Below are 226027 nucleotides of genomic sequence, written 5' to 3'. Positions count from 1 at the left end.
TCTACCTTGCCGCCGGGGTGCTCGCAGGGTTGGTGCACTACGCCTCCGCGCCCTTGTCCATGGTCCCCACAGTCGGTGCCTCGGGCGCCGTCGCGGGGGTGATGGGGGGCTACCTGCTGCTGTTCCCGCGTGCGCGGGTCGATATCCTCGTGATCCTGATCGTCTTCTTCAAGGTCATCCCCGTGCCCGCATGGCTCACGCTGGCGCTTTGGCTGGGGCTGCAGGTCTGGGGCGGCATCGGAGCCAGCCCCGACGAAGGCGGCATCGCCTACTGGGCGCATATCGGCGGCTTCGTCGCGGGTATGGCGCTGGCGCTGCCGACCTTCCGCCGCCTCGGGGGTGTGCGCTTCTGGTCGCGCAGCCATGGCCTGCCACCGCATCCCGCAGCGCCCTACCGCTCCCTCACCGCCATTCCGAAAATCCGCCGCCGCTGACGCGGCGCCTGCAAAAGTTTATTGTGGAAAGCATAGAAGCCAGGAGCGCGCGTTCCTGGCTACTTTTCTATGTTTTATTTTCTGCGGCGGCTCCGCCATTCGGGATCGCCGCCGGGCGGATCAATCCGACCGCAGAACCCGCGCGAAGCTGGAGAAGATTTCGTTGTTCGCCGCCAGCATGGAGCCGCTCGCCAGCGGGTCCTGATCTTCGCGCACGCCCTCGATCAGAGCGCCCGCTTCCTGTGCGATCAGGTAGCCCGCCGCCACGTCCCAAAGCTGAAGTTCGCGTTCCCAGTAACCATCGAAGCGACCCGCCGCGACATAGCACAGGTCCAGCGAGGCGGCGCCCTGACGGCGGACGCCGGCGCATTCCGGCATCAGCCGGGCGAGGTCCTTCAGTGTAGCCGGCAGCGTGCGCTTCGTGCCGAAGGGGACACCGGTGGCGAACAGCGCCTCCACCATGCGGCGGCGGCCCGAAACGCGCATCCGTTTCGAATCGTTCAGCCACGCTCCGGTGCCCTTTTCGGCATAGAACATCTCGTCCTTCGCCGCATCGAAGACCACGGCGGACACGATCTGGCCCTTGTGCTCCAGCGCAATGGAAACCGCCCAATGCGGCAGTCCGTGCAGGAAGTTCGTCGTGCCGTCGAGCGGATCGACGATCCAGCGCCGGGTGGGGTCCTGCCCCGCCACTTCGCCGGTTTCCTCGCCGAGGTAGCCATAGGTCGGGCGCGCGCCCATCAGCTCCTCGCGTAGGATGTTTTCCGCCGCGATATCGGCGCGGCTGACAAAATCGCCCGCGCCTTTCATCGAGACCTGCAGGTTCTCGACCTCGCGGAAGTCCTTCACGAGGGACCGCCCCGCCTTGCGCGCCGCCTTCATCATGATGTTGAGATTCGCGCTGCCCTGCATGAGCTTGCCTCCGGACGACATAAAGAAATCAGGCCGCGCCTATACGCGGCCTGACGGGAAAAGCCAAGGGTCCATACCTTACGCCATGGTCCGAAGGGTTGATCTCAGCGGTAAACCACGCCTTTTTCGCCCTCTGGTGCGTAGGCGCGCGGCGCCGGCTTGTGGTAAACTGGTTGGCGGTAGACCTTGCCGGGGCGGTTGATGTAGGCGCCCGCGTTGGGCTGGCCGCAGCAGACGACGCCGTTGATCAGGACCGGCGACAGCCCCGCGGGGCAGAAGTTCGGCGCGTTGTAGGCGTGCATCAGGAAGTTCGAATTCGGATTGTTGGTCGGATCGCCCATGTACATGTCGCCCCAAGCCAGCGCGGCACTACCGGAAAATGCGACAGCGGCAGCCGCCGCAAGCAAAAGTTTCATGTTGTCCCCCATGGTGACGGAATACGGTGACTCGCAGAAATCCCCTGCAAAGGCTAACACTGCCTGTGGGCAAGTCAAATTCTTGTTGTCTTTTCAAACACCGGGGAGGCAATTGTTTCCCGGATCGGGCCAATGCCACCATATCTGGTAGGCCGGAAACGTTCGGCCGCCCCCCCATGCAGGCGGCGGGAGCTTTGAGCGGTCAGGGGCCGACAGGCTCCAGCAACGCCCGGACTCGTTCGGGCGAAAGCGGGAAGAGCGGCGGCTCCGAAAGGGATGATGCGTGATCAGGGAGCAGCGGACGCTCCTCCGCAGGTGTCGGATCGGTCGGCATGAAATTTTGCTACTGCTATCGGTGCAGGAGCAAAAGGGGGAGCGCCCCGGTTCGGCCTCCCTGAGCGGACCTTTGCCGATCACTGCCGCGCGAAATGCCCCATATCCCGGCGGGCCGGCCCGGATACTGCACGCGCCCCGACCGATCAGCCCTTCATCACCCGGTCGGCTTTATCACCCGGTCGGCTTTCTTCCGCACCAGAACGGAGCGCAGGTCATGCATGGCCAATAGCAGCGCATCCGTCACCTCTTCGAGCTGGTCATCGGTTGCCTTCGACTGCGCCCATTGCGTCGTGGCGTTCAGATGGTCCACGGCGCGGTGAATGTCGTCGATGTCACGCATCGCCAGCAGCGCCTTGCGGCTCAACATCCAGCGCCGGATCTCGGCCAGATCCGTGTCGGTCAGCGGGTCGTCGCCCTGGGGCTTGATCTCGTCCCGGTTGAGGTTGACGACGGCGATCTGCTCCATCTCGATACGGCGCTGCCGGTTCTCTGTATCGACCCGGAAGACCAGCGCGCCATTGTCGCGGATTCGGTAATAATACTGTGGCAGGCCGGCCATCAGGCCGCCTCCCCGCCGCGAAGGCCCTCGCAAAACCGCCTGATGCGGCGGCAGGCTTCCGTCAGCTGGTCCTCTGCCGTGGCATAGCTGACGCGGAAATGCGGGCTCAGGCCGAATCCCGCGCCAAAGACCACCGCGACGCCCTCTTCCTCCAGCAGTGCGGTGCAGAAGGCCTCGTCGGTATCGATCGCGCGCCCCCCGGCGGAGGTCTTGCCAAGGCAGCCCGCCACCGAAGGATAGACGTAGAACGCTCCCTCCGGCACCGCGCAGGAGATCCCCGGGCAGGCGTTCAGCCCCGCCACCACCAGATCGCGACGCTTGCGGAAGGCCTCGCAGCGCGTGGCAAGGAAATCCTGCGGCCCGGTCAGTGCCTCCACCGCGGCCCATTGCGAGATCGAGCAGGGGTTGGTCGTCGACTGGCCCTGAATCTTGCGCATGGCCCCAATCAGGAGTTCGGGTCCGCCTGCGTAGCCGATGCGCCAGCCGGTCATGGCGTAGGCTTTCGAGACGCCGTTCACCGTCAGCGTCCGGTCATACAGCCCCGGCTCCACCTGCGCGGGCGTGACAAAGGTGAACCCGTCGTATGCCAGGTGCTCGTACATGTCGTCGGTCATCACCCAGACGTGGGGGTGGCGCATTAGCACATCCGTGAGCGCCTTCAGCTCGTCCCGCGCATAACCGGCCCCGGTGGGGTTCGACGGCGAGTTGAAGATGAACCACTTTGTCCGGGGCGTGATCGCTGCCTCCAGCGCCTCCGCCGTGATCTTGAAGCCCGTCTGCTCGACCCCTTCCACGATCACCGGCTCACCGCCGCCCAGTCGCACGATATCCGGGTAGCTGACCCAGTAGGGCGCGGGAATGATCACCTCGTCGCCGGGGTTCAGAGTGGCCATCAGTGCGTTGTACAGCACCTGCTTGCCCCCCGAGGACACCGTGATCTGCGACGGCTGATACTTCAGCCCGTTCTCGCGCAAAAACTTGTCGCAGATTGCCTGCTTCAGCTCCGGGATGCCGTCTGGCGGCGTATATTTCGTTTTCCCCGCCTCGATTGCCGCAATTGCCGCAGCTTTGATGTTGTCGGGGGTGTCAAAGTCCGGTTCACCGGCGCCGAGTCCGATGACATCCCGCCCCTGGGCCTTCAGTTCGCGCGCCAGCTGGGTCACCGCGAGCGTGGGGCTGGGCTTCACGCGGGCAAGGGACTCGGACAGGAAAGACATTCGGAAACCCTCATCGGTTTGTGTTCAGGCCTGGCCTGTCTTAGGCTGCGCAGACCCCCCGATCAAGCGGCGACGCATTGGAGACGACGATGCAAGACGACAACTGGTACGGCCCCGACGTGGCCACGCTTGGCGACCGGCTCGCGGCCGCGCGCGAGGCGCAGGGCCTGTCGCAGGAAGACCTTGCCAAGAAGCTGGGACTGAAGCCGAAAAGCGTCCAGCACTGGGAAGAGGACCATTCCGAACCCCGCGCCAATCGGCTTCAGATGCTGGCGGGCGTGCTGAACGTTTCCATGATGTGGCTGATCACCGGCGAGGGCGAAGGCGTCAATTCTCCCGACGAGCAGGCGATCTCCCCGGATGTGAACGCGCTGCTGCTTGAATTGCGTGCCCTGCGGGCGCAGATCGTGCGCCGGGCGGAAAAGATGGCGCAGGTGGAAAAGCGCCTCCGCGCAAAGCTGCAGGAGGAAGGCCAGCTTTGACCAACGAACCGCGAGAAATCAGGCTGAAACGCCTGAGCATGCGCTCGATGCGGCGCGGCACGAAGGAGATGGACATCATCCTGATCCGCTTTGCCGACGCGCGGCTGGCGGCGATGGACGAAGCGGCCCTTGACGCCTACGAACGGCTGCTCGACGAGAACGATCAGGACCTCTACCAGTGGATTTCGGGCCAGAAACCCGCGCCACATGACCACACCGCACTGGTCGCGGAAATTCGGACCGTGGCTGCCAACGGCTAAGACCTGCCGGCGGGCCTATCGCACTGCCGGCCCGGCCCGTTTGGTTTTGCGGACCGGTTCCAGGACACGCCTTCGCGTGGCCCCGCAAATTCCCCGACAGGCAAGTTCCCTGATATTTCGTTACCGCGCCTGACCCGGCGGACCGCTTGTCCGCGCGTGTCAGCTTCGCCCGATGCGTCGCCGCGAAATAGGGCAAATTTGCACCGCTTTCTGCGTGGTTTAACGCGATATTTGGTTTTTTGCCGGAAAGCTGCCGTCAATCAAAACAGGCGGAGAAAACGACATGAGCATACATTCGTCCATGGACAAGAGTCCCGAACAGGGCTTCATGGCGAGCTACCTTGACGCCCTGAGCCTTGTTGAACGGCTCCACCGGCTGCTACTCGATGTCATCAAGGACGAGTTCGAAAGGCTCGGCATCATCGACGTCAACGCGGTGCAGGCCCTGCTGCTGTTCAACATCGGGGAGAACGAGGTAACCGCCGGCGAGCTGAAGACCCGGGGTTATTATCAGGGCTCCAACGTCAGCTACAACCTGAAGAAACTGGTAGAGATGGGGTACATGCACCACCAGCGCTGCGAGATCGACCGCCGTTCGGTGCGCGTCCGTCTCACGCAGCGCGGCCGGGAAATCCGCAACATCGTTGCCGAACTCTTTTCTCGCCACGCGGACGGGCTGCAGACCAAGAATGTTCTTTCCGTCGAGGGAATGGACGACATCACCACCGCGCTCAAACGCGTGGAACGCTACTGGACCGACCAGATCCGGTATATCTACTGAGCCCCGCGCCCCGGTTGCGCACAGGCCAGAATGGCCAGGCTCCCCCCTTCACGATCCGAAAGCCGCAACCGCGCTTGCGTCCTTCCCCGCCTCCGGCTCGGCGTTTCCAGTAGCCCCCTCCCCTGAAATCTAGCGCCCAGAGACCACGAGCACCGTCAGTTCGCGCTTCAGCTTGCGCACCATGGCCGCCTCGAAGCTATCGAACCCTGCCGCGCGCTCTACAAACGCATCCGGCCCCTGCACCACGTAGGCGGTGTAATAGTCCTCCAGCCGCGCGCCGAGATTCTCTCCCTCTTCGATCACCAACCCGTTGATCGTGATGCCATCGGGGCGCACAAGCCCCGGCCGGACCCCGGTATTCGATGTGCCATCGCCCGAGATGTCCAGAACCCGCTTCCAGCAACCCACCTGCTCCGCCAGCAACCCCGCGCCAAAGCGCTTCGCCGCGCCGAGGGCCGTGGAGGACGTCGATGCCCCGCGCGCCACGCCGCGCAGCCGTGCGGCAACGCCTTCCAGTGCGGGCGGACCGTCGATGGCCACCCATGGCACCACGACCCGCTGGCTTTCCGGCCCGGACCACTCGAAGACCGTTATCGATACCGGCGCGTCGGGCATTTCGAAAAGCGCCGCGCGGACCTCCGGGTGCATCAGCGCCGCTGCCAGCCCGTCCATTTGCAAACGATACTCGGTGTCATCCACCGACCCCGACACATCCAGCCCCAGCGCCAGCGCCTGCCGACAGGTCGCCTGAGCCGCCTGCCCCGCCGCGCCGGCAAGGCCCAGCAAGACCATAAGCGCCAGCTTCAAGTGCCCCGGCTTCACGGGTACGGTTTCTGGGGACGCAGGTCGCTCACGATGCGGTCGCTGATCTCGCGGAACAGCTTGCGTTCCATGGCGTTCTGGTAGCCCTCGTAGCCTTCCGCCGCCTCGAGGAAGGCACCCGGCCCGTGCAACACCTCGAACTCGAAATGCTCCATCACCGCCGGATCGGCGCCCAGCACCGCCAACCCGTTCACCGTCACCCCGTCAAAGGGAAAGTGCTTGTAGGCGTAGAATGGACCGAAGCCGTCGTTGGTCACGCCGTCGCCGGACACGTCGATCACGCGGCGGTCGCAGGACGGCGCGCGCTGCAACAGTTCCGCGCCGAAACCCAGCGCAAAGCCCAGCGCCGTCGGAAAGCGCCGGTAGGATCTCTCGGCGCCATACAAACGGGTGGCCACGGCCTCGATTTCCGTCCGGGTGCCCAGCATCACCCAATCCTGCACGATGCTCGACTGGCGCCGTCCGCTCCACTCATAGATCGCGAGCGCGATGGGGCCGTCCTGCGTGATCGCTCGGATCACATCTTCGGATACCAGCGCTGCCGCGACCCCGTCGCGCTGCAGGAAATACTCAGTCTCGTCCACCGAGGACGACACATCCAGCGCCAGTACCAACGCCAGCCGACAGGCAGAGGCCGCCCCCGGAAGGAGGGCGGCGCACAGCGTCAGACTGACGAAGAGCCTTACCAATGCCCCGTATTCTCCATGCTGGCCCAGGGCTCCTGCTTCGGCTTGGCCTCGCCCTCCTGCAACAGTTCGATGGAAACATTGTCGGGCGAGCGCACAAAGGCCATGTGCCCGTCGCGCGGCGGCCGGTTGATCGTCACGCCCGCGTCCATCAGTTTTTGGCAGGCCTCGTAGATGTCCGGCACGGTGTAGGCGAGGTGCCCGAAGTGCCGCGAATCGGAGGGCAGCCCGTCATCGCCGTCCCAGTTGTAGGTCAGCTCCACGTCCGCGTGGCCGTCCGCCATGTCCGGCGGGCACAGGAAGACCAGTGTGAAGCGGCCCTGCTCGCTTTCCTTGCGCTGGCGCTCCACCAGACCCAAAAGCTTGTAGAATTCGATGGATTTTTCCAGGTCCTTCACGCGGACCATGGTGTGCAGATACTTGATGCCCATAGGGTGCCTCCCGTTCTTCGGCCTTCGACAGCCCGAATTTTCGGCGAAAATTCGGGCTGCCTAGAACACCGATGTCAGTCCCAGCCGCAGGTTCGTCCCCCGGCTGTCATAAAGCGTATAATTGGAGCTTCGGTCCGTGAAGGAAAGCCCGATTTCCGGGGCAAAGCCATAGGCCCCCATCTTCGGCAGCACGAGGTCCAGCGAAACGCTTCGCGTGCGGTCTTCACGCTCAGGGCCGTTTGGCAACAGGATCCACGGCGCGTCGTAATTGTAGGCCCCGTATTGCAGCGACAGCTTCGGCAGCAGGCCCGCCACCGGCTCTGCCAGCGCAAAGGCCAGTACCACGGTCCCGTCAACCCGGCCCACGTTGTAGGCTTGGCTCGATGTCTTGCCCGCCGTGACCTCGAAATTCAGCACCCCACTGTCAAGGCGCCGCGTCAGCCCCATCCCCAGTTCGCGGCGGTCGCCGTTTCCGGTGCCCGAATCGTGGCGCTGCGTGCGCTCGAACCCCAGTTTCGCCGTGCCGTTCAGCGTGGGCGTCAACGCCTGCCCCACGCTCAGGTCCAGCCGCGCCACATCGGCCAGAGGCACGCCGCCCTGCCAGTGCCGCCGCAGGCTCACTTGCCCCGAAGCCAGCCGGTCGCCCCCGGTGCTGATCGCCTCCAGCGTCAGCGACCCGCCCAGCAGCGCGGTGCTCAGGTCGTCTTCTTCGGCACCCGGCACCTGCCGGGCGCTGTCGGTCAGCCGCACCCTGGTGCCGTTTGCGTAGAGTCCGTAATGCAGCCGCTTGTGCGCGCCCAGCATCTGCGAATATCGAAAATTCAGGCCCGCCCCATAGCGCAGCCCCTCCAGCGGCGGCGTGACCGAAATCAGCCCCCCCGGCACCTCCTGCGCCTCCGTGGGCGCGTTGTTGAGATTGTCGGACGGCTGTAAAAACAGGTCCATCCCGAAGCGCCACGGCGTCGTGCGCCGCACCATGCGGAAATCCTGCACTGCGGCGGCTCGGGTGACTTCGTCGGGGGCGATCTCGGCCGCGCGCCGCAGCCAGAGCTGCGCCCGCCCACGGTGGCCTGCCGCGCTGTGCATCTGTGCCATCATGACTGCGGCGTGGTACCGTTCCTGCGGCTTTTCCGCACTGCGCCACGCAGCCCTAGCTGCCTGCAGCGCCTTCGTCGGCCGTCCCACTTCGCGCAAGGCCCGTGCCTTCACGAACAGCGCTACGAGGTCGGCGGGATGGCCCATCAGCACCCCCTGAGCGAGGATCAGCGCGTCTTGCGCCCGCCCCGCCACCAGGGCGTTGGCCGAGGCCTTTCGGGCGTCATCCACGTCCACGCGCAGCGCCTGTTCCTGTGTCTGAGGAGACTGCCGGGCCTCGGGAGCCTGAGCCTGAGCCTGAACTTCCGGCCCAATCGCCACCAGCCCTGCCGTCAACAGTGCTCCGCCTATCCGCCGGACATCTCGCCAGACATGCAACCGGGCCTGCCGCAGTCCCGGTCGCATCAGGGCCGGCGCGCTTGAAAGACGCCTGTTTCACGCACCGTCGGTGACGTCAGGATCAATCCGGTTCCCGCGTCGACGCCCACCGCGCCCACGCCCTCGACAAACACGATGCCGGCCACTTCCTCGCCGTTGGGACCCGCGAATAGACCCTCCCAGGTCCCCGAAGCCGTCTGTGTCCCGCCCGTGGTCGTGGCATCGATCGTGGCGTCCTTGTCGATCGAGTTCCCCACCTGCAGCGTCGCCGTGGAGGAGGTGATCGTCCAGCTGTCGAAATTGATCTCCGCCGTCGCCAGCCGGATGAAATCCCGGCCCCCGATGCCCGCCACCTCCACGCCGTTCACGTCAAAGAACTGGCGGTTGACGATGAAGCCCTCAACCGCGCCGACATTGTTGAAGTCCTGGATGTCCACGTCGATGGACGAGGTGCCCGCGACGTACTGGATCTCGGTCGCAGTCCCGGATTCCACGATGGTGCGCACCGCCGCGTATTCGCCCGTGAAGACATAGCTCTGATCCGCATCTGGCAGCGATCCATCGCCGTTCAGCCGCTGAACGCCAGCCCCGCCGAAACCGTAGCTGACGTAGCGCCGCGACCCCAACGCACCAACCTGGCTGTAATCGCCCGGCGACCGGCGGAAGACGGCAAAGAACTCCGTGGTGGGCGCCGATGTGCCGCTGGCGTTGTTGTAGGTTCCAAAGCTCGACCCCGAGGCAGCCTGGTAGTTCGTCGTCGCCGCGTTGCGGACATAGACGTTGTCGTCGCCGTCAAAGGGCACGTTGTCGAACACCACCTGGTCCGTTGCCGGATCGTAGCTCATCCCGTTGGCGGTCAGGTCGGCATTCATGTCGGTGGCGTAGATCTCCCCGGGATCGGAGGTGGTCGACCCAGAAGACCCCGACGACGAGGACGTGACGCATTCCTCCGCCGTATCCGCCACCAGAGGCTGGTTGCACGTCGCGATGCCGACGTCGGTGCCCGTTTGCAGGACACTGCCGCCCTCCGACGTGCAGGACGCAAGCGCGCTCGCCAACGCGAACGCTGCGATATACCGATTCATACTGACTGCCTCAGGTCTTGCCTATTGTTTTGCAGCCAGCCTGCGGGTGCCCTGTGGAAAAGTCAATCGAACCCGCCCCCTGCCCGCCTCATCTGCGGCATTTTCGCCCCACTACCGCCACGCCCCCGTCGACTCTGCCGGGCCTCCTCCATATTTTGCGGACAAAGCCCACAATGCCACTCCCCCTAGAGGCCCCCATGCAACAAAACCACGACGGGCTCCGCACCGTTCTGGAGCACGGCACCGAAACCACCGACCGCATGGCACCGGCACACGCCGCTACTTCGGCCTGCAATACCGCTACCCCCTGTCCAAGGGTTTCCCCCTCGTGACTAAAAAGAAACCCCACCTGCGCTCCATCATCCATGAGCGTTTGTGGTTCCTCTCGGGCGACACCGACATCGGCTACCTGAAGGAGAACGGCGTCTCCATCTGGGACGAATGGGCGGACGAGCACGGCGACCTCGGGCCAGTCTACGGCCACCAGTGGCGCCACTGGCCGAACCCGAAGGACGACCGCCGTGGCGAAATCGACCAGATCGAGACGCTGCTTGACCAGATCCGCGCCACGCCCGATAGCCGCGGCCTCATCGTCTCTGCCTGGAACCCCGCCGACGTGCCCGACATGGCGCTGCCTCCCTGCCACACCCTCTGACAGATGCGCATCGCGGTTGCAAAGCTGCACCTGCAACTCTACCAGCGCGCGGCCGACCTCTTCCTCGGCGTGCCGTTCTTTTCCGGCATAGCAAATATTCTCCTGACGTCGGGGCGGAAGGGCGCAGGGGCCGACGGGCGGCCGCGGCAATTGATGAACAGGCGCCGCGCAGATCGAGCACGCATGGCGTCACGTGGGCGGGCGCGGCTTCTCGCGAACCGGCAGAGCCCCCGCTTGGCGCGCGAGGCGCCTAACAATCGAACTTGGCAACTGGTGCGTGGGCGCGGAGAACAGCCGGTAGGGCTGCCGAGGGAGGGTCGGGCGCAGCCGACCAGTATAAAGCAAACATTTGGAAACCCGCTCTACCGGCATCGGCCCGCAATAGTGCTATTGCCCCAGGTGGAAGCGCTGGATGTAGCTTGCCGCGTTCGTTAATGTCGCCAACATGTTACTCCCCCCTTACCGTCGCGAGGTCTGCGCATGAGGCATCCTGAATACCAATACCTCGACTTGCTCGCCCAAGTTCTTGAGAGTGGAGACGAGCGCGTCGACCGGACTGGTGTCGGCACTCGGTCCATTTTCGGAGCCATGGTGCGCTTTGACCTTTCCAACGACACGGTGCCCATCCTTACGACCAAGCGCGTCTACTGGAAGACCGCAGTGAAAGAAATGCTGTGGTTTCTGACAGGAGGAACCAACATCCAGCCGCTCTTGCGCGAAAACGTTCGCATTTGGACGGACTGGCCTTTGGCGGCCTATCGACGAGAGACTGGCGAAAACATCACGCAGGAGGCTTTCGAGCAGCGCATTGTCGATGACGATGCATTTGCTACACGATGGGGTGAACTCGGTCCCGTGTATGGCAAACAATGGCGCCGGTGGCTGGGTTCAGATGGAGAAGAGTATGACCAGATCGCCGATCTGATCCGGACGCTCCGCGAGAACCCCGCGAGCAGACGGATGCTCTTCCATGGTTGGAATGTCGCGGAACTCGGCGCCATGGCCTTACCTCCATGCCACATGGTTTACCAATACCACGTTACCTCAGACGGCCGTCTGAATTGCCTGTTGTTTCAAAGGTCTGTCGACCTGCTGCTCGGCGCCGCCTTTAATTATGTCGGCGCCACTGCCCTACAGTTGATGTTGGCGCAGCAGGCTGGACTCCGTCCGGGGGAGTTGGTGTGGGTCGGCGGTGATGTCCACCTATACCTCAATCACCTCGATCAAGCGCGCGAGCAAATTTCGCGAAAGCCTCGCCCATTTCCACGGATGAAGCTACTGCGTCACGCGAAAAGTATTGATGACTACCGGATCGAGGACTTCGAGGTTGAGGGATACACTCCCCACGCAGCGATCCGAGCGGAAGTCGCAGTGTAGCGGTCAGTACGCCCGACAGGGTCAGGCCTCCTAGCCAGTAGATGGCCGTGGCGGCGAGAGCGATAGCAGAGAGGAAGACCTTCGGGCACCGGTCGTATCGCGTGGCCACCCGCCGCCAGTCCTTGAGCCTGCCGAACATAGCCTCGATCACTGCCCGGCAGTGCATTGCGAAGCAATGTCACGAGAGCGGTGTGCTGCGTCAGATGGAGGGCGGTGTGCCCGCCGCTGAGCTGTGCCGCGAGCACGACATGAGCAGCGCGACGCTGTACAAATGGCGTGCCAAGTACGGGGGCATGGGTATCGAGATCGCCTTCTCACTGCCCGCCGAGCGCGTCGTCCGGGCGCTGAACCAGATCATCGAATGGCGCGGTGCGCCTCGAACCATTCGCGTCGGCAACGGCCCGGAATACATAAGCGGCATCCTCATGGAATGGGCCGAGCTCAAGGGCATAGTCCTGACTCATATCCAGCCGGGCAAGCCGCAGCAGAACGCCTACGTCGAGCGGTACAACTGCACCGTCGGCACGAGTGGCTGGCCCTGTACATCTTCGAGAGCATCGACGAGGTGCGGAAGATTGCAACTGGGTGGCTCTGGTCCTACAAAAACGAGCGCCGCAACATTGGCAAGGGCGGCCTGACACCCGCCCGGAAACTGAGAATGGCCGCGTAGATTCTACGCCCAGGCCCCCACAAAAATGGGGGGATTACCCCTACGAGTGCCTGAAAGGCGAGGGCTACGGAGAACAGGATAGTCAGACCCTTCCAACGTCTCCGGACGAATCGGAACTAACGAATGGAGATGGAAACCATGGCTGAAGGAAAAAGAGCCGCCAAACGAAACGCAACAATAGCGTTTTTTCACAAACCTCAGGTGACCGGAAAACCGTTCAACATCGCCTCCTACGCACTCTTGCAACGCATGCTCGCCCATGTCACCGGCTTTGAGCCGGGCCACTTCATCCACACCATGGGCGACGCGCACATCTACTCCAATCGCATTGAGCAGGTCGCCCTGCAACTCTCCCGCGAACCGCGCCCCCTGCCGACTCTTCCCCTCGCGCGCAAGATCGGATCTCTCTTCGACTTTCGCTACGAGGATTTCACCTTCGAGAGCTACGACCCCGCCCCGGCCATCAAGGCCCCCGTGGCCGTCTGAGGAGCCCCAGCATGATCACCCTCATCGCCGCCCACGACCGCAACCGCGCCATAGGCAAGGATGGTGGCATCCCCTGGCACATCCCCGAGGACCTTGCCCTCTTCAAGCGCGAGACCCTCGGCGGCGCCATCGTCATGGGCCGCAAGACCTGGGAGTCCCTCCCCTTCAAGCCGCTGAAGGACCGCCTCAACATCGTCGTCTCCCGCGACACCTCCCTGGCCGAGCACGTCGCCGGCAGCGTCGAGGACGCCATCGCGCTCGCACAGTCCAAGGGCTACTTCCGCATCTACGGCATCGGCGGACAAGGCATTTACGAGGCCATGCTGCCGCTGGCGGATCGGCTGCTGATCACGCATGTTGATGTGGAGGTCGAGGGGGCGGACGCGTGGTTCCCCGAGGTGGGGGAGGGGTGGACGGAGGTGGGGAGAGCCGAAATCGTTAAAATTGAGCATAATGCTCAAACTTTTGAAGCGCTTCGATTGAAATGGGACGCACGTTCATGACCACAGCATTCACAAACTCTCTCTGGCTCTTTTTGGGCATCGTGGCAGGTTCTTTGATCCAATTACTCCTGCAATATGTCGAGAGACAACGGCAGGCTTCAGCCGCCCTCAAGGTGTTACAAAATGAGATTATTTTCAACCTACGAGTAGCAGATGAGTTTCTCCAGATTGTGGAAGATCAGATAAGGCCACTGCAATCCGGAGAGATCGAGCCGCGAGATTTCTACTTCCCAACCCATAGCTTTGACTATTCAGCTTTGGGACCCTTAAACAATTCAGGGTTTCTTCACCTACTTCTTGGACCCGACCGAATGTCGAGACTCCTGCGTTTCCAAGGCTTTTTTAATAACGCGCACGGTTCAGCCCTTTCACATCAGCTTATATCAAATGCAAACTCTGGAAAGGGTATTCAATTTTTGCAGAACGTGGTGAAATCCGCGAAGGTTCACCGAAGCGGTTTGGAGTCCGTCCTAAATACACGAAAAAAACTCATGCACTTAGAGTTAGCAGACCGTTAAACGGAAATTGTCGCCGATCTGCGGCGTAGCGCTCCGACGGCGGATCGGATGCGCTTTATCCCGACACATCCTCGGGCCGGGCCTTCGCCCTAGAAAGCCGGGACCCAGCCCAACCATAGCGCCCCCCCGGGGGGGCTGGTCATGCCGGAGGCATGCCTCCGGCATGACGCTGGCGCGGCGGCCTGCGGCCTTGTCCCGCGTTCGAGGGACCGAAGCTCGACCGAAAGTCTTGATCCGGGGCCGCGTACCCGCCCTACCCCGCCGTGTGGGTTGTGCATGGCTTGCGTCACCCCGGCGCCACCCGATTTCCGCGCTGCGGCATGCGCGAGGGAACGGGTGGAACGCGCCTCTCCGACATGCCATACTGCCCGTCAATCAACAGAACAAACCGAGCACGCACATGGCAGACGATCTCCTCCAATCCGCAGCCGAGCCGACCTACGACGCCTCCTCCATCGAGGTGCTCGAGGGGCTGGAGCCCGTGCGCAAACGCCCCGGCATGTACATCGGCGGTACTGACGAACGGGCGCTGCACCACATGGTGGCGGAAATCCTCGACAACTCCATGGACGAGGCGGTGGCCGGCCACGCCAACCGCATCGAGATCACGCTGCATGCCGATTACGCCGTGGAGATCCGCGACAACGGCCGCGGCATCCCGATCGACCCGCACCCGAAGTTCCCCGGCAAGTCCGCGCTGGAGGTCATCCTCTGCACGTTGCACGCAGGCGGCAAGTTCTCCGGCGACGCCTACGAAACCTCCGGCGGCCTGCACGGAGTCGGTGCCTCTGTCGTGAACGCGCTCTCCGACTCCATGGTCGTGCAAGTCGCGAAGAACAAAGAGCTTTTCGAACAGCGCTTCTCTCGCGGGATTCCGCTGGGCGGCGTCGAGAAGGTCGGCCAGGCCCCGAACCGCCGCGGCACCGCCGTCACCTTCCACGCAGACGAAGACATCTTTGGACACCACCGTTTCAAGCCCGCGCGCCTGTTCAAGATGGTGCGCTCGAAGGCCTACCTGTTCTCGGGCGTGGAGATCCGCTGGAAGTCGGAAATCGACGACGGCGAAACGCCCACAGAGGCCACCTTCCACTTCCCCGGCGGCCTTGCCGATTACCTCACCGAAACACTCGGAAAATCAAGCACCTACGCTGACGCGCCCTTTGCCGGGGTGGTCGATTTCAAGGAACGCTTTCAGGTTCCCGGCAAGGTCGAGTGGGCGATCAACTGGACGCCCTCCCGCGATGGTTTCATCCAGTCCTACTGCAACACGGTCCCCACCCCCGAGGGCGGCACCCACGAGGCAGGTTTCTGGGCTGCGATCCTGAAGGGCATCCGCGCCTACGGCGAGCTGGTGAACAACAAGAAAGCCGCGCAGATATCGCGCGACGACCTCGCCACCGGGGGCTGCGCGCTGGTGTCCTGCTTCATCCGCGAGCCTGAGTTCGTCGGCCAGACCAAGGATCGCCTCGCTACCACCGAGGCCGCGCGCCTTGTGGAAAACGCCGTGCGCGACCACTTCGACAATTGGCTGGCATCCGATACGAAGTCCGCCGGTGCCATCCTCGATTTCCTCGTGCTCCGAGCAGAGGATCGCCTGCGCCGCCGTCAGGAGAAAGAGACCGCGCGGAAATCCGCAACAAAGAAGCTGCGCCTGCCCGGCAAGCTGACCGACTGCACCGCGAAGAACCGCGAGGGCACGGAATTGTTCATCGTCGAGGGCGACTCGGCCGGCGGTTCGGCTAAGGGCGCGCGTTTCCGCGAGACGCAGGCGTTGTTGCCGCTGAAGGGCAAGATCCTGAACGTGCTCGGCGCGGCCTCCAACAAGCTGAGCTCCAACGCCGAGATCCGCGACCTTTGCGAGGCGCTCGGCGTGCAACTGGGGACGAAATTCAACATCGACGACCTGCGTTATGAGAAGATCATAATCATGACCGACGCAGACGTGGACGGCGCGCATATCGCCTCTCTTTTGATGACCTTTTTCTTCACGCAGATGCGGCCGCTGATTGACCAGGGGCACCTGTATCTTGCCTGCCCGCCGCTCTATCGTCTGACGCAGGGGGCGAAACGGCTCTATGTCCCTGACGACGCCGCAAAGGAGGCCGCGCTGGCGAAGGGGCTGGGCGGCAAGGGCAAGATCGACGTTCAGCGCTTCAAGGGGCTGGGCGAAATGGACGCCAAGGATCTGAAGGAAACCACCATGGATCCGAAGACCCGGACCCTGATCCGGGTAACCATCGACGAGGACGAGCCGGGCGAGACCGGGGATCTTGTCGAACGTCTGATGGGCAAGAAGCCCGAACTGCGCTTTCAGTACATTCAGGAAAACGCGCGCTTCGTTGAAGAACTCGACGTCTGAGCCTACAGGGGGACGGGGCCGATCCGCCCCCGACGCCCCGGCTTGGCGCATCCCCCCCTATCTGAAAGATCATCAAACTGGGTCCATTTCTGGATCGTTCCAACAGCCGTGTTGACAATATTGGAACGATACACTAGCGAAATGGAACGTTCCATACGGATTCAGTTCCGTCGGGGCCGCGCCCTGCGCGACGGGTCGGGAGAACCCGCGCAGCGTGCCATGGCGGAGTAGGGGCAGCGCAGCTTCTCGCCCCGGAGGTCAGGGAGGGGACACCCATGCGCGAGATAAGAGTTGCCGTCCTTGGCGCATCCGGCTGGATGGGCAAGGTCCACACCATGGCCTACCAGACCTTCCCGCATTTCTTTGGCACCGGTGGCGGGACCGCCCGCGTGGTGGCGCTGGTGGAGACCAACCCACAAGCCGCGAAGGACCTCGCCTTCCGCGCGCCAGGAGCCAGGATCCTGCAGGACTGGGAGGCCGCCGTGACCGACCCGGAAATCGACCTGATCGACATCTGCCTGCCCGACAGCCTGCATTACGATGTGGCAAAGGCCGCCCTTCTCGCGGGTAAACACGTCTACTGCGAAAAGCCGCTCGCCGATACCGCCGACGAGGCCCGCGAGCTGGCCGACATCGCCCGCGAGAAGGGCGTCATCACCCGCGTCGGCCACGCCTTCCCGCGCAACCCCGTGCACGATCTGGCGAAAGAGATCATCACCTCCGGCGAGATCGGCGAGATCACGCTTTTCAAGGGCTGCCAGCACATCGACACCTTTAGCGACCCCATGGCCCCCTTCATGTGGCGCGCCGACCGGGATCGTGGGGGACACCGGCAGCCATGTCTTCAGCTTCATGGAGTTCCTCGTGGGCCGGGTCTCGGCCCTGATCTCCGATGCCTACATCGTCACGGCCACCCGCCCCCTGCCCAACGACACGGACGCACGCGCGCGAGTCACGAACCCGGACGGCGCCAACATCCTTTGCCGCTTTGCCAATGGCGCGCGCGGCGTCGTCGATTTCAGCCGCACCGCCACGGGTCGCAAGTTTGTCCAGAGCTACGAAGTCTACGGCACAAAGGGCAGCCTGCTTTACGCCTACGACGAGGTGAACCGCCTGCGCTTTTACACGAACGCGGACCGCGAAGGCCGCCGGGGTTTCCGCGAGATCGACGTCGGCCCGGAGCACGAGACCTTTGGCGCGTTCCTGCCGCTGCCGAACTTCGCGCTGGGGTACAACGAAAGCAAGATCATCGAGGTGGCGGAGGTCGTCCGCTCCGTCGCCTCCGGGCGGCCGATGTGGCCCACCTTTGAGACCGGGCACCACCTTTGCCAGATCATCGACGCTTGCATGGAATCGTCGCGCCAACGGGCCTGGGTCGAGGTTTCCTGATCCGCCCGACCCACAACGCAAGGACCACATCCGCATGACCCAGACCGTCCCCCAGGAAATCCTCGACGCGCTGACCGACGTGGACATGCCCCGCCTCGGGGCGGAGCCCGGCCCGCATGACCACGTGCAGCTTGGCCGCCACCGCGTGCCCCGGCACCGGGCGGGCGCGGTGGTGGTGGGCAGCGGCGCGGCAGGCCTGCGTGCGGCGGTCGAGATGACGCGCCGCGGCGTCGATACCGCCATCGTCACCCAGAGCGCGTGGGGTGGCACCTCCGCCTGCTCCGGCTCGGACAAGCAGACCCTGCACACCGCCAATACCGCCGACCGGGGCGACGATTTCAAGGCCATGGCCCGCGCCATCCGCGCCGGGGGCGCCATGGACGAGGACACCGCCTATGTCGAAGCCGTGGGTTCGGTCCGCGCCATGGCCTCGTTGCAGTACCTCGGGCTGCCATTGCCGCAGGACCCGCTGGGCGGCACGCTGCGCTACCAGACCGACCACGACGACGTTGGCCGGGCCACCAGTTGCGGCCCGCGCACCTCGCGCCTGATGGTGAAGATGCTGGCCGAAGAAGCCATTCGCCTCGGCGTGCCGTTTCTCAACCAGACGACCGTGGTGCGCATCCTGACCGAGGGGACTGGCGACGCCCGCCGCGCCACCGGCCTGCTGGCGATCCGCCCCCGCGACCGGACCGACGAAAACCCATACGGCCTCGTACTCTTCGATTGCGCCACTGTGGTGCTGGCGGCGGGCGGACCGGGCGAGCTTTATCGCGACAGCGTGTTTCCCAATGGCTGCTTCGGCTCCCTCGGGCTGGCGCTGGAGGCGGGCCTGACCCTGGTCAACATCACCGAAAGCCAGTTCGGGATCGGCACGCGGCGTGAAGGCTTCCCCTGGAATCTCTCGGGCACCTACGTGCAGGTGATCCCCCATATCTACTCCGTCGACGCCGAAGGGCGCGAACACCACTTCCTCGCAGAATACTACCGCACCACGCAGGAACTGGCCTCGAACGTCTTCCGAAAGGGCTACCAGTGGCCTTTCCACGCCAGCCGGATGCTGGATTTTCAGTCCAGTCTTGCCGATCTCGCCATCTTCCGCGAGGCACGGAAGGGGCGACGGGTCTTCATGGACTTCAACCGCAACCCCCTGCCGGTGACCGGCGATCAGCCTTTCAGCCTCGACCGGCTGGACGCGGACGTGGCGCGCTACCTTGCCACGGCGGGCGCGGATCACGCGCTTCCCATCGACCGTCTGCGCCACATGAACCCGCTCGCGATCGAACTGTATCGCCGCTACAAGGTGGATATAGCAACCGAGCCGCTGGAATTCGCGGTGAACCATCAGCACATGAACGGCGGCATCGCGGTGGATACATGGGGGCGCAGCAGCGTCTCCGGCATCTACGCCATCGGCGAGGCCGCGGGCACCCACGGCATCACCCGCCCCGGCGGATCGGCGCTGAACGCGGGACAGGTCTTTGGCACCCGCGTGGCGGAGCACGTCGCCGCCACCACGGCATTCGCCCCCACTCCGGTCCCGGTTCGCGCAACGGCGGAGGACGCCGTGCGCCGGATCGACGCGCTGCTGCGGCCAGAGGGGCTTCCCCTTCGCGATGTCCGGTCCGAAGTACAGGCCCGCATGAGCGACAGCGCCGGCATCCTGTGCCGCGCCGAAGCCGTGGCTGAGGCTCGCGCCCTGGCCGCAGCGCTCAACGCCGCCATCCGCAGGCAGGGCCTGTCCCTCACCCGTTCCGGCGAAGTGGCCCGTGCCCTGCAATGGCAACAGATGGCGCTCGCCTCCGAGGCGGTGCTGACGGCACTGGATCATTACATCGGCAAGGGCGGCGGCAGCCGGGGCGCGCGGGCGATCTGCGACGACACGGGCGAAGCCCTCCCGGATTCCTCCCAGGGCCCGCTCACGGACTACCGTTTCCGCACGGAACGCGAGGAGGACAAGGCGGAGCAGATACTCGTCCGCCTGGACGGCACGCGCATCGCGCTTTCCACCCGCGCCAACCGCCCATTCGATGAAACCGCGCGGCCCTTCTTTGAACGCGACTGGCCCGCGTGGCTAACCGGGGCGATCTACACCGCCGACTAGGGTCGTCAGGCGCCGCTGGAGGCCCGGACCGACAGGCTGATCGGAGTCCGTGTTTCCGGCGGCGGGACCTCCCCCGCCTCCAGCCAGCGGATCACCGTGTCCGCCGCCCGTGCGCCAATGCCGGCGATATCGCAGCGCACCGACGAGACCCCCGGAAAGGTCTGCGCCGCGTCCTCGATGTCATCGAATCCGACGATGCGGAAATCCTCGCCCACGCGCCGCCCGATCTCGTGGAAACCAGACAACATACCCAGCGCCACGAGGTCGTTGAAGCACACGGCCGCGTCCACCTCCGGGTGCTGCTCTGCCAGCCGTTTCGCCGCGTCCCGGCCAAAGGCGCGGCTGGCACGACCGGTAACCACCAGCGGCTCCATCCCCGCCGCCGCCAACACCGACAGGTAGCCCGCCTTGCGTTCCTCTGTCACCGCGCGCCCTTCGAGTCCGCCGACAAAGGCCACCCGCCGCGCGCCGGTGCTGAGCAGATGCTCCGTCGCATCCCGGCTGCCGGACAGGTAATCCGGCGCGGTAAAAGGGAAGAGGTCCAGGCGGTCATCGACCCGCCGCAGCATCTGCATCGCGGGAATCCCCGCCTTGGCGATGGCGTCGAATGTCGGCGCGGTCTCGCCGTATGTCGGGCAGATGATGAAGGCCGACACGCCGTGTTCGATCATCGCCCCCACCACCTGCGCCTGCAGCGCGGCGCTTTCGTCGGTATTCGCGATGACAGTCGAGTAGCCCTTCTCTGCAAGCGCCATCTGCAGGGAGGTGGCGAATTCGGTGAAGAATGGGTTGCGCAGGTCGTTGATGACCAGTCCGATCAGCCCGGCGTTCGACTTGCGCATGTTGGCGGCGGCGCGATTGTAGACGTAACCGATCTCCGCCATGGCATGGCGCACCAGCTTGCGGGTTTCGTCGCGGACGGACGGGCTGTTCTGCAGCACAAGACTGACGGTCGACTTCGATACCCCCGCCTTAAGGGCCACGTCGATGATCGTCGGTCTGCGGGTCGTGGTCATGGTGCCTCTGCCTTGCCTCTGCGGGTATCCGTGTAGCACGCCCCCGCCGCGATTGAACGGCCCTTTGCGCGTGGCGCCTTCAGCCGCCCGCCACCGGCAGGTCAAAGCACAGGATGCCGGCCTTGCCGCCGTCGGCATTGGCCACCAGCTTGGCCCCCAGCGCCTGATGCTCCGGGTGGTCCTGGTAGGCCTGCAACGCGTCCCAATCGGTGAAATCCGCGACAAAGCCGTGCATATAGCCGCGCTCCATCTTCTCCGGGCTTTCGCTGCGGCCGGAGGTGATCGCCAGCAAACCGGGGATCTTGCCTTCGATGGCGTGCAACTCGTCGAAGAGCGCGGCGATCGCCGCCTCTCCGAGATCTTCTGTGAACTTTATCAGGACGATGTGCCTTACCATGTCATGCCGCTCCCCGCGTGGTTGGTGACAGGCCCTGCCCAACGCCCGTGCCCATGCCGTGATCTGCCTTGATCATGTCCGCGGCCTTTTCGCCGATCATCAGCGCGGCGGCGTTGGTGTTCGAGGAGACCACCGACGGCATAATGGAATTGTCCACGATCCGCAGCCCCGCGATCCCGTTGAAGCGCAAACGCGTATCGACCACGGCACCGGGATCACCCCCCATGCGGCAGGTGCCCGCGCAGTGATGCGAAGTCTTGGAATGCTGGCAGATGAAGTCGAAATAGTCCTGCTCGGTCTGCACATCCGGCCCCGGCAGGCGCTCCGCAAGGATATATTTCGACAGCGCCTCCTGTGACAGGATCTCTTGTGTCAGCTTCAGCCCCCGGATCGACATTTCGCGATCCATCGGGTCCTGCAGGTAGTTCGGGTCGATCAGTGGCGCCTTCGCCGGATCGGCGCTTTGCAGCCGCACCGTCCCGCGCGAGCGGGGCCGCAAGTAGCAGGAATTCAGCGTCACGCCGCCCTGTGGCATCGCCGCCACCCCATGTTCGATCCCGGTGCCAAGACCAAGGTGCATCTGAATGTCGGGCGAGCGCGCATCCGGGTTGACGTACCAGAAGCCACCCGTCTCGAAAAGTGAGGACGCCACCGGCCCCCGGCGACCCAGCAGATACCGCAGGCCCGCGATGGCGGCCCAGTGCGGTTTGGCGTAGCGATCATAGCTGTACGGGCCGCGCAGTTCCGCGATGCAGTAAAGATCGAGATGATCCTGAAGGTTCTCCCCGATCTGCGGCTGGTCGAACACCACATCGATGCCCAGATCCGACAGGTGATCCGCCGGGCCGATCCCCGACAGTTGCAGCAGACGCGGCGACCCCACCGCGCCAGAGCACAAAAGCACCTCCCGGCCCGCTGCGATGCGGGTGCCGTCCATCATCTCCACCCCGGTGGCGTGTCCCTTGTCGACCACGATGCGGCGCACCTGCGCGGCCAGTCGCACGGTCAGGTTCGCGCGGTGCCGGTTCGGCGTGACATAGGCCATCGCCGCCGAGGACCGCCGCCCGTCCTTCTGGGTCAGCTGGTAGAAACAGGCACCTTCCTGCGTCTCGCCGTTGATGTCGCGGTTGCGCGGGATGCCCACGGCCCGGGCAGCCTCGAAGTAAGCTTCGCAGACCGGCAGCGGCGCGCGCGGTTCGCTGACGCCGACCGGCCCGCCCTTGCCGTGGTAGCGGTTGTCATATGTCTCGTTGTCCTCCGCCTTGCGGAAGTAGGGCAGCACGTCCTCGTAGCTCCAGCCATCGCAGCCCATCTGCCGCCAGTCGTCGTAGTCCTGCGCATTGCCGCGCGTGTAGACCTGCGCGTTGATCGACGACCCGCCACCGATCACCTTCGCCTGCGTGTAGCGAAAGACCTTGTTCTGCATGTTCCGCTGCGGCACGGTTTCCCAACCCCAGGACCCGATCCCCTTGGTCATCTTGGCGAAGCCCGCTGGCAGGTGGTAGTAGGGATGCCGGTCGCTGCCGCCCGCCTCGAGCAGCAGGACATTGACCGACGCGTCCTCCGTCAGCCGCCCGGCCAGAACCGACCCGGCAGTGCCGCCGCCGATGATGATGAAATCGTAACCCTTGGACATGTTGACCTCTTCCGCGCGCCCGCCCCGCCTGTGCGGGGTCTAGGCGGCCCTTTCGTTGTGTTCGATGTGATGCGCGGCCCGGATCGCCAGCGCCGCCACCGTCAGCGCCGGATTCACCGCCGCCGAGGTCGGCAGCACCGAGGCATCGGTGATATACAGATTGGGATGGTCGTGGCTGCGGCAATGCGTGTCCACCACGCTGCTGAAAGGATCGTCCCCCATGCGCGCTGTGCCGCATTGGTGTGATGGCGTGCGCCGGTCGAACGGCCGCGCCAGCACCACGGGGTAGCCCGCGCGCCGCAGCACCTGCTTCAGCTTCGCCACCAGCGCCTCGTGCGCCTCCCAGTTGGACCGCTTCCAGTCCAGCCGGATACGCCCGCCCGCGAGCGTCACCCGGCTTTCGGAGTGGGGCAGGTCTTCGGACATGGCGTAGACATCAACCGAATGCGCCGCGATCCAGCGCGCCAATGGCCCCGGCAGACCTGCGGCGCCCTGCAGGATCGGGCCGCTGATCTTGCCCAGCAACTGCATATTGCCAAGCGGCTCGCCCCCCGGCCCGCCACCAAGGTAGAAGTCGTTCATCATCAAGGTTTTCTGGTAGACCGAACTGTTGCGCCGGAACGGGTCGATCGCAAGCAGTGCCGAGGCGTTGTGGTTCATGAAATTGCGCCCCACCTGATCGGAGCGATTTGCCAGCCCCCGCGGGTTGTCCGCATCGGCGGAGGCCAGAAGCAGCACCGCACTGTTCACCGCACCCGCCGCCAGCACCACAACCGGCGCGCGAAGCACCGCGCCGGTGGACAGTTCCACTCCCGTGATCCGGTTGCCCGCCCCTGCCAGCAACCCGACCACATGGGAGCCCGGACGCAGCCGGACAGTATCATGCGCCAGCGCGGCCTTCAGGCCTGCGGTTTCGGCATCCATCTTGCCGCCGATTGTGTCGGGAAAGGTATCCCATGGCGTATGCGCCCGCGAGAGCCAACGGTCGATATCCACGCCCAGAGGCAGCGAACTCGGGTGCAACCCCACCGCTATCAGCCGCGCCCTGAGACGCGCGATGGGCGGCTCGTCCGGTACCGGCCCATACGGATAGGGGGCAGAGTGCGGCGGCTCCGTCGGGTCCTCCCCCGCCTGTCCGCGCACCGCATACATCTGTTCGGCACGGCAGTAGTACGGCTCCATCAGGTCGTAGGACAGTGGCCAGCCCGGTGTCGTCCCGCCCATGTGCCGCAGCGGCGAGAAGTCCTCCCGCCGGTAGCGGATCAGCACCGCGCCGTAGAACTTCGAATTGCCGCCCACGCAGTAGTAATTGCCGGGGTTGAAGCCCGCGCCCGCGCCATCCAGCCACTCTTCCTCCGGGCGGTAGTACCCGTCGACAAAGATCGACCTGTCGCTGCGATCGTGTTCCGAGGGACGCAGGTGATCCCCCCGTTCAAGGATCAGGATGCGACGGCCCGAGGGCGCGAGGGCCGCCGCCAGGGTGGCGCCCCCCATGCCCGAACCGATGACAATGACATCCGCGTCCGTCATGGCGCGATACGCTCCTCCGATGCGGGGTCGAAGGCCACAGCCTTTTCCATGTTCACGGCAAAGGTGAAATCCTGCCCCGAAACCACATTGGCATCGGCCCGCATCCGGGCGATCACGTCGCGGCCGCCCAGTTCCATGGTCACAAAGGTATCCGCGCCCGCCGGTTCGGTAACGCCGATGCGGTTCGACAGCGGCACGATGTTGGCAGAGTTGCGGTCCGCCCCGTCCGGGTCGGTGATCGCCTCAGGGCGCACACCCAGCAGGATCTCGCGACCGTCCCACGCCGCCAGATTGGACTGGCTGAAGCGCAGGTATTGCTCGGCCCCGTCCTGAGCCCGGACCGCCGCATGCGGCACGCCGTCCCGCATCACGACCCGCACGGGCAGCACATTCATCGCCGGACTGCCCATGAAGGTTGCCACGTAGACGTTGGCCGGGGTGTCGTAGATCTCCTTTGGCGTACCCAGCTGCTGCACGTAGCCCTGATACATCACCGCGATCCGGGTCGAGAGGGTCATCGCCTCGATCTGGTCGTGGGTGACATAGACGATCGTGGTCTTCAGCTTGTCGTGCAGTTTCTTGATCTCGGTCCGCATGTCGACGCGCAGCTTGGCGTCGAGGTTCGACAGCGGTTCGTCGAACAGGAATACATCCGGCTGGCGGACCAAGGCGCGGCCCATTGCAACGCGCTGTCGCTGACCGCCCGACAACTGCCCCGGCTTGCGGTCGAGCAGGTTCTCGATCTGCAACAGCTTCGCCACATCCTTGAGCGCCGCCTCGCGCTCGGGCTTTGGTACGCCGTGCATTTCGAGGCCGAAGGTCATGTTCTGGCCCACCGTCATGTTGGGGTACAAAGCGTAGCTCTGGAACACCATGGCGATGTTGCGCTTAGACGGGTGCACACCGTTCATCACCCGTTCGTCGATGGAAATCGTGCCCGACGAAATCCCCTCCAGCCCGGCGATCATGTTGAGCAGCGTGGACTTGCCGCAGCCCGAGGGGCCGACCAGCACGAGGAACTCGCCTTCCTGAACGGAGATATCGACACGGTGCAGGACCTCGACGGCTCCGTAGGATTTGGTGACGTTCTTGATATCGAGGAAACCCAAGGATTTATCCTTTCACGGAACCCGCCATCAGCCCGCGCACGAAGTAGCGGCCCGCGACGATGTAGACGAGGAGGGTGGGAAGCGCGGCGAGGATAGCGCCGGCAAAATGGACGTTGTATTCCTTCACGCCGGTGGAGGACTGGACGAGGTTGTTCAGGGCTACGGTCATCGGCTGGGTCTGCCCGCCGAAGGAGGCACCGAAGAGGAAGTCGTTCCAGATGTTGGTGAACTGCCAGATCACGCAGACTACGGTGATCGGCCCCGACACCGGCAGCAGGATGCGCCAGAAGATGCGGAAGAACCCGGCCCCGTCGATCATCGCCGCGCGCACCAGTTCGGTCGGGAAGACGGCGTAGTAGTTGCGGTAGTATAGCGTCGAGAAGCCGATGCCATAGACCACGTGCACCAGAACCAGCCCCGGAATGGACCCTGCCATGCCAAGCTTGCCCAGCACGCTGGCCATGGGGATCAGCACGATCTGGAACGGGATGAAGCAGGAAAACAGCAGCAGGCCAAAGATGATCTTGTCGCCGCGAAAGCTCCACTTCGTCAGCACGTATCCATTGAGCGCTCCGATCATGGTCGAGATCGCCACTGCGGGCACCACCATCAGGATGGAGTTCATGAAGTAGGGCTTCAGGCCGGTGGGCTCGACCCCGATCTGGGCGGAGGACCAGGCCTGCCGCCAAGGCTCGAAGGTCCATGTATCCGGCAGCGCCATCATGTTGCCGCCGGTGATCTCCGGCAGGGGCTTCAGGGAATTCGTCAGCATGACGAACAGCGGCAGCAGGTAGAAGGCGGCAAAGACCAGAAGGATACCGTAGATGAAGACGCGGGTGACAAGGCCGGTGCGGACGGCGGTATCTTGATCGGCGACAGCCATCACTTCTTCTCCTTGAGTTCGGCGTAGAGGTACGGCGTCATGATCGCGGCGATGGTCATCAGCATGATCACCGCCGAAGCCGCGCCGATACCCATGGAGTTGCGCGTGAAGGTGTAGGAATACATGAAGGTCGCAGGCAGTTCTGTCGCCCGCCCCGGCCCGCCGCCGGTCAGAGCGATGATGAGGTCGTAGGATTTCACCGCCAGATGCGCGAGGATCACGAAGGCCGACAGGAAGGCGGGACGCAGCAGCGGGATGACGATGCGGCGGTAGAGGCTCCAGTTAGAGGCGCCGTCGATCTGCGCCGCCTTCAGGATCTCGTTGTCGATGCCGCGCAGCCCGGCGAGGAACATGGACATGACGAACCCGCTGGTCTGCCAGACGGCGGCGATCACCACCGTGTAGATCGCCATCTCGCGGTCCTTGATCCAGTTGAACTGGAAGCTCTCCCAGCCCCAGAGGTGCATGGTGTGCTCGATCCCGATGCCGGGGTCCATGATCCACTTCCACGCGGTGCCGGTTACGATGAAGCTCAGCGCCATCGGGTAGAGGTAGATCGGCCGCAATGTGCCCTCACCACGGATCTTCTGGTCCAGCAGGATCGCCAGCGTCAGCCCGATGGCGGTACAGATCGTGATGTAGAGTCCGGCGAAGATGCCGAGGTTGATGACCGCGGTCCACCACGCCCGCAGGCCCCAGAGCTTGACGTAGTTCTCGACGCCCACCCAGTCGTAGCTGGGCAGCATCCGCGAGTCGGTGAAGCTCAGATACAGGGTATAGAGTATGAACCCGTAGACGAAGACCAGCATCGCGGCGATGGACGGCGACAGCACCAGCTTGGGCAGCCACTCTTGTAGACGCGTGCGAAAATCTGCCTTAGCGAGATGCGCCATGGCTCCTCCTTGCCCGCAGGCGGGGCTGCGGTCAGTTTTTGTAAATCGGTGTGCGGGCACCCCCCCGGCGCGGCACGATCAGGATCGGGAAGGTGGCGCATGGCCGCCTTCCCGCGCGGGCGATCACATCGCGGATTCGACCGCGTTCACCAGTTCCTCGACCGCGGTCGCGGAGTCGTATTCACCGTTGAAATGCGCGGTGACCACGTCGTAGATCGCGTTTTTCACCGCTGCGCGGTTGGCGTGACCGTGACCGATGGATCCCACCAGCTTGCCGCTTTCGTTGGCGGCGGCGAGATCGTCCATACCCTTCTGGCCGCAGGCGTCAAAATCGTCCTTTGCCACGTCCGTGCGCGCCGGAACCGATCCCTTCACCGTGTTGAAGGCGATCTGGAACTCCGGGCTCATGATATCGCCCGCCATGGTCGACTGCGCGTCCTTGGCTTCGTCAGAGGAAACGCCGAACATCGCGAACTGGTCGGAGTTGAACGATACCGCGCCATCGGACCCCGGCACACGGAAGCACAGGAAGTCTTCACCGGGGACCTTGCCGGCGTTCAGGAACTCGCCCTTGGCCCAGTCGCCCATGATCTGGAATGCCGCTTCGCCGTTGATGACCATGGCCGACGCGAGGTTCCAGTCACGCCCCGAAAAGTTGTCATCGACAAAGCCGCGCAGCGTGGCCATGCGGTCGAAGACCTCCTTCATCCGGTCGGACCCCAGTGCCTCGGGGTCGAGCTCGACAAAAGCCTTGTTGTAGAAATCGACGCCGCCCACCGACAACACCACACCGTCGAGGATGGTCGCTTCCTGCCAGGCCTGTCCACCGTGCGCGAGCGGGGTCTTGCCGCTTTCCTTCACCGTCTCCATGGCGGCGATGAATTCGTCCCAGGTGGTCGGCTGCGCGATGCCCAGTTCATCCAGAACCGCCTTGTTCGCCCAGACCCAGTTGGTCGAGTGCACGTTGACCGGTGCCGCGATCCAGTGACCGTCGTACTTGGAGAACCGCTGCAGCGCCGCCGGCACCACCGCGTCCCAGCCCTCTTCGCTGGCGATGGCGTCAAGGTTGCCCAACGCGCCCTCTGCCGCCCAGTCCTGAATGTCGAAACCCAGCATCTGCACCGCGGTGGGCGGGTCGCCCGCCGTCACCCGCGCGCGCAGCGTTGTCATCGCAGCCTCGCCGCCGCCGCCGGCCACCGGCATGTCGACCCAGCCGATGCCCTGACCTTCCAGCTTCTCCTTCAGCACGTTGAGCGCCGCGGCCTCGCCGCCGGCCGTCCACCAGTGCAGAACCTCCACCTCTGCGGCTTGCGCCATGCTGGTCGTCGCCATCAGCGCAGCGATAGCCGCCGCCTTCCTCCCAAGATACCCACGCATTGAGACCTCCTCCATTGTCCGCGTTGGTTTCGCCCTTCGACGCGCGCGCGTCAGGACGTCTTCACCCAAGGCTGGCGCGTGCGGCCTAGCCGCATCACGACCGATTTCACCTCGAGGAACTCCTCGAAGCCGTAGCTTCCGATTTCTCGTCCCTGCCCGGATTGCTTCATCCCGCCGAAGGTCACTTCGGAGAATCCGTCCATCCATGTGTTCGTCCAGACCGTCCCGGCCTGCGCCCTCCGGCTGAACTCCAGGCAAGTGTGCACGTTGTCGCTCCATACTCCCGCCGACAGACCGTAGTGCGCATCGTTTGATAGCGCTATCGCTTCGTCAAGGGTCTGAAACGTCAGAACACAAAGAACCGGGCCGAAAACCTCCTCGCGGGCGATGGCCATGTCCGGGGTGACGTTACGCAGCACGGTCGGCCGGTAAAACTGCGCGCCGACGCCGGGCACGTCCAGCGCCTCGCCGCCAAGGCACAGCTCCGCCCCGGCCGCCACCGCCGCGCGCACGTAGCCGTCGATCTTCGCCTGATGTTCGGGCGTGACGATGGCACCCACCTGCGTGTCCGGGTGGAGCGGGTTGCCGAAGGCCACCTTACGCGACAGCGCTACCACGCGGGCCACGAACTCCTCCGCGATATCCTCGTGCACGATGATCCGGCTGGAGGAATTGCAGCACTGACCGACGTTGAAATAGACGCCGAAGGTCACCGCGTCGGCGGCACTCTCGAGGTCCGCGTCGCCGAAGATCACCTGCGCGTTCTTGCCACCCAGTTCCAGCGCGACCTTCTTAAGGGTCTCGCCCGCCACCTTCGTAATTGTCTTGCCCACCGCGGTCGAGCCAGTGAAGGACACCATATCCACCGCCTCGTGAGTGCTCATCAGGCTGCCCACCGGGTTCCCGCACCCCAGCACGATGTTACAGACACCAGCTGGCAGCCCCGCCTCCGTCAGCAATTCCGCCAGCATGGCGGTGGTCGAGGGCGTCATTTCCGACGGCTTCACCACGCAGGTACAGCCCGCCGCCAGAGCAAACGGCAACTTTTGGCTCAGAATCCAGAAGGGGAAGTTCCAGGGCGTGATGATCGACACAACGCCGATGGGCTCCTTCAGCACCATCGCCAGCACATCCCCGCCCAACGTGTTGTGGCTGTCGCCATGCACAGTCCGCGCCAGCGATGCCGCATAGCGCCACAGGTCTGCCGCCCCGCTGCATTCGGCGCGCGCCTGCGTGATGGGCTTGCCGCTTTCCAGCGTCTCCATCAGCGCCAGCCGTTCGGCGTTCGCCTCGATCAGGTCGGCCACGCGGTTCAGCACGATCGCGCGCACCCGGCCCGAAAGCCGGCTCCAGCGGCCATCGTCAAAGGCCGCGCGTGCGACACGGATCGCCGCCTCTGCCTCCGCTTCGCCGCCCAGCGCCGCGCGACTCACCACCACCCCGTGCGAGGGCGAAACCCGTTCCGAAGTCCGCCCCTCGGCGCTGTCTACCCTCTGGCCGTCGATGAAGTGGCAGGCGCGATAGGGTGTATCCGGCAGCGCCAGCTGCGTGTCGGTCACGATGTTAAGGTCTTTCATGGCTCAGCGCCCCGTGAAGTCTGTTTTGCGTTTCTCGCGGAAGGCGGCGACGCCCTCCTGCCGGTCGTCACTGGCGGCGATTGCGGCGCTACCCAGCGCTTCGACCATGGCGCCGCGGTCCTCGTTCGCGCCAGCGTGGATCATCGATTTCGCGATCTCCACCGCCCGTGGTGACAGCGTCACCGCGCGCTCAAGCAGCGCTTCCGCCGCGGCGCGGGGGTTGTCATCGACGGCGGCGGCAAATCCCATGGCCAGCGCGCGCTCTGCCTTGATGCGATGACCGAACAGCGCCATCTCCTTCACCACCGGCTCCGGCAGCAGGCGCATCAGGCGCTGTGTGCCCGACCAGCCCGGCACGATGCCGACGGCGGCTTCGGGCAGTGCCAGCGCAGCCTTCGGCGCCATCACCCGGATGTCGCAGGCCGCCGCAAGTTCCAGCCCGCCACCAAAGGCATGGCCGTTCAGCACCGCCACCGTGGGCCGGGCCAACCGCGCCAGCCTGTCGAATATCCGATGCCCGTAGCGCACCCAGCGCCGCGCGAACTCCGCCGGATTCAGGTCGCCCCAGCCATTGATATCCGCACCGGTGCAGAACGCCCGGTCGCCCTCAGCCGTCAACATGACCGCGCGAAAGGCAGCGTCATGCTCGATGGTCTCCAGGTGGTCGGCCAACTGTTCCAGCATCTCGACGGTGAAGGCGTTCATTTTTGTCGGGTTGTCCAGTCGCAGCTCCGCCACCGCGCCGTGAACGATCAGGTGTACCGCGCTCATTGGCCCCACCCCATCGGCGCGTCGCTCAGCAGCGACAGAGGCAGCGTGATCGCATCCTCCGCCACCCTGACCCGTCCGCCAGAGGCCGCCACGATGTCACGCTCCGGGTCGATGCCCGGCATGATCTCAGTCGCTACCAGCCCGTCGTCCGTCAGCCGGATCACACAGCGCTCCGTGACATACAGCACCTCCTGCCCCAGCTCCCGTGACCGCGCGCCGGAGAAGGTGACGTGTTCCACCGCCTCCACCATCTTGGTGAACTTGCCGGGGGCGGCGATTTGGATGCCCTCCGCGGTCAGCTCCACCTGCGCGCCGGCCTCGAACCAGCCGGAGAAGACGATCTTCTTCGCGCCCGCCGTAATGTCCACAAAGCCGCCGCAGCCCGCTGTCAGATACGGCTTCTTGCCCAGCTTCGACACGTTGACGTTGCCCTCCACGTCGACCTCCAGAAACGACAGAAAGGAGATGTCGAACCCGCCGCCCTGGAAGTAGATGAACTGCTGCGGCGAAGGCACGAAGGCATCGGCGTTCGACGCGCAGCCGAAGGCGAAGCCGGTGAGCGGCATCCCCCCAACAGCGCCCTGCTCGATGGCCCAGGTGACCGCCTCGGGGTGGCCCTCCTCCAGCAGGATACGCGGCACCATGGCGCTGATCCCGAAGCCGAGATTCGCCGTCATGCCCGGCCTCAGCTCCATCGCCGCGCGTCGCGCGATGACCTTCTCAACACCCCGCTCTGCCAGCGAAAAGCTGTCCCAAGGCCGCATCACCTGCCCAGAGATCGCGGGATCGTAGGGCGTCTCGCAGGTCTGCTTCTGGTCGGGGTCCACCACGATGCAATCCACCAGATGCCCCGGCACCCGCACGTCATGCGGCCGCAGGGAGCCGCGTTTCGTCACGCGGCTGACCTGCGCGATCACCAGCCCACCGTGGTTGCGCACGCAGATCGCCTGCTCCAGCCCGCCGAGGTAGGCGCCCTCGTGTTCATAAGTAAGGTTGCCGAACTCGTCCGCCGTGGTCGCCCGCAGGATCGCCACAGTCGGTACCACGTTGGGAAAATGCAGCCATGTGTCGCCGTCGAATTCGACCCGACGAACGATCGGCGTCTCCGCCGCCTTCGCATTCATCGCGCAGCCCTCGCGCTTTGGATCGACGAAGGTCTCCAGCCCGACCTTTGTCAGCACGCCGGGTCGGTTCGCCGCCGCCTCGCGGTTCATGTCAAACAGGATCCCGGATGGTACGTTGTAGGCCGCCACGCGGTTTTCCACGACCATTTTCCAGATTTTCGGCATCGGCTTCGACGACGGACCGGAGGGGTAGGACCCGCCAAGGATGCGCGCCAGCAACCCGTCCTTCGCGATATGGTCCACTCCCTTAACACCGTACATGTCACCTGCGGCGATCGGGTGTAGCGTAGTCAGGTTGCGCGGCCGGCCCTCGGCGTCGAACCGTTCCCCGATGGCCTGCAAAACGCGGTCAGGGCAGCCCAGTGCCGAAGACGACGACACCGTCACGACGGCATCATCGGCGATACGCGCCGCCGCTTCGGCCGCGCTGACAACCTTGCTCATTTTTTGTCTCCATATTCGATCATCTGCCGCGTCCCGCTCTGCGCCGCGGCGAGCACCGCGCGCGCGATCAGGAGCGACTTCAGCCCGTCCTCGCCGCTGGCATGGGGCGCGCGCCCCTGCGCCACGGCCCCTTCGAAATCGCGGATCACCGCGGCGTATAGACCGCCCTTGTCGTACTCGACCGGCGTGCGCCGCTCGGCGTTCACAAGCGTGACCTCGCCCACCGGTTCCTGCGCCATGATCCCACGTGCAAGGATCGACCCGTCGGTGCCGTGCACCTCCAGCCCCGATTCGGCGTGCGGGTGGGTAAAGCTTTCGTGGCTGAACACCATCGCCCCCGAGGGCATCGTCCAGACCGACATGGCGGAATCCTCGACGCCCTTACCCAGCCCCGTCGCGGCCATCTCCGCCACGACCGATACCGGGTCCTCGCCCAGGGCCGCACGCACCGTATCGGCGTTGTGCACCGTCAGGTCCGGTATCACGCCGCCGCCAGCCTTCGGATCATCGAGCCGCCAGCCTCGCAGGTGCACGGGCAGCTCCACCGCGTGGAAGACCCGGACTGACAGCACCCGCCCCACCGCGCCCTTCGCGATCAGGTCGCGGATCGCCCGATGGCTTCCTGCGCTGCGCAGGTGGTGGTTCACGGCGAGCGTCACGCCCGCCTCCTGCGCGGCGGCGATCATTTCACGCGCCTGCGACGGATCCAAGGCCAGAGGTTTTTCGCACAGGACGTGCTTTCCGGCCCCGATCGCCGCCATGGCCTGCGCGTGGTGCTTGTCGTTAGTGGAGGAGATGTAAACCGCCTCGATGCCCGGATCTTCGAGCGCTTCGAGGATCGCGGTCGACCAATGCCCGATTTCGTGCTTCGCCCTATACGCCGCCGCGTGGACAGCGTCACCGCTGACCACCCAGCCGATACGCCCGCCCTGACCGCGGATCGCATCGATCATGTACTGGCTGGCGATCGTGCTCGCGCCGAACAATGCCCAGTTCACGCCTTACCCCCATATGGAACGTTCCACTTTTCATATGGAACGTTCCATGGGGCGTCAAACCTTTTCGCACCTCTTATTGATTTGCCGCGGTGGATCGCGGTTACGGGCGCTGAAACCCAGGCGGGAAGAAAATTCACCCGACCACGTCTCCCTGGTCGCGTTCAAGGCTTCCTTAAGGCGCCGCCCGCGGAATCACGCGGCCCAAATTTCTCCGTCAAATGGCGACTGTCGCGCCTTGGCCCGTCGAACCGTTAATATCGGCCAGTTCGGCCCCGCATGCGGGCCGGGGCTTACGCTTGATCAACCAGGACCAGCCATGGTCAATCCATCGCCCACCTCCCCAACTCCGCTGGACAAGCGTCGCATTCACGACAAATCTCCCGTCATGCGCGCGCTAATGATCCTGTTGCTCTTTCTGGCCGCCTGCGGCCGCCCGCTGACCCCGTCAGAGGCACAATACCTTGCAGCCATTCAGGGGCCGGACCTCGACACCTCGAAGGTGCGCATCGTTGATGGCCATTTCGCGGGCTCCGTGACCCACCGGATTCCCGTACGTCCGCGCACCACCTGTCAGGAACGCATCTGGCCGCCAATAACAGAACAACAAACCGTCACCGTCGCCCCCGCAGCCACGGTGTTCTTTAACAAGATACTGGTCCGCAAAGATATCTACCGCCCTGACTTCCTCGCGGGCTACCCGGAGCAGATCGACCTCTACGACGCCATGCTGTTCGCACATGAGGCAACCCATGTCTGGCAGTGGCAAAACCGAAAAAAGACCGGTTACACTCCCTTAAAGGCTCTTACCGAACATATTGGCAGTGCCGATCCCTACCTGTTCGACCCCGACAATACGACGCGATTCCTCGACTACGGGTATGAACAGCAAGGCAGCATCGTGGAGGAATACGTCTGCTGTCGTCTGCTCGATCCAGAAGCGCCGCGTACCACCCGTCTGCGCGCCATGATCGCCGCTGAAATGCCGGTCGACAGGCTCGACCGGGTTATCACGGCTCCGCGCTTGGCAGTGCCCTGGCCCGGCCTGAGACGCGAGGAAATCTGCCGCTAAGTCATTCCTGTCGCTGGATTTCCAGCAGGTAGGTCACAAGGTCCACGACCGGCTGGGAGGCAAGGATCGGCTGCCCGGTATGGGTCTTCATCGCCACGTCGTAGCTGCCTTCGAAGAAGTCGCCGTAAACCGGCATGGGCGAGCCGTGGCTGACCAGCGGATCACGCCCGTCAATGCGCTTGATCACGCGCTCCAGAGGAAAGACCCCGGCGTTGGCTGCCGTCAGGTCCCGCAGGTTATTCGGCTTCAGAACCATCGCACCCGCCATCGGTCCGTCGCCACGCGCCTCGAGCCCGTGGCAGGTGGCGCAATGTCTGCGGTACAGGTCCTCGCCCACCCCGGCATCCTGCGCCTGCCCCGGCCCGGCGGCAATCGCCATGGCCAGAAATACGATAGAAAACATATGTTTCATGGCACTCTCCCGTGTCCTGCAGCCTCAGTCTGCCATGCGGCACCGGCGTTCACCCTGACATGAATCAAGCTTCAGACAACAGCCGTCAGATGTGCCGCCGCCGGGCATGCGTCGCGCGGCCAGGACTCCGGTATGCCGTCCGCCTCGACGTACACCTGCCCACGGCCAAAGCCCCGCGCCCGCGCCACGATCCGCAGCTTGCGCCCGTCGAAGTCTCGAAAGGCCAGCTCCGCATCGCGGTTCTCCGCCTCCATAGATTCGCGTAAAAGCTGCATAGCAATGCACTGACCCAGACGAACCTGTCGGGCATTTTCCACCGGATACCAGCCGCCTGACACCACCCGTGCCAGCCCGATATCGGCCACCATGCGATCCAGTTCCGGCGCAAGTGGCACACCTTCTGCCTCCGCCCCCATGGCCTGCAACTGGATCTCCTGCGCCGGGTCCAGTAGCGCCTTCATCAAGGTGGCCAGCGCCCCCGCGACCACCGCGTGGCTGGCACAGTCCAGCGGCAGCTTTCCATCACGCCCGGGATCGGCGCTCAGCGGCAGGAACAATCCGCCCCCCAGCCCTGCCCGGCGCCGCAGCGCGTCGTCCCGCGACAACGCGCGCGGTCCCTGCCTCAGGACCGCATTGGCTTGGCCCATCCAGTACAGAAGGTTCGGCGCAGTCCTCGCCAATTCGTCTGCCACCGCCCTCGAAAAGGCCCCCGCCGGCTCCGAGCCGCGTTCCTCGCGCGCGAGCCAGACCGTCATCCGTGCCGCCATTACAGCGGGACGTTGCAAGCGGTCCGGGGTGAGCACCTGATGATGCGCTGCCCGCATCGCGCGCGCCTCCGCTTCGGCCAAAAGCCGCATCAGGCGGCTGCCTCCCCAGCGCGCGGCCTCCGCTCCCAGTCCCGACTGCACCTGCACCCCACGCGCCAGAAGTGCAACGGCCGCGTTCAGGAACGGCCGCGCCGGCGGCATCGCGTGGAGATCTTCAGCCATCTCCTCCAGCGTGCCGTCCCGCAGAGTGGACACCGACCGCCCCGGCACCCGCAACCCCGCCCCGCAGTGGCGCGCGGCCCAGGCCAGCCATGCCGACATCGGGGCATCATCCGCCGGGCGTTGCGCCCCCGGGTCCGGTACTGCGACGGCGTGATCTTCCCGCCAGAGCGCCGAAAGTCGCGGTGACCCGGCCGCCCCCGTCGGCATGGTGACCCCACCGCCAAACAGCGCCTCCTGGGTGATTTCCACCTCCGCGCGCCTTCCCCGCCAGCGACGCGGCGGCGCGGCGGCGATGGTGCGCAGCGGCGTCCGCCGCGCACTCCAGCGCAGCGCCCGCAATTCGCGCAGCAACTGCTCCAGCGAAAACCGGGTGTCCTGATCGATGATCACCGCACTCTGCGGATCACTCAGGTCGCCCAGCGCCTTGTGACGCAGCAGCGACAGCGCAAAGATCTCGGCCATTTCGACCGCCAACTCGGCCCCCGTCGGCCGCCTCGGCATGCCCTGCAGGCCGTCACGTCGCCGCACGCAAAGGGTTCCGCCGCCTGCAATCACGCGAATGTCCGGGTGCTGAGCTGTGCTGTTGCCGGTCATTAAACCCCCCGTAATTCAAGGCCCGCCGCTTCTGATCGGTCTTTGATCGGTCGGTGAAGCGTTAATAAAACCATCACATCGCTTCGTGAACGCATCGTGAGTTTATCGCAAAATACGGGGTTTTCTGTGAGCGCCCATAAACTCTTTCGTACAGGGTTTCATGCCAGGCTCGTGAATTCAGCGTGATCTCAGGGAGTGGAAACCTGGAACGCAAAAAGGGGGGAATCGGACGATTCCCCCCGGTACCGTTTACCACCGGACCGATCGGCCGGTATCACCTACCGGACATGCGCGACGCACCGCGCATCCAGTCAATGCAAAGACATGGCAGGCTCTGAACCCTCGTGAACCGTGAATGGCCCCGGCCCGGGTGCATACCGATGTCCTGTTCGAAGCAGCCTTGCCGCGCGGCTCCCCCAGGTCAAAACCTCTTCACCCGCCGGTTGTGATTTTCACGAAATATTAACGCCTGTTGCCGGTGAAAACGGTTACTGCTAGCGTTTGCAAAGAGTTGGAGGGTTTCGTGCCGGACCAGCGGCAAACGCATTTTAGAATCGACGTCCTCGGCCCATTGCGGCTAACGGGGCGGCATGGGCGTGATTGCACGCCCAAGGGCGCCAAGAACCAGGCGCTCATCGCCATGTTGGCGCTCAGCCCCGGCATGGAACGGCCACGGCGTTGGCTGGAAGACAAGCTCTGGTCCAGCTTCGGTCCAGAGCAGGCAGGCGCGAATCTCAGGCAGGCGCTGTCCAAACTGCGATCCGCCCTGGGATCCGAAGCTGACCTGCTGCAGGCCGACCGCAACGCCATTCGCCTGGCCGAACGGCAAGTCCGTGTCGATCTGCTCGAAGAAATCGTTCCCGGCGACGACCGCACCGAACTGCTCGAAGGGATCGACGTGCGCGATCCGGAGTTCGAGGACTGGCTGCGGCAGGAACGCGCCCAGTTGCAGGCGATGATCAACCGCACACAACCCAGCAGCAACCGCGGCATCCTGATCACCTGCCGGTCGGATGGTGATACTGCGGCGGGGCGCGACCGCATCCTTGCCGATGTGCTGTCGAACCAAATCGGCGAGAATATCGCGGATCAGGTCCGCGCATGGCGGCAGGCGGATCCCGACAGCGTCGGCGCCCCGGATGCGCCCCCCTCGGACGTGCTGATCCAGAGCCAGCTTCTGGCCGATGGCAACAGCCACATGCTGTTTCTCAAGGCGGTGCATCAGCCCAGCGCCCGAATTCTCTATTCCAGGATGCAGCGGGTAGAACGGCTGGAGGCCATCACAAACTCGGAGGACGAGATCGCCCGTACCGTTTTTGAGGCGGCCGACCAGATCCTCGGAAAGATCCCGCATGCCCTGCCCAAGGACCGCCCGGAGACCCGCGCCACCGCGCTCTCCCGGCTCGCCCTGTATCGCATGTTCAGCTACGATCAGGACGCCCTGCGCGAGGCTTACGGGCTGATGGATCAGGCCTACCGACACGACGAGAACGGGCTTTACCTGGCGTGGGGCAGCCTGATCCGCATGACCCAGATGATGGAGATGTCGGAGGAGGATCAGGGCGGCCTGATGGAGGAGACCATCGACCTCTATCACCGTGCGATGGAAACGGGGGCGGAAAACCCGCTGGTGATGTCCATCGTGTCCAAGGTCCGCAGCACCGTGCACGGCGATCTTGCCGGGGTGATGGACCTCGCGCAAAGCGCGGTGGAGCGTAATCCTGTCTCTGCCTTCGGACTGAAGGCGCTGTCGGAAGCCTACATCACCGCCGGCCGCCTGCAGGAGGCATACCGTACCTCTGCCCGCGCCTGCGCCATCGCGAAATCTTCGCCCTTTCGGCACTGGTGGGACACCGGGCATTGCCTGATCGCGCTGGCGTGCGACCACTACGAGGAAGCCATAACCGCCGGAGAGGCAGCCGCCCGCGCCGCGCCGCTGTCGCGGCCGGTTCACCGCACGCTGTTGGCGCTCTATGCCGCCACCGGCCGGATGGACCAGGCCACCGAAGTGGCCCGCCGGATGGTCAAGATCGAACCCGGCTTCACCATCGACCAGATGATCGGCGATCCCGATTATCCGGTGCGCACCCTGCGCGGCAAGGGCCTGCTGGCGCCCCTGGGCGCGCTGCTCTGACGTGCAGCGCGGTTCCGCGCTTCACGGCCGCCAGTGGCGCGGATCCCTGGACAATTTGGTGCAAATCCTAAGGATTACCCACGAAACCGCCCAATTCAGCCACATTCTTCGCGTTTCTGAAACAGAGGCAGAAGCCACAAAACGATAGTATTGTGCAGAGATGGGAAAGGCGTCCATCAACGGTTCACCCTGTTGATACGTCGCCGCGCCGCATTGGCGGGTCGCTCTCCTGCACAGGCGGGAGGCGCAGAGAATGGCGACGTATACGGTTACGCTTTCGAACTGGAACGACCCGCTCTTCTGGGCCGGGATCAACGCGGTCAACGGCGATACGCTCGACATGTCGGCGCTGTCGGGGATCAACGTCAGCTACAGCTGGCTGACCGGCGAACTGCGGATGTCCGACGGGGCAAGCATCTTTACCGTGGGCAGTTCCGGCACCAGCGGCACCGACGCCACGCTGGGCGGCGGACAGGTGCACGACTTCGACGGGATGACCACAGCGGATGGCGCCGAGGATTTCTTCTTCGCGGGCGATGCGCAGGCCGTCTCTACCGGGGCGGGGGACGACACGGTCCGAAGCGGTGGCGGCAACGACACCATCGACGCAGGCGCGGGCAACGATCTGATCCACGCAGGCAGCGGCGCGGATTCCGTCGACGCGGGCGGCGGTGACGATGTGATCCTGCTGGGGGCGGGCGACGACACAGGCAGTGGCGGCGCGGGCAACGACGTCTTCCTCTTCGATGATGACTGGGGCAGCGACACCATCTACGGCGACACCACCAGCGGAGGCACGCCCGGCTCCGACGGTGACGTCCTCGATTTCGGCGGCGCCAGCGGGCCGGTCAGGGTAACCTTCACTGCCTCCGAGGACGGAAGCGTGACCGACGGCACGAATACCGTCGCCTTCGACGACATCGAAGGCATCCGGGGGACGGACTCCGGCGACACCATCGACGCTGGCCTCGATTCCTCCGGCCTGACGCTCGATGGAGGTGGCGGGGCAGATGTCATCACCGGCGGCGATGGCGATGATCAGATCGTCGGCGGTTCCGGCATCGACACCATCTACGGCGGCGCGGGCAGCGACATCATTCATGGCGATGACGTCGATTTCGGGCGCTTTGGCGGCACGCTCTCCAGCATCGATTTCAGCACGATCTCCGCCACCGGCGACGCGGGCCAAGGCCCCGCAGGGTCCTACGCGGTTTACGACAATATCGGTGTCACCTCGGAGGGGATCACCATTCAGGCGCGCATGACGATCGTCGATTCCGACGATCCGAACCTCGATGTGATCTTTCGCGCAAATTCAATCTACCTCAATCAGGACGGCGCCGCCGCATCGGGGACCGTGGTCACGCTGCGTTTCGAGTTCTACGATCAGGACACCGGCGAACCTCTCCGCCTGACAGGCGCCTTCACCTTCACCGATATCGACACCTCTGCCGAAAGCGTCAGCGCGCGCGCGTCGGACGTCACGGATGTGACACTGAGCGATCCGTCCGACCTGACCGCCGTCGCGGACGCCGGCGTGCTGCGGGTCTCCCCCGTCGATTTCGCCGACTCCACCATCGCGGATGAAGCGCACTGGGCACGATTCGCCTACGACAGCCAGCAGGCGCTGGTGTTCGACGTCACCACCCGACCCGTGGGCACCAACTATGCCTTTTCCACGCAGGGGTTCACGGCCCCGACGCAGGTCACAGCATCCGTCCCCGAGGCGCAGGACGATTTGATATTCGCGGGAGCGGGGGACGATACGATTTACGGCGGCGAGGGCCGCGACACGATTCACGGCGAAGCGGGCGACGACAGCATCCATGGCAGCAGCGGTGCGGATTCGCTTGTGGGTGGCGACGGACAGGATGTCTTTGTCATCGAAGACGGGTTCGGCGCGGACACCATCACGGGCAGCGAGGGCGCGGGCGCCACGGCGGATTTCGACACGCTCTCCTTTACCACTTTGTCCGGCGGCGTGGATGTGGTGCTGACCGGTGACGAGGCGGGCACCGCGACAGATGGCAGCGACACGCTGACTTTCACGGACATCGAGGCGCTGGACCTCACTGAGCAGGCCGATACAATCGACGGCTCCGCCTCCGGCGCGAGCATGACCGTCAATGGGCTTGGCGGCGCGGATTCCCTCAGGGGCGGCAGCGGCGCGGATTCGCTGTCCGGCGGCGCGGGAGACGATACGCTGGACGGCGGCGCCGGCGACGACACGCTCGACGGCGGTGACGGCGCGGATTTCTTCTCCATCTCCGACATGGACCGGGCGGACACCATCCACGGCGGCGAGGGCGGCACTGACACCGATACCATCGCCTTTGCCTCTGCCACCACAGCGCAGGGTGTCACCGTCACCTTCACCGCTGGCGAGGCAGGCATCTATGCCTTCAACGATCCCGGCGCTACCGCTTCGGGTGCGTTCGACCAGATCGAGGATATCCGGGCGACCGCCTACGCCGACGTCCTCGATGCGCGGTTGAACGGTGCTGCCGTGACGCTGGACGGCGGCGCGGGGTCGGACACGATCACCGGTGGCACCGGGGCGGACCTACTGGCGGGTGGGGATGACGCCGACACTTTCGTGATCCTCGACGGCTTTGGTGGTGACACGATCACGGGGGGCGAAGGCGTGGGCGGCACGCAGGACCGCGACACCCTCGACCTCTCCGGCGTCACCGTGCCACTGACCGTGACCTATACCGGCCCAGAGTCGGGTACGATCACCGACGGCACCAGCACGCTGACCTTTTCGGACATCGAAAGGCTGATCCTGCCCGATACCGCCGACCGCGTGGATGGAAGGGCCGACAGCGCCGGGCTGGTGGTCGATGGACAGGGCGGCGACGACACGCTGACCGGCGGCAGCGGCGCGGACAGCCTGTCGGGCGGTGACGGCGCGGACGTGCTGACGGGCGGCGCGGGGCAGGATACGCTGGAGGGCGGCGCGGACGCCGATTTCTTTGCGCTGACCGGCGTCGGTCCAGGTGACCGGATTGTCGGTGGCGAGGCCACCACCTCGGGCACCGACAACGATACGCTCAGCGCGGCAGGCTTCACCACCTCCGGGATCGAGGTCAATTTTACCGGCGACGAGGACGGCTTCTTTGGCGATGGCAGCGCTGTCGGCAGTTTCTCCGGGATCGAGAGCCTCGACCTGTCGGAACAGAACGACACCGTTGATGCCTCGGCCTCGTCCATCGGCATGAGGATCACCGCACGGGACGGCGCGGACAGCGTGGTGGGCACAACCGGCGCCGACAGCATCGACGGGGGAGCGGGGAACGATACCCTGCGCGGTGCGGCGGGCGCCGACACCATTGCCGGTGGCACGGGCGACGACGCGATCTACGGCAACGAGAACGACGACAGCCTGCTCGGCGGGGACGGATCGGATTCGCTTTATGGCGAGACCGGCGCCGACTGGGTGGACGGCGGCGCGGGCGACGACACCGTCGAGGGCAACGAGGGCGACGACACACTGTTCGGCGGAGATGGTGACGACTGGCTGCGCGGCTCCTACGATAACGACCTGCTTTATGGTGGCACGGGGGACGATTACCTCTGGGGCGGCTGGGGCGACGATACCTTTGTGATCGAAAACGGTTTCGGCAATGACACGGTCGACGCCGAAGGCGTGGCGGAGACCGACGGCGACACGCTGGACCTGAGCCGCGTCACCGACGCTCTGACCATCGACCTGACCAGCATCGACCCCGAAAACGGCACCGTTTCGGACGGCACCGCGACGCTGGGCTTCGACGAGATCGAGACCATCGTGCTGGGCGCGGGCCGCGACACATTGCTGCTGTCGGATACCGGCGGGGCGGACGTGGTTACGGGCTTCGCGGCTCCCACCGACCTCGGCGGCGGGGCGTATTCGGGCAATGACCTGCTCGATATCAGCGGCTTGACCGACGCCATGGGTGAGCCGATCACCAGCGCGGACATCGTCGTCACCGACACCAACGGCGACGGCAGCGGGGACGCGGTGCTGACCTTTCCCTCGGGTGCTACGCTGACGCTGCTGGGCGTGAGCGCGGCGGAAGTCGCGGCCCCCGCAGCATTGGCAGCCATGGGCGTGCCGCCGTCTGTCGGCAACTTCATCGTCGAAGGGACCGCAGGCGACGACACCATCGACACGGTCTACTCCGGCGACCCGGAGGACGACCGGATCGACAACGGCGATGCGTCCGACGGATCCGACGACGACAGCGTTCTGGCCGGAGCGGGGAGCGACAGCGTCAGGGCCGGCGCGGGCAGCGACACGGTGCGCGGGAACGCGGGCGATGATAGCCTGTGGGGCGAGGCGGGGGACGACCTGCTCGACGGCGGCGCGGGGAACGACCTGCTCGACGGCGACGCCGGGCGTGACACGCTGCTGGGGGGCGAGGGCCGCGACACGCTGCTTGGCGGGCTTGACGCGGACAGGATGGCAGGCGGGGCCGACGCGGATACGTTCGTGCTGGGGGACGGCTTTGGCGCCGACACCATCGCAGGCGGGGAGACGGCGACCTCGGGCCTCGATATGGACAGCATCGACGCCTCCGCCCTGACGGCCCCCGTGACCGTGGCCCATACCGGCGACGAGGCTGGAACGATCAGCGACGGCACCTCCACCGCGCTCTTCTCGGAAATCGAGACCCTCACCCTCAGTGGCGGCGACGACAGCATGGACGGCGCGGCAGACAGCAGCGGTATGACCGTGGCGGGCGGCGCGGGGCGCGATACACTGACGGGCGGGGCGGGCGATGACGCGCTGGATGGCGGGGCGGGCGACGACAGCCTGACCGGTGGCGTTGGCCGTGACACGCTGACCGGCGGGGCGGGCGACGACACGCTGACAGGGGGTGCCGGAGCAGACTTTCTGTCGGGCGGAGACGGCGACGATCTGATCCGCGCGGGCTCCGGCGACGTGATCGACGGGGGCGGCGGCGACGATACTTTTTCCGTTGGGACTGCGGACGTGGACGGCACCGCGCTGAAGGTCATTGGCGGCGAAACCGGCGAGACGCTGGGCGATACACTCAATATCAGCGGCCCGGCGACGATCACCATGACCGGGGCGGAGGCGGGCACCGTCACCTGGCTGGACGGCTCGGTGCTGACGTTCTCCGAGATCGAGACCGTCAACCACGTGCCCTGTTTCACCCCCGGCACGCGCATCGCCACCGAACGGGGCGCGGTCGACGCGGCGCACATCGCCGTGGGCGACCGGGTGTTGACCCGCGACAACGGCTATCAGCCGGTGCGCTGGGTCGGACAGAAACGCCTCACCGGGCACCAGATTGCGGCCGAACCGGCGCTTTGCCCGATCCTGATCCGCGCGGGCGCACTGGGACGCGGCGCGCCGGATCGCGACTTGCTGGTATCGGCGCAGCACCGCGTGGTGATGACCGGTGCCGCCATCGAACTGCTCTTTGGCGAGGACGAAGTGCTCGTCGCCGCACAGCACCTCGCGGGGCGGCCGGGGATAGAGCAGATCACCCCGAAGGAGGGTGTCACCTACGTCCACTTCATGTTCGACCGGCACGAACTGGTGCTGTCCGACGGCGCTTGGACCGAAAGCTTTCAACCCGGCGACCTGTCTCTGGGTGGGCTGGACATGCCGCAACGGCGGGAGCTTTTGCGGCTTTTCCCGATGCTCGCCTTTGTCGAGGGGCAGCAGGCCTATGGCGCCGCCCGCACGACGCTGCGCGCCTATCAGGCCCGGCTGCTGGCCGTGGCCTGACAGGAGCCGACCGCCATCACCCCAGCGCCAGAAGCAGCGCGCGCGACGGCTGCCCGGTAATTGGCTGGCCCCTTGCCTGCTGCCAGGCCCGGATGGCGGCTTCGGTCTTTGCGCCCAGCACCCCGTCCGGCGTACCCGAGTCAAAGCCCGCCCGCGTCAGCCCGCGCTGCAGCGCTTGCCGGTCGGACAGCGTCAGACCGTAGCGGTCCGGTCCAAAGTCCGTCTGCAACGGCCCGCCTCCAGCCAACCGGGCGGCAAGATAACCCACGCCGAGGCCATAGTTCTCGGAAGGGTTGTAGCGCAGAATGACCTCGAAATTGCGGAACACCATGAAGGCCGGGCGCCCGATGCCCATGGGGGCCAGCACGGCGGCCTGACCCGCATCCGGGATCGTGCCGCGCGCGGCCTCCACGCCCAAGGCGCGCCATTCAGCCACGTTGCGCTTCACACCCTTGCCGATGGCAGCGGAAAACCCCTGTGGCAGGAGCACTTCCAGCCCCCAGGGCTGGCCCTTCCGCCAGCCCGAGCGCGCGAGGTAATTCGCCGTGGTGCCAAAGGCGTCCACCGGGCTTTCGCCCCAGACGTCGCGCCGCCCGTTGCCGTCCGCGTCCACCGCGAAACTCATGAAGGCGTTGGGCATCACCTGCGTGTGCCCAGAGGCTCCCGCCCAACTGCCAAGGAACTCCTGCGGCCGGGCATCTCCCGCCTGGATGATTCGAAGCGCGTCCATCAGATTCGATTCAAAAAATGCCCCGCGCCGCCCTTCCCAGGCCAGCGTCGAGGTGGAGGAGATCACAGGGATCTCGCCTTTCCTGGTGCCAAAGTAGCTCTCCACCCCCCAGATCGCCGCGATCACGTCTGCCTCGACGCCGTAGCGCGCGGATACCGCCTCCAGCGCGCCGCGCTGCGCGGCCACCGCGCGGCGGCCAAAGCCGACCTTCTCCTCCGGCGCGACCAGCGCGAAGTAATCCTCCAGCGAGCGGCTGAATTCCGTCTGGTTGCGGTCACGTTCCACTACGCCCGGCAGGTAACCCGCGCCGCGAAAGGCCGCATCCAGCGTGGCCGGTGTGATCCCGCGCGCCTGCGCCCGCCCCCGGAAGGCCGCCACCCATGCGTCATAGCTGGCGTTCGGCTGCGGTCGAAACTCCGGCCCAAGGCCACCCGACCGCGCCGGGGTCAGCGTGGGCGCGCCACCGCACCCCGCAAGGCCCAGCGCCGCCGCACCCAGCAGCACCATCCGTCTGTCGAGATTCATCTTCCGCCTCCCGCTCCCTGTTTCCGGCACCCTACCGAGGCTGAACCAGGGACCGCAATCGGCGGCGAATCGGGTGGCGGACATGCGCGCACGTCAAAACAGGGCGGCCGCCACCTTTCGTTCGGCCAAAACTATCGTCACCAGGCCCGCAATGCCCAAAATCATTGCGATCCAAAACCAATACCGGTTGTATAAGGGCGTCGCACGAAAGCAGTAGGGGCAGGTGCCTGCCCCCATTCGCAACTTGTAGTTGCACTTGCACCGTATCAGTCTCAGTTCCATCGGACCTCTCAAATTGCCAAACCGCGTAGGACCTTGCGAATGTCGCGACCGCGGAACGGCCTCATGAAAAATCCGACCCTGATCTCTGGCACCGCTAAAGCCGTGCCAAGGTCGAGAGACACTCCGATATCATAGTTTATTATACGTAGTTCAACCCTAGGAAGTTCGGTATTTGCAGCGAAGACACGGGAACCCGACGGAAGCCCGTGCAAAACCTGTGGAAAATCTTGGGCCGTGATCGCAGGATAAGTTCTGAAAAGCAGTACGGATGGCCGATGACACTGATTTCCCCTTCCCCGACCAGTGTCACGGCGCCCCCCAAGGCCGGGAGGTCAGCGCCCTTGGGGAGACATATGATCGCCGAATTTCATGGCGCTGCAGACCTGCTTGACGCCGTGGCGGTGCGTCCGGTGCTACGGCAGGCGGCGGAGGACGCGGGCGCCGTGGTGCTGGAAGTGCGAACGCATGACTTTGGCGCGCGCGCGGGGTTCACCGGCGTGGCGCTGCTGGCGGAATCGCATATCTCCGTGCACACGTGGCCGGAATACGGCTATGCGGCCATCGACGTCTTCATGTGTGGCGCCTGCGACCCGCGCCGCTGCCTGCCTGCGCTCGAGCGGTTCTTCCGCCCCGAGCGTACCGAGGTCCGCGTGCTGGCGCGCGGCGGCAGACCCTGACGGTCACGATCCGTCGAGCCGCGCCGTCACAGCGTCGTCCAATGCGTCTACCGCGATCTGCCGTCCCGCCGCGCCGGGCAAGCGAACCACAAGCGTCTCGCCCTCGCGGTTGACGATCTCGACCGCGACGGGTTCCAACGTCGCGTTGTTCCCGGAGCCGAGGTAGGCCGTTCCCTCCAGCACCGCGCCGGCGGGCACGCGGAAAAGATCGCCGCCGCCGGGCATCTCGACCTCCACCGCCTCGTTCAGGAACAATTGCGGCGCGCAGGTCTCGTCCAGATCGATGGTGGCCTTGACGTACTGGCTTTCCAGATCCGCCTCCGTGTCGATCCATGTGATTTGCCCGCCGCAGGCCGCGCCATTGCCGCGCCGAACCGTGACCTGTGCTCCCCGCGTCACGGCCGTCGCATCAGTCCGGGTCAGCCGCGAGATCAACACGTAGACATCCACCGCCTTGCGTTTCGGGTCATAAAGCTGCGCTGCCAGCGCGCCTTCCGTGACGCAGGCGCCGACACGTGGTTCGAACCCCACCAGCACCCCGTCAAACGGCGCCGTCAGCACGAGGCCGGCGTGGTCGATGCGCGTGGTCTCCAGGTCCAGTTCGCCGATCTGTACCGCGATTTCCGCCCGCGCCCGCGCCGACCTTGCTGCCGCCATGGCTTCCTTTGCCTGCTCGGCAGCAAAGCGCGCGTCCATCATGCGCCGTTCCACAGCCTCCATGGTCGTCTCATTGATCAACCCGCGCCGGAACATGGTCTGGTTGCGCTCGAATTCCTTTGCGACAAAGGCCAGTTCCTCGCCGCGCCGCCGAACATCGGCCTCGGCCGCCGCAAGCGACAGGTCGCGTTCCTCCACGGCGGCCTTCAGATCGGCGACCCGCGCCTCTGCCGTCTTGAGCGCGAGTTGCGACAGGCTGTCGTCCAGTTCCACCAGAACCTGACCCGCGCTTGCCACCTGATTGCGCAGGGCATCCTCGGACACCTGCGCGATGCAGCCCCGCACCCCGTAGGACAGACCGTTCACGTCACGCGACCGCACCGTGCCGACGTAGCTCTCTGTCCGCTCGATCGGCTGCAACGACTGCATCTCCTGCGCCGCGACGCTGCCAAATGCCAACATCGCTGCAGCAAATCCTATGAAAAGCAAAGCCTTGCGCACCTGAAACCCTCCATGCCCGGCTGTGTCGGGCCGAGTATAGCGGCAGTCGCGACCAAGTCGCGGATTTTCCTCCACGCCCTCTTGGTGCGCGGGGGCGCGGATATTATATTCCGATAAACGAATAGGAGTATCGACGATGGCGGGAAAGAAACTCACCTGTCTGGACTGCGGTCAGGTCAACCGCGTCCCCGAGGAAAAGCTGGGCGCAGGTCCAAAATGCGGCACCTGCGGCGCAGCCCTGATGCCCGGCAAGGCGATCGAGGTCGACGCGGCCACGCTGGCCAAGGCGGCGCGCACCGACGACGTGCCGCTGGTGGTCGATTTCTGGGCACCGTGGTGCGGCCCATGCCGGATGATGGCTCCGGAGTTTTCCAAGGCCGCCGGTGCACTGTCGTCAGAGGCACGACTTGTGAAACTGAACACGGAGGCGCATCAGGACGCCGGTGCGAAACACGGCATCCGGGGCATTCCGACGATGGTGGAATTCTCCTCCGGGCGCGAGGTAAAGCGTCAGTCGGGCGCCATGCCCGCCCAGCAGATCGTTGGCTGGGTGCGCGGCTGAGTTGATCGCCAGAGGCGCAAACGAAAAACGGGCGGCCCGTCGGGCCGCCCGTTTCCGTGAGTGGGGTCTGGTAAAAATGACTGTCAGATGTGCGCGCGGGCGCCGCCACGCGGTCCGGCCACGAGCCAGGCGATGAAGCCAAGGACCGGCAGGATGAGGATGGCGAGGGTCCAGACGATCTTGGCAACCGTGGAGGCGCCAGAGGTCAGGGTCTGATAGATCGCATAAATATCCGCGACCAGGATGATGAGGCCGAAAAGACCATATTCCATTGGATTTCTCCCGTTGCAGCGTTCTGGCATGACAACGCGCGGCTGCCGTTTGGGTTCCGCCACGTTCACAAATCTGCGGTCCTCATCCGGCTCGAGAAAAGACCCGGCTGCGCGAAATACCTGTGCCTGGCACGAATTTTCATTGCGGTTTGGCGCGATCCGGGAAACCGTAAGGCATGACTTCGAGCCTGACGATCCGCGCCGCGACCATCGCGGATATCGACACTCTGGTGGCGCTATACGCAGATGATGCCCTGGGTCAGACCCGCGACGGCAGACCCGGCACCGACGACGCCTACCGCGCCGCCTTTGACGCCATCGACGGCGACCCGAACCACATCCTCGCCGTCGGCGAACTGGAGGGGCGGGTCGTTGCCACGCTGCTTCTTTCGTTCCTTCCCGGCCTGTCGCGCGGCGGCAGCTGGCGCGCCCAGATCGAAGCGATGCGCGTCGCCTCTGACCATCGCGGCGGCGGTCTCGGGCGCGCCATGCTGGACTGGTCCATCGAACAGGCCCGGGCGCGCGGCTGTGCGCTGGTCCAACTCACTTCCGACCGGCAGCGACCGGATGCCCACCGTTTCTATGAACGCGCCGGGTTCACCCCCAGCCACTACGGATTCAAGCTTTCCCTATGACAGACGCCCCCATTCCCGTCTTCGACGGCCACAACGACCTGATCCTGCGCCTGCTGCGCCATGACGTCACCGCCGCGCAGGTGGCCGAAGGTATTGACAGCGGCCATATCGACAAGCCGCGTGCCGCGCGCGGCGGCTTTGGCGGCGGATTCTTTGCCATCTACGTGCCCTCGCCTGCCGACAAGGCCCTGCGCATGGAGGAGATGGTCAAACCCGCCTACGACATCCCCCTGCCCGACCCGCTCGAAGAAGCCCCCTCCGTCGCGTGGACCGACAACGGCTTTTACGCGCTCGACGCGCTGGCACAGGCCGGGGCGGTGACCCTGTGCCGGACCGCGGCCGAGGTCGAAGCCGCCCTGCCCGGCCCGACCATGGCCGCCGTTGCCCATATCGAGGGCGCGGAGGCGATCGGCCCCGACCTGGAGGCACTGCACCGCTATCACGCGCGGGGCCTGCGTTCTCTCGGGCCGGTCTGGAGCAGGCCGACGATTTTTGGCGACGGCGTGCCCTTCCGTTACCCCTCCGACCCGGACATCGGCCCCGGCCTGACCCAGGCGGGCAAGGCGCTGGTGCGCGAGTGCAACGCGCTGAAGATCATGATCGACCTGTCGCACCTGAACGCCAGGGGGCTGGAGGACGTGGCGCACCTGAGCGACGCGCCGCTGGTCGCCACGCATTCGAACGCGTGGGCCGTCACGCCCCACGCCCGCAACCTGACCGACCGGCAGTTGGAGATCATACGCGACAGCGATGGAATGGTGGGCATCAACTTCGCCTCTGCCTTTCTCAGGCCCGACGGACGGATGGATGACGACTTCACGCTTGACTTCGTACTCAGACATTTTGACCATCTGGTAAACAAACTCGGCGAGGACCGCGTGGGGCTCGGATCGGACTTCGACGGCGCGCTGGTGCCGAAACCGATCGGGGATTGCGCGGGGCTGCCCTCCCTGATGGCCGCCCTTGCGGCCCACGGCGCAGACGAGGCGTTGCTGCAAAAGGTGGCGCATGGGAACTGGCTCCGCGTGCTTCGAAAGACGTGGGGCGAGTAAGCGGGCGACAGGCCCGAGACACAAAAAACAAAACCAACCGGGAGTACTGACATGACGATGAAGAGTAAACTGGCAGCGGCGGCCTTTGCGGGCCTGATGGCCACGACGGCGATGACACCGGCGCTGGCGGAAACGCCGCCCAACATGCTGGTGATCGCGAACCGGATCGACGATATCAAGACCTTCGACCCGGCGGAAAGCTTCGAGTTCGCAGGCGCCGACGTGTCGCGCAATGTCTACGAAAAGCTGGTGAACTTCGACCCGCTGAACCTCGACGCGGGCTTTGGCCCCCAGCTGGCCGAAAGCTGGGACATCTCCGAGGACGGCCAGACCATCACCTTTACCATGGCGACCGGGCATACCTTTGCCTCCGGCAACGAAGTAACGGCGAAGGATGCCGAATTCTCCCTGCGCCGGGCCGTGCTTCTGAACAAGACACCGTCGTTCATCCTGACGCAGTTCGGCTTCACCGCCGAGAACGTCGAGGAAACCATCGTCGCCACCGACGACAACAAGCTGGTGCTGACGCTGGACAAGCCCTACGCGCTGTCCTTCGTGCTGAACTGCCTGACCGCAACCATCGGCGGCATCGTAGACATGGAAACCGCCATGGCGAACGAAGTCGACGGCGACATGGGCGGTGAATGGCTGCGCACGAACACCGCAGGGTCCGGCCCCTACAAGGTCGCCGACTGGAAGCCGAACGAAAGCGTCCTGATGGACCTCAATCCCAACTACGCCGGCGAAAAGCCCGCCATGGAACGCGTGATCGTCCAGCACATCCAGGAATCCGCCACCCAGCGCCTGCAGCTTGAGCGCGGCGATATCGACGTGGCGCGCAACCTTTCGCCCGAGGACGTGGCCGGTCTGGCGGACGTCGACGGCGTGAAGGTCGTGGACGAGCTGCGCGGCCGCCTGATGTACTGGTCCGCCAACCAGAAGAACGAGATGCTGGCCGATCCGAAGGTCGTCGAGGCGCTGAAGTGGGCGACCGACTATGACGGCATGTCGAACTCCTTCCTCAAGGGGCAGTATACACCGCAGCAGGCCTTCCTGCCGCTGACCTTCCTCGGCGCGCTGGAAGAAAAGCCGTTCAGCTACGACATGGAAAAGGCCAAGGCCGCGCTGGCCGAAAGCGGCCATGGCGAGTGCGGCGACATCAAGATCTCCGTACGCGAAGCGCAGGAGCGGCTGGATATCGCGCAATCGCTGCAGAACACCTGGGGCCAGCTGGGCTGCAACGTGGAGTTGGTCGTGGGTACCGGCGCGCAGACGCTGGATCGCTACCGTGCGCGCGAACACGACATCTACCTCGGCGCGTGGGGTCCGGACTACCCGGACCCGAACACCAACGCGGGCACCTTCGCCTACAACCCCGACAATTCGGACGAAGCTGGCGCAACGGGCCTACTGGCATGGCGCAACGCCTGGGGCATCCCGGAAATGAGCGAACAGACGCTGGCGGCGGTTGTCGAGAACGACACCGAAGCGCGCAAGCAGATGTACCTCGACCTGCAGCGTGAGCATCAGAAGGTCAGCCCCTTCGGCGTGATGTTCCAGCAGATCGAACAGAACGGGATGCGCGCGAACGTGGAAAACTTTGTGGCAGGCGGCGCGACCACCGCCGTGTCCTACTGGGTCATCACGAAGTAAATCCCGGCGGGGGGCGCCACCGCGTCCCCTGCCCTCGCCAAGGAAATCGCCGTGACCCAGACCACCCTGACCGCCGCGCGCCGCGCGCCGATGGCCTCCGGCTGGCCAAAGAAACTGGCCACCACGCTGCTGACCGTCGCCGTGACGCTGCTCGGCCTGCTATTCGTGACGTTCATGATCGGGCGCGTCATGCCCATCGACCCGGTGCTGGCCGTGATCGGCGAACGTGCCACGCAGGCGCAATACGATGAAACCTTCCGGCAGCTCGGCCTCGACAAACCGCTTCTGGTGCAGTTCGGCATCTACGTGGGCGACGTGCTGCAGGGGGATTTCGGCAAGTCGATCCGTACCGGGCAGCAGGTATCGACCGACATCGCCCGCGTGTTTCCGGCGACGCTGGAACTGGCGACACTGGGCACGCTGATGGGCGTCTTTCTGGGGGTGCCGCTGGGCGTCGTGGCCGCTGTCTATCGGGGCAGCTGGATCGATCAGATCGCGCGGCTTATCGGCCTCATCGGGTATTCCATGCCAATCTTCTGGCTGGGTCTCGTGGGGCTTCTGGTTTTCTACGGGATGCTCGACTGGGTCGAAGGCCCCGGGCGTCTTGGCGTCTTCTATCAGGGCATCGTGCCCACCCGGACGGGCCTTCTGCTGGTGGACAGCCTGATCGCGGGCGACATGACCGTGTTCAAGGACGCCTTCGGCCATATCATCCTGCCCGCCTCGCTTCTGGGATACTTCAGCCTTGCCTACATCAGCCGCATGACGCGCTCCTTCATGCTGGAACAGCTCAGCGCGGAATACGTCACCACCGCGCGGGTCAAGGGACTGTCCGAATGGCAGGTGGTCTGGGGCCACGCCTTCCGCAACATCCGCATCCAGCTGGTGACGGTGATCGCCCTGGCCTATGCCAACCTGCTCGAAGGCTCCGTGCTCACCGAGATCATTTTCGCCTGGCCGGGCATCGGCCAGTACATTACCACCTCGCTTCTGGCCAACGACATGAACTCCGTGCTGGGCGGCACCGTGGTGATCGGCACGATCTTCGTCTGTCTCAACATCTTCTCCGACCTGCTCTACCGGGTCTTCGATCCGAGGTCGAAATGAGCGAACAGACACTCCGTCAATGGCTCCTGTCGGACGAGCCGACCTCGCGCAGACAGGCACGGCTTTCCGCGTGGTATCAGGGCTGGCTGGCCTTCCGGTCCAACACGCTGGCCATGCTGGGCCTCCTGATCCTCGTCTTTCTCATCCTCTGCGCGCTTTTTGCGCCATTGCTGGCAACGCATGACCCGTTCACGCAGGATCTGGCCATGCGGCTGCAACCGCCCGGCGAAAGCGGCTACCTGCTAGGCTCCGACAGCCTCGGGCGGGATATCTATTCGCGGCTGCTCTATGGCGCGCGGATCTCGCTCTATATCGTGCTGCTGGTGGCCATGGTGGCGCCGCTGCTGGGCCTCGTGATCGGGACCGTGGCTGGCTACGCGGGCGGCTGGCTGGACGTTGTGCTGATGCGGATAACCGACATCTTCCTCGCCTTCCCGCGCCTGATCCTCGCGCTGGCCTTCGTCGCCGCGCTCGGTGCAGGGATCGAGAACGCCGTCCTCGCAATCTCGCTCACCGCGTGGCCGCCCTATGCCCGCATCGCGCGGGCGGAGACGCTGACCTACCGCAACGCGGAATTCATACACGCGATCAAGCTGCAGGGCGCAGGCCCCATCCGCATCATCACCCGCCATATCTGGCCGCTCTGCCTGTCTTCGCTCGTGATCCGCGTGACGCTGGACATGGCAGGGATCATCCTGACCGCGGCGGGCCTCGGCTTCCTCGGCCTGGGCGCGCAGCCGCCCTCGCCCGAATGGGGGGCGATGATCTCCGAGGGCAGGAAGTACATCCTCGACCACTGGTGGGTCGCCACAATTCCCGGCCTCGCGATCTTTGCCATCAGCCTCGCGTTCAACCTGCTGGGCGACGGGCTGCGTGACGTGATGGACCCGAAGGGGGGCACGCAATGACCGACCGGCTTCTCGACGTTGAAAACCTCCGGGTCAGCTTTGACACCCGCACCGGCACGATCGAGGCCGTGCGCGGCATTTCCTTCACTCTCGGGCGCGAACGGCTGGGGATCGTTGGCGAAAGCGGCTCTGGCAAGTCAATGACCGGGCGCGCCGTGCTGAAGCTGATCCGCCCGCCAGGCCGGGTGGAGGCCGACCGCCTCGCCTTTGGCGACACCGACATCCTGCACGCTTCCGACCGCGAAATGCGCGCGCTCCGGGGGCGGCACATATCCATGGTGATGCAGGACCCCAAGTTCTCGTTGAACCCGGTGATGACCGTCGGCGCCCAGATGGTCGAGGCGCTGCGCGTGCACGAACGCATCTCCGGCGCCAAGGCGCAGGCCCGCGCGTTGGAGATGCTGGAAGAAGTCGCCATCCGCGAACCGGAGCGCGTGCTGCGGCTCTACCCGCACGAGGTCTCCGGCGGCATGGGGCAGCGCATCATGATCGCCATGATGCTGTTGCCGCAGCCCGAAGTCCTGATCGCGGATGAGCCGACATCCGCGCTGGATGTGTCGGTGCAGTTGCAGGTGCTGGACATCATGGACAAACTGGTGCGGGATCGTGGCATGGGGCTGATGTTCATCAGCCACGACCTGAACCTCGTGGCAAAGTTCTGCGACCGCATCATCATCATGTATGCCGGGCGCATCGTGGAAACCTGCAAGGCCTCGGAACTGCACAAAGCACAACACCCCTACACGCTGGGTCTTCTGAACGCGGTGCCCGACCTCGAACACCCGCGCGAGCGGCTGGACGTGCTGGTGCGCGATCCGGCATGGCGCGCGGCCCCTTCGGTGAGTGCCCGCCAATGACAGTCAGCAACGCAATCGAGGTCCGCGACCTCACCGTCTGGTTCGGCAGCGGCACGGAACGCAGCGACGCGGTCAAGCGCGCCACCTTCAGCGTGGCGGAGGGCGGCAGTTTCGGCCTTGTCGGCGAAAGCGGGTCGGGCAAGTCCACCATTCTGCGCGCCATTGCGGGGCTGGTGCCCACGTGGTCGGGTGAAATGACCGTGGCCGGGGAACCGCTGGGCCGCAAGCGCAGCCCCGCCTTCTACAAGAAGGTGCAGATGGTGTTTCAGGACCCCTACGGGTCGCTGCACCCGCGCCAGACCGTCGACCGCGTCCTGTCAGAGGCGATGCAACTACACGGGCTGACGGATATCGACCGCCGCATCGCCCGGCTTCTGGAGGATGTCGGCCTCGGCACCGGCTTTCGCTTCCGCTATCCGCATCAACTGTCCGGCGGGCAGCGCCAGCGCGTCGCCATCGCCCGCGCACTGGCGCCGGAGCCGAAAATCCTGCTGCTGGACGAACCGACTTCGGCGCTCGATGTTTCGGTGCAGGCGGAGATCCTGAACCTGCTGGCCGACCTGCGCCGCGAACGCGCGCTGACCTATGTCATGGTCTCGCACGATCTGGGCGTGGTCGGGCATCTCTGCGAACGCGCCGCCGTGATGCAGCAGGGCGAAATCGTCGAGGTGGTGACAGTGGAAAGCCTGCGCACCGGCGCGGTGACGCAGGACTACACGCGGCATCTTCTGGCCAGCGCCATCGCCTCGGCGCGCTAAGATGGGCAGGCCGCTGGCGCGCGTCCTGTTGATGAACCCCAACAGCAATGCGGCGACCACGGCGGCCATGGTGCGCATCGCTGCGCATGTACTGCCCGACGTCGGGGGGTGGACCGCCCCGCAGGGGCCGGAGATGATTACCTCGCCGGAGGCGCTGGACGCCGCCGCAATGCTTGTCGGTGCGGCTGAGGTACCGCCGGTGGCAGGCGTCATCGTCTCGGCCTTCGGCGATCCGGGGCGGGCGGCTCTGGCACAAAGGCTCCGCTGCCCCGTCGTCGGTATCGGGGCCGCCGCCGCGCAGGAGGCCGCGTGGCACGGTTCCTTTGCCGTCGTGACCACCACCCCCGGCTTGCGCGCTCGCATCGACGCGCTGATGCAGGAACAAGCCGGTTACACCGGTTGCTTCCTGACGGGGGGTGACCCGCTCGCGCTGATGCGGGACAGTGCCAGCCTCGACGTGGCGCTTCTGACGGGATGCCGCCGCGCGGCCTCGGCGGGGGCGCGCGCTGTCATCATCGGTGGCGGTCCGCTGGGCGAGGCGGCAGAGCGGCTTTCCCCCGCCGCGCCGTTGCCGCTGATTTCCCCGATCCGCGCCGCCGCACGCCTTTTACGCGACAAGTTGAGCATCTGACTTTCGCTGGACGTGCGGGCGATTCCCGCTCCGATCATCACGCAACGCCCATTAATGCGGCAGTGCAGCACAGCCGCGCTGTTTAACCGTGCACCCGCAGCGATGCCATGGGCATGGACCTGCCCCTGACACGTTTCCTTTCTGGCCACTCCCCGCCCCCCCTTGTCACCCTGTTGTCATGGACGCGCCCTCCCGAAGGCGCGCCGGACACCAGACCCGCACGACCAGCGCGGACGCTGACAGAGAGGAACAGATGATGAATTTCAAACAGGGCATCAGCGCCCTTGCCACCGCCGCGGCGCTGCTTTGCGGCACGTTCGCCCAGGCGGAGGGCACCCTTCGCATTGGCATGACCGCCGCCGACATTCCCCTCACCACCGGCCAGACCGATCAGGGCGGCGAGGGGATGCGCTTCATGGGTTACACGGTCTACGACTCGCTCATCGAGTGGGATCTGACCTCCGCCGACAAACCCTCTGTCCTGATCCCCGGCCTCGCGACCGACTGGTCAGTGGGCGAGGATCAGTTGACCTGGACCTTCACGCTGCGCGAGGGCGTGACCTTTCACGACGGATCCCCCTTCACGGCGGAGGTCGCGGTCTGGAACCTCGACAAACTGCTCGACGACGCCTCGGCGCAGTACGACTCCCGGCAGGCCGCGCAGGGCAAGAGCCGCATCCCCGCCGTGGCCTCCTACAGGGCTGTGGACGACCTGACGCTGGAGATCACCACGAAGACCCCCGACGCCACCCTGCCCTACCAGCTGGCGTGGATCCTCATGTCGTCAAAGGCGAATTGGGAATCGCTGGACAAGAATTGGGAGAAGGTCGCCGCATCGCCTTCGGGCACCGGTCCGTGGAAGCTGACAGAATTCGTGCCGCGTGAACGCGCCGTGCTGGTTCCCAACGACGCCTACTGGGACAACAGCCGCATCCCCCAGTTGGACGAGATGGTGCTGATCCCGCTGCCCGAACCCAACGCCCGCGCCGCCGCGCTCATGTCGGGTCAGGTCGACTGGATCGAGGCACCCGCCCCCGACACGATCCCCGCGATGGAGGGCAACGGCTTTGTCGTCTCGTCCAACGCCTACCCGCACAACTGGACCTGGCACCTCAGCCGCCTCGAAGGGTCGCCGTGGAATGACATCCGCGTGCGCAAGGCGGCCAACATGGCCATCGACCGCGAGTCGATGAAGCCGCTGCTGGGCGGACTGATGATCCCGGCCAAGGGCTTCCTGCCGCCGGGCTCGCAGTGGTTCGGCAACCCGACCTTCGATCCGTCCTACGACCTCGACGCGGCGAAGGCGCTGATGGAAGAGGCCGGTTTCGGCCCGAACAACCATCTTGAGGTAAAGGCGCTGATCTCGCCCTCCGGCTCCGGCCAGATGCTGCCGCTGCCGATGAACGAGTTCGTGCAGCAGAGCCTCGCCGAGATCTGGATCGACGTCGACTTCATGGTCGTGGAGTGGAACCAGATGATCAACCTGTGGCGCGCGGGGGCAGCCGATCCGGCGGTGGAAGGCGCACAGTCTATCAACTTCACCTACTTCATCCAGGATCCGTTCACCGGCCTGATCCGGCACCTCGACCGGAACCTGATCGCGCCGAACGGCACCAACTGGGGCCACTACACCGACCCCGAGATGCAGGCCCTGTTCGACAAGATCAAGACCACTTTCGACCCGGTCGAACAGGACGCTGTGCTGAAGGCGACGCACGAGAAATACGTCAACGACGCGCTTTTCCTCTTTGTCACGCATGACGTCGCCCCGCGCGCCCTGTCGCCAAGGGTGAAGGGCTTCGTGCAGGCGCAGAACTGGTACCAGAACTTCTCCTCCATCACGATGGAATGATGTCCCGGCCCCCGCCCGGACATCGGGCGGGGGCCTTTCCATTCGAAAGATCAAGCCCTTGCTGACCTACCTCCTTCGTCGCCTTATCCTTGTCCTGCCGGTGGCCTTCGGGGTGTCGGTGATCTGCTTCCTGCTGGTGCAGATCGCGCCCGGCGATCCGCTGACCGCCATCATGCCGGTGGACGCCACCGCCGAGGAACAGTCCGCCATGCGCGCGGCCTACGGCCTCGATAAACCGCTGCCGGTGCAATACGCCATCTGGATCGGCAACCTCGTGCAGGGCGACATGGGCAAATCCATCGCCACCGGGCGCCCCGTCGCCGCCGAAGTCTTTGGCGCTGTGCAGAATTCGCTGCTGCTGGCGGTATCCGCCGCTGTCATCGCCTTTCCCATCGGCATCTTCCTCGGCTTTCTCGCGGGGTATTTCCGCGACATCTGGATCGACCGAGCGGTGACGGCGGTCTCCATCGCCGGAGTCTCCGTGCCGAACTACTGGCTGGGGATCGTGCTGGTCATCATCTTCTCGGTGAACCTTGGCTGGCTGCCCTCCATGGGCGCAGGCCCCGGCGGATCGTCCGAATGGCAGTGGAACTGGCTGCACATGCGCCACCTGATCCTGCCCGCAGTCACGCTTGCCGTGGTCCCCATCGGCATCGTTGCCCGCACGGTCCGCGCGCTGGCGGGCGACATCCTCACGCAGGATTTCGTTCAGGCGCTCTATGCCAAGGGCATGAGCCGCGCTGACGTGCTGCGCCACGTCGCCCGCAACGCCGCCGCCACCGCCCTGAGTGTCATGGGCCTGCAACTGGGCTACCTGCTGGGCGGGTCGATCCTGATCGAGACAGTGTTCAACTGGCCTGGCTCCGGCTTCCTGCTGTCGAACGCGATCTTCCAGCGCGATCTGCCACTGCTGCAAGGCACCATCCTCGTGCTGGCGCTCTTTTTCGTCGCCATGAACCTGATCGTCGATGTGGCGCAAGCCGCCATCGACCCCCGCATTCAAAGGACCTGACCCCGTGGCCCTCATGGAAACCACACCCGATACGCTGTCCGCCGAGCCCGTGCCCGCCGCAAAGCCGCAAGGCTACTGGGCAGGCGTCGCCGCCCGGCTGGTGCGCGACCCGCTGACCATGCTCTGCGCCGGGATGATCCTCGCGCTCATACTCGCCGCCATCTTTGCCCCGTGGCTGGGGCTGGCCGATCCCTACAAGGGGTCGATGATCGCCCGCCTGAAACCCCTGGGCACCGAGGGACACCCCCTCGGCACCGATGAACAGGGCCGCGACATGCTGGCCCGGTTGATCTACGGCGGCAGGCTGACGCTTTTCATCGGGTTGATGCCGGTGGTCACGGCCTTCTTCCTCGGCTCCGCTCTCGGCATCGTCGCGGGTTACGTCGGCGGCCTGACCAACACCGTCATCATGCGGACCGTCGACGTATTCTTTGCCTTCCCGTCGGTGCTGCTGGCCATCGCCATTTCCGGCGCGCTGGGGGCGGGAATCGTCAACAGCCTCGTATCGCTCACGATCGTCTTCATCCCGCCGATCACCCGCGTGGCCGAGGCAGTCACCTCCGGGGTGCGCGCGCTCGATTACATCGACGCCGCCCGCGCCACTGGCGCAAGCGCCTGGACCGTGATCCGCGTGCACGTCATCGGCAACGTGCTTTCTCCGATCTTCGTCTATGCCACATCTCTGACGAGCGTGTGCATGATCCTCGCCGCCGGTCTGAGCTTTCTCGGTATCGGCGTGCGTCCGCCCGAACCCGAATGGGGCCTGATGCTGAACACGCTGCGCTCCGCCATCTACGTCAACCCGTGGCTGTCAGCCCTGCCTGGCGTGATGATCTTTGTCACCTCGCTGTGCCTGAACCTGCTGTCCGACGGCCTGAGGAGTGCCATGAATGTCCGCGATTGATTATGCCCCCTCCCCCGACACCGGCGGCCCCGCCCAGCCGCTGCTGATCGTGCGCGATCTGCAGAAATACTTCCCCGTGCGCGGCGGCATCCTCGGCCGGGCGCAGGGCCGGGTGCAGGCCGTCGATGGCGTCAACTTCGAGGTAAAAAAGGGGGAGACCCTCGGCATCGTCGGGGAAAGCGGCTGTGGCAAGTCCACCACGGCAAAGCTGCTGATCGGCCTGACAGAGAAGGACCGGGGCGAGATCATCTTTGATGGCAAGGCTCTGGGCCGGGAACTGCCGCTGAAGGACCTGCGACGCGGTGTCCAGATGGTGTTTCAGGACAGCTACGCCACGCTGAACCCGCGCCTGACGATCCTCGACTCCGTGGCCTTCGGTGCACGGGTACAGGGACTGCCCAATCCCGAAAGCCTTGCCCGGTCGATGATGGACCGCGTTGGCCTTGACCCGGACCGCTTTGCCCATCGCTACCCGCACGAACTGTCGGGAGGCCAGCGCCAGCGGGTGAACATCGCCCGCGCGCTGGCCATGTCGCCGCGCCTCGTGGTGCTGGACGAGGCCGTGTCGGCACTGGACAAATCCGTGGAAGCACAGGTTCTGAACCTGCTGAGCGACCTGCGCGAGGAATTCGGCCTCACCTACATTTTCATCTCCCACGACTTGAACGTGGTGCGCTATATTTCTGACCGCATCCTCGTGATGTACCTCGGAGAGGTGGTGGAGGTCGCCCCCGTCGATGCCATCTGGGAACGCCAGGCGCATCCTTACACGCGGTCGCTGTTCTCCGCGATGCCGTCGATGGACCCCGACAACCGCACGGAGGAACCGCCGCTGGCGGGCGACCCGCCAAATCCGATCAACCCGCCCGCAGGCTGCCGTTTCCATACCCGCTGCCGCCATGCCTCCGGGGTCTGCAAGACCACCGTTCCGACGCTCGCGGGCCTGCCCCTGAACGCCGCGCACAGGGTTGCCTGCCACCTGCATGACGCCACCTCCGGCCATCCCGAGGCGGGTCAGGGGGTGCCGGCATGACCGACCTTCTGGATATCCGGAACCTGAGCATCCGCTTCAAGGGCAAGCGTACGGTGCACGCGATCAACGATGTCTCGCTCTCGATGAAGCAGGGAGAGACGCTCGCGCTGCTGGGCGAAAGCGGTTCCGGGAAGTCGGTGACGCTGAAGGCGCTGCTAGGTCTGCTGCCGCCGAAACGCACAGAGATCAAAGGGGCGGTTCACGTCAACGGGACGGACGTCCTGTCGCTGTCGGGCAAGGCACTGCAACGCTATCGGGGCGGCGAGGTGTCGATGGTCTTTCAGGAACCGGCTCTGGCGCTCGATCCGGTTTACACCGTCGGCCACCAGATCGCGGAGGCGGTGATGCGCCACAAGGGCCTGTCAAAGGCCGACGCCATGTCGATCGCGCTCGACATGCTGGACCGGGTGCGCATCCCCTCCGCCAACCGGCGTCTGCACAACTACCCGCACGAGCTGTCAGGCGGTATGCGCCAACGGGTGATGATCGCGCTTGCGCTGGCTTGCCGGCCCCGGCTTCTGCTCGCGGATGAACCGACAACCGCGCTCGATGCCACGGTGCAGGTCCAGATCCTTCTGCTTCTGCGCGAATTGCAGAAGGAATTCGGCATGGGCGTGATCTTTGTCACCCACGACATCGGCGTGGCGGTGGAGATCTCCGAACGGGTCGCGGTGATGTACGCGGGCCAGATTGTCGAAGAAGGCACCACGCGCGAAATCATCCGCGACGGACGCCACCCCTACACCCAAGGACTGCTGGCCGCCAACCTGCACGACGTCGCGCGTGGCGAGCGCCTGACCGCGATCCCCGGCGCGCCGCCCGCGCTGGAGACGCGGCCCGAGGCCTGCTCCTTCGCCCCGCGATGCCCATACGCCGTAGCGGCCTGCCGCGCGGACCTGCCGCCCGTGATCTGCCCCTCGGAGCGCCGGCGCGTCGCCTGCCTGCGCGCCGAAGCCCCCATGGCCGCCGAATGAGACCGACATGCTTTTGACCGAAGACCCCTACCGCTGCTTCATGCCCTATCCGCCCTCTCCAGTGGCGAACGGCTCCGGTCCACTCGAGGGGCTGACCCTGGGTGTAAAGGACATCTACGACGTCGCAGGCTACCGCACCGGATCGGGCTGTCCCATCGCGCTGGCCATGTCGGCCGTAAAAACCGTGAACGCCCCCGCCGTGCAGGCGCTTCTGGACGCGGGCGCGCGCTTTGTCGGCAAGACGCATACGGATGAATTGGCGTGGTCCATGTACGGCATGAATGCGCACTTCGGCACGCCCGTGAACCCCGCCGCCCCCGACCGCATTCCCGGCGGCTCCTCCTCAGGGTCGGCGGTGGCGGTGGCAGGGGGCCTCTGCGACATCGCCCTCGGCACCGATACGGGCGGGTCCGTGCGGGCACCAGCCGGATTTTGTGGTGTCTGGGGGATCAGGCCCACGCATGGGCGTATATCGCTCGGCGGCGTGCAGCCGCTGGCGGGCAGCTACGACACCGCCGGGATCTTTGCCCGCGACGGCGCGACCCTGCTGCGCGCCATGACCGTACTGCTGACCGACGACCTGCCATTGGCCACGCCGCGTTATCTGGAACCTCTGGAGATGTGGGGCATCCCAGGCGCCGAGCAGCGTGCCCTTCTGGAGCGCACCTTTGCCCCGCTCCACGCGGCCCCGCTGGAGGGGCTGTACCCCGGCGGCGCGGACGCGGTCTACCGGACCTTCCTGACCACCATGGGCGCGGATGCACGGCGCGACGTTGTCCCCTTCATCCGCGCTTCGGGCATGCCGCTGGTGCGCGGCATCGACGGCCGCGCGGCGGCGGCGGAGGCCCTGACCGAACCCGAGATCGCCACAGCCCGCACGGCCCGTGCGGCATTCCGCGCGCATATGGAATCGCTCCTGGGCGAGGACGGCGTGCTGCTCGCCCCTGTCACCCACGCGCCGCCCTTCCGGCTGGACGCGCCGGTGGCGGTCTTCGACGCGTACCGACACGACGCGATGCGGTTGCTGTGCGTAGCGGGTTTGGCAGGGCTGCCGCAGGTGGTGCTGCCCGCCGGGTTTGTCGACGGGGCGCCCTGTGGCGTTTCTCTCATCGGTCCGCCCGGCTCCGACCTGGGGCTGATCCGCCACGCCATCGCCTTGGCGAACAGGCCGGTACCCGCGTGACCTGCCCGATCGAGACGCGGCTGAGCGACATGGGCCTGGGCCTGCCGCCCTCCGCGCCTTCCCGTGCGCTTTTCCTGCCGGGCAAGATCAGCGGCAAGCTGCTGTTCCTGTCGGGCCAGATCTGTGAATGGGACGGCGTGCCGCGGCACGTCGGCCCGGTCAGCGAAGGCTTCGACCCGAAAGAAGGACAGGCCGCCGCCCGTCTCTGCGCGCTGAACCTGCTGTTCTGCATCCGACAGCTGACCGGATCGCTGGACTGCGTGGCCGAGGTGATCCGCCTGGGCGGTTTCGTCGCCGCCCCGCCGGGCTATGGCGACGGTCCGCTGATCGTCAACGGTGCCTCGCAGCTGTTCATCGACCTCTATGGCGAACGTGGCCGCCACGCCCGCACGGCCGTCAATGTCGCCTCCTTGCCTGCCAACGCGTTGGTGGAGGTCGATGCCGTGATGGAACTCCGCTAGCCCTTCGGGGCACAAATCGGGCCATAGTCCTCCGGCTCCCGATGCGCGGCAAAGTCGAAGATGTTCGCCCGGATCTCCGCGCACCGGTCAAGGTCGACGCATGAGGTGATGACCTCGTCCGTCACCGTGGACGTGCGCGCCACGACCTCCCCGGTGGGGGCCACGATGCAGCTGCCACCGATCAGGTCGCAACCTTCCTCGTGTCCCGCCTTGGCCGCCGCCACAACCCAAAGCCCGTTCTGATAGGCCCCCGCCATCAACGACAGTTCGTTGTGGAAATGCTGCAGATGATCGTGCTCCGGCGCGGGCGGGTAATGCTGCGGCGTGTTGTAGCCCAGCATGACCATCTCCGCACCGCCGAGACCCAGCAGCCGCCATGTCTCCGGCCATCGGCGGTCGTTGCAGATGCACATTCCCAGCCTTCCGCCCGCGCCGGCGAAGACCGGGAACCCCAGATCGCCCTTCTCGAAATAGCGCTTTTCAAGATGCTGGAATGGGCGCCAGTCCTCTCGTTCGCGGTGGCCGGGAAGGTGGATCTTGCGGTACTTTGCCAGGATCAGGCCGCGCTCCACGTAGATCGCGGTGTTGAAATGACGCCCCTCCGGCGTCTTCTCCGCGTAGCCCAGGTGGAACCCCATCTCCAACCGCCGTGACAGGTCAAAAAGCGGCTGCACCTCCCGGTTCGGCATGGTGGTTTCGAACCAGCGTTCGAGTGCCGCGCCCTCCAGCGGCCAGCGCGGAAAGAAGCTGGTCAGCGCCAGTTCCGGAAAGACCACCACCCGTGCGCCACGCTCGTATGCCTCCTGCATCATCGCGCAGAGCCGCGCCACGGCGCTGGACCGCGGCTCGTCGCGGGCAATGGGGCCCAACTGGGCGCAGGCGGCGGGAAAACAGCGGTCAGTGGTCACAGTCATGTTGGGCCTGTCACAAGGGTTTGCCCGCAGATCAGCACGGACGACCGGCGTTGACAGGGGCAAACGCGCGATCTCGGGCCGCCGGGGGGCAGAATTCTCGATCGCCGCCGCTTTGGCGGGCATCCCGGGCGCTGTTACGGTCCGGCGATGCCCCTGTCCGCCAGATGGCGGCTGCGTCAGGCGCGCGTGATCCGGCAGGCGATGGGGTCAAAGCCCTCGATCAGCCCGACCACGTCCGTCCCCGGCGGGAACCATTCGCAGCCGGAGACCGAGCCGGTGATGACAACCTGCCCTTTGCGCAGTCCGCCGCAGTGATCGCCCACATGGTCGAGAAACAACCGCAGGTTTTCCAGCGCGGACCCACCCGGCACCGACACCGAGCCATCGATCACCTGCGTGTCGCCGCAGCGCAGGCTGGCATCGAAGGTGGTGAAATCGCGCCCGTCCCAGCCGTCCAGCGCCGCGCCCAGTACGAGGCCCGCGTTCAACTGCATGTCGGCCAGCTTCACCAGAGGATCGTGTCCATCGCCCGGCAGCCGCCGGTCCACCAGTTCCAGCACGATCCGGGGGCGAAAGAAGTCCTGTGGCGCAGAGCGCATCTCGGGCGCGGGCGGGCGCATCAGTTCGAACCCCATCTCCAACTCGATCCCAAGCGGGTCGCGGGCGGGAACCTCGGCACCGGAGACAAACACCTGCCGCAGCGGAATAGGCGCGATAACCGGTTCACCGGGGAAAAGCGGCCCGACCTTGAATCCTCCGACCGAACCAAGATGCGCCATCACGCGGGTCTGGATCTCCAGCGCCTCGGCGTAGGTCGGCACGCCCTGCGGCGCAGAGTAGGAGGAGTGCGGAAAGTCTTTCGAGGGATCGTCTTTCGCGGCGTCATGAGCGCGGATCAGCGCCTCCGCGAAACGGTCGGTCAGTGTCACGGGTTACTCCTGTTCGGGAACGCCGCCAATGGCAGCCGCGCGATCCTGCGCCAGCCGCCGCGCGCGGGCAAGGCCCGGCATCACTGGTGACCGCCACCGTCCCGATTCTTCCCGCAATCCGTGCAAAGCGCCGTAGCCGACAAAAGCCCGTGGCATTCGGTCGCGGCTTGCCCTAAACACGCAGCCGGAGGAGCGCCGGGGAGCCTGCAACAGGGATCGCTGTCTGAACGCCAGACACGACCAGCCCGCGACGGGTGGTCGGTCGACCGGCGCGCTTGTCGTTGCGAAACGCCGGAGATTGAAACGTGCCCGATACCACCCCCGCTACACCCTTTGACAACACCCGCACCACGCGCGCCGATATGCAGGTCAGCGCGGGCCTTGCCACGTTCATCGAAACGGAGGTGCTGCCGGGCACAGGCGTTTCGGCGGATGCGCTCTGGTCCGGACTTTCGACGCTGGTGCATGACTTCGGACCGAAGAACCGCGCCCTGCTGGAACGCCGCGACGCGCTCCAGGCCACCATCGACGACTGGCACCGCACCCACCGCAACGCGCCGCACGACCGCGAGGCCTACAAGGCATTCCTCGAGGAGATCGGCTACATCGTCCCCGAGGGCGAAGATTTCTCCATCGAGACGGCCAATGTCGATCCCGAGATCGCCAGCATCCCCGGTCCGCAGCTGGTGGTGCCGGTGACAAACGCGCGCTTTGCGCTGAACGCGGCCAATGCCCGCTGGGGCAGCTTCTACGACGCGCTTTACGGCACCGACGCCATGGGGCCGCAGCCCACGCGCGGTTTTGACGATGGCCGGGCGGCGCGGGTGGTGTCGCGGGTGGCGGTCTTCCTCGATACGGTGTTTCCGCTGGAAGCCTCCAGCCATGCCACAGCACGGCGCTACCGCGTGACGGACGGCAAGCTTGAGGTGGACGGGGCCGGGCTGCGCAATCCGGGAGCCTTTGTCGGCTACCGCGGGCGGGCGGACGTGCCTGACGCGATCCTCTTGCGCAACAACGGGCTGCACGTGGAACTGGTTTTCGACGGCAACCACCCGATCGGGCGCGTTTCTGCCTCCGGGCTGGCCGACGTGATGCTGGAATCCGCCGTCTCCGCCATCATCGACTGCGAGGATTCGGTCGCCTGCGTGGACGCCGAAGACAAGGTGCAGGCCTACCGGAACTGGCTGGGCCTGATGAAGGGCGACCTGTCAGAGACCTTCGACAAGGGTGGCCGCCGGATGACCCGCCGCCTGAACCCCGACCGCGACTACGCCGGACCGGGCGGCGCGCGCCTGTCACTGAAGGGACGCGCGCTGCTTCTGGTGCGCAATGTCGGCCATCTGATGACCAACCCCGCGATCCTCGACCGCGACGGAAACGAGGTCTTCGAGGGGCTGATGGACGCGATGTTCACCGCGCTCATCGCGCTGCACGACCTGAAGAAGACCGAAGGCCTGCGGAACTCCGTCAAGGGGTCCGTTTATGTCGTCAAACCGAAGATGCACGGCCCCGAAGAGGTTGCCTTCTCCGACGCGATCTTCAGCCACGTCGAACAGGTTCTCGGCCTGCCGCAGTATACGGTGAAGCTCGGCATCATGGATGAGGAGCGCCGGACCTCCGTGAACCTGAAGGAATGCATCCGCGCGGCGAAGCACCGGGTGTGCTTCATCAACACCGGTTTCCTCGATCGCACGGGCGACGAAATCCACACCTCGATGGAGGCGGGACCGTTCTCCCGCAAGGACTTCATCAAGCGCAAGTCGTGGATCACCGCCTACGAGAACCAGAACGTGGATATCGGTCTGGAATGCGGCCTGTCGGGGCGCGCGCAGATCGGCAAGGGCATGTGGGCGCAGCCCGATTCCATGGCCGCCATGCTGGAGCAGAAGATCGAACATCCCCGCGCGGGCGCGACCTGCGCATGGGTGCCCTCCCCCACGGCAGCGACGCTGCACGCCACGCATTACCACCGCGTCGATGTTCTGGCGGTGCAGGCAAAGCTCGCCAAGGGTGGCCGCCGCGCCTACGTGGATGCGCTGCTGGACATCCCGCTCGCCGCCTACCGCAAGTGGACGAAGGCACAGATCCGCCGCGAGGTAGAGAACAACGCGCAGGGCATCCTTGGCTATGTGGTGCGCTGGATCGATCAGGGCGTGGGCTGTTCGAAGGTGCCCGACATCAATGACATCGGCCTGATGGAGGACCGCGCCACCTGCCGGATCAGCGCGCAGCATATTGCCAACTGGCTGCACCACGGTGTGATTTCGCGGCAGGAAGTGTCGGAGATCATGCAAGGCATGGCCGAGGTGGTCGACCGCCAGAACAAGGCCGATCCGGCCTATCGTCCCATGGCACCCGACTTTGACGGCATTGCCTACAAGGCGGCCTGCGATCTGGTCTTCGAAGGCGCACGCCAGCCCTCCGGTTATACCGAACCGGTCCTGCACGCCCGCCGTCTGGAACTGAAGGCGCTCTGACGCGTCCCCGGCCGTCCGCATCGCGGACGGCCCCTGATCCTTAGCCAGCCAGTCCGCATCGCGGATGGCTCCCGATCCTGGTCCCGTCCTCGTGGCGGACGGGCCTCACGTCCATGTGACTTTACCCTCCCCCTGCTGGAGGCTTTAGCTGAAGCCCGCAGGAGGCCCCAATGAACATCGGAGACGCAGCGAAGGCGACCGGACTGACGGTCAAGACGATCCGCTATTACGAGGACATCGGCCTCGTTCAGGCGGCGCGGGCCGCGAACGGTTACCGCGACTTCGGGCAGCGGCAGCTGGAGCAGCTGAACATGCTGGCCCAGGCCCGTCATTTGGGCTTTGGCCTGGAGGAATGCCGCCGCCTGCTGGAACTCGACGCCGACCCCGACCGCGCCAGCCGCGATGTGCGCGCACTGGCGGTCCACAACCTCGAAACCGTACGCGAAAAGATCCGCCAGTTGCAGGTTCTGGAAACGCAGTTGCAGGACTTGGTCGGCAAGTGCCATGGCGATGATGCGCCGGATTGCGCCATCCTCGACGGGCTGTCGGCCCGCGCGGCGGAATAGTCGCCGTGGGACGTTTCGCCACGATGGCCTCCCTGAGGCGGCTTCTGGCCGGTATCGTGCTGGCCGTGGCGCTGTCCCTGCCCGCCCTGCCGCAAACGAGCACGACCGGAACCTCCCCTCTTGTCGAATCGCCCCAGGCCGCAGTCGCACAGGCCGCAGTCGCACAGGCCGAAGTCGCACAGGCCCAAGTCGCACAGGCCGCAGTCTCACAGGCCGCAGTCGCACAGGCCGGGGCTCCGCAGACCGGGGCGATGACGCACCAGTGCGACGCCTGCCCCGAAAACCACCACCTCCCCGGCGGGAGTGCGGCGGAAATCCCCGACTGTCCCCACGCCTCCGCCACCGTGGCCTTGCTGCCGCAGGAGGTTTCGCTGCGGGACCTTACACCGCACCGCATGGTGCTGGCCCTGCCCGCATCAACTCCGGCCCGCCACCACGACCCCGACCGGGACCTGCCCCCGCCGCGCGCCTGATGCCGCGCAACCTCTGCGGCCGGAAGGCTCTGGAGTCATCGGAACAGGCCGGGTCCGCCCCGGCGCATCTCGGGACATCACCATGACAAAACTCGCCCTCGCCGGTGTGGCCGCCCTTGCGCTCGCCACCGGCGTCTATTTCACCACCGCGCACTCCGAAACGGCCCCCACGGCACAGGACGCGGGGCCTGCCGAGGGCACGGCGCTCGTCGCCGTCACGCTCCCGGACAGCCTGTCCGCACAGGCCCGAGCGGGCAAACAGGCCTTCGACGCGGTCTGCGCCGCTTGCCACGGTCAGAACGCTGCCGGGAAACAGGGCTTTGGTCCGCCGCTCGTCCACCCGATCTACGAACCTTCGCACCACGGCGACGGCGCCTTTTTCGTGGCGGCGGAACGCGGCGTGCGGGCGCATCACTGGCGCTTTGGCAACATGCCCCCGCAGAAGGGGCTGACACGGGCCGATGTGACGGGCATCGTGGCTTACGTCCGCGAACTGCAACGCGCCAACGGGATCGACTGAAATGATGGCAGACACTCTGACAAGGCGCCGCTTCTGCTCCGGCCTGGCCGGACTGACGGGACTCGCGGCGGGCGGCTTTTCCCGCCCCGCCTTTGCCGCACCCGCGACGCTCACCGCACAGAAGGCCCGTGTGCAACTCGCGCCCGAAGGCTACCCCGCCACCGATGTCTGGTCCTACGACGGCAGCCTCCCCGGCCCGATGATCCGCGCGCCGCAGGGCACGCGGCTGGAACGGCGGTTGCTCAACAGTCTCGACGTCCCGACCTCCGTGCACTGGCACGGCATCCGCATCGACAATGCCATGGACGGCGTCGCGGGCCTGACGCAGAAGGCGGTGCCGCCCGGTGAGGGCTTCGACTACGCCTTCGACCTGCCTGACGCCGGCACCTACTGGTATCACGCGCACACCAATTCGATGGAGCAGGTGGCGCGCGGCCTCTCCGGCCCGTTGATCGTCGACGAAGCGCAGGCCCCCGATATCGACCGTGACGAAGTGCTCATGCTCGGCGACTGGCTTCTGGACCCCGACACCGGGCGCTTTGCCGAACCCTTCGACCACCCCATGAGTCTGAGTCACGGCGGGAGGACCGGGAACCTCGTCGGCGTCAACGGGCGCTTTGACCATGGCCTGACAGCGCGGCAGAACGACCGCCTGCGCCTGCGGCTGATCAATTCCGCCACGGCGCGGATCTTTGTCCTGCGGTTGCAGGGCATGACCGGCTGGACCGTGGCGCTGGACGGAATGCCGCTGGCGACGCCCGAGCCGCTTGGCGCGGAGCTGATCCTCGCCCCCGCCCAGCGCATCGACCTGATCGTGGACATCACCGCGGAAGAAGGCACCCCCGCGGCGCTGGCCATGGCGATGCAGGACGACAGCTGGCGGGCACTGGTGGAGGTCGCCGTTACGGGCCGCGCCGCGACCACGCCGCGCCCCGCGCCACCTGCCCTGCCGCCCAACCCGGCCATGGCCCCGCCCGACCTGTCACAGGCCCGCGCGCTGGACATGGTAATGGAAGGTGGCGCCATGGCGGGGATGGAAGGCGCGACCTATCAGGGCGAACGCCTCGATTTCCGCGCCCTGATCGAGCGCGGCCAGTTCTGGGCGCTCTCCGGGCAGGCGGGGATGCCCGAGTCCCCCTTTGCCCGCCTGTCGCGGGGCGAACCCGTGCGAATGCGGCTGGAGAACCGCACCGCCTTTGCCCATGCCATGCACCTGCACGGGATGCACTTCCGCGAGGTTCGCGCCGACGGCAGTTTCGGCCCGATGCGGGACACGATCCTGTCGATCCCGGACGAACCGCTCGAGATCGCGTTTACCGCCGACAACCCCGGCAAATGGCTGTTCCACTGCCACATGCTGGCGCACGCGGCCTCTGGCATGACCACCTGGATCGAGGTCGCCTGACACCGTGCGATCGCGGCGCCACGGATCCGGGGCGCCGCACCAGTTTAACCGTTCAGCAGTTTCTTGCGGGCGGCGTAGTCCTCGGCGTCGATCTCGCCCCGGGCGAAACGCATGTCGAGTTCGGCCAGCGCGTCACGCGACTTTGGCCGCGCTCCGCCCTCCGTACCACGCACCAGCCAGATCACGCCGGCCACCACCAGCCCCAGCACGATCAGCCACAGCACCGGCCCGAACATCATGCCGACGCCATAGCCGTATCCATCCATCATGTAGCCGTAACGTTCGCCCGGTTCGGCGAGTGCGGGCGCCGCGAAAATCATCAGCGGAATTGCGAAACGTGTCATGGTAGACTCCCTGTACCATCCTTTTGCGCCACCAGCCTGCCGCGATCCCTACGCACGGTCCTTGATCCACCTCAGCCCGTTGCCCCGAACGGGCCTGCCCAAAATCACGCCTGCGTGATCATACCGGCATTCCATCACCCCATGCGCACCAGCAGCGCCAGTACGTCCGAACGGTGTACCAACCCTTCCACCCGCTCTCCCTGCAAGACCGGGAACACCCGGTGCGGATGGTCAAGGAACATTTCGGCCACGCGGATCACCTCTTCGTCAATATCGACGCAGACCACCTCGGAGGACATCTGATCCCCCACGGTCGAAGTCCATTCCCGGTAGTAGCTGGCATTCAGCGCCGGGCCGAAGCAGTCTTTCTGGCTGAGGATACCCAGCAGCTCGCCGTCCTCGGTCACCACCGGCGCGGCGGCGGACTTCGTTTCCACCAGAATGGCCACCGCGCGACGGATGGGCATGTCGGGGGACAGGCGCGGGACATCCTCGCGCATGATTTCGCGGATGCGGTATTCGGTCATGGCCGCATTTCCCGTCGGGCGGCGCGGCGCAGCGGGCAATCGGCGCAACGCCCCACCGCGATGCCCTCGGCCGCGCCGCAACTGGTGCGCACGGGGTCACGCCCGAACAGCAACCCCAGCCCCAGCCCGGCCGCCGCGAGGGTAACAAGAAGAATGGCAAGGAGAATTTCCATCATGTGCGCCCCAGTCAGATCAGCATTTCCGCCATAGCCCCCGTTGCGAGCCGGCGCAGGCCTCCGGCTTCTGCAAAGAGAAACAGCGCCGAAATCCCCAGCGATCGTGCCAGCACAGGGCCCGCCTCGTCGCCCGCCGCCAGCAGCGCCGTAGCCCAGCCGTCGGCGGTAATGGCCTTTTCCGCCGCCACCGTCACAGACCGCAGCGCGCCACCCGCCGGGGCCCGTGCGCGGGGGTCGATGACGTGGCTATAAAGCCGCCCTTGCAGCGTGTAACCCTGCAACGCCGTGCCGGAGGTCGCCAAGGCCATGCCGTCATCCAGACGCAGTGCGGCGGGGGGCGGCGCGCCGGGGATCGGAGAGTCCACCGCCACGCGCCACGCCCGCCCCGCCGGATGGTGGCCGCGGACCACGAACTCCCCGCCCAGATCGAAAAGCAGGCTCTCTACGCCCGCCTCCCGTGCCAGCGCGGCGGCCCGGTCCAGCGCCCAGCCCTTGGCAATGCCGCACAGGTCCAGCGTCAGGTCGTCGCGCGCCTTGGTCAGACCATCGGGGCCTGCCGCCACGCCGCGCCAGTCCGGCCCGCCCCCCTGCGTGATCGGGCCAAAGCCCCAGCGCGCCACCAGCGGTCCGACGGTCGGGTCAAAGGCGCCGTTGCTCAGGCGCGCGATCTCCAGCGCGGCACCGCCGACGTGGGTCAGCGCGGGGTCCGTGGCGGCCCTGCCTGCCGGATCCGCGTTGAAACGGCTGAGTACGCTGTCGCCGCGCCACGGCGAAAGCTGCGCGTCGATCCCGGCAAAGAGTTCCTCCAAACCGGTGCGGAGCCGCCGCAGATCCGCCCCCTCGGGCGCGGTGATCCGCCAGCCGGTGCCAAAGGCGTGGCCCGTCAGCGTCTCCACCGGGCCAGCCAGTGCCGCGCGCGGCAACGCAACGGCCCCGGCAAACAATCCGAGAGCGGCGCGGCGCGAAGGTCCATGGCTCCGTTTCCTCATCCCAGCCTCCTCAGGCTCCGAAGTCGTCATAAAAGACCTGCTCGGGCGGGACGCCCAGCCGATCAAGGGTGGAAAGCACCGCCGAAATCATTACCGGCGGCCCGCACAGGTAGTATTCGCATTCCTCGGGTGCGGCGTGCGCCGCCATCTCGCGATACAGCGTATCATGAACAAAGCCCGTCGCCCCCAGCCAACGGTCGCCCGGCGCGGGGTCGGACAGCGCCGGCGTCCAGGAAAAGTTCGGATGCTGGCGGCCCAGCGCCTCGAATTCCTCGGCGTAGAACAGGTCCGCCGCCGAACGCGCGCCGTAGAAGTAGCGGATGTGGCGGGAAGTCCCGCGCGCCAGTTGCTGGTGGATCATCGCACGCAGCGGTGCCATGCCGACACCGCCGCCGACAAAAACCATCGTGCGCGCGGTCGGCTGCACGTGGAAGTCCCCGAACGGACCGGAAAGGTCCACGGCGTCGCCCGGCTTCAGCGAGAACAACCATGAGGAAACAAGCCCCGGTGGCACGCTGTCCTCGCGCCCGGCGGGTGGCACGGCGAGGCGGATGTTGAACACCGCGCGACCGGCGTCCTCGGGGCGGGACGCCAGCGAATAGGCGCGCGTCACCTCCCTGTCGGAGCTGACGCGCAAGGCCCGCCAGCCCGCGATGTCCCATGCGTCGGCAAAGGCGGGCGAAATTTCCAGCGTAGTGAAATCCAGCGTGTAAGGAGGCGCGGTGATCTGCATGAAATCCCCGGCAAGGAAATCGGTGGGATGGTCCTCGGGCAGGTTCACGACAATTTCGCGGATCAGCGGCGCCAGCATCCGGGTCGACCGCACGCGGCAGGTGATGGCGCCCCCCGCGCCGAGGAAATCCTCCGGCACCGTTACCGCGCAATCGCCCCTGAGCCTTGTCTGGCAGGCCAGCCGCAGGTGCGCGCGGCGTTCGCGGGCGGACAGCATCCCCCGTTCCGTCGCCTGCGGTTCCCCGGCACCGGCGCCGGTCACAGTGACGCGGCACAGCCCGCAGGTTCCCGTCCCGCCGCAGGCCGCCGGGATGGCGATGCCCGCGCCGTGCAGCACGCTCAGAAGCTGTTCGCCCCGGCGGGCGGTCAGCCGCATGATACCGTTGACCACCACCGCCAGCCCTGTGTCGGGCACCAGCCGCCGCCGCAATCCGATCAGACCGGCACTCATGCCGACGACAAGGACCACGATCACGGCGGTTGCCAGCACGATCTCCGTCATTGGGTCGCTGCCATCTGCGCGAAGGCGGCAAAGCCCAGCGACATGAGCCCGGTCAGCACAAATGCCATGCCCAACCCGCGCAGGCCGGCCGGCAGGTCGGCATAGGCCAGCCTGCCCCGGATGGCGGCCAGCATCGCGACCGCGATGGCAAAGCCGGTCCCGCTGCCCAGCCCGAAGACCGCCGACTGCGCCAGGGTATAGCTGCGCTCGACCATGAAAAGGCTTCCCGCCAGGATCGCGCATTGGACCGTAAGGAGCGGCAGGAACACCCCAAAGGCGGCGTGGATCGCCGGGGCGAACCGGTCAAGCAGCATCTCCAGGACCTGCACCGACGCCGCGATCACTCCGATAAAGGCAATGAGCGCGAGGTACGACAGATCGACGCCGGGCATTCCGGCCCAGCCCCAAGCGCCGGGGGCCAGTAGCCCGCGATAGATCAGGTGGTTAAGCGGCACGGTGACCCCCATCACGCCGATCATCGCCACCCCGAGGCCGATGGCCGCCTCCGGCCGCTTCGACAGCGCAAGGAAGGTGCACAGCCCGAGAAACAGCGTCAGCGGCATGTTGTCCACGAAGACCGAGATCAGAAAGAGGGACCACAGATCGCTCATCGCTCCACCTCTGCGCGGGGCGGGGGCGCGTGCTGCGGGGCTTCGGCCTGTTCGGGCAGCAGGCTGCGCACGGCCCAGACCATGAGACCCAGGAGGAAGAAGGCCGAGGGCGCCAGCAGCATCAGGCTGAGCGGCGTGAACCAGCCGCCTTCGCTTGCCAGCGGCAGCACCGTCTGCCCCAGCAGGGCGCCCTTCCCGAAAAACTCGCGCAGCGCGCCGATGACGCACAGCACCAGCGAATAGCCCAGCCCGTTGCCCAGCGCGTCGATCATCGCACGCGGCGGCGGGTTGTGGCGGGCAAAGGCTTCGGTCCGGCCCAGAACGAGGCAGTTCGTGGTGATCAGCCCGACGTAGACCGACAGCGCGCGGCTCAGTTCCGCGAACCAAGCCTGCAGCACCTGATCGATGACGATCACCAGCGACGCGATGATGACGATCTGGACGATCAGTCGAATGGTTTCCGGGATATGGCGGCGGATCAGGCTGATCACGCCCGCCGCCAGCGTCAGCACCACGGTCAGCGCCACCGACATGGTCAGCGCCGTCGCCAGCGTCGTCGTCACCGCCAGAGCCGAGCAGATGCCGAGGATCTGAAGCATCACCGGATTCTGATGCACCAGCGGCGCCGTCAGTGTCGACCAGGCGGGACTGCGGACCATGGCTCAGAATTCCCCCCGCGCCATGGCATCCAGCAGCGGCCCGTAGCCCTCCGGCCCCAGCCAGAAACGCACCATTCGTGTGACGCCGCGCCCGGTTCGGGTGGCTCCGGTGATGCCGTCGACTTCGTAATCCCCGGCCGCCGGTCCGCTGGCGACGCGAAAACGGACAGCGCCCGCCGGATCGCGCAGCGCGGTCCCCGCGAAACCGGCCTGCCACGCGGCTTCGTCGATGCGGCCACCCAGGCCCGGCGTCTCTGAATGGCGGGTGACGGCGATGCCCGCAACGGTGTTGAGGTCGGCCTCCAGAGCGAGGATGGCGTCGATCCGCCCGCCGTAGCCCTGGCCGCTCAGCGGCAGCAGCGCCAGAGAGACCCGCCCGACCTCGTCCCGAAGCAGGTATATCTGCACGAAATCCGGGCGCTGGCCCAGCCCGGCGATGTCCTGTTCAGGCTCCAGCACAGTCCAGTTGCCGGGATCGGCCAGCGCGGTTTCCAGAGCGGCGGGCGGCACGGCATCCGCGGCGCGACCGCTGGCAAGGTCGATCACCACCGTCGACAGCGTGCCGCCAGACTGCTCCAGCAACCCCGCCATGCCGGGAATGCCGCGTACCAATGCCGCGATGCGGGCCTGTTCCTCGGCGGCCCGGTTCGCCGCCTGGATCGGGCGCAGCATCACGGTGGCGCCGCTGACCAGCGCCGCGCATATGGCAGAAACGAGAAAGGCGACGATCACCGTCTTGGCGCGGCTTTCGTTGGGCAGCGCCAGAAGACGCCGCCACGGATTCCGCGTACCGGGCGTGCCATCGGACGGGTTACGATTGTCCATGACGTCTCCTTCGGCGTGCGACCCAGAGTGCCAGCGCCGCCTCGTCCAGCAGGGGGGCTGCCAGCGAAGCGAGCAGCGCCGCCGCCACAGCCATCTGCACCGGGGCCGCCCCGTCCCAGCCGCTGTGGAACAGAACCAGCAGCGCGGCATAGAGCCCGCCGTTGACCCAGCGCGCCGGCGTTGTCGCGGCAGAGGTGACGGGGTCGGCCACCAGCAGCACCAGCACCACGCCCCCGGCCAGCAGCACCGGCTCTGGCAGCGCCCCGGTCAGGGCCGCGCCCCCGCCGACGACCAGCGCGCCGCCGATCACGCCCACGGGCATCACGCCGGTGACGCAGCCGATCAACGCCGCCGGGATCGCCGCCCAACCCACCGGCGCATCGAACCCCGGCCATGCGAAGGCAGGAAAACCGAAGCCGAGGAAGGCCAGCGTCACGGTCGCCGGATGCACCACGTTGCGGCCCCAGCCGCCGAACACCAGCTCGCCCATCACCACACCGAAGGTGATGCCCAGAGACAGCCGCAGCACGCCCAGATCCTGCGGCGCGAGCATGGCGATGGCCAGCGCCGTCACCAGCGCGGCCAGCGATGGCGCTTGCGCCCGTGCCAGCATGAACACCAGCTGCCAGCCCCCGATTACCACCAGCGCCAGCACGAGCCGGGACAGTGCCCCGCCGTACCAGACCCACATCAGCGCCAGCGGCCCATGCGCGGCAAGCAGCAGCAGGGCCACGGTTTCCCGCGTCCAGAGGCCTTTGGTCATGCTGCCGTCTCCCTCTGGACACGGTCGAGGATGCGGCGCAGCTGCGCCATGACCTGGCCACCTTCGCCCAGCACGTAATCCGCGAGGGCAACGTCCTCCTCCAGCAGCGACAAGAGGCCCAGCCGGAGCGCCGTTTCCTCGTCGCCCGCCCCGAGCGCACGAACAAACACCGCCGCCGGGAGCGCCGCCCCGAAGGCCTGCGTCAGCGCCGCCGTTGGGATGACGGGCGTGCCGCGCGGCGCGTGGCCCAAGGCATCCGCCAGCCAGTGCGCCGGCGGACGGCGCGGAACCTCAGGCAGGACGGTGATCTGCCGGTCGCGCGGACCCAGCCACGATACCCGCCGGCCGTCGAGCGGCGAACCGGACAGCAGCACATGCCCCCCCGGCGCCACGATACGACGGGTCAGCTGGCGCAGATCGGCACCCGGATGGGTGCGCAGGCTACGCCCTTCGCGCAGACCCGCGCCACCGATCCGGACCAGTCGCGACATCTCCAGAACACCCTTTTTGAGCAATGCACCGAGCGCCGCGGCATCTTCTGCGTGCATATCCCAGACCGGCGCCTCTGGTGCGGCGGGGCAAAGCTGGTGAATGCAGATCCCGCTTGCGCCCTGCGGATGCAGAGCGCCCCGTATCACCGGACGCAGGCGCGGCATCACCCCGGTGGGCAGGAGTTCCTCGGCACCTTCGGGGAGGCACAGGACCACCGGGCCATCAGTCAACCGCCCCAACGCGGCCAGTCCGCGGCCAAGATCCTCTTCGCGCCCAGCCAGCGCCCGGCGCGGGTCCGGCGCTCCGGGACGGGTGTCGGTTGCCATGACGACGATCGCGGCAGGGACCTCCTCTGCCGCAGGCATGCCGCCGAAGGGCCTGCGCCGCAGCAGGGGCCAGACCCCCGAGGCCTGCATCAGCCGGCGTAGGTCCGTCGCATCGTCCGCAGCCGCCGCTGTGTCATGCCGCACCGCGCCCGCGTCCCCGTCCTGTTCCCGGTAGATCACGATCTCAGACAGTTTGCGCCCCGGATGCAGACGCACATGGGCGGCAGTTCCGGTGATCGGGGACACGAGACTGATCCCGGGCGCGTGGCGCAGGCTGGCGACCGCCTGCCCGCGCAGCACCCGGTCGCCCGGTGCCACCAGCGGGGTGATCGGAAGCGCGGACCCTTCGGGCGCCTGGACAGCCGCCTCCTCGGTGGTGACGAATTCCATCTCGGCGCGCTCCGTCGGGCACTCCGGTGGGGTGCCGAACCGTGGCGCCAGCCCTGCTCCCCTCGTGAAAAATCCCATCTGTCCCGTTCCCCTGCGACGCGCCCGGCGCCGGAACGCCCTGAATTTGCAGGCTAGCAGCCGCGTTCAGTGGCAGAAATGATCCAAATCAAGGTCATCTTCAGCGCATCAGGCGACGCTCCGGGGAAGCGCATTCCCGAAACTGCCAGCCGTTACGACAGGAGCCCGCCATGTCCAAATCGCCATTGCCCAAGCCCCCCCTGCCCCATCCCGCCTTGCCGAGCCGCCTCCGGATCCTCGCGTCATTCATCGCCGGCCTCGGACTTGCCCTGACACTGGCCACCATGGCGCCCGCCCAGACGGCATCAGACCCCACCGGAACGGAGGACAAGGCCGTCATTCCCTTTGCCCTGCCGCAATCCGGCCCCTTTGAGCCCGCCGACATCAAGATCGAGAACGATCAGGCGATCACCGAATGGTTCCGGTCGGCACACGCGCGTTCCGCGGATGAGGCGTTCCGGCACTGGGACGAAGACGGCGAGATCGACGCCCGCTGCGCCAGTTGCCATTCCGGCGAAGGCTTTCGCGACTTCCACGGGCTTGACGGAACCGAAGCCGGGGTGGTGGAGGGCCAAATCCACACCGGCGGCGTCGTGGACTGCGGCACCTGCCACAACGCCGGGCTGGCCGACATCCGAGAGGTCACCTTTCCCAGCGGGCTGGTACACCCGGTGCAAGGGGTCGAGGCGTCGTGCCTGACCTGCCATCAGGGCCGCACAGCCGGCCGGGACGTGACGCAGGCCATCGCAGGCCTGCCGATGGACGAACCCGACGCCGCGCTGCGTTTCATCAATCCGCATTACGCCACCGCCGCCGCCACCTGGCTGGGCGGTTACGGCGGCGCGGGGTATCACTACGAAGGCCGCGACTACGCGGGCCGGTTCTTCCACGCTCGCCCCGTGGCCAGCTGCAATTCCTGCCACGATCCGCATTCGCTGGAGGTCGCGTTCGAGCCGTGCCAGACATGCCACCTCGCCGACAGCCCCGAAGCCATCCGCATAGCCCGTCAAAGCCATGACGGCAGCGGCGACACCACCGTGGGCATCCGGTCTGACATCAGGGGCAACGCCGACACGCTGATGAAGCTGATCGAGGCCTATACCGACGAGGTTGCGGGCGTGCCGGTGATCTACGACGGATCGCGCTACCCCTACTTCTTTGCCGATGCCAACCGCGACGGCGCGGTGGACATGGCGGACGGAAACCCCGTGGCCTATGCCTCGTGGACGCCGCGCAGCCTGCGGGCGGCCTTCAACTGGAAGCTGGTGACCGCCGATCCCGGCAATTACGCCCATAACCCGGTCTACTCGCTGGAGTTGCTCTACGACGCGATCGAGGATCTGGGCGAGCCGCTGGGCGTCGACGTGGACGACCTCGATCTGCTGCGCTGAGACGGCGCCGGATTACCCTTGGATAATCCGGCCCCCGCGCGCTGTCTCAGGGCCATTCGGCAAAAGAGACCTCCTCCGACCGGGTGCGGTAAAGCGGCGTATAGGTGCGGCGGAACTGCGCGGGGGCGAGGCTTTCGTGGCGGCGGAAGAAGCGGGTAAAATAGGCGGCGTCGCCGAAACCCAGCTTGTAACCCACTTCTGCCACCTGAAGGTTCGTCGTCACCAGCAGCGCCTTGGCCTCTTCCATCAGGCGGCGTTGGATGTGGGCGTGCGGCGGGATGCCGATGGCCCGGCGCACCGCGTCGTTCAGCCGGTCGCGCGGCACGCCGATACGGCGGGCGTATTCCGCGATGGTCCAGTGGTTCTGCAGGTGCAGTTCCACGAGGTTCAGAAAGCTGTCCGATATGCGATGCGGCTGTGGCTCGCTCGCTTGCAGCGGCGGCGCGGCGGCACGCCAGATATCGATCAGAAGCAGCGCGACGCAATGGTGCAGCACCGCCTCCGAGCCCGGCGCGATCTCGCGCAGCTCGGTCTCCATCTTGTCGAAGAGCGTGGTGAAGGACTGGATCGCCGGGCGCGACAGGTCCGACAGGAAGATGCGGCGGCTGACCACCTGCCGCACATGCGCCGACAGCACGTCCGTGGGCAGCGCCCGGCCAAGCGCGCGTTCCGGCATCCGGATCAGGAATCCCCGCGTCCCCGCCACCAGCGCGATGCGGGTGGACCAGCCCGTGGGTGCCCAGATCAGGCAGGGGCCGGTGACGTCGCGCTCCACCTCGTCGGAGATGAAGGTGCCGGTCCCTGCCTCCAGCAGCATGAAGGTCGAGCGCCCGCCGGAGGTCGCGTACTCGGTCTTGGTCAGCGCGCTGCGGATGCGCTCTGCCTGAATCGTGTGGCGTTCCATGGCAATGCTCCTCTGGCCCGCAGGCTATCCCGCAAATGTGCAATTAGTTCCTCAAAATGTCCATTACCGCCGTGATCCCATCGGCGTAGCTTCCTTCCACGCCCTGTTTCGGAGGAATGCAGGGCTGGGGCCGGTCCGGGCAATGCGCCCACCGAGCGCTGCACAAAACGGGAGGAGTATCATGAAATTCAGGATCGCGGAGGCCGCGCGCGCGGCCCGCCGCCTGTCGACCCACGCCGCCGCTGCGGCGCTGCTGGTCGCGACAGGGGCAACCAGCGTTGTCGCACAGGACGGCACCCCGGTGACCATCGGCTACGCGGTGTCGAAGTCCGGCCCCAACGCGGGCGGCTCCGACATGACGGTGACACCGAACTATGAACTCTGGGTCAAGGAGGTCAACGACGCCGGCGGCCTGACGCTGCCCGACGGCAGCCGCCGCCCGATCGAGGTTATCGCCTACGACGACCGGTCCTCGGCAGAGGAAGTCGTGCGCGCGGTGGAACGCCTTGCCACGCAGGACAAGGTCGATTTCATCCTGCCGCCCTGGGGCACCGGCTTCAACCTCGCCGTGGCGCCGCTGATGGCAAAGTTCGGCTACCCGCACCTGGCGGGCGCGGCCGTGACCGACAAGGCGCCCGATTTCGTGAAGCGGTGGGACACCAGCTTCTGGTTCATGGGCGGTAGCAAGGACTACGTCGAGGCCTTCACCGACATCCTCGTGCAGCAGCGCGAGGCGGGCGCGATCAATGACAAGATCGCCATGATCTCGGTCGCGGACGGTTTCGGCATCGACCTGGTGAAGGCCGCGCGCCCCGCCTTCGAGGCCGCCGGTTTCGACATCAGCTACGACGAGACCTTCCCGCCGGAGACCTCCGACTTCGCCACCATTCTCGGCGAGGCGTCGAACGCGGGTGCCGATACCTTCGTGGCCTTCAGCTACCCGCCGCATACCTTCGCCCTCACCAAGCAGGCCAAGGTCGCGGCCTTCAATCCGCCGGTCTTCTACCTTGGCGTGGGCGCCGGTTTCCCGATCTATCCGGGCATCGCGGGCGGATCGGTCGAGGGCGTCATGAGCCTTGGCGGCATCGACCCGCAGAACGAACTGAACGCCGCCTACCGCGCCAAGCACGAGGAAATCGTCGGTCGCGCGCCGGACTACTGGGGGTCCGTACTGGTCTATGCCTCGCTGCAGATGCTGGGGCAGGCGATCGAGCGCGTCGGTCTCGACAAGGCCGCCGTGGCGGAGGAACTGTCGGGCGGTACGTTCTCTACCGTACTGGGCGAACAGACCCGGCTTGAGGACAACCAGCTGCGCGCGATCAACTGGGTCGGCCAATGGCAGGACGGCGCATTCGTCGCGGTCTCGCCCGATGGTGGCAACGGCACCGCCGCCGTGAAGCTGCCGAAACCCGACTGGCAGTAATCGCAGGCGCGCGAGCCAGGAGGCTCGCGCCCGCATCGGAGCGAGGCGGAACGCACCGCCTCCTCCCCCCTCGAACTGACCGGACCCCTCATGCTTGAACACGTCGTCAACGGGCTCGTGCTCGGCGGCACCTACGCGCTTGTCGCGATGGGGCTGACCATCCAGTACGGCATCGCCCGCATCATGAACCTCAGCTTTGGCGACACGATCATCGCCGCGTGCTTTGGCACCTACGTCCTTTTCTCGACCCTCCAGATCAACCCGATCCTCGCGCTGGCGGTGGTCGTGCCCCTGGGCTACGCCGCCAGCCTGCTGATCTACCGGGTCATCATGAAGCCGCTGGTGGACCGCGCGCCCAGCGACGGCGCGCTGGAGGTGGACAGCATCCTCGTGACCTTCGGCCTTCTGTTCGCGATCCAGGGCGTGCTGCTGATCTTCTTTGGCGGCGGATACACCAGCTACAGCTTTCTCAACACTCCGGTGAACGTGCTGGGCACCGCCGTGGCGGGCAACCGGCTGCTGGCGCTGGGTCTCAGCCTTGTCATCGCCGCCGTGCTGGTGCTGGTGCTCTACCGCTCTCGCTGGGGCATGATGCTGCGCGCCGTGGCGCTGGCCCCGCAAAGCGCGCCCCTGTTCGGTATCGACACCGACCGCGCCGCTCGCACCGCCTTTGCCATCGGGGGCGCGCTGGCGGCAACCGGCGGTGTCGTGGTGTCGATGTTCCAAACGTTCACCGCCACCGGGGGCGTCGTCTTTACCATGAAGGCGCTGATCGTCGTGATCCTCGGCGGCAAGGGCAGCGTGCCCGGCGCCATCGTCGCGGGTCTGCTGCTGGGCCTCGTGGAAACCTTCGTCGCCGCCTACGTCGATCCCGGCCTGACGCTGGCCGCCGTCTACACGGTGTTCCTCGTACTGCTGCTGGTGCGACCCAACGGCCTGTTCGGAAAGGCATGACGATGAAGCCTTCGATCGCCTTCCCGGTGGCCGCCGCCGTGCTGGCCGTGCTGGCCGCCGCCCCGCTGTTCATCCCCGATTACTGGACCGGCGTCCTGCTGGGCATGACCGGCTATGTCACGCTGGCCACCGCCTGGGCGCTGTTTTCAGGCCCCACGCGCTACGTATCGCTCGCCACGGTCGCCTTCTTCGGCGTCGGCGCCTACGTCGTGGCCGTGCTGAACGAAGCCCTCCCCTACCCGCTGGTCCTGCTCAGCGCCGCCGGGATCGGCATGATCCTAGCCCTGGCGGTGGGCCTCTCGACGCTGCGGCTTGCGGGGGTCTACTTCGTGATCTTCACCTTCGGGCTTGCGGAACTGGTGCGCCAGACCGTCAGCTGGTGGGAGGTCAACATCACCTACACTATGGGGCGCTACGTGTTCCTGCCCTTCGAAGGGCGTCACATTTACTGGCAATTGCTGGCGCTCGCGGCCGTGACGTTGCTGATCTCCTGGGCCATCGGGCGGTCGCGTCTTGGCCTCGCTCTGAAGGCCATCGGCGACGACGAGGTGGTGGCCGCCCACGCGGGCATCGATGTGACGCGGGTCAAACTGCTGCTCTTCGTCATCTCCGCCACACTCATCACGCTGGTGGGGGCGATCCAGGCGCCGCGCTGGACTTATATCGAGCCTTCCATCGTCTTCAATCCGACCGTCAGCTTCATGACGCTGATCATGGCGCTGCTGGGCGGGCCGATGCGGCTCTGGGGTCCGGCGCTGGGGGCGATCCCGTTGTTCCTGCTCTTTGAATGGCTCTCCGTCAGCTTCCCGGATCACTTCTCGATCATCCTGGGGCTGCTGTTCATCCTCATCGTCTTTGTCATGCCGCAGGGCGTGCTGGCGAAGATCGACGATATCCGCAAGGGGGGCCGGGCATGAGCGAGGCGTTGCAGATCTCCAACCTGCACAAACGGTTCGGCGGGCTGATCGCGGTCAGGGACGTGTCCTTCAGCCTTGCACCGGGCGAGGTGGTCGGGCTGCTGGGACCCAACGGGTCGGGAAAGACCACGGTGATGAACATGATCTCCGGCGCTCTGCCCTGCGACGGCGGGACGATCCGGCTGGGCCAGACGGACATTACGAAGATGAAGCCACACCGCGTGGCGAAACAGGGCGTGGCCCGCACCTTCCAGCTGGTCCGGCCGCTGCCGACGCTGACCGTGGGCGAGAACGTGCTGCTGTCGCTTGCCTTCGGGCACCGCCGCCACTGGGGGCGGGAGGCGCGGGAGCTGGTGGAGGAAAAGCTGGCCTTCGTCGGTCTGGCCGGGCGTGGCGACGAGCAGGTGAGCAACCTCACCTACATCGACCAGAAGCGCATGGAGATGGCGCGCGCGCTGGCCTCCGAACCGGAACTGCTGCTGCTCGACGAATGGCTCGCCGGGCTGAACCCCTCGGAACTGAAGATCGGCATCGACCTCGTGCAGCACCTCCAGGGTCAGGGCATGACCGTGCTGCTGGTGGAACACATCATGGAGGCGGTACGCGCTCTGTGTTCGCGCTGCATCGTGATGAGCGCGGGCGAGGTCATCGCCGAGGGTCCTTCGGCCGAAGTGCTGGCGCAACCGGCCGTCATCAAGGCCTACCTGGGGGACGACCATGCTTGAACTCGAGACGCTGACCGTCCGCTATGGCAAGCACCTCGCGGTGGACGGCGTCAGCCTGACTGTCGCCCCCGGCGAGGTCGTTGTGGTGCTGGGCGCCAATGGCGCGGGCAAGTCGTCGATGCTGAAGGCCGTCGCGGGCATGGTCCCCACGGCACAGGGCGCTGTGCGTCTGCACAGCCTGACGCTGAGCGGGATGCCCGCGCACAAGCTCGCCAATGCCGGTATCGCGCTGGTGCCCGAAGGGCGCGGGCTGGTGGACCGCATGACGGTGGAAGAGAACCTCCGCCTTGGCGCCACGCCGCCGCGTGCCCGCGGCTCCGAAGCGGAGACCATGGCGCAGGTCTTTGACATCTTTCCGCGGCTGGCCGAACGGCGCGGGCAGATCGTGCGCACCATGTCGGGCGGCGAACAACAGATGGTGGCGGTGGGCCGCGCCATGATGTCGAAACCCGATTTCCTGCTGCTGGACGAGCCTAGCCTCGGGCTTGCCCCCATCGTGGTGGGCGACCTTTTCAAGGCGCTGGCCCGCGTGCGCGACACCGGCGTCGGGCTGCTGATCGTGGAGCAGAACGTGCGCATCAGCCTGCGCCATGCCGACCGCGGCTACCTGCTGGAGGCCGGACGCATCACTGGCGCCGGCACGGCGGGCGAATTGATGACAGACGATGCGGTGCAGAACGCCTTTCTTGGCGGCACCGCGTAACCTTGTGAACGGAGAGAGACATGAGTGTTCTTGAATTGTTGATCGCGGGCGAAAAGGTCTCCGCTGCGGGCGGGCGCACCTTTTCCCGCAAGAACCCGCTGACCGGCGGCATCGCCACCGAGGCCGCCGCCGCCACGGTTGAGGACGCCATGCGCGCCGCCGACGCCGCGGCGCAGGCCTTCCCCGAGTGGTCGGAGACCGGCCCGGCACAACGCCGCGCCCTGCTGATGGCCGCCGCCGACAACCTCGAGGCGCGCAAGGGCGATATCGCCACTGCCATGGCCGAGGAACTGGGCGCCACCGCCGCCTGGGCGGGCTTCAACGTCATGCTGGCTGCCGGAATGCTACGCGAGGCGGCCTCGATGACCACGATGATCAAGGGCGAGATCATCCCCTCGAACCGCCCCGGTTCGATGGCCATGGCGATCCGGCAGCCTGCCGGTGTGGTGCTGTCCATGGCGCCGTGGAACGCGCCGGTGATCCTCGGCGTGCGCTCCATCGCGATGCCGCTGGCCTGCGGCAACACGGTGGTGATGAAGTCGTCCGAACTCAGCCCCCGCACCCACGCACTGATCGTGGAGGCGATGCAGGACGCGGGCCTGCCCAAGGGCGTGCTGAACGTCATTTCAAACGCGCCCGATGATGCGGGCAAGATCGTGGAGGCGCTGATCGGACACTCGGCCGTGCGCCGGGTGAACTTCACCGGCTCCACCCGCGTCGGCCGCATCATCGCGCGGCTTGCCGCCGAGAACCTGAAACCGGCGCTGCTGGAACTTGGTGGCAAGGCGCCCATGCTGGTGCTGGACGACGCCGACCTCGACAAGGCCGTGGCCGCCGCCGCCTTTGGCGCCTACATGAACCAGGGCCAGATCTGCATGTCGACAGAACGCATCGTGGTGCATGAGGCGGTGGCCGACGCCTTTGTCGAGAAGCTCGCCGCGAAAGTCCGCTCTCTCACCGTAGGCGACCCGCGCGAGGGCAACACCTCGCTGGGCTGCGTCGTGGATCGCAGCGCCGTCGAACGGATCATGGGCCTGGTCCGCGATGCCGAGGAAAAGGGCGCGAAGATCGTCGCCGGTGGGCAGGCCAACGGCGTGCTGATGGAGGCGACTCTGCTCGACCACGTCACGCCCTCCATGCGCATCTACACAGAGGAAAGCTTTGGTCCGACCGCATCGGTGGTGCGTGTGGGCAGCATCGACGAGGCGGTGCGTGTTGCCAACGACACGGAATACGGTCTCTCGGCCTGCGTCTTTGGCGAGGATACGGTGCGCGCCATGAACGTCGCCCGCCGGATCGAAAGCGGCATCTGCCACATCAACGGCCCCACCGTGCACGACGAGGCGCAGATGCCCTTTGGCGGGGTGAAGGACTCGGGCTACGGCCGCTTCGGCGGGATGGCGGCGATCGAGGAATTCACCACCCTGCGCTGGATCACGGTGCAGGACGGCACGCCGCACTATCCGATCTGAGGGCGCACGCGATGTTCGACCTGGATGGCAAGGTCTGCCTGATTACCGGCGGCGCGGGGTCCCTGGGCCTCGCGGCCGCGCGGCTGCTGCACGCGCAGGGCGCGCGGCTGGCGCTCGTGGACCGCGACCTTGCCACGCTCGACAACGCCTGCGCGGAGGCCTTCGGGGACCGCGCAGGCGAGGTTCTGCGCCTAGCCGCGGACGTTACGGACGAGGCCCAGGTGCGCCGCGCCGTGGCGCGCACGGCGGACTGCTTTGGCAGGATCGACGTACTGTTTTCCAATGCGGGCACCTTCGGCACCGTGGCGCCCATCGAGGACTTCCCCACGGAGGTCTTCGACAGCGTGCTGGCGGTGCACGTGCGCGGCGCCTTTCTGCTGGCGAAGCACGCCGTCCCGCACATGGGGCGCGGCGGCAGCATCGTGCTGACTTCCTCCGTGGCTGCGACGCGCGGCGATCCCGGCGTCTACGCCTACATCACCGCGAAACACGCGCTGACCGGGCTGATGCGGGTGCTGGCCAAGGACCTCGCACCGCGCGGGATCCGCGTGAACGCGGTGGCACCCGGTCCCATCGACAACGGTTTTCAGAAACGGGTGGAGGATGACCTGGGGCAGATCATCGGCCGCGACGGAACGGAGTTCTTCGACGAGATCATCCCCATGGGCCGCCACGGCACGGCCGAGGAAATCGCCGCCTCCGTGCTCTACCTCGTCTCGGCGCAGTCGGGGTTTACCACCGGCCACCTGCTGATGGCCGATGGAGGCATGTCGGCATGACCCTAGCGGAACAGACCTTCGATATGGTCCGCGCCAAGGCCGACCTTGTCGTAATGCGCCTTGCACAGCGCGATATACTGGTGAACGTCGAAGTAGCCTTCGGGTTCGCCGTCCTCATCGAGCCAGATCAGCGGGCCGGTGACCTTGAAATGGACCCTCATCGGCTCCTCGTGCTCGTAGGCGACCAGCGTGTGGCCCTCTCCGGGTGTTTCGTAGACGAAGTCCCCGGCGGTCGCGATCCAGTCATGTTCGAGGTACCCCCATTTGCCGGAGATCGTGTAGGCAAAAACCTCATGCGGGTGGTAATGCCGGTTCACCAGCCCCGGTCCGGTGGCCATAAGCACGTCGCACCACATGTTGCGGCTCGGCGAGATCCAGACAGGTCTGGAAAAGACCGTCTCCGTGAAGGGCACGTAGTACCGCATGTCCTCGCCCGCGATGTCGGGCAGGTAGACCTCTGGCTGGGCGTCCGGCTGAAAGACCTTGGTGATCGGCTTCAGCCCGCGCCAGAACTCCGTGCCGGCCTCCCCGGCGGTCTTCGGGTCGTCTTTCATCGTGGTACTCCTCCCGTGATGGTTACTCGATTGCTTTCAGGTTTCGCCCAGCTCTGCGGCGGCCTCCTTCAGAAACCTCAGCGCGTGGATGGTGAAGGCGTCGTCAAAGCGGCTCAGCATGCCGAAGGCGGACAGCGTCAATTGCACGCGCCCGCCCGACCGCACCGGGACGGAAACCGCCGCGATGTCGGGTTCGTTGTCGCCCCGGTTCAATGCGTGACCCTGCGCGCGGATCTCGGCCAGCACCGGCTCCAGTCCGGAGAGCGCCTCTGCCGCCTCTCCCTGAGCGGCGGCCCATCCGGCGCGGTCGCGCGGGCTCATGGCCGCCAGGAACAGACGTCCCTGCGCGGTGAGCGTCATCGGCAGCGTGGTGCCGGTGCGGATATTGACGGAAATCGCCCGCTGCGCCTGACTGACCGCCACGCAGAGCGGACCGCGCGGCGTGTAACGGCAGGCCATGACGCTTTCGCCCAGCGCCTGACGCAACCGGTCGAGCGTGGGCCGCAACGCTGGCGGCAGTGGAGCGAGGTCTTCGGCCATGCGCCCGAGGCGGGCCAGCCGCGGCCCTGGCGCAAAGGCCCCGCGCCGCACGGTGGTCAGCACGCCCGCCGCCTCCAGCGTCACGAGGAAGCGATGCGCAGTCGCGTAGCTGAGCCGCAATTCCCGCGCCACGGTTTCGGCTGTCAGTTCCCGGCAGTCCTCGCCCAGAAGGTCGAGCGCATCGAAGGCCTTCATCACGGACAGGTTTATCGGGGTGGCCATGGGCGCGCTCTCCATCGCGGTGGATTGACACAGGTTGGCCCACACCCTCACTATCTGCAAATGGAATCTACATTAATGAGAATAGCCAGCGGGCAGCACGGGGGCGCATCGTGAAGGACTCCACCGGGATCACAGCGGGCGGCGCCATCTTCGGCAAGCTGAAGGCGCTTGGCGTCGACTATGTCTTTGCCAATTCGGGCACCGATTTTCCGCCAATCATCGAGGGCTTTGTCGAAGCGCGTCGCGCCGGGCTGGATCTGCCGGTCCCGGTGACGGTGCCGCATGAACACGCCGCTGTCTCCATGGCGCATGGCTACTGGCAGGTGACGGGCCGCCCGCAGGCAGTGCTGCTGCACACCAACGTCGGGTTGGCGAACGGCGCCACCGCAGCGATCAACGCCTGGTGCGACCAGGTGCCGATGATCCTGATGTCAGGACGCACCCCGGTGGCAGAGCATTCCCGGTTTGGCGCGCGTACCGTTCCCATCGGCTGGGGACAGGAGATGTTCGACCAGGAGGCGTTGATACGGGAAACGACGAAGTGGCACTATGAATTGCGCTTCGCGGACCAGATCTCGGAGTTGATGGACCGCGCATGGGCCATCGCCAATTCCACGCCAAAGGGCCCGGTCTATTTGAGCCTGCCGCGCGAGGTGTTGTGCGATCCCTGCCCGCGCGCGGGGCTTGACGCGCCGTCGCGCATGGCGCCGGTGATCGCCGCGCCCGACCCCGACGCACTGGCCCAGGCGGCAGAGGCATTGGCGCGGGCTGAAAACCCGCTGATCATCGCACAGCGCGGTGCGGGGTCGGATGCAGGCTTCGAGACGCTTCAGAGGCTCTGCGAGACCCACGCCCTGCCGCTGTCGCACTACTGGTCGAACCAGTTGGCCATGCCGCTGTCGCACCCCTGTCAGATCGGCGCGGAGCCGCATCAGTGGCTGGCCAAAGCGGACGCGGTGCTGATCCTCGATTCGCTGGCACCGTGGTTCCCGGACAAGGTCCGCCTGCGCGAGGACGCGGTGGTGATCCAGGCCGGCCCCGACCCGCTCTTCAGCCGCACGCCGGTGCGCAATTTCCCCGCGGCCCTGACGCTGGCCGGGCCGGTGGACCGCACCATCGGGGCGCTGTCGCGCGCCATGGACGCGCTCCCCGATCTTCCCGACCGCAGCGCGCGACGGCAGCGGATCGCGGACGCCTCTGCCAAGGCGCGCCAGCAGGTCGTCGCGATGGCGGAAGCGGGCTGCGCCGCGCCCATGACAAAGGACTGGGTCAGCCTCTGCCTTGGCCGCGCGATCAAGGCGCAGGCCGCGCAGGGCCGCCGCGCCACCGTCTTCCACGAACTGGGCTGCCCGCTCATGCCGCTCGATCTGGATCAGCCGGACAGCTATTTTCAGGAACCGCACTCCGGCGGCCTTGGCTGGGGGCTGCCTGCCGCCATCGGCGCGCAGATGGCCGACCCGGAGCGGCTGGTTTTTGCCACCATGGGCGACGGCAGTTACATGTTCGCCAACCCCACTGCCTGCCACCTCGTGGCCGAGGCGCACGGGGTGCCGGTGATCGTTCTGGTCCTGAACAACGAGGAATGGGGCGCCGTGCGCCATTCGGTCGAGGGGCTCTACCCCGAGGGTGCGGCGCGGGCGGCGAACGAGGTGCCGCTGACCTCGCTGCGGCCCAGCCCGGACTTCACGCGCACCGCCGAGGCCAGCCGCGCCTGGACCGCCACCGTCACCGAGGGCGCCGAGCTGCCCGCCGTGCTGGATGAGGCCATCACCGTCGCCCTGACCGAGAAGCGTCAGGTGCTGCTGAACATCGCAATCGCCCGCGTGTCGCCGCACTAGGCGATTCGCACCGATAGAACAAACCAAAGGGAGGAAACCCATGAAACTTCTCAAGACACTGGCCTCATCGGCCATCGCGCTCGGCCTCGTCGCCGGGGCCGCGGCGGCGCAGGAGCACACACTGAAACTGCATCACTTCCTCAGCCCGAAGGCGCCGGCGCATACTCAGATGCTGGAGCCTTGGGCCAAGCGCGTCGAGGAAGCCACCGACGGCCGCGTGAAGATCGAGATCTTCCCGGCGATGACCCTGGGCGGCAAGCCGCCGCAGCTGCCGCGCCAGGCCCGCGACGGGGTGGTGGACCTTGTCTGGATCGTGAACGCCTATGCCGCCGGGGCCTTCCCGCGCACCGAGGTCTTCGAGCTGCCGGGCGTGCATCAGGGTGACAACGCCGCGGTGAACAAGGCGATGCTCGCTATGTACGATGAGTTCCTCGCGGAGGATTTCCAGGGCGTCGTGCCGATGTTCCAGCACGTCCACCAGGGCCAGGCCATGCACATGGCAGCCGACGAAGTGCGCAGCCCCGCCGATCTCGAAGGCAAGAAGATCCGTATCCCCTCGCGCACGGGCGCATGGGTGCTGGAGGCGCTGGGCGCATCACCGGTGCAGACCGCCGTGGGCGAAATCCCCGTTGCCCTCTCGAAAAAGGTGATCGACGGCGCGCTGATCCCTTGGGAAATCATCCCCGCGCTGAAAATCCAGGAGGTCACCGACTACCAGATCGAGGGTCCGGGCGGCAAACGGCTGGGCACAACGTCCTTCTCCGTCCTGATGAACGAGGACCGCTGGAACAGTATGCCGGAGGACATCCAGGCCGCCTTCCGCGAAGTCTCGGACGCTGACTGGCACGCCGAGGTGGGCGAAATCTGGAAAGCCGCCGATGACTTCGGCATCAAGATCGCCACGGACTCGGGCAACACCCACATCCAGCTGACCGACGAGGAATGGGCCGCCTTCGAGGAGCGTACCGCCCCGGTGGTCAACCGCTGGATCGAGGAAATGGACGGACAGGGCATCGACGGACAGGCGCTTTATGATCGCGCGGTCGAACTGGTCGGCCAGAACATGGCCACCAACTGAGATGACTGAAACCACCATCGGCGCGGGGCGGTATCGTCCCGCGCGTCTTTTGATCGAGGGCTGGGCGCTGCTGGGCGGCGTGGCCCTTCTGGGGGTCGTGGCGATCAACGCATGGTCGATCCTCGCGGGCTGGATCGCCAACGCCCCCTTCCCGGGCGACTTCGAGCTGACGGAGATGGGCACCGCCATCGCCGTTTTTGCCTTCCTGCCCTATTGCCAGCTGACCGGGGCGAACGTGTCGGCGGACATCTTCACGATGCGGGCCTCCGCGCTCAAGGTCGCGGCGATGTCGACGCTCGCCGCGCTGACGGCCACGGCTTTTGCCGGGCTGCTGATCTGGCGCATGTGGCTGGGACTGGTGGACTACCGCACCTACACCGAATTCACCGGCATCCTTCAAATCCCGATCTGGTGGGCCTTCGTTCCTGCCCTGATCTCCCTCGTGTTGCTGCTTGCAGCCGCGCTCATCACGCTGGCCGAAGCCCTCGCAGCCCTGCGCACAACCCGGAGCACCTGACCTTGGACAGCCTGACTATCGGCCTCGCGGGACTTGGCATCCTTGTCCTGCTGATCGCCATCCGCATGCCCATCGCCTATGCCATGATCATCGTGGGCGGCGTCGGCACCGCCGTCCTGAACGGCTGGCCTATCGTGCTGAGCCAGCTCAAGGACCTCGCCTATGCGCAGTTCTCCACCTACGATCTTTCGGTCGTACCGCTGTTCGTTCTGATGGGCGCCATTGCCGCGCGTACGGGGCTGTCGGCCGACCTCTTCCGGGCCGCCCACGCCTGGCTGGGCTGGATGCGCGGCGGCGTGGCCATCGCCGCCATCGCCGCCTGCGCGGGCTTCGGCTCGGTCTGCGGTTCATCGCTCGCTACCGCATCGACCATGGGACGCGTCGCCCTGCCGGAGCTGAAGCGCTACCGCTACTCGAACAAGCTGGCCACCGGCACCATCGCGGCGGGCGGCGTGCTGGGCATCCTGATCCCGCCCTCCGTGGTGCTGATCATCTACGCCATCATCGTCGAAGCCAACGTCGTCACAATGTTCATGGCAGCGCTGTTGCCGGGGCTGATCGCGGTGGCCTTCTTCATCCTGACGATCCTCGCCTTCACGACGCTGGCGCCCGGGTCCGGCCCCGCCGGACAGCGGGCGACGCGCGATGAACTGCTGGACGCGACGTTGAACATCTTTCCGGTGCTGGTGGTCTTTGTCGCCGTGATCGGCGGGCTGTACTTCGGCCTGTTCAACCCGACGCCCGCCGCCGCCGTGGGTGTTCTCATGGTGATCCTGATCGGCCTTGTCCGGCGCAAGCTGTCGCTCTGGGAAACCCGGGAGGCGCTGCTGGAAACGGCGCGCACCACCGGGATGATCTTTCTCATCCTGCTCGGGGCGGAACTGCTCAAGATCTTCATGGCGCGCGGTGGTGTCCCTCAAGCGACCGCCGAGATGATGGCGAACTCCGGCCTCGCGCCCATGACAACGCTGATCCTGCTGCTGGTCGCGCTGATCCTGCTGGGATGCCTGATGGACAGCCTGTCGATGATCCTGCTGGCGATCCCCTTCTTCTGGCCGGTGCTGGTCGAGATCAACGGCGGCGACTTCGTGGCGGCGGCGGACAGCCCCTTTGGCATGTCGACCGAGGATCTGAAGGTCTGGTTCGGCATTCTGGCCCTGATCGTGGTGGAACTGGGACTGATAACCCCGCCGGTTGGAATGAACGTTTTCATCATCTCGGCGCAAGCGCCCGATGTGCCGATGCGCGACACGTTCCTCGGGGTGATGCCGTTCTTTCTGGCCGAACTGCTGCGCGTGGCGCTGCTGGTGGCGGTGCCGGGAATCGTCTTTGCCTTGCCACGGCTCTTCGGCGGCTGACGGCCGCCCGAACGCTTGGGGCTATCGCCCGCATGCGCCTGCCCTCCGATTCCCGCCGGAGGGCAGGCGTTTTTCGTCGCCGATCGCGCGCGGCACAGGTTTTCACACCTGCGGCAAGGCTGTCGACAGAGACACCATGACAGAGGGCAGCGATCACCATAACGACGTCAACAGGGTCAATCCGCTGGACCGTTTATAGTTAACGCACTGTTAAGATTTTGGTTGATATGTCTAGTTCTTGTCCGGGTTTATGGAGGACACTGTGCGGACGTGTCGGAACATTGTGCGGGGCCTTGCGGCGGGGGTGGTCCTCCTGTTCCTGACCGTCGCGGCCTTCATGGCCGTGAAGGCCGACCAGAATTCCGATATCCGGAACATGGTCCAAACGAATGCCAGGCTGGTCTCGATGGCGGTGGAGAGCCGCCTGGAGGAGGATTTCGCCGTTGCGGGGTTGTTTGCGCTGCAACTCCAGGAGGCGACGCAGGTCATGAGCGAAGCGTTTTCGCTGAATGCGGCCTCGATATTCGGCTATCTTGAGGATCTTCAGGCCTTGAATTGGGTCGGACCAGACGGTGTCATCACCGCAACCCACCCGCCCCGGGGGAACGAAGCCGCGCACGGCCTCGACCTGTCGACGCTGGAAGCGCCCGCACGCACGCTGGACGAGGCACGGCTCACCGGAACGCTCAGATTGACCCCGCCCCTCACGCTGGCCCAGGGAGGCAAGGGGTTCGTCGGATACCTTCCGGTCTACCACCACGGAGAAATCGGCGGTTTCATCAATCTTGTCTTTCGGGCGGAACCGCTCCTCGACAGCATCATCCGCCCGCAACTCGGGGATGATTTCATCGTCGCGATTGCCGACGGCCCCCTGTCCGTCCACGGCAATTTTTCGCACGCCAGCCAGCAGCCGTTCGCGCTTGTGACCAGCCTGATGGTGGCTGGCCGCACCTGGGACCTTGCCATCGCCCCCACGAAGACGGCGCTCAATGACAGGTTCGCGCTGTTCGACGAGGCTGTTCTCATCGCGGGTTTCATCCTGTCCTGCGCCCTCGCGGCACTGGTCTACGTCATGGGCAAGGGGCAGGAGGCAATCCGCGACAGCGAAGAGCGCTTTGCCCTCGCCATGAAGGGAGCCTCCGACGGCCTATTTGACCGGGATCTCCGGACGGGCGACGTGTATTTATCGCCCGTATGGTTCAGAATGCTCGGCTACGAACCGGACGCGCTGCCCCACAGTCTGGACACGGTGCGCGAGCTTCTTCATCCGGACGACCGGGAGGTCCTGACCGAGCGGCTTGACGATCTGCGCGAAAACGGCCCGACCAATCTCGAACGGGAATTTCGCATGCGGCACCGGGACGGGAGTTGGATATCGATCCTTTCCCGCGCCTTCGTCGTCTTCAAGGACGGGAAAGCCACGCGGCTGGTCGGGACCCATGTCGACATCACTGCCGACCGGAAACGGGAGCACGCGCTTCGCCGTGCTGCCGTGACCGATCACCTGACCGGGCTGCACAACAGGCGCGGGCTCGACGAGGAGCTTGCGACGCTGGCGGCCTCGCTCGGCAAAGGGGAGCGCCTTGCGATTTTTCATCTGGATCTCGACCGGTTCAAGCAGGTCAACGATACCGAGGGACATCAGGCAGGCGATGCCGCCCTGTGCCATACGGCAAGCGGCCTGAAGGAGCTGGAAGCGGAGTTCGAACTCATGGCGCGCGTGGGCGGAGACGAGTTTCTCCTTCTGCGCTGCAGTGGCGACAGCGACGCCGACATTGCCGCGCTGGCGAAGCTGATTGCCCGGCGCGTGGGCCAGCCTCTGCAACTCGGGGACAAGTCCCTGCGCCTCGGCACGAGCATCGGCATATCGTTCGTGGAACACGGTGGCGACAGCGATATCGAACGCGCCGTGGCGGATGCCGACATCGCACTCAAACATGCCAAGGAAGACGGGCGTGGCCGACATGCGTTCTTCGAACCGGGAATGCGGGAGGAAGCCGTCCTGCGGGCGACCATGCAGGAAGAGATCCGCATCGGGCTCAGAGGCGACGAATTCTCCGCCTATTTCCAGCCGCAGGTCGACCTTCGCACCCGGAAGATCGTCGGGTTCGAAGCCCTTGCCCGCTGGCATCACCCAACCCGGGGAACGCTCTCCGCAGGGCAATTCCTGCAGTTCGTCGCCAGTTCCTCCGTCGTGAAGCTCATCGACCGCCAGGTCCTGCACCATGCCTGCAAGGCACTGACCCTGTTGCAGGGAACATGCAAAGATCTGGTCACCGTGAGCGTAAACATTTCCACCGAACAGCTTAGCGAGCCCGGGGCAGCCGACGAAATTTACGGGGAGGTGCTTCTGGCAGGCGCTGCGCCACGGCAGGTACGGCTCGAAATACTGGAGACCACGCTACTTGGCGAACGTTCACCGAAGATTACCGAGAACGTGAGGCGACTGGCGGAGCACGGGTTTCAAATCGAGCTCGATGATTTCGGAACCGGGCACACGGCAATCTCCAGCCTTCTGAACTTCCCCATTTCCCGCATTAAGGTGGATCGCAGCCTGATCCGACACGTCGACTGCGATGCCCGGCTCCAGACCGTGGTTCATACGATACTGGAACTTGGGGAGAACCTTGGCATCGACGTGTTGGCCGAAGGCATAGAAACCCAGGCCGAGGCCGCATACCTCGCCTTGAATCGCTGCGGTTCTGGCCAAGGTTACCACATCGCGCGTCCGATGCCTCTGCATGAGCTGAAAGCGTGGATCGTGTCCCGGGAAAGGCAACAGCCCGCGCCGATGGCGCCCGTACTCATTCAGAGCGGATGACGGCGCAGTCGAACGGAAAAGTCGTTTGACCTGTGACGACTGAGCGTAGAGCCAGCTTTCTGCTATGGCTCCCGGCTGCGCTGGCGGGCAGTATTCGGCGGTTTGGACCTTTCACGTTTCCGGGCCGGTCCAAGTTCTCATTTGCGCAGCCTGAGCTTCGAAGGCCAAGGGACTTTTCCAGCCCAGGGCTGAGTGCCGTCGGCACGGATTGTGGAAGCCGTTGATGATTTGGAAGATGGCGAGCTCGGCTGTCCGGCGTGTCGGCCAGGATCGCTGCCACAGCAGCTCGGCCTTGATTGTCTTGAAGAAGGCCTCGACGGCGGCGTGGTCATAGCAGTTACCCTTGACGCTCATCCGTTGCCTGGCAGTGCATGTTTACATGCAGTAGAGGGGACGCTTTCAGGCCGTGCTCGCGCAGGACGTTCTGATAGTCGCGGGAGCGGTCTCTGTGGAAGATGCAGCTCCGAGGCGGTTGCCGCTGCGCGACTGCCATTTTCAGTGCTCTGATGGCCAGGTCGCGTTTCATCCGATTGTTGACTGCCCAGCCGATGACACGCCTCGAATGCAGGTCGTAGATCACTGCGAGGTAGAGCCATCCTTCCTGCGTCCAGACATAACTGATGTCCGCTGCCCGGAAGGGCATCACGCAGTGATGTCCCGAGAGGGGCCCGCCCGCTTCTGGTTGGGACGATCTGCCGAGGAGTCACGATCCAGCAGGTTTGGTACGATGTCGAAGCTGTGGTTGCTGTCTCTTGTCGCTTTGAACTCCCTGTTTCGCTTCACGGATATGCCGTTCTCACGCATCGGCCGGCCGACACGGCGATGCCCGACATCCAAACCCGGTTCTTTCAGTTCCTCGGTCATACGCGGTCGACCGTAGCTGCCCAGCGAAAGGGTTAACTGTTCTTGGATATGGGCCAACACGACCAAGTCCTGGCGCTGGCTGGCACTGACGGGGCGATTACGCAAGGCTCGATAGCCACGCGGACTGACATCCATGATCCGACACAGCCGGTTCACCGGGATGTCGTGCCGGTGTTCTTCCCCTCTCGGGACATTTCCTGCGGAAATACCCTGCCGGGCAGTGGAAGAAGCCAAACCTCATCTGCTTTTCTCCGCGAAGAACACCGTGGCCTTTCTTAGCACACCCCTCTCCTCCCGGAGCATGCGGTTCTCTTTCCCGCAACTCTGCGAGCTCGCGTTCGAGATCGGACTGGATTGTCGGTTTCTCAGCGTTGCGCCGATCCTGCTGGATCCAGCGGTGCAGTGTCGAGAAGCCGATCCTGAAATCCGTGGCCACCTGCTTGCGCGGCAACCCGCTCGTCAAAGCTACCCGCATTGCTTCGGCACAAAAAATCCTCGGTCGGTCGTGATGCCATCTGTTTCTCTTTTGCGACACGATACGGAGGATCGGTACGGATACGTGACAGGTCCAGAACCGAATCGTTTACCGTCGCACATGACGTTCCCGGAGTAGACGGATCTACTCATGCGGAGGGAGGGTTTCGATCGTAAAGCATACAGTCAGTCCGCCGCCTGGCGTTTCTTTGCACCAAATGGTTCCACCGTGGCGATTGACGATCTTCGCGCAAGTTGCCAGCCCCAGGCCCGTACCCTCGAATTCAGTCCTCGAATGCAGGCGCTGGAATGGCTGAAAGATCATGTCCCGCTTGTCTTCGGGCACGCCGATGCCATTGTCTGCCACGGCAATTTCCACCACGCCGTCATCGCGTTTGCACCCGCTGACATGAATGCGCGGCTTCCTGCCCACGCAGAACTTCGCCGAATTCAGCAGCAGATTCTGGAAGAGCTGTCGCATTTCAGCAACGCTGCAGCGCACCTCTGGCAGGTCGTCCACCATGACCTCGACGGGGCTTGTGCCCGTTCCCAGACCTACGAGTTGACAGGCGGTCCTGACGGCCTCGTCCAGTTTCACGGACACCAGCTCGGTTTTTTCACCCATGCCGATATGCGCGGTGAGGGCTGCGAGCAGCTCCAACTGGCGATGCGCGCAGGTTTCGATATCCTTGAGAGTGTCGGAAAGAACTTCCTTTGGCCCCAGATCGATATCCTCGATCGCGGCGCGTGTCAGCATGGCGAGGTGCAGTGCCGGCGCCTTCAGATCATGGCTGAGGATGTACGCGAAGACTTCCAGCTCTTTCCGGCGTTCCTCGGCGATGGTTTTCAGCCGGGCAACGTTGACGGCGCTCTTGATGATTCGACTGATCGACTGATCATCAACCTTGGATTTCGGGATGTAGTCGTCCGCACCCGATTTGATCGCGCGTGCGGCTAGTTCCTCGCTGCCTTGCCCGGTCGCGACGACGATACCCGCTTCCGGGAAGCTCGAGCGCAGTTCTGATATCGCTGCGATACCGTGCCCGTCTGGCAGCGAATTATCCAGCAGGATGGCATCAAAGCGATTGCCCGCGAACGTGGCCGTGGACGCGAGGTCGGATGCTACGGTCAGACGGCATTTCAAACCCGCCGCCTTGATCGCGCGCCGGATCATTTTTTGGTCGCCAATATCGTCTTCGATGAGCAGTACGCGCAGGTCCGTGCTTTCCGGCCGCGGCACTTCAACCAACATAGCGGGGTTCCTTTTGTTTCAGCACCGGGAACTCCACAACTGTCCAAAAACTCTCTAAAGTAGAAACCAGATCGATGAAGTCCTCGCCGGCACGTTCCTTTACCAAGTAGCCGGCGACGTTGCGGTCATAGGCTTGCTCGATGTCATGTGCATCCATCGAAGTGGTCAGCGTGAAGGCAATCAAGTCCTTCAGGTTCTTGTCGGCGCGCAACGCGGTCAGGAACTCATGCCCGTTCATGCGGGGCATGTTGATGTCGACCAGTAGTACGAGGGGTTGCTCGATCTTGTGCTCGGTCTCCCCCCGCAAAAGTGCCAGACCTTCCACACCATCGACGGCCCGCACAATCCGGTTCAGGATGCGCGATTTTCGGAACGCCCGCTCGACGGCCTTGGCTTCGCCGTCGTCATCCTCGATCAGCACGACCGTCAACGGTCGCGTCTCAGTCTCATGCAGCCGCCGTCCGGTCATCCGAAGTCCCCTTCCCTTTTGCCTCACCTTTTCCGCAGTCGTCAGGCCAGGTGAAACTGAACGAGCAGCCCTCCCCCGGCGCGGAGTCGACCGAGACCAGACCGCCGCTCATCTCAACCGTCTTCTTTACTATCGCGAGCCCGATGCCGCTGCCCTCGACTTCGTCGCGCGACTTCAGCGTCTGGAACATGTCGAAGATCCGCGTCTGGTACTCCACCGCGATCCCCGGACCGTCATCGGTTACGTCGAACCGCAGGACCCCGTCCTCTGTCCGCGTCACGTCGATCATGACATGGCCGCAGGCCTTGTCGTGGTGTTTCAACGCGTTGGAGACGAGGTTCAGCAGAACAGTCTGAAGCGGCAACTGCCGAACCTCCATCGCCTCCAGTTCCGGACTGGCGGTGATCGTGAACCCCTCCGGAGCATTCACCAAATGGCGGATGTTCTCGACTAGATCCGCGCCGGTAACCGTGCTCCCGTCATGCTGAACGCGCCCGACTCGCGAGTGCTCAAGCAGATCGGTCAGCAACTGATCCATCCGGTTCACCCGGCTCCTCAGGAGGCCCAGATTTTCCTGAGACTCCTCGTCCAGCGCGTCTCCGAGGTCATCTTCAAGCCAGCGGCTGGCATTTCGGATCACCCGTAAAGGGGCGCGCAGGTCGTGCGAGGCGATATAGGCGAAGGTGTCCAACTCCTCGTTCGAGCGCACGAGTTCGACTTTCGTCGCCTCAAGGGTTTCCACGGTCTGCCGCAGTTGCCGTTCCGCTTCTCGGCGTTCTGTGACGTCGCGCAGCATGGCGACGTAACGCGTTTCTCTCTCGTCGGAGACGGCGTTGAGCGCCACCTCTGCCGGAAACGTCGTCCCGTCAAGGCGGCACCCCTCCAGAGAATACAGAGCGCGAGCATCGCTCTCCGCGGCGGCTCCAGCCTGTGGAATCAAGGCACCAAGGGCGTCCCCATCGCACAGCAGACCGCGAAGATTGGCGCCGTTCAGCGCCCCCTGCCCCGCTCCAAAGAGGTCTTCGAAGGCCCGGTTGCATTTCAGGATTTTGCCGTGCGCGTCGAAGGTCGCGATCCCGTCGGGTGCCGCGCTGACGATGGCCAGCGTCTCCGCCGTCTGCGCTATCAGCTGACTTGTCAGGCCATTGAAGGCATGCGCCAGCAACCCAACCTCGTCGGTGCCGCCATGACCTTGGTGGCGAAGTTCGAGAGGTTTCAGCACGCGCTCGCGGCTGGCGATTGCGTGCGCGAGGTCCACCAGCGGCCGCGCGATCCGGTCCCCGACAATCCAGGCCACGAGCAGCGTAAGCACGAGGAAGCCCCCCGCCAGCAATAGCGCGTTGCGCAGCGCGACCACCCCGGGCTCGTGCAGCGCCCGTATGGGCACGCTCACGATCACATCAAGGTACTGCCCGTGCCCCGGCGCGCCAAGCGAGAGGGTCTTGCGGTAGGCCTCCTCGGTATCCCGGATGATGACGGATGACTCACCATCCTGCCACGCGCCGTGGTACGGCGACGGCACAAAGCCGGGGTCATCATGCAGGCTCAACACACCCTCTCCGGTGCCGGAGGTCGCCTGGAAATGGTCACCCTCCGCGTTGATGACCGTGAGGGTGTGCCCCTTCAACATCTGGAAATTCGGCTTCTGCAGCAGAGCGCGGTAATCAACGTTCAGCACGATTGCCCCGATCGTGACCCCGTTGTCATCGACGATCGGCTGTACGAGTCGGATCGTCGGCAAGCGCCGCGAGTCGACGACCCCGTTTTCACGGTTGAGCGTGACGGCAGAAAAGAAGGCTCCTTTGCTGTTGGCGAGCTGGCGCATATAGGGTTCATCGCCTTTTTGCTGCATCTCCCTGGGCGAAGTATAGACAATCTGATCGTCGATCTTGTTCACCCGGACGATTTCCCGCCCGTTATCCGCCAGACCGATAACCCGCGCCTGAAAGTAGTGCGACCGCGCCTTGAGGAGGCTGGAGAAGCCGCCAGCGATCCGCGCCTCCAGCCTGCCCGTGTTCGCCCCGGCATTGACGCCCTTGATCAACGTCGAGACGACGCCGAATTGCGCGAAAAGGCTCGCGTCCTGTTCCATGAGCCTGAATGGCGTGCCCAGCATCTCTGTATAGTGGGCGACCTCGGCCTTGAGCGCGACGCTCTCGCGTTCGTGGATGGCCTGAGAGGCTTGCGTATACATTGAGAGGGCCACGATAGCCGAAGCCGACAGAACCAACCCCGCGCACAGGAGCTGAAGCTTTGTCTTGAATGACCATCGTCCGGTCGCAACAGCAGTCATCAATTGAATCCTTGGCAGAGCACCCAATTCGTACCGGCAAAAGCATTGACAAAACGATAATGGAATCCGGGAAGCGCTTGCCGGAAACCATTTGGTCCGGGCCAGGAAAATCCACACAAGCTACTGTTTTTTATATTTCTTTTTCGCCCAATCGTTCTCGCCGGGCGACGCCCGGAAACGAGATACCTAGAATGCGCCACAAGACAACGGAACGCGCGCGGATACCAACTCGATAGCGGTCAGCATCCCGAACGGCACAGGTGGAAAGTCCTGGATCACCCGCAATGGTTCCATATGACCCGCCCCCCCCCAGGAGGGCGGCTGCGATGTGTGTGCCTCCCTGAAATGCACCTCACATTCCCGGCGAGTGTAGGGGCGTCCTGCGCATTCACGCATCATTGTTCTCCGGACGACCTCTGCGGGGTCGTCCGGCCGAGGTATGTTCGGCGCGAGTTGTCGCAGCGCTGCTTCTATTCAGGCGCGGCCATGGCGGCGGTATCGCGCTGCTTCGAAGGCCCGCGACTCGCGCTCCAGCTGCGAACCGGGTGCTGGCGACAATCAGGCCGGTGTGTCATGGACGCAGGGTCACAGCCCCGATCCCGTCGTGAACTCCTACGCTACAGTCAGCGTTACATGCTCCGTGCAATGGCCTGACCTGCCCTTACGGAGCACTCGGACCTTGGCTCTCCGATGGCTCAAATCGCGTCCATCTCTCCCAGCACGCTGCGCGCAATGCGGAAGCTGTCCACCATCGCCGGCACGCCGCAATAGATGCCCACCTGAAGCAGGATCTCCTTGATCTCCTCCGGAGTCAGCCCATTGTTGATCGCGCCCCGGATATGCGCGGCCAGCTCGTGCTGCCGGTTCAGCGCGGCGATCATGGCGATGTTGATGGTGGAGCGGGTCTTGCGGTCCAGCCCCTCGCGGCCCCAGACCTCGCCCCAGCAATAGGTCGTGACCAGTTCCTGCAGGTCGCGGGTGAAATCGTCCATGTTTTCGATCGCCCGGTCGACGTATTCGTCACCCAGCGTTGCGCGCCGGATCTCCATGCCCTTGTCGTAGGTAGTCTTGTCCATCTCTCAGCCTTCTGTCCTGTTGGTCTTGGTGGTGTTCGATTCTGCGACCCGCGCTGGCATGACCAGTTCCTCCCTCCTCAGCGCCCACGCTGCGCCGCGCACGAGCCCACGGCTGACGCCGAGCATTTGGCGCACAGTCTGTTCGCTCAGTGTCTTGTCCGTCTGGAGCGCGCCATCGAGGATCCCATTCCTGGACGCTCGTCCCAATCGGGCGTTCGACGTAACATCCCCGCGCGGTATCCCCAGTCTCTGCACTGTCGTCGGCCTTTCCGCTTTACCGCATTGGAGGAAAACGATCTTGTCCGATTGTATGACGAATTGACGCTCTGACGAACCCCTCTACGGGCGGAGGTGGCAATCCAGGTCATAGCCTTGACTTTCCGCGATGCAGCATGCATATCCCCCTCAGCCGCACCCGCCGCGTGAGCGGGCACATGGGCCACAGGCCCTCACGGCACTCATATTCCCCACGACCCCACATCACGCATGGGATCAGATCCGCGACAGGGTATCCGCATTCGGCGGGCTCCCGGTGATCGCGGTCCCCTTGCGTTCGTCCCGCGATGCGGGCGGGCCATAACGCGCCGCATCGGCGCGCAAAGGACATTCTTTTGGATTTCGACATGCTGGGACTCCCGTCCCGTCTTCAGGCGAACCTCGCCGAACTGAACATCACCGAACCGACCCCGATCCAGAAACAGGCTATCCCGCACGCCATGAATGGCCGGGACGTTATGGGCCTCGCGCAGACCGGCACCGGCAAGACCGCCGCCTTTGGCCTGCCGCTGCTCAGCGCCCTTCTGCGGATGGAAGGCAAGCCTGCCGCCAAGGCCGTGCGCGGCCTGATCCTCGCGCCGACGCGCGAACTGGCCAAGCAGATCGTCGACAACCTCCGCTCCTATGCCGAAGGCACGCAGGTGCGCATCGGTATCGTCACCGGCGGCGTCTCGCTGTCGGGGCAGGAAAATCGCCTGAGCCGCGGCACCGACTTGCTGGTCGCCACCCCCGGCCGCCTCATCGACCTGATGGAGCGCCGGTCCGTCCGACTTGACGAAACCAAGTTCCTCGTGCTGGACGAAGCCGACCAGATGCTGGACCTCGGCTTTATCCATGCGCTGCGCCAGATCGCCAAGACGCTACCGAAAGAGCGGCAGACCATGCTGTTCTCCGCAACCATGCCCAAGCAGATGGCCGAGATCGCATCGGCTTACCTGACGGACGCGGTTCGGATCGAAGTGACCCCGCCGGGCCAGCCCGTGGACCGCATCGACCAGTCGGTGCACTTCGTCGAGCAGGGTGACAAGATGAACCTGCTCATCGCCCACCTCGACGCGCATCGCACCGAGGCGGCTCTGGTCTTTTCCCGCACAAAGCACGGCGCGGAGAAGATGAAGAAAGTATTGGAAGCAAAGGGCTTTGCCGCCGGTTCGATCCACGGCAACAAGAGCCAGGGCCAGCGCGACCGCGCGTTGAATGCCTTCCGCTCCGGCGAACTGATGGTGCTCGTGGCAACGGATGTGGCGGCGCGCGGCATCGACATCCCGCAGGTGCGCCACGTCTACAACTACGATCTGCCGAACGTGGCGGACAACTACGTGCACCGCATCGGCCGTACGGCGCGGGCGGGCCGGGACGGCTCTGCCATTGCGTATTGCGCTCCGGACGAGATTGGCGAATTCAAGGCCATTCAGAAGTTGATGGGCCGCGATATCGAGGTCGCCGGGGGTGAACCCTGGATGGACTTCGGCGCAAAGAAACCGCAGCGCGGTGGCCGTGGACGTCGCGGCGGCAATGGCCATGGCGGTGGGGGCCAGGGTCAAGGCCAGCGCCCTCAGGGTGCGGGCAAGCCCGCGCGTCCGAAGCGTGGTGGCCGCGGTCGCGGTCGTCAGGCTGCCTGACAGTGTCGCCTCGGGTGTCGCAGTAAGGCAAGCGCCGGCATCCGCCCGCCTCGCCGTTCAAGCGCACCGGAAACAAAAAGGCCCCCGCCCGTAGGGGCGCCATTTCGAGTTGTAGGACACGAGCGGCGGATTTTCCGTCGCTCGTTTTCGTTTTCGGTGGAGCTCTCTATCGGTCTTGGCGCTTTCTCCACATCGGAGTGCCGTGAAACAGCCAGGGCTGGTACGGATCCTTGAGAGGTTCGGGAGAAGCGGTCGTTCATCCTGGCGCCGATCCTTCTTCTTGTCGGCTGGCTCCAGGCCTTCCCCTGCTTACAGCATCTCTTGCTGCACCTCATCGGGATCTGGATTGTGATCTGCGCGCCTCCGATCTCCTCGTCCGATCGCACGGATGATGGGTGGAGTATTGGGCCGAATAAACTCCCATACCCATCGCGGGCGTTGTTCGGCGAACACGGTCTTGCGCTGCAAAGGGACTTCAATGGTTTCATTGGTTCCCGGCACCTTGAGGCGACGCACGGCTCTGGCAGACCTGCTGGCCTTATCCCTCTCGTTCTTGCCTGAAGTGGCGGACTGATCCTCTTCCTGGGCGGTTCTTTCTTCGCCGTCCGGGGATGCGTAGGGCCGCAAGTCGAAGAAGTTGCAATAGATACGCCAGATGTTCAGCGTCGCGATCAGGGCACGCGGGGTGTGTGCAGAGCCATTGGTGTAGCTCGAGCCCTTCCGGCCGCAGCGCGTTCGGTCCTTGTTTCCAGGTCACGTTGATCGAGATGTCGTCGTGCGCGATCCGGCTGTGGGTATAGGGCATTCCATTCGCTCCATTGCAAACGAACTCGTGAGGGGCCTCCAGATAGCCGGTCCCGCCGTTCCGGCACGTGGAACCCCGAGGGCGCCAGTTTGTGTCCAGAGGCGGTTCAGAGCCTCCTCATGGGCACCGTTCGACAGCAGCCTTCCGCTCACCCCGCATTTGGCGTTCCCTCGTTGGTGCAGGCCGGTGACCATCCGGCCGCCGCTCCAGGGTCTCTGCGCTCCAGAGAACTCGAAGGCGGTGGTCTCACGATGGCGATTGTTACCTTTCCCAGGGCCGAGCTTGTAGCATCCGATCCCCTTCGCAATCGAAGCGTCAGACATGCCGGCGCGTCGGCGCTTCTCCTGCGCTCCCCTGCCAGGGAGGGAATGTTTCGCGGGGGCCGGTTCGATGCCATAGGTGCCGCAGTCGGGAACGCCGCAGCGGTTGCGATTTGTGCCGCCCGACACGAGCGGGTATACTTGCGCGATCGTAAGGTTGCTGAGGCTCTCCATTTCGTTCGGTCCCTTCGACCCTTTGGCCAAGAGCTCGCGCGCCTCCTATATTGGCCTTGTGGGCTATTCCCGAAATAAATCTCGTCGACAGACGTGCTTCGCGTGGGAAGTTCGGGCTTCCCGCCCATTTGTCCTTCAACCACGGCTGCTGGCTGAAAATAGTGCGCAAAAACAAAAGCCTGCCGACCTATCGGTCGGCAGGCTGTAGGATCTATGCCCAATGGAACGGAATGGCGCACCGTTGGGGCGACCTTTGCTTCTTTTTCAGAGACGGCGAAGGGTCGGCTCGTGGGTTTGCCTGCTCGAAGGCCGAACCGCCCACTGCGCGGCTCGCCGCTTTTCGGTCGGGTCCTTAGCCCAATTCGCCGGGCTTGTACCAGTCGGCAATCTTCACCTCTGACACGTCTCCCACCATTCCGGCATAGGCCTGCGGGTCCTGCGTACCGCCGTCACGACCACGGAAGTGGTACGGGTAGACCACCTTCGGCTTGAAAGCCTTGGTAGCCTCTGCCGCCTGCTCCGCCGTCATCGTAAACGGCAGATTCATGCAGAGGAAGGCAAGGTCGATGTCCGTCAGCCCCTCCATCTCGGGCGTAGGCTCGGTATCGCCCGAAATATAGATCCGGAAATCGCCCATCGTCAGGACATAGCCGTTGTCGCGCCCCTTCGGGTGGAAGTTCAGGCGGTCCTCCGTCACGTTGTGCGCCGGGATCGCATCGATGGTCACATCCGCGAAGGTTTTCGTGTCGCCATTGGCCATGGCCTCGGCGGAAGGCTTCAGATCCTCGTTCAGCATGTCGTAGACTGCCGGGTTGGTATAGATCGCAACCGGCTTGTCGGCAGGCTTCAGCGCAGAAAGCGTCTCTGCGTTGTAGTGGTCGCCGTGTTCATGCGTGATCAGGATCAGGTCCGGGGCTGGCAGGCCCTCGTATTCCGTCGCATCGCCCACCGGGTCGACGTAGATCACGCCGGCGGGAGTCTCCATCACGATGGAGGCGTGGTGGACAGGGTGGATAGTCACCGTGCCCATGTCCGTTTCGAAGCTGTCGCCCATATGCGCTTCGGCGCGGGCGGCAAAGGGTATGATGGTCAGCGTGCTCATGGCAGCAGCGCTGTGCAGGAATGTACGACGGTTGATCGTCATGGTCGGTCCTCCTCGGCCTTGGGTTCCGTTAGGGTAATACGCGCCACCCGCCGGACAAGCTCAGTTTTTCCCAAAGGCGTACACATAGAGTTGCGATCCCTGGTGGCCGCCACCGCCTGCTGTGCCAACCAAACAAGTCGAAACCTCACGCAGACGCGGTCGAGATATCCGACGACGACCGTGACAGAATAGCGCGCTCAGTTAAATTCACCAAATCCGCGTAGACTCGGAACAAAACCTGCGGCGCCCCAAAACCTGCGTCCGGCCACCGCCGCCATTATTCTAAAAACGACCCCACGCCGGGGCCCCTTCGATGATTTCGATAGTTTCATCGAGAATGAACTGTATGCGCCCTTCCCCGCAATACTGAGAAAGGCGGCGCACACCAAAACAGGTTTTAGGAAAGATTTCACTGCGCACAGTAAGCCCGAAAAGCAAATCGCCGCCCCCGAAACCCGGGAGCGGCGATCCTGATCATGTCGCGGAGACGGGGTTTAGCCGCGCTCTTCGACGATTTCCACCAGATGCGGGATCTTGTTGATCATGCCGCGCACAGAGGGGGTGTCCTCCAGCTCGCGAACGCGGTGCATCTTGTTCAGGCCCAGCCCGATCAGCGTCTTGCGCTGGATCTCGGGGCGACGGATCGGGGAACCGATCTGCTTGACGACAAGGGTCTTGGCCATGGTTTACGCCTCCTCGGAGACTGCGTCGGCGTTGTCGCGCTTCGGCAGGATGTCAGCGACCTTCTTGCCACGACGCTGGGCCACCTGACGGGGAGAAGTCTCCTTGGTCAGGCCTTCCAGGGTGGCGCGGATCATGTTGTAGGGGTTCTGCGAACCGGTCGATTTGGCAACGACGTCGTGCACGCCCAGCATTTCGAATACGGCACGCATCGGACCACCGGCGATGATACCGGTACCCTGCGGTGCGGTCCGCATCACGACGCGGCCCGCGCCATGGCGGCCCTCGATATCGTGGTGCAGCGTGCGGCCTTCCTTCAGCGGCACGCGCATCATCTTGCGCTTTGCCTGCTCGGTGGCCTTGCGGATGGCCTCGGGGACCTCCTTGGCCTTGCCCTTGCCAAAGCCGACACGGCCCTTCTGGTCGCCGACCACGACGAGTGCTGCAAAGCCGAAGCGCTTGCCGCCCTTCACGGTCTTGGACACACGGTTGATCGCAACCAGACGATCAGCGAATTCCGGGGTTTCGTCGCGGTCGCGACGGTTGCCCCGGCGGTTATCACGTTCTGCCATTTGGCATTCCTTGTATTTGTGGGTCCAAGAGACCCGTCTGATCCAATCCAGGTGCCATGGTTCAGGAACCTCAGGCCCGGATCATCGAGGCTTGCGCCTGCAAAACGCAGGGTGCGCCGTGGCGCACCCTGCGGGTTCGTGGGGCGGGTGGGTCATGCGACCCACCTCTGCCTCAGATCTTCAGTCCGCCTTCACGCGCAGCGTCGGCCAGAGCCTTCACCTTGCCATGAAACAAGAAGCCGCCACGGTCGAAGTAGGCTTCTTCCACACCGGCTGCCTTGGCGCGCTCGGCGATCGCGGCACCGACCTTGGTCGCTGCTTCGATGTTGTTCTTGCCGACCACGCCCAGCGAAGGCTCCATCGACGAAGCGGCTGCCAGCGTGCGGCCGGCCACGTCGTCGATGAGCTGCACCGAGATGTTCTTGTTCGAACGGTGAACCGAAAGGCGAACGCGACCCGCGTTGACCTTGCGAAGCTTGTTCCGGACGCGCATGCGGCGCTTGAGGAACAGTTGACGTTTGCTGTTTGCCATTGTCCTGTCCAGTCCTTACTTCTTCTTGCCTTCCTTCTGGAAGATGTACTCGCCCTTGTAGCGGATACCCTTCCCCTTATACGGCTCAGGCCGGCGCCAGTCGCGGATGTTTGCCGCAACCTGCCCCACCTGCTGCGCATCGTGACCTTCGACGACGATTTCCGTCGGCTTCGGCACGGTGACAGTGATGCCCTCGGGGATTTCGAAATCCACGTCGTGCGAGTAACCCAGGTTCAGCTTCAGGGTCTTGCCCTGGAGCGCGGCACGATAACCGACACCCTGGATTTCCAGTTCTTTCTTGAAGGTGTTCTGCACGCCATGCACCAGGTTCGCGACCAGGGTGCGGGACATGCCCCACTGTTGGCGGGCACGCTTCGAATTGCCACGCGGCGTGACCGTCACGGCATCGCCGTCGACGACGATGGTAACGTCATCGGTGGCGGTGAAGCTCTGGGCGCCTTTCGGGCCCGTCACTTCGATGGTCTGGCCGGAGACAGTCGCCGACACGCCCGTGGGCAGTGCGACCGGCTTCTTACCAATACGAGACATGGGTAAGCCTCCTTAGAACACGGTGCAGAGCACTTCGCCGCCAATGTTGGCTGCGCGTGCGTTTGCGTCCGACATCACACCCTTGGAGGTGGAGACAATCGACACACCCAGACCCTGACGGACCTGCGGGATGTCATTGACACTCATGTAGACGCGGCGACCGGGCTTGGAGACCCGCTTCACTTCGCGAATGACAGGGGTGCCGTCGAAGTACTTCAGGCTGATCTCGAACGCGGGGTGACCGCGCTCGTCCGTGGTGCTCTCGTAGCCACGAATGTAACCTTCGTCCGCGAGCACGTCGAGGACCCAGCCGCGCAGCTTGGACGCCGGGGTCGACGTCGTCGACTTGCCGCGGGCCTGAGCGTTGCGGATACGGGTGAGCATATCGCCGATAGGATCGTTCATCTTATACCCTCCCTTACCAGCTGGATTTCACGACGCCGGGCAACTTGCCGTTCGAGCCAAGCTCCCGCAGCATGATCCGCGAAATGCGGAGCTTGCGGTAGTAGGCATGCGGACGGCCAGTCAGCTGGCAGCGGTTGTGCAGACGCGACGGCGCGGAGTTGCGCGGAAGGGCGGCAAGCTTGAGCCGCGCCTTGAAGCGCTCTTCCATCGGCTTCGACTCGTCGACTGCGATTTCTTTCAGTTCGGCGCGCTTGGCTGCATACTTTGCCACCAGGCGCTGGCGCTTCTTTTCGCGCTCGACCATGGATTTCTTGGCCATGTCGTTCTCTCCTTACGCCTTGGTGAAGGGCATGTTGAACCCGGTCAGCAGGGCCTTGGCCTGCTCATCCGCGCTGTGCTCGCCAAAGGCCTTCGCGTTGGTGGTGATGATGATGTCCATCCCCCACACTTCGTCGACCTTGTCGAATTCGATCTCCGGGAACACGATGTGCTCCTTCAGACCGGTGGCAAAGTTGCCGCGTCCATCGAAGGACGCCTTCACACCGCGGAAGTCGCGGATCCGCGGCATCGCCACGGTGATCAGACGGTCGAGGAATTCGTACATGCGCACATCGCGCAGCGTCACCTTTGCACCGATGATCATGCCTTCCCGCAGACGGAACGGGGCGTGCGACTGCTTCGCCTGCGTGCCGACGGCCTGCTGGCCTGCGATCTTGGTCAGATCCTCGATGGCCGACTTGGCCTTCTTGGAGTCGCGAACTGCCTCGGCACCGCAGCCGATGTTCAGAACGATCTTGTCCAGACGCGGGATCTGCATGTCGTTCTTGTAGCCGAACTGCTCTTTCAGAGCGGCGCGGATGGTCTCGCGGTACTGTGTCTTCAGACGCGGGGTATAGTTGGCGGTATCCAGCATCAGATCACGTCCCCCGTGGTCTTGGCAAAGCGGACCTTCTTGCCGTCTTCCGTGCGGAAGCCGACGCGGGTTGCCTTGCCGTTTGCATCGACGATTGCCAGGTTCGACAGGTCGACCGGCAGCGCCTTGGGAATGCGGCCGCCCTGCGACGACTGCGACTGGCGGGTGTGGCGGATGGCGACGTTCACGCCGTCGACGACAGCCTTGCCGGCCTTGGGGTCGACGCTGACGATATCGCCGGTCTTGCCCTTGTCCTTGCCAGCCAGAACGACGACCTTGTCACCTTTGCGAAGCTTCGCGGCCATTACAGCACCTCCGGAGCAAGCGAGATGATCTTCATGAAGTTCTTGGCACGCAGCTCGCGCACGACCGGCCCGAAGATACGGGTTCCCACCGGCTCACCCGAGTTGTTCAGGATCACGGCGGCGTTGCGGTCGAAACGGATGGACGTGCCGTCTTCACGACGAACTTCCTTGGCGGTGCGCACGACGACGGCCTTGCGAACGTCACCCTTCTTCACGCGACCACGCGGAATCGCCTCCTTCACCGACACCACGATGATGTCGCCGACAGAGGCATAACGGCGGTGCGAACCGCCCAGAACCTTGATGCACTGAACTCTCCGGGCTCCGGAGTTGTCAGCGACATCCAGATTGGTCTGCATCTGGATCATGTCTAGTCTCCCGACGTCCCGGGCCGCTCTGCAGAGAACATTGACCCGGGGGTTTCGATAATGTTCCGGGCCCCTGCAGCAGGGGCCCGAAATGCGCCCTTAGTGGGCTGCAGCTTCGGCTTTCTGAGCTTCCGTTGCGGCCTCGGCGCGCATCTTCTCGTGCTCTTCCAGCATGGTCTCGGTCATGACTTCCCAGCGCTTGGTCTTCGACTTCGGTGCGCATTCGCGGATCTGGACGGTCTGGCCGACCTCGAACTGCTGGGCCTCGTCATGGGCGCGGTACTTCTTCGACTTCTTGATCGTCTTCTGAAGAACCGGGTGCTTGAAACGACGCACGACCTGAACGGTCACGGTCTGGGTGTTGGCGGTGGAGGTGATCACGCCTTGCAGGATACGCTTGGGCATTGTCTTACGCCTCCACTGAAGCCGCGGCAGCGGCCTTTTGGTTCAGGATGGTTTTGACGCGGGCAGCCTCGCGGCGCACCTGACGGATGCGGGCGGGGTTGGCGACTTCGCCGGTGGCCATCTGGAAGCGCAGGTTGAACGCTTCCTTCTTCAGCTGGACAAGCTGATCCCGGAGCTGGTCCGGGGTCTTGTCACGGAGTTCCTGGGCGCTCATCGCGCTCTCCTTTTCAATCAACATCACTGGAAGGCCCCTGCCAGTCTTGACGTACAGGGTCACCCTGATTCCAGTGGAGTCCGTGGATGAGCGGCCCCTATACGTCCATCGCCCCTTGCGCGCAAGCCCTTTCGGCCATGCGTGCCCCCGTCCGCCCCGCCCGCGTCCCTGAGTACCGTCAATGGAGCGTTAATCCGCCCCACCTGCCTTTGAAGGCTGTCCTTCCTGTGGCAGGCTTACCTAGCGTCACCTCTTTTTGGCGCACCGCCTTCGTTGACCCGTTGCCGTTTGCCACCAGCCCATTTCCAGCACCGAGGCTAAGTCATGAAAGATCTGGATCACAACCTGAAGGCCACCTGCTGTGCCCCCGGCCATGGGGCTTCGGGCTTACGTGACATCGTCAAGCTCGCTTGCGACAGCCAACAGGTCGGCACCTGCAACGGTGCGCGCCCCGAAGAGGGGAGCGCGGAATACGTCTTTGGCCGTTTGGTCGATATGATGCCGCTCGACCAACAGCCGACAAAGGACGCCTGCAACCACCTTGCCAACCTGATGCAGGAGGACGAGGCCACCGCCAAGGACGGCCCCGCCGATGCCGGCATCGCCTTTCTCGGGCAATTCATCGACCACGACATCACGCTCGACGCCACGACGAAGCTGGGAGAGTTCGCCGGCGCAGTCACTCGCATCCGCAATTTCCGCACGCCCTCGCTCGACCTCGACTGCGTCTACGGCAACGGACCGGAGGTGGATCCCTGGCTCTACGAGCCGGACAACCGCCTGATCTTCGGGCGCGGTCCGACCGAGCGAACGGAGGAAGGCGCCAACCCGCTCGACCTGCAACGCAACATCAACGGCCGCGCTCTGATCGGCGACCCGCGCAACGACGAGAACCTCTTTGTCAATCAGATCCACGGTCGCATGTTCATCACGGGGCACAACGCCACCATGAAGCGCCTTGCCGACATCACCGACAACGAGGATCGCCTGCACGAGGCCCGCGCGGAGCTGACATGGGAATACCACGACCGCATCCTGCACCAGTTCCTGCCCGCCGTGGTCCACGAGGATATTCTCAACCCGATGCTGGCGCAGGCGCGCAACATGCACCTCGAGGACCTCGGCCGCCTGAGCTGGGCCAGCGCCCCCGCCATGCCCGTGGAATTCTCCGCCGCCGCCTACCGCTTCGGCCACTCGATGATCCGCGAGACCTACAGGCTGAACGACAGGCCCGGCCGCGAGGCGGTGCGCGTCTTTGCGCGGGAGGCCGACGCCGTGCGGCTCGAGGGGTTCGCCCCGGTCGACAAGGACAATAACCTCGACATGGGCCTATTTTTCGGCTCCGGCGCACAGAAATCGCGCCCCATCGACACCCGCCTGCCCGCCGCGCTCATCACCTTGCCCGACAGCATCGCCACCAGCGACAAGAACCTCGCGGCGCGCAACATGATCCGCGGGCAACACACCTTCAAATTGCCGACCGGCGAGGTGATGGCGCAATGGATGGAGGCCGACCCGATCGACACCCATGAGAAGGTGAAGGAAGCCAAAACCGAAGGTCGCACGCCACTGTGGTTCTACATCCTGGCGGAAGCCGAGGCCTTCGGCGGCAAGCTCGGCCCGGTGGGCGGCGGCCTCGTTGCGGGCGTCCTGCTCAGCATGCTGATCCGCGCCCACAGCCCGGCGCTGCGTCCCTATCGTGGTGTTTGAACATCGGGGTGTTTGAACGCTCGTGGCGGCGGCACGTCCCGGCGACCGCCCTCGCCGGGGCGTGAGGAAAGCCCTCCCCCGAAACATACTATGCGTGCCCTGATCCTCCTGCTGACCTCCGTCCGGTTCGCTGGCCCGCCTCACGCTCCTGTATTTGGTCCACTCCGTGGCCCCATCGCCTGACCGCCGACCGTTTGACCCTTCACTCCCCGGGGTTCAGCCTGCCTTCAGAAGCTTTATAAACGTAAAGGGCGACTGAAGATCAGCCACCCGTCCATGCACTCAGGGGAAATTCCGGGGGCTTCAATCGCCCCACTTGTAATTGAAACTGACGGAGACCCGCTCTTCCTCGTCCGCCATGTTCATCGGCACCTCGTGGCGCAGCCAACTCTCCCACAACAGGATATCGCTCACCTCCGGCTGCACGTAGATGAAGGGCTTCAGTGCCTCGCGGGCATCCTTCTTCCGTGCAGGGGCCGCCATCATCATCTGCAAACGCGGGTCCTCCAGCTTCAGCGCGGAGGCGCCTTTCGGCATGGCCACGTAGGTGGTGCCCGAAATCACCGAATGCGGGTGAATATGGCTGGAATGGGTGCCACCTGGCGGCAGGATGTTGATCCAGATGTCCTCCAGCACGATTTCCTTTTCACCGAGGTCAAAGTCCAGCTCTTTCACAAAGGCGGCGACGTGCCGGTCGATCACCTTCACCAGATCGGCAAAGATCGGAAACCGCCAAGGCAGATCCGTCAGCGAGGCATAGGAGGTGTAGCCGGGATAGCCCTGCGCCTCGCACCACTCCTGCCCGGCCTCGTCGTCCTCGGCGATGGAAAAACACGAAGCCTCCAGTTCCGCCGCGTCGACGTCGCCGTGATCGGCGAGACGCGCGTGGTAAAGAGGCGTTGAGAAAAGAGATCTGATTTTGGCCATGCCGCCTCTTACTCCGACTCGCCGCCCACGTGCGAGGAAAATTCGCAGCTATCACGACCGATCGGCGCGTCTGAAGGAAAACTTCAGGAAATCTTGAGGAAATAGGGCGATTAGAATGGGCACTCGCCACAACCGCGCAGGAGTGTTCCCCGTGTCTGCCGTTTTCGTTCTTGGCCTCATGACCGCCGGTGTCTTTGCTGTTTTCATCAATCAGTACAACTATCTGAGCGATTCCAATGAGGACGGGGAGGAACCCGGCATGGATGCCGGTGCCCTGCCCGACGACGGCGCGCCTGGGCCTGACACGTCCGCCCCGCCGCCCGGCATGGATTCGGGCGAAAGCTTGACCGGCGGCGTCTCGGAAGACGGCGCCGGGCAAAGCGACCTCCTTACCATCGCCGCAGGCGGCAGCCTGACCGGAACGGACGACAACGAAATCTTCGGCCTCGAGGGTTCTGCCAGTGCCCCGGTCTCTCTGGACGCATCAGGCGGGAACGACACCATCGACCTTTTCGACCCGGCTGCGGCTGCGGCAGACGTGGCCGCACTGCAACTCCCCGAAAGCCTTATCGACGGCGGCATGGGCAACGACCTGATCGACTCCGCCACGCGCGATTCGACGATTCTCGGAAACTTTGGCAACGACACCATCACCGGAATTCACGACGGGTCACTGATCGACGCGGGTACCGGCAACGATGTCGTCAATGTCGAGGGCACCGCCACCACCGGGACGGCAGTCATGGGCGGCGACGGCGCTGACCTGATTGATGCTCGAGTTGACGGAGGCACTATCCACGGCGGAGCGGGCAATGACACGCTCTTTGCCTACGCCGGGGGTGCGGCGTTGACCCAGGTTTCGGGCGACGCCGGCATGGATTTCTTTGACATAGACGGCACGAACTTGCCCGTCGGCTCCAACCAACACGGATTTGCGGTCACGGGCGGCACCGGCATCGACGTTTTCATGGTGGCGGTGAACGAAGGCGTGCAGGACAGCAGTTTCTGGACCGGCGAACATGTCTCCGTCACGCCGGAGGGTGCCCTGAACGTCGATACCGGGGAAATCACCGACTTCACCCCCGGGGAGGACCTGCTGGTGATCGACGGCACCCCTCTGAGCGATGCGGTCTCCCTCACGGGACTTGCATTCGAAGAGGTTAGCGATGGCACTCAGACCTCCACGGAGGTTACGCTGACCTATACCTCCGATACGCCCGGCGATCCGGTGCGGGAAGTCACCTTCGCCCTCACCGGAGCCTCCGGCCTGACGGAAACCGATATCCAGCTGATCGGGGCGGGTGCCGACCTTCTGCAAATCATCCCCCTGCCGGTCGCCGCCTGAATCCGTTCAAAGCGTCAGAATGAAAACATCCACCGGATCATCCTCGTAGCCACTGATCTTGGCGTTCAGATCCTTGATTACCGGGCCAATGCTGAACGCCTCATTACCGTATTTCCAGATCTTCCGGCCATCCTTGTAGTCAGGCGTGATATTGCCCGGCGTCGCATGAATGCCGTCCAGATCCTTGCCCACCACCATCATCGCGTCGTTGCTGATATTGACACAGGCCATCATCGCCTGAATTAACGTCGCCAGAACCCTCAGCGGTGTGAGCGCCAGCCGAACCGATCCCGCCACGCCCTGCCGGTCGCCGTCGACCGGTTTCACGCTCGGCCATGCGCCTGCCAGGTTCCAGGTCACACATTTTCGCGTGATGACCCCCGTTGACGCGCAATGCTCCACCACCGCACCAATCTGCGCGGCCAGAAGCGGCGAATGACCAGGGTTTCTACGAGAGACATGCGCCGGAAAGCTCGGGGCCTTCTGACACAGCTAAAAAATCATCATCGAAACTGCACCCATAGGCGAACCCGCATTGGAACTCAGTACCATGACGGCCGCCTTTCCCAAAGAGGGGCCGACCGGAATCGCTGGCGGATCGCCCGTTCAAATACCTTCTAGCCGATTGAGGCACCCAGCAGCCGCAAAAGCAAAACCCCCGACGCAGGGGAGCGCCGGGGGTTTCAGTGTCTTTGCTCGGAATGACCCGGGACCGGTTTACCAGTCCTCGCGGACCACGACGCGAGTCTTGATCGGCAGCTTCATCGCGGCCAGACGAAGCGCCTCGCGGGCGATGTCCTCGGCGACACCGTCGATCTCGAACATCACGCGACCGGGCTTCACCTTGCAGACCCAACGGTCGACAGAGCCCTTACCCTTACCCATACGAACTTCGATGGGCTTGGCGGTCACGGGAACGTCCGGGAAGATACGGATCCAGACACGACCCTGACGCTTCATGTGGCGCGTCATGGCGCGGCGAGCGGCCTCGATCTGGCGTGCGGTGACACGCTCAGGTTCGGTTGCCTTCAGACCGTAGGTCCCGAAGTTGAGGTCGGAACCACCCTTCGCTTCACCCTTGATCCGGCCTTTGAAGGCCTTGCGGAACTTCGTGCGTTTCGGCTGAAGCATTTTTACCTCCGGTCGTCACGACGACCGCCAGCACCACGGGGTGCGGGACCGTCCTGAATTTCCTGGGCCTTGCGGTCGCGGGCCTGAGGATCATGTTCCATGATCTCGCCCTTGAAGATCCAGGTCTTGATGCCGATGATGCCGTAGGGGGTTGTCGCCTCCACGTGAGCATAATCGATGTCGGCACGCAGCGTGTGCAGCGGAACGCGGCCCTCACGGTACCATTCGGTCCGTGCGATTTCCGCGCCACCCAGACGACCCGCGACGTTCACCCGGATACCCAGGGCGCCCATGCGCATCGCATTCTGCACGGCCCGCTTCATCGCGCGGCGGAAGGAAACCCGGCGCTCCAGCTGCTGGGCGATGGACTCGCCGACCAGCTGTGCGTCCAGTTCCGGCTTCCGGACCTCGACGATGTTCAGGTGCAGTTCGCTGTCGGTGATCTTGGCGATCTTCTTGCGAAGCACCTCGATGTCCGCACCCTTCTTGCCGATGATCACGCCCGGACGCGCGGTGTGAATGGTCACACGGCACTTCTTGTGGGGGCGTTCGATGATCACGCGGGCGATGCCGGCCTGCTTGCACTCTTCGTGGATGAAATCACGAATGCGCAGGTCTTCGAGCAGCAGATCGCCGTAGTCCTTGGTGTCCGCGTACCAACGCGAATCCCAGGTCCGGTTGATCTGGAGGCGCATCCCGATCGGATTTGTCTTGTTACCCATTAGGCTTGCTCCTCAACCTGGCGCACCTTGATGGTGATCTCCGAGAACGGCTTGTTGATGCGACCAAAACGACCACGGGCCCGCGGGCGACCGCGCTTCATGATCAGGTTCTTGCCAACGTAGGCCTCGGCGACGACCAGTTCATCGACGTCCAGACCGTGGTTGTTCTCTGCGTTCGCGATGGCGGACTGCAGGCACTTCTTCACGTCCACGGCGATCCGCTTCTTCGAGAAGGTGAGGTCCGTGAGGGCCTTTTCCACCTTCTTGCCGCGGATGAGTGCAGCGACGAGGTTCAGCTTCTGCGGGCTTGTGCGCAGCATGCGCAGCTTCGCCATTGCCTCGTTGTCCGCCACGCGGCGGGGATTTTTATCCTTGCCCATGGCTTACTTCCTCTTGGCTTTCTTGTCCGCCGCGTGACCGTAGTAGGTCCGGGTCGGAGCGTATTCACCGAACTTCTGGCCGATCATGTCCTCGGTCACGTTGACCGGGATGTGCTTCTTGCCGTTGTAGACGCCAAAGGTGAGACCTACGAAGTGCGGCAGGATGGTGGAACGGCGCGACCAGATCTTGATGACCTCGTTCTTGCCGGATTCCTTGGACTTTTCGGCCTTCTTCAACACGTAAGCGTCGACGAAGGGGCCTTTCCAAACAGAGCGTGCCATAGATTAGCGACCCTTCTTCTTGGCGTGGCGCGAGCGGATGATGAGCTTTTGCGACGCCTTGTTCGTGTTGCGGGTCCTCTTGCCCTTGGTCGGCTTGCCCCAGGGCGTCACAGGGTGACGACCACCGGAGGTCCGGCCTTCACCACCACCGTGCGGGTGGTCGATCGGGTTCATGACGACACCGCGGACGGACGGACGGATGCCCTTGTGGCGCATACGGCCCGCTTTACCGAAGTTCTGGTTCGAGTTGTCGGGGTTCGACACCGCGCCAACCGTGGCCATGCACTCCTGACGGACCAGGCGCAGTTCGCCCGAGGACAGGCGGATCTGTGCGTAGCCGCCGTCGCGACCGACGAACTGGGCGTAGGTGCCCGCGGCGCGTGCGATCTGGCCGCCCTTGCCGGGCTTCAGCTCGATGTTGTGAACGATGGTACCGATCGGCATGCCGGAAAACGGCATGGCGTTGCCCGGCTTGATGTCGGCCTTCTCGGAGGCGACGATCTTGTCGCCGATACCAAGACGCTGAGGCGCCAGGATGTAGGCCTGCTCGCCGTCGTCATACTGGACGAGCGCGATAAAGGCGGTACGGTTGGGGTCATATTCGATGCGGACAACGATGCCGTTGATGTCGAACTTGTTCCGCTTGAAATCGACGATCCGGTAGAGACGCTTTGCGCCACCGCCACGACGGCGGGAGGTGATACGTCCGGTGTTGTTCCGGCCGCCCGACTTCGTCAGACCCTCGGTGAGGGCCTTGACGGGGCGTCCTTTGTACAGCTCCGAACGGTCGATCAGCACCAGCCCGCGCTGGCCCGGCGTCGTCGGCTTGTACGACTTGAGTGCCATGCTTTCTGTCTTCCGTAAGCTTGGGGGTCCATGGGGACCCTATGTGATAGCCCCCCGAAGGTGGCCAGATGTAAAGGCCCCCGAAGGTGCCCGATTCGTCATCCGCAACGCGCAAAAGCGAAGCCCCGGACGAATCCGGGGCCTTGCGGATGGGGTCGTGTAGGGTAGGATGGCGTGGGGGTCAAGTGTCTTTCCTGCGGCTGGCCCCTTGCACACCCGGTGCACAGCCAGAGGTCAAGCGTCATGCGCGTCATCCAGCCCGCAGGAAAACGGGGCAGCCTGAAATGGATCCAGCGGGCGGTCAACCACAGGCCGGAGCTGCTTCAACCCTCCGCATTGCCGTGCATCGACTGGCGCTCGCCGCTCACGAGCGACGATCATGCGGAATACCGCGATGCCGCTTTCCTCGACGTGCTCGGCCTGGGTCATCTGGCCGAGGAACTGTCACGCTTCTGGCCGCGGCGCGGACCGCAATGGGATGCGCTCGGGGTCTGCGCAGCGGGTCCTGTCCTCGTCGAGGCGAAAGCACATCTGGCCGAGTTGCAGTCCCCTCCGTCAAAGGCTGCGGGTGCCTCGCGCCACATGATCGATGCGGCATTCCGGGCGGTGCAGTCCGGTCTCGGGATCGATCCCGAAAACGACTGGACCCGGACGTACTACCAACTGGCAAACCGGATCGCACACCTCTGGTGGCTGCGCGACCGGGGAGTCCCGGCCTCGCTGCTACTGGTCAGTTTTCTCGGTGACGAAGACATGAACGGCCCTGCGGAGGCGGACACTTGGCACAGCGCATTCGACGCTGTGATGCGCGCCCTCGGCCTCGGAGATCAGACCGAACTCACGAACCACATCCACCACATGGCCCCCGACACGCGCCTCCTGCGTTGCGCGTGAGACCGTCCCGAAGCGGGTCCCCGATCGTGAGGATCTGGCCCCTGCATCGCCCCCCGGCGGCGACGCGTCCGGACCAGCACACGACCGCGAAGCGCCCCGCGCCCCACAGCCCCCAACTGCCTTGCCCGCCAACCCGGTTAACCCCGGTAAACAACCGGCCGGAAAGTGCCCCCGAACCGGCCGGGACTCACGTTAAAAATGGGTTTACGTGCCCGGGTTCATCCGCCGCCCGCAGCGTTCACCTCCTGCGATCCAACGGCTTGGCACCCTCGTTGACTCCGATTTGCTAACGAAAAAGGCCCCCGCGTTAAGCGAGGGCCTCATGATCTTAATGGTTCAGACCGTTCAAAGGCCGGTCGATACGTCGATCGTGTTGCCCTCTTCGAGCGTCACGTAGGCCTTCTTCACGTCACGGCGCTTGCCGACCTTGCCACGGAAACGCTTCACCTTGCCCTTGGTGATGGTCGTGTTCACGGCCTTCACCTTCACACCAAAGAGCGCCTCCACGGCCTCCTTGATCTGCGGCTTGTTCGCGTCGATGGCCACTTCGAAGACAACCGCGCCGTTCTCGGACGCCATGGTGGTCTTCTCGGTGATGATCGGCTTGCGGATCACGTCGTACTGGGATGCGGTCGCGGTCATTTCAGGCGAGCCTCCAGAGCTTCGACACCCGCCTTCGTGATCACCAGCGTGTCACGCTTGAGGATGTCATACACGTTGGCACCGATGGTCGGCAGGATGTCCAGACCCTCGATGTTGCGGGCTGCCTTGGCGAACGATTCGTTCACGTCGGCACCGTCGATGATCAGCGCGCGCTTCCAGCCCAGCTTGGCGATCTGTGCCGCCAGGGCCTTCGTCTTGCCTTCGGACGCGACGTTCTCGATCACCACGAGGGCACCGTTGCGCGCCTTGTCCGACAGGGCCATTTTCAGGCCGAGGGCGCGGACCTTCTTGGGCAGGTCATGGGCGTGCGAACGCACCACGGGGCCCTTGTAGATGCCACCCTTGCGGAAGATCGGCGCCTTGCGGGAACCGTGACGTGCGCCACCGGTGCCCTTCTGGCGGTAGATCTTCTTGGTCGAGTACGACACTTCGGAGCGCGACTTGACCTTGTGGGTACCGGCCTGCGCCTTGTTGCGCTGCCAGCGGACGACGCGGTGGAGAATGTCGGCGCGCGGCTCCAGCCCGAACAGGGCCTCGTCCAGCTCGACTTCGCCAGCGGAACCGCCGTCGAGGTTGATTACGTCGAGTTTCATTCCTCACCTTCCTTCTTCTCGGCTTCGGTCGAAGCCTCGGCTTCCGCCAGAGCTGCAGCCTCTGCGGCGGCCTGCTCTTCTGCCAGACGCTTCGCTTCGGCCTCGGCCTCCGCTGCCGCGGCGACTGCGGCTTCCTCGGCGGCGCGCTGCGCTTCCTTCTTGGCACTCATCAGAGCGGCAGGAAGGATAGCGTTCTCCGGGAAGGGCTTTTTGACGGCGTCCTTGACGGTGACCCACGATCCCTTCGGGCCCGGTACGGCACCCTTGATCATGATGACGCCGCGGTCGGAGTCCGTCTTAACCACCTGGAGGTTCTGCGTTGTGACACGCACGGACCCCATGTGGCCGGCCATCTTTTTGCCCTTGAACACCTTGCCGGGGTTCTGACACTGGCCGGTGGAGCCGTGCGAGCGGTGCGAAATGGACACACCGTGCGTGGCCCGCAGACCGCCGAAGTTGTGGCGCTTCATGCCGCCGGCAAAGCCCTTACCGATGGTGATGCCGGAAACGTCCACGAACTGACCTTCGAAGTAGTGATCGGCGATGATTTCCTCGCCAACTTCGATCAGGTTCTCGGGCGCCACGCGGAATTCAACCACCTTGCGCTTCGGCTCGACGCCGGCCTTGGAGAAGTGGCCGCGCATCGCTTGCGACGTCCGCTTTGCCTTGGCAGCACCGCAACCCAGCTGGACCGCGTTGTAGCCGTTGGTTTCATCAGTGCGCTGCGCAACAACCTGAAGGTTGTCCAGCTGCAGCACGGTGACGGGGATCTGCTTGCCGTCTTCGAGGAAGAGACGGGTCATGCCGATCTTCTTTGCGATCACACCAGAGCGCATGTTCATCCCCCTTATACCTTGATCTCGACGTCAACGCCGGCGGCGAGGTCGAGCTTCATGAGGGCGTCCACGGTCTGCGGAGTCGGATCGACGATGTCGAGCAGGCGCTTGTGCGTACGGATCTCGAACTGATCCCGAGACTTCTTGTTCACGTGCGGGCCGCGCAGAACGGTGAATTTCTCGATCTTGTTGGGCAGCGGGATCGGCCCGCGGACCTGGGCTCCGGTGCGCTTGGCGGTGTTGACGATCTCCTGGGTGGAGGCGTCCAGCACGCGATAATCAAACGCTTTGAGCCGGATACGGATGTTCTGGTTCATCGAACAGTCCTATTTTGGCATTGAGGTTGAGAGGAGGAGCGCCGCTCATTCGGAGACCCTCATCGAACCTAAAAGGCGGGGAATCACCCCGCCTCGAACGATCTTGTGACCGTTGCGCGCGTATACGGCGTTGCACGCTGGGTGGCAAGGGGGCGTGTGCACGCTACTGGACGTCGCGCGGACTTTGGTGGCAGGAGCCGATAGGTTTTGATGCCGTTGCTCGACTGGGCTGACTGCGGCAAACAAAAAGGCCGCCCGGAGGCGGCCTTTTCGTCATTCACCGAAGCGAATTATGCGAGGATTTTCGACACGACGCCGGAGCCGACGGTGCGGCCGCCTTCGCGGATGGCGAAGCGCAGGCCGTCTTCCATCGCGATCGGCGCGATCAGCTCGACCTCGAACTTCAGGTTGTCGCCCGGCATCACCATCTCCGTGCCTTCCGGCAGTTCGACGGTGCCCGTCACGTCGGTCGTGCGGAAGTAGAACTGCGGACGGTAGTTCTTGAAGAACGGGGTGTGACGGCCGCCTTCTTCCTTCGTCAGGATGTAGACCTCGCACTCGAACTTCGTGTGCGGCTTCACCGAACCCGGCTTGCACAGAACCTGACCGCGCTCGACCGCGTCACGGTCGATGCCGCGCAGCAGCGCGCCGATGTTGTCGCCCGCTTCGCCGCGATCCAGCAGCTTGCGGAACATCTCGACGCCGGTGCAGGTGGTCTTCTGCGTGTCCTTGATGCCGATGATTTCCAGTTCGTCGCCGACGTTCACCACGCCACGCTCCACGCGGCCGGTGACCACGGTGCCACGACCGGAGATCGAGAATACGTCCTCGATCGGCATCAGGAACGGCTGGTCCACGGCGCGCGCCGGCTGCGGGATGTACTCGTCCACGGCCGCCATCAGTTCGCGGATCTTGTTCTCGCCGATCTCGGGGTCACGGCCTTCCATTGCGGCCAGCGCGGAGCCCGCGATGATCGGAATGTCGTCGCCCGGGAAGTCGTAGGCCGACAGCAGTTCGCGGATTTCCATTTCCACGAGCTCGAGCAGTTCCTCGTCGTCCACCTGGTCGACCTTGTTCATGAACACGACCATGGCGGGGATGCCCACCTGACGGCCGAGCAGGATGTGCTCGCGCGTCTGCGGCATCGGGCCGTCGGCCGCGTTGACCACGAGGATCGCGCCGTCCATCTGCGCCGCACCCGTGATCATGTTCTTCACGTAGTCGGCGTGCCCGGGGCAGTCCACGTGCGCGTAGTGACGCGCCTCGGTCTCGTATTCCACGTGCGCGGTCGAGATGGTGATCCCGCGGGCCTTCTCTTCCGGCGCGCCGTCGATCTGGTCGTAGGCCTTGAAATCACCAAAGTACTTGGTGATCGCCGCCGTCAGCGTGGTCTTGCCGTGGTCAACGTGACCGATCGTGCCGATGTTGCAGTGCGGCTTGCTGCGTTCAAACTTACCTTTTGCCATGATGGCCTCCTTGACTTGAGCCCGGGGGCGGCTTTCCGCCCCCGGAAATTCCTGGAATTACGCGTACTTCGCCTGGATCTCGTCCGAGATGTTCTGCGGAACCGGATCGTAGTGGTCGAACTGCATGGTAAACTGCGCGCGGCCCGAGGACATGGAGCGCAGAGTGTTGATGTAGCCGAACATGTTGGCCAGCGGTACGAAGGCATTGATCGCGACAGCGTTGCCGCGCGGCTCCTGGCCGGACACCTGGCCACGGCGCGACGTCAGGTCACCGATGATACCGCCGGTGTATTCTTCCGGGGTGATCACTTCGACCTTCATCATCGGTTCCAGCAGCTTCGCGCCGGCCTTGCGCAGACCTTCACGCATACACATGCGGGCCGCGATTTCGAAGGCGAGGACCGAGGAGTCGACGTCGTGGAACTTGCCGTCCACCAGCGCGACCTTGAAGTCGATCACCGGGAAGCCTGCCAGAGGACCGGAGTCCATGACCGACTTGATGCCCTTTTCGACACCCGGGATGTATTCCTTCGGCACCGCGCCGCCGACGATCTTCGACTCGAACGAATAGCCTTCGCCCGGCTCCGTCGGAGTGATCGAGAGCTTGACCTCGGCGTACTGACCCGACCCACCGGACTGCTTCTTGTGGGTGTAGGTGTGCTCGATCGCGTGGCCGATGGTTTCACGGTATGCCACCTGCGGCGCACCGATGTTGGCCTCGACCTTGAACTCGCGCTTCAGGCGGTCAACGAGGATGTCGAGGTGCAGTTCGCCCATGCCCTTCATGATGGTCTGACCGGACTCGATGTCGGTCTCCACCCGGAAGGACGGGTCTTCTGCTGCCAGACGGGCGAGGCCCGCGGACATCTTTTCCTGGTCGCCCTTGGTCTTGGGCTCGACCGCGATCTCGATCACCGGCTCCGGGAAGGTCATGGTTTCGAGAACCACAGGCTCCTTCGCGTCGCAGAGCGTGTCACCGGTGGTGGTGTCCTTCAGACCCGCCAGCGCGATGATGTCGCCTGCAAACGCCTCTTCGATCTCCTCACGGTTGTTGGAGTGCATCATCATCATACGACCGATGCGCTCTTTCTTGCCCTTGGTGGAGTTCAGGATCGAGTCACCCTTGTTCAGCACGCCGGAGTAAAGGCGGGTGAAGGTCAGGGAGCCGACGAAGGGGTCGTTCATGATCTTGAACGCCAGACCGGCGAAGGGCATGTTGTCGTCCGCGCGGCGGGCGATGTTGCGCTCTTCGTTGTCGTCGCCCGGCTTGAAGCCCATGTAATCGACCACGTCCAGCGGGCTGGGCAGGTAATCGACCACGGCGTTCAGCAGCGGCTGCACGCCCTTGTTCTTGAACGCGGAACCGCAGAGAACCGGGACGAACTTCAGCGCCAGCGTACCCTTGCGGATCAGCTTGCGGAGCGTCGGGATATCCGGCTCTTCGCCTTCGAGGTAGGCCATCATCGCCTCGTCGTCCATGTCGACGGCGTTCTCGATGAGTTTGGCGCGCCACTCGTCGGCGAGTTCCTTCAGATCGTCACGGATCGCCTGACGGGTCCAGGACGCACCGAGGTCCTCACCCTTCCAGGTCCACTCTTCCATGGTCACGAGGTCGATGATGCCCTCAAGCTCGGATTCCGCGCCGATCGGGATCTGGATCGGGGCCGGGATCGCGCCGGTACGGTCGGCAATCATCTTCACGCAGTTGAAGAAGTCGGCGCCGATCTTGTCCATCTTGTTGACGAAGACGATACGCGGAACCTTGTAACGGTCAGCCTGACGCCACACCGTTTCGGTCTGCGGCTCCACACCGGCGTTCGCGTCCAGAACGGCCACGGCACCGTCGAGCACCGCCAGCGAACGCTCCACCTCGATGGTGAAGTCGACGTGCCCGGGGGTGTCGATGATGTTCATGCGGTACTTGGTGTCGTAGGTCCCTTCCGCGGTCGGGTCTTCCTGCCACTGCCAGAAGGTCGTGGTCGCGGCGGAGGTGATGGTGATACCGCGTTCCTGCTCCTGCTCCATCCAGTCCATCGTGGCCGCACCGTCGTGCACCTCGCCAATGTTGTGGGACTTGCCGGTGTAGAACAGAATCCGTTCCGAGCAGGTGGTCTTGCCGGCGTCGATGTGCGCCATGATACCGAAATTCCGGTACCGTTCGAGGGGATAATCGCGTGCCATGGGTCTGGCTCCTCTGGGGATAATCTCTGCGCGGGCGCTTAACCCTCGCCTCCGATAAGTTCAAGCAATCCCTTTCAGCGGAACGCCTTCCGGACGCTGTCGCGCCGAAAGGTCACAGTCCGGGAATGCCGAGAGGCGGCGGCCTAAGGCGGGCCGCCGCATCGATGTTTTACCAGCGGTAGTGCGAGAACGCCTTGTTGGCATCCGCCATCTTGTGCGTGTCTTCCCGCTTCTTGACAGCGGAGCCACGCGACTGGACGGCGTCGATCAGCTCACCGGCCAGACGCTCTTCCATGGTGTTCTCGTTACGGTTGCGCGATGCGGTGATCAGCCAACGGATCGCCAGCGCCTCGCGGCGCTCCGGGCGAACCTCGACGGGGACCTGGTAGGTCGCACCACCGACGCGGCGCGAACGCACTTCGACCGACGGCTTGATGTTGTCGAGCGCCTCGTGGAAGATTTCCACGGGAGCGCGCTTCACCTTGGCTTCGACGCGGTCGAGAGCCGAGTACACGATGCGCTCGGCAACCGACTTTTTGCCGTCGATCATAAGGTTGTTCATGAACTTGGTCAGAACGCGGTCGCCGTACTTGGCGTCGGGCAGAACTTCGCGTTTTTCAGCGGCGTGACGACGGGACATATCCGTATCCTCTTATAAGGTGTGCTTACTTGGGACGCTTCGCGCCGTACTTCGAACGGCGCTGCTTCCGGTCCTTGACGCCCTGGGTATCCAGAACACCGCGCAGGATGTGGTAACGCACACCGGGAAGGTCTTTCACACGGCCGCCGCGGATCAGAACCACGGAGTGCTCCTGAAGGTTGTGCGATTCGCCGGGAATGTAGGAAATCACCTCGTAACCGTTGGTCAGGCGGACCTTCGCAACTTTCCGCATTGCGGAGTTCGGCTTCTTCGGGGTGGTGGTGTAGACGCGCGTGCAGACGCCCCGCTTCTGGGGGCACTGCTCCAGGTGCTGGGACTTGGAACGCTTGACTTTGGGCTGACGCGGCTTGCGGATCAGCTGTTGGATCGTGGGCATGTGGACGTTATCCCCGTGCTTCTCTCAATCGTGCCGGATGGTAGGTCCGGCGGTTCAGGTCTGGCGCGCCCGCAGCCAGAGCAGCGAGGGCTTGCCGGTGATGGCGCGCCTGTCACCGGGCAAGCCCTGGCGCAAACGACTTTTGGACCGCATCAGACCCCTTACCGGAGGGCCTACGCGGGGGCGTTCCAGAGGACCGGGGCTTGCATCGCCCACGGTCTTGAGCGCTATCTCGTCATGAAAGCGAAACGCCCGAGGGTCCCCGGGCGTATCGGATTGGCGGGCGTATACCCAGAGTCGCCAGCACTGTCAACAGCCCCCTCCCATGCCAGCCATCCGATACCGCTACTGGACAGGCGTCGAGGCGGCTGACACTGTCGGACCGAGCGACAACCAGCGGGACACGCCATGCAGACCATCGGCTTCTGCCGCTTCTCCTACCCCGCCGAGGGTGGCTTTCAGGTGGAACACGCAACCCTTCCCGAACGGCTCGCCTACCTCTACGCGCCCGAGCGTCTGGCCGAACGGTTCCGGCATTTTGAAACCATTTGCCTGCCATCCATCCGCGCACAGACCGATCCCGACTTCACCTTTATCGTCCTGACCGGCAGCAGCCTGCCAGAGCCCTGGGCCACCCGCCTGCGGACCTTGCTCGCGGACGTACCTCAGGCGCGCCTGGTTGCCAAGGAGTCCGGCCCGCACCGCAAGGTCTGCCAGATGACGATCAACGCGGCCCGCGACATGACGCAACCCTGCCTTCAGTTCCGCCACGACGACGATGACGCCATTGCTCTGACCTTCGTCGAAACATTGAAGCAGGCCGCGCGTGATGTCGCCCCGCTGCTTGACCGGCACAGGCTGGTGGGCTTCGACTGGAACCGGGGCTACGTTGCCCGGCCGGATACAGACGGTCTTTGTGGCGAGCTACAGGTGACGCCCTTCTGGGGCGTGGCACAGGCCGTGTACGTGCAAGCCGGAAACCGCCAGTCGATCATGAATTTCGGCCATCAGAAGTTGCCGCACTTCATGCCCTGTCTGAGCTACACGGATACGGTGATGTACCTCCGCGGCCATAATGACTTCAACGACTCGAGGCAAAAGGCGCACGTCCGCCCCGCCCGCCTGCCCAGGATCGACACGGAGGGCGAAGCCGAACTGCGCCGCCTCTTCAACATCGACGCAGACCAGGTGCGCGCGGCTTTCTCCTGACTTCCGCTCACGGGAAGAATTCGCCGTAGAATCCGCGACAGCGCACGAACGGATCAAGTGCTTCATGGTTCCGCCCGCACCCGGCACTTGGCGCTTGGCGCTTGCGCGATGAGGATGCGCGTACGCGAAGCAAAGGCCCTCCCCGTCGCCGGGAAGGGCCTCAGTCTCAGACGGAGAGCACGCGTGCGCGCCGCTCATGGTCCTGCTTGAAAGCCGCTTATTCGCGGCTCTCAGTTTCGTTCTTGAAAGCCGCTTATTCGCGGCTCTCGGGCGTATCAACAATCAAGGTGTCGAAGTCGTCGCCGCCAACCACGTCGTCCATGGACGGCGCAGCCAGAGCGGCAGCCGCTTCGGCCTCCTCGCGGCGCGCCTCGATCACGACGTTGTCGCGCTCCGACGCGATGCGGCGCACCTTTTGCGTCGCACCACCCGTACCAGCCGGGATCAGACGGCCCACGATGACGTTCTCCTTGAGACCGATCAGCGTGTCCTTCTTGCCCTGCACGGAAGCCTCAGTCAGCACGCGGGTCGTCTCCTGGAACGAGGCCGCCGAGATGAACGACCGCGTCTGGAGCGAAGCCTTTGTGATGCCGAGCAGGATCGGTTCGCCCGACGCAGGACGCCCGCCCTTCTTCTCCGCCTTTGCGTTGGCCTCGTCGAACTCCATCTTGTCGACGTGCTCGCCCTTCAGCAGCGTGGTGTCGCCGCTGTCCAGGATCTCCCATTTCTGCAGCATCTGGCGAACGATGACCTCGACGTGCTTGTCGTTGATCTTCACGCCCTGCAGTCGGTAGACGTCCTGCACCTCGTCAATCATGTAGTTCGCCAGCGCCTCGATCCCCATGATGGAGAGGATGTCGTGCGGCGCCGGGTTGCCGTCCATGATGTAGTCGCCCTTCTGGACGAAGTCGCCCTCGACCACCGGGATGTGCTTGCCCTTGGGGATCATGTATTCCTTGGGCTCGCCGTTCTCGTCCACCGGTTCAATCGAGATCCGGCGCTTGTTCTTGTAGTCCTTGCCGAAGCGAACGTAGCCGTCGATTTCCGCGATGATGGCGTGGTCCTTCGGACGACGCGCCTCGAAGAGTTCGGCCACACGCGGCAGACCGCCGGTGATGTCCTTCGTCTTTGCACCTTCGCGCGGGATACGCGCCACGACGTCGCCGGCCTGAACCTTTTGACCGTCTTCGCCGGACAGGATGGCGTCGACCGACATCGGGTAGGTGATCGGGTTGCCCTGATCGTTGCGGACCGGGTTGCCATCCTCATCCACAAGGATGATTTCGGGCTTCAGTTCGTTGCCCTTCGGAGCAGCCCGCCAGTCGACCACGATCTTCTGGGTCATGCCGGTGGCATCGTCGGTCTCTTCGCGCACGGCGAGGCCGTTCACAAGATCGACGTGTTTGGCGATACCGTCCTTCTCCGCGATGATCGGCAGGGTGTAGGGGTCCCATTCAAAGAGCTTGTCGCCCCGGCCGATGTTCTGACCGTCCTTGACGAACAGCTTCGAACCGTAGCCAACCTTGTGCGACGCGATCTCCTCGCCCTGCTCGTTGACGATCATGACCTGCATGTTGCGGTTCATGACGATCATCTCGCCGGCTGCATTTTCCAGAACGCTCGGGTGGACGTACTGGATCTTGCCGTTCTGCGAGGCCTCGAGGAAGGAGCGCGAGGAACCCTGAGCAACGCCGCCCATGTGGAAGGTCCGCATGGTCAGCTGTGTGCCCGGTTCACCGATCGACTGTGCGGCGATGATGCCCACCGCTTCCCCGGTGTTCACCTTCGTGCCGCGCGCAAGGTCCCGACCGTAGCAGGTGGCGCAGACGCCCTCTTCGGCTTCGCAAGTCAGCGGAGACCGGATACGCGCCTGCTGAAGGCCCGATTCCTCGACCATGTCGGCCGTACGCTCGTCGATCAGCTCGCCTTCGCGCACCATGACATCGCCCGAAACCGGGTGCACCAGATCCTCTGCCGCGGTCCGGCCAAGGATCCGCTCACCAAGGCTGGAAACAACCTCCCCGTCGTTGACAGCTGCCACGGCGGTGATCGCGCGGTCGGTGCCGCAGTCATCCAGACGGATGATGCAGTCCTGCGCGACGTCCACCAGACGGCGGGTCAGATAACCCGAGTTCGCCGTCTTCAAAGCTGTATCCGACAGACCTTTCCGGGCGCCGTGTGTCGAGTTGAAGTACTCGAGAACCGTGAGGCCCTCCTTGAAGTTGGAGATGATCGGCGTTTCGATGATGTCGCCGTTCGGCTTCGCCATCAGGCCGCGCATCGCGCCCAGCTGCTTCATCTGGGTGACCGAGCCACGCGCCTTCGAGTGGGCCATCATGTAAACCGAGTTCGGTTCCATTTCCTGACCTTCGTCGGTGTAACGCTTGGCGGAGATGGTGTTCATCATCGCCTCGGTGACCTTGTCGTTACACTTCGACCAGGCGTCCACGACCTTGTTGTACTTCTCGCCCTGAGTGATCAGGCCATCCATGTACTGCTGTTCGAAGTCCTTCACCTGGTCGCGGGTCTCTTCGACCAGCTCCCACTTGTTGTCGGGGATGACCATGTCGTCCTTGCCGAACGAAATGCCTGCCTTGAAGGCCTCGACAAAGCCCATGCGCATGATCTGGTCACAGAAGATGACCGACTCCTTCTGCCCGCAGTAGCGGTAGACGGTGTCGATGACGGTCTGCACGTCGCCCTTGCGCAGGAGACGGTTCACCAGTTCAAACGGCGCCTTGGCGTTCAGCGGCAGCAGACCACCCAGCCGCACGCGGCCGGGCGTGGTTTCGAACCGCTTCCAGACCTCGTTACCCTCTTCGTCGATTTGCTTGACGCGACACTGGATGTTGGTGTGCAGGTGCACTTCGCCTGCGGTCAGCGCGTGTTCAACCTCTTCCGGCGAGGCAAAGATCATGCCTTCGCCCTCCATGCCTTCGCGAGCAATCGAGACGTAGTAGAGGCCGAGGATCATATCCTGCGACGGAACGATGATCGGCGAGCCGTTGGCCGGGGAAAGGACGTTGTTCGTCGACATCATCAGGACGCGCGCTTCCAGCTGCGCCTCGAGGCTCAGCGGGACGTGCACAGCCATCTGGTCGCCGTCAAAGTCCGCGTTGAAGGCCGAACAGACCAGCGGGTGCAGCTGGATCGCCTTGCCTTCGATCAGGATCGGCTCGAACGCCTGGATGCCCAGACGGTGCAGCGTGGGCGCGCGGTTCAGCAGAACCGGGTGCTCGCGGATGACCTCGTCAAGGATGTCCCAGACCTCGGGACGCTCTTTTTCAACCAGCTTCTTCGCCTGCTTCACGGTGCTGGACAGGCCCTTGGCCTCCAGCCGCGAGTAGATGAACGGCTTGAACAATTCCAGCGCCATCTTCTTTGGCAAACCGCACTGGTGCAGTTTCAGCTCCGGACCGGTCACGATGACCGAACGGCCGGAGAAGTCGACCCGCTTGCCCAGAAGGTTCTGACGGAAGCGGCCCTGCTTGCCCTTCAGCATGTCGGACAGCGACTTCAGCGGGCGCTTGTTGGCGCCGGTGATGACCCGGCCGCGGCGGCCGTTGTCGAACAGCGCGTCCACGGATTCCTGCAGCATCCGCTTTTCGTTGCGGACGATGATGTCCGGCGCGCGCAGTTCGATAAGCCGCTTCAGGCGGTTGTTCCGGTTGATCACGCGGCGGTACAGGTCGTTCAGATCGGAGGTCGCAAAGCGGCCACCGTCCAGCGGCACCAGCGGACGCAGTTCCGGCGGGATCACGGGGATCACGGTCAGAACCATCCATTCCGGGCGGTTGCCGGACTCGAGGAAGGATTCAACCACCTTGAGGCGCTTGATGATCTTCTTCGGCTTCAGTTCGCCGGTGGCTTCCTTGAGATCTGCGCGCAGGTTCTCGGCCTCGGACTCGAGGTCGATCGCGGCGAGCATCTCGCGGATCGCTTCGGCGCCGATGTTGGCGGCAAAGGCGTCGGTGCCGTACTGGTCCTGCGCGTCGTTGAACTCTTCCTCGGTCAGCATCTGACCGTAGGTCAGGTCGGTCAGACCCGGTTCGATGACGACATAGTTTTCAAAGTACAGAACGCGTTCCAGATCGCGCAGCGTCATGTCCAGCATCAGGCCGATGCGCGAGGGCAGCGATTTGAGGAACCAGATATGGGCGCAGGGCGCGGCCAGCTCGATATGGCCCATGCGCTCGCGGCGAACCTTCTGGAGCGTGACTTCGACACCGCACTTTTCGCAGACAACGCCGCGATACTTCATGCGCTTGTATTTGCCGCACAGGCATTCGTAGTCCTTGATCGGGCCAAAGATGCGCGCGCAGAACAGGCCGTCACGCTCGGGCTTGAACGTGCGGTAGTTGATGGTTTCCGGCTTCTTGATCTCGCCGAAGGACCAGCTGAGGATCCGTTCCGGCGACGCGAGCGAGACCTTGATCTCGTCAAAGACCTTCGGCGGCGTCAGCGGGTTGAACGGGTTGTTGGTCAGTTCCTGGTTCATGTGTTCCTCACAAATTCAGAGGGAGGCGGGGGAGGAGCTGCCAAGGTCTTCCGTCGAAAGACCTTGGCCGCACAGAGTTTTTGGCGAAACCCGGTGACTTACTCGTCCTCCTCCGCGTCCAGGAGTTCCATGTTGAGGCCGAGGCCGCGCACTTCCTTCACGAGGACGTTGAACGATTCCGGCACGCCGGCCTCGAAGTTGTCCTCGCCCTTGACGATCGACTCGTAGACCTTGGTCCGGCCCGCCACGTCGTCCGATTTCACCGTCAGCATCTCCTGCAGGGTGTAGGCGGCGCCGTAAGCTTCGAGAGCCCAGACCTCCATCTCCCCAAAGCGCTGACCGCCGAACTGGGCCTTACCGCCCAGCGGCTGCTGGGTAACGAGGCTGTACGGACCGGTGGAACGAGCGTGGATCTTGTCGTCGACGAGGTGGTGCAGTTTCAGCAGGTACTTCACGCCCACCGTCACCCGGCGCGAGAACTGCTCGCCCGTGCGGCCGTCGAACAGGTCGGACTGGCCGGACGTGTCGAAGCCCGCGCGCTTCAGCGCGTCGTTGACGTCGGCTTCCTTCGCGCCGTCGAAGACCGGAGTCGCGATCGGCACGCCGCGGGTGGCGTTGCCCGCCATCTCCACCAGCAGGTCCTCGTCAACGTCGGCAAAGCCTTCGTCGTAGACCTCGTCACCGTAGACGATCCGCAGCGCCTCGCGGACCGGGGTCAGGTCGCCCGAACGCTTGTACTCCTGCAGCGCCTCATCGACCTGGATACCCAGCGCACGCGCCGCCCAGCCCATGTGGGTTTCGAGGATCTGACCGACGTTCATACGCGACGGCACGCCCAGCGGGTTGAGGCAGAAGTCGACCGGCGTACCGTCCGCGAGGAACGGCATGTCCTCCACCGGCACCACGCGCGAAACGACGCCCTTGTTACCGTGACGACCGGCCATCTTGTCACCCGGCTGCAGCTTGCGCTTCACCGCGATGAAGACCTTGACCATCTTCATCACGCCCGGAGGCAGATCGTCGCCGCGGCGGACCTTCTCGACTTTATCCTCGAAACGGGCGTCGAGCGCGCGCTTCTGGATCTCGTACTGCTCGTGCAGCGCCTCGACGTGCTTGGCGTCGTCTTCCTCGGCAAGCGCCAGTTGCCACCACTGGCCACGGGTCAGTGTTTCCAGCAACTCCGCAGTGATCTCCGAGTTCGGCTTCACGCCTTTCGGCCCCTTCACCGCGGTCTTGTTCAGGATCATGCCCCTCAGACGCGCGTAGATGTTGCGGTCGAGAATGGCGAGCTCGTCGTCCCGGTCACGGGCCAGACGCTCGATTTCCTCGCGCTCGATCTGCAGTGCCCGTTCGTCCTTCTCGACACCGTGACGGTTGAAAACACGAACTTCCACGACTGTGCCGTAGTCGCCCGGCTTCACCCGCAGCGAGGTGTCGCGCACGTCCGATGCCTTTTCGCCAAAGATGGCGCGGAGCAGCTTCTCTTCGGGGGTCATCGGAGACTCGCCCTTCGGAGTGATCTTGCCCACAAGGATGTCGCCCGGCTCCACGTCGGCACCGATGTAGACGATGCCTGCCTCGTCGAGGTTCCGCAGCGCTTCCTCACCGACGTTCGGGATGTCGCGGGTGATCTCTTCGGGACCAAGCTTGGTGTCGCGCGCCGCCACTTCGAATTCCTCGATGTGGACGGAGGTGAACACGTCATCCTTGGCGATCCGCTCGGAGATCAGGATCGAGTCTTCGTAGTTGTAGCCGTTCCACGGCATGAAGGCGACGATGACGTTCTTGCCGAGCGCCAGTTCCCCCATGTCGGTCGACGGACCGTCCGCGATGACCTCACCTTTCGTGACCGTGTCGCCCACCTTGACCAGAGGCTTCTGGTTGATGCAGGTGTTCTGGTTCGAACGCTGGAATTTGCGCATCCGGTAGATGTCAACGCCCGCGTCGCCCAACTCCAGATCCTCGGTCGCCCGGATCACGATCCGCTGCGCATCCACCTGGTCGATGATGCCCGCGCGCTTTGCCATCACGGCGGCGCCGGAGTCGCGTGCCACGACCTCTTCGATGCCGGTTCCGACCAGCGGCGCCTCGGCCCGCAGGGTCGGAACTGCCTGACGTTGCATGTTCGACCCCATCAGAGCGCGGTTCGCGTCGTCGTTCTCGAGGAACGGGATCAGCGAGGCCGCGACAGAGACCAACTGCTTTGGCGAGACGTCGATCAGATCGACTGTTTCCGGCGGCGCCAGCGTATAGTCACCGGACTTCCGGGTGGAGATCAGATCGCTGGTGAAGCGGCCCTGCTCGTCGAGCGATGCGTTGGCCTGCGCCACGGTGTGACGCATTTCCTCGGTCGCGGACATGTAGTGCACTTCATCGGTCACCTGCGCGTCCTTAACGACGCGGTAGGGGGTTTCGATGAAGCCGTACTTGTTCACTCGGGCGAAGGTGGCCAGCGAGTTGATCAGGCCGATGTTCGGACCTTCGGGCGTTTCGATCGGACACATGCGACCGTAGTGCGTCGGGTGCACGTCGCGCACCTCGAAGCCCGCACGCTCGCGCGTCAGACCGCCCGGGCCAAGCGCCGAGAGACGGCGCTTGTGCGTCACTTCGGACAGCGGGTTGGTCTGGTCCATGAACTGCGACAGCTGCGAGGAGCCGAAGAATTCGCGGACAGCCGCAGCAGCCGGTTTGGCGTTGATCAGATCCTGCGGCATGACCGTGTCGATCTCGACGCTGGACATGCGCTCCTTGATGGCGCGCTCCATGCGCAGCAGACCGACGCGGTACTGGTTTTCCATCAGTTCGCCAACGGACCGCACACGACGGTTACCGAGGTGGTCGATGTCGTCGATGTCGCCCTTGCCGTCGCGCAGATCGACCAGTGCCTTGATACACTTGACGATATCGTCGCGATCCAGCGTGCGCTGGGTATCCGGCTTTTCGAGAGCGAGGCGCATGTTCATCTTCACCCGGCCCACGGCCGAGAGGTCGTAGCGCTCACCATCGAAGAACAGCGTATCGAACAGCGCGGAGGCCGCCTCGACAGTCGGCGGCTCACCCGGGCGCATGACGCGGTAAATGTCCAGCAGCGCGGTCTCGCGGGACATGTTCTTGTCCTGCGCCATCGTGTTGCGGATGTACGGCCCGACGTTGATGTTGTCGATGTCCAGAACGGGGATCTCGGTGATCCCGGCGTCCAGCAGCTCCTTCAGGGTGCCGCCGCTTACTTCGCCGTCCTTGTCGACGGTCCAGGTCAGTTCATCGCCCGCCTCGACGTAGATCGCGCCGTTTTCTTCGTTGATGATGTCCTTCGCGACGAACTTCCCGACGATGTGCTCGAAAGGCACCAGCAGGTTCTTCACCTGATTCTCGTCGATCAGCTTCTTCACCGCGCGCGGGGTGACCTTCTTGCTCGCCTCGGCGATGACCTCGCCGCTGTCCGCGTCCACAAGATCGAACGTCGGACGGGTGCCGCGCACGCGCTCCGGGAAGAACTTCGTCGCCCAGCCCTCGCCACGACGGTAGGTGAAGTTCACCGTGTCGTAATAGGCGTCGCAGATCGCTTCCTGGTCGAGTCCCAGAGCATAGAGCAGAGTCGTCACCGGCAGTTTCCGGCGGCGGTCGATGCGCGCAAAGACGATGTCCTTGGCGTCGAATTCGAAGTCCAGCCACGAACCGCGATAGGGAATGATGCGGCAGGCAAAGAGCAGCTTGCCCGAGCTGTGCGTCTTACCCTTGTCGTGATCGAAGAACACGCCCGGCGAGCGGTGCATCTGGGAAACGATGACGCGCTCGGTGCCGTTCACGATGAATGTGCCGTTCGGGGTCATCAGGGGCATGTCGCCCATGAAGACGTCCTGTTCCTTGATGTCCTTCACGGACTTCGCGCCGGTATCCTCGTCTACATCAAAGACGATCAGGCGGAGGGTCACCTTCAGCGGCGCGGCATAGGTCATGTCGCGCTGCATGCACTCCTCGACGTCGTACTTCGGCTTTTCCAGCTCGTAGTCGACGAATTCGAGAACCGCAGTCTCGTTGAAGTCCTTGATGGGGAAGACCGACTGGAAGACACCCTTGATACCTTCGCCATCCATCGGCTTCGGCTCGTCGCCACTGTCGAGGAACAGCTTGTAGCTCGATTTCTGAACCTCGATGAGGTTCGGCATCTCGAGGACTTCACGGATTTTGCCGTAATAGCGGCGGAGGCGTTTCTGACCGAGGAAACTTTGCGCCATGAGGGAAGCACCCTTTCGATTTTTCTCTGCCCGAACCTGCACGCTGCCGGGGCCACAGCGGCGGTTCACGTCAGTGACGGCTGGTTGACGATCCATTCTCGGCACGCGTCCCACCGCGCGCCACTCGATCTGTCGATCCGGCCTTGGGAAACCCCTGATTGGGGCTTGCCGAGACGGGCTCAACATCTGTCGGAACAAATGCCTGTATCCGAAGTTTTGTATGAAGATTTCCGGATCCGGGGGCTGTATCAGGATGTAGGATCTCGGCGCGCCACCTCGTCATTCCGGAACGGACAGGATGCGGCCTCGAATCGCTCGAGTCCGCAAGAGACTTCCGAATATTCGGTAAAGCGCACGCGCGCAACCCCCACGGCGGGGATTTGCGCAAGTTTGGCTCCGGAGAGAATGACAAAACTTCGCGCCGCCGTCAAGAAGCGAGAGCCGGAACCACCGCCGCGCGGCTTGGCTGCGCGGCGCCCCGCCACCCGGGAAACCTGAAGGTGTTCGCCCGGAAATTGTTGGCAGCACCTTCTGCCACGACGACGTCCACGCCGATTACTACCTCCGTCCGCGCAACGGCGCACGGCGACTCCACCCGCCCCAAAAAACGAAAACAGGCGCCCCCATGGGAGCGCCTGCCGTAAGACGGTTCGTGAACCGGATTACTTGAGCTCGACTTCAGCGCCTGCTTCTTCGAGCTTCTTCTTGATTTCCTCGGCTTCGTCCTTGGACACGCCTTCCTTGACGGCCTTGCCGCCAGCTTCAACGAGGTCCTTGGCTTCTTTGAGGCCCAGGCCAGTGATGCCGCGGACTTCCTTGATCACGTTGATCTTCTTGTCGCCTGCGGACTTGAGGATCACGTCGAACTCGGTCTTTTCTTCCTCGGCTGCGGCTTCGCCGCCAGCTGCCGGGCCCGCCATCATGACAGCGCCGCCTGCTGCGGGCTCGATGCCGTACTCGTCCTTGAGGATGGTTTTCAGTTCCTGTGCTTCCAGGAGGGTCAGGCCAACGATTTGTTCGGCCAGTGCTTTGAGATCTGCCATTTTGAGACTCTTTCCGATATAGATGTGTGTTTCCGGCGCGAGGGATGATCCCTACGCGGGTGGTCAGGTTGCTTACGCCGCCTCGGCCTTTTCCTCGATGGTGGTGAGGATGGAGGCGATGTTCGAAGCAGGTGCGCCAATCGCTCCGGCGATGTTCGACGCCGGCGCCGCAATGCAGCCCACGATGGAAGCAATAAGCTCCTCGCGCGACGGCATTTTCGACACGGCTTCGACACCGGCCCGGTCCAGCGTGGTGCCAGCCATTGCGCCGCCCAGGATGACAATCTTCTTGTTGTCCTTGGCGAAGTCTTCGATGACCTTGGCCGCTGCGACCGGGTCTTCGGAGAAGGTCAGCACCGTCATGCCATCCAGGTATTCGGCGATCCCCTCGGCGGGGGTGCCCTGAACGGCAATCTTGGCGAGCTTGTTCTTGGCGACACGAACCACGGCATCCCCGTTACGGGCACGGTTCCGAAGTTCGGTCATCTCTGCAACCGTGAGACCCTCGTAGCGGGCAACCACCACGACGCCAGAGCTTTCGAAGATCTGGCCGAGTTCCTCGACCAACTTCTCTTTCTGGGCTCTATCCACAGTTTCACTCCAGTTGTTGGAGGGCGGACCCTCCGGCTCTCTTAGACGGGACCAGGGCCCCGCTACAAAGTCCGAAATTGGGTCGACGCATCCCGTGGCCCCACGCCGTGACGAAGGGTGAAAGAATGTCTCTTCCCGTCTCGGGCAGGAATTATCGGGCTTCCCTGAAGAGGCACCAACCCACCGTCTCGGACGAATCGACCGGAGATCGCTCCCCTGTCGAGATGCGCGTCATAGACCGGGTTCCGGAAAATGAAAAGCCCCCTCGCTCGGAAAAGTGCCTCAAGGCAACAGGCCCCTCAATCGATATGGATCGCAGGCATGGGCGGTCGCGGTACAATATCTGGCAGGTAAGAAAAAAGCGCGCCCCGAAGGCGCGCTTTTGTATCTCCCGGATCCTCGAGGGGATCTTAGAAATAGGCGAGGATCAGTGATGCGATGCCCGGGGACACCCCTACGGAGGCCGATCCACCAATCGCCAGAGCCTGAACGACCGCGCGCGCCTGGGGCGGCAGTGCGGAGATCGGAATCACGCCAAGGGTGCCGCCGACATTGACCGTCAGCGCACTTGCCGAAGACCGCGTGACCAGCACGGCGATGGTGCTGGCGGTCGTAACGGCCGGAGCCTGGCCGCCCGGGCTGGTGGAGGGTGCCTTGCCCGCGAAAGCCGGCGCTGCGGCAAGAGAGATAGCTGCCACGGCAGCCGCGATAATCGTCGTGCGCATCATTTTGCTCCAAGCTTCATGGAATAGCTGATGGTGAAGGCGTCCTGCTGACGATCAGTTTTGTCAGCAAGGTCGTACCGGCCCACTGCGAGGCTCAGCCCGTCGAGTCCCGGCACGGCAAGGTTTGCGCCTGCGTTAACCTGATTCTCGGTGCCCGACACGCTGAGGCTCATGAAGCTGGTCGCGCCGACACCGACACCCCAGAACGCGCCGTCGTCTTTCAGGCCGGTGGAACCGACGTAGTTGCTGCGCTCGCCGTAACCCACGGTCCAGGTGACCGGGTATCCGGACGGACCAAGGGTGAGGTACTGCGATACCATCGCCGCCGCAGCCGGTTTGGCCGCCGAAACGCCGCTGGGCGCCCAAGCCCCGAGACCGGAACCGGAGACGCCGACGAAGGTAACGGAATTCTGGGTGATCGCCACCGCGCGCGAGAACGCGAGGCTGAAGGAACCGGCGTCGGCGTAGGGCTGAGTGCCGGTGATGTCGAGGCTGATCATGCCGCCAACAGCGGTGAACGGGTTACCGAAGCCGTAACCGTAGGACATATCGTAATCCCAACCGTTGCCCTGAACGCCATCGCGCGGGTTTGCGCCGCTGACAGAGACGAATGCGGTGCGGGCGGGAGGTGTCATCGCCGACGGGGCGCCGAAAATGGATGCGAACAGCGGGCCGCCGGCGCTCTGAGTCGAGAGGACGTAGTCGCCCTGGGCTGCGGTTTCGGCCATCACGGAAGAGGACAACGCGACGGCAATAGCCAGCGCTGCGGTGGAAGCCGTAAGGAGTTTCTTCATGTCTGCCTCGATTTCACTAGATAGCCAGTAGTGGTGCCGGGAAATGCCAGACCGGCGCCACCGTGTTCGCCTCAGTGTGAAGCGGGATTCCCTTACAAGCAATGAATTCATGGCCGGAAGTTGTCGCGGCGCTCAACTTTACCGAAACATGTTGCCAGCGAACATCATACTGCGTCATCCGATCTGCCGCGAATCCATGTCGGATGATGACCCCGAAAGGGTGGTCTCACGCGATCGACGGCCGCATCGGCGGTCGCGCTGTGCAGAGGGCAGAATGCGCGAAAAATTGGCTGCGTCAACCTCCTGATGATCCGCAGCGTGCTACCAGTCGCCGGACCAAACGTTTTGATCCGCCAAGGAGACACCCCATGAACAGGCGAACGCGCGCCCTTACCCTGCACTGCGTGACGGCTCTGGTCGCGACTGGCTTCTCGGCGAGAGAGAGCGATGCGCAGGAGGCACAGTTTGAGGCAGAGCGAGCCTTTCCCGCGACTTTCGGCATCGCCAGCGCATTTCCCGGCGCTCCGAATACCGGTTTTATTGGGTTGTCTCTGGTTTACCCCCGGCGCGGAATCCTTCCGTCGAATACCACGGCTGCGGAAAAACTCGATGGAGATCTGGTGATTGGATACACCCTGGGCGACCCCATCGACCTGATAGCCGTGACCGGCTCCGTCGCAATCACCAGTCTGAAAGGTTTTGCCGAGGACGGCGCCTTTGGCCTTGACGTCGCGCGGGCGTTGCGGGTCAGCGACGACAGCCTGACCTTCATCGGTCTCTCCGCCAGCAACCTCGGCGCATGGGGGGATGCGGCGTTCGACCCTCCGGCCTGGTCGGCCTACGTCTCCCACCTCTTTTCCGTGGGCGGGACACAAGAGGTCCCTGTGCAGATCACGGTCGGCTACGGGGACCAGAGCACTTATGATGATCTCGGCATCTTTGTCGAAGGAGGCTGGTTCTATGGAATCGGCGCAGGTCTGACCCCGAATCTTTCTGCCAGTCTCTCAGGGACACGCAACCAGGTGAACATCGGCTTCGGGCTGAGCCACCCCCGGCTCTTCAACTGGGGCGCCTCCTTTGGCGTTTATGACGTGACCGACAACGTCCATAGCCGACAGTTAGGGATCAGCGTTTCCCGCAGCTTCTAGACTCCAACGGCCGCCTGCTCAGGGCGTTAACCATTTATTAAGTTTGATGACGGAATTCCGCCGCACTTTCGCTACATTTCAGCCACACCGATCCGAAGGCGAGGCCAGGGGTTCGCCAAGCCGGTGATTGATCTGAATGGAGAAAATCATGTCTGTCAAAGCATTTACATTCTGCGCATCGCTTATCGCCCTGTCGGCGGGTGCAGCCGTTGCGGGTGGCACCGCGACACCAAATTGCGCACCCTCCCACAAGGTGCACCAGGTTCACGGCAAGGTCGCGGTGAAGAACGGCAAGGCTGGCCGCCACTACGCCCACCGCGTCGCGTCGCGCTATCGCCGTCACTGAACGATCGCCTGGCCCGTTGCGGGTTCGTTGCGACCGCCCTGAAAGCGCCCCTGTGGGGCGCTTTTCGCATCTATCCAAGGTAATATTCTATCAAACGCCAGTTTCTCCGCCACGGAGGGGCCGCAAACGAAAAAGGCGGCCCGAAGGCCGCCTTGATCTCATTCTGGTTCGCAGCGGTCAGCGTGCGGCGGCGTCGTCTACCGAGATCGATACGCCCGGGCCCATGGTCGAAGACACGGAGATCTTCTTCATGTAAGTGCCCTTTGCGCCGGCAGGCTTTGCCGCCGAAACAGCACCGACGAACGCCTTGATGTTCTCGACCAGCTTGGCCTCGTCAAAGGAGACCTTGCCGACGCCCGCGTGTACGACACCGGCCTTCTCGGCCTTGAACTGCACCTGGCCGCCCTTGGCGTCCTTCACGGCCTGAGCCACGTCCATCGTCACCGTGCCGACCTTCGGGTTCGGCATCAGGTTGCGCGGGCCGAGGATCTTGCCGAGGCGGCCTACGATCGGCATCATGTCCGGGGTCGCGATGCAGCGATCGAAATCGATCGTGCCGCCCTGAATGGTTTCCATCAGGTCCTCAGCGCCGACGATGTCAGCACCGGCCTGAGTGGCCTCATCGGCCTTGGCGCCACGAGCGAAGACCGCGACGCGCACGGTCTTGCCGGTGCCGTTCGGCAGGCCGACAACGCCGCGCACCATTTGGTCCGCGTGGCGCGGATCGACACCGAGGTTCATGGAGATTTCCACGGTCTCGTCGAATTTCGCGTTCGCATTCGACTTGATCAGGGAGACAGCTTCCTCGACCGACAGGTTTTCCTTGCCTTCGAAGGCCTCGCGCGCGGCGCGGGTACGCTTACCAAGTTTTGCCATGATAATTACCCCTTCACCTCGATGCCCATCGACCGGGCGGAGCCCAGGATGATCTGCATTGCTGCCTCGACGTCGTTAGCCGACAGGTCCTTCATCTTGGCTTCGGCGATTTCACGCACCTGTGCCACGGTCACGGTGGCCACGGTCTCGCGACCCGGGTTCACGGCGCCCTTCGGACGGTTGCGCTTGCCGACCGGCTTCAGGCCGGCTGCCTTCTTCAGGTAATAAGACGCGGGCGGCGTCTTGATGTCCATCGTGAAGGACTTGTCCTGATAGTAGGTGATCACGGTCGGGCACGGCGCGCCGGGCTCCATTTCCTGCGTCTTGGCGTTGAACGCCTTGCAGAATTCCATGATGTTGATGCCGCGCTGACCCAGTGCCGGACCGACCGGCGGGGAGGGGTTGGCCTTGCCTGCAGGGATCTGCAGCTTCATCTTGCCCACAAGCTTCTTTGCCATGGGTGTCTCCTTTCCATCTCCCCGCGACGCGTCGCAGGGCGTTCATGTGGCGTGGTATGGTCCGGAATTCGCGAATCCCTCGCCTCCCACGAACGGGATACCGCCCCGAGTCGGGGACCGGGGCTGCATGAGCGGGCCGTTTAGACCAGTACCGGCGACTTGGCAAGGGCTTCGCCGGCTTCCCTCATGGACGCCGTGGAGGCGGCCCGGCCCCATATGGATACGGAAAAGGGCCAGACCGTCCGGCGGAGTCAAACCTCGCAGCACCACGCCACCCGTTCGAGTCCGGCGAGCCGGCACAGGCGCGCAAGCTCTGCCTCCAGCCGCGCGGTGCGCGCGGAGGAGCGCCGCACCCCGGCCTCCCACCATAGCCTTGACACGGTCAGCACGCCCCTGCCCCTGTCGGCCTTGGCCTCCAGCCGCCCGACAAACCGGTCGCCCTCCAGAAGCGGATAGATGTAGTACCCCCAAACGCGCTGCGCTTCGGGCACGAACATTTCCACCGTGTATTCGAAGCCGAAAAGTCTGCAAAGGCGACGGCGGTCACGAATGGCCGGGTCAAACGGGTTCAGCACCCGCAGGCGCGCGGTCGGCGCTGGCGTATCCGCGAGGCGCGCCTCGATGTCCGGGCTGGCGATGCCCCGCATAGGCCTTCCGTCCGCACCCTCGACCGTCACCGGGATCGCCGCCCCGCCTGCCACGGCACGGTCGGCCCAGCGGTTGACCTCGGCGACTTCGGTCGCATCCCAGAACTTTCGGACCTCTCCCGCGGTGCCGAAACCGAGCCTGTGCAGCGCGGCGCGACACAGTCCATCGATCTGCACGGACTCCGGCAGGGCCTCGACCTGCGGAAAGACCCGCTCTGCCAGGTCATAGTACTTGATGATCCCGTCGCGGTGGGACGTCGCCAGCGCGCCAGCGTACCAGAGGTAATCCAACGCCTTCTTGTGCGGTGGCCGGTGCCACATCGCACGCTCTTTCACGACAGTATCGAAGTCGCGGGTACAAAGCGGTCCTTCCTCGCCAATGCGGTCCATGATTTCGGCCACCAACGTGTCCTCCGCGACGCCGACATACCACGACTGCCCCACCTTCCGCTTCATCCGGTCGAACTGGCGCCGCCAGAGCGGCAGCATCTCCATCGGCAGGATCGATGCATCATGGGTAAAATGCTCGAACACCTGGCGCTTGCGCATCAGCGCGTCGAGCGCTGGCTCTCGATAGGACTGCCGGCGGGACCAGAGGATATGATGATGTGCACGGGACACCACCTGGATCGTATCCAGCTGGACAAAGCCGAGATCACGGATGACCGAGAGCGTATCGCCCCCCGTCGGCGGTGTCCCCAAACCATGGGACGCGAGCCACAGACGGCGGGCATCGGCGTTGGCGATGTAAAGCGCGGCGCGGGTCATGAGTCCTGTTTGCGCGAAGGCCCCAAGGATGGCAATGCGAGAAGCCCCCCCCCCCCCCCCGTCCAGAACGTCGGTTCATCGAGGACGGACCCGATCTGGTTCCGCGCAGCACCGCAAGTGGAACCCCGGAAGAAACGCAAAAACGCGACCCGTTTCCGGGTCGCGCCTGGCGATCTTTTCCTACTGCGCGACTACAGCACGTCCGGCCAAACCCCGAACGCGTAGCCGTGCGGACCTCAGCCCTGCTTGCTGACCTGCGTAAACTCCAGCTCCACCGGGGTTTCGCGGCCAAAGATAGACACGGAAACGCGCAGGCGTTGTGCGTCGTCGTCGACACCTTCCACCATGCCGTCAAAACCTTCGAAGGGTCCGTCGTTGACCTTCACCCGCTCGCCGATCTCGAAGTGGATCATCAGCTTCGGCTGGTCCACGTTCTCCTGTACACGGCCAAGGATCGACTCTACCTCCGCATCGCGCATCGGCATGGGGCGCCCTTGCGGCCCGAGGAAGCCGGTCACCCGGTTGATGTTGTTGATCAGATGAAAGCCACGGTCCGACATCTCCATGTGCACCAGCACATAGCCCGGCATGAAACGGCGCTCTGTCGTTACCTTCTTGCCGCGGCGCACCTCGATGACCTCTTCGGTCGGCACCATCACCTCATCGATCTCGTCCGAGAGCCCCTGCTCTTCGGCCGCCGCCCGGATCTGCTCGGCAATCTTCTTCTCGAAGTTCGAGAGAACGCTTACCGAATACCACCGCTTCGCCATGTCTGTGACCTCGATCCTGTGCCCCTGCCCGACCGGAACGCCGCGGGGCCTGCCGCAAATGATAAGGCGCGCGAGCTTGTTACAGCCGCGCGCCCGAATTATGGACACGTCCGATACACGGACTTTTACCGAATGGCAAGCCCCGCGCCCGACAGCGGGCACGCGGCACGGGATCAGCTGCCGAAGAAGGTCAGAACGCCGGTCAGGCCGGACCGGATCACAAGGTCGACCAGCGCAAAGAAGATGCCGACGAGGCTGGCCATGATAAGAACCATGATCGTGGTCAGCATCACTTCGCGGCGTGCCGGCCAAACGATCTTGCTCGCTTCGGCGCGCGTCTGCTGGATGAACTGGAGCGGGTTGGTCGTGGCCATGTCTCGGATCCCGTGTATCGTGTCGCGCAAAGCCGCGCTGGTTGATGGGCATGTACCCGCGCGGCGGTGAAAACGCAAGCGGCCGGGGCACTGTCCATCCGGGCCGCGCCCGAGCGCGGCATCCCGACGCGCTCCGCCTGCCGTCCCGATCCCGTTGGAACCGTACCCCCGTCACCCGTGTTTATCCGCCATCGACACGGCACGCCGCCGGGAGTCGACCTCGCCGGGGGCTATCGTCAGGCGGCTCTCTGGTGGTGGTCACGATTCGATCACGCGTTTGTAATTGCAGAATTTTTTCTGGGAAACGCAGGAACAGAATCGACCCGGCGGTGTTGTGTTCCTGAAGGCGGGACGATGACTGCCCGCCCCTAGAGATCCGCAAAGGAGACCACCCTATGAAACGCTTTCTGACCGCAACCGCCCTGATGTCCATCGTCGCAACCGGCGCCTTCGCAGCAACCGACTACGAAGCCACCACCATCAACACCTACCTTCCGGATGTCGACGTCTCGACTCTGAACGACGAACAGGTCGGCGCCCTGATGAATATCGCCGGTTCCAACACGGAAGCGGAGAAAGAAGAGCAGATGCGCGCTTATCTGGGCGAGTTCAACTCCCCCGAAATGACCACCTCTGTAAAGGTCGTGCCGGCTGAGGAAGCCGCCGAAATGGAAGCCGAAGGCACCATGGAACCGGCCGATCCGGACTTCTACGACAACGTGATCGCATCTTTCCTGCCTGACGTGAGCATCGAGACACTCACCGACGAGCAGAAGAGCGCGCTGGTGAACATCGCCAATGGCGACGGCAACGAGAACGACAAGAAGCGCGAGATGGAAGCATACCTGAGCGCCGACAACGGCTGAGCAAGCCTTTGACCGAACACAAGGGGTCGCCTTCGGGCGGCCCTTTTTTCGTGCCCGACAAGTTCGCCAACAGCGGTCTTGCCGGAGCGGACGTCTTGAATGATTGCTTTAAGGAAAATGGCAGGGGCAGCAGGGTTCGAACCCGCGACCTACGGTTTTGGAGACCGTCGCTCTACCAGCTGAGCTATACCCCTATCCGATCTGCATTGTGACCGTGACCCGCGAGGTACACGGGCCGCCTGGCGAAATCAAGAGGGGTTTGGCAAGGAAATTGCATCTTCTCGGGTGGGCGGGGCACGCGTCCCTGAGACTGATAAAGCCGCCCCCGATGGGACGGCCTCTTTATCAGCGACAAAGGCGCAGGGCTGCCCGTCTCAGAAGGGGATGCGCAGACCCATGGCCAGCGCGTGGCCGGTCAGATCGAAGTTCAGGCCCTTCGTGGCGGCCGCTGCGGTGTCCTGCGGGTTTGTTCCGCCTTCGACTTCACCGAAGTCGAAATAGCGCCACGATACATCCAGGAACATCGGACGGCCGGCCGCCGCAATCTCATAAGAAGCACCGACACCCGCTGTCCAAGCAAAGTTCTGCTGCGTATCGCCATCAAAGGTCCGCTCCGGGCGGGTGGCGGCGGGATTCGAGCGCGTCCAGTCGCTGAGCTTGTTCCAGGCCACGCCGGCACCCGCCGTCACGTAGGGCTGGACCTTGGCGCCCTGCATGAACTCGTAGCTGACATTCGCCAGCAGCGCCGAAGTCCGCACGGTTGCATCGCTGATATCGGCGTGACCCGAGCAGGGTGTGCCGTCGGAGGCGCTGGAACAGTCGCCGGTGGCGTCGGCCTTGCCGGTCACCAAAAGCTCGAGATCCGCGCGCAGGCCGTTCTGAAAGCTGCGACCGACCGCAGCGCTGGCGAAACCGACCTTGTCCAGATCACCGAGTCCGAAGTTAACCCGCGGGTCGCTTCCCGGATAACCCGGCGGCAGCCAGTAGGCGTCGTTCGCTTCCGGCGCCAGAACGCCGAGCTGGAATTTTGCATAATCCTGCGCCTGTGCGACGGCGGGCAGGGACAGGACGGCCAGCGCCGCAACGGCAGTCAAGGACCGGCCGGATTGAAAGATGTTGTGCATGCTATAACCTTAACCACCTGGTTTCATGCCCCGAGACAGGGCCCCACCCCGACAAGTAACGCCGGAGTGGGGTGCGGATCAACCGTGTCCCTCCAATACCGCTTCACGGACGGCTTCGGCCTGTGTCGCCAGTGCCGCAGCATCGGCGTCGGAAAGGTCGATTCCGAAGATCACTTCCAGCGCCTGTACGGTTTCCAAGTGTATCGGCAGGGTCTTGTCCGAGGCCATGCCGAGGAAGAGGGCCGACAGGGTGCCGACGTTGTTGTTGATGCCCGCCGACGACAGATCGATCGACCCGTCCATGGCGTCCTCCAGAAGGGCGAGGTTGGCAAGCGGGCTGTCGACCAGTGACAGGTCGTTCCACTCTGTCCTGAGCGCCACCAGAATGTCCTCGAGCGGCTGGTTATAAAATGCGGCCGAGCCGGGCAGCGTCAGCAACGCTTCGGCATAGGCACGATCCAGCACCGCATCCGGGCTGCGCGCAACGTTCAGGCGGCCAAGTTCGACCTCGGGGATGCCTTCATGAGACCACGGTGGCGACCCGCCTGCCGACGGCGTTCCCGCCTGTGGCCCCCGCCCCTCGGACTCCGCCCCCGGACCGCCCTGACCGGACCCGCCGCTCTGGCCGGAATGCCCCTGCCCGGACTGGCCACTCTGCCCGCCGGAGGAACCCGACCCGCTGCTTCCGCCGGAGTGTGACGATGGCGGCTTGTCCTCGCGCTGGGACCGCCCGCTGGAGCCGTGGCCGTCGACATCTTCCTGCGTCAGCCCCAACTCTTCCAGCGACTTGCGCCCGCTGCCTGAGCCACCCGAATGGCTTGATCCGCTGTCATGGCCGCTGGAGCCACTGTCGTGACCGCTGGAACCACCGTCATGGCCACCCGAGCCCCCCGAACCCCCTGAACCACCGGAGCCAGAGCCCCCGCCGCCCGAACCGCCACCGCCGCCCGAACCACCTGACCCGCCCGAACCACCGGAGCCGTGACCATCCGCCCACGCGGCCTGATCCGGATCGATCATTGGCGCGACGACAACCGCACCAGCCACCATCAAGGCAACCAAAGCCGTGGTAAGAAGAAGCCTTTTATTCTTCATTTGAAATCCTCCTGACTGCGCCAACCGGCGACTATCCCAACACCTGTATTGTCGCAGGCGAGAGCCCGTCGCACCTTGTTCAGGATCAAGAATGAAATTTGTTTTCTGGGATATTGTGAGACTCTTCGCGCATCACCCTCAGATTACGGAACAAGGGCGCCCTTTTCGGAGCGCCCTTCTGAATTTCTACCGATGTGGCGCGGGCAATGTCAGGACAGCCCCGACACCCTGCCGCCACCGACACAAAAGGCTCTGCTTTGATGCCGTGGCTCGACTGGGCTGGCTGCGGCAAACAAAAAGGCCGCCCGGAGGCGGCCTTTTCGTCATTCACCGAAGCGAATTATGCGAGGATTTTCGACACGACGCCGGAGCCGACGGTGCGGCCGCCTTCGCGGATGGCGAAGCGCAGGCCGTCTTCCATCGCGATCGGCGCGATCAGCTCGACCTCGAACTTCAGGTTGTCGCCCGGCATCACCATCTCCGTGCCTTCCGGCAGTTCGACGGTGCCCGTCACGTCGGTCGTGCGGAAGTAGAACTGCGGACGGTAGTTCTTGAAGAACGGGGTGTGACGGCCGCCTTCTTCCTTCGTCAGGATGTAGACCTCGCACTCGAACTTCGTGTGCGGCTTCACCGAACCCGGCTTGCACAGAACCTGACCGCGCTCGACCGCGTCACGGTCGATGCCGCGCAGCAGCGCGCCGATGTTGTCGCCCGCTTCGCCGCGATCCAGCAGCTTGCGGAACATCTCGACGCCGGTGCAGGTGGTCTTCTGCGTGTCCTTGATGCCGATGATTTCCAGTTCGTCGCCGACGTTCACCACGCCACGCTCCACGCGGCCGGTGACCACGGTGCCACGACCGGAGATCGAGAATACGTCCTCGATCGGCATCAGGAACGGCTGGTCCACGGCGCGCGCCGGCTGCGGGATGTACTCGTCCACGGCCGCCATCAGTTCGCGGATCTTGTTCTCGCCGATCTCGGGGTCACGGCCTTCCATTGCGGCCAGCGCGGAGCCCGCGATGATCGGAATGTCGTCGCCCGGGAAGTCGTAGGCCGACAGCAGTTCGCGGATTTCCATTTCCACGAGCTCGAGCAGTTCCTCGTCGTCCACCTGGTCGACCTTGTTCATGAACACGACCATGGCGGGGATGCCCACCTGACGGCCGAGCAGGATGTGCTCGCGCGTCTGCGGCATCGGGCCGTCGGCCGCGTTGACCACGAGGATCGCGCCGTCCATCTGCGCCGCACCCGTGATCATGTTCTTCACGTAGTCGGCGTGCCCGGGGCAGTCCACGTGCGCGTAGTGACGCGCCTCGGTCTCGTATTCCACGTGCGCGGTCGAGATGGTGATCCCGCGGGCCTTCTCTTCCGGCGCGCCGTCGATCTGGTCGTAGGCCTTGAAATCACCAAAGTACTTGGTGATCGCCGCCGTCAGCGTGGTCTTGCCGTGGTCAACGTGACCGATCGTGCCGATGTTGCAGTGCGGCTTGCTGCGTTCAAACTTACCTTTTGCCATCTTGTCAGACGCCTCGTGGTTCGGGGGCCACACTGGCGGGCCCGGGTTTCCATCGCGCGCCGTTTATTGAGTCGGAGACCAAAAATCAAGCCGTTCCATCAGCCCTGTGGCGGTGCGGCGCCTGCTGTGGCGGGAACCGGCGCGTCCGCCGGCAGCACGATGGCATCGGCCGGTATGTCGCCCCCTGGCGCACGGAACCAGTCGTCCTCCGTCATCCTCTCGCGGAGCCAGTCTTCGATCTGCAGTGCCGCCTGATCGGCCAGCCGCTGGATCTGCTCCTCGCGGGTCAGCCCGAGCCGGGTTTCGAAGACCTGGATCACCTGGATGACCTCGGTTTCCTCGTTCAGCTTGCGCTTTGCTGCGTCATCCCAGACCGTCAGCCGCAGGGCCAGCGCGGACTTCCCCGGCACCACTGGCGGCGGCAGGGAATAGGCCTCGACCGAGAGGCCGAAGTGGTAGAACCTGCCGCCCGAGTAGCGGCGGAAGCGCTTCTCGATGGCGGCGTCCACCGCTTCGATCCACTCCTCGGAACTGGCCTCCCGCGACACCAGCAGCTTTTGCACGTTCGGCGCGACCACGATGGCGTGACCCAGCGTGAAATTGCCCAAGGGTTCGACCGGCCGCGCCAGGTCCTGCGTGGCATCTGTGCAGGCAGAAAGGCCCAGCATGAGGGTCAGAATGGCAAGAACACGAAACATAATCATCCCCGGGTGGCTCTTTCGTCCCGTAGCGCAGCATGGGTTGACGTGCAATTGCGGGCCCCTTTGTCAATGGCGCATTCCCGCCTATGTTTGCAGGGATACCACAGGCCCACGCCCCCCGCGAAAGTCCGACACGATGACCGAGATGACGCCGCCCCGCCTGCCTGTCCGCGTGCCCCTCGTCACTCAACCCATGGGCATCTGGGCCTCGTTGCAGGCCACCCGGCGCAACGTGCTGTCGATCATTCCGGAAATCGCGACCCGTCAGCCGATGGTTTCGGGCCGCACCGGAAAGCGGTGGCACATGGTCATGGATCCCGGCGCCATTCGCCGGGTGCTGCTGGAGAACCTCGACAATTACCCTAAAAGCCTCGTTACAAAGAACCTGCTACGCCCCGCCATTGGGGAAAGCCTCTTTGTCGCGGAGGGCGCGCACTGGCGCTGGCAACGCCGCACTGCCGCGCCGGTCTTCACCCATCGCAACGTGTTGAACCTCGCCCCCGTGATGAGCGCTGCGGCGGGCCGCTCCATCGACCGCATCCGCGCGGCCGGGCCGCGCGCGCTGAATTTCCTCGACGAGATGGTCAGCACCACCTTCGACGTGATCTCGGACGTGACCTTCTCCGGCGACCGGGCCTTTGACCGCGATGGCGTGCACAAGGCAATCGACGCCTATATCGCTGAAGCGGGGAAAGTCTCGCTTTTTGACATTCTCGGGCTGCCGGACTGGGTGCCGCGTCCGGGGCGAGCCTTTTTTGCCGGGGGCGTGGCGCAGATGAAGGGCATGGCAGATCGCGCCATCGCCGCGCGGGCCGAGCGGCCCTCCGAGGGTGTGCCGGATCTTATGGACCTGCTGCAATCGGGCTCTGACCCGGAAACCGGGCGGGCGATGTCCCCGGCGGAACTGCGCGACAACCTGCTGACCTTCATCGTCGCCGGACATGAAACCACGGCCCTCACCCTGTCCTGGTCGCTTTACCTTCTGGCCTTCGACCAGCAGGCGCAGGACCGTCTCCGGGCCGAGGCGCAGGCCGTGCTCTCAGGCGAGACCGCAACCGGCGAAGATGTCGCCCGCCTGCCCTTCACCCGGCACGTCATCGACGAGGCGCTGCGCCTTTATCCGCCCGCCGGGCTGGTATCGCGCACCGCCATGGCACCCGATACGCTTTGCGGCCGAGAGATCCGTCGCGCCGACACGGTGATCCTGCCGATCTACGCGCTGCACCGGAACCGCCTGCTGTGGGAGGACCCGGACGCCTTCCGCCCCGACCGTTGGCAGGAAAAGCCCGAGCGCTACGCTTACCTGCCCTTTGGCGACGGGCCGCGCATCTGCATCGGGGCGAGCTTTGCCCTGCAGGAGGCGGTCATCATTCTTGCCTCGCTGGTGGCAAACTTCCGTTTCACGCCAGTGAAGGGCCGCGAGCCGGAACCGGTGATGATCCTCACCCTCCGCCCCGAGGGCGGCGTCTGGCTGGAAGCCGAAGCAGTTTGACAGGGGCCCGGCCCCCGCTTTTTCTCGGTTCAAATACTCATGAACACCGCCGCCTCCGGCGCCCCGGAGGCCCCCTTGACGGTGGGTCTTCAACCTACACTAGCGGTTAGCCCCCGGAACCCACAAGACGTCCGCGCGGCCTTCGTCATTCGCGATCCGTGCCGCGACGAAGAACCAGTCCGACAGACGGTTGAGGTACTTTACCGCCGCCGGGTTCACCGTCTCCTCCGAAGCCAGCTCGACCGCCAGCCGCTCCGCCCGGCGCGCCACCGTGCGGCAGACGTGCAGATGCGCCGACAGACGCGCACCCCCGGGAAGAACGAAGGACCGCAGCGGCTCCAGCCGGGCGTTCATGGCGTCGATCTCGGATTCCAGCCGCGATACCTGCGCGTCGGCCATGCGCAGCGGCGGGTACTCGGCCTCCGCGTCCTTCTCCATCTCGGGACGGCACAGATCGGCGCCCAGGTCGAACAGGTCGTTCTGAATGCGCGACAGCGCCGCGTCTGTCTCGCCCTCCGCCTCCGTTCGGGCCATTCCGACAAAGCAGTTCAACTCGTCCGATGTGCCATAGGCCTCCACCCTCGGGTCGTACTTCTTGACCCGAGTACCATTGCCCAGCGCGGTTTCGCCGGTGTCGCCAGTGCGCGTATAGATCTTGCTCAGTACGACCATGCCGCCCCCCTTGTGGTAAATGACTTATCGCAGTCAGTGCTTGCTGCGCAGATAGGTGAACAGCAGGATCAGCACTACCGCCACGAATTGGGCCATGATGCGCCACTGCATCGCGCGGTTCGACCATTTGCGGCTGAAAGCGCCACCCTTGGCGAAACTGCTGATGCCGAAGAACAGGATGCCCACCACGCCGAACATCACCAGCGCAATCAGGATGAAGAGAGGATCGTCTGCCATATCGCCTCCTTGGCTATAGGCTTCACATAGCGCCTGCCGCAAAGGGAGCAAAGCCGCAGTGTGTCGCGCCCAAGGTCGACCCCCTAGCCCTTTGCCACCAGCCAGTCGAGCCGCCGTGTCGTCAGGAGCCGCCGCGCCGCCCCCATGAGGTGGGTCGCGGTCGTCACGTAGTAGCGGGGCCTCGGCCGGGGGCTTTCGCAGGCGCGTATCAGCTTCGCCGTCACCGCCGAGGGCGGCAATTCAAAGAAATCCTTTCCCCGGGATTCGTAAAGTCTTTTCAGAAGCTTCTCGCGGTACTGCGCGGCGCGGGGGGAGCTTTGCCAATCGACCCAGCGTTCGAAATGAGGAATCGAGTTCACCCGGATCTTCGATGTCACCGGCCCCGTATTCAGGGCCACGACATGAATGCCGGTGCCTGCCATTTCCACCCGGAGGGTATCCGTCAACCCTTCAACGGCAAATTTCGTCGCGCTATAGGCCGCCCGCCAGGGCATGACGACCAGCCCCAACACGGAAGAGTGATTGACGATCCGCCCGTGCCCCTGCGCCCGCATCACCGGGATCAACCGGCGGGTCAGCTCGTGCCAGCCAAAGACATTGGCTTCGAAAATCGCTCTCAGCGCATCGGTCGGCAGATCCTCCAGCGCCCCCGGCGTGGCGTGCGCGCCGTTGTTGAACAGCGCGTCCAGCGTGCCGCCGGTGGCCCCCAGAACCTCCGCCAGCCCGGATTCGATGCTGTCCTTGTCGGTGTAGTCGATCCGCGGGCTTGCGAATCCCTCCGCCTTGAGCCTGTCGCAGTCCGCCTGCTGGCGACAGGAGGCAAAGACGCGCCACCCACGGGCACGCATCCCGTGGGCGGCGTCATATCCGATGCCCGAAGAGCATCCGGTGATAAGGATGGTACGTGTCATGCCGTCATCAGCCCGGCTCCGGGCAGCGCGTCAACCGAAAACGCGGGATCAGTTCGACGCGGTCAGAAAGCTCGCAGACATCCAGCCGACGTTATTGCCGTCGAGCGCACGCAGCTTTACCCAGCCGTCGCCTTCGTCGAGCACCTCGACCTCTTCGCCTTCCAGCAACTGCGTCACCACATCATAGGACGTCGCCGGCCCGCCACGCAGGTTCACCCGGCTGCCGGTCACGGTGCGATAATCGATCATCGCAGCATCGGCCACGGCTGCCTGCATGATCTCGGCGGGGGCGGCGTCATGCTCTGTTCCCTCGTCGGACGGCATGGCATTGGTCATTGCCGCAGGCGTCACCACTGTCTCGAGTTTGTCACCGCTCACGCCGATCTCGGAATTGCCAGGCACGTAGACCGTTCGCACCCGCGATGTCTGCCCGACCTGAGCGACGGCGGGTTGCACGATGGCATTGAGGTCGGCCGCAGGTGTGTCGCGCGCGACACGTTCGACCGTCTGGGGCGCCGATTCGACGGCGTGCGCTGCGGCAAGGATCTGCACGCCCTGATTGCCGGGCACGAAATGTGCGCCGCCGGACATCTCGTACCACGCCCAGCCAAGCACACCAAAAGTCAGCAGAAAAATACGTACCATGTCAGCCCCCCGTCCTCCGGTCAGCGGCCACCGATGCAGCCCTGTCGTCCGCAGCCAGACGACACATTCAAGTTATCCGATTCCCTTACGTCCGCGTAAGGGAGAAACCCGGTCGAATTCCCAGTCAGTCGCTTGCTGCGCCCGTAAGGCAACGGTATCACGACTGCCATGAGCGACGATGATCTCGACCCCGAAACAAACGCCCGCAACCTTGCGGAACCATTGCGACGCGCCATTGGCGAGCGCTACCTCACCTATGCGCTGTCAACCATCATGCACCGGGCGCTGCCCGACGCGCGTGATGGCCTGAAGCCGGTCCATCGTCGTATCCTCTATGCAATGCGCAGGCTGCGACTTAGTTCCACCGGCGGCTTCCTGAAATCTGCAAAGATTTCAGGGGATACCATGGGCGACTTCCACCCGCACGGCGACACAGCGATCTATGACGCGATGGCGCGCCTGGCACAGGATTTCACCATCCGCTACCCGCTGGTGGACGGTCAGGGCAACTTCGGTAACATCGACGGCGATAACCCGGCCGCCTCGCGCTACACCGAGGCGCGCATGACCGTGATGTCGGAGGCCCTGCTGAACGGCCTTGACGAGAACGCCGTCGACTTCCGTCCGAACTACGACGGGCGCCTCGAAGAACCCTCTGTCCTGCCCGCCTCCTACCCGAATTTGCTGGCTAACGGATCGTCGGGGATCGCCGTCGGCATGGCGACGAACATCCCGCCGCACAACATCGGCGAACTGATCAACGCCTGCCTCCATCTGGTCAAGAAACCCGATGCGGTGGATGACAGCCTTCTCGCCTATGTGCCCGGGCCCGATTTTCCCACCGGCGGCGTGATCGTCGAACCTGCCGAGAACATCGCCCAGGCCTATGCCACCGGGCGTGGATCGATCCGGCTGCGCGCCCGCTGGCACGTAGAGGATCTGGGCCGCGGGACCTGGCAGGTCGTGGTCACGGAAATCCCCTATCAGGTGCAGAAATCCAAGCTGGTCGAACGCATCGCGGAACTGATCCAGACGCGCAAGGTGCCGATCCTCGCCGACGTCCGCGACGAAAGCGCCGAAGACGTCCGCATGGTGCTGGAGCCCAAGACGAAGAACGTCGATCCCGACGTGTTGATGAACCTGCTGTTCCGCAATTCGGACCTCGAAACGCGTTTCTCGCTCAACATGAACGTGCTGATCGACGGTGTGACGCCGCGCGTCTGCTCGCTCAAGGAGTGCCTGCGCGCCTTCCTCGACTTCCGGCGCGACGTGCTGGTCCGCCGGGCAAAGCACCGCATGGCCAAGATCGACAACCGGCTGGAAGTTCTCGAAGGCCTCATCATCGCCTTCCTCAACCTTGACCGGGTGATCGACATCATCCGCTACGACGACGATCCCAAGGCCGCGCTGATGTACGAGGACTGGTCAAGGCCGCACCAGTCCACCATCCCGCGCGCCATGGACGAACGCGACTACCGTTCTCCGCTCGCAGGCGTTGATGTGAAGGCGCTGACCCTTCTGGAAGATCCCGACGCCATCGAACGCGGCATTCTGGCGGATGACGGCACGTCGTCTGCTGTGCCCAAACGCTTTGTCGGGCGCTCCGAGGGGCTGTCGGACACGCAGGCCGAGGCGATCCTCAACATGCGCCTGCGCAGTTTGCGCCGTCTGGAGGAACTGGAGCTGGTCAACGAGCGCGATGCCCTGATGGAGGAACGCGCCGGCTTGGAGGATCTGCTGGCCTCCGAGGATCTGCAATGGGGCCGGATCAAGGACGAACTCTCGGAGGTGAAGAAGCAGTTCACCAAGGGCTATACCCGTGGCCAGCGCCTCACCACCTTCGCGGAGGCGACAGAGGCCGAGGACGTCCCGCTGGAGGCGATGATCGAGCGCGAGCCGGTCACGGTGGTCTGCTCCAAGATGGGCTGGATCCGCGCCATGAAGGGGCACATCGACCTCGGTTCGGAGCTGAAGTTCAAGGACGGCGACGGCGCGCGATTCATCTTCCACGCCGAAACCACGGACAAGCTGCTGGTCTACGGGTCGAACGGACGTTTCTACACGGTCGTGGCCGCGAACCTGCCCGGCGGGCGCGGCATGGGTGAACCGCTGCGCCTGATGGTCGATCTGCCCAACGATACGGAGATCATCGATATCCTCGTGCACCGTCCCGGCCAGCGGCTGCTGGTGGCCTCCACCGCCGGGGACGGCTTCCTCGTGCCCGAAGACGAGGTCATCGCCCAGACCCGCTCGGGCAAGCAGGTGCTGAACGTGAAGACCCCGGTGAAGGCGCTGGTCTGCAGGCCCGTGACCGGCAACGCCGTCGCCGTGGTCGGCGAGAACCGCAAGGTTCTGGTCTTCATGCTGGACGAACTGCCGGAGATGGGTCGCGGCAAGGGCGTAAGGTTGCAGAAGTTCAAGGACGGCGGGCTGTCGGATGCGCGCACCTTCACTCTGGAGGCCGGGCTGTCGTGGCAGGATCCGGCGGGCCGAACCCGCACCGTCGATCAGCAGGAGCTGGCCGAATGGGTGGGCAAACGCGCCGGCACCGGCCGCATGGCCCCGCGCGGCTTCCCGCGCGACAACAAGTTCAACTGACCATGAAAACGGCCCCCACGCGGGGCCGTTTTCCGTATCCGCCCCCCCCCCTCGGACAACGTTTTCTTGAAACGGTCTCCCGGCGGCGCCATTCTGCACCCGTGATTTGAGTTTGGATTATTCCCCGTGAGCCTTGCTGACCCGAGTTCGGCGGGTGCCATTGCCTCAGACGAAGGCGGGCATCGCGTCTGGGCCACCCGTTTCGCCGGGCGGCGCTGGCCGCTGTTCAAGCTGGTCCTCGGCACCGGCGCGCTGACCGTTCTGACGCTCGGGATCTACCGTTTCTGGCAGAAAACCCGCGTGCGGCGCTGGCTCTGGTCGGCGATCCGGCCCGGCGGCTACCCGCTGGAATATGCGGGCGACCCGTTGGAAAAGCTGCTGGGCTTTCTCATCGCCGTGGTCATCCTCGCCTTCTATATCGGGATCGTGAACCTCCTGCTGATGTTTGCCAGCTTTGCGCTGTTTCAGGGCAATTATGCCGCCTATGCGCTGTCTCTGGTCGGTGTATTCCCCATCTGGTTCTACGCCCGCTACCGCGCGCGTCGCTACATCCTCGCCCGCACCCGCTGGCTGGGGTTGCGCTTCGGGCTGGAACCAGGGGCCTGGGGCTTCGCCATCCGCGCGCTGTGGCACGGCTTCCTCGCGCTCATCACGGCGGGGCTGCTCTGGCCGCGCATGACCTTCAAGCTGGAGCAATACCGCACCAACCGCACGTTCTTCGGCGAGACGCGGATGCATCAGGACGGCCGTTGGACCATGCTTTACGGCGCGATGAAGTGGCATTTCATCAACCTCCCCATAGCCTTCGGTGGGCTGATCTGCATCGGCGCGAACGAGGCGCTTGCCTTGCCGATCCTGACCCTCGGCGCGGTGCTCTGGCTCTATGCAGCCGTCTACTACCGGGTGGAAACCCGCATACGCCTTACCAACCACAAACGCGCGGGCGCGCTGCGGCTGCGACTGACCGCCTCGCCGTTGCGGATATTCTGGATACTGGCCTCCGGCCATACACTCGCGCTTCTGGTCTCGGCCCTGCCGACGCTGATTCTGCTGGGACTGTTCCTCGAACTGCAATCATTGGAAACGCTGGTCGAGATGGGGCTGGAGAACACGCCGCCGATCTTTGCCGGTCTGAACCGGACAGCGCTGATCGCCCTGTCCGTGATGGCCTATTTCTCCATATTCCTCGTCTGGACCGCCTGCACGCAGGCCTGGGTGACGCTCCCGCTGATCCGCCATTACGCGCAGGGCCTGGAGGTCATCGGGACCGAAGCCATGGCCACCTTCGGCCAGCGCCCCCGCGACGACCACCCGGAGGCCGAAGGCTTTGCCGAGGCGCTGGACGTGGGGGCCTCGCTATGAGCTTTGCGGCAGAGGCCATCCACCTCGACGGCGAGAGCGGGCAGCCAATCCGTCTGACCGTCACCGTGGATAACACGCATCAATCGCTGACCGGGCCCGGTCTCCATTGGCCGTTGAATACGATCCGCGAGCTTCCCGACACTGCGGGCGGCGATCTGGTGATCCTGTCGCGGACGGAAAACGCCGTCGAACGGCTGATCCTGAAGGACTCCGCCATTCGCGCCCACCTGCCCTGCCGCCGCCGCAGTGCCCCGGTGGCGAACCGGCCCCTCCTGCTGAAATGGGCCGCCGCCGCAATGGGGTCCGTGGCGCTGATCCTCTTTGTCCTCGTGCCGATCATGGCCGACCAGCTGGCCAACTACATCCCGCCCGAAGGCGAGCGCGCATTGGGCCAGGTGACGCTGAACGAGATCCGCGAGGCATTGGACGACAGCGGGCTCGAACCCGTCCGCTTCTGCACAGATCCCGACGGCCTGACCGCCCTGCGCCGAATCGAGGCGCGACTGTCGGGCGAAGCCGACCTGCCGGTCGAGATCACCGTGCACATTCTCGATCACGAGATGGTCAACGCCTTTGCCCTGCCCGGCGGGCATATCGTCTTTTTCCGGGGGCTGATCGAACAGGCGGGCGCACCGGACGAACTGGCCGCCGTCTTTGCCCACGAGATGGGGCACGTCGCCAGCCGGGATCCCACGCGCCACGCGCTGCGCAGCGCCGGGTCCATCGGGGTGCTGGGGCTGCTGTTCGGTGATTTCGCCGGGGGTGCGGTGGTGCTGTTCCTCGCGGAACGGCTGATCGACGCGCAATACAGCCAGACCGCGGAGGCCGCGGCGGATGTTTTCGCCCACGACCTGATGCGCCGCGCGGGCCTGTCACCCGGCGCGCTGGCCACGATTTTTGAACGGTTCGCCGCGCTGGACGGCGACACCCGAACCTTCATGCAGCATTTCATGAGTCACCCCGCCCTCGGCGACCGGATCGAGCGCGCGCGTCGCGCCGTGCCCGCCGGGCTGCTACCGGAACCGTTGATGGGCGACGCGGACTGGGCCGCGCTGCAGACCATCTGCTCCCGCACCGCGCGAAACTGATCGCGGCGACTGAAACAGACGGCATTTCCCGACTTTACAGGCGGGCGCACGGCTTTAGGCTGCGGCCAAAGAGCGGACAGCGCAAAGGTTTTCCATCATGCATTCCGAAGAGCGCCTTTCCGCATCGACCCCGGAAGGCGGCCATATCGAGGTCAGCTATGCCGGGGCACAGGGTCCGATGTTCGCCCTGATGCTTAAGACCGGGCTGCTGACGCTGGTCACGCTGGGCCTCTACCGTTTCTGGCAGAAGACACGCGTGCGGCGCTATATCTGGTCCTCGGTCAACGCAGGCGGCGATACCTTCGAATACACCGGCACGGGGCTGGAGAAGTTCCTCGGCTTTCTCGTCGCCATCGTCTTTCTCGCGGTCTACCTCGGCGTGGTCCAGATGATCCTCTTTTACCTCGGCCTGAATATCATGGTCGACACGGACACCGCCGACGAGGGCGATCTGATCGGCATGGTGGCTGCCTCCGTCATTTCCGGCCTCGCCGTGCTGCCCTTCCTGTTGTTCGCCATCTACCGCGCCCGGCGGTACAAGATGGCCCGCACACGCTTTCGCGGCATTCGTCTGGGGATGGAAAAAGGCGCATGGGGTTATGTGATCCGCGCCATGGGCTACGGGCTGCTGGCGATCGTCTCGCTCGGGCTACTGACGCCGCTGATGACCTTCCGGCTCGAGCAATACATGACCGCGCGCAGCTACTACGGCTCCACCCGAATGCGGCAGGACGGCAGATGGAGCGACCTCTACGCGGCGATGAAGCATGTCTTCATCGCGCTCGGCATCCTGCTCGCCTCCGGCTTCCTGATCTACACCGGCTCAGAGAGCGACACGATCCCCAAGATCGTGCTGGGCGTGATCGCCATGCTCGTCGGCTATGTCTGGATCTTTGTCGGCGCGATCTACTATGCCGTACAATCCTTCGGCTACCTGATGAGCCACAAGGTCCTGGGCAACGAGATCCGCTTTGCCGCGGAGCCGCGCACCGGAACGGTGATCAAGACCTACATTCTCGGCGGTCTGCTGCTGGCACTGCTGTCCTCGGTGGTCTTCGGCATCGCCTTTGCGCTGGCCATGCCCTTTCTGGCGGGGATCGAAAGCCTGTTTGCCGACGGGGAGGCGACCATGACCGAAACCCAGATCATGACCCGGATGATCGGCGCCGGTGTCGTGGTGGGGATCGGCTACCTGGTGGGACTCGTCGTGATGCAGGCGCTGACCATGATCCTGATAACCCAGCCGGTGCTGGCGCATTACATCGGCACCATCCGCATCCTGAACCCCGATGCGCTGGACCGCGTGCACCAGCGCGCGGCGGAGGCCGGCATCGACGCCGACGGCTTTGCCGACGCGCTGGATATAGGCGGAGCGATCTGAACCGATGCTGACCCAGGCCCACGCGGCACACTTCTTCGACGGGCGGACATCGGCCCGGCATCCTGTCACCGTACGCCTCTCGGAGGACCGCATCGCGCTGGTGATCGAGGGAAAGAGCCTCACCGCGCCGCTCACCTGGCTGCTTTCGGATCTGCGCGCGCTGACAGACACCGCCGACGACCAGCGCCTGACCGTCACCCGCCACGCCCAAAGCGATGACGAAAGCCCGCACGACGTGGCGCGCCTTGTGATCCTCGACCCCGAGTTGATCGCCTGGATGCACCGCACGCGGCCGAACCTCTTCCGGGCCGAAACGCACCCCGGCGCGATCCGCCGCCTCCTGATCTACGCGGGCGGGGCTGCGGCGGCCTGTCTTCTGCTGCTCTTCGTCATCCTCCCCGCGCTGGCGAATTCTTTGGCCCGCCTCATCCCGATCGAGCGCGAGATCGCCTTCGGCAAGACCGTGGTCCGGCAAATGGAACGCCAATTGAACTGGCTGGATGCGCGCGAGGGTTTCCACTGCACCGATCCAGCCGGTCTGACGGCGCTCGACACGCTGCTGCAACGGCTGACCGGCGGCCGGGACATGCAGTACGACATCTCGCTCCAGGTCTTTGACAGCGGCATGGTGAACGCCTTCGCCGCGCCCGGTGGGCAGGTGGTGATCCTGCGCGGTCTGTTGGACCAAGCCGAAACGCCAGAGGAGGTCGCGGGCGTGCTGGCGCATGAATTGGGCCATGTCGAAAGCCGCGACGCCACGCGTCTGACCCTGCGCGCCGCCGGGTCGGCCGGGCTGCTGACCATGCTGATCGGCGATGTCACAGGCGGCACTGCAGTCGCCGTGTTGGGGGAACGGCTGCTGTCGGCCTCCTACACGCGGGAGGCGGAGACCGCAGCGGACAACTTTGCCCTCGAAATGCTGGCCAACGCGCGTGTGGACGTCGCAGGCTTTGGCGACTTTTTCGATGCTCTGGCCGAATTGGAGCCGTTTTCCCTGCCGGAATACCTTGCCACCCACCCCGCCACGGAAGGGCGCGCGGCCGGGGCACATGCCTTCGCTGCCGCGCAGGACGAAACCGCCCCCATTCTCACCAAAACCGCGTGGCAGGCCCTGAAGGCAATCTGCGACTGAGCCCCTGCGGCGAAAGCGCACGCACTCACTGTTCTGTTTATGCCGCACCGCAGCGCCATCAGACGCCGGGCCGCAGCGTAATTTTCTGAGGTTTTCCGCAATGCCATTGCAGTTATATTGCGCCACCTGTAACGAGAACGGGATGCAGGCCCGCGGGGAAACGCGACGTAGTTTGCCCCCCTTGCGACGCTTTTGCCCTGTTTCCTAGGGAAAACGCGCGCTACACCGCTTGCCAGAGGAATCCGCGGGAGGAGTCCCGCAGCAACAGGAGAGACACGCATGAAGGTACTCGTACCGGTCAAGCGCGTGATCGACTACAACGTGAAGGTTCGCGTCAAAGCGGACGGCACGGGGGTCGATCTGGCGAACGTGAAGATGTCGATGAACCCCTTCGACGAGATCGCCGTAGAGGAAGCGATCCGACTGAAGGAAGCGGGCAAGGCCACCGAGGTCATCGCTGTCTCCATCGGTGTCAAGCAGGCGCAGGAAACCCTGCGCACAGCGCTCGCAATGGGTGCCGACCGCGCAATCCTCGTGGTTGCCGCCGATGACGTGCATACCGACATCGAACCGCTCGCCGTGGCGAAGATCCTCGCCAAGGTCATCGAAGACGAGCAGCCCGGCATCGTGCTGGCCGGCAAACAGGCGATCGACAACGACCTCGGCGCCACCGGCCAGATGCTGGCCGCGCTGCTTGGCTGGTCTCAGGCGACCAACGCCAACACCGTCGACGTCGATGGCGACCACGCCGTCGTATCGCGTGAGGTGGACGGCGGCCTGCAGACCGTGAAGGTCAAGCTGCCGACCATCATCACCACCGACTTGCGCCTGAACGAACCGCGCTACGCTTCGCTGCCGAACATCATGAAAGCGAAGAAGAAGCCGCTCGACGAGAAGACTGCCGCCGATCTCGGCGTCGATGTCGCGCCGCGCCTTGAGATCGTGAAGACCTCGGAACCCGCCTCCCGTCAGGCAGGCGAGATGGTCGGGTCCGTCGACGAGCTGGTGGCGAAACTCAAGGAAAAGGGGATCGTGTGATGGCTGTACTTCTTATTGCCGAAATCACCGACGGCGCTCTGGCGATGGACGCGACCGCCAAGGCCGTGACCGCCGCGCAGGCGCTGGGTGACGTGACCGTCCTGACCGTGGGCGCCTCCGCGCAGGCCGCCGCCGAAGAGGCTGCCACCCTCGCGGGTGTGTCGAAGGTTCTCGTGGCCGAGGATGCGCTTTACGGCCATCGCCTCGCGGAACCCGTCGCCGCGCTGATCGTCTCGCTGGCCCCGGGCTACTCGCACATCGTGGCGCCCTCGACGACGGACGCCAAGAACATCCTGCCGCGCGTCGCCGCCCTGCTGGACGTGATGGTGATCTCCGATGTGACCGGCGTGGTCGATGCCGACACGTTCGAGCGCCCGATCTACGCGGGCAACGCCATCCAGACGGTGAAGTCCGGGGACGCGACAAAGGTCGTCACCTTCCGCACCTCGACCTTCGACGCCGCCGCCACCGGCGGTTCCGCGGCAGTCGAAGCCGTGAGCGCGGGCGAAAACCCCGGCTTGTCGGAGTGGGTCGCGGACAAGGTAGCCGAGAGCGACCGTCCGGAACTGACCTCCGCCGGTATCGTCGTGTCGGGCGGCCGTGGCCTTGGTTCCGAAGAGAACTTCGCCATCATCGAGAAGCTGGCCGACAAGCTGGGCGCCGCCGTTGGCGCATCCCGTGCGGCCGTGGATTCCGGCTTTGCCCCCAACGACTGGCAGGTCGGTCAGACCGGCAAGGTCGTGGCGCCGAACCTCTACCTCGCCGTGGGCATCTCCGGCGCGATCCAGCACCTCGCGGGCATGAAGGATTCCAAGGTCATCGTCGCGATCAACAAGGACGAAGAGGCGCCGATCTTCCAGGTTGCCGATTACGGCCTTGTCGCCGACCTCTTCGAAGCGGTGCCAGAGTTGACCGAAAAACTGTGAGAGGCGGGTTGCAGACCCACCCGACGGATCCCGGTCTGGATCAACGAAAGGCCCGCCTCGCGCGGGCCTTTTCGCATTCTCCGGGACGGGATCAGATCATCTTCTGCAACAAGGGCTCCAGCCGGTTCGCCGCCTCCGCATGGGCCAGCGGTCCCTGGAGTTCGGCCGCCGCGCAGCTTTCGAGGTCGGAATAGACCATGCCCATGGTCCCCTCCAGCCGCGCCATGTCGGAGGCAACCTGCACAACCACGTCGCTCACCCGCGGGCGCAGCGTGTCGATCATGTCGCGCGTCACGAACAGGGGATCGTGGCCCAGGTCGAAAACGTCCTCCTCCGGCACCGGGCACTCGGAGAACCACAGCAGGATGACCTTCCCCCTGATTTGGGTCAGGATGTTCTTCATCCGCGCGATCCACGCCTGCCGCAATTCGTCCACCACGTTGGCAAAGCGTTCCGGCGAAACTTCCAGCAACTTCCCCAGCATGTGCCGGACAAAGTGGAATTCTGTGAAATCCACTTCGGGATAAAGCTCCTCAAGCCGTTCGGACGCCCTCAGGAAACGGTCGTTGCGACGCGGATGGACCGCGTAGTAGCGGTTCGACATGTTCTGCGCGCCCATGACCTGGACCACCTTGGCGCGCGCCTGCATCACGCTGTCCAGCACCGACGGATCGTTCAGATACAGATCGACCCCGGCATTCACCACGCCGAAGTTCACGCAGACAACCCCCAGCCGTTGCTCCAGCAAGTGCGGAAACGGTGCCTCGATAAATCGCCCATAGGTCTCCGTCGAACCGAGAAACGCGATAAAACGCCCCTCCAGGGATCGTTTTGGCCCGCGAAACTGGACACGCGAATTGCCATATCGGCACGGATAATACTCCAGGGTCGCCAGACCCCCGCCATGTACGGACATGACACCACCCCTTTTCTTTCACCCGAGGAGGAGAATCACCCAAACCATTTGCCATTTCGCTAATGTTAAAATGCACCACGACCCCGATGCGCCCCGGCCCCTTGCAGCCGGGGCGCGCCCGGCCCTATGGTGCCCGCGAACAGACAAGGGGCGTGCAATGGAAATCAAGTCGGTCGGGGTCATCGGCGCAGGTCAGATGGGCAACGGGATAGCGCATGTGATGGCCCTTGCAGGCTATGACGTACGGCTGAACGACGTCCGTCAGGAAGCGCTGGATCAGGCCGTCGCCCTCATCACCCGCAACCTCGATCGGCAGGTCAGCCGCGAGAAGATCAGCGCCCACGAGCGCGACACCGCGCTCGCCCGGATCAAGACAACTCTCGACATTTCCGCAGTGGGCGAAACCGATCTGGTGGTCGAAGCGGCCACCGAACGCGAAGACGTGAAGCACAAGATCTTCGAATCGCTCGGCCCTCACCTGCGCCCGAACACGATCCTGACTTCGAACACCTCCTCCATCTCGATCACGCGGCTGGCGTCGCGGACCGATCGACCGGAAAAGTTCATGGGCTTTCACTTCATGAACCCGGTCCCCGTCATGCAGCTGGTGGAACTGATCCGCGGCATTGCCACCGATCAACCCACCTACCAGGCCTGCCTTACCGTGGTGAACCGGTTGGGCAAGACCGCTGCCAGCGCCGAAGACTTCCCCGCCTTCATTGTCAACCGCATCCTGATCCCGATGATCAACGAGGCGGTCTACACGCTTTACGAAGGCGTGGGGAACGTCAAGTCCATCGACATGGCAATGAAGCTTGGTGCCAACCACCCGATGGGGCCGCTGGAACTGGCAGATTTCATCGGACTGGACACCTGCCTCGCCATCATGAACGTGCTGCACGACGGGCTCGCGGATACCAAATACCGCCCCTGCCCGCTGCTGACGAAATACGTCGAGGCCGGCTGGCTTGGGCGCAAGACCCAGCGCGGCTTTTACGACTACCGTGGCGACGAACCGGTACCGACACGCTAAGGACCTTGACGCAATCAGGGACGGCACGCCGGGTCATGGCCTCCCGGCCCCTGCTTCTTCTCGGCAAAAATACCCCTGAGGGGTCCGGGGGTGACCCCCCGGTACGCGGGCGCTGCCCGCGCCGGTCGTCGCGGGGCGAAAACTCCTCGCCGTCTCGCTGAAATGCCGGTCAGGTGCCCTGCAATGCCAGCGTCCGTTCGCGCAGCCAGGCCACGAACTCGCGTTGTCCCCCGGAAAAGGCTCGCAGCTCCTCCGGCGGGATCGCCGCACCCACCACCGGCTTTTGCGCCCGACCGCAAGCGTGGATCACCTCATGGATCAACAGACCCTGCCGCAGCGTCGGTGACAGTCGGTTGGCGATCTGGTAGGCGCGCGAATTCTGCCCGGGAAAATAGATCGGCACCACGGTCGCCCCCGATCGCTGCACCATCTTCGCCGTAAACGGGTTCCACACCTGCTCCACCGCAGGGCCCCACCACCCCTCCGAAGAGGCCACCGCGCCCGAGGGGAACAGCGCGATTACACCGCCCGCCTTCAGATGATCCATGGCCCGGGCCCGCATGTTCAGCGACTGCGCCCGCGAGTCGGGCTCATGCGGAAAGGGCACCGGGATCATGAAGGGATCGATTTCCTTTACGCCGGTCAGCAACGAACGCGTCAGGATCTTGTAGTCGGTCCGCACGCGGCCGATCAGCTCAGCCAGCACCATACCGTCGACCAGACCATGCGGGTGGTTCGCCACCACGATCACAGGGCCATCCTGCGGAATGTTGGCGATCTGGTCCAACGGAGTCTGCAGCTCGATGCCCATGACATCCAGCGCCTGCCCCCAAAAGGCCTGCCCCTCGACGTAGCCCAGCGCCTCGAAACGTCGGACGAGCCGAAGCAGAGGCAGCTTCCCGGTCACCCATTCCATGGCACGAATGGTGTTCGCCTTCCACGGGTTCGTGAAGGTATTGGCGTAACTGACCTTGCGCTTGTCATAGGGGTCAGAGCCGGTGCTCACCGGCCCGGCGTCGATCCCTGTCGCCTGGGTACTGTCCACCATCCGCCCAAACTGTCCCGTGCTAGTCGCCCGGCTGTCAGTAGCCCTCGCCGAAACGGTCGCCCACGAGGGCTTCGATCGCGTCGGCGAGCGCCTCGGCATCCGGGCCCGAGGTTTGAACCTCAATAGTTGTTCCCTTGGCCGCTGCCAACATCAAAAGCCCCATGATGCTGTCGCCGCTCGCGGAGAGGCCGTCGCGCGACACCTCGCAGCGCGCATCGAATCCTTCCGCCACCTCGACCAGTTTCGCCGAGGCGCGGGCGTGCAGGCCCTTCTCGTTGATGATCTTCAGATTCCTGCGAACGGACTCGGTCATGGCGTTTCCCTGCTGTCGCTGACGTGCTTCAGACCGGATCGGCCGACACGTTTCTGCTGTCGATATACTTTCGCCCCGCCTCCAACGCGGTCCGGACCGCGTCACCGACGGGCATGTGGCGGCTCTTCGCCAGTTTGATCAGCATCGGCAGGTTCGCCCCATAAAGAATGCGGCGGTCGTCAGGACGGCAGGCATTCAACGACAGGTTGGACGGCGACCCGCCGAACATGTCGGTCACGACGACAACGCCCTGCCCCTGATCTACGGCGTCGGCCGCCTCCATGATTTCCGCCTGTTTCATCGGGCGGTCACAATCTGCCTCTATGGATATCGCGGCCATGCCCGGCTGCTGGCCCACCACGTGTTCCACCGCGGCCAGGTATTCGCGGGCCAGCCCGCCGTGCGCGACGATCACGATTCCGATCACCCGGCTTTCCTTCCACCAAGATCGCCGCCACGGCCCAATTCGGGTGCTGCGGTGCGGCGTTCCAATTCCCGGTGCCGAATAGACACGCGCCAGCCCTCGCGTGCAAGAGCACCTGCAATGCTTTCTGTCACGGCAACCGATCTGTGTTTGCCGCCGGTGCAGCCAAAACCGATGGTGAAGTGTGCCTTCCCTTCCTCCAAGCAAGCCGGAAGCATGAGCAGGATCAGGTCTTGCACCTGCTTCAGAAAGGCCGCGTGGCGCGGGTCTCCTGCCACATAGGCGGCCACTTCCGCATCGTGTCCCGTGTGCGGCCGCAGTTCTGGCTGCCAGTGCGGATTACGCAGGAACCGGCAGTCCAGCACAATGTCCAATCCCTGCGGTAGTCCTCGCTTGTAGGAAAAACTCTGCACAGAGACGGCCATGCCCTGATCGGTCACGGAGCCGAACCACCCCTCCAACTCCCCGCGCAAATCGTGCACCGTCAACTCACTGGTATCAATCAGGATATCGACGCGGGCCCGCAGGTCTTCGAGCACGGCCAGTTCGCGTCCGATGCCGTCGGACGCGGTTTCGTCCGGGGCCAGCGGATGCCGGCGCCGGGTTTCCGAGTAGCGCCGCATCAGGACTTCGGTCGAGCAATCGAGGTACAGCACCTCTGCGAGGCAGTCCCCGGCGTTCAGCGTTTCACGCAGTTCCAGCAATCCACCAACGCTGAAATCCCGGTTACGTACATCAATACCCAGCGCGATGGGCCGACCCGGCATGGCGCCGTCGTCCATCAGGCGCGGGATGAAACTTAGCGGGATGTTATCAATCGCCTCGAAACCGAGATCCTCCAACACGTTGATCGCGGTCGAACGCCCGGCCCCCGAAGGCCCGGTCACCAGTACGATACGTGTCTTGTCTCGATCCGACTCGCCCATCTCACTCTCTTCTTCCCGCCATTAGATATTGCCTCAGGCTGGCGGCAAAATAGGGGCACGCGATCTTGTGAAGCAAAGGGAAGTCTAGACCAAGGACGTTTCGCATTCGTGTAGGAGGAAGCCGCTCGCTCTCCTCCCGGTCGAGGTCGAGAACGGCGCAAAGCGGCGCATCGGTGCAGGCCGCGTTCAGCAGTCCCAGGCCGCGCGCTTCGATCAAGCCGCGAATCGCATCCGGCGCCCGCAGGATGATCCGCGCTCCCCTCAGATGCAGCTCGGTCCGGTCGTCGGCCACCAGCGTGGCCCCCATCGCCATCAGTTGCAGCGCCAAAGAGGATTTCCCTGCCCCCGCCCGGCCACAGATAAGCAACCCCCGCCCCGCCAGTTCGACAGCGGTCGCATGCACGGTCTCACTGGCGGCGTCGCACATGACAGGCTCAGATCGGCAGGCCGACGACGAACCGCGCGCCAAGCGGTTCCGACGTGACATCGGCCTCTGTCGGGCGGATGTTCTCCGCCCAGATCACGCCGCCGTGAGCCTCGACAATCTGTTTCGAAATGGCGAGGCCAAGTCCGGAGTTGTTGCCGAAATCCTGTTGCGGGCGCGACGTGTAGAACCGCTTGAAGATCTTCTCCAGTGCTTCCTCGGGGATGCCGGGGCCGGTATCCTCGACCACCACCAGCACCCGATTGTCCCGCCGGCGCGCCCAGACGCGGATCGCGTCGCCGTCCTCGCAGAAGGAAATCGCGTTGGTGATCAGGTTGACAAAGACCTGCGCCAGCCGCGCCTCCAGCCCGTTGATGAGGATCGGCCTCTTTGGCAGGTCGGAGATGAATTCGATCCCCTTTGCCCGTGCGTCCTCGCCGAGGAATTCCGACAGGTTTCCGATCATCTTCAGCAGATCGAATTCCTGTTCTTCCTCCTTCACCAGCTCGGAATCGAGCCGCGAGGCATTCGAGATGTCGCTCACCAGCCGGTCCAGTCGGCGTACGTCGTGCTCGATCACGTCCAACAGCTTGTGGCGGTGTTCGTCCTTCTTGACCATGCGCATCGACCCCACCGCAGAGCGCAGGCTCGCCAGCGGGTTCTTGATCTCATGTGCCACGTCGGCGGCGAATTGTTCGTTCGCATCGATGCGGTCGTAGAGTGCCGCCACCATGCCGCGCAGCGCGCCCGAAAGGCGCCCGATCTCGTCGGGACGCGCGGTCAGGTCGGGGATACGGATGCGCCCCATGTTCTTGTGCTTGCGGTCGCGGTCGCGGCCGATCTCCGCCGCGTCGGCGAGATCGGAAATCGGATTCGCGATGGTCGAGGCCAGCACGAGGCTGAGTCCGATGGACACCAGCGTGGCGATGATGAACATCTGCAGCACGCGCTCGCGTTCGTTCCTGACGGCGGCATCGATCTCCGCCGCCGAAGACGCCAGTGCCACGGTGCCGAGGATCGTGTCGCCCAGCCGGATGGGGGAAAAGGCATAGAACACCGTCTCGCCCTTGCCGCCACCCTGTACGACGCGTGTCAGTGCGGGGTCGCCGCTCTCGATCTCGCGCCGCAGGCGGTCCTCCAGCACAAGGTCGGGCTCGTCCGCAAAATAGGTGAACAGCCCCGCCACGCCCTGCCAAAGCCCGTTGAGGAAATCCGAAATCAGTGTCGGCTCTTCCTGCTCAGCCTTGAGCGGGATGATCGGGGCGATACGGCCCGCGCCCTCCCCGACAAGGAAGGTCGCGCTGTCGAAAACCATGACCTGCAGGCCCTCCCGCAGGTCGAGCGCGTCCAGCACGGGGGCGACGTCCGGTCCGTCCGCACTGCCCAGAACGGTACCGCCCGTGGCGCCCTGCGCCACAAGCCCCGCCTCGAACACGTCGGCGATCAGTTCGACCTCCGACTGCAGGGCGTTCACCCGCTGGATGGCCAGCGTGTCGCGCGAGGAGTTCAACCAAAGGACCCCCGCCACCAGCACGTTCAACGCGATCAGGTTGAACGTGATGATCTTGCGGGTCAGGGGGGAGCGGTTGAGCGTGAAAAGACCGCGCTGCGCGCGTGTGTCGCGCAACTCCTTTTCGACCGTGCTGTCCGGGGCGACCCAATCGTCCCCCAGCACCACGTCGGCATCCCGTCTGTTGTCATCGTCCCCACGCATGGAGATCCGTTCGGCCAGGGCCATCTATCACTCTTCGTTGTACCGGTAACCGATACCGTAAAGCGTTTCGATGGCGGAGAAGTCGGGATCGACGGCGCGCATCTTCTTGCGCAAGCGCTTGATGTGGCTGTCGATGGTACGGTCGTCGACGTAGACCTGATCGTCATAGGCCACGTCCATCAGCTGATCCCGCGACTTCACGAAGCCGGGGCGCTGTGCCAGCGCCTGCAGCAGCAGGAATTCCGTTACGGTCAGCGATACATCCATGCCCTTCCACGTCACGGCGTGGCGCAGCGGATCCATGGTCAGCGACCCGCGGGTCATCAGTTTCGTTTCTTCGGTTTCACCCACCACGTCGCCGGCCACCGCTTCCTGACGGCGCAAAAGCGCGCGGATGCGTTCCACCAGCAGGCGCTGGCTGAACGGCTTCTTGACGTAGTCGTCCGCGCCCATGCGCAGACCGAGAACCTCGTCGATCTCGTCATCCTTCGAGGTCAGGAAAATCACCGGCATCTTCGACTTCTGACGGACCCGCTGCAGCAGGTCCATGCCGTCCATGCGCGGCATCTTGATGTCGAACACAGCCATATCGGGCATCTTCTTGTTGAAGGCATCCAGCGCGGCCTGGCCGTCGTTGTACGTCTCGACCTCGAAACCCTCGGCTTCGAGAGTCATCGAAACCGACGTCAGGATATTCCTGTCATCGTCCACTAGGGCGATCTTAGACATTTTTGTGTCCTTATGCTGCTCTGCTACCTGTTTTTTTCCATCATTATCAGCGAAATCCCGCCTTCCGGCAATGCTTAACTGCGAATCGGCAACGGGACTGCCCAAGATGGGACGCGAATTTGACAAAGGAATGGCTAAAATGTCCCACTCCTTTTGCATAGGATTTTGGACAATCCGGCGGCACCCCGCCGACCGGTGCCGATGGTATCGCTAAAGCCGAAGTTGGTTGCGCTAACGTCCAAATGCGCTCTGTTCCCGCAGGAAAACAGCATGCTAAGTCAGCGAATACCGACGCATACCGCGACGCAACTTTCTTTCGTCAGCAAGGCTGCAACAGGAGCATTAAGATGACATTCGGACGGGTAAACCCCCAGTTCAAGCTCGAGGATCAAGGGATCGAAGGGCTCGGCAATGTCTATTACAACCTCATGGAGCCCGCGCTGATCGAAGCCGCGCTCAAACGTGGCGAGGGCACGCTTGGCAAGGGCGGCGCCTTCCTCGTGACGACAGGCAAGTACACCGGACGGTCGCCGAAGGACAAATTCATCGTGCGCACCCCGTCGGTCGAGGACTCGATCTGGTGGGAGAACAACGCCCCGATGGAGCCCGACGCCTTCGACCTGCTGCACGCCGACATGCTCGAACACATGAAGGGACGCGACTACTACGTGCAGGATCTCACCGGCGGCGCGGATCCGGCGAATGCCATCGACGTGCGTGTGGTCTCCGAACTGGCGTGGCACAACCTGTTCATCCGCCACATGCTGCGCCGTCCCGACCGCGAGGACCTCGACAGCTTCACCGCGGATTTCACCATCATCAACTGCCCCAGCTTCAAGGCCGACCCGGCCAAACACGGGTGCCGTAGCGAGACCGTGATCGCGCTGAACTTCGAGAAGAAGCTCATCCTGATCGGCGACACCGAGTACGCCGGCGAAAACAAGAAATCGGTCTTCACGCTGCTGAACTACATCCTGCCGGGCAAGGGCATCATGGCGATGCACTGTTCCGCCAACCACGCGCCGAACAATCCGGTGGACACTGCCGTCTTCTTCGGCCTGTCGGGCACCGGCAAGACGACCCTTTCGGCGGATCCGGAGCGTGTCCTGATCGGCGATGACGAACACGGCTGGTCCGATCGCGGCACCTTCAACTTCGAGGGCGGCTGCTACGCCAAGACGATCAATCTCTCCCCCGAGGCGGAACCGGAAATCTACGCCACGACAGAGAAGTTCGGCACCGTGATCGAGAACATGGTTTTTGACCCGGACACCTTCAACCTCGACTACGAGGACGACAGCCTGACGGCCAACATGCGCTGCGCCTATCCGCTGCATTATATTTCGAATGCATCGAAGACCGCGCTTGGCGGCCATCCGAAGAACATCATCATGCTGACCTGCGATGCTTTCGGCGTGCTGCCGCCCATCGCCCGGCTGACGCCCGCGCAGGCGATGTACCACTTCCTGTCGGGATTCACCTCGAAGGTCGCGGGGACCGAACGCGGCATCACCGAACCGCAACCGACCTTCTCCACCTGCTTTGGCGCGCCTTTCATGCCGCGTCGCCCGGAGGCCTACGGCAACCTGCTGCGTGACAAGATCGCCAAGCACGGCGCGACCTGCTGGCTGGTCAACACCGGCTGGACCGGCGGCGCCTATGGTACCGGCAGCCGGATGCCGATCAAAGCGACCCGCGCCCTGCTCCACGCTGCGCTGAACGGCTCGCTGAACACCGCGCAGTTCCGCAAGGACCCGAATTTTGGTTTCGAAGTGCCGGTCCACGTCGAGGGCGTGCCTGACATGCTGCTCGACCCCAAGAAGACATGGGACGACAAGGCCGCCTACGACGCCCAGGCAGACAGACTGGTCGGCATGTTCGCCGAGAACTTCGCGCAATACGTCCCCTACATCGATGACGACGTGAAGGCCGCAGCCATCGGCTGAACCCGGCGCGTAGACGTCTGATCAAAGGCCCCCTGTCCGGGGGCCTTTGTGCATTGTGCTCCCCCCGGGTGCGGCAATACCGCCTCCCGCGCTGGCCCGGACCGTGATAGAACGGCGGCGGCAACTGTCAGGAGTCTCACAATGCTTCGGAGAATTCTTGCACTCTTTCTGTTCGCCGCACCCGCTCTGGCGGATGTCGACGGCGACATACCCGCCCGGCTCGTCGAATTCGGCGTGATCTGCGACCTCGACCCGACCGACCGGCGCCCGGAACCCGGCACTGTTTCGGGCGTGCTGAACCTCGTCACCCAGTCGGCACCCTTCGACGTGCCCTCCACGCAGGTCCCGGCCGAAATCGGCCTCAGCTTTGGCATCCGGGCGAAACTGGCCCCCGACGCGCCACCCGGCGATTACCGCATGGTCGTGACCCATCCGCCCATGGGTCCGCAGGGGCAGGTGCTGGAAACCTGGAGTGCGGGCCTAATTCCCGGCGACCCGGCGCTGAACCTCTTTACCTTCGAGGAAGGGTGGGAACTGATCGAGGGGCCGTGGCGCTTCCAACTGGTGCTGGACGATCGCGTGCTGCTGCAGCAGGACTTCACCGTGACCCCCAAGGGCACCGTCCCCGCCGTGCAGAAGACCTGCAACGGCGACCTCATCATGTCCTGAAAGGATCGGAGCGTCGATGCGCCCCACCCTGACCGCCCTGCTGCTCCTGACCAATGCCGCCGCGGCGCAGGCGATTGCCGCCGATCCCGAGCAGGGCGCCGCGCTTTATGCCCGCGCCTGCGCCCGCTGCCACGGAGCGGAGGCGCAGGGCGGTCGCAAGGGACCGGCCATTCCGCCGGGCACGACGCTGGAGGCGCTGGGGACGGCGCATGCCGACAAACGCATCGGCGCCGGACTGTCCGACGCCGACCGCGCGGCGGTCATCGAATACATCGACGGCCTTACGCAGCCTTGAAGGCCCCGTCGAACGCGGCTCAGGCGGCGCGGAGGTCCGTGTCTTCGCGCGCCTTAAGCGCCGCGGAGGCCCAGCATCTCGCGCGCCTGCTGCCAGGTCGCAACCGGACGCTCGTATTTCTCGCAAAGCCGGACCGCACGCTCCACCAGCGCCGCGTTCGACGGGGCCAGCGTGTCGCGGTCGATGCGGATGTTGTCCTCGAGCCCCGTGCGCGTGTGGCCCCCGGCGGCGATGCACCATTCGTTAACCTCGATCTGGTGCCGCCCGATGCCCGCCGCGCACCACTCCGCGTCCGGCGCCAGACGTTTCACCGTCTCGATGTAGTAGTCGAACACGTTGCGGTCGCAGGGCATGGCGTTCTTCACGCCCATGACGAACTGCACATAGAGCTTGCCCGGAATGCGCCCGTCGCGGTTCATTTCCGCGGCCTTGAAGATGTGGCTGAGGTCAAAGGCCTCGATCTCCGGCTTCACCTCGTAGGTGCGCATTTCGGAGGCCAACCAGTCCACCAGATCCGGCGGGTTCTCGTAGACGCGGGTCGGGAAGTTGTTCGACCCCACCGACAGCGACGCCATGTCCGGGCGCAGAGACAGCATCCCGCCCCGCGCCTGCCCCGCGCCGGACCGTCCGCCGGTCGACAGCTGGATGATCATGCCCGGACAATGCTTTTGCACGCCCTCCGTCAGCCGCGCGAATTTCTCCGGGTCGGAGGTCGGCGTCTCGTCGGGATTGCGGACATGGGCGTGCATGATCGTCGCCCCGGCCTCGAATGCCGCCTGCGTGCTTTCGACCTGCTCCTCGATGGAGATCGGCACCGCAGGGTTGTCCTTCTTGGTCGGAACCGAACCGGTGATCGCGACGCAGATGATGCAGGGTTTTGTCATGTGATTTCGGTCCTCCGGGCAACGCGCGGGGCGGAGCATAACCCGCCCTCCGCGACAGGCCAAGGCGGGCACGGACACCCGCCTTGACGGTTTGTTCATAAAGGGATGACCGTGCGTCAGGAGTTGTCAGCTGACAATTTCTCCCGATCGCACGGTCGCCGGGTCAGATATCGAAGAAGATCGTCTCGTTTTCGCCCTGCAGGTGGATGTCGAAACGGTAGGCGCCGCCCTCCTTCTTTGCCAGCAGGGTGGGCACGCGGCTCTGGTGTTCGATCCGGGTCAGGATCGGGTCCTCGGCGTTTGCAGCTTCTTCGTCGGCGAAATACATCCGGGTGTGCAGCCCGAGGTTGATGCCCCGCGCCACGATCCAGAAGGTGACGTGCGGCGCCTGCGGGCGGCCGTCAGGCGCGGGCACGCGGCCCGGCTTCACCGTCTCGAAGGTGAACTCCCCGGTGGTCATGTCGCCCGGCGAGCGTCCCCAGCCGGCGAAGCCTTCGGCCCCGCCGCGACCGGCGAATTTCCCCGCCGCATCGGCCTGCCAGACCTCGATCAGCGCATCCTTCAGCGCGTTGCCCGCGCCGTCGATCACGCGGCCCTTGATGGTGATGCGCTCGCCGTCGGGGTTGCCGGTGATCATCCGGGTGCCGAGGTCCTCGGGGTAGACGCCCTCGATGCCGAGGAAGTTCGGCGTGCAGCCGATATGGACGTAGGGCCCGGCGGTCTGGGAGGGGCTCTCCTTGAACCGCTCGCCCAATGGGTTTGACGGTGGGTTGGACAGCGGGTTGCCCATCGAAGGTGTCAGGGGTGCGGCCATCACATGCCCTCCATGCGGTTCTCGAACATCGTCTGGCGGCGGCCGCGCAGCGTGATGTCGAAGCGGTAGCACAGCGCGTCCATCGGGATCGAACCCGCGCGGTCGAGCCGCGCCACCAGGGTTTCGATCGCCTCGCGCGTCGGGATGGTGCCGACGATGGGGCACTGCCAGATCATCGGGTCGCCCTCGAAGTACATCTGGGTGATCAGCCGCTGCGCAAAGCCATGGCCGAAGACCGAAACGTGGATATGCGCCGGGCGCCAGTCGTCGGGGCCGTTGGGCCAGGGATAGGGGCCGGGCTTCACGGTGCGGAACTCGTAGAAGCCGTTCTCGTCGGTGATGCAGCGCCCGCAGCCGCCGAAGTTCGGGTCGAGCGGCGCGAGATAGCCTTCCTTCTTGTGACGATAGCGGCCGCCCGCGTTCGCCTGCCAGACCTCCAGAAGGCAATGCGGCACCGGGCGACCGAACTCGTCGCGCACCCGTCCCTGCACGAGAATGCGCGGCCCGATGGCCATTTCGCCGGGGGCGGCGAAGTTGGTGATCAGGTCGTTGTCCTTCGCGCCCAGCATGTCGTGGCCGAAGACCGGGCCGGTCTCCTCCGACAGCGATGTGGCCGCGCCGATCGGCGCGAAGCGGGGCGATCGCGCCACGCTGGTCTTGTAGAGCGGGGTCAGCGCCGGCGGGTGCCAGGCGCGGTCCCTCGCGGTGAATCCATTGGTCATTCGGGGCTCCTCCTCAGGGGCGTCTCAGGGGTGCGCGTTTCCCTGGTCTTCCATCTCGGCGAATGTCTTCTTGGCCAGCTTGAAGGCGTGGTTAGCCTTCGGCACGCCAGCGTAGACCGCGACGTGCATGAAGGCCTGCGCCACGTCCTCCTGCGTGGCGCCGGTGCGCGCGGTGGCGCGGATGTGCATGGGGATCTCCTCGAAGTTGCCGGTGGCCGCCAGCAGGGCCAGCGTCAGCATCGAGCGTTCCCGGTCGGAGATCGCGTCGGAGGCCCAGCAGTTGCCCCAGGCGGTTTCGGTGATCATTTCCTGAAACGGCTGGTCGAAGGGCGTCTTCGCCGCCTCTGCCCGGTCCACGTGGGCGTCGCCCAGCACGCGGCGGCGCACGGTCATGCCGGTGTCGTAACGATTGGTCATCTGTCCTCCCTCTGGGGCGAATTTTCCGGGAAAATTCGGCCCCCCCATTCAGTCCCGTTCAGTATGGCAGGCCGACGTAGTTGACGGCCATGGTCTTTTGCGCGCTCTCGATGCTGGCGAGGTGCTCGATCTCGGCGCGCTGGATGCGCAGTTCGTAGGGGTCGGTGTCGGGGAAACGGTGCAGGAGCTTTGTCATCCACCAGCTGAACCGCTGCGTCTTCCAGACTCGCGCCAGCGCGCGTTCGGAGTAGTTGCCAAGCGCGTCCATGTCGCGCTCCTGATACCGCGCCTTCAGCGCCTCGAACAGATAGTGGATGTCCGAGGCGGCCGTGTTCAACCCCTTCGCCCCGGTGGGCGGCACGATATGCGCGCTGTCGCCCGCAAGGAAAAGTCGCCCGTATTGCATCGGTTCGCAGACGAAGCCGCGCAGCGGCGCGATGCTCTTTTCGATGCTCGGCCCCGTCTCCATCGCTTCGGCGATGCGGCTGGGGATACGGCGCTTCAACTCCGCCCAGAAGGCATCGTCGGACCAGTCCTCCGGGCGATCGGTCAGCGGCGCCTGGACGTAGTAGCGGCTCAGGTCTTCGCGCCGCATGGAGCACAACGCAAAGCCGCGTTCGGAGTTGGCGTAGATCAATTCGTGGTGCGCGGGCTTCGTTTCCGACAGGATGCCCAGCCAGCCGAAGGGGTAGACCCGCTCGAATTCCCGGCGTTTGGCAGCAGGGATCGCCTGCCGCGAGGGGCCGTGGAAGCCGTCGCAGCCCGCGATGTAGTCGCAGGTGATGGTTTTGCGCTCGCCCTGATGCAGGAAGCTGACCGTGGCGGGTTCGTCTCCGTTCAGCGCGGCGTTGCCGATCTCGACCTCGTCGACCTCGAAGAGCGTCTTGCCCTCTGTTTCGTCCCGCGCGGCGTAAAGGTCGCGCGTCACTTCCGTCTGGCCGTAGACCATGACGGAGCTGCCCGTGTGCTTGCGGAAATCGACGCGGACTTCCATGTCCTCAAAGGAAATCACCGTGCCATCATGGGGATAGCCCTCGGTGTCCATGCGGGTCTTGACCTTTGCCTCGTCCAGCAGGTCGATAAAGCCCTGCTCCAGCACCCCCGCCCGGATCCGGCTGAGGACGTGGTCGCGGGTGCGGCGTTCCAGAACGATCGCGTCGATGCCCGCCTGCTGACAAAGTTGGCCCAGCAGCAGACCCGACGGACCGCCACCGATGATACAAATCTGGGTTTTCATGATCTGTCTCCCTTGAAGCAGGAGTAAGGATGAACGAAACGGACTTGTAAATTGACGTTTCATGCGATTTTGTTTCCTTAAATGATAACAAACCGCATCAAACTGCGCCATCTGGAGGCACTGACCGCGATTGCCCGGCAGGGCAGCCTGCGCGCCGCCTGCGAGCAGTTGCACCTGTCCCCGCCCGCCCTGTCGAAAACGCTGAAGGAACTGGAGGAAACGCTGGGCACCACGCTGATGCACCGCGACCGGGGCGGCATCCGCATGACGCCGGAGGGTGCGCTGTTCCTGCGTTTCGCCAACCAGAGCCTTGCCGCACTGCACCGGGGCGTCGAGGGGCTTACCGAACTGCGCGAAGGCGGCGCCGAGACGCTGCGCGTCGGTGCCCTGCCATCGGTGGCCGCACGTCTCATGCCCCAGGCGGTGGCGACCTTTCGGAAGGTGGCGCCCGACACCCGGTTGATGCTGCGCGACGGGGCGCACGGGGCGCTGACGGCGGCGCTGCGCGCGGGGCAACTGGACATGGTGGTGGGGCGCATGGGGGTGCCCGCCGCGATGCAGGGCCTGTCCTTCACCCAGCTTTATGTCGAACAGGTGGTCTGTGTCAGCCGCGCGGGGCACCCGCTGGCGCAGGCGCCCATGCTCGACCATATCGGCGACTGGCCCGTGCTCTACCCCCCGGAGGACGCTGCGATCCGGCCTCTGGTCGACGGCTGGTGCCTGTCGAACGGATTGCAGCCCTTCCCCGACCGGATCGACTGCGTGTCCGGCGCATTCGGGCGCAACTACCTGCCGGTATCCGACGCGGTCTGGTTCATCTCCGAAGGCGTGGTGGCGCAGGATCTGTCCGAAGGGCGGCTGACGGCGCTGGCCATCGACCTCGATCTGACGGCCGGGCCGGTCGGGCTGATGACCCGCCCGGAGGCGACCACGACGCGAAGCCAGCAACTATTCGAGCAATCCCTGCGTGTGGCCCTTGAATCTTAACCAGAATCCCGGCGGCGAATCGCTCATATCCACAACTTATTGAAAGTGTCACGCAACATTTCGCTTTACGGCGAATCATTCGGCAGGCACGATATGTTGTAAGGGCGCGGGACAGGCGCCGCAGCCCTAGAGCAAAGCACGAGTGCTGGGGCGACGCTTCGAGTCCCACGCTAATAACGATAACAGACGAGGTGGCGGCATGGCCCTGAGCGAGCACGACCTGACGGACGACCTGCACCCGATCGACGTCGTCGAAAACATCGCCAATTACTACGACTGGGAATTCGACCGCGTCACCGATGACCAGATCGCCATGGCGGTCGATGGCCAGTGGCGCAATTATTCCATCACCCTCGCATGGTCGCATTCCGACGAAACCCTGCGCCTGATCTGCACCTTCGAGATGGACCCGCCCGACGACCGGCTGGCGGTGCTCCACGACGGGCTCAACCGCGTAAATGACCAGTGCTGGGCCGGTGCCTTCAGCTACTGGGCGGAGCAGAAGCTCATGGTCTACAAGTACGGGCTGATGCTGGCGGGCGGCAATATCGCCTCCGCCGAGCAGATCGACACCATGATCACCGCCGCCGTGCTGTCCGCCGAACGCTACTACCCGGCGTTCCAATTGATGTGCTGGACCGACAAGACCGCCAGGGAAGCGCTCCAGGTCGCCATCGCGGAAGCCTACGGCCACGCATGATCGCCCGATCAGGGCGCTTCGCTTGACCCTTGCCGGGAGCGACTTAAGTTGGAAGCCGCAAGTCAAGTTTGACCTTGTGACAGTTGACCTGTTTCCGTGCGGCTTCCTGTTTCGTTTGATGTAAACAATGTTAAGATGAAGTCGGGGCCGCTCGGCGACGGTGGTTCAACCCAGCGCTGTAGGGAGGAATGCCGAACATGCACGACACTGCCAATCCCACCGGGCCGACGGGTTCGATCGACGGCGGTATCGGGGATGTATTCGATAGCCTCGACACTGCAGCGTGCATTATCGAGCGCCTTCAGGACCGCAGCGACGGGCTGCGCGATTATCGCTATATAGCGATGAATCCCGCCATGTGCATCCTGTTCGGCGTCGACGACCTGACCGGCCAGACCATCCGCGACAACTTTCCCGACGAGGTGGAGGACTGGTACGACAGTTACGACCGCGTGCTGGCCACCGGCATCCCGATGCGGTTTGAACGCGCGACAGAGCCGCAGGACAAGATCCTGGAAATGGCCATCACGCGCCTGCCGAATGCCGATCGGCTGCTGATCGTCATGCAGAACATCACCCACCGTCACCGCGATGCGCAGGCGCTGCAGGCCGAGGTAGACCGGCAGCGCCTGCTATCCCGGGAGCTGAACCACCGGGTGAAGAACCTGTTCTCGATGATCCTCGCGATCACCTCGCAAAGCTTGCGCAAGCTGACCGATCAGGGTCCCGTGCAGGCGCTTCTGGGACGGCTCAGGACCATGAGCGCGGCGAACGACATCCTGCTGCGACGCGACTGGCAGGCGGCGCATGTACTCGACATCGCACGCACCGTTGCGGGCGAGGTCGGCGCGGGCGAGCGGCTGGACCTGAACGGCCCGGACATCCTGATCGACGCCCAGCCCGCGCTGAGCCTGACGATGTTCCTGCACGAACTGGGGACCAACGCGCTGAAGTACGGCGCGCTGTCGACGCAGTCCGGTCGGGTCGACCTGTCCTGGGTGCAGGAGGACGGCCGCATGGACCTGCGATGGATCGAAACCGGTGGCCCGGCCGCCACGGCGCCGACGCGGCGCGGCTTCGGCTCTCAGCTGGTTTCCATGGGGATCTGCCCCGATTGCAGCGTCGAAGTCGACTACGCCGAAACCGGACTCCGAGTGCACCTGTCTGCCGCGCTGTCGGAACTGCGCCGACAGGACTGACAGAGCCGATTGCACCCGCCCTGCGGCATGCGCTAGGCCTGTGGCCACAGCAAGCAACGTCGCGGAGGCCCCCACATGGAAGACGGAATTCTCGCCCGGAAGGGTTTAGTCCTGCTGGGCTGCGGCAAGATGGGATCCGCCATGCTGGAAGGCTGGCTTGCGCGCGGGTTGCCCGCCGGGTCGGTCTGGGTGACGGACCCGAACCCCTCCGACTGGCTGTCGGGTCAGGGTGTGCACCTGAACGCCGCGCTGCCGGCCGATCCCGCCATCGTGCTGGTCGCGGTGAAACCGCAGATGATGGCGGAGGCCCTGCCCGGCCTGAGGGCGCAGGGGAACGGGTCGACCGTGTTCCTGTCCGTCGCAGCGGGCATCTCCATCGCCACCTACGAGGCCCTGCTGGGGGCGGAGACCCCCGTGATCCGGGCCATGCCCAACACGCCTGCCGCCGTGGGACAGGGCATCACCGCCATCATCGGCAACGCCCGCGCCACTGCCGAGCATCTGCAAATGGCGGAGGCGCTGCTGTCCGCCGTCGGCCAGGTGGTCCGGCTTGAGGACGAGGCGCAGATGGACGCGGTCACGGGGCTGTCCGGCTCCGGCCCGGCCTATGTGTTCCACATGATCGAATGCATGGCCGCCGCAGGAGAGGCACAGGGTCTCGCGCCCGACCTTGCCATGGCGCTGGCAAAGGCCACCGTCGCGGGAGCGGGGGCGCTGGCGATGCAAGCGCCGGACGATCCGGCGCAGCTGCGCCGCAACGTGACCTCTCCGAACGGAACAACACAGGCGGGGCTGGAAGTGCTGATGGACGCAACCAACGGCTTGCCGCCGCTCATCGCGGCAACGGTGAAGGCCGCGGCGGATCGGTCGCGGGAGCTGGCCAATGGATGAAATCAGCTACGACGACTTCCTGAAGGTGGATATCCGGCTTGGCACCGTGGTGCGGGCCGAACCCTTCCCCGAGGCGCGCAAGCCCGCAATCAAGGTCTGGATAGATTTCGGTCCGGAGATCGGAGAGCGCAAGTCCTCCGCTCAGATCACACAGCACTACACGCCCGACGCGCTAATCGGGAAGCGCGTCATGGCGGTGGTGAACTTCCCGCCCCGCCAGATCGGACCCGTCCGGTCCGAGGTACTGGTGCTGGGTGTGCACGACGCAAACGGCTTCGTCACCCTCGTGGCGCCGGACCACTCCGCGCCGGATGGCGCGCGGCTGTCCTAAGCCCGGCTCAGACCGGGCTGTTGTGGCGCGCCACCGTGTCGGACGGGATGGGCGCGTCGCGCCGATAGCTCCACGTCGGGTCGGATTTCTTGATCCGGGCGGATACGGCCTTTCCCACCGGCCATGCCGTAACGAGGCCCAGCACCCCGGCCGCGACAAAAGCCCACCAGCTGTACCAGCCGAAAACAAAGAAGACGACAAGCGCGGCACCTGCGATACTGGCACCGGCCATATGGGCCATGAAGAAGGACAGACGGTACATGGAACGCTCCTGCGGGTTGCAACCTTGGGGAGGAAACGCGGCGGACCGTCAGGGGTTCCGCCACGCGCCGGGTTGACTCGGCAGGCCCCTTGGCGATTCTGACCGCTCAACGGAGGTAACGCCATGCATCAGCCCGCCATCACCGGCCACGGAGTCTTTACCCCGTCGCAGACGATCACCAACGATGAGCTGGTCGCGGCTTTCAACGCCTATGCCGACAACTGGAACGCGGAACGCGCCGCCGAGATCGCGGGCGGCGATCTGGAACCGATGCCGCATTCCTCGTCAGGCTTCATCCTCAATGCCTCCGGGATCGAGCAGCGCCATGTGCTGGACAAGGACGGCGTTCTGGACCCTACGCGGATGTATCCCCGGCTGCCCGCACGCGAAGACGACGCGCCCTCTTACATGGCGGAAATGGCGGTCGATGCCTGCACCAGGGCGCTGGAGATGGCAGGGCTGGAGGCCTCCGGCATCGACCTCGTGATCTGCGCGGCCTCGAACCACGAACGCGCCTACCCGGCGATCGCGATCGAGATCCAGCAGTTGCTGGGCTGTGCGGGCTTCGGGTTCGACATGAACGTGGCGTGTTCCTCCGCCACATTCGGCATTCAGGCGGCGGCGGACATGATCCGGTCGGGATCGGTGCGGCGCGCGCTGGTGGTCTGCCCGGAGATCTGCTCGGGCCACCTCGAATGGCGGGACCGGGATTGTCATTTCATCTTTGGCGACGTTTGCACGGCGCTGGTTCTGGAACGCGCCGAGGACGCGCAAGGCGCGCGGTTCGACATCGTGTCGACGCGCTGCGCCACGCAGTATTCCAACAATATCCGCAATAACAACGGGTTCCTGCGGCGCACCCATGACCAGATGGACGACCGGCGCGACATGCAGTTCATGCAGAACGGGCGCAAGGTCTTCAAGGAAGTGCTGCCGCTCGTGTCCTCCCATATCGCGGACCACATGGCGGCGGAAAAGTGGGAGGCCGACGGGCTGAAACGGCTGTGGCTGCATCAGGCCAACAAGACGATGAACGATTTCATCGGCAAGAAGGTGCTGGGCCGCGAGCCCGAAGAGGGCGAGCAGCCCAACATCCTGCAGGACTACGCGAACACCTCGTCCGCCGGGTCGATCATCGCCTTTTCCAAGCATTCGGACGACCTGAAGCCGGGCGACCGGGGGGTGATCTGTTCCTTCGGGGCGGGGTATTCGGTGGGCTCGGTTCTGGTGGAACGGGCATGACCCTCTTCTCCTGACCCGCTTTTCCTGACCTGCCGTGCCGTCAGGGCGCGCGCAGGGTCTTTTCGTAGAAAACCCGGTCGAAACCATCCTCGGTCCGCCGACCGACTTCCGAGTATCCAAGGTGTGGATATATGGCGAGGTTCTCCGTCATCTTCGCGTTGGTATAGAGAGTGACCTTCGCCAGTCCGAGGCGCGCGGCCTGCGTTTCCACATGCGCGATCAACGCCCGACCAAGGCCCTGGCCCGTGGCCTCCGGCGCGACGGCCAGCGTCTCAAGGTGCATGGCATCGCCGTCGGGGTAGCAAACCACCGCCCCCAGCACCGTTCCCGTTTCCAGCACCTGCAGCGCGCCCGCCACGATCTGCGCCGCGATGTCGGCGTCCATCGGCGCGGGGCGGCGGCCGATGCGGGGGATGTAACGGGCATAGGCCGCTTCGGTGATCTCGCGGACGCGGGGCGCATCGGCGGGCGTTGCGGGACGGATCGACAGATCGCCCCGGCGCATCATCGCCCGACTTCCTCGCGCCAGTGGCGGCGGCAGAGCGAAACGTAGGTCTCGTTCCCCCCGACCTGCACCTGCGCGCCATCCATCAGCGCGTGGCCGTCCGGCCCGCGCCGGATCACCATGGTGGCGTTGCGCCCGCAATGGCAGATGGTGCGGACCTCGCGCATCACGTCGGCAATCGCCAGCAGCGCCGCAGATCCGGGGAAAAGCTCTCCCCGGAAATCCACCCGCAGCCCGTAGGCCATCACCGGCACGTTCAGGTCATCCACCACGCGGGCCAGTTGCCAGACCTGCTCTGCGGTCATGAACTGCGCCTCGTCGAGGAATATGCAGGCCACAGGACCGCACGCCAGTCGCGCCTCGATCATGGCATACAGATCGGTGGTGTCGCCGAACACGTCAGCCTCGCGCGCGAGGCCGATACGCGAGCCGATCCGCCCCCTGCCTGCGCGGTCGTCAAAGGCCGCGATCAACAGGTAGGTTTCCATCCCGCGTTCGTTGTAGTTGTGTGCCGCCTGCAATAGGAGAGTCGACTTGCCGGCGTTCATTGTGGAGTAGTGGAAGTGCAGCTTGGCCATGACGTGCTTTTGCGCCACCCGACAGCCAAGGGCAAGATGCAGCGCAGGCATCCGGGATCGAGAAGCGCCGCAAGTGCTCCCCTCGACCTTGACCGCCGTTGACAAATCAAGGATTTTGCGATGACCGGGCGAAGATCGGGAACGGGGAAACGATCCCCCGGGACGAGCAGGGAGATGAGATGTCGAGCGTTGCGCGCTACATGAAGAAACACACGGAGGCGCTGGTCAAGGATGTCGGCATAGAAGCGGCCTGCGCACTGACCGGCAAATCGAAGGCGACGCTGGGACGCTACTATTCCGAACACGCCGAGCATTGCGACCGCTTCATGCCGGTTGATGCGGTGGCCCGGCTGGAAGAGGCCGCCAGTTATCCGCATGTCACCGCCGCGCTGGCCGAACTGAAGGGCATCACCCTGCAATTCCCCGACGATCGTCCCAACGCCGGCGCGCCGGGTGGCATGAACGCCGATGTGATCGTGCTGTCGCAACGTTTTGCCATGCTGATGGCCGAATATCACCAGTCGATCACCGACGGCGTCATCACTGCCAACGAAGCCAAGCGCCTGCTGACAGAAACCCTCCAGATCCAGAAAGTGCTGATCGATATCAAGCTGCACCTCGAAGATGAAACCGTCCGCTGACGCTGTACCCCTGAGCCCGGCAGAGACCTTCTTTCCCGAGCGCGGCCAGCGCTTTCTGCGCGGATTGGAGAGCACGCGCTCCTCCAACGAGGTCTGGGAGCTGCTCATGCAGCTGGGGCGCGACGTGAATCTGCCCTCAATCGACTTCATCTCGGCCAGCGACTGGCGCCACTGGAAGCGCACGCTCTTTGTCCGCAACTCCTATGACGCCACGTGGCTGCACGCCATGAACCAGGATTCGGAGCAATTCCGGGGGTCCTATTTCCGGGTGCACGGGTTGCGCCATCTGACGCCTTTGTGCGTCGGGCTGGAGTTCCGCGAGGACTACCCCGACCTGCCGCCGGACCGGCTGTCGGTCCTGCAGGCCGCCGCCGACCGCGGGTTGCGGGCGGGCATCGCCATCCCCCTGCGCCAGACCGCGCCCCCCTCCGCCGCGATGCTGTCCTTTATCGGAGATCACGACCGCGAGGCACTGCTGGAGATCCTGAAGGCGGAATGCTGGACGCTGACCGTGGGGGCATGGGCCGCGCACCAGCGCTACATGCAGCACTTCAGCGAGGAATTCTTTGTGCGTAACGGCGTGACGCCGAAACAGCGGGAACTGCTGGAGATGATCGGAGCGGGCTATCTGGACAAGGAGATCGCGCGCACGCTGGGCATCACGGTCTCCGCGGTTCGGCAGCGGCTGAGCGCACTGATTGCCAAGACAGGCGCCTGCAACCGCGCGGAACTGGCGGCGCTGGCGATGTCGCTGGGCGTGCTTCCAGACCCGCACAACCGCCCGTTGGACGAAGGTGACGGCGACGGCGACGGCGCGGAGGTCTATCCCCGGGTGCTGGAGTAGCGCGGGCCACGCGTCGGCGCGCGGCCATGCCCGATGGGCCGGGTCGGATCAGACCAGCCGGCCCCAAAGGTCATAGTCGCCCGCCTCGTCTACCTCGACCGTGACAATCTCGCCCGGGGTCAGGTGGTCGGCGCCCTCATCAATAAAGAGGTTGCCGTCGATCTCCGGCGCGTCGGCCTTGGTGCGGCAGGTGGCGATGCCGTCCGGGTCCACGTCGTCGACGATGACCTGCAGGGTTCGACCGACCTTCGCGGCCAGCTTTGCCTCTGAAATCGCCTGCGCCTTTTCCATGAAGCGGTTCCAGCGGTCCTGCTTTACCTCCTCCGGGACGTGATCTGGCAACGCGTTCGACCGCGCGCCCTCGACGTTTTCGTATTGGAAGCAGCCCACGCGATCCAGTTGTGCCTCGTCCATCCAGTCGAGCAGGTGCTGGAACTCCGCCTCCGTTTCGCCGGGGTAGCCGACGATGAAGGTAGACCGCAACGCGATGTCCGGACAATCCGCGCGCCAAGCGGCGATCTCTTCCAGCGTGCGTTCGGCAGCGGCGGGGCGCGCCATGCGGCGCAGCGTCTCCGGGTGGCTGTGCTGAAACGGAATATCGAGATAGGGCAGCACTTTGCCCTCCGCCATCAGCGGTATCACCTGCCGCACATGCGGATAGGGATATACGTAATGCAGCCGCACCCATGCGCCGAGTTCGCCCAGATCACGGGCCAGGTCGATGAAGGGAAACTTCGCCTCGCGGTCCTTCCAGTCGGTGCCATAGGCGGAAGTATCCTGACTGATGACCAGAAGCTCCTTCACCCCGGCCTCGACCAGCTTTTCCGCCTCGCGCAGCACGGCGCGCGCCGGGCGGCTGGCGAGTTTCCCGCGCATGTCGGGGATGATGCAGAACTTGCACTTGTGATTGCAGCCCTCGGAGATCTTCAGGTAGCTGAAGTGGCGCGGCGTCAGGCTGACACCCGTCGCGGGCAGCAGATCGACAAAGGGATCGGGCGCGGGCGGCACCGCACCGTGCACCGCATCGAGAACCTGCTCGTACTGATGCGGGCCGGTGACGGCCAGAACCTTCGGGTGCACGCCGGTGATGTATTCGGGTTCTGCCCCGAGGCAGCCGGTCACGATAACCTTGCCGTTCTCGTTCAGGGCCTCCCCGATGGCTTCGAGGCTCTCGGCCTTTGCAGAGTCGAGAAACCCGCAGGTGTTCACGATCACCGCGTCGGCTCCGGCGTAATCGGCCGAGATGCCGTAACCCTCGGCGCGCAGACGCGTCAGGATGCGTTCGCTGTCCACCAGGGCCTTCGGACACCCGAGGGAGACCATGCCGATGGTCGGCTGGCCGTCACGTTTCGTCTCGGATATGCGGGCGCGCGCCAGGTCGGGGCGGAGATCGGGAGGATTCTGCATGTGCGGCATATAAGCGAGCCGGCGCCGCCGGGGAAGCCCCCGCGCCGCTACGTCCCCCAGAGCCCCCGGTAAAGCCGTCCGAAAGTTTACATTGACTCGGCGTCAACCCCCTCTCCACAGTTGTGAGGGGAGCCACGCGGCGACGGGAGACAAGGATCGCGCGGCCCCGCAAAGGGAGGAAAACAATGCTGACGAAACGACTTATTCCGGGCCTGATGCTTGGAACCATTCTGGCTGCTCCTGCCATGGCGCAGGATAACATGGACAAGCTGTCCAACATGCAGCGGACCGATGCCACCTTTACCCATATCGATCAGAAAGGCGACCGCGCCGAGGCGCTGGAAAGCATCATCGGCCATATCAACGTGCCCGACGGATTCGAGGTGAGCCTCTACGCCGTGGTACCCGATGCGCGGTCTATGGCGGTGGCGCCGCAGGGGACCGTGACCTTTGTCGGCACCCGCAAGGACAAGGTCTGGTCCGTGGTCGACCGTGACCGCGACCGCGTGGCCGATGAAGTGTTCGACTTCGCCCCCTCGATCACCTTCGACGTGCCGAATGGGCCGTGTTTCTCGCCGGACGGCTTTCTCTACATCGCGGAACGCAACCGGGTGCTGACCTTCCCGGCGGCGGAGTTCTTCTTTGAAGGGCCGGACCCGGCGGTGGGCGTGGTCGTCGGCAAGGGCGATCTGGTCCCGGCCGAGGAAGAAAGCTTCAACCACACCGCGCGGGTCTGCCGCGTCGGGCCGGATGGCAAGCTCTACATTTCGCTGGGCCAGCCCTACAACGTGCAGCCCGAAGACAAGCTGAGCATGTACGACGAGATCGGCATCGGCGGCATCATTCGCGTCAACACCGACGGCACCGGGCGCGAGGTCTACACCCGTGGCATCCGCAACTCCGTCGGCCATGACTTCAACCCGAAGAACGGCGATCTGTGGTTCACCGACAATCAGGTCGACGGCATGGGCGACGACATCCCGCCGGGCGAGTTGAACCGGCAGACGCGGGCGGGCCAGCACTTCGGCTTCCCCTGGACCAATGGTGAGGTGGAGCTTCCCGACTACAAGCACGTGGCGCGTCCCGAGGGCGTCGAGTTCACCGAACCGCAGGTCAACATGCAGGCGCATGCCGCCGATCTGGGGATGCGCTTCTACGACGGCGATTCCTTCCCCGACAAGTATCAGGGCGGGATCTTCTCGGCGCAGCACGGATCGTGGAACCGCACCACGCCGGTTGGCGCACGGGTGATGTTCACCGCGCTCGACGAAGAGGGCAACGCCGCCGGGACGGAGGTCTTTGCCGACGGCTGGCTGGACGAAAGCACCGGGGAGTACCGCGGGCGGCCGATGGACATCGCCTTCCTGCCGGACGGGTCGATGCTGGTTTCGGACGACTTCGCGGGCGCGATCTGGCGCATCGCCTACCAGCCGAAGACCGAATGAGGCCTCTGGTACTGACCTTCCTCGGCGGGCTGACGCTCGCCGGGGGCACCCCCGCGCTGGCCGCTGACGCGGAAGCGGGGCGCAAGGTCGCGAACATGTGCCGCACCTGCCATGGGCTCGATGGCAAGGCGCAGATCCCTATCGCCCCGAACATCGGCGGCGAACCGGCGGCATACCTTGAATCGCAGCTAATGGCCTTCAAGACCGGGGCGCGGGAGCACGAGATGATGTCCGTGGTCGCCGGTGGCCTTTCGGAAGAGCAGATCGCGGATGTCGCGGCCTGGTACGCCAGCCATACCGCGACGGCCGCGTTGCCCGAGGGGGTGAGCGCGGAGGATGCGCCGGAGGCCTGCGCAGCCTGCCACGGGGCGGACGGCATCGCGCTGCTGGCGGAGGCGCCGAACCTCGCCGGAGAGGTCAACATCTACATCGACACGCAGCTGAAGGCATTCCGCAACGGCAAGCGCACGCACGAGATCATGTCCGAGATCGCCGCCGAAATGACCGACGAGGAAATCCGTGCCGTGGCTGACTGGTACGGCAGGACCGTGCTGGAGATCAGCGGACCCGAATAGGGCGGGAGTTGGTTTGGAACCGGTCGGCATCGAATCTGAGGGAGGCTGACGCTGAAACGCAAAATCGCGCCGAGACCCTCGGCGCGATTCGTTTTCCCGACATTCGTTTTCCCGATGCGGGACGGTTCAGCGGCGGCGGTCGCGACGCGAGGACATTGGCTGGAACGCCACCCCCACATGCGCCTCGCAGTAGGGTTTTCCTTGCTGCACGGGCAGACCGCAGAACCAGAAATCCTCTGTCGCGGGGTCACCCACGGGCCACTTGCAAGTGCGCTCCGTCAGTTCCATCAAGGTGAGCCTCTTCGCCTTCTTCTCCACTTCGCTGACCTTGGCCAGCGCCTCGGGGCTGATCTCGTTGGCCGAGGGCTGCGGCGGCAACGGCTGGCCCGCCGGGATGATCTGTTTGCGCGCGGGCAATGGCGAGGGTGCCGCGGCGACCGGAGCAGGCTCCGGTCTGGATTCGGGCTTTGCCTCGACCGGCTTCGGCGCGGGCTTCGGCTTTGCGGCGGCGGGAGCCGGTTTAGGCTCCGGCTTCGTCTCCGGGGCGGGCGCGGCACCAGCGCGGTTCGACAGGCCGAGGCGGTGCACCTTGCCGATCACCGCGTTGCGCGTCACGCCACCCAGTTCCTTGGCGATCTGGCTGGCCGATTGGCCCTCCGACCACATCTTCTTGAGCAGTTCTACGCGTTCATCGGTCCACGACATCGAAGTATCCTACTGAAAAAGCGGCCACGCTTGCGGGCCGCCTGACGGTCTCTGGGTTGGGTGCTATTCTAAGCATCATGGCCGGAGTTACAAGGCGGGGGTGACAGGTGCGCGGGGGCCTGCCGCGGGATACGTCCCGCAAGGCACGCGGATTGCCCGACTCAGCTGGCCCGCGCCGTCGTGGCGCCGGGCCCGGCCGATCCCGCCCGCCCGCCTTCGACCGCCTGGCGCGGCAGTTCCAGCGTGAAGACGGTGCCCTCCCCCAATGCCGACCGGCAGTTCAGCCGCGCCCCGTGGCGCCGCGCGATACGCATGCAGGTCGCGAGGCCCAGCCCCGTCCCCTCGAACGCTTCGGACGGATGAAGCCGTTGGAAAGGTTCGAAAATTCTGGCCACGTCCTCTTGGGCGATACCGATGCCGTTATCGGCCACCTCGATGCGCCAGCCGGCGGCGGTTTCCGTACAGGAGATTTCGACCCTGGGGGCCTGCGATCGGTTGAACTTCAGCGCATTGGCCGCGAGGTTCTGCAGCAGGAGCGACAACTGCATTCGATCGGCATGGACCTCAGGCAGGGGGCCGCGCGCGACAATCAACCCGTGGCGGGCGGCAAGGTCCGCGCTCAATGTCGCACGCAAATCCGCCACGATGTCATCCAGACCCACCGGAGCAGTCTGCAGGCGGGCGCTGTCGACCTGACATAGCCGGTAAAGCCCGAGGATCAGGCGATCCATTCGTTCCGCGCCATCGCGGATGAAATGCATCGTGTCGGCATTCTGCCCGGCCACGTCGGATGGCAGGTCTTCTTCCAGCATGGCGATACCGCCCCGAACAGAGCGCAAGGGCGCGCGCAGGTCATGTACCAGCATGTAGGTAAAACTGCGCAGGCTGTCCTGCTGATCCTCGATCCGGCGTTTCAGCAGAGCGCGGTCCACCGCGTGCCGCACCGCCCTCTCCAGCCCGGCACCGGTGAAATTGCTGCGGACATAGAAATCCATCGCGCCGCGCTTCAGGGCACGGATGGCGCACTGCTCCTTCCCGCCGACGGAGGTCATGATGATCGCCGCAAAGGGATCGTTTTCGAGAATCCGCTCCATGACGTCGAAGGCCGAGATCCCATCCAGAGGGTGCTCGATCAGATAGCAATCGGCCGGTTCCGCCTGCTCCAGCGCGTTCTCGATATCGCCGCGGCTTGTCAGCACCCGTTTGCCCGCGCCCTCCCCCATCCGGCTGCGCAGCAGCTGGGCCGTGGCCTGCGCACGCTGAACGTTCGAATCGATGATCAGGACACGGGGCATGCTGGACCTCTGACTTCGCCACCCGCCGAGCCGGGCATCGTTCTGGCGACATTCGCAGGCTTCTCTTTGCGCTGGGTTAACCGACGCCCGACGCTGCCGACGATTTGTCTGAAACTGTACGGATCAGCGATGGCGTTGCACCCGAAGCCGGTGCAAGGATGGCGCCATGACGTCCCTTCACCGCAAATGCATGATGTACCAGCCGCCGCCCTGAGCGGGCCGACATACCTTTCCGTCACGCCCGCACACCAGGAGACATCATGAAGACCCCCAATATCGTCGTCATCATGGCCGACCAGCTCGCGCCGCATTTCGTCGGCGCTTACGGCCACCCGACAGTGAAGACCCCGCATATTGACGCGCTCGCCGCGCGCGGCATGCGCTTCGACGCCGCCTACTGCAATTCTCCGCTTTGCGCACCGTCGCGGTTCGCCTTCATGTCGGGGCAGCACATCAGCCGGATCGCCGCCTACGACAATGCCTCTGAGTTCCGCGCCTCTACGCCAACCTTTGCGCATTACCTCAAGGCGCTGGGGTATCGCACCTGCCTGTCAGGAAAGATGCATTTTGTCGGCCCTGACCAGAAGCACGGCTTTCAGGACCGGCTGACGACCGATATCTACCCCGCCGATTTCGCCTGGACCCCGGATTGGGAGGCCCCCGACGAGCGCATCGACAAGTGGTATCACAACATGCAGACCGTAAAGGAAAGCGGCGTCGCGGTGGCCACCTATCAGACGGATTACGATGATGAGGTGGAATTCGCCGCCCGCCGCTGGCTGATCGACCGAGGCCGCGATCGCTTAGCGGGTGACGCGGCGCCCTTCTTCCTCGTGGCCAGCTTCATTCACCCGCACGACCCCTATGTCGCGAAACCCGAGTTCTGGGAGATGTATTCGGACGATGCGGTGGACATGCCCGCCTTCGTCCTGAAACCCGAACAGCAAGACCCCGGGTCGCGCCGGGTGATGGACGGGATCGAGGCGTCGTACAAGCCGCTCTCGGAGGAGGAGACCCGGCGCGCCCGGCGCGCCTACCTCGCCAATGTCACCTACTTCGACACGAAGGTCGGTGCCGTGGTGAAGGCGCTGGAGGACATCGGCGAACTGGACAACACGCTGGTCATCGTCACCGCCGACCACGGCGACATGCTGGGCGAACGCGGGCTGTGGTTCAAGATGACCTTCTTCGAACACTCCGCCCGCATCCCGCTGGTGATGGCCGGGCCGGGGGTGGCGGAGGGCGCAGCGCCCAATGCCTGCTCGCTGGTCGATATGCTGCCGACCTTCCTGGATGCCGCAGGCGGGTCGACGGAAATACTGGGCGAGCCGATCGACGGGCGATCACTCATGCCACTGGCGCGGGGAGAGGCCGATCCGATCGACGAGGCCATCGGGGAATACTGCGCCGAGATGACGCCTTGGCCGGTCTACATGATCCGTCGCGGGCCCCTGAAATTCGTCCATTGCGATCCTGATCCGCCGCTGCTGTACGACATTGCCAGTGACCCGCTGGAAAGGGTCAACCTCGCCGACGACCCTGCCTATGCGGAGGCGGCGGCAGGCTTTGCCGCCGAGGTCGCCGCGCGCTGGGACAGCGCCACCCTGCGCAACAACGTGATGAGGACGCAGCGGTCCCGCCGCGCGCTGCACGCCGCGATGGAGGCGGGCGCCGGAGAGCACTGGGACTACAATCCGCCGCGTGATGCCACCACGGAATACGTGCGCAACCACATGGACTGGGACGCAGCCAACTACCGCTATCGCTTCCCGCCGTTCAAGGAATGACCCTGGACGGCTGAACGTGACGGGGAAACCGCGCCTGCCGGGCGGCTTCCCCCGAATCGCGCCCGCCCTCTGGACAGTCGGGCAATTCTGTTCAATCAACGACAGGCAAAACGGGAGTCGGGAAATGGCAGACGGAACCTTCGCAGTCGCAATGCTCTTGCTGGGCCTGACTGACATGAGCATGAACCATTGCGGCACCGCAAACGGCTGCCTCGGCAAGACCGACGCCGAGCCCCGCGTGATGATTTCCGCGGGCCAGGTTCTGGAACGCCGCGCCTCCGCGATGAACGAGATCTACTTCCGCTACGACCTGCCCTACAAGCGCGGCCCCTTCGGCGAGGCCGTGGGCCTCTCGGTTGCGGAGAACGGCGAAACCTGGGTCGGCTTCGGTCACACCTACACGGTCAATTTCGGCATGACACCCTTCTACGGCCAGTTGCATGCCATGCCGGGGCTTTATTTTGACAACGGCGGCTTCGACCTTGGCGGGCCGCTGGAATTCCGGTCCGGCGTAGAACTGGGTTGGGAGGCCCGCAACGGCTGGCGCATGGCGCTGAGCTATGACCATCGGTCCAACGCGGGCATCTACGACGACAACCCCGGCATGGAAACCGTGGCCCTGCGCGTGTCCTTCCCGACGCGCTGACCCGACGCGACACCCGGCATTTGACAGATGGAAGGCCCCGCCGCGCGCGGGGCTTTTTCCTTTGCGGGGCGCGCCAAGCGGATCAAGCGTTGCCCCCGTGTTGAGGTTAAATGCAGATCTGTCGATGCGGAGAATGAATGGCAGCCCGTATCGGAATAGAACCCAATGTCCATACATCTTCATCCATTTCAATAACTTGGCCTATGACTTGTGACATTCCACAATGCCCCGAACACAACCGAGTGGGGCAACGGGAGTTTTGCGCCGAAAATCGGTCTGTCCTCAAAAGGCTCAGTTCAGCGGCCGCCGTCTACGAGAGGACCTCGTTTTTCCTTGCAAACAATGACTTATGGCGTTCCAGAAAGTGTTCCAGTAGCAAAGGAAAGGTCTCTCTTGCCGAGATCAACGCACCAATTGTGCTTTGAAAGCTCGACACTTATGGGAGCTTTCGCAAAGCAGCAGGGCGCTGGTCCAGTGAGTATCCTCGCTGGTCCGGAGGGAGTGTTCCAAGAGAAAGAACCCAGGCCGCCTCTGGCCCTTTGTGATGCAATATTTTTTCACTGCAAAATCAGTAATTTATCAGGTTTTTCCGACTTCCGCTTCCGAAATTCGCGAAAAACACCAGGTTCTTGCGCCTTTTTTCTTTCTGCTCTGGCCCTTTAGCCAAAGTCGCTTCCGAAACCTTGGTGATGTTGCACGGAGCAACTCCACGTCCGCAGCCCTGGAGGGCTGTTCGTCCTGGAAGTTCTGTGCTGTTCCAGCGTGTTAGAGGAATGCGTTTGACGGCGAAGCGAGACGAATTCGAAGTTCCGAAACTTACCTACAGGGATTTAAGCGACAATGTGGGTAAGGGAGAACATTCTCACGGCCCCGAAAGAAAGCTTCAAAGAGGACGGAGCAGAGGTTCCTCCACATGAGCCTTATCGAATGCTCTTACCGGAGGAGGGGCCGCGTAGCCCACGAACCGGAACCCTCCGGCTGCAAGAGCAGGTCAAGCAACTTGAACAATTCAAAACGGCCAAAGAGGGGCTTTGTTGCACAAATCAGTTGAGGGGCAGAGTTCCCCTTTCCCCGGACGGATTTGGCCTGCAGCCTCTGTGACAGGTATGCCGAGAGCGGTGTAGCGGTTGAGCACGGCGACACGGAGCTGGATTTCCGCGACCTGCCGTTCGAAGTCTCGTGCCATCAGGGATTGGCCGAGCAGTTTGATGCAGTTCATCTTGCTCTCGACACGGCTCCGGCGGTGATATCCGCTCCACCGCCGCCACAGGGCACGGCCCAGGTATCGCGATGCGTTGACCGCTTCGTTCCGGGCGATGGCCCCGGCGCTGGCGGGTTTCCATGATTTGGCGTTTTTGCGGGGCGGGATGACGGCATGGGCGCCTCGCGCGGCAATCGCGTCATGACCTTTGCGCGTGTCGCAGGCCCCGTCGGCGGTCACTGATCCGATGTCCTTTCCAGACGGGATTTGAGCGAGCAATTCCGGTAGCATCGGCGCATCACCGACAGGGCTGGTGGTGACCTCGACGGCCCGAACCTCCAACGTCTCCTCGTCGATCCCGAGGTGTATCTTGCGCCATATCCGGCGTTTGGGGCCACCATGCTTGCGGGCATTCCACTCGCCTTCGCCCTCCGCCTTGGTGCCGGTGCTGTCCAATGCCCGGCAGTGCATTACGCAGTGATGTCACGGAAGGGATCAAGAGGCTGAGCGGGCCGGTGCCGCCACGACATGGCAAGCTCACATTCAGGATCTTCTGACGACGGCACAAGGTGCTGAAGTCGGGCACCTGCCAGTCCAGCCCAACCAAACGAAACACGCTTTCCACGAAGCCCGTGGTTTGCGGCAGCGGCAGGCCAAACAGGACTTTCAGGGTCAGACAGGTCTGAATGGCGGCGTCGCTGAATTGCTGCTGCCGACCGCGTTTGCCGCTCGGTGGTGGTGTCATGATGGTCCCGCCGTCCCCCGATTGCGGCGCGCTGCACGGAGCGCTGGCGCAGGGGAGCCTATCGAAAAGCAATGTGGCTTCACTGCGGCGTCTCGCCCAGATCCTCGATGTCGAGATCGAGAGCGAAACTCGGAGGTAGTTCGTCCACGACGAGTGCTGCATCTCGGACGGCTGGGAGGAGGCTGAAACCACGGAGCGTGGACATGCGCTCTGGGTGCTCCAAACGGCATTGAACGCCCTGGCAGACCGAATTGGGGCGGTCCTCCGGCTCAAAGAAGCTGAGCGATTGGCCGCTTCCTTGCTCCCCTAACCAGCCGCGTCGAGGGGAAACCCTCGGCCGCCATCCGGGCCCTCGGCTGGAACTCTCGAGAGATGGCCACACCTCCCCGATCAGCCGCCCAGAGAGGGCAATAAATGCCGCTGGCTTGACGGACCTCTCGGAAACCAGACCTTGCCTCAAACGGCTTCCGGCAGTGCTCCGGCACCGGCGAAGCAGCAATCAAACCAAACCATTTTTCGGTTTTTTGGAGGCGACCCAACTCCCGCCTGCGAGCAGCATCCGCTGCTCGCAGGCACTGAAACGTCTCGCGCCATTCGGCGAGGAAATACGAAAGTCGTCAACCATGCCCGCTGCAAAACCCTCCCAAGCTTCTATCGGCAACACCATCAAGGCCATCGTCGCCGCTGGCCTCACTCCGGGGGCGGTTCATGTCAATGCAGACGGTGGATTCCACGTGGATATCCATTTCCCGGCCCAAGTGGTGGACGAGGCGGACCAGAGGAAGGCGGCTAAAGAAGCGGCGCTGGATTGGGAGGCGGTTGCATGAAAATCAAAGTCGACTTCCCCGGCCTTTGCAAAGAGAAAACCGGGGCAGGCAACGAGCGTTGGCGCGTGCGCGTTGAGGGCGAAAAAGAGCGAAGGATCACGATTTCGTTTGGCCCGGAGCATCCCGACTTTCAGGTGTATTACGAGGCCGCCCGGTTCGGGCAGAAACTGGTCCAGGATCACGCTTCAAAACCGGTTAGCGGCTCGCTGGATGAGCTGCGGGAACGGTATGTGGCCTGGATGCACACCCAGGTCGCGGCCGGCAACCTCAACCAGAAAACACTGGAAAGCCGAGAGCGTGGCCTGCGCCAAGCCTGTGATTGTCTGACGCGAAACCGAAAGGCCCGCATGGGAGCCGTAAAAGTAACTATGCCGAAGGAAGCCTTCACACATATCCGGGATTCCTTGGGAGTCAGAGCCGGGGCAGCAGGCACCTGCCTCAAGGCCCTGCGGGCGGCATACCGGTGGGGCGAGGATAGCGGTTTCGAACACGAAGGGCACGTGTATGAAATCACAAATCCGCACAAATCCAAGGGTGGGGCTGTGGCTTGGACAGCGGAAGACAAGATTGCGTTTCTGAACCGTCATGGTTCTGGAACTATGGCCCGCCGCTGGTTCCTGCTCGTAAATGACACTGCTGGGCGCATCGGAGACACTCACCTTCTCGGCCCTCGCCATGAGGTGTTTCGGGCTGATCGCCAGCTAATATCCTGGCAGCCAAGCAAGAAGGGGTCCTAGCATGTTGAAGTGCCTATGAGCGGCGAACTGATGGTCGAACTTGCCGGGCTTCCTGCTGACGCAAGCACCTACCTGCTCACCGAGCAGGGCGAGCCTTTCGCATCGCCGGGGAGTCTCGGCAATCGTGTGCGGAAATGGATCGTTGAAGCCGGTCTTTGCACGATCGACACGGACGCTGGAGGAAAGACGGTAAAGAAGGCCGCCCGGTCGCAGCATGGCATCCGCAAGGCGCGCGCCGAAGAAATCGCCGAGCAGGGCGGTTCTGTGTATGAAGTGATGGCTTTGCTCTCGCATAGCGACGTGAAAACCGCTGAGATCTACACGAAGAAGTTCGAGCGGGCACGTCTCGCGGCGAAGGCGTTCGGGCGCCGCGAGAAGGCCACCTGATACCCAAGTGTCCCACGAATTTACTGCCGTGGGACACTTCCTAACCGGAAGCCCAATGAAATAAGGGGATCGGGTGGGGAAGTGGCAGCCCGTAGGGGAATCGAACCCCTCTTTCCAGGTTGAAAACCTGGCGTCCTAACCGATAGACGAACGGGCCACTCGGCGCTTGATTCGCCTATCCGGCGCGGCACAAGCGACCGCATCCGACCGAACCCACCCGGCGATACGCGGGGATAAGTGGCAGCCCGTAGGGGAATCGAACCCCTCTTTCCAGGTTGAAAACCTGGCGTCCTAACCGATAGACGAACGGGCCACTTGGTCAGTGACGCGTCTGATATGGGAACCCCGCCGCCCGTGCAAGGGCAAAAATGCCCCCCTGGCCGCAATTTTTTGACCGATGTCTGCCGGGTGGTTTCCGGCGTGGACCGGGGTCTGGCGCCGGTTCCAACCTTGCATCCGGACCCGCATCCGGCCCGGCTCCGACATGGCTCCGACATGGCCCGTAAGGGGACTGCGGCGGGGCGGCCATGGGGCAGGCAGAGTGTCTGCACCGGGGTCAGTCGTGGCAGGGGCTTGCATCCTCCAGCCGGAGCTGGACCGAATTGCGACCCTGCCAGCTGTTGACCTCCAGCCGTCCGGCAAGGTGAAACCGCCGCCCGTTGTGTCCGCTCAGCGCGGGCCCCAAGGGTCCGTCCATCGCGCCAAAGCAGATGCCTTCCAGCCGGTGGCCCAGCCCATCGTCGCAGGTGAATTTCAGGTGGCCGCCGCTGCCAACCGCCTTTGTGTAGCCGATCCGCACGTCGGGGATCACGAATCGCGGACCCGAAGCGCCCTGCCCATACGGCCCTGCGCGCTCGAGATCGCGGATCAGCTCCACCTGCGCCGCTCCGGGCATCACCAGCCCGTCGATGCGCAGATCCGACGGGCCGCTGGTACCCGCGCCCTGCTTCGCGAGCAGTTCGGCCAGCCGCTCCATCGCCGGTTCCAGCATATCGCCCGCCACGGTCAGGCCAGCGGCCATGCGGTGACCGCCACCCTTGATCAGCAACCCCTCGGCCGCCAGCCGCTGGATGGACGCGCCAAGGTCCACTCCGGCCACAGAGCGCCCGGAGCCCTTGCCCTCTGCCCCGTCGAATCCGATGACGATGGCCGGCCGGTTGGTCTGCTCCTTCAGGCGCGAGGCGACGATGCCCACCACGCCCGGGTGCCAGCCCTCGCCCGCCGCCCAGACGAGCGGCCCGTCCAGCCCGCGCGCCTCCGCCTGCGCCAGCGCCGCCGCGCGCACCTCGGCCTCGATCTCGCGGCGCTCGGCGTTCAGCTCCTCCAGGCGCGCGGCCAGCGCCTGCGCCTCTGTCGCATCATCCGTCGCCAAAAGCCGCGCTCCAAGATCCGCCGCGCCGATCCGTCCGCCCGCATTGACCCGCGGCCCCAAAACAAACCCAAGATGATAGGCCTCCGGCGCCCGGTCCAGCCGCGCCACGTCCGACAGCGCCACCAGCCCGGGACGCGCGCGCCCTGCCATGACCTTCAGCCCCTGCTGCACCAGCGCCCGATTGACGCCTTTCAGCGGCGCCACATCCGCCACCGTCGCCAAGGCCACAAGGTCGAGCATCGCCATCAGGTCAGGCCCCGCCACCCCTTCCGCGCGCAATTGCCGCCCGGCCTCCACCAGCATGAGAAAGACCACTGCCGCGGCACAAAGATGCGCCAGCGCCCCGTCCTCGTCCTGCCGGTTCGGGTTCACCACGGCCACCGCGTCGGGCAGCGTCTCTCCGCCCAGGTGGTGGTCCAGAACGATGACATCGGCGCCCTTGGCGGCGGCGATGGCGTCATGCGACAGCGTCCCGCAGTCCACACAGACGATCAGGTCATGCTCCGCCGCCAGCGCCGCCATGGCCGGTTCATTCGGCCCGTACCCCTCGTCGATGCGATCCGGGATATAAAGCGTCGCCTGCCGCCCCATCTGCCGCAACCAGTCGATCAACAGCGCCGCAGAACTACCGCCGTCAACGTCGTAATCGGCAAAGATCGCAATGCGCTCACGGCCCTTGACCCCGCGCAGGAAACGCGATGCGGCCGTCTCCATGTCCTTCAGGGACCGGGGATCGGGCAACAGGTCGCGCAGCCTGGGTTCGAGGTAGGCGGCGCAGTCCTCCACCGGCACGCCCAGCCGCGCCAGCACTGCGCAAAGCGGCCGCGCCAGCCCGCTGCTCTGCGCGATCAGTTCGGCCTGCCGCTCCGCCTCGACACCGGGCCCGACCCAGCGCCGCCCCGACACACTGCATTCCACGTCCAGATAGGCCACGCTCACCCCGTTCTGTCCCTCGCCCACGGCAATACCCAAAGCCCCCGCAAAACGAAAGGCCCGCGCTCTGTCGCACGGGCCCCTGCTTCTTGGTCCAAATATCACCGGAGAGGCGGGGGCAGCCCCCCGCGCCTTCGGACCGCCGCGCCTTGCATGGCGCGCTTCCCGCGCTGCAGGACCCGGTCAGACCTTGTGGTGGAAGGGGTTGCGGTACTGCATCCGCCGCACCGAACCCGTCTTCGACCGCATCAGGATCGTCTCCGTCTCGATCCAGCCCGGCGACCGCTTGATCCCCGACACCACCGACCCGTTCGTTACGCCGGTGGCGGCAAAGATCACGTGATCGGTCACCAACTCGTCGCGCTCGTAGATCTTGTCGAGGTCGGTGATCCCCGCCTTGGCCGCGCGCGCCCGTTCGTCGTCGTTGCGGAACAGCAGACGGCCCCACATCTGGCCGCCCATGCATTTCAGCGCGGCTGCCGCCAGCACGCCCTCCGGTGCCCCGCCCGACCCCATGTACATGTCGATCCCGGTCTTCTCCGTCTCGGCGCAGTGCATGACACCCGCCACGTCGCCGTCGGTAATCAGCCGGATGCCCGCCTTGGTCGAACGCACCTCGGCGATCATCTCTTCGTGGCGCGGACGGTCGAGGATGCAGCAGGTGATATCGCGTGTCGAACAGCCCTTGGCTGCAGCCAGCGCCTCCACCCGCTCCGCGGGCGACATTTCGAGCGAGACAACGCCCCGTTCATACCCCGGGCCGATGGCAAGCTTGTCCATGTAGACGTCGGGCGCGTGCAGCATCGACCCGCGCGGCCCCATGGCGATCACCGTCAGCGCGTTGGGCATGTCGAGCGCGGTCAGCGTGGTGCCTTCGAGCGGGTCCAGTGCGATATCCACGCCGGGGCCGCCCTGCCCCACTTCCTCGCCAATATACAGCATCGGCGCCTCGTCGCGCTCGCCCTCGCCGATCACCACGACACCCGAAATATCGAGCTTGTTCAATTCCTCGCGCATGGCGTTCACAGCGGCCTGATCGGCGGCCTTCTCGTCGCCGCGACCGATCAGGTCGGCGCTGGCGATGGCGGCCTGCTCCGCGACGCGGGCAAGACCCAGCGAAAGCATGCGGTCGTTGAAATCCTTCAAGGTGGGCATCGAGTGTTCCTTCTGGAAATGCTTTGCCTAGGGCTTACCCCGGCGCCTCATGAATGGGCAAGCCCGCTGGCGCTAACCGCCCTGATCCCGCCGCATCCGCATGACTGGGAGGGCGGATGACGGGCACTGATCGGCGGAAACCGGCCCTCGCCGAAGCAAAAAAAGGGCGGAGCCTGCGCCCCGCCCGTTCTCCGCACTCGAAGACGTCCCCGATCGTGCGTCTGACCCGGCTCTGGCCGATCAAACCTCCTCGATCCTCAGCGCCACGGGCGAGGCCACGACCACGGCCAGCGCCTTCATGGCGGCCAGCGCTTCGTCCAGCGCCGCACGCGTGGTGCGATGCGTCACCACCAGAACCGGCGCGGCTTCGTTGGTGTGATCGTACTGCCGCATCCGGTGGATGGAAACGCCCGCCTCGCCCAGTGCTGCCGCGACCTTTGCCAGCGCGCCGGGTTTATCCACCAGCGCGGTGCGGATGTAGTAGGGTGCGGGCGTCGTCGCCCGCGCGGGCGTCGCCGACACAAGCCCCTTTGCGCCTTGCCCGAAGGTCGAGACGCGCAGACCCCGCGCCACGTCCATCACGTCGCCCATCACGGCGGAGGCGGTCGGCCCCTCGCCGGCACCCGCGCCGCGCAGGACGATCTGGCCGACCTGATCGCCCTCGATCACCACCATGTTGGTACCGCCAGTCAGCTGACCCAGAGGCGATCCTGCCGGGACAAGACAGGGCGCCATGGATTGCTCAAGCCCCCGTCCCGTCATGCGGCTGACGCCCAGCAGCTTGATCCGGTAGCCCATGTCGGCAGCCTGTCGAATGTCTTCGATGGTGATCTTGCCGATGCCTTCCAGCTCGACCCCGGCGAAATTCACCTGCGTGCCGAAGGCGATGGCCGCCAGCAGCGACAGCTTGTGACCCGCGTCGATACCGCCCACGTCTAGGTTCGGATCGGCCTCGAGAAAGCCCAGACCGTCCGCCTCGGCAAAGGCCTCGTCGTAGGTCAGCCCACCGTCCTCCATCCGGGTCAGGATGTAGTTGCAGGTGCCGTTCATCACGCCGATCACGCGGGTGATCTCGTTCCCGGCAAGACCCTCGGTCAGCGCCTTGATGACCGGGATGCCACCCGCGACGGCGGCCTCGAAGCGCAAAACGGCGCCGTTTGCCTCCGCCAGTTCGGCCAGCGCCTGCCCATGATGGGCAAGCAGCGCCTTGTTGGCGGTAACGACGTCCTTGCCGGCCTTCAGCGCCGCCTCGACGGCGGCTTTGGCCGGGCCGTCGCTGCCGCCCATCAGTTCGATGAAGACGTCGACATCGTCACGGGTAGCCAGCGTCACGGGGTCGTCTTCCCAGGCGTAGTCCTTCAGCGGCACGCCGCGATCCTTGTCGCGGTTGCGTGCAGAGACAGCGCTGACGCGGATCGAACGGCCAGAGCGCGCCTCCAGAAGCGCCGCCTTCTGACGCACGATCTTCAGCACCCCGGCGCCCACGGTCCCGAGACCGGCAATCCCGAGGCGCAGAGGTTCGGACGTTTGGGACATTGCGGTTCCTCCGGAAGTCATGGGGGGCTGGATCAATGGATCGGTTCTGCGCCCCCGTTACCGTCAAGCGCGCAGCGCTGCAACAGGCCCCGATGCCGCGCATCCCCGGCGGCAGACGGTTGTCACGCCGAGGGCACGCTTCCCCAACGCGTCAGGCGGCGCCCATCATTCAGCGCGCAGGGCCTCCGCCCGCGCCCGCAACCAACGGAGACGCTCCGCCACGCTATCTGGCTGTGCCGTGGCGCGGCCCTGCAGGGCCTCGGCCCGCGCCTCCAGCCCGCTGGCCCGCGCGGTCACCTCATCGATCACCTCGGGCGTCGCCCGAACGGGCGCGGGCGCGGACAGCAGCCCGTCGAGAGGGACAATCCTTGGATAGGGTGCCTGCGCCACACCCGGCGTCGCCGTCTCGTCCAGTTCCGGAAACTGGGTGCAGGCGGAAAGGCCCGCGAGGGCGACGATGAGCGCACGAAGGTTCATGCGTCCGTTCTGCCCCAAGCCGCGCCCCGCCGCAATACGGCCCGGGATCGGGGACGCTAACCGGGTACGCCAAAGCGACGCTGCTTCGCGACTCCGGCCGGCGGTGCCCGCTTGATCTGAACGCTCGTTCAGTTAACTTGGGCGCATGGCACGCACCCAAGGCTCCCACTCCGAAATCACCGGCCCCCGCATTCACGCAGCGGCACAGCGGCTGTTCGCCCGGCACGGTTTTGCCGCCGTCTCCATGCGCCAGATCGCGGCAGACGTCGGCCTGCAGGTGGGCGCGCTATACAACTACACCCCCGACAAGCAGGCACTGCTTTTTTCCCTGCTAGAAGGCCATATGCTGGATCTCATGACCGCTTGGGAGGCCGCGGCACCCTCAAGCGGCCCGCTGGCGCGGCTGGAGGCCTTCGTTCGGTTTCACATTGCCTTTCACCTCGCCCGGCCGGAGGCGGTCTTTATCGCCTATATGGAACTGCGGAACCTGACGGAGGAGAATTTCGCCAAGATCGGGCGGCTGCGCCACGACTACGAACAGCGACTGGAGCAGATCCTCCGGGACGGCAGGGCCGAGGGGCGTTTCGACATCGCCGACACGAAACTGACCACGCTGGCGCTGATCGCCATGCTGACCGGCGTCACCACGTGGTACCGCGACGGCGGGCGCCTCGGTCCGGAGGCGGTGGCGGATCACTACTGGTCCATGGTGCTCAAGGCAGTCTCGGCCTGAGCGCGGACGCGGCCGCGCAGTGAGGGGGGCGCTGCCCCCGCTTGCCTGCCTGCGGTACCCTCCCCCGGAGGTATTTTCACCAAAAGAAACACGGGCGCGCGCCTGCGCTTCTTTGGTTCCAAAGTATCTCGGGGGGGAGTGGGGGGCAGAGCCCCCCGTCGTCACTTGCGTTTTTGCTGAATGGTCTGGAGGTATTCCAGGAGAGCCACCAGCTTTCGCGGGGTCGGCGTGAGCTTTCCATCGCCGGAATCGAACGGCACGAGATCGCCTTCGAGCAGGGCGCCGAATTCGGGCATTCCGGGGCCGGTCATGTCCGAGCGCGCGTAGCCGTCGATGATCGACATGATCTTCGCCCGCGGGAAGCGGTCACCATGGCGCAGTTCGATCAGCGTCAGGTCCTTCGGCGGCTTCTGCAGCCGCCGCGCCATCGGGCCGCTGCCCTTCCCGTCTTCACCGTGGCAGACCGCGCAGTTCTCCATGAACAGCACCTGGCCATCTTGCGGTCCGGGCATCACGTCCGCCGAACCGCTTTCGTTCTCCACGCAGCCCGCCAGCGCCACCGCGCCCGCCAGAGCCATCATATATGCCCGCATGCCTTGCTCTCCTTGTTCTGTTTCCCTGATGCCCGTGCGCCCCGGACTTGGCAAGATGCGGCGGATATGCAGCTTCAGAGTTGCAGTGCCTGCAGATAGCCGAGCAGGTCGGCGGTCCGGGCGGTGACCATATGCGGACGGCCGTCCGGCCCGGCCCAGTCCACCAGTGGCCCGTCCAGCGCCGCCATAAGATCCGCCGCGATGCCACGGTGAAACGGCCCCGGCGCTTGCTGCAGGCGGTTCAGGACAGGACCCACAGGCAATGTGCCGCCATTGGCCCGCGCCAGTTCCGTCAGGTTGGCAGGCGGCTCCGCCGTCTGACCCGACACGCGCCCGTCACCCAGCCCACGCACCCCGTGGCAGTCGGCGCACCACATCGCGTAGGCCCGCCCGCCCGCAAGCTCGTCCACCGGGCGCGGTGCGGCGATCACGGTGATCTGCGGCTCGACCAAATGGACCGCCGTTTGTGGCATCGGCCCGGAGAGGGTGATTGGCGCGACGGCGCGTGCCTGCGGGGCAGGTCGGAACAGCGCGCAGCCCGCCAGCGACCCTGTCATCACGCCCGTCACCGCCACGAGTGCCGCCATGCGTCCCGTGCTTGCCCTCATCGTGCCCTCCCCTGTTTTCTCCGCCCCGGCAGGCAACGGGCGGATTGCCGCGCCATGGGGCGTGACAGCGCCCGACGCGAACGCCATGGTGGCGCCGAAACCGCCGGAGACAGTCATGCGCGATCCTGCCACCGCCCAGACAATCCTCAAAGAAAATTTCGCCCCATGGGTGCAGGGCCTGCAGCCCACAGTTGCAGAAATATCCCCGGAGGGCTGCACCCTCGACATCCCGGTCACGCCCGACATCGCCCGCGTCGGTGGCATAGTCTGCGGTCAGGCGCTGGTGACGCTGGCCGATACGGCGATGGTGCTTGCCTGCATCGGGCACATGGGAGAGTTTCAACCCGTTGCCACCACCAACCTCGAGACCCGATTTCTTGCCGCCGCGCGGGGCGAACGCATCCGTTGTCAGGCCCGCATCCTGAAGGCCGGGCGGGCCCTGTTCTTTGCCGAGGCGACCCTGATGGCGGAACCCGACCGACGCACGGTTGCCCTCGCCTCCGCCACCCTCTTCAGACCGTGAAAGACCCCATGACCACAGACATGACCCCCTACGCCGTCACCATGCTGCTTGCCGGTGTCGGCATTCCCGTTCTGGCGGCGCTGAACGCCGCGCTTGGCCAACACCTCGGCAATGCCGTTGCCGCCGGGATGGTGCTGTTCTGCGTCGCGCTGATCTGCGCCACGGTTACGTGGCTTGTGACGGGGGCAGGCGGGTTGACCGGCGTCGTCACAGCCCCGGGACACCTATTCGTGGCAGGCGCGCTGGTTGCATTCTATGTACTCAGCATCACCTTCATCGCACCGCGTTTCGGCGTCGGGAACGCGGTGTTCTTCGTCCTGATCGGGCAGTTGGTTTCGGCCGCTGTCATCGACCATTTCGGACTGTTCGGCGCGCGGATGTCGCCGCTGACCGTGACCCGCGCCACCGGGATTGCCGTCATGGGGCTGGGCGTCTGGATCACCCAGATGGCGCCACGCCCCTGAGGCTGCCAGACTACCCGGCCGTCAGCAGGCCGCCGTTCATCCGCACCCGCCGGTCCATGCGCGCCGCAAGCTCCAGATTGTGCGTCGCGATCAGAGCCGAAAGCCCGGTCTCCTGCACCAGTTGCATGAGCGCGGAAAACACCCGATCCGAGGTTTCGGGGTCAAGGTTCCCGGTCGGTTCGTCCGCCAGCAGCAGCTTTGGCCCATTGGCCATTGCCCGGCAGAAGGCCACACGCTGCTGCTCGCCCCCCGACATGGCCGCCGGTCGGTGATCGGCACGCGCGCCGACCCCGACGCTGTCCAGCAGTTCGCGCGCCCGCGCCTCTGCCGCGCCGCGCGCCACGCCATTGGCAAGCTGCGGCACCATGATGTTTTCCAGTGCGGAGAACTCCGGCAGCAGGTGGTGGAACTGGTAGACAAAGCCGACCTCCGCCCGCCGAACCAATGTGCGCCGCCGGTCTGACTTGTCCTGCAACGCCTCGCCCGCAATCTCCACCGTGCCTGCATCGGGCGTGTCCAGAAGCCCCGCGATGTGCAGAAGCGTCGATTTCCCCGCGCCCGAGGGTGCCACGAGCGCCACCACCTCGCCACGCGCAACCGTTAGGTCGCATCCGCGCAAGACTTTGACCTCGTTGGGCTTGCCCCGGTTATAGCCCTTCTCGATGCCCGAGAGCCTCAGCACCGTTTCACCCGCACGATCATTCATAGCGCAGTGCCTCCACCGGGTTCAGCCGGGCAGCTCGCCGCGCGGGAAAGATCGTCACGACAAAGGACAGCCCCAGCGACAACACCACCGCCGACATCACATCGGCGAGTTGCAGCTTGGCAGGCAGGAAGTAGATACCCCGGATCGACGGGTCCCATGCCCCGCCCCCCGACAGCCAGTTCACCGCGCCAAATATCGGGTCGATGTAGATGGCAAAGAGGCAGCCCAGAGCCACGCCCATGACTGTGCCGATGATCCCGGTGAACGACCCGCAGATGAAGAATATCCGCATGACGGAACCTTCGGTCAGGCCCATGGTGCGCAGGATTCCGATGTCGCGCCCCTTGTTTTTCACCAGCATGATGAGCCCGGAAACGATGTTCATCGTGGCGATCAGCACCAGCACGGAGAGGATGACGAACATCACGTTGTCCTCCATGTCGAGCGCCTTCAGGAAACCGCCGGAGGCGTCCTGCCACGTCCAGATCAGCGCCCCCGCCCCCGCCGCCTGCGCGATGGGTGTGACGTAGCGCTCCACGCTTTCTGGCTGTTCGACGATGATCTCCAGTTCGTCTGCCACGCCTTCGCGGTCGAAATACAGCTGCGCCTCTGCGAAAGGCATGTAGATCCGCGTGCGGTCGATGTCGTAGCGCCCGGCGGTAAAGATGTAGGCGACCTCGTAGGACTTCACCCGCGGAGAAACGCCGAAAGCCGTTTTCACCCCGTTGGGCGAGATCAGTTTGACCTTGTCGCCGAGACCCACGCCCAGCGTCTGCGCCACGCCCGATCCGATGGCGACACCGTTCGCGAAAGCATCCAGGGCGCCGCGCCCGGTCTCAGGGTCCGCGATACGGGGGATGGCGCGCAGGTCGTCCTCCGCGATGCCAAAAACCTCCACGCCCGCGTTGCTGTCATTGGCAGTCGCCATCACCTGGCCCTTTACCAGCGGTGCCACGCGGGTCACGCCCGGCACACCGCGCACCGAATCGGCCATGGTCTTGTAGTCCGGCAGGGTGCGCACTGTCTGGCCCGCGTCGTTCTGATGGCTGACATGGTAGACCGTCACATGCGCGTTGCTGCCCAGGATCGTATCGACGAATTCCGCCCGGAAACCGGAGCGCACCGCGAGCGTGGCAATCAGCGCGAATACCGCCAGCGTGATGCCGACCAGGCTGATCCAGGTCATGACGGATACGCCGCCCTCGGCCCTTTTCGCCCTGAGGTATCGCCAGGCGATCAGCCATTCGAACGGCGCAAAAGGCGGCGGTGCACGCATTGTTGAAAACTTTCTGTGCTCGAGTCTGCGCGGAAACTGGCCTTTCGCCGGGGTCAGGTCAAGTTAACCAGACGTGAACCATGCTATACTTCGGCATGCGCAACCCGAGGGGAGGACAAGGACCATGTTACAGACCATGAAGGTACTCGTCATCGGAGCCAGCCGCGGGATCGGCGCGGCGGTCGTCGAAGAGGCGCTCGCCGCCGGACATACCGTGCGTGCCATGGCCCGCCATGTGGACCGCATCGCCGCCCGCGAGGGGCTGGAGATCGTTCCCGGCGACGCCACGAAGCCCGACGACCTCGCCCCGGCGCTGGACGGCGTCGATGCCGTGGTGATGACGCTCGGCATCAACGAAAGCGTAGCCATGTTGTGGCGGCGCGTGACGCTGTTTTCCGACGCCACCCGCGCGCTGATCCCGCTGATGGAGGCGCGCGGCATCCGCCGTCTGATCGCGGTCACGGGCATCGGTGCGGGCGACAGCATCGGCGCGCTGTCCACACCGGAACGGCTGGGGCAGAAGTTCTTTCTGTCCGAGCCATACAAGGACAAGACGCGTCAGGAGGAATTGATCAAGGCCTCCTCGCTCGACTGGACCATCGTCCGCCCGACGATTCTGACGCACAACCGCGCATCGCGGGATTACCGCGTGATGGTTCAGCCGGGCGAATGGCGGATGGGGGTGATTTCGCGTGCGGATGTGGCCGATTACGTCGTCAGGGCGCTGACCGACCCGCAGACGATCCACACAGCGCCGGTGCTGGCGCGCGGACCCGTGCGACAGGGGCGGAGCGCCCCCTTGCAAACGGAGACCGCCGCGCCATAGTGCGCGCATGACCGGACCCAGACATACCGCCCCGAAGTTCACCGGCCTTGTCACCGCGCTGCCCGCCACCGTGCCTTTCGTCGGCCCGGAGGAATTGCAGCGCAAACGCGGAGCCCCTTTCCGCGCGCGGCTGGGCGCGAACGAAAACGTCTTTGGCCCTTCGCCGCGCGCGGTGGAAGCCATGCGGCAGGAGGCCGCGGAGATCTGGAAATATGCCGACGCCAGCCACGACGACCTGAAGGAGGCGCTGGCCGCCGATGCCGGCGTGGCCCCGGACAACATCGTCATCGGCGAAGGCATCGACGGGCTTCTGGGTTACGCCGTGCGCCTGATGGTGGAGCCGGGCGTGGCGGTGGTGACCTCGGACGGGGCTTATCCCACCTTCAACTACCACGTGGCCGGCTACGGCGGCGCGCTGCACAAGGTGCCCTACAGCGACGACCACGAAGACCTGCCCGCGCTGATCGCCCGCGCCGGAGAGGTGAGTGCCCGGATCGTCTACCTCGCCAATCCCGACAACCCCATGGGCACCTGCCTGCCGGGGGCAGAGATCGCGGCGGCGCTGGACACCCTGCCGGAGGGCTGCACTCTCTTCCTCGACGAGGCCTATATCGAATTCGCGCCCGAAGGCACCGCGCCCGACATCGCGCCCGACGATCCGCGCGTGATCCGGTTTCGTACCTTCTCCAAGGGTTATGGCATGGCTGGCGCGCGGGTGGGCTATGCGCTGGGTCAACCGGAGGTGATCCGCTCCTTCGACAAGATCCGCAACCATTTCGGCATGAACCGCATGGCGGTGGCCGGGGCGCTGGCGGCAATCCGCGATCCGGACTGGCTGCGCAGCGTGCAGGGTTGGGTGCGCGATTCGAAACAGGAAATTACCGCCATCGCGCAGGAAAACGGGCTGTCGGTCGTGCCTTCGGCAACGAATTTCGTGGCGGTGGATTGTGGCGCGGACGGGGTCTTTGCCCGCCGGGTACTGGCCGCGCTGGCCGAGGACGGGGTCTTTGTCCGCATGCCCTTCGTCGCGCCGCAGGATCGCTGCATCCGTATCAGCGCCGGGCGTGCGGAGGACATGGCCATCCTGCGCGACGCCCTCCCCAAGGCGCTGGAGAAGGCCCGGCAGGGCTGACCCGCACGCCCTTTCGGCGACCGGCACATTAACCAATCTTTCAATCATTGGCGCCTACCTTTTCCGGGAACGGATCGCGGGGCCGCCGGTTGATGGTGGGGTGCGCAAAATGGCGCAGGGTTCAGAGGGGCGCGGTCCATGCAATATCATCCGCAACCGGTCGAGGACTACATGACCGCCAACATGATCCTGCTCTTCGTCAACCTGCTCTGGATACTGATCGCGATCTGGTCGGCTTGGGGCATGTTACCGATCCTCGTCATCGCGGCGGTGCTGAACCACCTGATCACGCGCCTGGAACTCCACCTTCGTCAGCGCAACGGCACCCTCGGCAATCCTGCGGACAGCATCTGAAAACCGAGCGATGCGCAGGGACGCCTGCCTATTCGGTCGCGTCAGGCAGGAACGATGAGGCTTAGGGACCCGCGCTTCGATCACGTGTCACGGAACGCGCTGTACCGCCCCCGAACAGGGGCGGCAGCCGGGCATCGGCGCGGCCATGTGGGGACCCGTCAGTCCGCCAGCCGCTGCGCCGCCACTGTGACCCCGCCGGGGCGATGCGGGATATCCAGCGCCTTCAGGCCGGTTTCGATCACCGCCAGCACACCCAGCATCATGTGCGCGTTGATATGGCCCATGTGGCCGATGCGAAAGTAGCCCGAAGCCGTCGGGTCCTCGTCATCCCCGGCGCCAAGCCCGATGCCCAGCGTCACCCCCGCCACGTCGCGGCACCACGCCCGCAGCCGGTCGCCGTTGCCCTTGCCCAGAGACAGCGCCGTAACCGCGTGCGAACGCTGCGCCGGGTCCGCGATATTGAGCCGCATGGCCCCCTCTTCGCCCCAGTGCTCAACCGCGGCCCAGAGCGCGCCAGCCAACCGGGCGTGCCGCGCCCAAACCGCCTCCAGCCCCTCGGACCCGATCATGTCAAGCGCCGCGCGCAAGCCATAAAGGTGATGGGTCGGCGCGGTCCCTCCGAAGTATTGGTAGAACATTTCCGGGTGTGCGCGTGGCCGCCAGTCCCAGTAGCGCGACACGCGCGGCATACGTGCCTGCACCTCCGCCGCGCGTGGGTTGAAGAAGACGAACCCCATGCCCGGCGGCACCATCAGCCCCTTCTGGCAGGCGCTGACGGTCACGTCGGCGCCCCATGCGTCCATCCGGTACACGTCGCAGGCCAGCGAAGCCACGCAATCCGCCATCAGGAGCGCCGGATGCCCGACTTCGTCCAGCACTCGCCGCAGCGCCGCGATGTCGGAGCGTACCGACGAGGAGGTATCGACATGCACCGCCAGAACCGCCTTGATCCGCTGACCCTTGTCTGCCAGCAGCGCCGCGCGCACCCGCTCCGCGTCAATCGGCGTCTGGCGACCGTGTTCGAGGATCTGCACCTCGATCCCCAGCCCCTCTGCCATTTCCGCCCAGCCATGCCCGAAACGCCCGCAAGTCGGCACCAGTACAACCTCGCCGGGGGCGACGGTGTTCGACAAGGAGGCCTCCCATGCGCCGTGCCCGTTGCAGATGTAGATCGCCACCTCATGTGCCGTCTGTGCCACTGCCTTCAACTCGGGGATCATGCCGTCGACCATGGCCAGCAACTCGGTGTCGTAGATGTCCGGCGCGGGGCGGTGCATCGCCTGCAGAACCGCGTCGGGAATGATCGAAGGGCCGGGTATCGCAATATGGGAACGGCCGCTGGCAAGCGTCATCGGGGGACCTTTCGTGCTGTGACGCGGCGACGGAACACCTGCGGCGCTCCGCCGTCAATACCCCCGCTTCTGGACACCGCCGGCATTGCCGCGTAAACCGCCCGTTTGAAGCCTGAGGACCCCGAGGATGCTGGCCAGACTACGCGACACGCTCGACCGCGCCGAACGCAAGCTGCGCTATTCCTTCGGCCATGACATCACCGACCCGGTGGCGCGGCGCTGGTCGCGGCTGCATTACCATATCTTTGACCACGCCTTCCTGCGCGTGCTCTGGAGCAACTTCTTCCAGATTGCCCCGGGTGTCTACCGATCCAACCAGCCGACGCATGCACGTTTCGAACGCTACGCGAAGATGGGGATCAAGACCGTCGTGAATCTGCGCGGCGAGGACAAGTGGGCGCATTACCTGTTTGAAAAGGAAAGCCTCGAGTCGCTCGGCATGACGCTGGTCAATGCCAAGCTCTGGGCCCGGGTCGCCGCCCCGCGGCAGAAAATCATCGACGTGATCGAAGCGCTGCGTGCGGCCGAGAAGCCGATGATGTTCCACTGCAAGTCCGGCGCGGACCGAGCGGGTTTCGTCGCGGCGATGTACCTTCTGGTCTTTGAAAACGCGCCGCTGGAGGTCGCCCAGAAGCAGTTGGGTCTGAAATACATTCACCTCGATTTCACCAAGACCGGCGTGCAGGACTATGTCCTGCGGGTCTACGGCGCGCGCCTGAAGATCGGCGAAATCGGTTTCGAGGAATGGATTCGCCATGAATACCGCTCCGCCGCCCTGCAGGATGGCTGGGACAACCGTCGTGCGGAACACGAGGTGGCGCAGCAGCTGATCGTCGAGCGGGCCGCGCTGGAGGCCGAGGCATGAGCCCTGCCCCCGGCAGCCAAGAGGTCAATACCCACGGGCAAAAGCTCTTTTTCTGGGTGTGGCAGCGCTACCTGAAGAAATACTGGCTGCTCATGGCCGTGGCGCTCGGCTTCATGTCGATCGAAAGCGGTATGACGGCCGGGTTCTCTGTCATGATGCAGCCGCTGTTCGACGAGGTTTTCGCCACGCAGGACCAGGGCGCGCTGGTGCGCGTCGGTTTGATCGTGCTGGGCCTGTTCACCTTCCGCGGCCTGTCGAGCATCGTGCACAAGGTCGTGCTGAACCGCGCCGCGCAGATGTCCATGGCCGATATCCGCCAGGATATGCTGGAACACCTGATGAAGCTTGAAATCGGCTACCACGCCGACAAGGGGCCGGGCCTTCTGATCCAGCGCGTAGAAGGCGACGTGGGCGCCATCGCCAAGGTCTGGAGCACGCTGATCACCAGCGCGGGCCGCGATATGCTGACCTTTGTGTCGCTGCTCTGGGTGGCCCTGTGGACGGACTGGCAATGGACGCTGATCGCGCTTGCCGGGGTGCCGCTGATGATCGCGCCCAGCGTTTTCGTGCAGCGCTACATCCGGCGCAACGCCCGCGTACTGCGCGACGTCGCGGCGGCCCAGTCCACCCGCCTGAACGAGGTGTTCCACGGCATCGCCCCGGTAAAGCTGAACCAGCTGGAAACATGGCAGGCCAAACGCTATCGCAAGCTCGCCCGGCAGCGCATCCTCGGTGAGACGCGGTCCGTTGCGGGGCAGGCGATGCTGCCCGCGCTGATCGACATCATGTCCGGCCTGGGCTTCTTCGGCATCCTGTTCTTCGCCGGGACGGCAATCCAGAACGGCGGCAAGACGCTGGGCGAGTTCATGACCTTCTTTACCGCCATCGGCATGATGTTCGAACCGCTGCGGCGGCTGAGCGCCATCAGCGGTGCCTGGCAGATGGCCGCCGCCAGCATCGAGCGCATTGTCGAGATCATGCACACCGAACCGGCGCTGAAGGACCCCGAACGTCCCAGTGCGCGGCCGGAGGGCCTTCCGGGCATCGTGCTGGAGGACGTGCGCCTGTCCTACGGTGAGACCGAAGTCCTGCGCGGGCTGAGTTTTACAGCCGAACCGGGCAAGACCACAGCGCTGGTGGGCGCCTCCGGCGCGGGCAAATCCACCGTCTTTCATCTGCTGACGCGGATGATCGACCCGGCCTCGGGACGTGTCACCATCGGCGGGGTGGAAACGCGCGCGCTGACACTGAAGGACCTGCGCGGCATGATCTCCACCGTCAGCCAGGAGGCGCTGCTGTTCGACGAAGCTTTGCGCGACAATATCGTGCTCGATCGCAAGGTCGACGAAAACGCCCTGCACGGCGCGCTGGAGGCGGCGCATGTGTCGGATTTCCTGCCCCGGCTTGAGCGCGGGCTGGACAGCCGCGTGGGGCCGCGCGGGTCGAACCTTTCGGGAGGGCAGCGCCAGCGCGTTGCCATTGCCCGCGCGCTGCTGCGTGACACCCCGGTTCTGCTGCTGGACGAGGCGACATCGGCGCTCGATACCCAATCGGAGGCAATCGTGCAGGCCGCGCTGGAGCAACTGACGGTCGGGCGCACCACGCTGGTCATCGCGCACCGCCTGTCCACCGTGCGCAACGCCGACAAGATCGTGGTGATGGACGCGGGCCGCGTGGTCGAACAGGGCAGCCACGAAGAGCTTCTGGCCAAGGGCGGCACCTACGCCTCGCTCTATACCATGCAGTTCGGTGAAGAGGCCGACGACGATCAGGCGCAGGCCTGACCCATCAGCGCCTGTAGCCACGGGCAAGGCCTTCGGGATCCGCCCCGGCGAGGTAACGCGCCAGCGTCGTCAGATTCCGCCCGCCCCGTCGCAGCCAACCCTGTCTTTGGTATTTTTCCGCAGAGGTCATCGCGACCGCATCCAGACCGTGCAGCCGCCCGTCGAGCGCCCGCGCCAGCGCCACGTCCTCCATCAGGGGAATGTCAGGGTAGCCGCCGACCTCATCGTAGAGCGCGCGCGGTATCAACAAGCCCTGATCGCCATAGGGCAGCCCCATGGCGCGCGACCGCAGGTTCGCCCAGCCGGCCACCATGCGCGGTGCGGGGCCCGTCGCGTCAAAGGCCAGACGGAAATGCCAGGCCTCCGCCGTTCCCAGGATGCGTGCCGCCGCAGCCGCCCAGCCAGGCATCAGTACAGTGTCGGCGTGCAGGATCAACAACCAGTCCCCCTGCGCCATGGCCACCCCGCGCCGCAACTGCGCCCCGCGCGAGGGCGGCCCGACCACCACCTCCGCCCCGGCGGCCTCGGCCAGCGCCAGCGTCGCGTCACCCGATCCACCGTCGGAAATGATCAATTCGCGGATGAGACCATCGTTCAGCCCCTCCCCCAGCGCACCGAGGCAGGCGGGCAGATGCCAGGCGGCATCAAGGGTCGGGATCACGACGGAGATCGGCGCGCGCATGGTCTGTGCCCTTCTGCTATCTGTCATTCGGCGGCCTCCCGGCCTATATGTCACTCCGGCGACCGGGACCAGCGAAGGAGACGTCATGACTGACAACGCGCGCAAGGTGCTTCGGGTGAGCGGCCCCGAGGCCCGGCCTTTCCTGCAAGGGCTGGTGACGAACGACGTGGAGAAACTCGATCACGGTATGGTCTATGCCGCCATGCTGACGCCTCAGGGAAAGCTGCGCACCGATTTCTTCCTCGTCCCCGACAGCGGGCCAGGGGGCGAAGACATATTGATAGACGCGCCGGCCTCCGAGGCCGACGGTTTGCTGCGCCTCCTGACGATGTACAAGCTCCGCTCCGCCGTAACCGTGACCGAGACCGGCCTGACCGTGACGCGCGGCCTCGGGATGCCGCCGGAGGGTGGCTTCGCGGACCCGCGCGATGCGGCTATGGGGTGGCGCAGTTACAACGGCCAGCCCGACGAGGATGTCGACTGGAACGCTCTGCGCGTCGCGGCGCAGGTGCCGGAGATGGGCGTGGAGCTGACACCCGATACCTTCATCCTCGAAGTCGGCTTCGAACGGCTGAATGGCGTGGACTTCAAGAAGGGTTGCTATGTCGGGCAGGAGGTCACCGCCCGGATGAAACACAAGACGGAACTGCGCAAGGGCCTTGCCCGCGTACGCGTGGAGGGGGCCGCCCCGCTGGGCACGGAGATCACCGCCAACGGCAAGAGCGTCGGCACGCTTTACACCCAGTCGGGGGGCGAGGGACTGGCCTATCTGCGTTTCGATCGCGCCGGCCCGGAGATGACGGCGGAGGGCGCGCAGGTCAGATACCCCGCCTGATCGGGCGTCACCATGCCATCCATCAGCCGCGTCCCGTACCGCCGCATCAACGCGCGGGACGCCGCGTTGAAGGCGTGACCCTGCACCATCCAGCCATCGAACGCCGCCACCTCGACCTCGAACCGCGCGATCAGGCGTGTGGCAAGCCCGCGCCTGCGCCAGATCGGTTCGACGGTGATGTGATCGAGCAGCGCCAGCCGCGGCTGTAGCAGCGCACCTTCCGGCACGGGATGGGGCCGCCAGCCAAGGTAGCCGCGCGGCACGCCCTCCGTCCGGTAGATCAGGAACCGGGTCCCTCGCCCCGCCGCCGACCGCAGTAGCCCTAGCAAATCGGCATCCGTGCCCCGGCAGCGGAACCGCTCCGGCACATACGCGGTGTGCTGCGCGTTCAGGTCACGCAGAAGCGGAACGAGTTCGGACAGATCTGTGTCCGTGGCGAGAGTGATCATGAAAAAGGCCTCCTGGCTTTCAGAGCCGGAGGCCTTGTCTGTTATGGTTCGCCCCCGGTGGTTGCACGGGGAACGGATCGGCGCGCGGGGTTATGCGCGCTCGGAATACTCCATGGTATCGGTGTTCACGACGATGCGCTCGCCCTGCCCGACAAAGGGCGGCACCGCAACGCGCACGCCGTTGTCCAGCACGGCGGGCTTGAAACTTTTTGCCGCAGTCTGCCCTTTCACGACCGGTTCGGTTTCCGCGATCTCGCAGATTACCTTGGCGGGCAGGCGGGCGTTCAGCGCCTCGTCCCCGAAGAATTCCACCACGATGGTCATGCCATCCTGCAGAAAGGGACGGCGGTCGCCCAGAAGCTCTGCATCCAGCTGGATCTGTTCGTAGCTTTCGGTGTCCATAAAGATCATCTGGCCGTCATCGACATAGAGGAACTGCATGTCGCGGTTCTCGAGCGACGCGCGCTCCACCTTGTCTTCCGACCGGAAGCGTTCGTTCAGCTTCGACCCGGTGCGCAGGTTCTTCAGCTCGACCTGGGCAAAGGCGCCGCCCTTGCCCGGCTTGACGTGGTCGACCTTGACCGCAGCCCAAAGGTGGCCGTCGTGTTCGAGGACATACCCCGGACGGATCTCGTTCCCGTTGATCTTGGGCATTGCGGCTTTTCCATGGCGAAAGGTTGAAGAGGGTCTGGCCGCGCCTATATCTGGCCGATGTCCGGCTGGCAAGGCTGCGCGGTCTCCAGTGCACCCGCAGAAAGATATGTGCAATTCGCATGGGTGCTATGCAGCATCGGGGTATCCGAATCGAACGGTTTAAGCCATAACCCGCTTCACGCCGGAAAACACAAGAGCAATAAACAAAGGTCGCAAAATGAAAGATTTCGTTGACGGTACCGCATTCAACGCCGAGCAGGGGAACCGCGCGCGCAAGCTTTTTGCCGCCGTTGTTCTGGCAGCGCTGGATGATGCGATTGCCGATGACAAGAAGTACGGTAACGGCCCGGAGCAGATCGCCCGCTGGGCGCGGTCGCGCGACGGTCGTGAAGTGCTGTCCTGCGCAGGGATCGATCCGAACGAACGTGTCGTGTCGGGCCTGATGGATTTCGTTTCCAAGGGCATCCGTACCTCCGTCGCACTGTCGCGCGAGGAAAGCGAGCGTCGCAATGCCGCGCAGCAGGCCGAAGCAGCCTGATCCTGTCCTGTTTCTCCGGCCAAGCCGGATGCGAGAAAACCCGCTCTGACCAGAGCGGGTTTTTCTTTTTCGAGGTACTGATGACGTCTTTCGGCGGTCAGTCAAAATCCTGCGTCATCATCACGCGATGAATTTCGCGGCGGACGAGCTTGCGTACGTTCCGGGTAATGCGTTCGCCCAGCACGCCCTGAAGCTCCTGACGCACGATGTCAGAGACCATCTCCCGCAGCATCGCCTCGTCAATCATGGGCATGTCTTCGCGCGCCGCGACGGGCGAATCCGCGGGCGCTGCCGCAGCGGGCACTCGTTCCGGATCGGCGGCAATGTCGGCCCCTCGGACATTCCCTTCGGCAACGTCCTCCCAATCGATGGCCTCCGCCGTCTTCTCAGCTTCGGCAGTTTCATCCACAGCCCTGCTATGGGTGTCGCCAAAGGGAAGAACAGTCCGGTCGGTTTCTCCTGCCTCCGCCTCCGTGGCGTCGGCAACTGATTGAAGAAGCTCGGCGAGGACCGCGTCGGGCTCCTCGTTGTATGCCAGCGGGGGCTCATCGTCCTCCGTCGATTCCGAAACGGCAGGGTCAACGGCGTGGATCCCGGCTTCGGATACCTCACCCACGCCAGAGACGCCCTCTTCGCCGAGGTCGTCGCTCTCGAATTCATGGCCCTCGCCGTCCGGCTCCGCGCGATGGTCTTCGAGGTTTTCCCGCGCTTCGCGCACGGAATGGAATGCCGCATGCTTCACGATATCGACCGGATCGATGTCCTCGGCCGGATCGCCCGCAACGACATCATCCTCGCGGGCGACCCGATTGCGCACCAGAGCCTCCAGCGCGGCAATCTTGCGTTCCAGAACGTTGTCTCCGGCGAAGACGCCGCCCTCCTGCTCGGAATCTTCTGGGCCCGCGCCCTCTGCGGCGGGCTCCTCATGCGCACCCGGCACGGGCAGCGCAGGTTGCGCGGTCTCATCACGCACCAGCGCTGACGCCTCGGGCGGTCCATCGGGAGTCCCGGTATCCGCCTCCTCGCTTGTCCCAACCAATTGGCGCTCCGCAGCGGCCACTTCAGACCGGTCCACGGCATCTCTGCCACTCCCGGCCAAAGCCTCCTCCGCCGCATTTTCCACAACGGCAGGAATGGAGCGGGCAACCTCTTCGAAGACGAGACGTGTCAGGAGGGATCTCCCCTCGACATCGTCGTCGACCGCTTTCGGCCCTTGGGCAGGGTTGGTCAAGAGCACTGGCGGCGTTGTCTCTTTGGCAGAAGGCTTCCGAGCCGGCAGGGGCCTGTCGGATCCGTCCTTCACTCGAAGCGCCGGGGTCAGGACAAGCCTTCCGACGCGCTTCACTTCACGCGGGGCTGGCCGCGGCTCCGAATCTTCGGAAACGAGTCGCCGGATGGAGGACAGGATGTCCTCTATTTCCACATTGGTGACGGGGTCTGACATTTTTATCCCACTCTGGCCTCGCGAAACAGTTTACCCGCTCGACCGGAGTCGCACAACAAAAGTCGAAAATTCTAGTTTTTTCCAAGTGCCTTCAGGACACGGTCCAGTTCCTGACCCTGCTTGCTGCGCTGAACCGGTGCTGTCTTCACGAGGTTGTAGTATTGCGCCGGATCGTACTGCGGAACATCCAATTGCAGTGCTTCCGCCGTCATCAGGCCGATTGATGCGAGCACCTGGTACGCGGCCTGAAACTCGGCGATCTGCGAAGAGACGAGGTTGGCACGCGCGTCGAGCAGGTCCTGCTCCGCGTCGAGCACATCCAGCGTGGTTCGCGCGCCGAGCTTTGCTTCCTCCCGGACCCCCTGAAAGGCGGTCTGAGCGGCGCGCACCTGCTCTTGGTACGACCGCTTGTTGGCCTGCGCCACGCGCAGGTTGCTGTAGGCGAGGCCTACATTCTGTTCGATGGTCAGCCGGGTGACATGCAGCGCAGCGCGGGTCTGATCTCGATTCGCAATTGCCTTGCGCACCAGCGCGCTCAACTCGCCCCCTCGGTAGATCGGACCGCTCGCCCCCAGCGAGACGGTGCCACCCTGCTGAAAGGCGTCGTTGCTCAGCCCCTCCGTTACGCCATAGCTGCCAGAAACCGAAACGGTGGGCTCCATCGCGCCCTCCGCGATGGCCACGTTGAGATCGCCCACCGCGACGTTGTGCTGTGCCTGGATCATGTCGGGATGGCGGCGCACGGCCTGCGCCTTTGCATCCTCCACGCTCGACGGGATACGGGGCAACAGCGTCGGGGTCACCAGATTGCCCGGATCACGCCCCACGATGGCGTGGAATTGCTCGCCAGACGAAATCAGCGACCCTTCGGCAGCGGCCAGCGCCGCCACGGCGGCGGCCAGTCGCGCTTCGGCCAGCGCGACATCGGTACGGGTCACCTCGCCCACGTCAAAGCGGTCATTGGCGGCACGCACCTCTTGCCGGATGACGCGCACGTTGTTCTGACGCAGGCCCAGCGTTTCCGCCGCCTCGCGGATCGAAAGGAAAGCAAGCGCGGCATTCAGCAGCACGGTTTGCTCCGCCGAAATCAGTCCCGCACGCGACGCGAGCACCGCCTCTTTCGCGAGGTCGATACCCAGCTTGCCGCGCTTGCCACGGTAAAGAACCAGCGAAGCCGACAACTGAATCGAAGCGGTGGTATTGCCGATGGGCGACGCCGCGCCCGGCAAGCCGGAAACCCCATAATTACGCTGGATCGCCCCGGACCAGTCGAGCGTCGGCCTGAGTTTGGCCATCGCGACGGCGACATCCTCATCGGCCGCACGCAGGAGCGCGCGGTTCTGCTCCACCACCCCACTGTGCATATACGTATACGTCAGCGTTTCGGCCAGGGTCTCTGCCCAGGACTGCGTAGCCATCCCAATGGCCAGAATGGCTCCGGCCAGCCGCTTCGCGCTTCTTGCGCCCAGTTTGCCCCACATAATGCCCCGCGACCTTTCTTCTGAATACATGCGCGCCCCCTGAGCCCCCGACTGACCTGCCCGCCCGGCCGGCCGGTCTTCCGGGCATGGCCGTCAGAACGCGAATTCCTCGGTCTTCTCGAACCCTGCCACCATCGGCGCCGTTGCGTTGAACACAAAGCGCCATGTCATCTCGCCATCGATCTTGCGCCCGATTTTCACCCGGCCCAAGGCGCCATCCATGAAGATCACGACCATGCGACCGCCCTCCTTCAGCTGCGCCCCGAGCGCCTCCGGCAGAACTTCGGCGCCGCCCTCGAGGATGATCGCGTCATAGGGGCCATGCTCGGCCGCGCCCTCGGTCAGGGCCGCCTCCTGCAGGATCACGTTGTCGGCACCATGCTCGGTCAGCAGCGCCTGCGCCTCCCCGATACGGTCCGGATCGTCCTCAACCGCGACGACCGCTTCGGCGATACGGGCGATGACCGCAGAGGAATAGCCGTACCCCGCCCCGAGATCGAGCACGAGGTCGCCGTTGCTCAGGTCAAGCGCCTCAAGCATCTTGGCAAAAACGCGCGGATCCAGCAGGACACGCCCGCCGCCAAGGTCGACATCCTCGCCGGCATAGGCCGCTTCGATCCGGTCGCGCGGCACGAAGGCCTCGCGCGGCACGGTTAACATCGCATCGATGATCGGAAACTCGGTGACATCGGAAGGCCGCACCTGGGTATCGACCATCATGCGGCGTCGGGTGGCATAGTCGCTCATGCACTAAACTCTTTCGTTCAGAGACCTTGCAAACGTTCTGCCACAAGTGGCCCTGCGCGGCAATGTCCCTGCCGCTCAAACTTGCCCCTTTGCACGGTGGCGGGACAATCGGTCCCGGCCAACATGGCGCTTCACGGAGCCGCGGCAGAACGCAGGCGAGATTCCATCTTGCAGATCTCGGAGACGCACCGTAGAAGGCGTTCACCCAAGCCCGGAGGAACCTCGCCGGGCTCGACGGTCCACGCTTTTGATGCGGTGCCCTGGACCAGGAACGGGGCGAGTTGGCGGAGTGGTTACGCAGCGGATTGCAAATCCGTGTACACCGGTTCGATTCCGGTACTCGCCTCCATTACTTTTCAAGCACCTGTCTGTCACCGGCTCTTGCGAGGGTTGCGCCGTTTACAGGGGCGTTTACAGTTTTGTTCATGCTACGCCCCCTTTCGCTTGGGCCAGCTTGACCAGAACCGCGTCGGTTTCGTCCGGCGACACGCGGGCGTAGTGCTCGATCACGTTCGCCGCATGGCGGACAGACCAGCCCATGTGATTGGCGATCTCGGCAAGGGACAGGCCCGCATTCAGAAGGCGCGTTGCAGCCGTCCCGCGCGCATCGTACAGGCGCAGCTCATCGGACAGCTTGGCTTTGTCGCGCCACTGGCGGACGCCCTCGGACGCGCGGTGCGGGGTCAGGGCATTGCCATTGGCATTGGTGAGGATCAGCATCCGGCTCGGCGGGGTCGTGTCGATCACCTCGGCCAGCGCGGGCGTGATCGGGATGTGGGCCAGCTGCTTGCGCTTGCTCGTCCTGACGCGAAGGCGATGGCCGCGCGGCGTCTGCTCGACATGGGCCGGTGTCAGCTTGATCAAGTCAGCCGGGCGCAAACCAGTTTCGCAGGCTGCGCAGAGAATGCGGCGCACCCATTCCGGCGCGACCGCGTTGAAGGCTTCCCGGTCGGCCGGGGTCCAGACGATTTCCGAACGATCCACCTCATAGAGCCGGTGGAGCTTATGGCAGTGATGTTCGGACAGCTTGCCCTCATCCACCGCCCAATTGAGTATGCGAACCGCGTGGGTGCCTACCATATCGTGCTGCTTGGGCGAGTGCTTCCAGAGCGCCCGCCATGCGTTCACCTCGCCCCGTGCGCCGCGTTCCTCGAAGATGACGGCGGGCGCATCCTTAAAATGGTCCGCGAATCGCAGGCCCCGTTTCCGAATATCAGCGCGTGACCGCTCGCCTTTGGGCATGGCGGTGCTGGACAGGAAGTCATCCACCATCTGGGGCGTCGTGTAGTCGGCCGGTTTCGGGCGCGCAGCGGCTTCCGCAAATGCTTGATAGAACGCGGGGTCGCTCGGCTTGCGGTGGTCATCTTCCCAGAATTTGGAACCGCCACGCCATGCATAGAAGTGAAAGCGGCTCTTGCCGTTCGCCAACTTCCGCCGGACGCGATGCACACCTTTGGGCATATCAGCTTGCGGCACGGCCTGCCCTCCACTTTTCGAGCGGGGTCATGTCCGGCTTGGCAGCATCGCCGCCCCCTCCCGGCCGTGATCAGGAACCGCTTGCCATCGGCGGTTTCCACGACGATGGACACCTGATCAAAGCCCGCAGCCTTCGCGGCCTCGAAAGCGGGCGACAGGTCGGATTTGCGGATTGCGGCGGGGCGGCGTTCCATCGTCACGCCGCGCCCAGGTCGCGGTCGAACCAAAGACTTTTTTTCCGGCGTATAGTCACCGTAGCGATGCCGCCGCTTGGTCTCTTCCTCGGTCTCCTTCAGCATGGTTTCCCACGAAATCTTGTCCCGCCATTCGAGGTAGAACGGCAGGGCGCAACTAGAGAGGGCAATCGGCGAGACACCACGGGAAATGAAGATGCCGCCATGTGCGCGGCTATCCTCAAGGGCCATATCCTCCGGCCGGTTCCGCGTCGCGAAAAAGAGGCCCGCCCGATTACTGACCCCGCGGACCAGCTTGCCGTCCACCAGCGGGTGATGCTCAATTTTGGCGATGCGCTGATTCTCTTGCAGCTCAAGGTATGGGGCGCAGGCGAATGGCCCGCCCCCCTCGACACCCTCGGGGAACATATCAGTCGAGAACATGTGCAGCAGGACGGATTCCAGCGTTGCACCCTCGTGGACGCCGAGGCTGACCGGGTGCGGGCCGTTTGAGCGGTCGGGCTGGATCGTCATTCCGGCGAAGCGTTGATAGAGCGGGACAGCATGTGCGGCGGTGCCCGTCGCCAGCAGCGCAATCGTCAGACGCACCGCATCGCGCGGGCGCATGTGCGGGGCGTTCACCCCCCTTGCGCCGGAGGTGATCAGCCCCGCCTCTTTCATGAAACGTGCATAGAGCGTCACGGTCTTTTCCTCGACCCTGTAGGCATCTTCTAGGCGTTGTTGCAGACCTCAGCCGTTGAAGGATTCACAACGGGAATCCATGCGGTTAGACGCGCAGCATGAGCAAGCCCAAGCCCGCCCGCTACCGCAGGACGAACTGGTCTACCTGCAACGCTGCGCTCCGCAAGCGCGGGTCGCTGCTGATCTGGCTGGACACGGAGATGACCTGGCACGCGCCGCGTGAGGGACGCGCGGGGCGCCCGCCGGTCTTTTCGAATTCCGCGATCCAGTTCTGCCTGTCGATCAAGGTTCTGTTCAAGCTGCCGCTCAGGCAGACAGCCGGGATGGTCGCGAGCCTCCTGCGCCTGGCAGGGCTGGACTGGCCCGTTGCGGACTACTCGACGCTCTGCCGCAGGCAGAAGACCTCAAGGTGCAGATCCCCTTTCGCCGTGCCGACGGGCCGCTGAATCTGCTGGTGGACAGCACCGGCATCAAGTGCTGGTGGACAGCACCGGCATCAAGTTTCTTGGCGACGGCGCCCTCTCATGGTTTGCGAGCAAACCATTGCCGGGCAATAAATGGCAGGCCCGCAAGCATGGCGTTCAGAGCCGTCGCCAATGGCGCAAGGTGCATCTGGCGATGGACACCGC

General features: G+C 64.7%; 219 protein-coding genes, 4 tRNA genes and 10 pseudogenes (1 of these 233 cut by a window edge). 101 read left to right on the top strand and 132 right to left on the bottom strand.

Annotation, left to right across the window (positions count from 1 at the left end; all coding sequences use genetic code 11):
* On the top strand, window positions 1-434 hold the 3' portion of the coding sequence (locus J5474_RS13980; protein ID WP_209361523.1) for a rhomboid family intramembrane serine protease. 307 nt of this gene lie to the left of the window's left edge; 434 of the gene's 741 nt are visible here — the last part of the coding sequence; its start codon lies beyond the left edge, outside the window; it ends in the stop codon at window positions 432-434.
* Between the two features lie 120 nt (window positions 435-554).
* Here J5474_RS13980 and J5474_RS13975 read toward each other — a convergent pair whose 3' ends face one another.
* From J5474_RS13975 to J5474_RS13960, 4 genes are all read right to left on the bottom strand, one after another.
* Window positions 555-1346: an inositol monophosphatase family protein gene (locus tag J5474_RS13975; protein ID WP_209361522.1), complete on the bottom strand. Its 792-nt coding sequence runs from the start codon at window positions 1344-1346 to the stop codon at window positions 555-557.
* A 104-nt stretch (window positions 1347-1450) separates the two neighbouring features.
* Window positions 1451-1762: a hypothetical protein gene (locus J5474_RS13970; protein WP_209361521.1), complete on the bottom strand. Its 312-nt coding sequence runs from the start codon at window positions 1760-1762 to the stop codon at window positions 1451-1453.
* A gap of 490 nt (window positions 1763-2252) precedes the next feature.
* Window positions 2253-2657, bottom strand: a complete 405-nt coding sequence (locus J5474_RS13965; RefSeq protein ID WP_209361520.1) for a hypothetical protein — start codon at window positions 2655-2657, stop codon at window positions 2253-2255.
* Window positions 2657-3874: a pyridoxal phosphate-dependent aminotransferase gene (locus tag J5474_RS13960; protein ID WP_209361519.1), complete on the bottom strand. Its 1218-nt coding sequence runs from the start codon at window positions 3872-3874 to the stop codon at window positions 2657-2659. Before J5474_RS13960 ends, J5474_RS13965 begins: the two co-directional genes overlap by 1 nt.
* An 89-nt stretch (window positions 3875-3963) precedes the next feature.
* Between J5474_RS13960 and J5474_RS13955 the strand changes: the two genes are divergently transcribed.
* From J5474_RS13955 to J5474_RS13945, 3 genes are all read left to right on the top strand, one after another.
* Entirely contained in the window at window positions 3964-4356 is a 393-nt protein-coding gene (locus tag J5474_RS13955; RefSeq protein WP_209361518.1) for a helix-turn-helix domain-containing protein, read from the top strand.
* A 38-nt stretch (window positions 4357-4394) separates the two neighbouring features.
* A complete protein-coding gene (locus J5474_RS13950) occupies window positions 4395-4616 on the top strand; it encodes a succinate dehydrogenase assembly factor 2 (RefSeq protein WP_209361602.1) in 222 nt (73 codons plus the stop codon).
* Between the two features lie 283 nt (window positions 4617-4899).
* A complete protein-coding gene (locus J5474_RS13945; protein ID WP_209361517.1) occupies window positions 4900-5397 on the top strand; it encodes a MarR family winged helix-turn-helix transcriptional regulator in 498 nt (165 codons plus the stop codon).
* Between the two features lie 129 nt (window positions 5398-5526).
* On the opposite strand, the gene J5474_RS13940 is transcribed toward J5474_RS13945, so the two are convergent.
* The 5 genes from J5474_RS13940 to J5474_RS13920 all read right to left on the bottom strand — a co-directional run bounded on the left by J5474_RS13940 (window position 5527) and on the right by J5474_RS13920 (window position 9894).
* Complete coding sequence (locus tag J5474_RS13940; RefSeq protein ID WP_245216458.1) at window positions 5527-6204, bottom strand: DUF1194 domain-containing protein; 678 nt, start codon at window positions 6202-6204, stop codon at window positions 5527-5529.
* Between the two features lie 11 nt (window positions 6205-6215).
* Window positions 6216-6908 carry a DUF1194 domain-containing protein gene (locus tag J5474_RS13935; protein ID WP_245216457.1) on the bottom strand — a complete coding sequence of 231 codons (693 nt, stop codon included), beginning with the start codon at window positions 6906-6908 and terminating at the stop codon, window positions 6216-6218.
* Window positions 6902-7336, bottom strand: coding sequence for a VOC family protein (locus tag J5474_RS13930; RefSeq protein ID WP_209361516.1), 435 nt, complete (start codon window positions 7334-7336; stop codon window positions 6902-6904). The genes J5474_RS13935 and J5474_RS13930 overlap by 7 nt, the downstream gene beginning before the upstream one ends.
* A gap of 60 nt (window positions 7337-7396) precedes the next feature.
* Entirely contained in the window at window positions 7397-8767 is a 1371-nt protein-coding gene (locus J5474_RS13925; protein WP_209361515.1) for a surface lipoprotein assembly modifier, read from the bottom strand.
* Between the two features lie 68 nt (window positions 8768-8835).
* The gene (locus tag J5474_RS13920; RefSeq protein ID WP_209361612.1) at window positions 8836-9894 is read right to left on the bottom strand and encodes a hypothetical protein; all 1059 of its coding nucleotides are present in this window, start codon (window positions 9892-9894) and stop codon (window positions 8836-8838) included.
* Window positions 9895-10091: 197 nt separating this feature from the next.
* On the opposite strand from J5474_RS13920, the pseudogene thyA (J5474_RS22825) reads away from it, so the two are divergent.
* Together thyA (J5474_RS22825) and J5474_RS13910 are read left to right on the top strand one after the other, a co-directional pair.
* Window positions 10092-10627 (top strand): annotated as a pseudogene (gene thyA / locus J5474_RS22825) (thymidylate synthase); the annotation flags it as partial.
* A 402-nt stretch (window positions 10628-11029) separates the two neighbouring features.
* Complete coding sequence (locus J5474_RS13910) at window positions 11030-11926, top strand: thymidylate synthase (RefSeq protein ID WP_209361514.1); 897 nt, start codon at window positions 11030-11032, stop codon at window positions 11924-11926.
* A 31-nt stretch (window positions 11927-11957) separates the two neighbouring features.
* Here J5474_RS13910 and J5474_RS13905 read toward each other — a convergent pair.
* Window positions 11958-12083: pseudogene (locus J5474_RS13905) on the bottom strand (transposase); the annotation flags it as partial.
* Window positions 12084-12129: 46 nt separating this feature from the next.
* Here J5474_RS13905 and J5474_RS22820 point away from each other — a divergent pair.
* The 9 genes and pseudogenes from J5474_RS22820 to J5474_RS13865 form a co-directional block, all read left to right on the top strand.
* Window positions 12130-12174 (top strand): annotated as a pseudogene (locus J5474_RS22820) (hypothetical protein); the annotation flags it as partial.
* A gap of 42 nt (window positions 12175-12216) precedes the next feature.
* Window positions 12217-12596, top strand: a pseudogene (locus J5474_RS13895) (transposase); the annotation flags it as partial.
* Window positions 12597-12803: 207 nt separating this feature from the next.
* Window positions 12804-13082, top strand: a pseudogene (gene thyA / locus J5474_RS13890) (thymidylate synthase); the annotation flags it as partial.
* Between the two features lie 11 nt (window positions 13083-13093).
* Window positions 13094-13585, top strand: a complete 492-nt coding sequence (locus J5474_RS13885; RefSeq protein WP_209361512.1) for a dihydrofolate reductase — start codon at window positions 13094-13096, stop codon at window positions 13583-13585.
* Window positions 13582-14103, top strand: coding sequence for a hypothetical protein (locus tag J5474_RS13880; RefSeq protein ID WP_209361511.1), 522 nt, complete (start codon window positions 13582-13584; stop codon window positions 14101-14103). The genes J5474_RS13885 and J5474_RS13880 overlap by 4 nt, the downstream gene beginning before the upstream one ends.
* 400 nt (window positions 14104-14503) lie before the next feature.
* Window positions 14504-16462 (top strand): DNA topoisomerase IV subunit B, encoded by a 1959-nt coding sequence (gene parE, locus J5474_RS13875; protein ID WP_209361510.1) that lies wholly within the window; start codon window positions 14504-14506, stop codon window positions 16460-16462.
* 275 nt (window positions 16463-16737) lie between these two features.
* Window positions 16738-17073: pseudogene (locus J5474_RS23290) on the top strand (Gfo/Idh/MocA family protein); the annotation flags it as partial.
* Window positions 17003-17851: a Gfo/Idh/MocA family protein gene (locus tag J5474_RS22810; RefSeq protein WP_425342890.1), complete on the top strand. Its 849-nt coding sequence runs from the start codon at window positions 17003-17005 to the stop codon at window positions 17849-17851. The pseudogene J5474_RS23290 and the gene J5474_RS22810, both read left to right, overlap by 71 nt.
* Window positions 17852-17885: 34 nt before the next feature.
* Window positions 17886-19955: an FAD-dependent oxidoreductase gene (locus tag J5474_RS13865; RefSeq protein ID WP_209361508.1), complete on the top strand. Its 2070-nt coding sequence runs from the start codon at window positions 17886-17888 to the stop codon at window positions 19953-19955.
* 5 nt (window positions 19956-19960) lie between these two features.
* Here the strand turns inward: J5474_RS13865 and J5474_RS13860 are convergent, their stop codons facing one another.
* From J5474_RS13860 to J5474_RS13805, 12 genes are all read right to left on the bottom strand, one after another.
* Window positions 19961-20971 (bottom strand): LacI family DNA-binding transcriptional regulator, encoded by a 1011-nt coding sequence (locus tag J5474_RS13860; protein WP_209361507.1) that lies wholly within the window; start codon window positions 20969-20971, stop codon window positions 19961-19963.
* Window positions 20972-21050: 79 nt separating this feature from the next.
* The gene (locus tag J5474_RS13855; protein WP_209361506.1) at window positions 21051-21368 is read right to left on the bottom strand and encodes a Dabb family protein; all 318 of its coding nucleotides are present in this window, start codon (window positions 21366-21368) and stop codon (window positions 21051-21053) included.
* 1 nt (window position 21369) lies between these two features.
* Entirely contained in the window at window positions 21370-23004 is a 1635-nt protein-coding gene (locus J5474_RS13850; RefSeq protein ID WP_209361505.1) for a GMC family oxidoreductase, read from the bottom strand.
* Between the two features lie 39 nt (window positions 23005-23043).
* Window positions 23044-24534, bottom strand: a complete 1491-nt coding sequence (locus J5474_RS13845; protein WP_209361504.1) for a GMC oxidoreductase — start codon at window positions 24532-24534, stop codon at window positions 23044-23046.
* Window positions 24531-25643, bottom strand: coding sequence for an ABC transporter ATP-binding protein (locus tag J5474_RS13840; RefSeq protein ID WP_209361503.1), 1113 nt, complete (start codon window positions 25641-25643; stop codon window positions 24531-24533). Before J5474_RS13840 ends, J5474_RS13845 begins: the two co-directional genes overlap by 4 nt.
* 4 nt (window positions 25644-25647) lie before the next feature.
* A complete protein-coding gene (locus tag J5474_RS13835) occupies window positions 25648-26526 on the bottom strand; it encodes a carbohydrate ABC transporter permease (protein ID WP_209361502.1) in 879 nt (292 codons plus the stop codon).
* Window positions 26526-27419: a carbohydrate ABC transporter permease gene (locus J5474_RS13830; RefSeq protein WP_209361501.1), complete on the bottom strand. Its 894-nt coding sequence runs from the start codon at window positions 27417-27419 to the stop codon at window positions 26526-26528. The genes J5474_RS13835 and J5474_RS13830 overlap by 1 nt, the downstream gene beginning before the upstream one ends.
* Window positions 27420-27542: 123 nt before the next feature.
* The gene (locus J5474_RS13825; protein ID WP_209361500.1) at window positions 27543-28796 is read right to left on the bottom strand and encodes an ABC transporter substrate-binding protein; all 1254 of its coding nucleotides are present in this window, start codon (window positions 28794-28796) and stop codon (window positions 27543-27545) included.
* A gap of 50 nt (window positions 28797-28846) precedes the next feature.
* On the bottom strand, window positions 28847-30373 hold the full coding sequence (locus J5474_RS13820; protein WP_209361499.1) for an aldehyde dehydrogenase family protein: 1527 nt from the start codon (window positions 30371-30373) through the stop codon (window positions 28847-28849).
* 3 nt (window positions 30374-30376) lie between these two features.
* Window positions 30377-31144 (bottom strand): enoyl-CoA hydratase/isomerase family protein, encoded by a 768-nt coding sequence (locus tag J5474_RS13815; protein ID WP_209361498.1) that lies wholly within the window; start codon window positions 31142-31144, stop codon window positions 30377-30379.
* On the bottom strand, window positions 31141-32712 hold the full coding sequence (locus J5474_RS13810) for an acyl CoA:acetate/3-ketoacid CoA transferase (RefSeq protein ID WP_209361497.1): 1572 nt from the start codon (window positions 32710-32712) through the stop codon (window positions 31141-31143). Before J5474_RS13810 ends, J5474_RS13815 begins: the two co-directional genes overlap by 4 nt.
* Window positions 32709-33710: a Gfo/Idh/MocA family protein gene (locus tag J5474_RS13805; RefSeq protein WP_209361496.1), complete on the bottom strand. Its 1002-nt coding sequence runs from the start codon at window positions 33708-33710 to the stop codon at window positions 32709-32711. The genes J5474_RS13810 and J5474_RS13805 overlap by 4 nt, the downstream gene beginning before the upstream one ends.
* On the opposite strand from J5474_RS13805, the gene J5474_RS23145 reads away from it, so the two are divergent.
* Entirely contained in the window at window positions 33664-34779 is a 1116-nt protein-coding gene (locus J5474_RS23145; RefSeq protein WP_342454041.1) for a hypothetical protein, read from the top strand. The genes J5474_RS13805 and J5474_RS23145 overlap by 47 nt on opposite strands.
* Window position 34780: 1 nt before the next feature.
* Here J5474_RS23145 and J5474_RS13795 read toward each other — a convergent pair whose 3' ends face one another.
* Window positions 34781-35182: a c-type cytochrome gene (locus tag J5474_RS13795; protein ID WP_425342889.1), complete on the bottom strand. Its 402-nt coding sequence runs from the start codon at window positions 35180-35182 to the stop codon at window positions 34781-34783.
* 80 nt (window positions 35183-35262) lie between these two features.
* Window positions 35263-36642: a hypothetical protein gene (locus J5474_RS13790; protein ID WP_209361494.1), complete on the bottom strand. Its 1380-nt coding sequence runs from the start codon at window positions 36640-36642 to the stop codon at window positions 35263-35265.
* A 772-nt stretch (window positions 36643-37414) separates the two neighbouring features.
* On the opposite strand from J5474_RS13790, the gene J5474_RS13785 reads away from it, so the two are divergent.
* Together J5474_RS13785 and J5474_RS13780 are read left to right on the top strand one after the other, a co-directional pair.
* Window positions 37415-38908, top strand: coding sequence for an AfsR/SARP family transcriptional regulator (locus J5474_RS13785; RefSeq protein WP_245216455.1), 1494 nt, complete (start codon window positions 37415-37417; stop codon window positions 38906-38908).
* Window positions 38909-39161: 253 nt separating this feature from the next.
* A complete protein-coding gene (locus J5474_RS13780; protein WP_209361492.1) occupies window positions 39162-44651 on the top strand; it encodes a Hint domain-containing protein in 5490 nt (1829 codons plus the stop codon).
* 16 nt (window positions 44652-44667) lie between these two features.
* Here J5474_RS13780 and J5474_RS13775 read toward each other — a convergent pair whose 3' ends face one another.
* Complete coding sequence (locus J5474_RS13775; protein ID WP_209361491.1) at window positions 44668-45906, bottom strand: lytic murein transglycosylase; 1239 nt, start codon at window positions 45904-45906, stop codon at window positions 44668-44670.
* Between the two features lie 635 nt (window positions 45907-46541).
* On the opposite strand from J5474_RS13775, the gene speD reads away from it, so the two are divergent.
* A complete protein-coding gene (gene speD / locus J5474_RS13770; protein ID WP_245216454.1) occupies window positions 46542-46865 on the top strand; it encodes an adenosylmethionine decarboxylase in 324 nt (107 codons plus the stop codon).
* Window positions 46866-46868: 3 nt separating this feature from the next.
* Here the strand turns inward: speD and J5474_RS13765 are convergent, their stop codons facing one another.
* Window positions 46869-47984 carry an efflux RND transporter periplasmic adaptor subunit gene (locus tag J5474_RS13765; RefSeq protein ID WP_209361489.1) on the bottom strand — a complete coding sequence of 372 codons (1116 nt, stop codon included), beginning with the start codon at window positions 47982-47984 and terminating at the stop codon, window positions 46869-46871.
* Between the two features lie 175 nt (window positions 47985-48159).
* Between J5474_RS13765 and trxC the strand changes: the two genes are divergently transcribed.
* Window positions 48160-48585 (top strand): thioredoxin TrxC, encoded by a 426-nt coding sequence (gene trxC, locus J5474_RS13760; protein WP_209361488.1) that lies wholly within the window; start codon window positions 48160-48162, stop codon window positions 48583-48585.
* 83 nt (window positions 48586-48668) lie between these two features.
* Here trxC and J5474_RS13755 read toward each other — a convergent pair whose 3' ends face one another.
* Window positions 48669-48857 (bottom strand): PLDc N-terminal domain-containing protein, encoded by a 189-nt coding sequence (locus J5474_RS13755; RefSeq protein WP_209361487.1) that lies wholly within the window; start codon window positions 48855-48857, stop codon window positions 48669-48671.
* Window positions 48858-49033: 176 nt separating this feature from the next.
* Between J5474_RS13755 and J5474_RS13750 the strand changes: the two genes are divergently transcribed.
* From J5474_RS13750 to J5474_RS13680, 15 genes are all read left to right on the top strand, one after another.
* Entirely contained in the window at window positions 49034-49492 is a 459-nt protein-coding gene (locus tag J5474_RS13750) for a GNAT family N-acetyltransferase (RefSeq protein WP_209361486.1), read from the top strand.
* Window positions 49489-50544: a dipeptidase gene (locus J5474_RS13745; protein WP_209361485.1), complete on the top strand. Its 1056-nt coding sequence runs from the start codon at window positions 49489-49491 to the stop codon at window positions 50542-50544. The genes J5474_RS13750 and J5474_RS13745 overlap by 4 nt, the downstream gene beginning before the upstream one ends.
* 51 nt (window positions 50545-50595) lie before the next feature.
* The gene (locus J5474_RS13740) at window positions 50596-52197 is read left to right on the top strand and encodes an ABC transporter substrate-binding protein (RefSeq protein WP_209361484.1); all 1602 of its coding nucleotides are present in this window, start codon (window positions 50596-50598) and stop codon (window positions 52195-52197) included.
* A gap of 90 nt (window positions 52198-52287) precedes the next feature.
* The gene (locus J5474_RS13735; protein ID WP_209361598.1) at window positions 52288-53304 is read left to right on the top strand and encodes an ABC transporter permease; all 1017 of its coding nucleotides are present in this window, start codon (window positions 52288-52290) and stop codon (window positions 53302-53304) included.
* Window positions 53301-54212 (top strand): ABC transporter permease, encoded by a 912-nt coding sequence (locus J5474_RS13730; protein ID WP_209361483.1) that lies wholly within the window; start codon window positions 53301-53303, stop codon window positions 54210-54212. Before J5474_RS13735 ends, J5474_RS13730 begins: the two co-directional genes overlap by 4 nt.
* Entirely contained in the window at window positions 54209-55069 is an 861-nt protein-coding gene (locus J5474_RS13725) for an ABC transporter ATP-binding protein (RefSeq protein ID WP_209361482.1), read from the top strand. Before J5474_RS13730 ends, J5474_RS13725 begins: the two co-directional genes overlap by 4 nt.
* Window positions 55066-55827, top strand: coding sequence for an ABC transporter ATP-binding protein (locus J5474_RS13720; RefSeq protein ID WP_209361481.1), 762 nt, complete (start codon window positions 55066-55068; stop codon window positions 55825-55827). Before J5474_RS13725 ends, J5474_RS13720 begins: the two co-directional genes overlap by 4 nt.
* Window position 55828: 1 nt before the next feature.
* On the top strand, window positions 55829-56458 hold the full coding sequence (locus J5474_RS13715; RefSeq protein ID WP_245216453.1) for an aspartate/glutamate racemase family protein: 630 nt from the start codon (window positions 55829-55831) through the stop codon (window positions 56456-56458).
* A gap of 253 nt (window positions 56459-56711) precedes the next feature.
* Complete coding sequence (locus J5474_RS13710; RefSeq protein WP_209361480.1) at window positions 56712-58310, top strand: ABC transporter substrate-binding protein; 1599 nt, start codon at window positions 56712-56714, stop codon at window positions 58308-58310.
* Between the two features lie 58 nt (window positions 58311-58368).
* Window positions 58369-59322: an ABC transporter permease gene (locus J5474_RS13705; protein WP_209361479.1), complete on the top strand. Its 954-nt coding sequence runs from the start codon at window positions 58369-58371 to the stop codon at window positions 59320-59322.
* 13 nt (window positions 59323-59335) lie between these two features.
* Complete coding sequence (locus J5474_RS13700; protein WP_209361596.1) at window positions 59336-60226, top strand: ABC transporter permease; 891 nt, start codon at window positions 59336-59338, stop codon at window positions 60224-60226.
* Window positions 60213-61259 (top strand): ABC transporter ATP-binding protein, encoded by a 1047-nt coding sequence (locus J5474_RS13695; RefSeq protein WP_209361478.1) that lies wholly within the window; start codon window positions 60213-60215, stop codon window positions 61257-61259. Before J5474_RS13700 ends, J5474_RS13695 begins: the two co-directional genes overlap by 14 nt.
* Window positions 61256-62233, top strand: coding sequence for an ABC transporter ATP-binding protein (locus tag J5474_RS13690; protein WP_209361477.1), 978 nt, complete (start codon window positions 61256-61258; stop codon window positions 62231-62233). Before J5474_RS13695 ends, J5474_RS13690 begins: the two co-directional genes overlap by 4 nt.
* 7 nt (window positions 62234-62240) lie before the next feature.
* Complete coding sequence (locus J5474_RS13685; RefSeq protein WP_209361476.1) at window positions 62241-63416, top strand: amidase; 1176 nt, start codon at window positions 62241-62243, stop codon at window positions 63414-63416.
* Window positions 63413-63877 carry a RidA family protein gene (locus J5474_RS13680; protein WP_209361475.1) on the top strand — a complete coding sequence of 155 codons (465 nt, stop codon included), beginning with the start codon at window positions 63413-63415 and terminating at the stop codon, window positions 63875-63877. The genes J5474_RS13685 and J5474_RS13680 overlap by 4 nt, the downstream gene beginning before the upstream one ends.
* Here the strand turns inward: J5474_RS13680 and J5474_RS13675 are convergent.
* Complete coding sequence (locus tag J5474_RS13675) at window positions 63874-64791, bottom strand: N-carbamoyl-D-amino-acid hydrolase (protein ID WP_209361474.1); 918 nt, start codon at window positions 64789-64791, stop codon at window positions 63874-63876. The genes J5474_RS13680 and J5474_RS13675 overlap by 4 nt on opposite strands.
* Before the next feature lie 176 nt (window positions 64792-64967).
* Complete coding sequence (locus J5474_RS13670; RefSeq protein WP_209361473.1) at window positions 64968-65720, bottom strand: hydratase; 753 nt, start codon at window positions 65718-65720, stop codon at window positions 64968-64970.
* A 305-nt stretch (window positions 65721-66025) separates the two neighbouring features.
* Here J5474_RS13670 and J5474_RS13665 point away from each other — a divergent pair, with 305 nt between their 5' ends.
* From J5474_RS13665 to J5474_RS13645, 5 genes are all read left to right on the top strand, one after another.
* A complete protein-coding gene (locus tag J5474_RS13665; protein WP_342454039.1) occupies window positions 66026-68197 on the top strand; it encodes a malate synthase G in 2172 nt (723 codons plus the stop codon).
* Between the two features lie 170 nt (window positions 68198-68367).
* On the top strand, window positions 68368-68763 hold the full coding sequence (cueR, locus tag J5474_RS13660; RefSeq protein WP_209361472.1) for a Cu(I)-responsive transcriptional regulator: 396 nt from the start codon (window positions 68368-68370) through the stop codon (window positions 68761-68763).
* A 5-nt stretch (window positions 68764-68768) separates the two neighbouring features.
* Complete coding sequence (locus J5474_RS13655) at window positions 68769-69236, top strand: hypothetical protein (protein WP_209361471.1); 468 nt, start codon at window positions 68769-68771, stop codon at window positions 69234-69236.
* Window positions 69237-69318: 82 nt separating this feature from the next.
* The gene (locus tag J5474_RS13650) at window positions 69319-69756 is read left to right on the top strand and encodes a c-type cytochrome (protein WP_209361470.1); all 438 of its coding nucleotides are present in this window, start codon (window positions 69319-69321) and stop codon (window positions 69754-69756) included.
* Window position 69757: 1 nt separating this feature from the next.
* Window positions 69758-71161, top strand: a complete 1404-nt coding sequence (locus J5474_RS13645; RefSeq protein WP_209361469.1) for a multicopper oxidase family protein — start codon at window positions 69758-69760, stop codon at window positions 71159-71161.
* A 44-nt stretch (window positions 71162-71205) separates the two neighbouring features.
* Here J5474_RS13645 and J5474_RS13640 read toward each other — a convergent pair whose 3' ends face one another.
* The 10 genes from J5474_RS13640 to J5474_RS13595 all read right to left on the bottom strand — a co-directional run bounded on the left by J5474_RS13640 (window position 71206) and on the right by J5474_RS13595 (window position 78575).
* Window positions 71206-71505 (bottom strand): SHOCT domain-containing protein, encoded by a 300-nt coding sequence (locus tag J5474_RS13640; protein WP_209361468.1) that lies wholly within the window; start codon window positions 71503-71505, stop codon window positions 71206-71208.
* A 134-nt stretch (window positions 71506-71639) separates the two neighbouring features.
* The gene (locus J5474_RS13635; RefSeq protein WP_209361467.1) at window positions 71640-72032 is read right to left on the bottom strand and encodes a CBS domain-containing protein; all 393 of its coding nucleotides are present in this window, start codon (window positions 72030-72032) and stop codon (window positions 71640-71642) included.
* Window positions 72029-72208: a hypothetical protein gene (locus J5474_RS13630; protein ID WP_209361611.1), complete on the bottom strand. Its 180-nt coding sequence runs from the start codon at window positions 72206-72208 to the stop codon at window positions 72029-72031. Before J5474_RS13630 ends, J5474_RS13635 begins: the two co-directional genes overlap by 4 nt.
* 11 nt (window positions 72209-72219) lie before the next feature.
* Window positions 72220-73197, bottom strand: a complete 978-nt coding sequence (locus J5474_RS13625; protein WP_209361466.1) for an FAD:protein FMN transferase — start codon at window positions 73195-73197, stop codon at window positions 72220-72222.
* Between the two features lie 10 nt (window positions 73198-73207).
* Window positions 73208-74431, bottom strand: coding sequence for an NADH:ubiquinone reductase (Na(+)-transporting) subunit F (gene nqrF, locus J5474_RS13620; RefSeq protein ID WP_209361465.1), 1224 nt, complete (start codon window positions 74429-74431; stop codon window positions 73208-73210).
* The gene (gene nqrE, locus J5474_RS13615) at window positions 74428-75042 is read right to left on the bottom strand and encodes an NADH:ubiquinone reductase (Na(+)-transporting) subunit E (protein WP_209361464.1); all 615 of its coding nucleotides are present in this window, start codon (window positions 75040-75042) and stop codon (window positions 74428-74430) included. Before nqrE ends, nqrF begins: the two co-directional genes overlap by 4 nt.
* Window positions 75039-75701 carry an NADH:ubiquinone reductase (Na(+)-transporting) subunit D gene (locus J5474_RS13610; RefSeq protein ID WP_209361463.1) on the bottom strand — a complete coding sequence of 221 codons (663 nt, stop codon included), beginning with the start codon at window positions 75699-75701 and terminating at the stop codon, window positions 75039-75041. The genes nqrE and J5474_RS13610 overlap by 4 nt, the downstream gene beginning before the upstream one ends.
* A gap of 3 nt (window positions 75702-75704) precedes the next feature.
* A complete protein-coding gene (locus J5474_RS13605; RefSeq protein ID WP_209361462.1) occupies window positions 75705-76526 on the bottom strand; it encodes a Na+-translocating NADH-quinone reductase subunit C in 822 nt (273 codons plus the stop codon).
* The gene (locus J5474_RS13600) at window positions 76513-77289 is read right to left on the bottom strand and encodes an RnfABCDGE type electron transport complex subunit D (RefSeq protein ID WP_209361461.1); all 777 of its coding nucleotides are present in this window, start codon (window positions 77287-77289) and stop codon (window positions 76513-76515) included. Before J5474_RS13600 ends, J5474_RS13605 begins: the two co-directional genes overlap by 14 nt.
* On the bottom strand, window positions 77286-78575 hold the full coding sequence (locus J5474_RS13595) for a Na(+)-translocating NADH-quinone reductase subunit A (RefSeq protein ID WP_209361460.1): 1290 nt from the start codon (window positions 78573-78575) through the stop codon (window positions 77286-77288). The genes J5474_RS13600 and J5474_RS13595 overlap by 4 nt, the downstream gene beginning before the upstream one ends.
* A 170-nt stretch (window positions 78576-78745) precedes the next feature.
* Here J5474_RS13595 and J5474_RS13590 point away from each other — a divergent pair, with 170 nt between their 5' ends.
* Window positions 78746-79966: a cytochrome c3 family protein gene (locus J5474_RS13590; protein ID WP_245216452.1), complete on the top strand. Its 1221-nt coding sequence runs from the start codon at window positions 78746-78748 to the stop codon at window positions 79964-79966.
* 46 nt (window positions 79967-80012) lie between these two features.
* On the opposite strand, the gene J5474_RS13585 is transcribed toward J5474_RS13590, so the two are convergent.
* Window positions 80013-80870: a helix-turn-helix domain-containing protein gene (locus J5474_RS13585; protein WP_209361459.1), complete on the bottom strand. Its 858-nt coding sequence runs from the start codon at window positions 80868-80870 to the stop codon at window positions 80013-80015.
* 181 nt (window positions 80871-81051) lie between these two features.
* On the opposite strand from J5474_RS13585, the gene J5474_RS13580 reads away from it, so the two are divergent.
* The 7 genes from J5474_RS13580 to J5474_RS13550 all read left to right on the top strand — a co-directional run bounded on the left by J5474_RS13580 (window position 81052) and on the right by J5474_RS13550 (window position 87843).
* Complete coding sequence (locus J5474_RS13580) at window positions 81052-82293, top strand: amino acid ABC transporter substrate-binding protein (RefSeq protein ID WP_209361458.1); 1242 nt, start codon at window positions 81052-81054, stop codon at window positions 82291-82293.
* A 90-nt stretch (window positions 82294-82383) separates the two neighbouring features.
* The gene (locus J5474_RS13575) at window positions 82384-83247 is read left to right on the top strand and encodes a branched-chain amino acid ABC transporter permease (RefSeq protein ID WP_209361457.1); all 864 of its coding nucleotides are present in this window, start codon (window positions 82384-82386) and stop codon (window positions 83245-83247) included.
* A 2-nt stretch (window positions 83248-83249) separates the two neighbouring features.
* The gene (locus J5474_RS13570; protein WP_209361456.1) at window positions 83250-84164 is read left to right on the top strand and encodes a branched-chain amino acid ABC transporter permease; all 915 of its coding nucleotides are present in this window, start codon (window positions 83250-83252) and stop codon (window positions 84162-84164) included.
* Window positions 84161-84889, top strand: a complete 729-nt coding sequence (locus J5474_RS13565; RefSeq protein ID WP_209361455.1) for an ABC transporter ATP-binding protein — start codon at window positions 84161-84163, stop codon at window positions 84887-84889. Before J5474_RS13570 ends, J5474_RS13565 begins: the two co-directional genes overlap by 4 nt.
* The gene (locus J5474_RS13560; RefSeq protein ID WP_209361454.1) at window positions 84882-85592 is read left to right on the top strand and encodes an ABC transporter ATP-binding protein; all 711 of its coding nucleotides are present in this window, start codon (window positions 84882-84884) and stop codon (window positions 85590-85592) included. Before J5474_RS13565 ends, J5474_RS13560 begins: the two co-directional genes overlap by 8 nt.
* Before the next feature lie 20 nt (window positions 85593-85612).
* The gene (locus J5474_RS13555; RefSeq protein ID WP_209361453.1) at window positions 85613-87064 is read left to right on the top strand and encodes an aldehyde dehydrogenase; all 1452 of its coding nucleotides are present in this window, start codon (window positions 85613-85615) and stop codon (window positions 87062-87064) included.
* Between the two features lie 11 nt (window positions 87065-87075).
* Window positions 87076-87843, top strand: coding sequence for an SDR family NAD(P)-dependent oxidoreductase (locus J5474_RS13550; RefSeq protein ID WP_209361452.1), 768 nt, complete (start codon window positions 87076-87078; stop codon window positions 87841-87843).
* 2 nt (window positions 87844-87845) lie between these two features.
* Here the strand turns inward: J5474_RS13550 and J5474_RS13545 are convergent, their stop codons facing one another.
* Window positions 87846-88397 (bottom strand): 2,4'-dihydroxyacetophenone dioxygenase family protein, encoded by a 552-nt coding sequence (locus tag J5474_RS13545; protein WP_209361451.1) that lies wholly within the window; start codon window positions 88395-88397, stop codon window positions 87846-87848.
* Window positions 88398-88433: 36 nt separating this feature from the next.
* Complete coding sequence (locus J5474_RS13540; protein WP_209361450.1) at window positions 88434-89159, bottom strand: IclR family transcriptional regulator; 726 nt, start codon at window positions 89157-89159, stop codon at window positions 88434-88436.
* A 110-nt stretch (window positions 89160-89269) separates the two neighbouring features.
* On the opposite strand from J5474_RS13540, the gene J5474_RS13535 reads away from it, so the two are divergent.
* The 5 genes from J5474_RS13535 to J5474_RS13515 all read left to right on the top strand — a co-directional run bounded on the left by J5474_RS13535 (window position 89270) and on the right by J5474_RS13515 (window position 96771).
* Complete coding sequence (locus tag J5474_RS13535; protein WP_209361449.1) at window positions 89270-90997, top strand: thiamine pyrophosphate-requiring protein; 1728 nt, start codon at window positions 89270-89272, stop codon at window positions 90995-90997.
* 40 nt (window positions 90998-91037) lie between these two features.
* Window positions 91038-92075 (top strand): TRAP transporter substrate-binding protein, encoded by a 1038-nt coding sequence (locus tag J5474_RS13530; RefSeq protein WP_209361448.1) that lies wholly within the window; start codon window positions 91038-91040, stop codon window positions 92073-92075.
* 1 nt (window position 92076) lies between these two features.
* Complete coding sequence (locus J5474_RS13525; protein ID WP_209361447.1) at window positions 92077-92592, top strand: TRAP transporter small permease; 516 nt, start codon at window positions 92077-92079, stop codon at window positions 92590-92592.
* Between the two features lie 2 nt (window positions 92593-92594).
* The gene (locus tag J5474_RS13520; protein WP_245216449.1) at window positions 92595-93950 is read left to right on the top strand and encodes a TRAP transporter large permease; all 1356 of its coding nucleotides are present in this window, start codon (window positions 92595-92597) and stop codon (window positions 93948-93950) included.
* A gap of 304 nt (window positions 93951-94254) precedes the next feature.
* On the top strand, window positions 94255-96771 hold the full coding sequence (locus J5474_RS13515) for a bifunctional diguanylate cyclase/phosphodiesterase (RefSeq protein ID WP_209361446.1): 2517 nt from the start codon (window positions 94255-94257) through the stop codon (window positions 96769-96771).
* Between the two features lie 111 nt (window positions 96772-96882).
* Here the strand turns inward: J5474_RS13515 and J5474_RS13510 are convergent.
* The 5 genes and pseudogenes from J5474_RS13510 to J5474_RS13490 form a co-directional block, all read right to left on the bottom strand.
* Window positions 96883-98110, bottom strand: a pseudogene (locus tag J5474_RS13510) (IS3 family transposase).
* A 144-nt stretch (window positions 98111-98254) separates the two neighbouring features.
* Window positions 98255-99361: a sensor histidine kinase gene (locus J5474_RS13505; protein WP_209361445.1), complete on the bottom strand. Its 1107-nt coding sequence runs from the start codon at window positions 99359-99361 to the stop codon at window positions 98255-98257.
* Window positions 99351-99830, bottom strand: coding sequence for a response regulator (locus J5474_RS13500; RefSeq protein WP_209361444.1), 480 nt, complete (start codon window positions 99828-99830; stop codon window positions 99351-99353). Before J5474_RS13500 ends, J5474_RS13505 begins: the two co-directional genes overlap by 11 nt.
* Window positions 99808-102240: an ATP-binding protein gene (locus J5474_RS13495; protein ID WP_209361443.1), complete on the bottom strand. Its 2433-nt coding sequence runs from the start codon at window positions 102238-102240 to the stop codon at window positions 99808-99810. The genes J5474_RS13500 and J5474_RS13495 overlap by 23 nt, the downstream gene beginning before the upstream one ends.
* 578 nt (window positions 102241-102818) lie before the next feature.
* A complete protein-coding gene (locus J5474_RS13490) occupies window positions 102819-103199 on the bottom strand; it encodes a carboxymuconolactone decarboxylase family protein (RefSeq protein ID WP_209361442.1) in 381 nt (126 codons plus the stop codon).
* Window positions 103200-103822: 623 nt separating this feature from the next.
* On the opposite strand from J5474_RS13490, the gene J5474_RS13480 reads away from it, so the two are divergent.
* On the top strand, window positions 103823-105097 hold the full coding sequence (locus J5474_RS13480; RefSeq protein ID WP_209361440.1) for a DEAD/DEAH box helicase: 1275 nt from the start codon (window positions 103823-103825) through the stop codon (window positions 105095-105097).
* A 1651-nt stretch (window positions 105098-106748) separates the two neighbouring features.
* Here the strand turns inward: J5474_RS13480 and J5474_RS13475 are convergent.
* The 12 genes and pseudogenes from J5474_RS13475 to rpmC all read right to left on the bottom strand — a co-directional run bounded on the left by J5474_RS13475 (window position 106749) and on the right by rpmC (window position 112484).
* Window positions 106749-107540 (bottom strand): MBL fold metallo-hydrolase, encoded by a 792-nt coding sequence (locus J5474_RS13475; protein WP_209361439.1) that lies wholly within the window; start codon window positions 107538-107540, stop codon window positions 106749-106751.
* 494 nt (window positions 107541-108034) lie between these two features.
* Complete coding sequence (gene rpmD / locus J5474_RS13470) at window positions 108035-108223, bottom strand: 50S ribosomal protein L30 (RefSeq protein ID WP_209361438.1); 189 nt, start codon at window positions 108221-108223, stop codon at window positions 108035-108037.
* 3 nt (window positions 108224-108226) lie between these two features.
* Window positions 108227-108793: a 30S ribosomal protein S5 gene (gene rpsE, locus J5474_RS13465; protein ID WP_209361437.1), complete on the bottom strand. Its 567-nt coding sequence runs from the start codon at window positions 108791-108793 to the stop codon at window positions 108227-108229.
* Window positions 108794-108965: 172 nt separating this feature from the next.
* Window positions 108966-109325, bottom strand: a complete 360-nt coding sequence (gene rplR, locus J5474_RS13460) for a 50S ribosomal protein L18 (RefSeq protein WP_209361436.1) — start codon at window positions 109323-109325, stop codon at window positions 108966-108968.
* A gap of 15 nt (window positions 109326-109340) precedes the next feature.
* Window positions 109341-109874: a 50S ribosomal protein L6 gene (gene rplF, locus J5474_RS13455; RefSeq protein ID WP_209361435.1), complete on the bottom strand. Its 534-nt coding sequence runs from the start codon at window positions 109872-109874 to the stop codon at window positions 109341-109343.
* A gap of 12 nt (window positions 109875-109886) precedes the next feature.
* The gene (rpsH, locus tag J5474_RS13450) at window positions 109887-110279 is read right to left on the bottom strand and encodes a 30S ribosomal protein S8 (protein WP_209361434.1); all 393 of its coding nucleotides are present in this window, start codon (window positions 110277-110279) and stop codon (window positions 109887-109889) included.
* Between the two features lie 13 nt (window positions 110280-110292).
* Window positions 110293-110598, bottom strand: a complete 306-nt coding sequence (gene rpsN / locus J5474_RS13445) for a 30S ribosomal protein S14 (protein WP_209361433.1) — start codon at window positions 110596-110598, stop codon at window positions 110293-110295.
* A gap of 12 nt (window positions 110599-110610) precedes the next feature.
* Complete coding sequence (rplE, locus tag J5474_RS13440) at window positions 110611-111192, bottom strand: 50S ribosomal protein L5 (RefSeq protein ID WP_209361432.1); 582 nt, start codon at window positions 111190-111192, stop codon at window positions 110611-110613.
* Window positions 111192-111497, bottom strand: a complete 306-nt coding sequence (gene rplX, locus J5474_RS13435; RefSeq protein WP_209361431.1) for a 50S ribosomal protein L24 — start codon at window positions 111495-111497, stop codon at window positions 111192-111194. Before rplX ends, rplE begins: the two co-directional genes overlap by 1 nt.
* Entirely contained in the window at window positions 111497-111865 is a 369-nt protein-coding gene (rplN, locus tag J5474_RS13430; protein ID WP_209361430.1) for a 50S ribosomal protein L14, read from the bottom strand. The genes rplX and rplN overlap by 1 nt, the downstream gene beginning before the upstream one ends.
* Before the next feature lie 183 nt (window positions 111866-112048).
* Window positions 112049-112270, bottom strand: a pseudogene (gene rpsQ / locus J5474_RS13425) (30S ribosomal protein S17); the annotation flags it as partial.
* A 4-nt stretch (window positions 112271-112274) separates the two neighbouring features.
* On the bottom strand, window positions 112275-112484 hold the full coding sequence (rpmC, locus tag J5474_RS13420) for a 50S ribosomal protein L29 (RefSeq protein WP_209361428.1): 210 nt from the start codon (window positions 112482-112484) through the stop codon (window positions 112275-112277).
* Between the two features lie 324 nt (window positions 112485-112808).
* Between rpmC and J5474_RS13415 the strand changes: the two genes are divergently transcribed.
* Window positions 112809-114194: a peroxidase family protein gene (locus J5474_RS13415; protein ID WP_209361427.1), complete on the top strand. Its 1386-nt coding sequence runs from the start codon at window positions 112809-112811 to the stop codon at window positions 114192-114194.
* Between the two features lie 303 nt (window positions 114195-114497).
* Here the strand turns inward: J5474_RS13415 and J5474_RS13410 are convergent, their stop codons facing one another.
* Window positions 114498-115121 carry a TIGR02466 family protein gene (locus J5474_RS13410; RefSeq protein ID WP_209361426.1) on the bottom strand — a complete coding sequence of 208 codons (624 nt, stop codon included), beginning with the start codon at window positions 115119-115121 and terminating at the stop codon, window positions 114498-114500.
* Window positions 115122-115272: 151 nt separating this feature from the next.
* Here J5474_RS13410 and J5474_RS13405 point away from each other — a divergent pair, with 151 nt between their 5' ends.
* Window positions 115273-116466, top strand: a complete 1194-nt coding sequence (locus J5474_RS13405; protein ID WP_209361425.1) for a calcium-binding protein — start codon at window positions 115273-115275, stop codon at window positions 116464-116466.
* Between the two features lie 6 nt (window positions 116467-116472).
* Here the strand turns inward: J5474_RS13405 and J5474_RS13400 are convergent, their stop codons facing one another.
* The 6 genes from J5474_RS13400 to rplB form a co-directional block, all read right to left on the bottom strand.
* Window positions 116473-116826, bottom strand: coding sequence for a hypothetical protein (locus tag J5474_RS13400; protein ID WP_209361424.1), 354 nt, complete (start codon window positions 116824-116826; stop codon window positions 116473-116475).
* A 357-nt stretch (window positions 116827-117183) separates the two neighbouring features.
* Entirely contained in the window at window positions 117184-117597 is a 414-nt protein-coding gene (rplP, locus tag J5474_RS13395) for a 50S ribosomal protein L16 (RefSeq protein WP_209361423.1), read from the bottom strand.
* Between the two features lie 2 nt (window positions 117598-117599).
* Window positions 117600-118319, bottom strand: a complete 720-nt coding sequence (rpsC, locus tag J5474_RS13390) for a 30S ribosomal protein S3 (RefSeq protein ID WP_209361422.1) — start codon at window positions 118317-118319, stop codon at window positions 117600-117602.
* Window positions 118319-118699, bottom strand: coding sequence for a 50S ribosomal protein L22 (rplV, locus tag J5474_RS13385; RefSeq protein ID WP_209361421.1), 381 nt, complete (start codon window positions 118697-118699; stop codon window positions 118319-118321). Before rplV ends, rpsC begins: the two co-directional genes overlap by 1 nt.
* A 3-nt stretch (window positions 118700-118702) precedes the next feature.
* Window positions 118703-118981 carry a 30S ribosomal protein S19 gene (gene rpsS, locus J5474_RS13380; protein ID WP_209361420.1) on the bottom strand — a complete coding sequence of 93 codons (279 nt, stop codon included), beginning with the start codon at window positions 118979-118981 and terminating at the stop codon, window positions 118703-118705.
* Between the two features lie 3 nt (window positions 118982-118984).
* A complete protein-coding gene (gene rplB / locus J5474_RS13375) occupies window positions 118985-119827 on the bottom strand; it encodes a 50S ribosomal protein L2 (protein ID WP_209361419.1) in 843 nt (280 codons plus the stop codon).
* A 243-nt stretch (window positions 119828-120070) separates the two neighbouring features.
* Here rplB and J5474_RS13370 point away from each other — a divergent pair, with 243 nt between their 5' ends.
* Entirely contained in the window at window positions 120071-120721 is a 651-nt protein-coding gene (locus J5474_RS13370; protein ID WP_209361418.1) for a hypothetical protein, read from the top strand.
* A 345-nt stretch (window positions 120722-121066) separates the two neighbouring features.
* On the opposite strand, the gene J5474_RS13365 is transcribed toward J5474_RS13370, so the two are convergent.
* From J5474_RS13365 to rpsL, 8 genes are all read right to left on the bottom strand, one after another.
* Window positions 121067-121363 (bottom strand): 50S ribosomal protein L23, encoded by a 297-nt coding sequence (locus J5474_RS13365; protein ID WP_209361417.1) that lies wholly within the window; start codon window positions 121361-121363, stop codon window positions 121067-121069.
* Window positions 121360-121977: a 50S ribosomal protein L4 gene (gene rplD / locus J5474_RS13360; RefSeq protein ID WP_209361416.1), complete on the bottom strand. Its 618-nt coding sequence runs from the start codon at window positions 121975-121977 to the stop codon at window positions 121360-121362. Before rplD ends, J5474_RS13365 begins: the two co-directional genes overlap by 4 nt.
* Window positions 121974-122813, bottom strand: coding sequence for a 50S ribosomal protein L3 (gene rplC / locus J5474_RS13355; RefSeq protein WP_209361415.1), 840 nt, complete (start codon window positions 122811-122813; stop codon window positions 121974-121976). Before rplC ends, rplD begins: the two co-directional genes overlap by 4 nt.
* Window positions 122814-122824: 11 nt before the next feature.
* Window positions 122825-123130, bottom strand: a complete 306-nt coding sequence (gene rpsJ / locus J5474_RS13350) for a 30S ribosomal protein S10 (RefSeq protein ID WP_017467315.1) — start codon at window positions 123128-123130, stop codon at window positions 122825-122827.
* A gap of 290 nt (window positions 123131-123420) precedes the next feature.
* Window positions 123421-124596: an elongation factor Tu gene (gene tuf / locus J5474_RS13345; RefSeq protein ID WP_209361396.1), complete on the bottom strand. Its 1176-nt coding sequence runs from the start codon at window positions 124594-124596 to the stop codon at window positions 123421-123423.
* Between the two features lie 57 nt (window positions 124597-124653).
* Window positions 124654-126777 (bottom strand): elongation factor G, encoded by a 2124-nt coding sequence (fusA, locus tag J5474_RS13340; RefSeq protein WP_209361414.1) that lies wholly within the window; start codon window positions 126775-126777, stop codon window positions 124654-124656.
* Window positions 126778-126946: 169 nt separating this feature from the next.
* Entirely contained in the window at window positions 126947-127417 is a 471-nt protein-coding gene (gene rpsG / locus J5474_RS13335) for a 30S ribosomal protein S7 (RefSeq protein ID WP_209361413.1), read from the bottom strand.
* A 25-nt stretch (window positions 127418-127442) separates the two neighbouring features.
* Window positions 127443-127814 carry a 30S ribosomal protein S12 gene (gene rpsL, locus J5474_RS13330; RefSeq protein ID WP_005862801.1) on the bottom strand — a complete coding sequence of 124 codons (372 nt, stop codon included), beginning with the start codon at window positions 127812-127814 and terminating at the stop codon, window positions 127443-127445.
* Window positions 127815-128222: 408 nt separating this feature from the next.
* Here rpsL and J5474_RS13325 point away from each other — a divergent pair, with 408 nt between their 5' ends.
* Window positions 128223-129023, top strand: coding sequence for a putative rhamnosyl transferase (locus tag J5474_RS13325; RefSeq protein WP_209361412.1), 801 nt, complete (start codon window positions 128223-128225; stop codon window positions 129021-129023).
* A gap of 253 nt (window positions 129024-129276) precedes the next feature.
* On the opposite strand, the gene rpoC is transcribed toward J5474_RS13325, so the two are convergent.
* The 6 genes from rpoC to J5474_RS13295 all read right to left on the bottom strand — a co-directional run bounded on the left by rpoC (window position 129277) and on the right by J5474_RS13295 (window position 140909).
* The gene (rpoC, locus tag J5474_RS13320) at window positions 129277-133521 is read right to left on the bottom strand and encodes a DNA-directed RNA polymerase subunit beta' (RefSeq protein WP_209361411.1); all 4245 of its coding nucleotides are present in this window, start codon (window positions 133519-133521) and stop codon (window positions 129277-129279) included.
* A gap of 98 nt (window positions 133522-133619) precedes the next feature.
* Window positions 133620-137756, bottom strand: coding sequence for a DNA-directed RNA polymerase subunit beta (rpoB, locus tag J5474_RS13315; protein WP_209361592.1), 4137 nt, complete (start codon window positions 137754-137756; stop codon window positions 133620-133622).
* Window positions 137757-138418: 662 nt separating this feature from the next.
* Window positions 138419-138799 carry a 50S ribosomal protein L7/L12 gene (gene rplL, locus J5474_RS13310; protein WP_209361410.1) on the bottom strand — a complete coding sequence of 127 codons (381 nt, stop codon included), beginning with the start codon at window positions 138797-138799 and terminating at the stop codon, window positions 138419-138421.
* Window positions 138800-138871: 72 nt separating this feature from the next.
* Window positions 138872-139390, bottom strand: a complete 519-nt coding sequence (gene rplJ, locus J5474_RS13305; RefSeq protein ID WP_209361409.1) for a 50S ribosomal protein L10 — start codon at window positions 139388-139390, stop codon at window positions 138872-138874.
* A gap of 410 nt (window positions 139391-139800) precedes the next feature.
* A complete protein-coding gene (locus tag J5474_RS13300; protein ID WP_209361408.1) occupies window positions 139801-140115 on the bottom strand; it encodes a hypothetical protein in 315 nt (104 codons plus the stop codon).
* A complete protein-coding gene (locus J5474_RS13295) occupies window positions 140115-140909 on the bottom strand; it encodes a hypothetical protein (protein WP_209361407.1) in 795 nt (264 codons plus the stop codon). The genes J5474_RS13300 and J5474_RS13295 overlap by 1 nt, the downstream gene beginning before the upstream one ends.
* A gap of 203 nt (window positions 140910-141112) precedes the next feature.
* Between J5474_RS13295 and J5474_RS13290 the strand changes: the two genes are divergently transcribed.
* Window positions 141113-142057 carry a hypothetical protein gene (locus tag J5474_RS13290; RefSeq protein WP_209361406.1) on the top strand — a complete coding sequence of 315 codons (945 nt, stop codon included), beginning with the start codon at window positions 141113-141115 and terminating at the stop codon, window positions 142055-142057.
* A 148-nt stretch (window positions 142058-142205) separates the two neighbouring features.
* The gene (locus tag J5474_RS13285; RefSeq protein ID WP_209361405.1) at window positions 142206-142403 is read left to right on the top strand and encodes a hypothetical protein; all 198 of its coding nucleotides are present in this window, start codon (window positions 142206-142208) and stop codon (window positions 142401-142403) included.
* Window positions 142404-142580: 177 nt separating this feature from the next.
* Here the strand turns inward: J5474_RS13285 and rplA are convergent, their stop codons facing one another.
* From rplA to secE, 5 genes are all read right to left on the bottom strand, one after another.
* Complete coding sequence (gene rplA, locus J5474_RS13280) at window positions 142581-143279, bottom strand: 50S ribosomal protein L1 (RefSeq protein WP_209361404.1); 699 nt, start codon at window positions 143277-143279, stop codon at window positions 142581-142583.
* A gap of 5 nt (window positions 143280-143284) precedes the next feature.
* The gene (gene rplK / locus J5474_RS13275; RefSeq protein WP_209361403.1) at window positions 143285-143737 is read right to left on the bottom strand and encodes a 50S ribosomal protein L11; all 453 of its coding nucleotides are present in this window, start codon (window positions 143735-143737) and stop codon (window positions 143285-143287) included.
* A gap of 251 nt (window positions 143738-143988) precedes the next feature.
* Window positions 143989-145152 (bottom strand): winged helix-turn-helix domain-containing protein, encoded by a 1164-nt coding sequence (locus tag J5474_RS13270; protein ID WP_209361402.1) that lies wholly within the window; start codon window positions 145150-145152, stop codon window positions 143989-143991.
* A 236-nt stretch (window positions 145153-145388) separates the two neighbouring features.
* A complete protein-coding gene (gene nusG, locus J5474_RS13265) occupies window positions 145389-145922 on the bottom strand; it encodes a transcription termination/antitermination protein NusG (RefSeq protein ID WP_209361401.1) in 534 nt (177 codons plus the stop codon).
* 173 nt (window positions 145923-146095) lie between these two features.
* Entirely contained in the window at window positions 146096-146296 is a 201-nt protein-coding gene (gene secE, locus J5474_RS13260) for a preprotein translocase subunit SecE (protein WP_209361400.1), read from the bottom strand.
* 395 nt (window positions 146297-146691) lie between these two features.
* Here secE and J5474_RS13255 point away from each other — a divergent pair, with 395 nt between their 5' ends.
* Window positions 146692-147162, top strand: coding sequence for a hypothetical protein (locus J5474_RS13255; RefSeq protein ID WP_209361399.1), 471 nt, complete (start codon window positions 146692-146694; stop codon window positions 147160-147162).
* A gap of 118 nt (window positions 147163-147280) precedes the next feature.
* Here the strand turns inward: J5474_RS13255 and J5474_RS13250 are convergent.
* From J5474_RS13250 to J5474_RS13230, 5 genes are all read right to left on the bottom strand, one after another.
* Window positions 147281-147356 (bottom strand) — tRNA-Trp (locus J5474_RS13250).
* Between the two features lie 180 nt (window positions 147357-147536).
* Window positions 147537-148286 (bottom strand): outer membrane protein, encoded by a 750-nt coding sequence (locus J5474_RS13245; RefSeq protein WP_209361398.1) that lies wholly within the window; start codon window positions 148284-148286, stop codon window positions 147537-147539.
* Window positions 148287-148364: 78 nt separating this feature from the next.
* The gene (locus tag J5474_RS13240) at window positions 148365-149381 is read right to left on the bottom strand and encodes a hypothetical protein (protein ID WP_209361397.1); all 1017 of its coding nucleotides are present in this window, start codon (window positions 149379-149381) and stop codon (window positions 148365-148367) included.
* 340 nt (window positions 149382-149721) lie between these two features.
* Window positions 149722-150897, bottom strand: a complete 1176-nt coding sequence (gene tuf / locus J5474_RS13235; RefSeq protein ID WP_209361396.1) for an elongation factor Tu — start codon at window positions 150895-150897, stop codon at window positions 149722-149724.
* A 98-nt stretch (window positions 150898-150995) separates the two neighbouring features.
* Complete coding sequence (locus J5474_RS13230; RefSeq protein WP_209361395.1) at window positions 150996-151595, bottom strand: hypothetical protein; 600 nt, start codon at window positions 151593-151595, stop codon at window positions 150996-150998.
* A gap of 139 nt (window positions 151596-151734) precedes the next feature.
* On the opposite strand from J5474_RS13230, the gene J5474_RS13225 reads away from it, so the two are divergent.
* Entirely contained in the window at window positions 151735-153090 is a 1356-nt protein-coding gene (locus J5474_RS13225; protein WP_209361394.1) for a cytochrome P450, read from the top strand.
* 99 nt (window positions 153091-153189) lie between these two features.
* Here J5474_RS13225 and J5474_RS13220 read toward each other — a convergent pair whose 3' ends face one another.
* The 4 genes from J5474_RS13220 to J5474_RS13205 form a co-directional block, all read right to left on the bottom strand.
* Window positions 153190-153762: a cob(I)yrinic acid a,c-diamide adenosyltransferase gene (locus J5474_RS13220; protein WP_209361393.1), complete on the bottom strand. Its 573-nt coding sequence runs from the start codon at window positions 153760-153762 to the stop codon at window positions 153190-153192.
* A 33-nt stretch (window positions 153763-153795) separates the two neighbouring features.
* Window positions 153796-153999 (bottom strand): twin transmembrane helix small protein, encoded by a 204-nt coding sequence (locus J5474_RS13215; protein WP_209361392.1) that lies wholly within the window; start codon window positions 153997-153999, stop codon window positions 153796-153798.
* Between the two features lie 83 nt (window positions 154000-154082).
* Window positions 154083-154910, bottom strand: coding sequence for an SDR family NAD(P)-dependent oxidoreductase (locus tag J5474_RS13210; protein ID WP_209361391.1), 828 nt, complete (start codon window positions 154908-154910; stop codon window positions 154083-154085).
* A 48-nt stretch (window positions 154911-154958) separates the two neighbouring features.
* On the bottom strand, window positions 154959-155555 hold the full coding sequence (locus tag J5474_RS13205; RefSeq protein ID WP_209361390.1) for an SH3 domain-containing protein: 597 nt from the start codon (window positions 155553-155555) through the stop codon (window positions 154959-154961).
* Window positions 155556-155723: 168 nt separating this feature from the next.
* Between J5474_RS13205 and J5474_RS13200 the strand changes: the two genes are divergently transcribed.
* The 7 genes from J5474_RS13200 to J5474_RS13170 all read left to right on the top strand — a co-directional run bounded on the left by J5474_RS13200 (window position 155724) and on the right by J5474_RS13170 (window position 165080).
* Window positions 155724-158153: a DNA topoisomerase IV subunit A gene (locus J5474_RS13200; RefSeq protein ID WP_209361389.1), complete on the top strand. Its 2430-nt coding sequence runs from the start codon at window positions 155724-155726 to the stop codon at window positions 158151-158153.
* Between the two features lie 126 nt (window positions 158154-158279).
* Window positions 158280-159515 carry a DUF898 family protein gene (locus J5474_RS13195; RefSeq protein ID WP_342454038.1) on the top strand — a complete coding sequence of 412 codons (1236 nt, stop codon included), beginning with the start codon at window positions 158280-158282 and terminating at the stop codon, window positions 159513-159515.
* Window positions 159512-160603: a M48 family metallopeptidase gene (locus J5474_RS13190; RefSeq protein WP_209361388.1), complete on the top strand. Its 1092-nt coding sequence runs from the start codon at window positions 159512-159514 to the stop codon at window positions 160601-160603. The genes J5474_RS13195 and J5474_RS13190 overlap by 4 nt, the downstream gene beginning before the upstream one ends.
* Window positions 160604-160700: 97 nt before the next feature.
* The gene (locus J5474_RS13185) at window positions 160701-161984 is read left to right on the top strand and encodes a DUF898 family protein (protein ID WP_209361387.1); all 1284 of its coding nucleotides are present in this window, start codon (window positions 160701-160703) and stop codon (window positions 161982-161984) included.
* A 4-nt stretch (window positions 161985-161988) separates the two neighbouring features.
* Entirely contained in the window at window positions 161989-163116 is a 1128-nt protein-coding gene (locus J5474_RS13180; protein WP_209361386.1) for a M48 family metallopeptidase, read from the top strand.
* Window positions 163117-163395: 279 nt separating this feature from the next.
* Window positions 163396-164154, top strand: coding sequence for an electron transfer flavoprotein subunit beta/FixA family protein (locus tag J5474_RS13175; RefSeq protein WP_209361385.1), 759 nt, complete (start codon window positions 163396-163398; stop codon window positions 164152-164154).
* Window positions 164154-165080 carry an electron transfer flavoprotein subunit alpha/FixB family protein gene (locus J5474_RS13170; protein ID WP_209361384.1) on the top strand — a complete coding sequence of 309 codons (927 nt, stop codon included), beginning with the start codon at window positions 164154-164156 and terminating at the stop codon, window positions 165078-165080. Before J5474_RS13175 ends, J5474_RS13170 begins: the two co-directional genes overlap by 1 nt.
* A 91-nt stretch (window positions 165081-165171) precedes the next feature.
* Here the strand turns inward: J5474_RS13170 and J5474_RS13165 are convergent, their stop codons facing one another.
* A complete protein-coding gene (locus tag J5474_RS13165; protein ID WP_209361383.1) occupies window positions 165172-165996 on the bottom strand; it encodes a DUF6473 family protein in 825 nt (274 codons plus the stop codon).
* A gap of 157 nt (window positions 165997-166153) precedes the next feature.
* Here J5474_RS13165 and J5474_RS13160 point away from each other — a divergent pair, with 157 nt between their 5' ends.
* Window positions 166154-167029 carry a 3-hydroxybutyryl-CoA dehydrogenase gene (locus J5474_RS13160; RefSeq protein WP_209361382.1) on the top strand — a complete coding sequence of 292 codons (876 nt, stop codon included), beginning with the start codon at window positions 166154-166156 and terminating at the stop codon, window positions 167027-167029.
* Between the two features lie 169 nt (window positions 167030-167198).
* On the opposite strand, the gene J5474_RS13155 is transcribed toward J5474_RS13160, so the two are convergent.
* The 7 genes from J5474_RS13155 to J5474_RS13125 are packed head-to-tail and all read right to left on the bottom strand — an operon-like array spanning window position 167199 to window position 172607.
* Window positions 167199-168077 carry a lysophospholipid acyltransferase family protein gene (locus J5474_RS13155; RefSeq protein WP_209361381.1) on the bottom strand — a complete coding sequence of 293 codons (879 nt, stop codon included), beginning with the start codon at window positions 168075-168077 and terminating at the stop codon, window positions 167199-167201.
* A 34-nt stretch (window positions 168078-168111) separates the two neighbouring features.
* Window positions 168112-168390 carry an HPr family phosphocarrier protein gene (locus J5474_RS13150; RefSeq protein WP_209361380.1) on the bottom strand — a complete coding sequence of 93 codons (279 nt, stop codon included), beginning with the start codon at window positions 168388-168390 and terminating at the stop codon, window positions 168112-168114.
* 28 nt (window positions 168391-168418) lie between these two features.
* Entirely contained in the window at window positions 168419-168817 is a 399-nt protein-coding gene (locus J5474_RS13145) for a PTS sugar transporter subunit IIA (protein ID WP_209361379.1), read from the bottom strand.
* Window positions 168814-169740 carry an RNase adapter RapZ gene (gene rapZ, locus J5474_RS13140; protein ID WP_209361378.1) on the bottom strand — a complete coding sequence of 309 codons (927 nt, stop codon included), beginning with the start codon at window positions 169738-169740 and terminating at the stop codon, window positions 168814-168816. The genes J5474_RS13145 and rapZ overlap by 4 nt, the downstream gene beginning before the upstream one ends.
* Before the next feature lies 1 nt (window position 169741).
* Entirely contained in the window at window positions 169742-170167 is a 426-nt protein-coding gene (locus J5474_RS13135) for an HPr kinase/phosphorylase (RefSeq protein WP_209361377.1), read from the bottom strand.
* 7 nt (window positions 170168-170174) lie between these two features.
* Window positions 170175-171902, bottom strand: a complete 1728-nt coding sequence (locus tag J5474_RS13130; protein ID WP_209361376.1) for a sensor histidine kinase — start codon at window positions 171900-171902, stop codon at window positions 170175-170177.
* A 3-nt stretch (window positions 171903-171905) separates the two neighbouring features.
* A complete protein-coding gene (locus J5474_RS13125; RefSeq protein ID WP_209361375.1) occupies window positions 171906-172607 on the bottom strand; it encodes a response regulator transcription factor in 702 nt (233 codons plus the stop codon).
* Window positions 172608-172954: 347 nt separating this feature from the next.
* Between J5474_RS13125 and J5474_RS13120 the strand changes: the two genes are divergently transcribed.
* The 3 genes from J5474_RS13120 to J5474_RS13110 all read left to right on the top strand — a co-directional run bounded on the left by J5474_RS13120 (window position 172955) and on the right by J5474_RS13110 (window position 175517).
* A complete protein-coding gene (locus J5474_RS13120; RefSeq protein ID WP_209361374.1) occupies window positions 172955-174553 on the top strand; it encodes a phosphoenolpyruvate carboxykinase in 1599 nt (532 codons plus the stop codon).
* Window positions 174554-174694: 141 nt separating this feature from the next.
* Entirely contained in the window at window positions 174695-175222 is a 528-nt protein-coding gene (locus tag J5474_RS13115; RefSeq protein ID WP_209361373.1) for a DUF3859 domain-containing protein, read from the top strand.
* Between the two features lie 16 nt (window positions 175223-175238).
* On the top strand, window positions 175239-175517 hold the full coding sequence (locus tag J5474_RS13110; RefSeq protein ID WP_209361372.1) for a c-type cytochrome: 279 nt from the start codon (window positions 175239-175241) through the stop codon (window positions 175515-175517).
* A 53-nt stretch (window positions 175518-175570) separates the two neighbouring features.
* Here J5474_RS13110 and J5474_RS13105 read toward each other — a convergent pair whose 3' ends face one another.
* The 5 genes from J5474_RS13105 to pobA all read right to left on the bottom strand — a co-directional run bounded on the left by J5474_RS13105 (window position 175571) and on the right by pobA (window position 179591).
* Window positions 175571-176401: a 3-oxoadipate:acetyl-CoA acetyltransferase gene (locus J5474_RS13105; protein ID WP_209361371.1), complete on the bottom strand. Its 831-nt coding sequence runs from the start codon at window positions 176399-176401 to the stop codon at window positions 175571-175573.
* A gap of 163 nt (window positions 176402-176564) precedes the next feature.
* The gene (gene pcaG / locus J5474_RS13100) at window positions 176565-177191 is read right to left on the bottom strand and encodes a protocatechuate 3,4-dioxygenase subunit alpha (RefSeq protein WP_209361590.1); all 627 of its coding nucleotides are present in this window, start codon (window positions 177189-177191) and stop codon (window positions 176565-176567) included.
* A gap of 23 nt (window positions 177192-177214) precedes the next feature.
* The gene (pcaH, locus tag J5474_RS13095) at window positions 177215-177937 is read right to left on the bottom strand and encodes a protocatechuate 3,4-dioxygenase subunit beta (protein WP_209361370.1); all 723 of its coding nucleotides are present in this window, start codon (window positions 177935-177937) and stop codon (window positions 177215-177217) included.
* A gap of 24 nt (window positions 177938-177961) precedes the next feature.
* The gene (pcaC, locus tag J5474_RS13090; protein ID WP_209361369.1) at window positions 177962-178354 is read right to left on the bottom strand and encodes a 4-carboxymuconolactone decarboxylase; all 393 of its coding nucleotides are present in this window, start codon (window positions 178352-178354) and stop codon (window positions 177962-177964) included.
* A gap of 58 nt (window positions 178355-178412) precedes the next feature.
* Entirely contained in the window at window positions 178413-179591 is a 1179-nt protein-coding gene (gene pobA, locus J5474_RS13085) for a 4-hydroxybenzoate 3-monooxygenase (protein WP_209361368.1), read from the bottom strand.
* A gap of 81 nt (window positions 179592-179672) precedes the next feature.
* On the opposite strand from pobA, the gene pcaQ reads away from it, so the two are divergent.
* From pcaQ to J5474_RS13060, 5 genes are all read left to right on the top strand, one after another.
* Window positions 179673-180578 (top strand): pca operon transcription factor PcaQ, encoded by a 906-nt coding sequence (pcaQ, locus tag J5474_RS13080; RefSeq protein WP_209361367.1) that lies wholly within the window; start codon window positions 179673-179675, stop codon window positions 180576-180578.
* Between the two features lie 199 nt (window positions 180579-180777).
* Window positions 180778-181278 carry a type III secretion system chaperone family protein gene (locus J5474_RS13075; RefSeq protein WP_209361366.1) on the top strand — a complete coding sequence of 167 codons (501 nt, stop codon included), beginning with the start codon at window positions 180778-180780 and terminating at the stop codon, window positions 181276-181278.
* Between the two features lie 197 nt (window positions 181279-181475).
* Window positions 181476-182477 carry a sensor histidine kinase gene (locus tag J5474_RS13070; RefSeq protein WP_209361365.1) on the top strand — a complete coding sequence of 334 codons (1002 nt, stop codon included), beginning with the start codon at window positions 181476-181478 and terminating at the stop codon, window positions 182475-182477.
* Between the two features lie 75 nt (window positions 182478-182552).
* On the top strand, window positions 182553-183368 hold the full coding sequence (gene proC / locus J5474_RS13065; protein WP_209361364.1) for a pyrroline-5-carboxylate reductase: 816 nt from the start codon (window positions 182553-182555) through the stop codon (window positions 183366-183368).
* Window positions 183361-183699, top strand: a complete 339-nt coding sequence (locus J5474_RS13060) for a tRNA-binding protein (RefSeq protein WP_209361363.1) — start codon at window positions 183361-183363, stop codon at window positions 183697-183699. Before proC ends, J5474_RS13060 begins: the two co-directional genes overlap by 8 nt.
* Window positions 183700-183706: 7 nt before the next feature.
* Here the strand turns inward: J5474_RS13060 and J5474_RS13055 are convergent, their stop codons facing one another.
* Window positions 183707-183961, bottom strand: a complete 255-nt coding sequence (locus J5474_RS13055; protein WP_209361362.1) for a hypothetical protein — start codon at window positions 183959-183961, stop codon at window positions 183707-183709.
* A gap of 123 nt (window positions 183962-184084) precedes the next feature.
* On the opposite strand from J5474_RS13055, the gene J5474_RS13050 reads away from it, so the two are divergent.
* On the top strand, window positions 184085-185203 hold the full coding sequence (locus J5474_RS13050) for a beta-ketoacyl-ACP synthase III (RefSeq protein ID WP_209361361.1): 1119 nt from the start codon (window positions 184085-184087) through the stop codon (window positions 185201-185203).
* A 40-nt stretch (window positions 185204-185243) separates the two neighbouring features.
* On the opposite strand, the gene J5474_RS13045 is transcribed toward J5474_RS13050, so the two are convergent.
* Both J5474_RS13045 and J5474_RS13040 read right to left on the bottom strand, forming a co-directional pair.
* Window positions 185244-185711, bottom strand: coding sequence for a GNAT family N-acetyltransferase (locus tag J5474_RS13045; RefSeq protein WP_245216448.1), 468 nt, complete (start codon window positions 185709-185711; stop codon window positions 185244-185246).
* On the bottom strand, window positions 185708-186286 hold the full coding sequence (locus J5474_RS13040) for a thymidine kinase (RefSeq protein WP_209361360.1): 579 nt from the start codon (window positions 186284-186286) through the stop codon (window positions 185708-185710). Before J5474_RS13040 ends, J5474_RS13045 begins: the two co-directional genes overlap by 4 nt.
* A 179-nt stretch (window positions 186287-186465) precedes the next feature.
* On the opposite strand from J5474_RS13040, the gene J5474_RS13035 reads away from it, so the two are divergent.
* Window positions 186466-186927 (top strand): hypothetical protein, encoded by a 462-nt coding sequence (locus J5474_RS13035; RefSeq protein WP_209361359.1) that lies wholly within the window; start codon window positions 186466-186468, stop codon window positions 186925-186927.
* Window positions 186911-187771, top strand: a complete 861-nt coding sequence (locus J5474_RS13030; protein WP_209361358.1) for a helix-turn-helix transcriptional regulator — start codon at window positions 186911-186913, stop codon at window positions 187769-187771. The genes J5474_RS13035 and J5474_RS13030 overlap by 17 nt, the downstream gene beginning before the upstream one ends.
* Before the next feature lie 48 nt (window positions 187772-187819).
* On the opposite strand, the gene rimO is transcribed toward J5474_RS13030, so the two are convergent.
* On the bottom strand, window positions 187820-189187 hold the full coding sequence (rimO, locus tag J5474_RS13025; RefSeq protein ID WP_209361357.1) for a 30S ribosomal protein S12 methylthiotransferase RimO: 1368 nt from the start codon (window positions 189185-189187) through the stop codon (window positions 187820-187822).
* Window positions 189188-189363: 176 nt separating this feature from the next.
* Here rimO and J5474_RS13020 point away from each other — a divergent pair, with 176 nt between their 5' ends.
* Window positions 189364-190623, top strand: coding sequence for a PQQ-dependent sugar dehydrogenase (locus tag J5474_RS13020; protein WP_425342887.1), 1260 nt, complete (start codon window positions 189364-189366; stop codon window positions 190621-190623).
* Entirely contained in the window at window positions 190620-191198 is a 579-nt protein-coding gene (locus J5474_RS13015; RefSeq protein ID WP_209361356.1) for a c-type cytochrome, read from the top strand. The genes J5474_RS13020 and J5474_RS13015 overlap by 4 nt, the downstream gene beginning before the upstream one ends.
* Window positions 191199-191324: 126 nt before the next feature.
* On the opposite strand, the gene J5474_RS13010 is transcribed toward J5474_RS13015, so the two are convergent.
* A complete protein-coding gene (locus tag J5474_RS13010) occupies window positions 191325-191903 on the bottom strand; it encodes a GcrA family cell cycle regulator (RefSeq protein ID WP_209361355.1) in 579 nt (192 codons plus the stop codon).
* Between the two features lie 161 nt (window positions 191904-192064).
* Entirely contained in the window at window positions 192065-193198 is a 1134-nt protein-coding gene (locus J5474_RS13005; protein WP_209361354.1) for a sensor histidine kinase, read from the bottom strand.
* A 260-nt stretch (window positions 193199-193458) separates the two neighbouring features.
* Here J5474_RS13005 and betC point away from each other — a divergent pair, with 260 nt between their 5' ends.
* Together betC and J5474_RS12995 are read left to right on the top strand one after the other, a co-directional pair.
* Window positions 193459-194985 carry a choline-sulfatase gene (gene betC, locus J5474_RS13000; RefSeq protein ID WP_209361353.1) on the top strand — a complete coding sequence of 509 codons (1527 nt, stop codon included), beginning with the start codon at window positions 193459-193461 and terminating at the stop codon, window positions 194983-194985.
* A gap of 124 nt (window positions 194986-195109) precedes the next feature.
* Window positions 195110-195631 (top strand): acyloxyacyl hydrolase, encoded by a 522-nt coding sequence (locus J5474_RS12995; protein WP_209361352.1) that lies wholly within the window; start codon window positions 195110-195112, stop codon window positions 195629-195631.
* Window positions 195632-196640: 1009 nt separating this feature from the next.
* On the opposite strand, the pseudogene J5474_RS12990 reads toward J5474_RS12995, so the two are convergent.
* Window positions 196641-197565: pseudogene (locus tag J5474_RS12990) on the bottom strand (IS5 family transposase); the annotation flags it as partial.
* Between the two features lie 437 nt (window positions 197566-198002).
* Between J5474_RS12990 and J5474_RS12985 the strand changes: the two are divergent.
* Genes J5474_RS12985 through J5474_RS12975 form a run of 3 tightly spaced genes read left to right on the top strand, consistent with a single transcriptional unit; the run spans window position 198003 to window position 199528 of the window.
* Window positions 198003-198404, top strand: a complete 402-nt coding sequence (locus J5474_RS12985; RefSeq protein ID WP_209361351.1) for a hypothetical protein — start codon at window positions 198003-198005, stop codon at window positions 198402-198404.
* Window positions 198401-199141 (top strand): hypothetical protein, encoded by a 741-nt coding sequence (locus J5474_RS12980; RefSeq protein ID WP_209361350.1) that lies wholly within the window; start codon window positions 198401-198403, stop codon window positions 199139-199141. Before J5474_RS12985 ends, J5474_RS12980 begins: the two co-directional genes overlap by 4 nt.
* Window positions 199142-199156: 15 nt before the next feature.
* Window positions 199157-199528, top strand: coding sequence for a site-specific integrase (locus J5474_RS12975; RefSeq protein ID WP_209361349.1), 372 nt, complete (start codon window positions 199157-199159; stop codon window positions 199526-199528).
* Window positions 199529-199610: 82 nt separating this feature from the next.
* On the opposite strand, the gene J5474_RS12970 is transcribed toward J5474_RS12975, so the two are convergent.
* The 6 genes from J5474_RS12970 to J5474_RS12945 all read right to left on the bottom strand — a co-directional run bounded on the left by J5474_RS12970 (window position 199611) and on the right by J5474_RS12945 (window position 205001).
* Window positions 199611-199685: transfer RNA gene (locus J5474_RS12970), tRNA-Glu, on the bottom strand.
* An 81-nt stretch (window positions 199686-199766) separates the two neighbouring features.
* A tRNA-Glu gene (locus J5474_RS12965) sits at window positions 199767-199841 on the bottom strand.
* A 243-nt stretch (window positions 199842-200084) separates the two neighbouring features.
* Window positions 200085-201833 (bottom strand): single-stranded-DNA-specific exonuclease RecJ, encoded by a 1749-nt coding sequence (gene recJ / locus J5474_RS12960; RefSeq protein ID WP_209361587.1) that lies wholly within the window; start codon window positions 201831-201833, stop codon window positions 200085-200087.
* Between the two features lie 183 nt (window positions 201834-202016).
* The gene (glpX, locus tag J5474_RS12955; protein ID WP_209361348.1) at window positions 202017-202988 is read right to left on the bottom strand and encodes a class II fructose-bisphosphatase; all 972 of its coding nucleotides are present in this window, start codon (window positions 202986-202988) and stop codon (window positions 202017-202019) included.
* A 240-nt stretch (window positions 202989-203228) separates the two neighbouring features.
* Window positions 203229-204524, bottom strand: a complete 1296-nt coding sequence (locus J5474_RS12950; protein WP_209361347.1) for a homoserine dehydrogenase — start codon at window positions 204522-204524, stop codon at window positions 203229-203231.
* 165 nt (window positions 204525-204689) lie between these two features.
* Window positions 204690-205001, bottom strand: coding sequence for a hypothetical protein (locus tag J5474_RS12945; protein WP_209361346.1), 312 nt, complete (start codon window positions 204999-205001; stop codon window positions 204690-204692).
* 145 nt (window positions 205002-205146) lie between these two features.
* Between J5474_RS12945 and J5474_RS12940 the strand changes: the two genes are divergently transcribed.
* On the top strand, window positions 205147-205734 hold the full coding sequence (locus J5474_RS12940; RefSeq protein WP_209361345.1) for a TetR/AcrR family transcriptional regulator: 588 nt from the start codon (window positions 205147-205149) through the stop codon (window positions 205732-205734).
* Between the two features lie 161 nt (window positions 205735-205895).
* On the opposite strand, the gene J5474_RS12935 is transcribed toward J5474_RS12940, so the two are convergent.
* Both J5474_RS12935 and J5474_RS12930 read right to left on the bottom strand, forming a co-directional pair.
* Window positions 205896-206327, bottom strand: coding sequence for a c-type cytochrome (locus tag J5474_RS12935; RefSeq protein ID WP_209361344.1), 432 nt, complete (start codon window positions 206325-206327; stop codon window positions 205896-205898).
* Window positions 206328-206401: 74 nt separating this feature from the next.
* Window positions 206402-206935 (bottom strand): hypothetical protein, encoded by a 534-nt coding sequence (locus J5474_RS12930; RefSeq protein WP_209361343.1) that lies wholly within the window; start codon window positions 206933-206935, stop codon window positions 206402-206404.
* Here J5474_RS12930 and J5474_RS12925 point away from each other — a divergent pair.
* Together J5474_RS12925 and J5474_RS12920 are read left to right on the top strand one after the other, a co-directional pair.
* Window positions 206913-207458, top strand: coding sequence for a PaaI family thioesterase (locus J5474_RS12925; RefSeq protein WP_245216446.1), 546 nt, complete (start codon window positions 206913-206915; stop codon window positions 207456-207458). The genes J5474_RS12930 and J5474_RS12925 overlap by 23 nt on opposite strands.
* A gap of 20 nt (window positions 207459-207478) precedes the next feature.
* Window positions 207479-207922 (top strand): DMT family transporter, encoded by a 444-nt coding sequence (locus J5474_RS12920; protein WP_209361585.1) that lies wholly within the window; start codon window positions 207479-207481, stop codon window positions 207920-207922.
* A gap of 10 nt (window positions 207923-207932) precedes the next feature.
* Here J5474_RS12920 and J5474_RS12915 read toward each other — a convergent pair whose 3' ends face one another.
* Together J5474_RS12915 and J5474_RS12910 are read right to left on the bottom strand one after the other, a co-directional pair.
* Entirely contained in the window at window positions 207933-208628 is a 696-nt protein-coding gene (locus J5474_RS12915; RefSeq protein WP_209361342.1) for an ABC transporter ATP-binding protein, read from the bottom strand.
* The gene (locus J5474_RS12910) at window positions 208621-209904 is read right to left on the bottom strand and encodes a lipoprotein-releasing ABC transporter permease subunit (RefSeq protein WP_209361341.1); all 1284 of its coding nucleotides are present in this window, start codon (window positions 209902-209904) and stop codon (window positions 208621-208623) included. The genes J5474_RS12915 and J5474_RS12910 overlap by 8 nt, the downstream gene beginning before the upstream one ends.
* A 124-nt stretch (window positions 209905-210028) precedes the next feature.
* On the opposite strand from J5474_RS12910, the gene J5474_RS12905 reads away from it, so the two are divergent.
* The 3 genes from J5474_RS12905 (at window position 210029) to J5474_RS12895 (ending at window position 212216) form a co-directional block, all read left to right on the top strand.
* Window positions 210029-210730, top strand: a complete 702-nt coding sequence (locus J5474_RS12905) for an NAD(P)-dependent oxidoreductase (protein WP_245216444.1) — start codon at window positions 210029-210031, stop codon at window positions 210728-210730.
* Between the two features lie 7 nt (window positions 210731-210737).
* A complete protein-coding gene (locus J5474_RS12900) occupies window positions 210738-211862 on the top strand; it encodes a pyridoxal phosphate-dependent aminotransferase (protein WP_209361340.1) in 1125 nt (374 codons plus the stop codon).
* Between the two features lie 138 nt (window positions 211863-212000).
* A complete protein-coding gene (locus tag J5474_RS12895; RefSeq protein ID WP_209361339.1) occupies window positions 212001-212216 on the top strand; it encodes a histidinol phosphate aminotransferase in 216 nt (71 codons plus the stop codon).
* A 158-nt stretch (window positions 212217-212374) separates the two neighbouring features.
* On the opposite strand, the gene J5474_RS12890 is transcribed toward J5474_RS12895, so the two are convergent.
* Window positions 212375-213568 (bottom strand): pyridoxal-phosphate-dependent aminotransferase family protein, encoded by a 1194-nt coding sequence (locus J5474_RS12890; RefSeq protein WP_209361338.1) that lies wholly within the window; start codon window positions 213566-213568, stop codon window positions 212375-212377.
* A gap of 127 nt (window positions 213569-213695) precedes the next feature.
* On the opposite strand from J5474_RS12890, the gene J5474_RS12885 reads away from it, so the two are divergent.
* Window positions 213696-214433, top strand: coding sequence for a tyrosine-protein phosphatase (locus J5474_RS12885; RefSeq protein ID WP_209361337.1), 738 nt, complete (start codon window positions 213696-213698; stop codon window positions 214431-214433).
* Window positions 214430-216217 (top strand): ABC transporter ATP-binding protein, encoded by a 1788-nt coding sequence (locus tag J5474_RS12880; RefSeq protein ID WP_209361336.1) that lies wholly within the window; start codon window positions 214430-214432, stop codon window positions 216215-216217. The genes J5474_RS12885 and J5474_RS12880 overlap by 4 nt, the downstream gene beginning before the upstream one ends.
* Before the next feature lie 4 nt (window positions 216218-216221).
* Here the strand turns inward: J5474_RS12880 and J5474_RS12875 are convergent, their stop codons facing one another.
* Complete coding sequence (locus J5474_RS12875) at window positions 216222-216899, bottom strand: TIGR04283 family arsenosugar biosynthesis glycosyltransferase (RefSeq protein WP_209361583.1); 678 nt, start codon at window positions 216897-216899, stop codon at window positions 216222-216224.
* Between the two features lie 85 nt (window positions 216900-216984).
* On the opposite strand from J5474_RS12875, the gene ygfZ reads away from it, so the two are divergent.
* Window positions 216985-217734 (top strand): CAF17-like 4Fe-4S cluster assembly/insertion protein YgfZ, encoded by a 750-nt coding sequence (gene ygfZ / locus J5474_RS12870; protein WP_209361335.1) that lies wholly within the window; start codon window positions 216985-216987, stop codon window positions 217732-217734.
* Here the strand turns inward: ygfZ and J5474_RS12865 are convergent.
* Both J5474_RS12865 and efp read right to left on the bottom strand, forming a co-directional pair.
* Window positions 217665-218183, bottom strand: coding sequence for a GNAT family N-acetyltransferase (locus J5474_RS12865; protein ID WP_209361334.1), 519 nt, complete (start codon window positions 218181-218183; stop codon window positions 217665-217667). The two genes, ygfZ and J5474_RS12865, sit on opposite strands and share 70 nt — an antisense overlap.
* Window positions 218184-218273: 90 nt before the next feature.
* Complete coding sequence (efp, locus tag J5474_RS12860; protein WP_209361333.1) at window positions 218274-218837, bottom strand: elongation factor P; 564 nt, start codon at window positions 218835-218837, stop codon at window positions 218274-218276.
* Between the two features lie 217 nt (window positions 218838-219054).
* Between efp and J5474_RS12855 the strand changes: the two genes are divergently transcribed.
* Complete coding sequence (locus tag J5474_RS12855) at window positions 219055-219375, top strand: DUF6280 family protein (RefSeq protein ID WP_209361332.1); 321 nt, start codon at window positions 219055-219057, stop codon at window positions 219373-219375.
* 97 nt (window positions 219376-219472) lie between these two features.
* On the opposite strand, the gene J5474_RS12850 is transcribed toward J5474_RS12855, so the two are convergent.
* The 3 genes from J5474_RS12850 to J5474_RS12840 all read right to left on the bottom strand — a co-directional run bounded on the left by J5474_RS12850 (window position 219473) and on the right by J5474_RS12840 (window position 223047).
* Window positions 219473-220450 (bottom strand): hypothetical protein, encoded by a 978-nt coding sequence (locus tag J5474_RS12850; protein ID WP_209361331.1) that lies wholly within the window; start codon window positions 220448-220450, stop codon window positions 219473-219475.
* 440 nt (window positions 220451-220890) lie between these two features.
* Window positions 220891-222237: a TolC family outer membrane protein gene (locus J5474_RS12845; protein WP_245216442.1), complete on the bottom strand. Its 1347-nt coding sequence runs from the start codon at window positions 222235-222237 to the stop codon at window positions 220891-220893.
* Between the two features lie 156 nt (window positions 222238-222393).
* A complete protein-coding gene (locus tag J5474_RS12840) occupies window positions 222394-223047 on the bottom strand; it encodes a protein-L-isoaspartate O-methyltransferase family protein (RefSeq protein WP_209361330.1) in 654 nt (217 codons plus the stop codon).
* A gap of 275 nt (window positions 223048-223322) precedes the next feature.
* On the opposite strand from J5474_RS12840, the gene J5474_RS12835 reads away from it, so the two are divergent.
* A tRNA-Cys gene (locus J5474_RS12835) sits at window positions 223323-223396 on the top strand.
* A 74-nt stretch (window positions 223397-223470) separates the two neighbouring features.
* Here J5474_RS12835 and J5474_RS12830 read toward each other — a convergent pair.
* The gene (locus J5474_RS12830) at window positions 223471-224523 is read right to left on the bottom strand and encodes a tyrosine-type recombinase/integrase (RefSeq protein WP_342454036.1); all 1053 of its coding nucleotides are present in this window, start codon (window positions 224521-224523) and stop codon (window positions 223471-223473) included.
* A gap of 29 nt (window positions 224524-224552) precedes the next feature.
* Here J5474_RS12830 and J5474_RS12825 point away from each other — a divergent pair, with 29 nt between their 5' ends.
* Both J5474_RS12825 and J5474_RS12820 read left to right on the top strand, forming a co-directional pair.
* On the top strand, window positions 224553-225209 hold the full coding sequence (locus J5474_RS12825; RefSeq protein WP_209361329.1) for a hypothetical protein: 657 nt from the start codon (window positions 224553-224555) through the stop codon (window positions 225207-225209).
* Between the two features lie 287 nt (window positions 225210-225496).
* A pseudogene (locus J5474_RS12820) lies at window positions 225497-226027 on the top strand (IS5 family transposase); the annotation flags it as partial.

It is taken from the genome of Sagittula salina (assembly GCF_017813235.1).
GTDB lineage: Bacteria > Pseudomonadota > Alphaproteobacteria > Rhodobacterales > Rhodobacteraceae > Sagittula > Sagittula salina.
The sequence above is the reverse complement of the archived record's forward strand: the minus strand, read 5'-3'. Positions and strand labels throughout refer to the sequence as shown.

Excerpts from the sequence above, each read along its gene's own strand:
- J5474_RS13975 (WP_209361522.1), bottom strand. The coding sequence starts at position 1,346 with ATGCAGGGCAGCGCGAATCTCAACATCATGATGAAGGCGGCGCGCAAG.
- J5474_RS13970 (WP_209361521.1), bottom strand. The coding sequence starts at position 1,762 with ATGAAACTTTTGCTTGCGGCGGCTGCCGCTGTCGCATTTTCCGGTAGT.
- J5474_RS13965 (WP_209361520.1), bottom strand. The coding sequence starts at position 2,657 with ATGGCCGGCCTGCCACAGTATTATTACCGAATCCGCGACAATGGCGCG.
- J5474_RS13960 (WP_209361519.1), bottom strand. The coding sequence starts at position 3,874 with ATGTCTTTCCTGTCCGAGTCCCTTGCCCGCGTGAAGCCCAGCCCCACG.
- J5474_RS13955 (WP_209361518.1), top strand. The coding sequence starts at position 3,964 with ATGCAAGACGACAACTGGTACGGCCCCGACGTGGCCACGCTTGGCGAC.
- J5474_RS13950 (WP_209361602.1), top strand. The coding sequence starts at position 4,395 with ATGCGCTCGATGCGGCGCGGCACGAAGGAGATGGACATCATCCTGATC.
- J5474_RS13945 (WP_209361517.1), top strand. The coding sequence starts at position 4,900 with ATGAGCATACATTCGTCCATGGACAAGAGTCCCGAACAGGGCTTCATG.
- J5474_RS13930 (WP_209361516.1), bottom strand. The coding sequence starts at position 7,336 with ATGGGCATCAAGTATCTGCACACCATGGTCCGCGTGAAGGACCTGGAA.
- J5474_RS13920 (WP_209361612.1), bottom strand. The coding sequence starts at position 9,894 with ATGAATCGGTATATCGCAGCGTTCGCGTTGGCGAGCGCGCTTGCGTCC.
- J5474_RS13910 (WP_209361514.1), top strand. The coding sequence starts at position 11,030 with ATGAGGCATCCTGAATACCAATACCTCGACTTGCTCGCCCAAGTTCTT.
- J5474_RS13885 (WP_209361512.1), top strand. The coding sequence starts at position 13,094 with ATGATCACCCTCATCGCCGCCCACGACCGCAACCGCGCCATAGGCAAG.
- J5474_RS13880 (WP_209361511.1), top strand. The coding sequence starts at position 13,582 with ATGACCACAGCATTCACAAACTCTCTCTGGCTCTTTTTGGGCATCGTG.
- parE (WP_209361510.1), top strand. The coding sequence starts at position 14,504 with ATGGCAGACGATCTCCTCCAATCCGCAGCCGAGCCGACCTACGACGCC.
- J5474_RS22810 (WP_425342890.1), top strand. The coding sequence starts at position 17,003 with ATGTGGCAAAGGCCGCCCTTCTCGCGGGTAAACACGTCTACTGCGAAA.
- J5474_RS13865 (WP_209361508.1), top strand. The coding sequence starts at position 17,886 with ATGACCCAGACCGTCCCCCAGGAAATCCTCGACGCGCTGACCGACGTG.
- J5474_RS13860 (WP_209361507.1), bottom strand. The coding sequence starts at position 20,971 with ATGACCACGACCCGCAGACCGACGATCATCGACGTGGCCCTTAAGGCG.
- J5474_RS13855 (WP_209361506.1), bottom strand. The coding sequence starts at position 21,368 with ATGGTAAGGCACATCGTCCTGATAAAGTTCACAGAAGATCTCGGAGAG.
- J5474_RS13850 (WP_209361505.1), bottom strand. The coding sequence starts at position 23,004 with ATGTCCAAGGGTTACGATTTCATCATCATCGGCGGCGGCACTGCCGGG.
- J5474_RS13845 (WP_209361504.1), bottom strand. The coding sequence starts at position 24,534 with ATGACGGACGCGGATGTCATTGTCATCGGTTCGGGCATGGGGGGCGCC.
- J5474_RS13835 (WP_209361502.1), bottom strand. The coding sequence starts at position 26,526 with ATGGCTGTCGCCGATCAAGATACCGCCGTCCGCACCGGCCTTGTCACC.
- J5474_RS13830 (WP_209361501.1), bottom strand. The coding sequence starts at position 27,419 with ATGGCGCATCTCGCTAAGGCAGATTTTCGCACGCGTCTACAAGAGTGG.
- J5474_RS13825 (WP_209361500.1), bottom strand. The coding sequence starts at position 28,796 with ATGCGTGGGTATCTTGGGAGGAAGGCGGCGGCTATCGCTGCGCTGATG.
- J5474_RS13820 (WP_209361499.1), bottom strand. The coding sequence starts at position 30,373 with ATGAAAGACCTTAACATCGTGACCGACACGCAGCTGGCGCTGCCGGAT.
- J5474_RS13815 (WP_209361498.1), bottom strand. The coding sequence starts at position 31,144 with ATGAGCGCGGTACACCTGATCGTTCACGGCGCGGTGGCGGAGCTGCGA.
- J5474_RS13810 (WP_209361497.1), bottom strand. The coding sequence starts at position 32,712 with ATGAGCAAGGTTGTCAGCGCGGCCGAAGCGGCGGCGCGTATCGCCGAT.
- J5474_RS23145 (WP_342454041.1), top strand. The coding sequence starts at position 33,664 with ATGTACTGGCTGGCGATCGTGCTCGCGCCGAACAATGCCCAGTTCACG.
- J5474_RS13795 (WP_425342889.1), bottom strand. The coding sequence starts at position 35,182 with ATGTTTTCTATCGTATTTCTGGCCATGGCGATTGCCGCCGGGCCGGGG.
- J5474_RS13790 (WP_209361494.1), bottom strand. The coding sequence starts at position 36,642 with ATGGCCGAGATCTTTGCGCTGTCGCTGCTGCGTCACAAGGCGCTGGGC.
- J5474_RS13785 (WP_245216455.1), top strand. The coding sequence starts at position 37,415 with ATGTTGGCGCTCAGCCCCGGCATGGAACGGCCACGGCGTTGGCTGGAA.
- J5474_RS13780 (WP_209361492.1), top strand. The coding sequence starts at position 39,162 with ATGGCGACGTATACGGTTACGCTTTCGAACTGGAACGACCCGCTCTTC.
- J5474_RS13775 (WP_209361491.1), bottom strand. The coding sequence starts at position 45,906 with ATGAATCTCGACAGACGGATGGTGCTGCTGGGTGCGGCGGCGCTGGGC.
- speD (WP_245216454.1), top strand. The coding sequence starts at position 46,542 with ATGATCGCCGAATTTCATGGCGCTGCAGACCTGCTTGACGCCGTGGCG.
- J5474_RS13765 (WP_209361489.1), bottom strand. The coding sequence starts at position 47,984 with ATGTTGGCATTTGGCAGCGTCGCGGCGCAGGAGATGCAGTCGTTGCAG.
- trxC (WP_209361488.1), top strand. The coding sequence starts at position 48,160 with ATGGCGGGAAAGAAACTCACCTGTCTGGACTGCGGTCAGGTCAACCGC.
- J5474_RS13755 (WP_209361487.1), bottom strand. The coding sequence starts at position 48,857 with ATGGAATATGGTCTTTTCGGCCTCATCATCCTGGTCGCGGATATTTAT.
- J5474_RS13750 (WP_209361486.1), top strand. The coding sequence starts at position 49,034 with ATGACTTCGAGCCTGACGATCCGCGCCGCGACCATCGCGGATATCGAC.
- J5474_RS13745 (WP_209361485.1), top strand. The coding sequence starts at position 49,489 with ATGACAGACGCCCCCATTCCCGTCTTCGACGGCCACAACGACCTGATC.
- J5474_RS13740 (WP_209361484.1), top strand. The coding sequence starts at position 50,596 with ATGACGATGAAGAGTAAACTGGCAGCGGCGGCCTTTGCGGGCCTGATG.
- J5474_RS13735 (WP_209361598.1), top strand. The coding sequence starts at position 52,288 with ATGGCCTCCGGCTGGCCAAAGAAACTGGCCACCACGCTGCTGACCGTC.
- J5474_RS13730 (WP_209361483.1), top strand. The coding sequence starts at position 53,301 with ATGAGCGAACAGACACTCCGTCAATGGCTCCTGTCGGACGAGCCGACC.
- J5474_RS13725 (WP_209361482.1), top strand. The coding sequence starts at position 54,209 with ATGACCGACCGGCTTCTCGACGTTGAAAACCTCCGGGTCAGCTTTGAC.
- J5474_RS13720 (WP_209361481.1), top strand. The coding sequence starts at position 55,066 with ATGACAGTCAGCAACGCAATCGAGGTCCGCGACCTCACCGTCTGGTTC.
- J5474_RS13715 (WP_245216453.1), top strand. The coding sequence starts at position 55,829 with ATGGGCAGGCCGCTGGCGCGCGTCCTGTTGATGAACCCCAACAGCAAT.
- J5474_RS13710 (WP_209361480.1), top strand. The coding sequence starts at position 56,712 with ATGATGAATTTCAAACAGGGCATCAGCGCCCTTGCCACCGCCGCGGCG.
- J5474_RS13700 (WP_209361596.1), top strand. The coding sequence starts at position 59,336 with ATGGAAACCACACCCGATACGCTGTCCGCCGAGCCCGTGCCCGCCGCA.
- J5474_RS13695 (WP_209361478.1), top strand. The coding sequence starts at position 60,213 with ATGTCCGCGATTGATTATGCCCCCTCCCCCGACACCGGCGGCCCCGCC.
- J5474_RS13690 (WP_209361477.1), top strand. The coding sequence starts at position 61,256 with ATGACCGACCTTCTGGATATCCGGAACCTGAGCATCCGCTTCAAGGGC.
- J5474_RS13685 (WP_209361476.1), top strand. The coding sequence starts at position 62,241 with ATGCTTTTGACCGAAGACCCCTACCGCTGCTTCATGCCCTATCCGCCC.
- J5474_RS13675 (WP_209361474.1), bottom strand. The coding sequence starts at position 64,791 with ATGACTGTGACCACTGACCGCTGTTTTCCCGCCGCCTGCGCCCAGTTG.
- cueR (WP_209361472.1), top strand. The coding sequence starts at position 68,368 with ATGAACATCGGAGACGCAGCGAAGGCGACCGGACTGACGGTCAAGACG.
- J5474_RS13650 (WP_209361470.1), top strand. The coding sequence starts at position 69,319 with ATGACAAAACTCGCCCTCGCCGGTGTGGCCGCCCTTGCGCTCGCCACC.
- J5474_RS13645 (WP_209361469.1), top strand. The coding sequence starts at position 69,758 with ATGATGGCAGACACTCTGACAAGGCGCCGCTTCTGCTCCGGCCTGGCC.
- J5474_RS13640 (WP_209361468.1), bottom strand. The coding sequence starts at position 71,505 with ATGACACGTTTCGCAATTCCGCTGATGATTTTCGCGGCGCCCGCACTC.
- J5474_RS13635 (WP_209361467.1), bottom strand. The coding sequence starts at position 72,032 with ATGACCGAATACCGCATCCGCGAAATCATGCGCGAGGATGTCCCGCGC.
- J5474_RS13630 (WP_209361611.1), bottom strand. The coding sequence starts at position 72,208 with ATGATGGAAATTCTCCTTGCCATTCTTCTTGTTACCCTCGCGGCGGCC.
- J5474_RS13625 (WP_209361466.1), bottom strand. The coding sequence starts at position 73,197 with ATGAGGAAACGGAGCCATGGACCTTCGCGCCGCGCCGCTCTCGGATTG.
- nqrF (WP_209361465.1), bottom strand. The coding sequence starts at position 74,431 with ATGACGGAGATCGTGCTGGCAACCGCCGTGATCGTGGTCCTTGTCGTC.
- nqrE (WP_209361464.1), bottom strand. The coding sequence starts at position 75,042 with ATGAGCGATCTGTGGTCCCTCTTTCTGATCTCGGTCTTCGTGGACAAC.
- J5474_RS13610 (WP_209361463.1), bottom strand. The coding sequence starts at position 75,701 with ATGGTCCGCAGTCCCGCCTGGTCGACACTGACGGCGCCGCTGGTGCAT.
- J5474_RS13605 (WP_209361462.1), bottom strand. The coding sequence starts at position 76,526 with ATGGACAATCGTAACCCGTCCGATGGCACGCCCGGTACGCGGAATCCG.
- J5474_RS13600 (WP_209361461.1), bottom strand. The coding sequence starts at position 77,289 with ATGACCAAAGGCCTCTGGACGCGGGAAACCGTGGCCCTGCTGCTGCTT.
- J5474_RS13595 (WP_209361460.1), bottom strand. The coding sequence starts at position 78,575 with ATGGGATTTTTCACGAGGGGAGCAGGGCTGGCGCCACGGTTCGGCACC.
- J5474_RS13590 (WP_245216452.1), top strand. The coding sequence starts at position 78,746 with ATGTCCAAATCGCCATTGCCCAAGCCCCCCCTGCCCCATCCCGCCTTG.
- J5474_RS13585 (WP_209361459.1), bottom strand. The coding sequence starts at position 80,870 with ATGGAACGCCACACGATTCAGGCAGAGCGCATCCGCAGCGCGCTGACC.
- J5474_RS13580 (WP_209361458.1), top strand. The coding sequence starts at position 81,052 with ATGAAATTCAGGATCGCGGAGGCCGCGCGCGCGGCCCGCCGCCTGTCG.
- J5474_RS13575 (WP_209361457.1), top strand. The coding sequence starts at position 82,384 with ATGCTTGAACACGTCGTCAACGGGCTCGTGCTCGGCGGCACCTACGCG.
- J5474_RS13570 (WP_209361456.1), top strand. The coding sequence starts at position 83,250 with ATGAAGCCTTCGATCGCCTTCCCGGTGGCCGCCGCCGTGCTGGCCGTG.
- J5474_RS13565 (WP_209361455.1), top strand. The coding sequence starts at position 84,161 with ATGAGCGAGGCGTTGCAGATCTCCAACCTGCACAAACGGTTCGGCGGG.
- J5474_RS13560 (WP_209361454.1), top strand. The coding sequence starts at position 84,882 with ATGCTTGAACTCGAGACGCTGACCGTCCGCTATGGCAAGCACCTCGCG.
- J5474_RS13555 (WP_209361453.1), top strand. The coding sequence starts at position 85,613 with ATGAGTGTTCTTGAATTGTTGATCGCGGGCGAAAAGGTCTCCGCTGCG.
- J5474_RS13550 (WP_209361452.1), top strand. The coding sequence starts at position 87,076 with ATGTTCGACCTGGATGGCAAGGTCTGCCTGATTACCGGCGGCGCGGGG.
- J5474_RS13545 (WP_209361451.1), bottom strand. The coding sequence starts at position 88,397 with ATGAAAGACGACCCGAAGACCGCCGGGGAGGCCGGCACGGAGTTCTGG.
- J5474_RS13540 (WP_209361450.1), bottom strand. The coding sequence starts at position 89,159 with ATGGCCACCCCGATAAACCTGTCCGTGATGAAGGCCTTCGATGCGCTC.
- J5474_RS13530 (WP_209361448.1), top strand. The coding sequence starts at position 91,038 with ATGAAACTTCTCAAGACACTGGCCTCATCGGCCATCGCGCTCGGCCTC.
- J5474_RS13525 (WP_209361447.1), top strand. The coding sequence starts at position 92,077 with ATGACTGAAACCACCATCGGCGCGGGGCGGTATCGTCCCGCGCGTCTT.
- J5474_RS13505 (WP_209361445.1), bottom strand. The coding sequence starts at position 99,361 with ATGTTGGTTGAAGTGCCGCGGCCGGAAAGCACGGACCTGCGCGTACTG.
- J5474_RS13500 (WP_209361444.1), bottom strand. The coding sequence starts at position 99,830 with ATGACCGGACGGCGGCTGCATGAGACTGAGACGCGACCGTTGACGGTC.
- J5474_RS13490 (WP_209361442.1), bottom strand. The coding sequence starts at position 103,199 with ATGGACAAGACTACCTACGACAAGGGCATGGAGATCCGGCGCGCAACG.
- J5474_RS13480 (WP_209361440.1), top strand. The coding sequence starts at position 103,823 with ATGCTGGGACTCCCGTCCCGTCTTCAGGCGAACCTCGCCGAACTGAAC.
- J5474_RS13475 (WP_209361439.1), bottom strand. The coding sequence starts at position 107,540 with ATGACGATCAACCGTCGTACATTCCTGCACAGCGCTGCTGCCATGAGC.
- rpmD (WP_209361438.1), bottom strand. The coding sequence starts at position 108,223 with ATGGCCAAGACCCTTGTCGTCAAGCAGATCGGTTCCCCGATCCGTCGC.
- rpsE (WP_209361437.1), bottom strand. The coding sequence starts at position 108,793 with ATGGCAGAACGTGATAACCGCCGGGGCAACCGTCGCGACCGCGACGAA.
- rplR (WP_209361436.1), bottom strand. The coding sequence starts at position 109,325 with ATGGCAAACAGCAAACGTCAACTGTTCCTCAAGCGCCGCATGCGCGTC.
- rplF (WP_209361435.1), bottom strand. The coding sequence starts at position 109,874 with ATGTCTCGTATTGGTAAGAAGCCGGTCGCACTGCCCACGGGCGTGTCG.
- rpsH (WP_209361434.1), bottom strand. The coding sequence starts at position 110,279 with ATGAACGATCCTATCGGCGATATGCTCACCCGTATCCGCAACGCTCAG.
- rpsN (WP_209361433.1), bottom strand. The coding sequence starts at position 110,598 with ATGGCCAAGAAATCCATGGTCGAGCGCGAAAAGAAGCGCCAGCGCCTG.
- rplE (WP_209361432.1), bottom strand. The coding sequence starts at position 111,192 with ATGCTGGATACCGCCAACTATACCCCGCGTCTGAAGACACAGTACCGC.
- rplX (WP_209361431.1), bottom strand. The coding sequence starts at position 111,497 with ATGGCCGCGAAGCTTCGCAAAGGTGACAAGGTCGTCGTTCTGGCTGGC.
- rplN (WP_209361430.1), bottom strand. The coding sequence starts at position 111,865 with ATGATCCAGATGCAGACCAATCTGGATGTCGCTGACAACTCCGGAGCC.
- rpmC (WP_209361428.1), bottom strand. The coding sequence starts at position 112,484 with ATGAGCGCCCAGGAACTCCGTGACAAGACCCCGGACCAGCTCCGGGAT.
- J5474_RS13415 (WP_209361427.1), top strand. The coding sequence starts at position 112,809 with ATGAAAGATCTGGATCACAACCTGAAGGCCACCTGCTGTGCCCCCGGC.
- J5474_RS13410 (WP_209361426.1), bottom strand. The coding sequence starts at position 115,121 with ATGGCCAAAATCAGATCTCTTTTCTCAACGCCTCTTTACCACGCGCGT.
- rplP (WP_209361423.1), bottom strand. The coding sequence starts at position 117,597 with ATGCTTCAGCCGAAACGCACGAAGTTCCGCAAGGCCTTCAAAGGCCGG.
- rpsC (WP_209361422.1), bottom strand. The coding sequence starts at position 118,319 with ATGGGTAACAAGACAAATCCGATCGGGATGCGCCTCCAGATCAACCGG.
- rplV (WP_209361421.1), bottom strand. The coding sequence starts at position 118,699 with ATGGGCAAGGATAAAAATCCCCGCCGCGTGGCGGACAACGAGGCAATG.
- rpsS (WP_209361420.1), bottom strand. The coding sequence starts at position 118,981 with ATGGCACGCTCTGTTTGGAAAGGCCCCTTCGTCGACGCTTACGTGTTG.
- rplB (WP_209361419.1), bottom strand. The coding sequence starts at position 119,827 with ATGGCACTCAAGTCGTACAAGCCGACGACGCCGGGCCAGCGCGGGCTG.
- J5474_RS13370 (WP_209361418.1), top strand. The coding sequence starts at position 120,071 with ATGCGCGTCATCCAGCCCGCAGGAAAACGGGGCAGCCTGAAATGGATC.
- J5474_RS13365 (WP_209361417.1), bottom strand. The coding sequence starts at position 121,363 with ATGACCGCGACCGCATCCCAGTACGACGTGATCCGCAAGCCGATCATC.
- rplD (WP_209361416.1), bottom strand. The coding sequence starts at position 121,977 with ATGAAACTCGACGTAATCAACCTCGACGGCGGTTCCGCTGGCGAAGTC.
- rplC (WP_209361415.1), bottom strand. The coding sequence starts at position 122,813 with ATGCGCTCTGGTGTGATCGCAAAGAAGATCGGCATGACCCGTCTCTTC.
- rpsJ (WP_017467315.1), bottom strand. The coding sequence starts at position 123,130 with ATGAACCAGAACATCCGTATCCGGCTCAAAGCGTTTGATTATCGCGTG.
- tuf (WP_209361396.1), bottom strand. The coding sequence starts at position 124,596 with ATGGCAAAAGGTAAGTTTGAACGCAGCAAGCCGCACTGCAACATCGGC.
- fusA (WP_209361414.1), bottom strand. The coding sequence starts at position 126,777 with ATGGCACGCGATTATCCCCTCGAACGGTACCGGAATTTCGGTATCATG.
- rpsG (WP_209361413.1), bottom strand. The coding sequence starts at position 127,417 with ATGTCCCGTCGTCACGCCGCTGAAAAACGCGAAGTTCTGCCCGACGCC.
- rpsL (WP_005862801.1), bottom strand. The coding sequence starts at position 127,814 with ATGCCCACGATCCAACAGCTGATCCGCAAGCCGCGTCAGCCCAAAGTC.
- J5474_RS13325 (WP_209361412.1), top strand. The coding sequence starts at position 128,223 with ATGCAGACCATCGGCTTCTGCCGCTTCTCCTACCCCGCCGAGGGTGGC.
- rpoC (WP_209361411.1), bottom strand. The coding sequence starts at position 133,521 with ATGAACCAGGAACTGACCAACAACCCGTTCAACCCGCTGACGCCGCCG.
- rpoB (WP_209361592.1), bottom strand. The coding sequence starts at position 137,756 with ATGGCGCAAAGTTTCCTCGGTCAGAAACGCCTCCGCCGCTATTACGGC.
- rplL (WP_209361410.1), bottom strand. The coding sequence starts at position 138,799 with ATGGCAGATCTCAAAGCACTGGCCGAACAAATCGTTGGCCTGACCCTC.
- J5474_RS13300 (WP_209361408.1), bottom strand. The coding sequence starts at position 140,115 with ATGCGCACGACGATTATCGCGGCTGCCGTGGCAGCTATCTCTCTTGCC.
- J5474_RS13295 (WP_209361407.1), bottom strand. The coding sequence starts at position 140,909 with ATGAAGAAACTCCTTACGGCTTCCACCGCAGCGCTGGCTATTGCCGTC.
- J5474_RS13290 (WP_209361406.1), top strand. The coding sequence starts at position 141,113 with ATGATGACCCCGAAAGGGTGGTCTCACGCGATCGACGGCCGCATCGGC.
- J5474_RS13285 (WP_209361405.1), top strand. The coding sequence starts at position 142,206 with ATGTCTGTCAAAGCATTTACATTCTGCGCATCGCTTATCGCCCTGTCG.
- rplA (WP_209361404.1), bottom strand. The coding sequence starts at position 143,279 with ATGGCAAAACTTGGTAAGCGTACCCGCGCCGCGCGCGAGGCCTTCGAA.
- rplK (WP_209361403.1), bottom strand. The coding sequence starts at position 143,737 with ATGGCAAAGAAGCTTGTGGGCAAGATGAAGCTGCAGATCCCTGCAGGC.
- J5474_RS13270 (WP_209361402.1), bottom strand. The coding sequence starts at position 145,152 with ATGACCCGCGCCGCGCTTTACATCGCCAACGCCGATGCCCGCCGTCTG.
- nusG (WP_209361401.1), bottom strand. The coding sequence starts at position 145,922 with ATGGCGAAGCGGTGGTATTCGGTAAGCGTTCTCTCGAACTTCGAGAAG.
- secE (WP_209361400.1), bottom strand. The coding sequence starts at position 146,296 with ATGGCCACGACCAACCCGCTCCAGTTCATCCAGCAGACGCGCGCCGAA.
- J5474_RS13255 (WP_209361399.1), top strand. The coding sequence starts at position 146,692 with ATGAAACGCTTTCTGACCGCAACCGCCCTGATGTCCATCGTCGCAACC.
- J5474_RS13245 (WP_209361398.1), bottom strand. The coding sequence starts at position 148,286 with ATGCACAACATCTTTCAATCCGGCCGGTCCTTGACTGCCGTTGCGGCG.
- J5474_RS13240 (WP_209361397.1), bottom strand. The coding sequence starts at position 149,381 with ATGAAGAATAAAAGGCTTCTTCTTACCACGGCTTTGGTTGCCTTGATG.
- tuf (WP_209361396.1), bottom strand. The coding sequence starts at position 150,897 with ATGGCAAAAGGTAAGTTTGAACGCAGCAAGCCGCACTGCAACATCGGC.
- J5474_RS13230 (WP_209361395.1), bottom strand. The coding sequence starts at position 151,595 with ATGTTTCGTGTTCTTGCCATTCTGACCCTCATGCTGGGCCTTTCTGCC.
- J5474_RS13225 (WP_209361394.1), top strand. The coding sequence starts at position 151,735 with ATGACCGAGATGACGCCGCCCCGCCTGCCTGTCCGCGTGCCCCTCGTC.
- J5474_RS13220 (WP_209361393.1), bottom strand. The coding sequence starts at position 153,762 with ATGGTCGTACTGAGCAAGATCTATACGCGCACTGGCGACACCGGCGAA.
- J5474_RS13215 (WP_209361392.1), bottom strand. The coding sequence starts at position 153,999 with ATGGCAGACGATCCTCTCTTCATCCTGATTGCGCTGGTGATGTTCGGC.
- J5474_RS13210 (WP_209361391.1), bottom strand. The coding sequence starts at position 154,910 with ATGACACGTACCATCCTTATCACCGGATGCTCTTCGGGCATCGGATAT.
- J5474_RS13205 (WP_209361390.1), bottom strand. The coding sequence starts at position 155,555 with ATGGTACGTATTTTTCTGCTGACTTTTGGTGTGCTTGGCTGGGCGTGG.
- J5474_RS13200 (WP_209361389.1), top strand. The coding sequence starts at position 155,724 with ATGAGCGACGATGATCTCGACCCCGAAACAAACGCCCGCAACCTTGCG.
- J5474_RS13190 (WP_209361388.1), top strand. The coding sequence starts at position 159,512 with ATGAGCTTTGCGGCAGAGGCCATCCACCTCGACGGCGAGAGCGGGCAG.
- J5474_RS13185 (WP_209361387.1), top strand. The coding sequence starts at position 160,701 with ATGCATTCCGAAGAGCGCCTTTCCGCATCGACCCCGGAAGGCGGCCAT.
- J5474_RS13180 (WP_209361386.1), top strand. The coding sequence starts at position 161,989 with ATGCTGACCCAGGCCCACGCGGCACACTTCTTCGACGGGCGGACATCG.
- J5474_RS13175 (WP_209361385.1), top strand. The coding sequence starts at position 163,396 with ATGAAGGTACTCGTACCGGTCAAGCGCGTGATCGACTACAACGTGAAG.
- J5474_RS13170 (WP_209361384.1), top strand. The coding sequence starts at position 164,154 with ATGGCTGTACTTCTTATTGCCGAAATCACCGACGGCGCTCTGGCGATG.
- J5474_RS13165 (WP_209361383.1), bottom strand. The coding sequence starts at position 165,996 with ATGTCCGTACATGGCGGGGGTCTGGCGACCCTGGAGTATTATCCGTGC.
- J5474_RS13160 (WP_209361382.1), top strand. The coding sequence starts at position 166,154 with ATGGAAATCAAGTCGGTCGGGGTCATCGGCGCAGGTCAGATGGGCAAC.
- J5474_RS13155 (WP_209361381.1), bottom strand. The coding sequence starts at position 168,077 with ATGGTGGACAGTACCCAGGCGACAGGGATCGACGCCGGGCCGGTGAGC.
- J5474_RS13150 (WP_209361380.1), bottom strand. The coding sequence starts at position 168,390 with ATGACCGAGTCCGTTCGCAGGAATCTGAAGATCATCAACGAGAAGGGC.
- rapZ (WP_209361378.1), bottom strand. The coding sequence starts at position 169,740 with ATGGGCGAGTCGGATCGAGACAAGACACGTATCGTACTGGTGACCGGG.
- J5474_RS13135 (WP_209361377.1), bottom strand. The coding sequence starts at position 170,167 with ATGTGCGACGCCGCCAGTGAGACCGTGCATGCGACCGCTGTCGAACTG.
- J5474_RS13130 (WP_209361376.1), bottom strand. The coding sequence starts at position 171,902 with ATGGCCCTGGCCGAACGGATCTCCATGCGTGGGGACGATGACAACAGA.
- J5474_RS13125 (WP_209361375.1), bottom strand. The coding sequence starts at position 172,607 with ATGTCTAAGATCGCCCTAGTGGACGATGACAGGAATATCCTGACGTCG.
- J5474_RS13120 (WP_209361374.1), top strand. The coding sequence starts at position 172,955 with ATGACATTCGGACGGGTAAACCCCCAGTTCAAGCTCGAGGATCAAGGG.
- J5474_RS13115 (WP_209361373.1), top strand. The coding sequence starts at position 174,695 with ATGCTTCGGAGAATTCTTGCACTCTTTCTGTTCGCCGCACCCGCTCTG.
- J5474_RS13110 (WP_209361372.1), top strand. The coding sequence starts at position 175,239 with ATGCGCCCCACCCTGACCGCCCTGCTGCTCCTGACCAATGCCGCCGCG.
- J5474_RS13105 (WP_209361371.1), bottom strand. The coding sequence starts at position 176,401 with ATGACAAAACCCTGCATCATCTGCGTCGCGATCACCGGTTCGGTTCCG.
- pcaG (WP_209361590.1), bottom strand. The coding sequence starts at position 177,191 with ATGGGCAACCCGCTGTCCAACCCACCGTCAAACCCATTGGGCGAGCGG.
- pcaH (WP_209361370.1), bottom strand. The coding sequence starts at position 177,937 with ATGACCAATGGATTCACCGCGAGGGACCGCGCCTGGCACCCGCCGGCG.
- pcaC (WP_209361369.1), bottom strand. The coding sequence starts at position 178,354 with ATGACCAATCGTTACGACACCGGCATGACCGTGCGCCGCCGCGTGCTG.
- pobA (WP_209361368.1), bottom strand. The coding sequence starts at position 179,591 with ATGAAAACCCAGATTTGTATCATCGGTGGCGGTCCGTCGGGTCTGCTG.
- pcaQ (WP_209361367.1), top strand. The coding sequence starts at position 179,673 with ATGATAACAAACCGCATCAAACTGCGCCATCTGGAGGCACTGACCGCG.
- J5474_RS13075 (WP_209361366.1), top strand. The coding sequence starts at position 180,778 with ATGGCCCTGAGCGAGCACGACCTGACGGACGACCTGCACCCGATCGAC.
- J5474_RS13070 (WP_209361365.1), top strand. The coding sequence starts at position 181,476 with ATGCACGACACTGCCAATCCCACCGGGCCGACGGGTTCGATCGACGGC.
- proC (WP_209361364.1), top strand. The coding sequence starts at position 182,553 with ATGGAAGACGGAATTCTCGCCCGGAAGGGTTTAGTCCTGCTGGGCTGC.
- J5474_RS13060 (WP_209361363.1), top strand. The coding sequence starts at position 183,361 with ATGGATGAAATCAGCTACGACGACTTCCTGAAGGTGGATATCCGGCTT.
- J5474_RS13055 (WP_209361362.1), bottom strand. The coding sequence starts at position 183,961 with ATGTACCGTCTGTCCTTCTTCATGGCCCATATGGCCGGTGCCAGTATC.
- J5474_RS13050 (WP_209361361.1), top strand. The coding sequence starts at position 184,085 with ATGCATCAGCCCGCCATCACCGGCCACGGAGTCTTTACCCCGTCGCAG.
- J5474_RS13045 (WP_245216448.1), bottom strand. The coding sequence starts at position 185,711 with ATGATGCGCCGGGGCGATCTGTCGATCCGTCCCGCAACGCCCGCCGAT.
- J5474_RS13040 (WP_209361360.1), bottom strand. The coding sequence starts at position 186,286 with ATGGCCAAGCTGCACTTCCACTACTCCACAATGAACGCCGGCAAGTCG.
- J5474_RS13035 (WP_209361359.1), top strand. The coding sequence starts at position 186,466 with ATGTCGAGCGTTGCGCGCTACATGAAGAAACACACGGAGGCGCTGGTC.
- J5474_RS13030 (WP_209361358.1), top strand. The coding sequence starts at position 186,911 with ATGAAACCGTCCGCTGACGCTGTACCCCTGAGCCCGGCAGAGACCTTC.
- rimO (WP_209361357.1), bottom strand. The coding sequence starts at position 189,187 with ATGCCGCACATGCAGAATCCTCCCGATCTCCGCCCCGACCTGGCGCGC.
- J5474_RS13020 (WP_425342887.1), top strand. The coding sequence starts at position 189,364 with ATGCTGACGAAACGACTTATTCCGGGCCTGATGCTTGGAACCATTCTG.
- J5474_RS13015 (WP_209361356.1), top strand. The coding sequence starts at position 190,620 with ATGAGGCCTCTGGTACTGACCTTCCTCGGCGGGCTGACGCTCGCCGGG.
- J5474_RS13010 (WP_209361355.1), bottom strand. The coding sequence starts at position 191,903 with ATGTCGTGGACCGATGAACGCGTAGAACTGCTCAAGAAGATGTGGTCG.
- J5474_RS13005 (WP_209361354.1), bottom strand. The coding sequence starts at position 193,198 with ATGCCCCGTGTCCTGATCATCGATTCGAACGTTCAGCGTGCGCAGGCC.
- betC (WP_209361353.1), top strand. The coding sequence starts at position 193,459 with ATGAAGACCCCCAATATCGTCGTCATCATGGCCGACCAGCTCGCGCCG.
- J5474_RS12995 (WP_209361352.1), top strand. The coding sequence starts at position 195,110 with ATGGCAGACGGAACCTTCGCAGTCGCAATGCTCTTGCTGGGCCTGACT.
- J5474_RS12980 (WP_209361350.1), top strand. The coding sequence starts at position 198,401 with ATGAAAATCAAAGTCGACTTCCCCGGCCTTTGCAAAGAGAAAACCGGG.
- J5474_RS12975 (WP_209361349.1), top strand. The coding sequence starts at position 199,157 with ATGAGCGGCGAACTGATGGTCGAACTTGCCGGGCTTCCTGCTGACGCA.
- glpX (WP_209361348.1), bottom strand. The coding sequence starts at position 202,988 with ATGCCCACCTTGAAGGATTTCAACGACCGCATGCTTTCGCTGGGTCTT.
- J5474_RS12950 (WP_209361347.1), bottom strand. The coding sequence starts at position 204,524 with ATGTCCCAAACGTCCGAACCTCTGCGCCTCGGGATTGCCGGTCTCGGG.
- J5474_RS12945 (WP_209361346.1), bottom strand. The coding sequence starts at position 205,001 with ATGAACCTTCGTGCGCTCATCGTCGCCCTCGCGGGCCTTTCCGCCTGC.
- J5474_RS12940 (WP_209361345.1), top strand. The coding sequence starts at position 205,147 with ATGGCACGCACCCAAGGCTCCCACTCCGAAATCACCGGCCCCCGCATT.
- J5474_RS12935 (WP_209361344.1), bottom strand. The coding sequence starts at position 206,327 with ATGCGGGCATATATGATGGCTCTGGCGGGCGCGGTGGCGCTGGCGGGC.
- J5474_RS12925 (WP_245216446.1), top strand. The coding sequence starts at position 206,913 with ATGCGTCCCGTGCTTGCCCTCATCGTGCCCTCCCCTGTTTTCTCCGCC.
- J5474_RS12930 (WP_209361343.1), bottom strand. The coding sequence starts at position 206,935 with ATGAGGGCAAGCACGGGACGCATGGCGGCACTCGTGGCGGTGACGGGC.
- J5474_RS12920 (WP_209361585.1), top strand. The coding sequence starts at position 207,479 with ATGACCCCCTACGCCGTCACCATGCTGCTTGCCGGTGTCGGCATTCCC.
- J5474_RS12915 (WP_209361342.1), bottom strand. The coding sequence starts at position 208,628 with ATGAATGATCGTGCGGGTGAAACGGTGCTGAGGCTCTCGGGCATCGAG.
- J5474_RS12910 (WP_209361341.1), bottom strand. The coding sequence starts at position 209,904 with ATGCGTGCACCGCCGCCTTTTGCGCCGTTCGAATGGCTGATCGCCTGG.
- J5474_RS12905 (WP_245216444.1), top strand. The coding sequence starts at position 210,029 with ATGTTACAGACCATGAAGGTACTCGTCATCGGAGCCAGCCGCGGGATC.
- J5474_RS12900 (WP_209361340.1), top strand. The coding sequence starts at position 210,738 with ATGACCGGACCCAGACATACCGCCCCGAAGTTCACCGGCCTTGTCACC.
- J5474_RS12895 (WP_209361339.1), top strand. The coding sequence starts at position 212,001 with ATGCAATATCATCCGCAACCGGTCGAGGACTACATGACCGCCAACATG.
- J5474_RS12890 (WP_209361338.1), bottom strand. The coding sequence starts at position 213,568 with ATGACGCTTGCCAGCGGCCGTTCCCATATTGCGATACCCGGCCCTTCG.
- J5474_RS12885 (WP_209361337.1), top strand. The coding sequence starts at position 213,696 with ATGCTGGCCAGACTACGCGACACGCTCGACCGCGCCGAACGCAAGCTG.
- J5474_RS12880 (WP_209361336.1), top strand. The coding sequence starts at position 214,430 with ATGAGCCCTGCCCCCGGCAGCCAAGAGGTCAATACCCACGGGCAAAAG.
- J5474_RS12875 (WP_209361583.1), bottom strand. The coding sequence starts at position 216,899 with ATGCGCGCGCCGATCTCCGTCGTGATCCCGACCCTTGATGCCGCCTGG.
- ygfZ (WP_209361335.1), top strand. The coding sequence starts at position 216,985 with ATGACTGACAACGCGCGCAAGGTGCTTCGGGTGAGCGGCCCCGAGGCC.
- J5474_RS12865 (WP_209361334.1), bottom strand. The coding sequence starts at position 218,183 with ATGATCACTCTCGCCACGGACACAGATCTGTCCGAACTCGTTCCGCTT.
- efp (WP_209361333.1), bottom strand. The coding sequence starts at position 218,837 with ATGCCCAAGATCAACGGGAACGAGATCCGTCCGGGGTATGTCCTCGAA.
- J5474_RS12855 (WP_209361332.1), top strand. The coding sequence starts at position 219,055 with ATGAAAGATTTCGTTGACGGTACCGCATTCAACGCCGAGCAGGGGAAC.
- J5474_RS12845 (WP_245216442.1), bottom strand. The coding sequence starts at position 222,237 with ATGGCTACGCAGTCCTGGGCAGAGACCCTGGCCGAAACGCTGACGTAT.
- J5474_RS12840 (WP_209361330.1), bottom strand. The coding sequence starts at position 223,047 with ATGAGCGACTATGCCACCCGACGCCGCATGATGGTCGATACCCAGGTG.
- J5474_RS12825 (WP_209361329.1), top strand. The coding sequence starts at position 224,553 with ATGTCCGGCTTGGCAGCATCGCCGCCCCCTCCCGGCCGTGATCAGGAA.